209 protein-coding genes and 1 pseudogene (2 of these 210 cut by a window edge) are annotated in these 230,686 nt (G+C 53.7%); 111 read left to right on the forward strand and 99 right to left on the reverse strand.

All coding sequences use genetic code 11. From position 1 onward, the window contains the following. From glyS to U740_RS12225, 4 genes are all read left to right on the forward strand, one after another. On the forward strand, positions 1-1,262 hold the 3' portion of the coding sequence (gene glyS, locus U740_RS02830; RefSeq protein WP_036858813.1) for a glycine--tRNA ligase subunit beta. The gene continues 832 nt to the left of window position 1, outside the view; 1,262 of the gene's 2,094 nt are visible here — the last part of the coding sequence; its start codon lies off the left edge, out of view; its stop codon occupies positions 1,260-1,262. Continuing rightward, entirely contained in the window at positions 1,262-1,891 is a 630-nt protein-coding gene (gene gmhB / locus U740_RS02835) for a D-glycero-beta-D-manno-heptose 1,7-bisphosphate 7-phosphatase (protein ID WP_081890817.1), read from the forward strand. The genes glyS and gmhB overlap by 1 nt, the downstream gene beginning before the upstream one ends. After that, positions 1,884-2,612, forward strand: coding sequence for a lysophospholipid acyltransferase family protein (locus U740_RS02840; RefSeq protein ID WP_235189801.1), 729 nt, complete (start codon positions 1,884-1,886; stop codon positions 2,610-2,612). Before gmhB ends, U740_RS02840 begins: the two co-directional genes overlap by 8 nt. Positions 2,613-2,697: 85 nt before the next feature. Next, positions 2,698-2,871, forward strand: coding sequence for a hypothetical protein (locus U740_RS12225; protein WP_200877028.1), 174 nt, complete (start codon positions 2,698-2,700; stop codon positions 2,869-2,871). A gap of 78 nt (positions 2,872-2,949) precedes the next feature. Here U740_RS12225 and gyrB read toward each other — a convergent pair whose 3' ends face one another. The 9 genes from gyrB to rpmH form a co-directional block, all read right to left on the reverse strand. Beyond that, entirely contained in the window at positions 2,950-5,370 is a 2,421-nt protein-coding gene (gene gyrB / locus U740_RS02845) for a DNA topoisomerase (ATP-hydrolyzing) subunit B (protein ID WP_036858814.1), read from the reverse strand. A 41-nt stretch (positions 5,371-5,411) separates the two neighbouring features. Continuing rightward, on the reverse strand, positions 5,412-6,515 hold the full coding sequence (gene recF, locus U740_RS02850) for a DNA replication/repair protein RecF (RefSeq protein WP_036858815.1): 1,104 nt from the start codon (positions 6,513-6,515) through the stop codon (positions 5,412-5,414). A 37-nt stretch (positions 6,516-6,552) separates the two neighbouring features. After that, on the reverse strand, positions 6,553-7,656 hold the full coding sequence (dnaN, locus tag U740_RS02855; RefSeq protein ID WP_036858816.1) for a DNA polymerase III subunit beta: 1,104 nt from the start codon (positions 7,654-7,656) through the stop codon (positions 6,553-6,555). A gap of 94 nt (positions 7,657-7,750) precedes the next feature. Then, entirely contained in the window at positions 7,751-9,181 is a 1,431-nt protein-coding gene (gene dnaA / locus U740_RS02860; RefSeq protein ID WP_036858818.1) for a chromosomal replication initiator protein DnaA, read from the reverse strand. A 343-nt stretch (positions 9,182-9,524) separates the two neighbouring features. Beyond that, positions 9,525-10,898 (reverse strand): tRNA uridine-5-carboxymethylaminomethyl(34) synthesis GTPase MnmE, encoded by a 1,374-nt coding sequence (mnmE, locus tag U740_RS02865; RefSeq protein WP_036858819.1) that lies wholly within the window; start codon positions 10,896-10,898, stop codon positions 9,525-9,527. A 38-nt stretch (positions 10,899-10,936) separates the two neighbouring features. Continuing rightward, positions 10,937-12,637, reverse strand: coding sequence for a membrane protein insertase YidC (gene yidC / locus U740_RS02870; protein WP_036861102.1), 1,701 nt, complete (start codon positions 12,635-12,637; stop codon positions 10,937-10,939). A 6-nt stretch (positions 12,638-12,643) separates the two neighbouring features. Continuing rightward, entirely contained in the window at positions 12,644-12,874 is a 231-nt protein-coding gene (yidD, locus tag U740_RS02875) for a membrane protein insertion efficiency factor YidD (RefSeq protein WP_036858820.1), read from the reverse strand. A 2-nt stretch (positions 12,875-12,876) separates the two neighbouring features. Then, the gene (gene rnpA, locus U740_RS02880; protein ID WP_036858821.1) at positions 12,877-13,242 is read right to left on the reverse strand and encodes a ribonuclease P protein component; all 366 of its coding nucleotides are present in this window, start codon (positions 13,240-13,242) and stop codon (positions 12,877-12,879) included. A 26-nt stretch (positions 13,243-13,268) separates the two neighbouring features. Beyond that, the gene (gene rpmH / locus U740_RS12100; RefSeq protein WP_036858822.1) at positions 13,269-13,403 is read right to left on the reverse strand and encodes a 50S ribosomal protein L34; all 135 of its coding nucleotides are present in this window, start codon (positions 13,401-13,403) and stop codon (positions 13,269-13,271) included. A 586-nt stretch (positions 13,404-13,989) separates the two neighbouring features. On the opposite strand from rpmH, the gene mnmG reads away from it, so the two are divergent. From mnmG to glmS, 15 genes are all read left to right on the forward strand, one after another. Then, entirely contained in the window at positions 13,990-15,882 is a 1,893-nt protein-coding gene (gene mnmG / locus U740_RS02890) for a tRNA uridine-5-carboxymethylaminomethyl(34) synthesis enzyme MnmG (protein ID WP_036858824.1), read from the forward strand. Then, entirely contained in the window at positions 15,883-16,509 is a 627-nt protein-coding gene (rsmG, locus tag U740_RS02895) for a 16S rRNA (guanine(527)-N(7))-methyltransferase RsmG (protein WP_036858826.1), read from the forward strand. Between the two features lie 10 nt (positions 16,510-16,519). After that, complete coding sequence (locus U740_RS02900) at positions 16,520-17,314, forward strand: ParA family protein (RefSeq protein WP_036861104.1); 795 nt, start codon at positions 16,520-16,522, stop codon at positions 17,312-17,314. A gap of 4 nt (positions 17,315-17,318) precedes the next feature. Further along, on the forward strand, positions 17,319-18,185 hold the full coding sequence (locus U740_RS02905) for a ParB/RepB/Spo0J family partition protein (protein ID WP_036858827.1): 867 nt from the start codon (positions 17,319-17,321) through the stop codon (positions 18,183-18,185). A 168-nt stretch (positions 18,186-18,353) separates the two neighbouring features. After that, the gene (locus U740_RS02910) at positions 18,354-18,740 is read left to right on the forward strand and encodes an ATP synthase subunit I (protein ID WP_268745560.1); all 387 of its coding nucleotides are present in this window, start codon (positions 18,354-18,356) and stop codon (positions 18,738-18,740) included. A gap of 24 nt (positions 18,741-18,764) precedes the next feature. Then, a complete protein-coding gene (atpB, locus tag U740_RS02915; protein ID WP_036858828.1) occupies positions 18,765-19,628 on the forward strand; it encodes a F0F1 ATP synthase subunit A in 864 nt (287 codons plus the stop codon). A 41-nt stretch (positions 19,629-19,669) separates the two neighbouring features. Then, positions 19,670-19,900 carry a F0F1 ATP synthase subunit C gene (gene atpE / locus U740_RS02920; protein ID WP_036858829.1) on the forward strand — a complete coding sequence of 77 codons (231 nt, stop codon included), beginning with the start codon at positions 19,670-19,672 and terminating at the stop codon, positions 19,898-19,900. Positions 19,901-19,948: 48 nt separating this feature from the next. Then, positions 19,949-20,419: a F0F1 ATP synthase subunit B gene (locus U740_RS02925; protein ID WP_036858830.1), complete on the forward strand. Its 471-nt coding sequence runs from the start codon at positions 19,949-19,951 to the stop codon at positions 20,417-20,419. Between the two features lie 12 nt (positions 20,420-20,431). Then, on the forward strand, positions 20,432-20,968 hold the full coding sequence (locus tag U740_RS02930; RefSeq protein ID WP_036858831.1) for a F0F1 ATP synthase subunit delta: 537 nt from the start codon (positions 20,432-20,434) through the stop codon (positions 20,966-20,968). Between the two features lie 18 nt (positions 20,969-20,986). Next, positions 20,987-22,531, forward strand: a complete 1,545-nt coding sequence (atpA, locus tag U740_RS02935; RefSeq protein ID WP_036858832.1) for a F0F1 ATP synthase subunit alpha — start codon at positions 20,987-20,989, stop codon at positions 22,529-22,531. Between the two features lie 50 nt (positions 22,532-22,581). Further along, on the forward strand, positions 22,582-23,442 hold the full coding sequence (gene atpG, locus U740_RS02940) for a F0F1 ATP synthase subunit gamma (RefSeq protein ID WP_036858833.1): 861 nt from the start codon (positions 22,582-22,584) through the stop codon (positions 23,440-23,442). A 38-nt stretch (positions 23,443-23,480) separates the two neighbouring features. Beyond that, positions 23,481-24,881: a F0F1 ATP synthase subunit beta gene (gene atpD, locus U740_RS02945; RefSeq protein ID WP_036858835.1), complete on the forward strand. Its 1,401-nt coding sequence runs from the start codon at positions 23,481-23,483 to the stop codon at positions 24,879-24,881. A gap of 23 nt (positions 24,882-24,904) precedes the next feature. Then, complete coding sequence (locus U740_RS02950) at positions 24,905-25,336, forward strand: F0F1 ATP synthase subunit epsilon (protein WP_036858836.1); 432 nt, start codon at positions 24,905-24,907, stop codon at positions 25,334-25,336. A gap of 151 nt (positions 25,337-25,487) precedes the next feature. Further along, positions 25,488-26,867: a bifunctional UDP-N-acetylglucosamine diphosphorylase/glucosamine-1-phosphate N-acetyltransferase GlmU gene (glmU, locus tag U740_RS02955; protein WP_036858838.1), complete on the forward strand. Its 1,380-nt coding sequence runs from the start codon at positions 25,488-25,490 to the stop codon at positions 26,865-26,867. 11 nt (positions 26,868-26,878) lie between these two features. Continuing rightward, on the forward strand, positions 26,879-28,708 hold the full coding sequence (gene glmS, locus U740_RS02960; RefSeq protein ID WP_036858840.1) for a glutamine--fructose-6-phosphate transaminase (isomerizing): 1,830 nt from the start codon (positions 26,879-26,881) through the stop codon (positions 28,706-28,708). 472 nt (positions 28,709-29,180) lie between these two features. On the opposite strand, the gene U740_RS02965 is transcribed toward glmS, so the two are convergent. Next, entirely contained in the window at positions 29,181-30,041 is an 861-nt protein-coding gene (locus tag U740_RS02965; RefSeq protein ID WP_051921161.1) for an SIS domain-containing protein, read from the reverse strand. Positions 30,042-30,170: 129 nt separating this feature from the next. Here U740_RS02965 and uvrD point away from each other — a divergent pair, with 129 nt between their 5' ends. Both uvrD and U740_RS02975 read left to right on the forward strand, forming a co-directional pair. Beyond that, complete coding sequence (gene uvrD, locus U740_RS02970) at positions 30,171-32,339, forward strand: DNA helicase II (protein ID WP_036858841.1); 2,169 nt, start codon at positions 30,171-30,173, stop codon at positions 32,337-32,339. 16 nt (positions 32,340-32,355) lie between these two features. Beyond that, positions 32,356-33,453, forward strand: a complete 1,098-nt coding sequence (locus U740_RS02975; RefSeq protein WP_036858842.1) for a TRAP transporter substrate-binding protein — start codon at positions 32,356-32,358, stop codon at positions 33,451-33,453. A gap of 21 nt (positions 33,454-33,474) precedes the next feature. Here the strand turns inward: U740_RS02975 and U740_RS02980 are convergent, their stop codons facing one another. From U740_RS02980 to def, 9 genes are all read right to left on the reverse strand, one after another. After that, positions 33,475-34,521, reverse strand: coding sequence for a succinylglutamate desuccinylase/aspartoacylase family protein (locus tag U740_RS02980; RefSeq protein WP_036858844.1), 1,047 nt, complete (start codon positions 34,519-34,521; stop codon positions 33,475-33,477). Positions 34,522-34,533: 12 nt separating this feature from the next. Beyond that, positions 34,534-35,439 (reverse strand): 30S ribosomal protein S6--L-glutamate ligase, encoded by a 906-nt coding sequence (gene rimK, locus U740_RS02985; RefSeq protein WP_036858846.1) that lies wholly within the window; start codon positions 35,437-35,439, stop codon positions 34,534-34,536. Then, positions 35,436-35,861: an ATP-dependent zinc protease family protein gene (locus U740_RS02990; protein ID WP_036861108.1), complete on the reverse strand. Its 426-nt coding sequence runs from the start codon at positions 35,859-35,861 to the stop codon at positions 35,436-35,438. Before U740_RS02990 ends, rimK begins: the two co-directional genes overlap by 4 nt. A gap of 37 nt (positions 35,862-35,898) precedes the next feature. Continuing rightward, positions 35,899-36,213: a tetratricopeptide repeat protein gene (locus U740_RS02995; RefSeq protein ID WP_200877029.1), complete on the reverse strand. Its 315-nt coding sequence runs from the start codon at positions 36,211-36,213 to the stop codon at positions 35,899-35,901. Between the two features lie 61 nt (positions 36,214-36,274). Continuing rightward, a complete protein-coding gene (locus tag U740_RS03000) occupies positions 36,275-37,726 on the reverse strand; it encodes a TrkH family potassium uptake protein (protein ID WP_036858847.1) in 1,452 nt (483 codons plus the stop codon). 23 nt (positions 37,727-37,749) lie between these two features. Continuing rightward, a complete protein-coding gene (trkA, locus tag U740_RS03005; RefSeq protein WP_036858849.1) occupies positions 37,750-39,132 on the reverse strand; it encodes a Trk system potassium transporter TrkA in 1,383 nt (460 codons plus the stop codon). A gap of 59 nt (positions 39,133-39,191) precedes the next feature. Further along, positions 39,192-40,496, reverse strand: a complete 1,305-nt coding sequence (gene rsmB / locus U740_RS03010; RefSeq protein WP_036858852.1) for a 16S rRNA (cytosine(967)-C(5))-methyltransferase RsmB — start codon at positions 40,494-40,496, stop codon at positions 39,192-39,194. After that, positions 40,493-41,437 (reverse strand): methionyl-tRNA formyltransferase, encoded by a 945-nt coding sequence (gene fmt / locus U740_RS03015; RefSeq protein WP_235189802.1) that lies wholly within the window; start codon positions 41,435-41,437, stop codon positions 40,493-40,495. Before fmt ends, rsmB begins: the two co-directional genes overlap by 4 nt. A 30-nt stretch (positions 41,438-41,467) precedes the next feature. Next, the gene (def, locus tag U740_RS03020; RefSeq protein WP_036861115.1) at positions 41,468-41,974 is read right to left on the reverse strand and encodes a peptide deformylase; all 507 of its coding nucleotides are present in this window, start codon (positions 41,972-41,974) and stop codon (positions 41,468-41,470) included. 134 nt (positions 41,975-42,108) lie between these two features. Here def and U740_RS03025 point away from each other — a divergent pair, with 134 nt between their 5' ends. The 6 genes from U740_RS03025 to aroE all read left to right on the forward strand — a co-directional run bounded on the left by U740_RS03025 (position 42,109) and on the right by aroE (position 47,379). Then, positions 42,109-43,128, forward strand: coding sequence for a LysM peptidoglycan-binding domain-containing protein (locus tag U740_RS03025; protein WP_036858857.1), 1,020 nt, complete (start codon positions 42,109-42,111; stop codon positions 43,126-43,128). 83 nt (positions 43,129-43,211) lie between these two features. Next, complete coding sequence (gene dprA / locus U740_RS03030) at positions 43,212-44,309, forward strand: DNA-processing protein DprA (RefSeq protein WP_051921162.1); 1,098 nt, start codon at positions 43,212-43,214, stop codon at positions 44,307-44,309. Positions 44,310-44,433: 124 nt separating this feature from the next. Further along, a complete protein-coding gene (gene purE, locus U740_RS03035) occupies positions 44,434-44,940 on the forward strand; it encodes a 5-(carboxyamino)imidazole ribonucleotide mutase (protein ID WP_036858859.1) in 507 nt (168 codons plus the stop codon). Positions 44,941-44,978: 38 nt separating this feature from the next. Then, a complete protein-coding gene (locus U740_RS03040) occupies positions 44,979-45,509 on the forward strand; it encodes an L-threonylcarbamoyladenylate synthase (protein ID WP_268745572.1) in 531 nt (176 codons plus the stop codon). A 95-nt stretch (positions 45,510-45,604) separates the two neighbouring features. Beyond that, the gene (gene hemF, locus U740_RS03045; RefSeq protein WP_036858863.1) at positions 45,605-46,507 is read left to right on the forward strand and encodes an oxygen-dependent coproporphyrinogen oxidase; all 903 of its coding nucleotides are present in this window, start codon (positions 45,605-45,607) and stop codon (positions 46,505-46,507) included. Between the two features lie 23 nt (positions 46,508-46,530). Beyond that, a complete protein-coding gene (gene aroE / locus U740_RS03050) occupies positions 46,531-47,379 on the forward strand; it encodes a shikimate dehydrogenase (protein ID WP_036858866.1) in 849 nt (282 codons plus the stop codon). A gap of 40 nt (positions 47,380-47,419) precedes the next feature. On the opposite strand, the gene U740_RS03055 is transcribed toward aroE, so the two are convergent. Continuing rightward, on the reverse strand, positions 47,420-47,965 hold the full coding sequence (locus tag U740_RS03055) for a gamma carbonic anhydrase family protein (protein WP_036858868.1): 546 nt from the start codon (positions 47,963-47,965) through the stop codon (positions 47,420-47,422). A gap of 136 nt (positions 47,966-48,101) precedes the next feature. Between U740_RS03055 and U740_RS03060 the strand changes: the two genes are divergently transcribed. Then, positions 48,102-48,341, forward strand: coding sequence for a YheV family putative zinc ribbon protein (locus U740_RS03060; protein WP_036858871.1), 240 nt, complete (start codon positions 48,102-48,104; stop codon positions 48,339-48,341). 15 nt (positions 48,342-48,356) lie between these two features. Here U740_RS03060 and U740_RS03065 read toward each other — a convergent pair whose 3' ends face one another. Together U740_RS03065 and U740_RS03070 are read right to left on the reverse strand one after the other, a co-directional pair. Continuing rightward, positions 48,357-49,010, reverse strand: a complete 654-nt coding sequence (locus U740_RS03065; protein WP_036858872.1) for a hypothetical protein — start codon at positions 49,008-49,010, stop codon at positions 48,357-48,359. 71 nt (positions 49,011-49,081) lie between these two features. Continuing rightward, positions 49,082-50,410 (reverse strand): MATE family efflux transporter, encoded by a 1,329-nt coding sequence (locus tag U740_RS03070; protein WP_036858874.1) that lies wholly within the window; start codon positions 50,408-50,410, stop codon positions 49,082-49,084. 189 nt (positions 50,411-50,599) lie between these two features. On the opposite strand from U740_RS03070, the gene coxB reads away from it, so the two are divergent. From coxB to U740_RS03090, 4 genes are read left to right on the forward strand one after another with little or no spacing between them, the layout of a single operon-like run. Next, the gene (coxB, locus tag U740_RS03075; protein WP_036858876.1) at positions 50,600-51,748 is read left to right on the forward strand and encodes a cytochrome c oxidase subunit II; all 1,149 of its coding nucleotides are present in this window, start codon (positions 50,600-50,602) and stop codon (positions 51,746-51,748) included. Positions 51,749-51,762: 14 nt separating this feature from the next. Continuing rightward, positions 51,763-53,316, forward strand: a complete 1,554-nt coding sequence (gene ctaD, locus U740_RS03080; protein WP_036858877.1) for a cytochrome c oxidase subunit I — start codon at positions 51,763-51,765, stop codon at positions 53,314-53,316. Positions 53,317-53,333: 17 nt separating this feature from the next. Next, the gene (locus U740_RS03085; RefSeq protein WP_036858879.1) at positions 53,334-53,888 is read left to right on the forward strand and encodes a cytochrome c oxidase assembly protein; all 555 of its coding nucleotides are present in this window, start codon (positions 53,334-53,336) and stop codon (positions 53,886-53,888) included. A gap of 46 nt (positions 53,889-53,934) precedes the next feature. Further along, on the forward strand, positions 53,935-54,840 hold the full coding sequence (locus U740_RS03090; RefSeq protein WP_036858880.1) for a cytochrome c oxidase subunit 3: 906 nt from the start codon (positions 53,935-53,937) through the stop codon (positions 54,838-54,840). 78 nt (positions 54,841-54,918) lie between these two features. Here the strand turns inward: U740_RS03090 and U740_RS03095 are convergent, their stop codons facing one another. Continuing rightward, positions 54,919-55,173 (reverse strand): twin transmembrane helix small protein, encoded by a 255-nt coding sequence (locus tag U740_RS03095; RefSeq protein WP_036858882.1) that lies wholly within the window; start codon positions 55,171-55,173, stop codon positions 54,919-54,921. A 40-nt stretch (positions 55,174-55,213) separates the two neighbouring features. Here U740_RS03095 and U740_RS03100 point away from each other — a divergent pair, with 40 nt between their 5' ends. From U740_RS03100 to U740_RS03120, 5 genes are all read left to right on the forward strand, one after another. Further along, on the forward strand, positions 55,214-55,993 hold the full coding sequence (locus U740_RS03100; RefSeq protein ID WP_051921164.1) for an SURF1 family protein: 780 nt from the start codon (positions 55,214-55,216) through the stop codon (positions 55,991-55,993). Positions 55,994-55,998: 5 nt separating this feature from the next. Further along, entirely contained in the window at positions 55,999-56,622 is a 624-nt protein-coding gene (locus tag U740_RS03105; protein ID WP_036858884.1) for an SCO family protein, read from the forward strand. Between the two features lie 91 nt (positions 56,623-56,713). Beyond that, entirely contained in the window at positions 56,714-57,745 is a 1,032-nt protein-coding gene (locus tag U740_RS03110; protein ID WP_036858887.1) for a COX15/CtaA family protein, read from the forward strand. Between the two features lie 18 nt (positions 57,746-57,763). Next, the gene (cyoE, locus tag U740_RS03115; RefSeq protein WP_036858888.1) at positions 57,764-58,675 is read left to right on the forward strand and encodes a heme o synthase; all 912 of its coding nucleotides are present in this window, start codon (positions 57,764-57,766) and stop codon (positions 58,673-58,675) included. A gap of 76 nt (positions 58,676-58,751) precedes the next feature. After that, positions 58,752-59,378, forward strand: coding sequence for an SCO family protein (locus tag U740_RS03120; RefSeq protein WP_235189803.1), 627 nt, complete (start codon positions 58,752-58,754; stop codon positions 59,376-59,378). Positions 59,379-59,401: 23 nt separating this feature from the next. Here the strand turns inward: U740_RS03120 and znuB are convergent, their stop codons facing one another. Genes znuB through U740_RS03135 form a run of 3 tightly spaced genes read right to left on the reverse strand, consistent with a single transcriptional unit; the run spans position 59,402 to position 61,408 of the window. Continuing rightward, positions 59,402-60,205 carry a zinc ABC transporter permease subunit ZnuB gene (gene znuB / locus U740_RS03125; RefSeq protein ID WP_235189804.1) on the reverse strand — a complete coding sequence of 268 codons (804 nt, stop codon included), beginning with the start codon at positions 60,203-60,205 and terminating at the stop codon, positions 59,402-59,404. Further along, positions 60,174-60,923 (reverse strand): zinc ABC transporter ATP-binding protein ZnuC, encoded by a 750-nt coding sequence (gene znuC / locus U740_RS03130; RefSeq protein ID WP_036858893.1) that lies wholly within the window; start codon positions 60,921-60,923, stop codon positions 60,174-60,176. Before znuC ends, znuB begins: the two co-directional genes overlap by 32 nt. Then, complete coding sequence (locus U740_RS03135; RefSeq protein ID WP_036858894.1) at positions 60,920-61,408, reverse strand: Fur family transcriptional regulator; 489 nt, start codon at positions 61,406-61,408, stop codon at positions 60,920-60,922. Before U740_RS03135 ends, znuC begins: the two co-directional genes overlap by 4 nt. 211 nt (positions 61,409-61,619) lie before the next feature. Here U740_RS03135 and U740_RS03140 point away from each other — a divergent pair, with 211 nt between their 5' ends. Next, a complete protein-coding gene (locus U740_RS03140; protein ID WP_051921166.1) occupies positions 61,620-62,531 on the forward strand; it encodes a zinc ABC transporter substrate-binding protein in 912 nt (303 codons plus the stop codon). Positions 62,532-62,537: 6 nt separating this feature from the next. On the opposite strand, the gene U740_RS11775 is transcribed toward U740_RS03140, so the two are convergent. Further along, positions 62,538-63,500, reverse strand: a complete 963-nt coding sequence (locus tag U740_RS11775) for a phosphotransferase (RefSeq protein WP_051921167.1) — start codon at positions 63,498-63,500, stop codon at positions 62,538-62,540. 112 nt (positions 63,501-63,612) lie between these two features. Between U740_RS11775 and polA the strand changes: the two genes are divergently transcribed. Continuing rightward, entirely contained in the window at positions 63,613-66,333 is a 2,721-nt protein-coding gene (gene polA / locus U740_RS03150) for a DNA polymerase I (protein ID WP_036858896.1), read from the forward strand. Between the two features lie 441 nt (positions 66,334-66,774). Here polA and yihA read toward each other — a convergent pair whose 3' ends face one another. Further along, complete coding sequence (yihA, locus tag U740_RS03155) at positions 66,775-67,386, reverse strand: ribosome biogenesis GTP-binding protein YihA/YsxC (RefSeq protein WP_036858898.1); 612 nt, start codon at positions 67,384-67,386, stop codon at positions 66,775-66,777. 132 nt (positions 67,387-67,518) lie between these two features. Between yihA and U740_RS03160 the strand changes: the two genes are divergently transcribed. The 4 genes from U740_RS03160 to U740_RS03175 all read left to right on the forward strand — a co-directional run bounded on the left by U740_RS03160 (position 67,519) and on the right by U740_RS03175 (position 71,401). Beyond that, complete coding sequence (locus U740_RS03160; protein ID WP_036858899.1) at positions 67,519-68,157, forward strand: c-type cytochrome; 639 nt, start codon at positions 67,519-67,521, stop codon at positions 68,155-68,157. Between the two features lie 106 nt (positions 68,158-68,263). Continuing rightward, positions 68,264-68,908: a thiol:disulfide interchange protein DsbA/DsbL gene (locus U740_RS03165; RefSeq protein WP_036858901.1), complete on the forward strand. Its 645-nt coding sequence runs from the start codon at positions 68,264-68,266 to the stop codon at positions 68,906-68,908. Between the two features lie 172 nt (positions 68,909-69,080). After that, positions 69,081-70,196 carry a phosphoserine transaminase gene (locus U740_RS03170; protein ID WP_036858902.1) on the forward strand — a complete coding sequence of 372 codons (1,116 nt, stop codon included), beginning with the start codon at positions 69,081-69,083 and terminating at the stop codon, positions 70,194-70,196. A gap of 35 nt (positions 70,197-70,231) precedes the next feature. Then, positions 70,232-71,401 (forward strand): 3-phosphoglycerate dehydrogenase family protein, encoded by a 1,170-nt coding sequence (locus U740_RS03175; RefSeq protein ID WP_036858904.1) that lies wholly within the window; start codon positions 70,232-70,234, stop codon positions 71,399-71,401. Positions 71,402-71,445: 44 nt separating this feature from the next. On the opposite strand, the gene U740_RS03180 is transcribed toward U740_RS03175, so the two are convergent. From U740_RS03180 to U740_RS03190, 3 genes are all read right to left on the reverse strand, one after another. Further along, positions 71,446-74,097 (reverse strand): ATP-binding protein, encoded by a 2,652-nt coding sequence (locus U740_RS03180; RefSeq protein WP_036858907.1) that lies wholly within the window; start codon positions 74,095-74,097, stop codon positions 71,446-71,448. Further along, a complete protein-coding gene (locus tag U740_RS03185; RefSeq protein WP_081890820.1) occupies positions 74,094-75,065 on the reverse strand; it encodes an ABC transporter substrate-binding protein in 972 nt (323 codons plus the stop codon). Before U740_RS03185 ends, U740_RS03180 begins: the two co-directional genes overlap by 4 nt. 88 nt (positions 75,066-75,153) lie before the next feature. Beyond that, positions 75,154-77,250: a TonB-dependent receptor plug domain-containing protein gene (locus tag U740_RS03190; protein ID WP_036858910.1), complete on the reverse strand. Its 2,097-nt coding sequence runs from the start codon at positions 77,248-77,250 to the stop codon at positions 75,154-75,156. A 214-nt stretch (positions 77,251-77,464) separates the two neighbouring features. On the opposite strand from U740_RS03190, the gene pdxH reads away from it, so the two are divergent. After that, on the forward strand, positions 77,465-78,100 hold the full coding sequence (gene pdxH, locus U740_RS03195) for a pyridoxamine 5'-phosphate oxidase (RefSeq protein WP_036858912.1): 636 nt from the start codon (positions 77,465-77,467) through the stop codon (positions 78,098-78,100). Between the two features lie 71 nt (positions 78,101-78,171). Here the strand turns inward: pdxH and rho are convergent, their stop codons facing one another. Together rho and trxA are read right to left on the reverse strand one after the other, a co-directional pair. After that, the gene (rho, locus tag U740_RS03200) at positions 78,172-79,431 is read right to left on the reverse strand and encodes a transcription termination factor Rho (RefSeq protein WP_036861129.1); all 1,260 of its coding nucleotides are present in this window, start codon (positions 79,429-79,431) and stop codon (positions 78,172-78,174) included. Positions 79,432-79,653: 222 nt separating this feature from the next. Further along, complete coding sequence (gene trxA, locus U740_RS03205) at positions 79,654-79,980, reverse strand: thioredoxin TrxA (RefSeq protein ID WP_036858915.1); 327 nt, start codon at positions 79,978-79,980, stop codon at positions 79,654-79,656. A 157-nt stretch (positions 79,981-80,137) separates the two neighbouring features. On the opposite strand from trxA, the gene U740_RS03210 reads away from it, so the two are divergent. After that, a complete protein-coding gene (locus U740_RS03210; protein WP_200877030.1) occupies positions 80,138-81,649 on the forward strand; it encodes a Ppx/GppA phosphatase family protein in 1,512 nt (503 codons plus the stop codon). A gap of 1 nt (position 81,650) precedes the next feature. Here U740_RS03210 and ppk1 read toward each other — a convergent pair whose 3' ends face one another. Then, entirely contained in the window at positions 81,651-83,726 is a 2,076-nt protein-coding gene (gene ppk1 / locus U740_RS03215; protein ID WP_235189805.1) for a polyphosphate kinase 1, read from the reverse strand. A gap of 230 nt (positions 83,727-83,956) precedes the next feature. Here ppk1 and U740_RS03220 point away from each other — a divergent pair, with 230 nt between their 5' ends. Beyond that, positions 83,957-84,997, forward strand: coding sequence for a methyltransferase domain-containing protein (locus U740_RS03220; protein WP_036858918.1), 1,041 nt, complete (start codon positions 83,957-83,959; stop codon positions 84,995-84,997). A 23-nt stretch (positions 84,998-85,020) separates the two neighbouring features. On the opposite strand, the gene hemW is transcribed toward U740_RS03220, so the two are convergent. Next, a complete protein-coding gene (gene hemW, locus U740_RS03225) occupies positions 85,021-86,175 on the reverse strand; it encodes a radical SAM family heme chaperone HemW (protein ID WP_051921168.1) in 1,155 nt (384 codons plus the stop codon). A gap of 122 nt (positions 86,176-86,297) precedes the next feature. Beyond that, positions 86,298-87,332 (reverse strand): lipid A deacylase LpxR family protein, encoded by a 1,035-nt coding sequence (locus tag U740_RS03230; protein WP_036858921.1) that lies wholly within the window; start codon positions 87,330-87,332, stop codon positions 86,298-86,300. Between the two features lie 120 nt (positions 87,333-87,452). Here U740_RS03230 and U740_RS03235 point away from each other — a divergent pair, with 120 nt between their 5' ends. Both U740_RS03235 and U740_RS03240 read left to right on the forward strand, forming a co-directional pair. Continuing rightward, the gene (locus tag U740_RS03235; protein ID WP_235189806.1) at positions 87,453-89,330 is read left to right on the forward strand and encodes an MFS transporter; all 1,878 of its coding nucleotides are present in this window, start codon (positions 87,453-87,455) and stop codon (positions 89,328-89,330) included. Positions 89,331-89,388: 58 nt separating this feature from the next. Next, complete coding sequence (locus tag U740_RS03240; protein WP_036858924.1) at positions 89,389-90,657, forward strand: dicarboxylate/amino acid:cation symporter; 1,269 nt, start codon at positions 89,389-89,391, stop codon at positions 90,655-90,657. Between the two features lie 39 nt (positions 90,658-90,696). Here the strand turns inward: U740_RS03240 and U740_RS03245 are convergent, their stop codons facing one another. The 4 genes from U740_RS03245 to U740_RS03260 all read right to left on the reverse strand — a co-directional run bounded on the left by U740_RS03245 (position 90,697) and on the right by U740_RS03260 (position 95,781). Beyond that, entirely contained in the window at positions 90,697-91,971 is a 1,275-nt protein-coding gene (locus tag U740_RS03245) for an inorganic phosphate transporter (RefSeq protein WP_036858927.1), read from the reverse strand. 29 nt (positions 91,972-92,000) lie between these two features. After that, positions 92,001-92,681, reverse strand: a complete 681-nt coding sequence (locus U740_RS03250; protein WP_036858928.1) for a TIGR00153 family protein — start codon at positions 92,679-92,681, stop codon at positions 92,001-92,003. A gap of 98 nt (positions 92,682-92,779) precedes the next feature. Continuing rightward, positions 92,780-94,852, reverse strand: a complete 2,073-nt coding sequence (gene recG, locus U740_RS03255; protein ID WP_036858930.1) for an ATP-dependent DNA helicase RecG — start codon at positions 94,850-94,852, stop codon at positions 92,780-92,782. Next, positions 94,849-95,781 (reverse strand): hydrogen peroxide-inducible genes activator, encoded by a 933-nt coding sequence (locus tag U740_RS03260; RefSeq protein ID WP_036858931.1) that lies wholly within the window; start codon positions 95,779-95,781, stop codon positions 94,849-94,851. Before U740_RS03260 ends, recG begins: the two co-directional genes overlap by 4 nt. Before the next feature lie 64 nt (positions 95,782-95,845). Here U740_RS03260 and U740_RS03265 point away from each other — a divergent pair, with 64 nt between their 5' ends. After that, positions 95,846-96,709, forward strand: a complete 864-nt coding sequence (locus U740_RS03265) for an NAD-dependent epimerase/dehydratase family protein (protein WP_036858932.1) — start codon at positions 95,846-95,848, stop codon at positions 96,707-96,709. Positions 96,710-96,717: 8 nt separating this feature from the next. Here U740_RS03265 and U740_RS03270 read toward each other — a convergent pair whose 3' ends face one another. The 5 genes from U740_RS03270 to U740_RS03290 all read right to left on the reverse strand — a co-directional run bounded on the left by U740_RS03270 (position 96,718) and on the right by U740_RS03290 (position 101,296). Beyond that, positions 96,718-97,101, reverse strand: coding sequence for a RidA family protein (locus tag U740_RS03270; protein WP_036858934.1), 384 nt, complete (start codon positions 97,099-97,101; stop codon positions 96,718-96,720). A gap of 18 nt (positions 97,102-97,119) precedes the next feature. Continuing rightward, complete coding sequence (locus U740_RS03275; protein ID WP_036858936.1) at positions 97,120-99,222, reverse strand: RelA/SpoT family protein; 2,103 nt, start codon at positions 99,220-99,222, stop codon at positions 97,120-97,122. Between the two features lie 19 nt (positions 99,223-99,241). Next, entirely contained in the window at positions 99,242-99,529 is a 288-nt protein-coding gene (rpoZ, locus tag U740_RS03280) for a DNA-directed RNA polymerase subunit omega (protein WP_036858938.1), read from the reverse strand. 108 nt (positions 99,530-99,637) lie between these two features. Further along, positions 99,638-100,255 (reverse strand): guanylate kinase, encoded by a 618-nt coding sequence (gmk, locus tag U740_RS03285; RefSeq protein ID WP_036861144.1) that lies wholly within the window; start codon positions 100,253-100,255, stop codon positions 99,638-99,640. A gap of 177 nt (positions 100,256-100,432) precedes the next feature. Then, complete coding sequence (locus U740_RS03290; protein ID WP_036858939.1) at positions 100,433-101,296, reverse strand: YicC/YloC family endoribonuclease; 864 nt, start codon at positions 101,294-101,296, stop codon at positions 100,433-100,435. Between the two features lie 120 nt (positions 101,297-101,416). On the opposite strand from U740_RS03290, the gene rph reads away from it, so the two are divergent. Further along, positions 101,417-102,145 carry a ribonuclease PH gene (gene rph / locus U740_RS03295; RefSeq protein ID WP_036858941.1) on the forward strand — a complete coding sequence of 243 codons (729 nt, stop codon included), beginning with the start codon at positions 101,417-101,419 and terminating at the stop codon, positions 102,143-102,145. Here rph and U740_RS03300 read toward each other — a convergent pair. From U740_RS03300 to U740_RS03315, 4 genes are read right to left on the reverse strand one after another with little or no spacing between them, the layout of a single operon-like run. Continuing rightward, the gene (locus U740_RS03300) at positions 102,142-102,441 is read right to left on the reverse strand and encodes a DUF167 family protein (protein WP_036858942.1); all 300 of its coding nucleotides are present in this window, start codon (positions 102,439-102,441) and stop codon (positions 102,142-102,144) included. The two genes, rph and U740_RS03300, sit on opposite strands and share 4 nt — an antisense overlap. Beyond that, the gene (locus U740_RS03305) at positions 102,441-103,028 is read right to left on the reverse strand and encodes a YggT family protein (protein WP_036858943.1); all 588 of its coding nucleotides are present in this window, start codon (positions 103,026-103,028) and stop codon (positions 102,441-102,443) included. Before U740_RS03305 ends, U740_RS03300 begins: the two co-directional genes overlap by 1 nt. Before the next feature lie 22 nt (positions 103,029-103,050). Beyond that, positions 103,051-103,872 carry a pyrroline-5-carboxylate reductase gene (proC, locus tag U740_RS03310; protein WP_036858945.1) on the reverse strand — a complete coding sequence of 274 codons (822 nt, stop codon included), beginning with the start codon at positions 103,870-103,872 and terminating at the stop codon, positions 103,051-103,053. A gap of 32 nt (positions 103,873-103,904) precedes the next feature. Next, complete coding sequence (locus U740_RS03315) at positions 103,905-104,606, reverse strand: YggS family pyridoxal phosphate-dependent enzyme (RefSeq protein WP_036861146.1); 702 nt, start codon at positions 104,604-104,606, stop codon at positions 103,905-103,907. Positions 104,607-104,677: 71 nt separating this feature from the next. Between U740_RS03315 and U740_RS03320 the strand changes: the two genes are divergently transcribed. Both U740_RS03320 and U740_RS03325 read left to right on the forward strand, forming a co-directional pair. Next, on the forward strand, positions 104,678-105,712 hold the full coding sequence (locus U740_RS03320) for a type IV pilus twitching motility protein PilT (RefSeq protein ID WP_036858946.1): 1,035 nt from the start codon (positions 104,678-104,680) through the stop codon (positions 105,710-105,712). 66 nt (positions 105,713-105,778) lie between these two features. Then, positions 105,779-106,921 carry a PilT/PilU family type 4a pilus ATPase gene (locus tag U740_RS03325; RefSeq protein WP_036858948.1) on the forward strand — a complete coding sequence of 381 codons (1,143 nt, stop codon included), beginning with the start codon at positions 105,779-105,781 and terminating at the stop codon, positions 106,919-106,921. Between the two features lie 6 nt (positions 106,922-106,927). On the opposite strand, the gene ruvX is transcribed toward U740_RS03325, so the two are convergent. The 4 genes from ruvX to gshB form a co-directional block, all read right to left on the reverse strand. Beyond that, positions 106,928-107,374, reverse strand: a complete 447-nt coding sequence (ruvX, locus tag U740_RS03330; RefSeq protein WP_036858949.1) for a Holliday junction resolvase RuvX — start codon at positions 107,372-107,374, stop codon at positions 106,928-106,930. Positions 107,375-107,384: 10 nt separating this feature from the next. After that, positions 107,385-107,966, reverse strand: coding sequence for a YqgE/AlgH family protein (locus U740_RS03335; protein WP_051921169.1), 582 nt, complete (start codon positions 107,964-107,966; stop codon positions 107,385-107,387). A gap of 65 nt (positions 107,967-108,031) precedes the next feature. Next, positions 108,032-108,898 (reverse strand): energy transducer TonB, encoded by an 867-nt coding sequence (locus U740_RS03340; protein ID WP_036858951.1) that lies wholly within the window; start codon positions 108,896-108,898, stop codon positions 108,032-108,034. After that, positions 108,898-109,845, reverse strand: a complete 948-nt coding sequence (gshB, locus tag U740_RS03345) for a glutathione synthase (RefSeq protein WP_036858953.1) — start codon at positions 109,843-109,845, stop codon at positions 108,898-108,900. The genes U740_RS03340 and gshB overlap by 1 nt, the downstream gene beginning before the upstream one ends. Positions 109,846-110,081: 236 nt before the next feature. On the opposite strand from gshB, the pseudogene pilG reads away from it, so the two are divergent. The 10 genes and pseudogenes from pilG to U740_RS03395 all read left to right on the forward strand — a co-directional run. Further along, positions 110,082-110,471 (forward strand): annotated as a pseudogene (pilG, locus tag U740_RS03350) (twitching motility response regulator PilG); the annotation flags it as partial. A 49-nt stretch (positions 110,472-110,520) separates the two neighbouring features. Continuing rightward, positions 110,521-110,883 carry a response regulator gene (locus U740_RS03355; RefSeq protein ID WP_036858959.1) on the forward strand — a complete coding sequence of 121 codons (363 nt, stop codon included), beginning with the start codon at positions 110,521-110,523 and terminating at the stop codon, positions 110,881-110,883. Between the two features lie 20 nt (positions 110,884-110,903). Further along, positions 110,904-111,437, forward strand: coding sequence for a chemotaxis protein CheW (locus U740_RS03360; protein WP_036858964.1), 534 nt, complete (start codon positions 110,904-110,906; stop codon positions 111,435-111,437). Between the two features lie 70 nt (positions 111,438-111,507). After that, positions 111,508-114,018 carry a methyl-accepting chemotaxis protein gene (locus U740_RS03365; protein ID WP_051921170.1) on the forward strand — a complete coding sequence of 837 codons (2,511 nt, stop codon included), beginning with the start codon at positions 111,508-111,510 and terminating at the stop codon, positions 114,016-114,018. A gap of 31 nt (positions 114,019-114,049) precedes the next feature. Then, a complete protein-coding gene (locus U740_RS03370; RefSeq protein WP_160172036.1) occupies positions 114,050-114,871 on the forward strand; it encodes a CheR family methyltransferase in 822 nt (273 codons plus the stop codon). Then, positions 114,872-120,664 (forward strand): hybrid sensor histidine kinase/response regulator, encoded by a 5,793-nt coding sequence (locus tag U740_RS03375; RefSeq protein ID WP_036858967.1) that lies wholly within the window; start codon positions 114,872-114,874, stop codon positions 120,662-120,664. An 85-nt stretch (positions 120,665-120,749) separates the two neighbouring features. After that, positions 120,750-121,229: a chemotaxis protein CheW gene (locus U740_RS03380; RefSeq protein WP_051921172.1), complete on the forward strand. Its 480-nt coding sequence runs from the start codon at positions 120,750-120,752 to the stop codon at positions 121,227-121,229. A gap of 193 nt (positions 121,230-121,422) precedes the next feature. Next, complete coding sequence (locus U740_RS03385) at positions 121,423-123,123, forward strand: PHA/PHB synthase family protein (RefSeq protein ID WP_036858969.1); 1,701 nt, start codon at positions 121,423-121,425, stop codon at positions 123,121-123,123. Positions 123,124-123,142: 19 nt separating this feature from the next. Further along, positions 123,143-123,958, forward strand: a complete 816-nt coding sequence (phaZ, locus tag U740_RS03390) for a poly(3-hydroxyalkanoate) depolymerase (protein ID WP_200877031.1) — start codon at positions 123,143-123,145, stop codon at positions 123,956-123,958. A gap of 34 nt (positions 123,959-123,992) precedes the next feature. Next, positions 123,993-124,409 (forward strand): MaoC family dehydratase, encoded by a 417-nt coding sequence (locus U740_RS03395; RefSeq protein WP_051921173.1) that lies wholly within the window; start codon positions 123,993-123,995, stop codon positions 124,407-124,409. A 39-nt stretch (positions 124,410-124,448) separates the two neighbouring features. Here U740_RS03395 and U740_RS03400 read toward each other — a convergent pair whose 3' ends face one another. After that, complete coding sequence (locus U740_RS03400) at positions 124,449-125,498, reverse strand: GlxA family transcriptional regulator (RefSeq protein ID WP_235189807.1); 1,050 nt, start codon at positions 125,496-125,498, stop codon at positions 124,449-124,451. A 59-nt stretch (positions 125,499-125,557) separates the two neighbouring features. On the opposite strand from U740_RS03400, the gene U740_RS03405 reads away from it, so the two are divergent. From U740_RS03405 to U740_RS03415, 3 genes are all read left to right on the forward strand, one after another. Then, positions 125,558-127,459, forward strand: a complete 1,902-nt coding sequence (locus U740_RS03405) for a beta-ketoacyl synthase (RefSeq protein ID WP_036858970.1) — start codon at positions 125,558-125,560, stop codon at positions 127,457-127,459. A gap of 293 nt (positions 127,460-127,752) precedes the next feature. Beyond that, positions 127,753-129,672: a biosynthetic arginine decarboxylase gene (gene speA, locus U740_RS03410; protein ID WP_036861165.1), complete on the forward strand. Its 1,920-nt coding sequence runs from the start codon at positions 127,753-127,755 to the stop codon at positions 129,670-129,672. Positions 129,673-129,769: 97 nt separating this feature from the next. Then, positions 129,770-130,984: a saccharopine dehydrogenase family protein gene (locus U740_RS03415; RefSeq protein WP_268745573.1), complete on the forward strand. Its 1,215-nt coding sequence runs from the start codon at positions 129,770-129,772 to the stop codon at positions 130,982-130,984. A 33-nt stretch (positions 130,985-131,017) separates the two neighbouring features. Here U740_RS03415 and U740_RS11780 read toward each other — a convergent pair whose 3' ends face one another. Continuing rightward, positions 131,018-134,581 carry an EAL domain-containing protein gene (locus U740_RS11780; protein WP_051921174.1) on the reverse strand — a complete coding sequence of 1,188 codons (3,564 nt, stop codon included), beginning with the start codon at positions 134,579-134,581 and terminating at the stop codon, positions 131,018-131,020. Further along, positions 134,578-136,719, reverse strand: a complete 2,142-nt coding sequence (locus U740_RS03425; protein WP_160172037.1) for a CHASE domain-containing protein — start codon at positions 136,717-136,719, stop codon at positions 134,578-134,580. The genes U740_RS11780 and U740_RS03425 overlap by 4 nt, the downstream gene beginning before the upstream one ends. Before the next feature lie 328 nt (positions 136,720-137,047). Between U740_RS03425 and nspC the strand changes: the two genes are divergently transcribed. Together nspC and U740_RS03435 are read left to right on the forward strand one after the other, a co-directional pair. Next, on the forward strand, positions 137,048-138,241 hold the full coding sequence (gene nspC / locus U740_RS03430) for a carboxynorspermidine decarboxylase (protein WP_407674687.1): 1,194 nt from the start codon (positions 137,048-137,050) through the stop codon (positions 138,239-138,241). Positions 138,242-138,387: 146 nt separating this feature from the next. Then, complete coding sequence (locus U740_RS03435) at positions 138,388-138,675, forward strand: encapsulin-associated ferritin-like protein (RefSeq protein ID WP_036858975.1); 288 nt, start codon at positions 138,388-138,390, stop codon at positions 138,673-138,675. A gap of 68 nt (positions 138,676-138,743) precedes the next feature. Here the strand turns inward: U740_RS03435 and ubiD are convergent, their stop codons facing one another. Then, complete coding sequence (ubiD, locus tag U740_RS03440; RefSeq protein WP_036858977.1) at positions 138,744-140,216, reverse strand: 4-hydroxy-3-polyprenylbenzoate decarboxylase; 1,473 nt, start codon at positions 140,214-140,216, stop codon at positions 138,744-138,746. Positions 140,217-140,339: 123 nt separating this feature from the next. On the opposite strand from ubiD, the gene U740_RS03445 reads away from it, so the two are divergent. Together U740_RS03445 and U740_RS03450 are read left to right on the forward strand one after the other, a co-directional pair. Further along, the gene (locus U740_RS03445) at positions 140,340-140,699 is read left to right on the forward strand and encodes a DUF2784 domain-containing protein (RefSeq protein ID WP_051921175.1); all 360 of its coding nucleotides are present in this window, start codon (positions 140,340-140,342) and stop codon (positions 140,697-140,699) included. A 5-nt stretch (positions 140,700-140,704) separates the two neighbouring features. Further along, positions 140,705-141,148 (forward strand): potassium channel family protein, encoded by a 444-nt coding sequence (locus tag U740_RS03450; RefSeq protein ID WP_036858980.1) that lies wholly within the window; start codon positions 140,705-140,707, stop codon positions 141,146-141,148. An 11-nt stretch (positions 141,149-141,159) separates the two neighbouring features. Here U740_RS03450 and purU read toward each other — a convergent pair whose 3' ends face one another. The 3 genes from purU to U740_RS03465 form a co-directional block, all read right to left on the reverse strand. Next, positions 141,160-142,017: a formyltetrahydrofolate deformylase gene (gene purU / locus U740_RS03455; RefSeq protein WP_036858982.1), complete on the reverse strand. Its 858-nt coding sequence runs from the start codon at positions 142,015-142,017 to the stop codon at positions 141,160-141,162. A gap of 120 nt (positions 142,018-142,137) precedes the next feature. Beyond that, positions 142,138-142,674: an isochorismatase family protein gene (locus U740_RS03460; RefSeq protein WP_036858983.1), complete on the reverse strand. Its 537-nt coding sequence runs from the start codon at positions 142,672-142,674 to the stop codon at positions 142,138-142,140. Next, entirely contained in the window at positions 142,668-143,339 is a 672-nt protein-coding gene (locus U740_RS03465) for a TetR/AcrR family transcriptional regulator (RefSeq protein ID WP_051921176.1), read from the reverse strand. Before U740_RS03465 ends, U740_RS03460 begins: the two co-directional genes overlap by 7 nt. 83 nt (positions 143,340-143,422) lie before the next feature. On the opposite strand from U740_RS03465, the gene U740_RS03470 reads away from it, so the two are divergent. From U740_RS03470 to trpE, 3 genes are all read left to right on the forward strand, one after another. Then, positions 143,423-144,943 (forward strand): 4-hydroxyphenylacetate 3-hydroxylase family protein, encoded by a 1,521-nt coding sequence (locus U740_RS03470; RefSeq protein ID WP_036861178.1) that lies wholly within the window; start codon positions 143,423-143,425, stop codon positions 144,941-144,943. 125 nt (positions 144,944-145,068) lie between these two features. Then, on the forward strand, positions 145,069-145,731 hold the full coding sequence (gene rpe / locus U740_RS03475; RefSeq protein ID WP_036858988.1) for a ribulose-phosphate 3-epimerase: 663 nt from the start codon (positions 145,069-145,071) through the stop codon (positions 145,729-145,731). Positions 145,732-145,949: 218 nt separating this feature from the next. Continuing rightward, a complete protein-coding gene (gene trpE / locus U740_RS03480; protein WP_036858990.1) occupies positions 145,950-147,416 on the forward strand; it encodes an anthranilate synthase component I in 1,467 nt (488 codons plus the stop codon). 54 nt (positions 147,417-147,470) lie between these two features. Here trpE and U740_RS03485 read toward each other — a convergent pair whose 3' ends face one another. From U740_RS03485 to U740_RS03530, 10 genes are all read right to left on the reverse strand, one after another. Then, complete coding sequence (locus U740_RS03485) at positions 147,471-148,538, reverse strand: ArsO family NAD(P)H-dependent flavin-containing monooxygenase (RefSeq protein ID WP_036858996.1); 1,068 nt, start codon at positions 148,536-148,538, stop codon at positions 147,471-147,473. A gap of 349 nt (positions 148,539-148,887) precedes the next feature. Beyond that, positions 148,888-149,241 carry a chaperone modulator CbpM gene (locus tag U740_RS03490; protein WP_051921177.1) on the reverse strand — a complete coding sequence of 118 codons (354 nt, stop codon included), beginning with the start codon at positions 149,239-149,241 and terminating at the stop codon, positions 148,888-148,890. Beyond that, complete coding sequence (locus U740_RS03495) at positions 149,238-150,197, reverse strand: DnaJ C-terminal domain-containing protein (RefSeq protein ID WP_036858998.1); 960 nt, start codon at positions 150,195-150,197, stop codon at positions 149,238-149,240. Before U740_RS03495 ends, U740_RS03490 begins: the two co-directional genes overlap by 4 nt. Then, the gene (locus U740_RS12180; protein ID WP_036858999.1) at positions 150,170-150,481 is read right to left on the reverse strand and encodes a hypothetical protein; all 312 of its coding nucleotides are present in this window, start codon (positions 150,479-150,481) and stop codon (positions 150,170-150,172) included. The genes U740_RS03495 and U740_RS12180 overlap by 28 nt, the downstream gene beginning before the upstream one ends. Positions 150,482-150,507: 26 nt before the next feature. Continuing rightward, on the reverse strand, positions 150,508-151,605 hold the full coding sequence (gene arsB / locus U740_RS03505; protein WP_036859001.1) for an ACR3 family arsenite efflux transporter: 1,098 nt from the start codon (positions 151,603-151,605) through the stop codon (positions 150,508-150,510). Positions 151,606-151,671: 66 nt separating this feature from the next. Beyond that, positions 151,672-151,902, reverse strand: coding sequence for a thioredoxin family protein (locus U740_RS03510; protein ID WP_036859002.1), 231 nt, complete (start codon positions 151,900-151,902; stop codon positions 151,672-151,674). Between the two features lie 56 nt (positions 151,903-151,958). Further along, complete coding sequence (locus U740_RS03515; protein ID WP_051921178.1) at positions 151,959-153,275, reverse strand: permease; 1,317 nt, start codon at positions 153,273-153,275, stop codon at positions 151,959-151,961. Continuing rightward, positions 153,272-154,540 (reverse strand): organoarsenical effux MFS transporter ArsJ, encoded by a 1,269-nt coding sequence (gene arsJ, locus U740_RS03520; RefSeq protein WP_036859003.1) that lies wholly within the window; start codon positions 154,538-154,540, stop codon positions 153,272-153,274. Before arsJ ends, U740_RS03515 begins: the two co-directional genes overlap by 4 nt. Positions 154,541-154,604: 64 nt before the next feature. Then, a complete protein-coding gene (locus U740_RS03525) occupies positions 154,605-155,621 on the reverse strand; it encodes an ArsJ-associated glyceraldehyde-3-phosphate dehydrogenase (protein ID WP_036859005.1) in 1,017 nt (338 codons plus the stop codon). A 99-nt stretch (positions 155,622-155,720) separates the two neighbouring features. Further along, a complete protein-coding gene (locus U740_RS03530; protein WP_036859007.1) occupies positions 155,721-156,062 on the reverse strand; it encodes an ArsR/SmtB family transcription factor in 342 nt (113 codons plus the stop codon). Between the two features lie 547 nt (positions 156,063-156,609). Here U740_RS03530 and U740_RS03535 point away from each other — a divergent pair. The 3 genes from U740_RS03535 to trpC are packed head-to-tail and all read left to right on the forward strand — an operon-like array spanning position 156,610 to position 159,032. After that, entirely contained in the window at positions 156,610-157,188 is a 579-nt protein-coding gene (locus U740_RS03535; protein WP_036859009.1) for an anthranilate synthase component II, read from the forward strand. A gap of 6 nt (positions 157,189-157,194) precedes the next feature. Beyond that, complete coding sequence (trpD, locus tag U740_RS03540) at positions 157,195-158,226, forward strand: anthranilate phosphoribosyltransferase (protein ID WP_036859011.1); 1,032 nt, start codon at positions 157,195-157,197, stop codon at positions 158,224-158,226. Next, positions 158,223-159,032 carry an indole-3-glycerol phosphate synthase TrpC gene (gene trpC, locus U740_RS03545; RefSeq protein WP_200877032.1) on the forward strand — a complete coding sequence of 270 codons (810 nt, stop codon included), beginning with the start codon at positions 158,223-158,225 and terminating at the stop codon, positions 159,030-159,032. Before trpD ends, trpC begins: the two co-directional genes overlap by 4 nt. 12 nt (positions 159,033-159,044) lie before the next feature. Here trpC and U740_RS03550 read toward each other — a convergent pair whose 3' ends face one another. Together U740_RS03550 and crp are read right to left on the reverse strand one after the other, a co-directional pair. Next, a complete protein-coding gene (locus tag U740_RS03550) occupies positions 159,045-159,470 on the reverse strand; it encodes a GFA family protein (RefSeq protein WP_036859012.1) in 426 nt (141 codons plus the stop codon). 137 nt (positions 159,471-159,607) lie between these two features. Continuing rightward, positions 159,608-160,213 carry a cAMP-activated global transcriptional regulator CRP gene (gene crp, locus U740_RS03555; protein WP_036861188.1) on the reverse strand — a complete coding sequence of 202 codons (606 nt, stop codon included), beginning with the start codon at positions 160,211-160,213 and terminating at the stop codon, positions 159,608-159,610. 224 nt (positions 160,214-160,437) lie between these two features. Between crp and U740_RS03560 the strand changes: the two genes are divergently transcribed. Both U740_RS03560 and U740_RS03565 read left to right on the forward strand, forming a co-directional pair. Beyond that, positions 160,438-160,857 carry an OsmC family protein gene (locus U740_RS03560; protein WP_036859014.1) on the forward strand — a complete coding sequence of 140 codons (420 nt, stop codon included), beginning with the start codon at positions 160,438-160,440 and terminating at the stop codon, positions 160,855-160,857. A 525-nt stretch (positions 160,858-161,382) separates the two neighbouring features. Next, positions 161,383-162,354, forward strand: coding sequence for a LysR family transcriptional regulator (locus U740_RS03565; protein ID WP_036859015.1), 972 nt, complete (start codon positions 161,383-161,385; stop codon positions 162,352-162,354). 6 nt (positions 162,355-162,360) lie between these two features. Here U740_RS03565 and coq7 read toward each other — a convergent pair whose 3' ends face one another. Next, positions 162,361-163,005 (reverse strand): 2-polyprenyl-3-methyl-6-methoxy-1,4-benzoquinone monooxygenase, encoded by a 645-nt coding sequence (coq7, locus tag U740_RS03570; RefSeq protein WP_036859016.1) that lies wholly within the window; start codon positions 163,003-163,005, stop codon positions 162,361-162,363. Positions 163,006-163,075: 70 nt separating this feature from the next. Between coq7 and U740_RS03575 the strand changes: the two genes are divergently transcribed. Next, positions 163,076-164,026 (forward strand): MBL fold metallo-hydrolase, encoded by a 951-nt coding sequence (locus tag U740_RS03575; RefSeq protein WP_036859019.1) that lies wholly within the window; start codon positions 163,076-163,078, stop codon positions 164,024-164,026. Here U740_RS03575 and purD read toward each other — a convergent pair whose 3' ends face one another. The 10 genes from purD to U740_RS03625 form a co-directional block, all read right to left on the reverse strand. Then, on the reverse strand, positions 164,027-165,313 hold the full coding sequence (gene purD / locus U740_RS03580; protein WP_036859021.1) for a phosphoribosylamine--glycine ligase: 1,287 nt from the start codon (positions 165,311-165,313) through the stop codon (positions 164,027-164,029). Positions 165,314-165,409: 96 nt separating this feature from the next. Beyond that, positions 165,410-166,999, reverse strand: coding sequence for a bifunctional phosphoribosylaminoimidazolecarboxamide formyltransferase/IMP cyclohydrolase (gene purH / locus U740_RS03585; RefSeq protein WP_036859023.1), 1,590 nt, complete (start codon positions 166,997-166,999; stop codon positions 165,410-165,412). 21 nt (positions 167,000-167,020) lie between these two features. Then, positions 167,021-167,317: a DNA-binding transcriptional regulator Fis gene (fis, locus tag U740_RS03590; RefSeq protein WP_036859026.1), complete on the reverse strand. Its 297-nt coding sequence runs from the start codon at positions 167,315-167,317 to the stop codon at positions 167,021-167,023. Next, entirely contained in the window at positions 167,314-168,300 is a 987-nt protein-coding gene (gene dusB, locus U740_RS03595; RefSeq protein ID WP_036859028.1) for a tRNA dihydrouridine synthase DusB, read from the reverse strand. Before dusB ends, fis begins: the two co-directional genes overlap by 4 nt. Before the next feature lie 74 nt (positions 168,301-168,374). Continuing rightward, a complete protein-coding gene (locus tag U740_RS11785) occupies positions 168,375-169,649 on the reverse strand; it encodes a zinc-ribbon and DUF3426 domain-containing protein (protein ID WP_051921179.1) in 1,275 nt (424 codons plus the stop codon). Positions 169,650-169,715: 66 nt separating this feature from the next. Beyond that, on the reverse strand, positions 169,716-170,594 hold the full coding sequence (gene prmA, locus U740_RS03605) for a 50S ribosomal protein L11 methyltransferase (RefSeq protein ID WP_036859029.1): 879 nt from the start codon (positions 170,592-170,594) through the stop codon (positions 169,716-169,718). Positions 170,595-170,680: 86 nt separating this feature from the next. Next, a complete protein-coding gene (gene accC, locus U740_RS03610) occupies positions 170,681-172,021 on the reverse strand; it encodes an acetyl-CoA carboxylase biotin carboxylase subunit (protein WP_036859031.1) in 1,341 nt (446 codons plus the stop codon). 25 nt (positions 172,022-172,046) lie between these two features. Further along, complete coding sequence (gene accB / locus U740_RS03615) at positions 172,047-172,505, reverse strand: acetyl-CoA carboxylase biotin carboxyl carrier protein (RefSeq protein WP_036859033.1); 459 nt, start codon at positions 172,503-172,505, stop codon at positions 172,047-172,049. Positions 172,506-172,538: 33 nt separating this feature from the next. Beyond that, the gene (gene aroQ / locus U740_RS03620; RefSeq protein ID WP_036859036.1) at positions 172,539-172,979 is read right to left on the reverse strand and encodes a type II 3-dehydroquinate dehydratase; all 441 of its coding nucleotides are present in this window, start codon (positions 172,977-172,979) and stop codon (positions 172,539-172,541) included. A 272-nt stretch (positions 172,980-173,251) separates the two neighbouring features. Then, the gene (locus tag U740_RS03625; protein WP_036859037.1) at positions 173,252-174,976 is read right to left on the reverse strand and encodes a protein-disulfide reductase DsbD family protein; all 1,725 of its coding nucleotides are present in this window, start codon (positions 174,974-174,976) and stop codon (positions 173,252-173,254) included. A 236-nt stretch (positions 174,977-175,212) separates the two neighbouring features. On the opposite strand from U740_RS03625, the gene U740_RS03630 reads away from it, so the two are divergent. From U740_RS03630 to U740_RS03640, 3 genes are read left to right on the forward strand one after another with little or no spacing between them, the layout of a single operon-like run. Continuing rightward, positions 175,213-175,659 (forward strand): copper chaperone PCu(A)C, encoded by a 447-nt coding sequence (locus tag U740_RS03630; protein WP_051921180.1) that lies wholly within the window; start codon positions 175,213-175,215, stop codon positions 175,657-175,659. Beyond that, the gene (locus U740_RS03635; protein WP_200877033.1) at positions 175,656-176,708 is read left to right on the forward strand and encodes a DUF2333 family protein; all 1,053 of its coding nucleotides are present in this window, start codon (positions 175,656-175,658) and stop codon (positions 176,706-176,708) included. The genes U740_RS03630 and U740_RS03635 overlap by 4 nt, the downstream gene beginning before the upstream one ends. Positions 176,709-176,759: 51 nt before the next feature. Then, complete coding sequence (locus tag U740_RS03640; RefSeq protein WP_051921181.1) at positions 176,760-179,270, forward strand: sensor domain-containing protein; 2,511 nt, start codon at positions 176,760-176,762, stop codon at positions 179,268-179,270. Here the strand turns inward: U740_RS03640 and U740_RS03645 are convergent. Beyond that, positions 179,262-180,293 (reverse strand): adenosine kinase, encoded by a 1,032-nt coding sequence (locus tag U740_RS03645; RefSeq protein WP_036859038.1) that lies wholly within the window; start codon positions 180,291-180,293, stop codon positions 179,262-179,264. The genes U740_RS03640 and U740_RS03645 overlap by 9 nt on opposite strands. A gap of 115 nt (positions 180,294-180,408) precedes the next feature. Between U740_RS03645 and mrcB the strand changes: the two genes are divergently transcribed. The 4 genes from mrcB to U740_RS03665 all read left to right on the forward strand — a co-directional run bounded on the left by mrcB (position 180,409) and on the right by U740_RS03665 (position 185,947). Beyond that, on the forward strand, positions 180,409-182,727 hold the full coding sequence (gene mrcB, locus U740_RS03650) for a penicillin-binding protein 1B (protein ID WP_160172038.1): 2,319 nt from the start codon (positions 180,409-180,411) through the stop codon (positions 182,725-182,727). Next, positions 182,721-183,212 carry a tetratricopeptide repeat protein gene (locus U740_RS03655; protein WP_036859041.1) on the forward strand — a complete coding sequence of 164 codons (492 nt, stop codon included), beginning with the start codon at positions 182,721-182,723 and terminating at the stop codon, positions 183,210-183,212. The genes mrcB and U740_RS03655 overlap by 7 nt, the downstream gene beginning before the upstream one ends. A gap of 106 nt (positions 183,213-183,318) precedes the next feature. Then, positions 183,319-185,580, forward strand: coding sequence for a DUF1631 family protein (locus tag U740_RS03660; protein ID WP_081890830.1), 2,262 nt, complete (start codon positions 183,319-183,321; stop codon positions 185,578-185,580). After that, the gene (locus U740_RS03665; protein WP_036859045.1) at positions 185,570-185,947 is read left to right on the forward strand and encodes a PilZ domain-containing protein; all 378 of its coding nucleotides are present in this window, start codon (positions 185,570-185,572) and stop codon (positions 185,945-185,947) included. Before U740_RS03660 ends, U740_RS03665 begins: the two co-directional genes overlap by 11 nt. On the opposite strand, the gene U740_RS03670 is transcribed toward U740_RS03665, so the two are convergent. The 3 genes from U740_RS03670 to U740_RS03680 are packed head-to-tail and all read right to left on the reverse strand — an operon-like array spanning position 185,917 to position 188,422. After that, positions 185,917-186,999, reverse strand: a complete 1,083-nt coding sequence (locus tag U740_RS03670; protein ID WP_051921182.1) for a methyltransferase — start codon at positions 186,997-186,999, stop codon at positions 185,917-185,919. The two genes, U740_RS03665 and U740_RS03670, sit on opposite strands and share 31 nt — an antisense overlap. After that, the gene (locus tag U740_RS03675) at positions 186,992-187,708 is read right to left on the reverse strand and encodes a pseudouridine synthase (protein ID WP_081890831.1); all 717 of its coding nucleotides are present in this window, start codon (positions 187,706-187,708) and stop codon (positions 186,992-186,994) included. Before U740_RS03675 ends, U740_RS03670 begins: the two co-directional genes overlap by 8 nt. A gap of 57 nt (positions 187,709-187,765) precedes the next feature. Further along, entirely contained in the window at positions 187,766-188,422 is a 657-nt protein-coding gene (locus U740_RS03680; protein WP_036859047.1) for a histidinol-phosphatase, read from the reverse strand. A 131-nt stretch (positions 188,423-188,553) separates the two neighbouring features. Here U740_RS03680 and U740_RS03685 point away from each other — a divergent pair, with 131 nt between their 5' ends. Both U740_RS03685 and ptsP read left to right on the forward strand, forming a co-directional pair. Continuing rightward, complete coding sequence (locus tag U740_RS03685) at positions 188,554-189,042, forward strand: RNA pyrophosphohydrolase (protein ID WP_036859049.1); 489 nt, start codon at positions 188,554-188,556, stop codon at positions 189,040-189,042. Continuing rightward, positions 189,043-191,322, forward strand: a complete 2,280-nt coding sequence (ptsP, locus tag U740_RS03690; protein WP_036859051.1) for a phosphoenolpyruvate--protein phosphotransferase — start codon at positions 189,043-189,045, stop codon at positions 191,320-191,322. 16 nt (positions 191,323-191,338) lie between these two features. Here ptsP and U740_RS03695 read toward each other — a convergent pair whose 3' ends face one another. Continuing rightward, positions 191,339-192,112 (reverse strand): NRDE family protein, encoded by a 774-nt coding sequence (locus tag U740_RS03695; protein ID WP_036859053.1) that lies wholly within the window; start codon positions 192,110-192,112, stop codon positions 191,339-191,341. A gap of 72 nt (positions 192,113-192,184) precedes the next feature. Between U740_RS03695 and lgt the strand changes: the two genes are divergently transcribed. The 9 genes from lgt to U740_RS03740 all read left to right on the forward strand — a co-directional run bounded on the left by lgt (position 192,185) and on the right by U740_RS03740 (position 199,629). Beyond that, entirely contained in the window at positions 192,185-192,988 is an 804-nt protein-coding gene (gene lgt / locus U740_RS03700) for a prolipoprotein diacylglyceryl transferase (protein ID WP_036859054.1), read from the forward strand. A 19-nt stretch (positions 192,989-193,007) separates the two neighbouring features. Continuing rightward, on the forward strand, positions 193,008-193,913 hold the full coding sequence (gene thyA, locus U740_RS03705; RefSeq protein ID WP_036859055.1) for a thymidylate synthase: 906 nt from the start codon (positions 193,008-193,010) through the stop codon (positions 193,911-193,913). 4 nt (positions 193,914-193,917) lie between these two features. Beyond that, on the forward strand, positions 193,918-194,430 hold the full coding sequence (locus tag U740_RS03710) for a dihydrofolate reductase (protein ID WP_036859056.1): 513 nt from the start codon (positions 193,918-193,920) through the stop codon (positions 194,428-194,430). A gap of 87 nt (positions 194,431-194,517) precedes the next feature. Next, on the forward strand, positions 194,518-195,363 hold the full coding sequence (locus U740_RS03715; protein WP_235189808.1) for a DUF3450 domain-containing protein: 846 nt from the start codon (positions 194,518-194,520) through the stop codon (positions 195,361-195,363). After that, positions 195,360-196,730, forward strand: coding sequence for a MotA/TolQ/ExbB proton channel family protein (locus U740_RS03720; protein ID WP_036859059.1), 1,371 nt, complete (start codon positions 195,360-195,362; stop codon positions 196,728-196,730). Before U740_RS03715 ends, U740_RS03720 begins: the two co-directional genes overlap by 4 nt. Before the next feature lie 3 nt (positions 196,731-196,733). Continuing rightward, positions 196,734-197,249, forward strand: coding sequence for a MotA/TolQ/ExbB proton channel family protein (locus U740_RS03725; RefSeq protein ID WP_036859062.1), 516 nt, complete (start codon positions 196,734-196,736; stop codon positions 197,247-197,249). A gap of 14 nt (positions 197,250-197,263) precedes the next feature. Then, complete coding sequence (locus U740_RS03730) at positions 197,264-197,665, forward strand: ExbD/TolR family protein (protein ID WP_036859064.1); 402 nt, start codon at positions 197,264-197,266, stop codon at positions 197,663-197,665. A gap of 5 nt (positions 197,666-197,670) precedes the next feature. Continuing rightward, positions 197,671-198,276, forward strand: a complete 606-nt coding sequence (locus U740_RS03735) for an energy transducer TonB (protein ID WP_036859066.1) — start codon at positions 197,671-197,673, stop codon at positions 198,274-198,276. A gap of 3 nt (positions 198,277-198,279) precedes the next feature. Continuing rightward, the gene (locus tag U740_RS03740; RefSeq protein ID WP_051921183.1) at positions 198,280-199,629 is read left to right on the forward strand and encodes a tetratricopeptide repeat protein; all 1,350 of its coding nucleotides are present in this window, start codon (positions 198,280-198,282) and stop codon (positions 199,627-199,629) included. Positions 199,630-199,703: 74 nt separating this feature from the next. Here U740_RS03740 and ilvD read toward each other — a convergent pair whose 3' ends face one another. The 4 genes from ilvD to U740_RS03760 form a co-directional block, all read right to left on the reverse strand. Further along, on the reverse strand, positions 199,704-201,545 hold the full coding sequence (ilvD, locus tag U740_RS03745) for a dihydroxy-acid dehydratase (protein WP_036859068.1): 1,842 nt from the start codon (positions 201,543-201,545) through the stop codon (positions 199,704-199,706). 71 nt (positions 201,546-201,616) lie between these two features. After that, complete coding sequence (argA, locus tag U740_RS03750) at positions 201,617-202,954, reverse strand: amino-acid N-acetyltransferase (RefSeq protein WP_235189809.1); 1,338 nt, start codon at positions 202,952-202,954, stop codon at positions 201,617-201,619. Further along, complete coding sequence (argE, locus tag U740_RS03755; protein WP_036859070.1) at positions 202,954-204,081, reverse strand: acetylornithine deacetylase; 1,128 nt, start codon at positions 204,079-204,081, stop codon at positions 202,954-202,956. Before argE ends, argA begins: the two co-directional genes overlap by 1 nt. A 93-nt stretch (positions 204,082-204,174) precedes the next feature. Next, positions 204,175-204,414 carry a DUF6316 family protein gene (locus U740_RS03760; protein ID WP_036859071.1) on the reverse strand — a complete coding sequence of 80 codons (240 nt, stop codon included), beginning with the start codon at positions 204,412-204,414 and terminating at the stop codon, positions 204,175-204,177. Positions 204,415-204,624: 210 nt separating this feature from the next. On the opposite strand from U740_RS03760, the gene U740_RS03765 reads away from it, so the two are divergent. The 13 genes from U740_RS03765 (at position 204,625) to U740_RS03825 (ending at position 220,756) form a co-directional block, all read left to right on the forward strand. Beyond that, complete coding sequence (locus tag U740_RS03765; protein WP_036859072.1) at positions 204,625-206,403, forward strand: type IV pilus assembly ATPase TfpB; 1,779 nt, start codon at positions 204,625-204,627, stop codon at positions 206,401-206,403. Positions 206,404-206,477: 74 nt separating this feature from the next. Continuing rightward, positions 206,478-209,384, forward strand: a complete 2,907-nt coding sequence (gene glnE, locus U740_RS03770) for a bifunctional [glutamate--ammonia ligase]-adenylyl-L-tyrosine phosphorylase/[glutamate--ammonia-ligase] adenylyltransferase (RefSeq protein WP_081890832.1) — start codon at positions 206,478-206,480, stop codon at positions 209,382-209,384. Between the two features lie 50 nt (positions 209,385-209,434). Then, positions 209,435-210,364, forward strand: a complete 930-nt coding sequence (locus tag U740_RS03775) for a branched-chain amino acid transaminase (RefSeq protein WP_036859073.1) — start codon at positions 209,435-209,437, stop codon at positions 210,362-210,364. Between the two features lie 23 nt (positions 210,365-210,387). Further along, positions 210,388-211,425 carry a lipopolysaccharide heptosyltransferase II gene (waaF, locus tag U740_RS03780; protein ID WP_036859074.1) on the forward strand — a complete coding sequence of 346 codons (1,038 nt, stop codon included), beginning with the start codon at positions 210,388-210,390 and terminating at the stop codon, positions 211,423-211,425. After that, on the forward strand, positions 211,422-212,486 hold the full coding sequence (waaC, locus tag U740_RS03785; RefSeq protein WP_036859076.1) for a lipopolysaccharide heptosyltransferase I: 1,065 nt from the start codon (positions 211,422-211,424) through the stop codon (positions 212,484-212,486). The genes waaF and waaC overlap by 4 nt, the downstream gene beginning before the upstream one ends. Next, positions 212,486-213,619, forward strand: coding sequence for a glycosyltransferase family 4 protein (locus tag U740_RS03790; RefSeq protein ID WP_036859077.1), 1,134 nt, complete (start codon positions 212,486-212,488; stop codon positions 213,617-213,619). Before waaC ends, U740_RS03790 begins: the two co-directional genes overlap by 1 nt. Next, positions 213,616-214,431 (forward strand): lipopolysaccharide core heptose(I) kinase RfaP, encoded by an 816-nt coding sequence (gene rfaP / locus U740_RS03795; RefSeq protein WP_036859079.1) that lies wholly within the window; start codon positions 213,616-213,618, stop codon positions 214,429-214,431. The genes U740_RS03790 and rfaP overlap by 4 nt, the downstream gene beginning before the upstream one ends. After that, the gene (locus U740_RS03800; RefSeq protein WP_036859080.1) at positions 214,431-215,162 is read left to right on the forward strand and encodes a lipopolysaccharide kinase InaA family protein; all 732 of its coding nucleotides are present in this window, start codon (positions 214,431-214,433) and stop codon (positions 215,160-215,162) included. The genes rfaP and U740_RS03800 overlap by 1 nt, the downstream gene beginning before the upstream one ends. Continuing rightward, positions 215,163-215,933: a lipopolysaccharide kinase InaA family protein gene (locus U740_RS03805; RefSeq protein ID WP_051921185.1), complete on the forward strand. Its 771-nt coding sequence runs from the start codon at positions 215,163-215,165 to the stop codon at positions 215,931-215,933. It begins immediately after the preceding gene. Next, positions 215,926-217,344 (forward strand): lipopolysaccharide kinase InaA family protein, encoded by a 1,419-nt coding sequence (locus U740_RS03810; RefSeq protein ID WP_036859081.1) that lies wholly within the window; start codon positions 215,926-215,928, stop codon positions 217,342-217,344. Before U740_RS03805 ends, U740_RS03810 begins: the two co-directional genes overlap by 8 nt. 2 nt (positions 217,345-217,346) lie before the next feature. After that, positions 217,347-219,089 (forward strand): carbamoyltransferase family protein, encoded by a 1,743-nt coding sequence (locus tag U740_RS03815; RefSeq protein WP_036859082.1) that lies wholly within the window; start codon positions 217,347-217,349, stop codon positions 219,087-219,089. A gap of 62 nt (positions 219,090-219,151) precedes the next feature. Continuing rightward, positions 219,152-219,862, forward strand: coding sequence for a sulfotransferase family 2 domain-containing protein (locus tag U740_RS03820; RefSeq protein WP_036859083.1), 711 nt, complete (start codon positions 219,152-219,154; stop codon positions 219,860-219,862). Between the two features lie 48 nt (positions 219,863-219,910). Beyond that, positions 219,911-220,756, forward strand: a complete 846-nt coding sequence (locus U740_RS03825) for a sulfotransferase (protein ID WP_036859085.1) — start codon at positions 219,911-219,913, stop codon at positions 220,754-220,756. A 50-nt stretch (positions 220,757-220,806) separates the two neighbouring features. Here the strand turns inward: U740_RS03825 and U740_RS03830 are convergent, their stop codons facing one another. From U740_RS03830 to U740_RS03845, 4 genes are all read right to left on the reverse strand, one after another. After that, on the reverse strand, positions 220,807-221,715 hold the full coding sequence (locus U740_RS03830) for a DUF6625 family protein (RefSeq protein ID WP_036859087.1): 909 nt from the start codon (positions 221,713-221,715) through the stop codon (positions 220,807-220,809). Positions 221,716-221,739: 24 nt separating this feature from the next. Further along, the gene (locus tag U740_RS03835; protein WP_036859090.1) at positions 221,740-222,882 is read right to left on the reverse strand and encodes a glycosyltransferase; all 1,143 of its coding nucleotides are present in this window, start codon (positions 222,880-222,882) and stop codon (positions 221,740-221,742) included. 6 nt (positions 222,883-222,888) lie between these two features. Then, entirely contained in the window at positions 222,889-223,860 is a 972-nt protein-coding gene (locus U740_RS03840; RefSeq protein ID WP_160172040.1) for an O-antigen ligase family protein, read from the reverse strand. Positions 223,861-224,141: 281 nt separating this feature from the next. Continuing rightward, the gene (locus U740_RS03845; RefSeq protein ID WP_036859094.1) at positions 224,142-224,792 is read right to left on the reverse strand and encodes a BUD32 family EKC/KEOPS complex subunit; all 651 of its coding nucleotides are present in this window, start codon (positions 224,790-224,792) and stop codon (positions 224,142-224,144) included. A gap of 83 nt (positions 224,793-224,875) precedes the next feature. On the opposite strand from U740_RS03845, the gene hldE reads away from it, so the two are divergent. After that, positions 224,876-226,300, forward strand: a complete 1,425-nt coding sequence (gene hldE, locus U740_RS03850) for a bifunctional D-glycero-beta-D-manno-heptose-7-phosphate kinase/D-glycero-beta-D-manno-heptose 1-phosphate adenylyltransferase HldE (protein WP_036859096.1) — start codon at positions 224,876-224,878, stop codon at positions 226,298-226,300. Positions 226,301-226,304: 4 nt separating this feature from the next. Here hldE and U740_RS03855 read toward each other — a convergent pair whose 3' ends face one another. Together U740_RS03855 and U740_RS03860 are read right to left on the reverse strand one after the other, a co-directional pair. Then, positions 226,305-227,099, reverse strand: a complete 795-nt coding sequence (locus U740_RS03855) for an aldo/keto reductase (RefSeq protein WP_235189810.1) — start codon at positions 227,097-227,099, stop codon at positions 226,305-226,307. 2 nt (positions 227,100-227,101) lie between these two features. Further along, positions 227,102-228,328 (reverse strand): FAD-dependent oxidoreductase, encoded by a 1,227-nt coding sequence (locus U740_RS03860; protein WP_036859100.1) that lies wholly within the window; start codon positions 228,326-228,328, stop codon positions 227,102-227,104. Positions 228,329-228,485: 157 nt separating this feature from the next. Here U740_RS03860 and waaA point away from each other — a divergent pair, with 157 nt between their 5' ends. Then, a complete protein-coding gene (waaA, locus tag U740_RS03865; protein WP_036861215.1) occupies positions 228,486-229,766 on the forward strand; it encodes a lipid IV(A) 3-deoxy-D-manno-octulosonic acid transferase in 1,281 nt (426 codons plus the stop codon). Here waaA and U740_RS03870 read toward each other — a convergent pair. After that, on the reverse strand, positions 229,744-230,686 hold the 3' portion of the coding sequence (locus tag U740_RS03870; protein ID WP_036859101.1) for a TolC family outer membrane protein. The gene runs 473 nt beyond the window's last position; 943 of the gene's 1,416 nt are visible here — the last part of the coding sequence; the start codon falls outside the window, past its right edge — the gene reads right to left on this strand; it ends in the stop codon at positions 229,744-229,746. The two genes, waaA and U740_RS03870, sit on opposite strands and share 23 nt — an antisense overlap.

Genomic DNA, 230,686 nt, shown 5'->3' on the forward strand with positions numbered 1-230,686 from the left:
TCTCTTCCATGAAATCTCACCAGAAATATTTTCACGTGCTGGATGACAGCGGCAAGCTAATGCCCATCTTTATTACCGTTGCCAATATAGAGAGCACTGACCCCGAGCAGGTAATCCGCGGCAATGAAAGGGTGATACGACCACGCCTGTCAGACGCGGCCTTCTTTTACGAAACTGACCGGCAAACCACGCTGGCCAAACAGCGCGAGTCACTTCGCAGCATTGTGTTTCAGGCGAAGCTCGGATCACTATTTGACAAAACTGAACGGGTTGCCAGTCTGGCCCGGGCATTATCGGAGACAACCGGTGCCGACGGCGCGCTGGCATTTCGGGCCGGGGAACTGAGCAAGTCGGATCTGGTTAGCGAAATGGTCGGTGAGTTTGACGACTTACAAGGAACCATGGGCCGCTATTATGCAATCCACGATGGTGAAGACCCCGAAGTAGCCAATGCACTTTTTGAACAATACCTGCCCCGTTTTGCCGGTGACATCATTCCCACCACCAGGACCGGGATTACCCTGGCGATCGCCGACCGCCTCGATACCCTCGTTGGTATCTTTGGTATCGGGCAACCGCCCAGCGGCTCGAAAGACCCCTTTGCCCTGCGCCGGGCAAGCCTCGGCGTATTACGGATTATTGTCGAACACAAAATCGATATTGATCTCAGTGCAGCACTGAATCTGGCTCTTACCCAACACATCGACACATCGACGCTGGTGGAGAGTGCTGACCACATTAATAAGCAAGTGCTCACTTACATGCTGGATCGATTTAAAGGGCGATATGAAGATGAGTATATCCCTGCAGAGGTCTTCCAGTCTGTCGCTGCGCGACAGCTCAGCAACCCGCTGGATATTCATCTACGGGTAATGGCTGTTCACGCCTTTAACCAACTGCCGGAAGCCGAGGCACTTGCTGCCGCCAACAAGCGTGTGTCCAATATTCTCTCCAAACAAGTCGATCTGCCTGATGGCAGGGAGGTGAACCAGGCCTTGCTTGTCGAACCCGCCGAACAGACACTTGCCACAACACTCACAGCACTGACCGGTACAGTCGGACCACTCCTTGAAGCCCGGGATTACACCAGCGCGCTAAAGGAGCTGGCAAAATTGCGGGACCCAGTCGATCAGTTTTTTGATGAGGTCATGGTCATGGCAGAGCAGTCAGAAGTGCGTATGAACCGCCTTGCGCTGTTACAAAAGCTTCAGGCATTGTTTCTGAACATAGCGGATATTTCCCTGTTGGTACCGGCCAAGTAATGACCAAGCTGGTAATCCTCGACCGGGATGGTGTTATCAATCAGGACTCCGACAATTACATCAAGACTGTCGATGAATGGATACCTCTGCCCGGCAGTATAGATGCCATAGCCAGGCTTAACCGGGCCGGTTACAGCGTAGTCGTGGCGACCAACCAGTCCGGTATTGGGCGAGGGCTGTTTGATCTTGATGACCTGGAAGCCATGCACGAAAAGTTGTCCGGGCTGCTGGCACAACAGGGTGCCGAGTTGGCGGGAATATTCTATTGCCCCCATACACCAGATGATCACTGTCATTGCCGAAAACCGGCACCCGGGCTTATCGATGCCATTGCCAGTGAATTTGGTGTGTCACTGAACGGCGTTCCCCTGATCGGCGACAGCCTGCGGGATTTACAGGCTGGCTTGAGCCACCAGTGCACCCCCATTCTGGTACGTACCGGCAAAGGTACCGCCACAGAAAAAAAACTGTCTTCTCAACCGGAAATTGAGTTACAGCAAGCACCAGTTTTTGATGATCTGGACCAGGCTGTGGATTATTTACTGGCCCAGGACAAGGACAAGGACAAGGACAAGGACAAGGACAAGGACAAGGACAAGGACAAGGACACAGGAATTTTTTATGAATAAGCCAATTATGCTCCTGCGTTCAATGCTGTTTTATCTGCTTTATATGCTGATAGTCTTTGTTTTTGGCCTTATTTCTACCATTTCTGGGCCTTTTCTAGGCTACCTGAACCGTCACCGTCTACTCACCACTGCCGGCATGCTGATTAACCGTGCGCTGAGTCTCACCTGCGGTATTAACGTCCAGGTAGATGGCCTGGAAAATGTTCCCCATACCCCGTGCGTTATCCTCAGCAAACACCAGTCAACCTGGGAGGTTTTTTTCCTGCAGCGGCTCTTTATGCCCGTCAGCACCATCCTGAAACAGGAATTACTGAAAATACCATTTTTTGGCTGGGGTATCCGCCTGATGCACCCCATTGCCATTGATCGCAGCAACCCACGCCAGGCCATGAAGCAGGTTATGCAGCAGGGCACACAACGTATCAGCGAAGGGAACCGGGTGGTTATTTATCCAGAAGGGTCCCGCATCCCTTTTGGTAAAATTGGCAAGTATGGACGAAGTGGTGCCGCCCTGGCGATTGCAGCGGGTGTGCCCATCATTCCGGTAGCCCATAATGCGGGCTATTGCTGGCCGGCCCGGCAACTAATGAAACGACCGGGTACGATCCATGTCATTATTGGCAAGCCCATTCTTGTGACACCGGAGAGCAACAGCCAGGCTGTTACAGAGCAGGTCAAAGACTGGATTGAGACACAGCAGCTGAGATTGGCAGACCAGTAAGTTTTCCATCACAAGCTGTTAGATTTTCTACCCATACTCTCCTAGACTGAACTGTGTGATTCCACAACCAGCGTGGGTTTTATGAATGAAAAATCTAGATAAAGGCGCTTATATTGGAGAGGATCGGCGCAAAGAGCAGCGTCGGAAAAATCCCGATAGGCGAGATGACATACGCTTTGAACCGAACAAAGAGGATCGCAGGGATAATCGTGGTCGCCGGAAAACGGATGGCGATGTCTGGCGGGATCACGAAGAATAGCAGCACGCCCGGAAAACAGGCAAACAAACCATTAAAAACCCGACAAAAAGTCGGGTTTTTAATTTAAAAATCAGCTAGTTAGACATCGAGATTGGTTACCGATAGTGCATTCGTTTCAATAAATAGCCGACGTGGTTCCACCTGATCACCCATCAGCGTATTGAACATCTGATCTGCAGCAATTGCATCTTCAATCGTTACTCTGAGCATTCGGCGGGTTTCGGGATTCATGGTGGTCTCCCAAAGCTGTTCAGGATTCATTTCCCCCAGCCCTTTGTAACGCTGAACATTGTAACCGCGGCGCGATTCGCCCATGAGCCAGGTAAGGGTTTCACTAAAGCTGGTGACCGGTTTAGTACGTTCGCCCCGCTGGATATAAGCGCCCTCTTCAATCAGACCATGCAATTGCCTGCCCAGTGCGACAATCGCACCATACTCGCCCGAGGCAAAAAATTCATGGTTAAACCGGTAATTGGTCGGCACACCATGGGCCGTCAACTCAACGACAGGCAAAAAAGTATGCCGTTCGGGATCCTCAATGACACTTACCTTGTAGCGATGGCTTCCGGCAATATTGTCCTGCTCGAACGAACCGGCCAGTTCCTCGCTCCATTTCTCTACAACTGCTCGATCAGAAAGTTGGCTAGGTTCAAGGGCAGGGGTATCAATCAACTTTTGCAGAACACTTTCCGGATACACCCGCGACATCCGATCGATAATATTCATTACACGGCGATAATCGGCAACCAGACTTTCCAATGCAGGGCCGCTGATTGGCGGGGCTTCTGCTGTCACATGAAGACTGGCTGATTCGAGGGCAGATTGCGTCAGAAAGGCAGTCAGAGACTGGTCATCTTTAAGATATTGTTCCTGCTTTCCCTTGCTGATTTTGTACAGCGGCGGTTGAGCGATATAGATGTGCCCCCTTTCGACCAGCTCCCGCATTTGACGGAAGAAAAAAGTGAGTAACAGGGTGCGGATGTGAGAACCATCGACATCGGCATCCGTCATGATCAAAATCGTATGGTAACGGAGCTTATCTGGATTGAATTCTTCCGTACCAATGCCACAACCCAGAGCGGTAATCAGTGTCCCCACTTCGGCACTCGATAACATTTTATCGAAACGGGCTTTTTCTACATTGAGGATTTTTCCTTTTAGCGGAAGAATGGCTTGAGTTCGGCGGTCCCTTCCCTGCTTGGCCGAGCCACCCGCAGAATCACCCTCCACCAGGTACAGTTCAGAAAATGCCGGGTCCTTTTCCTGGCAATCTGCCAGTTTTCCAGGCAATCCGGCGATATCCAGAGCACCTTTGCGACGAGTCATATCACGGGCTTTACGTGCGGCCTCTCTCGCCCTGGCGGCATCCACCATTTTATTGACAATACTTCTGGCATCCTGGGGATTTTCCAATAGGTAGTCCATAAAATTGCTGCCCATCTCTTGCTCAACAGCCGTTTTTACTTCTGAACTGACCAGTTTATCTTTTGTTTGTGAAGAAAATTTTGGATCAGGCACCTTAACAGAAATAATGCCCGTCAACCCTTCTCGAGCATCATCTCCAGTGGTATTCACTTTGGCATTTTTTCCGAGTCCCTCTTTCTCGATATAGGTATTGAGGCTTCTAGTTAAAGCTGCCCGAAATCCAGCCAGATGGGTACCACCATCGCGCTGGGGGATGTTGTTGGTATAACAGAAGATATTTTCCTGAAAACTGTCATTCCACTGTAGGGCCACCTCGACACCAGTACCATCCTCTCGCTGAACATCGAAATGCATGACCTGATTAATCGTGGTTTTGTTGGTGTTCAAATATTCCACGAAGGCCTTGAGACCACCCTCATACTGATAAATGTCCTCTTTACCGCTCCGCTCATCAAGCAGCACGATACGCACGCCTGAATTAAGAAAAGACAGTTCCCGGAGACGTTTTGCCAAGATTTCGTAATGAAATTTGATATTGGTAAAGGTCTCTGCAGAAGGGATAAAGTGAATCGTCGTACCGGTTTCAGTTGTATCACCCACCACCGCCAAGGGCTCCTGTGGCACTCCGTGGCGGTAAACCTGTTCATAGATGTGCCCACCTCGCCTGATAGTCAGCTTTAGTTCAGCTGACAAGGCATTGACCACAGAGATGCCGACTCCGTGCAAGCCCCCGGACACCTTATAGGTATTGTCGTCAAATTTCCCACCGGCATGAAGCACCGTCATTATGACTTCAGCAGCAGATACGCCCTCTTCGTGTAATTCCGTGGGTATCCCCCGACCATTGTCTGACACCGAAATAGACTCATCGGGATGGATTATTACCCTGATTTCTGAGCAATGGCCTGCAAGTCCCTCATCAATAGAGTTATCAACAATTTCAAACACCATGTGGTGCAAACCGGTACCATCATCAGTATCGCCGATATACATCCCCGGGCGTTTTCTTACAGCATCGAGGCCCTTTAAAACCTTGATACTGGAAGAATCATAGCTATTTTTTTCATCAGTCATGGGTAAAGCCCCTAACAATCATATTAATTTCCGGATGTAAATTACTCAGTGCAATGCTCTTCCCGAACAGAACCCTGTTCCACGTGGAACAACCTAAGTTCGCTTGTTGTCTCAGACCAAAGATCCAACAGGTCCCTCCGCTCTACCCCCGTGACGAATATCTGAGCACCGAGGGCACTTAGCTTTTCACAAACCTGCTGTCTGTGTTTTATATCCAGTTCTGCCGGTAGATCATCTATCAAGTAAAGGCCGGACCGACCGGTTTTATTATAAAAAAGATAACCTTGTGCAACTTGCATAGCCGTTGCCAACACTTTTAGCTGCCCGCGGGATAGAATATCACTGACGTTCTGTTTCTTTATCCTGATCCGCAAATCCGCACGGTGGGGGCCATGATGGGTGGTTTTTAGCAGACGATCTCTCGGGCGATCTTTGTGTAGCACCTCGGGCAGACCCACCGCTTCATCCCAGCCAGGGTTAATAATGAAGTCCACATCACCTAAACCCTCAGATAGCTCACAAGCCACCTGTTTGACTATGGGTAACAAATCATTGAGATAGGCATTTCTCGAGGTATTTATCTGTTGCGCGAGATCGACAAATTCAGTATCCCATACAGCCAACAACTGTTCGTCTATTCTATCATGTCGCATTAGCGAATTGCGTTGTTTCAGTACACGCTGATAGCGTCGTACCAACTGTTTGTAGTTGTGTTCCACGTGGAACACACCCCAATCGATAAATCGACGTCGATACTGTGGCCCACCCCCAATCAGGTCAAAGCCCTCGGCATTTAAAAGCAACAATGGCAAAGTTTCAGCAAGAGCCGATGCGGCCGCAATTGGTTGTCCATTTATTTTGAATAAGAAATCGCCCTGGCGGCCGCGAGAAACACCTATCGGGGTTGAAACACCGGAAGATTCGCGCAAACCATACGCGGTACAGACCTGCTCTTGGGTATTTATGACGGTGTTGAGTACACGACTTCGGAAGGAACGACCACGACCCAACAAAAAAATCGCCTCCAGGATGCTGGTCTTGCCGCTACCGTTGGGGCCGTGGAAAAGGTTCACCTGCGGAGAAAGAGACAGCTGGATGTGCTTCAAATTTCTCAATCCGTGCACATGCAACTGTTTAAGATACATTGACTGCGTCTATTGTTATATCCAAAACAGAAACGCTCTATAGGCGCATCGGCATTACCACGTAGACAGCACCCTCAGTCGCGGGGTCTTCGATCAGCGCACTGCTGTTTGCATCGGACAGGGTGAATCGGACCTCCTCCCCACGTAAGACATTAAGCACATCAATGACATAGCTAACATTAAAACCTATTTCCAATTCACCAGCATCATAGTTAACGGCTACGTCTTCCTGGGCCTCCTCCTGCTCCGGGTTATTCGCTGTCAACGTCAACAAGCCATCACTGAGAAGCAAACGCACACCGCGGTACTTTTCATTGGAAAGGATCGCGGTGCGACTAAATGCCTGACGAAGCTCCTCCCTCCGACCGATGAGTTGTTTATTGCCGCCTTTGGGCAAGACACGCTGATAGTCAGGATAGGCGCCATCAACCAATTTTGAAGTAAAACGAAATTCTGGTGTTGAAACCCGTATGTGATTATTGCCAAGTACGACTTCAACCCCGGCATCTTCAACGAGCAGGCGGGACAGCTCCAAAACACCCTTGCGTGGGATAATGACCTGTATCGCGTCGCTGTCGAGATTCTCCAGGGGGGCGTCACGCATGGCCAACCGGTGACCATCGGTTGCAACCACCCGGACTCGGCCTTCACCGACCTCAAGCAGCATGCCATTCAGGTAGTAACGTACATCCTGCTGAGCCATGGCAAATGCTGTGCTATCCAGCAATTGTTTGAACGTGTACTGGCTCAGGGAAAACTCCCTATTACCAGGACCATCTTCTACACTCGGAAATTCATTTGCCGGCAGTGTTGACAGGGTAAAACGGCTCCTACCACTCGTAACGGTTGCACGACCCGCATCCACCGAGATAGTCAACTCTGCACCCTCGGGCAAGGAACGACAAATATCCATCAATTTTCGACCGGGCACCGTGATTTCACCATCTATAACCGGACTATCACCCAGATCCAGATAACCAAGAATCTCCACCTCAAGATCCGTTCCAGTTAACGATAAACGACCGTCACTCAATCCAATCAGCACATTCGATAGGATGGGTAAGGTCTGACGCCTTTCAACAACGCCAACCACCAACTGCAGGGGCTTAAGAAAATCTTCTCGCGATACGGTGAACTTCATTAGCTATCTTCCAACAAGTAAATAAGGCTGGCTATCTGAGGGTTACTATTATGATCTATCCTGGATTCCGGGAACAGTTTTTGTCATCAGACACTCAGGTGGTCAATGCCCGAAGTAGTTGCTTGAAGTCCTCACCTATATCACGACTCGTTTCCTGCAACTCCTTGACCTTGCGGCAAGCGTGGAGGACCGTTGTATGATCCCTGCCACCGAAGGCCTCCCCTATTTCCGGTAAGCTGTGATTTGTCAGTTCCTTGGCCAGGGCCATTGCCACCTGTCGTGGTCTGGCGATTGACCGGCTTCTACGTTTTGAAAGAAGCTCAGACAGTTTAACCTTGTAATATTCAGATACCACCCGCTGGATATTATCGATGGTCACCAGCTTATCCTGCAGGGCTAGGAGATCCCGAAGTGATTCACGAATAAGGTCTATATCTATTGCTCTACCGGTAAAGTGGGCACTTGCTATAACTCTTTTTAAAGCACCTTCAAGCTCTCGCACATTTGACCGGATACGCTGGGCAATAAAAAAAGCGGCGTCGGTCGGCAGCTCAACCTTTGCTTGGTGGGCCTTTTTAATAAGAATCGCTACGCGGGTTTCCAGCTCCGGTGGCTCTACCGCAACAGTCAGCCCCCACCCAAAACGGGATTTGAGGCGCTCTTCAAGACCATTGATTTCTTTTGGGTAACGGTCACAGGTCAGTATCATTTGCTGACCGCCCTCAAGGAGTGCATTGAAGGTATGAAAAAACTCCTCCTGGGATCGCTCCTTGCCTGCAAAAAATTGGATGTCATCAATCAACAAAGCATCTACGGAACGGTAGAAGCGCTTGAAATCGTTGATAGCATTTAACTGCAATGCCTTGACCATATCCGCAACAAAACGCTCAGAATGCAGATAAATAATCTTTGCATTGGGCTTCTGCAGGCGCAGTGCATTACCCACAGCATGCATCAGGTGAGTTTTACCCAACCCAACACCACCGTAGATAAAGAGGGGGTTATAAGAGCCCCCGGGGTTTTCGGCAATCTGCTTCGAAGCAGCCAGTGCCAGCTGATTTGATTTCCCTTCTACAAACGAAGAAAAAGTAAAAACTTCATTTATATTGCTCTGATGATTCAGGCCACCCTCAATACCACTGTTTCTTGTGGCTGAATGTGTTTGTGGTCGGGGTGGAACAGTAGCTGACACCGGAGCTGAAACAGCAGTATCAACCTCTATATCAGTAGATGCCTGCGAAACAGCTACACCTCGCTCCCTTTCCAGGACCCCTGATTCTACCGTAACGGCACATCGCTCCCCACAAACCTGCTGATAAATATCGACTATTCGATCAAGAAATTTGTCCGACACCCAGTCTTTCACAAAACGATTGGGTGCCAGCAGACAGACACTGTTTGTGGTGGTCGACCCTGTAGATTGTGAGGTATCGAGTTTTAGTGGCCTTATCCAGGTATTGAATTGTTGTGCTGGCAACTCTTCCTGAAGATAACCTAGACACTTTTCCCATAAAATTTGAGCCAAACCAAACCCCTTCTTAGCTTTGTAGGCGGCACGAAAATGCGGATACTTCGTGTTGTTTTTATGGACTCAGTCTAGCGATAAAAGACTCAGTTATCCACACCTATCTGGCATTATCTTAACAGGCAAAAAACTAATTATATTTATATTTATCAGTAAGTTATCTAATGCAATAGGTTTTATGTTATGCACAGAAAAAAAGTTTGTAATGGTTATTTTTTAATCAAAAACTGTGGATAACCTGTTATCAAAATGTGTGTTTACTGGGGATTTGCTGTCAATGAGATTTTGTAGGCGGCCGGTGTAACTGGCCTGCAGTGATTAATGACTGTCCGTCCCAAAAAAGTCATTTTCCGATGCAAAAACTGGAAAAAATTTCGCCCAGTAGATCATCCGGAGTAAATTCACCTGTAATTTCGGCCAGGCAATGCTGGGCCAAACGCAAATCTTCAGCAAGCAACTCGCCCGCACCAGCCTCATTGAGTTGTTTTTCGCCACTACACAGGTATTGTTGCGTACGCTGCAAGGCATCGAGGTGGCGCCGTCTGGCGGTAAAACTCCCCGTCTCGCTACCCGAATAACCCATGCACTGCTTGAGATGATCAACCAGGTAATTCAACCCATGGTTCTGTTTGGCTGAGAGTGACACTACCGGATGCCCCTGATTCTCTGTGATGCCCACCGGAATGTCTGACGCATCTGCTTTATTCAGGATGAAACTGATATTTTCGGCCTGCGGAAACATTCTGAAATACTCCGGCCAGTTCTCTTGTGGATCCAGTGAATAGGGTTGGCTGCTATCCACCACAAACAGAACCCGATCCGCCTCTTCTATTGCGTGCCAGGCGCGACGGATACCTTCCTGCTCAATCGGGTCACCAGACTCGCGCAAGCCTGCCGTGTCGATGATATGCAGCGGCATCCCATCCAGATTGATCTCTTCACGTAATAAATCCCTGGTGGTCCCCTCTATATCAGTGACTATTGCACTGTCCCTACCCGATAGTGCATTGAGTAAACTGGACTTGCCGGCATTGGGCTTACCTGCAATAACGACAGTCATACCCTCTTTCAACAGGGCACCCTGTTTTGCTTGATCAAAAACCCCATCAAGCCGGGTAACAATTTCATGTAGATCTGCGCTGACCCGGCCATCGGCCAAAAAGTCGATTTCTTCCTCGGGAAAATCAATAGCCGCTTCCACATAAACCCGCAGAGCGGTCAATGCCTCCAGTAATTGGTGAATCCTTGTGGAAAAAGCCCCCTGTAAAGAGCGGACTGCACAACGGGCAGCCTGCACTGAGGTGGCATCTATAAGATCGGCAATGGCTTCGGCCTGGGTCAGATCTAGTTTGTCGTTGAGAAAAGCACGTTGTGAGAACTCGCCGGGCAAGGCTAGCCTGGCACCCAGCTCAACGGCCCGCTGTAGCAGCATATCCATGATAACCGGACCACCATGCCCCTGCAGTTCGAGCACGTGCTCCCCGGTAAAGGAATGGGGTGCAGGAAAATAGATCGCCAGACCGCGATCAATAACCTGATGATTGCCGTCGTAAAAGTCTGTAAAAACAGCTTTGCGGGGTTCCAGACTCTTCCCAATTAACGCGTCGACAAAGGGACCCAGTGCGGCCCCCGAAATACGTATCACGCCGACCCCACCGCGGCCCGGTGGAGTCGCCACTGCGACAATAACATCCTGATCGTGACAGGGGCTGTTCATATATCACCAAAAAGGCTCCCGGAGGAGCCTTGAAGTATTTATTTCTTTTTCGCCGAAGTCGCTTCTATCTGACGGGTGATCATCCACTGTTGAAGGATCGAAAGAAGATTGTTTACTGTCCAGTAAAGCACCAACCCGGCCGGAAAAAACATAAAGAAAAAGGTAAAGGCAATTGGCATCATTTGCATGATTTTTGCCTGAGTAGGGTCTGGAGGCGTGGGATTCAATTTCTGTTGAATAAACATGCTGGCGCCCATGAGCAACGGCAGGATAAATAGCGGATCCTTGACCGATAAATCCTGAATCCAGAGTATCCAGGGTGCATGTCGCAACTCCACACTCTCAAACAACACCCAATAAAGCGCAATGAAAACCGGCATCTGCACCAAGATTGGCAGGCACCCACCCATGGGATTGACCTTTTCGCGTTTGTACAGGTTCATTGTCTCCTGGGAGAGTTTCTGCCGATCATCCCCGTAGAGATCCTTGAGGCGCATCATTTCTGGCTGTAAACGACGCATGTTCGCCATGGAACGATAGCTGGTAGCAGAGAGTTTATAGAATGCCGCCTTGATGAAAATGGTCAAAAGAATAATCGACCAACCCCAATTTCCTATCAATTCGTGCAACTGGTAAAGCACCCAGAACAGCGGTTTGGAAACCCACCAGAGCCAACCGTAGTCCACGGTCAAATCAAGGTAAGGGGAAATCTTTTCCAGCCTGTATTGATCCTTGGGACCAGCATAAAATTCGGCCCTGAACTCCCCGGTAGTGCCTGGTTCAACTGATTTCTGAGGCGAAGTAAAACCGATGGCATAAAGATCCTGATTGCCAAGCTGACGCAGTGAAAAGGTGTTGGTTGTTGATTGATCCGGGATCCAGGCACTGATGAAGTAGTGTTGAATCATTGCAACCCAGCCACCTGTCAGGCTGTCCTTGAAAGGTTTTTCAGCAAGATCACCGAAATCGAGCTTTTTGTAGTTTTCTTCCGTGGTCCGCAGCGCTGCACCTACATAGGGGTTCATCCCCATTCCAGTAGCCACTTGGGGCTCATGGCTGTCGCGTTTGATCTGACCAAACAAGCCCGCCTTCCAGTTATCAGTACCCCGATTGTCGACCAAATAGCTCACCTGAATCAGATGATCGCCCCGGCTAAAGGTGAACCGTTTGGTAATGATGACGTCATTTTGCTGAAAAACCATGTCAACCTGGAGCTGGTCAGAATCTCCAGCGAGTTGATAGTCATTTTTTGCAGCCTTGAAGAGCGGGCGCCCTTCCGTGTTATCTGTTCCGTCGACGCCGATCAAGCCGCTTTGTGCAATATAAGTCGTACTGGCTGTCTGATTGAGCAGTACAAAAGGCGAGGAATCCTCTTCCAGCTCCGTCAGATGTTCTGGCAACGCTACCCGTACAATATCACCACCCCGCGTGTCAATCAGCACATTGAGCACATCTGTGGATACAGATAACAAACGGTCTGTCGTCGTTTCAGATGTTGTTGATTCAACAGGTGTCGACGTTACCGGGGAGGTATCACTTTGTAGTGCGGGTATTTCGTTATCAACAGAAACCGGTGTTACGTCACTGGGTGTTTGTGCCGTTTCCGGGGCTAAAACAGTTTCTTCAGAAACAGTACTCTGATTCTCCTGCTGAGAACTCTGAAAGGTGTCCCACTCAAGAAACAACATATAAAGCACTACCAGCATGCCAGCTATCAGTAATGAACGTTGCCAATCCATAGTCATTTAACTCTTTTCTTTTTCAGATTGCGGTACGGGATCATAGCCACCCGCATGAAAGGGGTGACACTTTAACAGACGCTGAAACCCAAGGTAGACCCCCTTTGAAATACCATGCACTTTGATGGCCTCTTCTGCATAGCAGGAACAACTGGGATAAAATCGACAGTTTTTTCCCAACAGAGGGCTTATCAGGTACTGATAGCCCTTCAGCATAGCCAACAATAATGAACGCATGATTACTGTTCTGCCTGAAGCTTTCGTGATAACCGACGCCAGCTGTTTTCCAGCAGGTCGGTTTGTTCCCTGGGTGTCAAACGATCCATACCCTGACGTGCCAGAAATACGATATCAAGGGAGTCAAGGAGGCTTTGAGAGTGACGAAAGGTTTCACGAACAACTCGCTTTACACGATTGCGATCTACTGATCGACGAATGTTTTTTTTTGCTACCACGAGACCGAGACGTGGCTGGCAAAGCCCGTTGGGCTTGGCCAGCAATAAAAGGTTGGGATGTGCTACTTTGTAACAGGTATCAGAAAAAACAGCCTGGTAAGCCCGGGCTGTTAATAGACGCTTGTTTCTGCCAAAAGAACTCTCGGGCACAGGACTGCCCTGGTCGAGGGTAACAATCAGGCGGCCAGACGCTTCCGGCCCTTGGCCCGGCGACGGTTTATTAGCTGGCGACCATTTTTTGTTGCCATGCGTGCACGAAATCCGTGGGTACGCTTGCGCTTTAATACACTGGGCTGGAATGTTCTTTTCATGGCGTACTTCCTTAAGCTGGCCTGTTACCTTCAAAGGGCGGGGGATTTTAAAGAATATCCGGTGCCAGATCAATCAAAGATCTTTACCCGCAAGCAAATAACCCAGAAGTAAACTTACCCACAGGCTGACCAGTGGTTCAAACCCGGTTATCCACATCTGTGTTAAAACTGTGGGTAACTCACGGGAAAATTAGGTGGATTACCTATGAACGGAATTGTGGATAACTCATTATAAATAACGCCTGTGCACAACTGGCATCTTCACCCACAGGTTACACAAAGCAAAGGGGTCCTCTAAAAGCAACTTACTAAGTGTTTTTAATAGACTGTAAGTTATTGATAATAAAATAATATTCGAATATAACCACAGATTAACCATTGTATATATATAACTACTATTTATTAATATCTATATAAAGAATATATATTTGATCTATTTTTATAATTGCCTGATGTTCGACTGAACACAGACCCTGAAGCGGGGGAAACTGTGTGGAGTATGGAAACAACGAAACGGTTAATTTATAGGCAATTTACTTTATACTCCCCGCCCTTGCTTAAAAAACCAGAGAATAGTCTTTTGCCCATGTATTACCCGGAAAAGTTCGATGTCATTGTTATTGGTGGCGGCCATGCTGGTACCGAAGCCAGCCTGGCTGCGGCTCGAATGGGCTGTAAGACTCTTTTGCTCACACATAACATTGAAACATTAGGACAGATGTCCTGTAACCCGGCGATTGGGGGGATCGGCAAAAGTCACCTGGTAAAGGAGGTAGATGCCCTGGGTGGTGTCATGGCCCGTGCAACGGATCTCAGCGGTATTCAGTTCCGAACGCTCAATGCCCGAAAAGGTCCCGCTGTCAGGGCAACCAGAGCCCAGGCAGACCGTATTTTATACAAGGCAGCTGTCCGACAGGTTCTGGAGAACCAGCCCAATTTGTGGATTTTCCAGCAGGCAGCTGAAGATCTGACTATGTCCGGCACCCGGGTGAGTGGTGTGGTGACGCAGATGGGGTTGCGTTTTGAGGCGAAAACCCTTGTTTTGACAGCGGGCACTTTCCTTGCCGGGAAAATTCATATCGGGCTGGAAAACTATGCCGGAGGGCGGGCTGGGGATCCTCCTGCAATGGGGTTGGCGGCAAAGCTCCGGGAATTACCCCTGCGGGTCGACCGGTTAAAGACCGGCACGCCGCCAAGAATCGATGCGCGAAGCGTCAATCTTGAGGGGCTGCAGGTCCAGTGGGGCGATACGCCGGAGCCTGTCATGTCATTTCTCGGGGATACCTCCCAGCACCCGCAGCAAACCTGTTGTTACATTACCTACACCAACGAGCGCACCCATGAAATTATTCGTGGTGGAATGGATCGCTCACCGATGTATACCGGTTTAATTGAGGGTGTTGGCCCCCGGTACTGCCCTTCCATCGAAGACAAGGTAGTCCGTTTTGCCGACAAGCAAAGTCATCAGATATTCATCGAACCAGAGGGGCTGACAACCCATGAGCTCTACCCCAATGGTATTTCAACCAGTCTGCCTTTTGATGTCCAGATGGAGCTGGTTCGCTCAATAGCCGGCTTTGAAAACGCGCATATAACCCGACCTGGTTATGCCATTGAGTACGACTATTTCAATCCGCAGGATTTGCAGTACTCACTGGAGAGCAAACATATTGACGGGTTATTCTTTGCTGGACAGATTAACGGTACGACGGGTTATGAAGAAGCTGCCGCTCAGGGCTTACTGGCTGGTTTGAATGCCGGCCTACAGAGTCGCGAAATGGCGCCATGGTGTCCCCGACGCGATGAAGCCTACATTGGCGTGTTGGTCGATGACCTGATCACCATGGGGACGCACGAACCCTACCGGATGTTTACCAGTCGCGCTGAATACCGACTGTTGTTGCGGCAGGACAATGCGGACATGCGGCTCACCGAAAAAGGGCGGGAGTTGGGATTGGTTGATGATCAGCGCTGGCAGCGCTTCTGTGAAAAAAGTGAAGCGGTAGCACAGGAGCAGCAGCGATTGAAGAGTTGCTGGATCCAGCCAGGCAGCCCCCAGGCAGCAATGATTGCAAAAAAAACCGGCTCTGTGCCAATGCATGAATACAGTCTTTTCGAGCTATTGAAACGGCCGGAACTGCATTACGACGATATTCAATCACTGGAGAAAGCGCCATTGCACATTGCCGGGGAGGTGGCGGAACAGGTAGAAATAGATGCCAAGTATGCCGGTTATATCGCACGCCAGCAGGAAGAAATTGCTCGCATGCAGCGCCAGGAAAATACCCCGATACCTGCCGATTTTGACTTCAGTGCAGTCAAGGGGTTGTCCAATGAGGTGAAACAGAAACTGATGGTGGCGCGCCCGGATACCCTGTCGAGGGCTTCGCGCATACCGGGTGTTACACCAGCGGCAATATCCCTGCTACTGATCTATCTCAAGCGAAAATCCATGGTTGAAAAGAAGATCGCTTCCTAGATGCCGGGTCGGGAACAAATACTTCGGGATGGGCTGGAAACTCTGGGTTTACCCCTGGCGGATGAGCAGATCCATACACTTTTTGCATACCTGGCGTTATTACAACAATGGAATCACGCTTATAATTTGACCGCGATCCGCGACCCCGTAATGATGGTTACCCATCATTTACTGGATAGCCTCAGTATAGCGACGCGAGTAAAGGGAATGCGTATCATTGATGTGGGGACAGGTCCGGGTTTGCCCGGTATACCGCTCGCAATTTGCTTCCCGGAACGCCAGTTCACTCTGCTCGATAGCAATGGCAAGAAAACCCGCTTTCTCTTTCAGGTAAAAACCACGCTCGGTTTGGGCAATGTGCAGCAACTGCAGTCTCGAGCAGAAGCCTATCGCCCGGAACAACCCTTCGATGCCGTCATCAGTCGTGCATTTACCAGTCTGGCAGTTATGACCGAGACTTGTGAGCACCTGTTATCAAAGCATGGGCGTTTCTATGCCATGAAAGGGCAATTTCCAGAGCAGGAGTTGAGCGAGCTTCCAAAACACTATAATGTCGTCGACACACACCGGCTTGTTGTTCCCGGTATTGAAGGTCATCGGCACCTGATAGAAATTGCGCCCGCCTGAGGACATTGCTTTGAGTCAAACATTTGCCATTGCCAACCAGAAGGGTGGCGTGGGGAAAACCACCACCAGTGTAAATCTGGCGGCCTCATTGGCCAGCTACAACAAGCGTATCCTGCTGGTGGATATGGATCCCCAGGGTAATGCCACCATGGGCTGCGGTATCGAAAAAAGTCAGCTGAAAATAACCATCCTTGATGTGCTGACCGGCGACATCAAAACAGAAGATGCACTGCAGCGCTGTGAGACAGGCAACTTTGATCTGTTACCAGCCAATGGTGATCTCACAGCAGCCGAAGTGGAATTGCTTCGAGTGAACAATAAAGAGAGCCGGTTGCGGCATGCACTGGCCAGAGTGAAAAGCAGTTACGATTACATCGTCATCGATTGTCCCCCATCACTCAGTATGTTGACAGTTAACTCGCTGGTGGCCTGTGATGGTGTCATCATACCCATGCAGTGTGAATACTATGCCCTGGAGGGATTATCGGCGTTGATGACGACGATCGGGAGGATAGGGAAATTCCTCAATCCAAAACTGCAGGTTGAGGGTATCCTGCGGACCATGTACGACCCCAGAAATAGTTTGACCAACGAGGTTACCGCGCAGTTGCGAAGGCACTTTGGCGACAAAATCTACCGTATCGCCATCCCGCGCAATGTCCGACTGGCTGAAGCACCCAGCTACGGCCAGCCGGCTCTCAGTTATGACAAACATTCCAAAGGTGCACTTGCTTACCTAGGACTGGCAGGGGAAATCATTCGCAGAGGCAAATCGGCGAGAGTACAGATTGACAGAGCAGGTTAACGTTATGGTCAGAAGAAAAGGTTTGGGGCGGGGCCTGGATGCACTGTTAGGTGTTGAGGGTGACGAGGAGGCTTCAACTTCTCAGCACGTGCCGGAAGGCGATCACCTGAGAGAATTACCCCTGGAGTTTATGACTCGTGGCAAATATCAGCCACGTCGAGATATGCACCCTGAAGCACTGGAGGAGCTTGCCAATTCCATTCGTGCGCAGGGGGTTATGCAACCCATTGTAGTGCGAGCCATTGGTGCCGACAGCTATGAGATCATTGCCGGAGAGCGCCGCTGGAGAGCGGCCCAACAGGTTGGCCTGGATACCATACCCGCGCTGATCAGGAATGTATCAGACGAAGCTGCCATTGCGATGGCGTTGATTGAAAATATTCAACGTGAAGATCTCAATGCAATGGAGGAGGCCCAGGCACTCACTCGTTTGCAACAGGAGTTTGGTCTCACCCAGCAACAGGTGTCGGATGCGGTTGGCAAACCTCGCAGTACAGTAGCGAACATCATGCGCCTGATGAGTCTCGAGGAAGATGTACAAAAACTGCTTGAGCACGGTGACCTTGAGGCCGGCCATGCCAAGGCCCTGCTTGGATTGTCGGGTCTCATGCAGGCTGAGGTGGCCAGAACGGCCGTGGTAAAAGGCTTGACTGTCCGGCAAACGGAAGCATTGGTGAGAAAAATGCTCCAACCGCCAGCCGAGAAAGAGAAACAAAAAGAAAATAGTGATATCAGAGTGTTGCAGGACAAACTGTCAGAGCAAATCGGTGTCCCCGTACTGATTGAACATTCAGCCAAAGGTAAGGGAAAACTAACCCTTAAATACAACAGTCTGGATGAACTGGAAGGCATTCTTGAACACATAAAATAAAGTCATGCTATAAGCGGCATCAATGGTGGCTATTTATTCCACAGCCCGCCAAAACTTACTTCGATGGCAAAGTTTAGTTGAATCTGCAACTTGTACTACCTATAATTGCCGCCCGTTTGGGTTGGCAAAATTGTCAGCTCGAACGAAAAGCACGGATGGGGGGAGGTAGTGAAAAAGGCTACCATTAAATCTCCGCCGGTAGCTCGAATAGCGCTGGTTCAACTGATGGTTTTATTGGTTGTGGCGTTGGCCTTACTACCGGTTGATAGAGTACTGTGCTGGTCCTTGCTGATTGGTGGGGTAATTCAGATAGGCCCGCAAGCCTATTTTACCCGACAGACCTTTCGCTATATGGGAGCCAGGCAGACCCCGAGAATAATACGTGCCATATACAGGGGAGAGACGGGCAAGTTATTGCTCACGGTTGTGTTGTTTGGTCTGACATTTGGTTATGTCTCGCCAGTCAGTCTACCCGGCGTTTTTCTCGGTTATGGTGCCATGATAATTGTGCAGTGGTTTTGCGCGGCACGGATATTAAGTCAATCGAGCAATTAGACCTCGCTGGTTTGAGAGATAAAAATGGCAGGCGATACACAACAAACGGGAACAGAATACATCCAGCACCACCTGACCAATCTTACCTATGGTCAGCACCCGGAAAATGGCTGGAGTTTTGCTCACAACGCCCAGGAAGCCGCTGAAATGGGCTTCATGGCAGTTAATGTTGACAGCTTGGGCTGGTCATTTGGTCTGGGTGTTATCTTCCTACTTTTATTCCGCTGGGCAGCAAAACGTGCTACCACGGGTGTTCCATCCGGATGGCAAAATTTTGTCGAAATGATGGTGGAGTTTGTCGATGGGGTGGTGAAAGACAGCTTCCACGGCAGAAACCCCTGGATAGCTCCGATGGCCCTGACCATATTTGTCTGGGTTTTTCTGATGAACCTGATGGACCTGGTGCCGGTGGATGTGATTCCCTGGCTAATGCTTCAGGCGGGTGTGCATTTCCAGAAAATCGTCCCCTCCACCGACCCGAATATTACACTTGGCATGGCGCTCGCCGTTTTCGGCATGATCATCTATTACAGTATCAAGGTAAAAGGTGTTGGTGGATTTCTGGGTGAGCTCACCCTGCAACCCTTCTCTGCCAAGAACCCTGTGGTTCAGGCTGTTTTTATTCCTATCAATCTGGCCCTTGAACTGGTGGGCCTGTTGGCCAAACCCTTCTCACTGGGCTTGCGGTTGTTCGGCAACATGTATGCCGGTGAAATGATCTTTATCCTTATTGCGATGATGTACAGCGCAGGTTGGGTATTGGGTACCTTTGGTGGCGCCTTGCAGTTGGGATGGGCAATATTCCATATTCTGATCATTACCCTGCAAGCATTTATATTTATGGTTTTGACCGTTGTGTACCTGAGCATGGCACACGAAGATCACTGATTTACTTTTAACTTTACTACTACAGTCATTAGGAGATAAAAATGGAACTCATCTTGGTTGCAGCCGCAATTATGGTTGGTTTTGGTGCCCTGGGTGCCGCAGTTGGTATGGGCTTGCTGGGAGGTAAACTCCTGGAAGGTACTGCTCGTCAACCGGAGCTGGGTCCGATGCTGCAAGGTAAAATGTTCCTTCTGGCAGGCCTGATTGATGCGATCCCGATGATCGGTGTGGGTATCGGTATGTACCTGATCTTTGCGGTTTATGCCGGTTAAGCAACAACAACCCGATTCTTTTTTTAACCCTAGGAACGAGGTGTTGGCGTGAATATTAACCTGACCCTATTCGGGCAGCTGGTTTCTTTTCTGTTCTTTGTGTGGTTCTGCAAAAAATTTGTATGGACAGCCATTATCAATGCAATGGAAGAACGGCAGAAGAAAATAGCCGATGGCTTGGATGCAGCAGATCGCGCATCGCGCGATCTGGAGCTGGCCCAAGAAAGAGCCACCGAACGGCTCAAGGAAGCCAAGCAAGAAGCGGCATCCATACTTGAGCAAGCAAATAAGCGTGCTAACCAGATAGTCGGTGAAGCCAAGGAGCAGGCCCGGGCCGAAGGTGATCGTCTCAAAGCAGCAGCTCAGGCAGAAATCGAACAGGACGTTAACCGCGCGAAAGAAGAGCTTCGCAAAAGGGTTGCCGTACTTGCTTTGGCTGGTGCTGAAAAAATCTTGCAGGCAAATATCGATGAAAGTGCAAACCGTGCACTGGTCGATAAACTTGCAGCAGAGCTGTAACCGAGGTTAAACATGGCTGAATTAAGCACGTTGGCTCGGCCCTATGCAAAAGCGGCTTTTGAATATGCTGCGGAAGCGGGAGATCTGCAAAACTGGTCAGATGGTCTTGCTGTAGCCGCCGCTGTAGCACAGCAAAATGTAGTAGAAAAACTGTTGAGCTCGCCGACATACACGGCAGCACAGCAGGCAGAAAAAGTAATCACTGTTTGTGGTGATGCCCTTTCTGGCAAGATGCTGAATTTTATTCGGGTTTTGGCAGACAATCATCGGCTCAAGCTGTTACCACAGATATATCAGCAATTTGAGATACTCAAGGCCAACCGCGAAAAAACCGTTGAGGTAAATGTCGTGTCAGCCATGGAAATCACTGCTGAGCAACAAGAAAAGCTGGCCAGTGCGCTCAGTGCGAAACTGGAACGCACCGTTAACATGCAGGTGTCCATCGACAGCACGCTGATAGGTGGTGCTGTGGTACGAGCTGGTGACACCGTCATAGACGGATCCATACGCGGGCGATTGTCAAAACTCGCCGAAGCATTACATTCATAGGATTGAGGACCAGAGCACATGCAGCAACTGAATCCATCCGAAATCAGTGAGATCATCAAAGAGCGTATCGATAGCCTTGATGTTTCTTCTGAGGCGCAAAACGAAGGCACGATCGTTTCGGTATCTGACGGTATTATTCGCATACACGGCCTTGCCGATGTGATGTACGGTGAGATGATTGAATTCGAAGGTGGCATCTACGGTATGGCTCTCAACTTGGAGAGAGACTCTGTCGGTGCTGTTATTCTGGGTGACTATCAAAGTCTGGCTGAAGGTCAGAAGGCTCGCTGCACCGGTCGTATTCTCGAAGTTCCGGTTGGGCCGGAGCTTGAAGGTCGTGTGCTTGACGCGCTCGGTAGCCCCATTGATGGCAAGGGCCCTCTCAACGCCAAGATGACCGATGCACTTGAAAAAGTGGCACCGGGTGTTATTGCCCGGCAATCGGTTGACCAACCTGTACAAATCGGTCTCAAGGCAATTGATGCGATGGTACCGATTGGCCGTGGTCAGCGGGAGTTGATTATTGGCGACCGCCAAATCGGCAAAACAGCAATTGCGGTAGATGCCATCATCAATCAGAAAGGTTCTGGCATTAAGTGTATTTACGTGGCGATTGGTCAAAAGGCCTCATCCGTCGCAGCCGTTGTGCGAAAGCTGGAAGAGCACGGCGCCATGGAACACACCATTGTGGTTGCAGCAACCGCATCTGATCCCGCGGCTATGCAATATCTGGCGCCCTTTGCCGGGTGTACTATGGGCGAGTATTACCGCGATCGTGGCCAGGACGCCTTGATTATTTATGACGATCTGACCAAGCAGGCCTGGGCCTATCGTCAGATTTCTTTGTTGTTGCGTCGTCCTCCGGGCCGGGAAGCCTACCCGGGCGATGTTTTCTACTTGCACTCCCGTTTGTTGGAACGTGCTGCTCGCGTTAACGCGGCGTATGTTGAAAAATTCACCAACGGAGAGGTCAAGGGTAAAACCGGTTCGCTGACTGCCCTGCCCGTGATTGAAACCCAGGCAGGTGACGTATCAGCCTTCGTTCCGACAAATGTGATTTCGATCACTGATGGGCAGATATTCCTCGAGGCCGACATGTTCAATGCCGGTATCCGCCCTGCCATGAACGCAGGTATCTCAGTATCACGGGTAGGTGGCTCGGCACAGACCAAGATCATTAAGAAATTGTCAGGTGGTATCCGTACAGCACTTGCTCAATACCGTGAACTAGCGGCTTTCTCTCAGTTTGCCTCTGACCTGGATGAAGCTACCAAGTCTCAGCTTGATCACGGTGAGCGTGTTACCGAGCTGATGAAGCAGGGCCAATACTCGCCACAAAGTGTGGCAGAAATGGCCGTGATGATTTATGCCGCTGACCGGGGTTATCTTAAAGAAGTCGAAGTCAACAAGATTGGTGATTTTGAGCAGGCGTTGCTTTCCTATATGAAAGCGGAACACGGTGACCTGCTTGATCAGATTAATCAGACCGGTGACTGGAACGACGACCTTGATGCCAGTTACAAGGCAGCGCTGGATAAGTTCATCAGCACTCAAACCTGGTAATTTCTGATTTGGGCTGACATTGTCGGCCCAAAATGGTGAAAGGCTAAATTATGGCAGTCGGAAAAGAAGTCAAAACCAAAATCAATAGTATCCGTAGCACACAGAAAATTACCAGTGCTATGGAGATGGTTGCTGCGAGTAAAATGCGGCGGGCCCAGGAACGTCGCGAGATAAGCAAGCCCTACGCTGACAGAATTCGTTCCGTCGTTGGTCATCTCGCGAATGCGAATGTTGAGTACAAACATCGCTACATGGAAGAGCGAGAAGTAAAACGGGTCGGCTTTATTATTGTTTCGACCGATCGGGGTCTGTGTGGTGGCCTGAATACCAACCTGTTCAAAGAAGTTATCAAGTCAATGAAGTCCTGGTCAAATGAAGGTGTCGAGATTGATCTCTGCGCTTTGGGTAACAAAGCAGCGGCTTTCTTTGGCAGTTACGGTGGCAATGTTGTTGCTACCGTTAAAGATTTGGGCGACCAGCCCTCTGCCAGTGATCTTATTGGGGGCGTAAAGGTGATGCTGGATGGCTACGACAAGGGAGCCATTGATCGCCTTTATCTGGTATCGAATGATTTCGTTAATACTATGACCCAAAAACCCGTGGTAGAGCAGCTGTTACCCCTACTGCCAATTGAAGACGATAAGATGAAGCATCACTGGGATTATATCTATGAGCCCGATGCCAAGGATCTCCTCGACGGACTTCTGATTCGGTATATCGAATCCCAGGTTTATCAGGGTGTGGTAGAGAACAAGGCCTGCGAACAGGCGGCGAGAATGATCGCCATGAAGAGCGCCACCGATAACGCGGGTGATTTGATCAACGAATTGCAGTTGCTTTACAACAAAGCACGCCAGGCGGCAATTACCCAGGAGCTGTCCGAGATCGTTAGTGGTGCAGCAGCCGTTTAATACAAGATTTTACAGCCTTAGTTTAAGAGGAATCAGACATGAGTAGCGGACGTATCGTACAAATTATTGGTGCGGTGATTGACGTGGAGTTCCCGCGTGATCAGGTACCCAACGTATATGACGCACTGTTAGTTGATAAGCAAGGTCTGACCCTGGAAGTCCAGCAGCAGCTTGGTGATGGCGTAGTGCGTACTATTGCCATGGGTTCTTCAGAGGGTTTGAGCCGGGGCCTTAGTGTCGGCAACACCAACGCACCGATCAGTGTACCAGTAGGTATTGCAACACTCGGACGCATCATGAATGTATTAGGTGATCCGATTGATGATTGTGGCCCCATTGGTGAAACTGAACGTGCTTCCATTCACCGTAAACCGCCTGCCTATGATGAACTGGCTGCGTCTACGGATCTGTTGGAAACCGGCATTAAAGTAATTGACTTGGTGTGTCCATTTGCCAAGGGCGGTAAAGTAGGTCTGTTCGGTGGTGCCGGTGTCGGTAAAACTGTGAACATGATGGAACTGATTAATAACATTGCCACCGAGCACTCCGGTCTGTCCGTGTTTGCCGGTGTTGGTGAGCGTACTCGGGAAGGTAACGATTTCTACTTTGAGATGCAGGAATCGAAAGTTGTTAACATCGAAACCCCCAGTGACTCCAAAGTGGCAATGGTTTACGGTCAGATGAACGAACCACCCGGTAACCGTCTTCGTGTGGCGCTGACTGGTCTCACCATGGCTGAAAAATTCCGTGATGAAGGTCGTGACGTACTTCTGTTTGTTGACAACATCTATCGTTACACGCTGGCGGGCACTGAAGTATCTGCGCTGCTTGGTCGTATGCCTTCTGCGGTTGGCTACCAGCCGACACTGGCAGAGGAAATGGGTGTTCTTCAGGAACGTATTACTTCAACCAAGGTTGGCTCCATTACTTCAGTACAGGCTGTCTATGTTCCTGCAGATGACTTGACGGATCCTTCCCCAGCCACCACATTTGCCCACCTTGACTCCACAGTTGTATTGAGTCGTGATATTGCAGCCAAGGGTATTTATCCTGCAGTAGATCCCTTGGATTCTACCTCCCGCCAGCTCGATCCGCTGGTTATTGGTCACGATCACTATGATACAGCCCGGGGTGTTCAGACAGTTCTGCAACGTTATAAAGAATTGAAGGACATCATTGCCATTCTTGGTATGGATGAGCTTTCAGAGGAAGACAAGCTGGTGGTCTCCCGTGCCAGAAAAATCGAGCGCTTCCTCTCGCAGCCTTTCCATGTGGCTGAGATCTTCACCGGCTCCCCTGGAAAATATGTTTCCTTGAAAGATACGATTGCTGGCTTTCAGGGGATTCTTAACGGCGACTATGACAACCTGCCCGAGCAAGCATTTTATATGGTAGGTACGATTGATGAAGCTGTTGAGAAAGCAGGGAAAATGAAGTAAACGATCAATATAGGCACTAAGATATGGCTATGACTGTGCACTGTGACATCGTAAGTGCCGAGCAGTACCTGTTCTCCGGATTGATAGAGCTTCTGGTCGCCAGTGGTTCACAGGGAGAACTGGGTATCACCTTTGGTCACGCGCCGCTGTTAACAGACCTAAAACCTGGCCCTGTCCGGATTGTTAAACAGAACGGTGAAGAAGAGATTTATTACCTGTCTGGTGGCTATCTGGAAGTCCAGCCCAACAAGGTATCTATTCTGGCTGATACTGCATTGCGAGCTGATGATCTCGATGAAGCCGCGGCACTGGAAGCCAAGAAACATGCTGAACAGGCTATGACCAATCAGAGCGGAGAATTTGATTATTCCCGCGCTGCTTCCCAGCTGGCTGCCGCTGCTGCTCAACTCCGCACCATTGAACAATTGCGTAAAAAAATGGGTGGAAAAAAATAACTCTTTTCTGAAATTTATAATGAAGGGTGGCTTTTGCCGCCCTTTTTTATGCGCGATTATTTCTCCGTGACAAGGGTCGATACAGATCCTTTCAAGGTGGTAATCCATAACTGATACTGATTAAATACTTTGATTTACCGAGGAGATATCTATGGCAACGGACGTCGTCGTACTGGCCGCAGGCAAAGGTACCAGAATGAAATCCAGTCTGCCAAAAGTTCTGCATTGTTTGGCCGGACGCCCCTTGCTGCAACATGTTGTCGATGCCGCGAACAGCCTGCAAACACCTAGAGTTATCATCGTTACTGGTCACGAGTCTGATAAGGTCAGATCGGAAATAAAAGGCACTGATTTGTGCTACGTTGAACAGCAACTGCAACTGGGTACGGCTCATGCTGTACAGCAGGCTCTCCCGCTTGTTCGCTGTGATGCCACCGTATTGATACTTTATGGCGATGTTCCGTTAATTCAGCCGGACACGATACAGGCGATGGTAGATCTGGCAGCTGACGGATCATTAGTGCTGTTAACTGCGGTACTGGATGACCCGTCCGGTTACGGGAGAATTATCAGAAATAGTGCGAAGGCAGTGACTGCGATTGTTGAACAAAAAGATGCGACCCCGGAACAGCTCGGCATTTGTGAGGTGAATACAGGCGTACTGGCGTTACCTGCGGCAAAATTAAAAAACTGGTTACCGGCAATCGATAACAACAATGCCCAGCAGGAGTACTATCTAACAGACATCATAGCGCTTGCTCACGAAGATAATTGCAAGATTAAAACCTCGCAACCCCTGTTCCCGCAAGAGATAGAGGGCGTGAATAATCGTAGTCAGTTGAGCCGACTGGAGCGTTACTATCAGCGGCAGTATTCAGAACGACTGATGATGGCAGGTATCACCATCGCCGACCCGGACAGACTGGATGTGAGGGGAAAACTGACTGCCGGCACAGACAATTTCATCGATATTAATGTGCTTTTCGAGGGTAACGTTGATTTGGGTAACAACATCCATATTGGCCCGAACTGTGTAATTATCGACAGTTGTATTGGCGACGGGGTCGAAATCAAGGCAAACAGCATTGTGGAAGGCAGCATGATTGGCCCGGGATGTGTCGTGGGACCGTTCGCGAGATTGAGAACGGGTACCGAGATGGCTGAAAATGCCAAAATAGGCAATTTTGTTGAAACAAAAAAATCTATCCTTGGAAAAGGCACAAAAATCAATCACCTTAGCTATGTGGGTGATGCTTCGCTGGGTGCTAATGTCAATGTTGGAGCCGGCACGATCACCTGCAACTACGATGGTGTAAACAAATATCAGACCGTCATTGGTGACAATGCATTTATTGGCTCAAACACCTCACTGGTAGCACCGGTTAATATTGGCAAGGATGCGACAGTAGGCGCGGGCTCTACCATTACATGTAATGTGGCCGATGATGAGCTGGGTTTGACCAGAGCGGAGCAACGGAATATTCAGGGCTGGAAGCGGCCGACAAAAAAGATACATCCCTCCAGTAATTAACGGAAAAGTTTATGTGTGGAATAGTTGGGGCACAAGCACAGCGGAATGTGATCGGCATCCTGATCGAGGGGCTCAAAAGACTAGAGTATCGCGGTTATGATTCTGCCGGTCTGGCTGTGATTGATCAATACGGTGAGCTGCAGTTACGCAAAAACCAGGGCAAGGTGGCGCAGTTGGTCGATCGGTTGGTTGAGCAACCAACCCGTGGCAACCTCGGAATTGCTCACACCCGCTGGGCAACTCATGGTATTCCCAATGAAATCAATGCCCATCCACATACGTCCGGCGGTGTGGCCGTTGTGCACAATGGCATTATTGAAAACCATGCCGAGTTGAAGAAAGAGCTGCTGGATCTGGGTTATCAGTTTACGTCCGAAACAGATACCGAGGTGATTGCCCATCTGGTGAATCACTTGCTGAAAAGTGCCGGTTCACTCCGTCAGGCAGTGCAAGACTGTCTGACGCGATTGCGTGGTGCCTATGCGCTGGCAGTGATCAGTACCAGTGAACCCGGAATATTAATTGGTGCCAGAAGCGGTAGTCCACTGGTTATAGGTGTCGGTATCGAAGAAACATTCCTGGCCTCTGACCAAATGGCACTACGCCAGGTAACGGATCGATTTGTGTTCCTCAAAGAGGGTGATCTGGTTGAGTTAAAGGAAGGCGATTATAGCGTCTTTGACAAAACTGGCAGCTTGGTAGAGCGGGATATAGACACACTCCCAGGTGGTGACGATGTTGCTGACAAAGGTGGTTACCGCCATTACATGATGAAGGAGATATTTGAGCAGCCTGAAGTGCTTGAATCCACCCTGGAGGGACGTATCAGCCAAACCCATGTATTGCCGGAAGCATTTGGGAGTCGAGCCGTTGAAATATTTCCCAAGATAAAAGCCGTGCATATAGTGGCTTGTGGTACCAGCTATCACGCCGGGCTTGTGGCCCGCTTCTGGTTGGAAGAATGGGCCGGTATTCCCTGTCAGGTCGAGGTGGCCAGTGAGTACCGCTACCGCAAAGTGGTTGTTCCCGCCGATACCTTGTTTGTCACGATCTCTCAATCCGGAGAAACGGCCGATACCCTTGCTGCCTTGGCCTCAGCAAAAACATCCGGCTATCTCGCCACACTGGTTATCTGTAATGTTGCCAACAGCTCGCTGGTTAGGGAGTCGGATCTGGCCTTGATGACCTATGCCGGACCGGAAATCGGTGTTGCATCGACAAAAGCATTCACGACCCAGTTAGTGGCTCTGCAACTACTCTGTATCGGCATTGGCAAGAGCCATGGCCTGCCTGAAGAAACAGAGCGATTGCTGGTGGAAGCCCTTCGTCAGTTGCCACGGCTCTGTCGGGACACACTTTCACTGAATGGTCAGATTGAAGAAATCTTTGAGTGTTTTGCTGATAAGCAACACGCCCTTTATCTTGGCCGGGGTGTGCAGTATCCGGTTGCGCTGGAAGGTGCACTCAAGCTCAAAGAGATTTCTTATATTCATGCTGAAGCCTATCCCTCCGGTGAACTCAAACACGGACCGCTGGCATTGGTAGACAAGGATATGCCGGTGGTGGCGGTAGCGCCCAACAACGATCTCCTCGAAAAATTGAAATCAAATCTACATGAAGTAAAAGCCCGTGGGGGGCAACTGTTTGTCTTTGCCGACCTGAATGCCGGATTCGAAAATGAAACGGATGTGACGGTAATTAATCTTCCCCATGTTCCGAAGAGTCTGGAAGCCGTCATTTATACGATACCACTGCAATTACTCTCTTATCATGTGGCTGTGCTGAAGGGAACTGACGTCGATCAGCCGCGCAACCTGGCGAAGTCTGTCACTGTTGAGTAACCATTAAAACTGCCTGTCCCCCGGGCAGTTTTTGAAGAATCCCCCCTATTCCCGAGCCCTTCCGGGTAGCCCAGGGTTTATATCAAATCACCCCCTCCCACTAATTGCATATGGCCCCTGTGTGCAAGGTTTAGCCTGTCAGAACCAGTCAGGCCCCTCGTTCCATGAATCATGAACCCCGGAAAGAGGCGTAGCTGACAACCAGGCACGATAAAATTAGTAATTGATCATCATAATATGATGATAGTATGATAATGAAAAATGAGTTGTATCCAATTCAAAGTTAAATAAGACACAACTGCGTCGCCCGAACAAGCAAACTGCTGATGGCGAAAATATTTTTATGATGTAGGCAGAAAAATAGTCGAACAACCCAGACTGTCTAACGAAATCTGTTTTATCTCGTAGCTCGAACCTTTACCCCATTTTCAAATGGGGTTTTTTTTTGGCTGTTTTTTGGTGAAATGCAGAGTTAATGATTTTCCAGTGGTTCCCGCAGCACTTCCAGACCGAGCTGCATTTCCAGCAGATGTTCCTGCAGACGACCGCCTTTATGCTGTGCTACGCCAATTGCCAGTACATCAATCAGTACCAGATGGGCAATACGGGATGACAGCGGCGTATAGATTTGGAAGTCTTCCTTGACATCGATGGTTAACGGGATATTTGCGGCATTGGCGACCGGAGAATCTGAGGGTGCAATGGCGATAACAATGGCACCTCTGCCCTTTACGCGCTCCATGGCATTGATCAATGTCGTGGTCCTTCCCGACTGGGAAATGGCGATGACCACATCCCCGGGAGCCATGGAAGCGGCGGACATATTCTGTAAGTGCGGGTCGGCATAGGCAGCAGCAGAGACCTGCAGACGGAAAAACTTGTGCTGGGCGTCGGTTGCCACGGCAGCGGACGCGCCAAACCCGTAGAATTCCACCCGGTTGGCTACACAGAGCGCCTGAACAGCCTGGTCAAGCATGTTCAGGTCCAATGAATCACGAACCTTCAGCAGGGTGTCGACAGTGGAATCGAAAACCTTAAAGGTGTATTCGGCCACAGAGTCCTGGTCAGTGACGGCAATCTGTCCGTAGCTCGGGCTTGATGCCAGTTGTTGTGCCAGGGCCAGTTTGAAATCCTGAAAACCATCACAGCCCACGGCGCGACAGAAACGCACTACCGTGGGCTCGCTGACCTCGGCTTTCTCTGCCAGATCCACGATTCTCATGCGAATGACATCGGTCAGATTGGCCAGAATAAACTCTGCTACCTTGCGTTCCGATTTGCGTAAGCTGGGCAGGCTACTGCTGATAGCCCAGGTGAGTGCAGCAGGTTTCATGGTGATTTCTCCCTAACACGAGCTTTATTGTAAATAATTTACAGAAAAATGGAATTCTTGTAGTAAAAACCGGTTGCCGGGCGCACGGATCATCCACCCCGAGCGGGGGTTCTGATAGAATTCACCGCCATGGATGTCACGACAATACTCGATCCCCTAAACCCTGCTCAGCGTGAGGCTGTTTCCAGCAACGCCAGTCATCTTCTGGTTCTGGCAGGTGCAGGTAGCGGTAAAACCCGCGTTCTTGTCCATCGGATTGCCTGGTTGATACAGGTGGAACAGGTTTCGCCCTATTCGATCATAGCGGTCACCTTTACCAATAAAGCGGCGAGGGAGATGCGGGGGCGTATTGAAGAACTGTTAGGTTTCTCCGCCCGGGGAATGTGGGTGGGTACCTTTCACGGATTGGCCCATCGACTACTCAAAATGCATTGGCAAGATGCGGGTCTGCCGGAAAATTTTCAGATACTGGACAGTGACGATCAGCTTCGGTTGGTAAAACGTCTCTATCAGGGCCTGGGCATTGATGACAGTCGCTGGCCCCATCGACAGGCCCAGTCATTCATTAACAACCAGAAAGATGAGGGATTGCGCAGTCGCGATTTGCAACCGGCTCGCGATTCCTATCAGCGAACCATGCAGCAGATTTATGCTGCTTACGAGGAAGCCTGCGAGCGTGGCGGCATGGTAGATTTCGGTGAGCTACTTCTTCGTGCACACGAGCTCTGGCTGAAAAATCCCGAACTTCTGCAGCATTATCAGCATCGTTTCCGGCATCTGTTGGCAGATGAGTTCCAGGATACCAACGCTATTCAATATGCCTGGTTGCGGGTGCTGGCAGGTGATCAGGTGCCGGTAACAGCGGTGGGTGATGATGATCAGTCAATCTATGGCTGGCGCGGCGCCAAGGTGGAAAACATACGCTATTTTTCACGCGATTATCCGGCTACCCAGACTGTAAGACTGGAACAGAATTACCGTTCCAGTAAAAACATCCTCGAAGCAGCCAATGCGGTGATTTCGCGCAACGCCAATCGGTTGGGTAAAAACCTGTGGACAGAGGACAATGAAGGTGAGGCTATCTCACTCTATGCCGCCTTCAACGAGCAGGATGAAGCCCGTTTTATTGCCGAGCGGCTGAGGGAATGGGCCAATCAGGGCAATCTGCGCGAAGAGTCGGCCATTCTTTACCGTTCCAATGCACAGTCCCGGGTACTCGAAGAAGCTCTGTTGCGAGCGGCCATCCCCTACCGTATCTACGGTGGGCAAAAATTCTATGAACGTCAGGAAATACGCAACGCCCTCGCCTACTTGAGATTGTTGGTCAATTGTCACGACGACGCCGCATTTGAGCGAGTGGTTAACACGCCGACCCGTGGTATCGGTGACAAAACAATCCAGGAATTGCGTGAGTTGGCCCGCGAAGAAGGTATGTCGCTCTGGCGAACAGCCGAGCATGCCATCGCTGCCGGACGATTTTCGGGCCGGGCCAGCAATGCTCTGGAAGCCTTCCTGAAACTACTGGCAAAGCTGGGCGAAGAGTCTGCGGGGTTGCCGCTACATGAATTGGTAGACCACATTATTGAAGGGAGTGGCTTGATTGGTTTCCATCGCCGGGAAAAAGGAGATCGCGGTGAATCCAGAGTGGAAAATCTGCAGGAGCTGGTGATCGCCTGCCGATCCTTTGAGCCGGAGGAAAAGGAGTTGCCACCATTGCCGCAATTTCTCGATCAGGCGGCATTGGATGCGGGAGACCGGCAGGCAGATATCGGTGAGGATGCGGTGCAATTGATGACATTACACTCTGCCAAAGGGCTTGAATTTCCGTTGGTCTTTCTGGCGGGTATGGAAGAAAACCTGTTTCCCCATCGGATGTCTGCCGAGGATCCCGATCGACTGGAGGAGGAGCGGCGGCTGGCCTATGTGGGGATTACCCGGGCGATGCAAAAACTCTACCTCACCTTTGCCGAATCCCGCCAGCAATATGGCATCGAAAACTATAACCGGGTGTCCCGCTTTGTCCGGGATATTCCGGCCAATCTGGTGGAAGAGGTTCGGTTGCGCGCCCAGATTAAGCGCCCTACCAGCTATGCGCGACAACCGGCAATGAATCTCAGTGATAGTGGTGAAGATACGGGTCTCTCTCTGGGGCAGCGGGTTCTGCATCCTATTTTTGGTGAGGGTGTCGTCATCAATTTTGAGGGCAATGGTGCACATGCCCGGGTACAGGTTAATTTTGATAAAGAAGGGACCAAATGGCTGGTTTTGGCCTATGCCAAACTGAGTCCGGTTGCCTGATCATTAAGGAAAAACTATGAAAGCGCCTATCTTGTCGGCAATGCTGTTATTGGCCCTGGTGGGCTGTGGTGGTGACCGTGACGCTGCATCCCCGGATCGTGAGCAGCAGGCTACCCAGAAAACCTACCAGTGGAAAATGGTCACTACCTGGCCAAAAAACTTTCCCGGCCTGGGTATGGCCGCTGAAAACTTTGCTGAGCTGGTGGCGCGTATGAGCGGTGACAGACTCAAGGTAAAGGTCTACGGCGCGGGTCAGTTGGTACCGGCCATGGAGGTTTTCGATGCTGTTTCACAGGGTACCGTTGAAATGGGGCATGGGGCTTCCTATTACTGGAAGGGAAAATCTCCGACCACAGCGCTTTTTACGACCATCCCCTTTGGTCTCAATGCACAGGAAATGAATGGCTGGTTGCACTATGGCGGCGGTATGGCTTTATGGCGCGAGCTTTATGAACCCTTCAACCTGATACCGCTGGCAGCGGGCAATACCGGTGTACAGATGGCTGGCTGGTTTAATCGTGAAATCAATTCCCTGGAAGACCTCAAGGGGTTGAAAATGCGGATACCGGGTTTGGGTGGCGAGGTGATCAGCCGCATGGGCGTGGAGGCAGTCAATATCCCTGGCGGGGATCTCTATATCGCGATGCAAACGGGTGTGATTGATGCCACCGAGTGGGTGGGACCTTACAATGATCTGGCATTTGGTTTTCATCAGGTAGCCAAGTACTACTATTATCCGGGTTGGCACGAACCGGGCCCGACACTGGAGTTGATGGTTAACAAACAGGCTTTTTCCTCCCTGCCAGATGATCTGCAGGCGATTGTCGAAGTTGCAGCGCGAGCGATTAATCAGGATATGCTGGACGATTACACCGCTCGCAACAACGGTGCGTTAAAGGAATTGGTGGAAACTCATGGTGTCGAGGTGCGGCCGCTACCCGATGAAGTTCTGGCGGAACTGAATCGTGTCACCGATCAGGTTCTGGAGGAAATTGCCAACAAAGATCCCCTGTTCAAGCGGGTTTACGAATCCCAGAATGCTTTCAAAACCGGTGTGATGGACTATCACAAAATTTCGGAAGAAGCGTATTATCGTGCCCGGGAGCTGAAATAGCCGGTTGTCCGAGCGGGGAACTCAAAGGGGCTGCGTAAAAGCTTCTGGTTCCGGCTGATCGTCGAACTGTTCCTGAAATGCCTCAACGCTGTCTGAGGCCTTCCTCAGGGTGGTGAATTCCGCAATATGAAAGAGCGCCTCCCCCTCGTTCACCAGAGGGATCTGCGATGCAGCGATAACAATGCCATCACTGCGTGATTTCAGAGGTTTTTCCGGGCCACCGAATGGCGAAGCGAGATAGGCCAGTACCTGACCCTCTTTGACCCGTTGTCCCAGTTTAATTTTACTGATCACGATGCCGTCCCGCTCCGCCCGCAGCCAATAGCTTCGACTGGCCTTTACCGGTACCAGCTTGCGAGGGGGCTGATCTGTTCTGGCCGGCAGCATGCCGAGGTGGCGCATGACCGACATAATGCCCCGCACTCCTGCCTTTATGGCAGGTTCGTCAAAACGGAGCGCTTCTCCTGCTTCATAGAGTATCACCGGTATTCCCAGTTCGGTGGCGGCGGCACGCAGTGAACCATCCCTGACTTTGGCATCCATAAAAATGGGCGCACCAAATGCCTCTGCCATACCCAGTGCAGCGGGGTCATCGAGATCCCCACGAATTTGTGAAAGATTCTTGCGATGGATAGCGCCGGTATGAAGGTCGATAACGTGCGTGCAGTGACTGAGCAGTTCCGTATGAATCAGGTTGGCTAGGCGGCTACCCAGTGGCCCCCGTGGTGAGCCTGGAAAGCATCGATTTAAATCGCGTCGATCCGGTAAATAGCGGGATTGCTGGATAAAACCGAACATATTTACAATCGGAACAATCAGTAATGTACCTGATAAACGGCGAAGTAAGCGCTTGCCAACAATACGGCGGCAGATTTCGATACCGTTAATTTCATCCCCGTGAATCGCTGCGCAAACCAATAGCACTGGCCCGGGTTTGCGGCTGTGTATAACCTCGACCGGCAAGTCGATGGGCGTGTCTGTATACAGGCGGGCAGCGGGGATGGACAGCAATCGGGTCTCCCCGGGATTAATGACCTCGCCTGCCAGTTTCAGGGGTAATCTGCTCAAAACAGCGGTTCCTCAGCCCTGTCCGCGGGTTTTGGTGCGGGATTGCCGGGCATTTTTTTCAATGAACTGAATGATATTACCCGCTACGTCCTTGCCGGTGGCCGTTTCAATGCCCTCAAGGCCCGGCGATGAATTCACTTCCATCACCAGTGGCCCATGGTTGGAGCGAAGAATATCCACCCCCGCCACATTCAGTCCCATGGTTTTGGCAGCGCGAACAGCAGTGGATCGCTCCGCTGGAGAAAGCCTGGCCAAAGTCGCTGTACCGCCACGGTGCAGATTGGAGCGGAATTCTCCCGGCTGTGCCTGCCGCTGCATGGCTGCGACCACCTTGTCGCCAATGACCAGACAGCGAATATCCGCACCACCGGATTCCGAAATATACTCCTGAACCATAATATCGGCTTTCAGGCCCATAAACGCTTCAATTACGCTTTCTGCCGCTTTGCGGGTTTCCGCCATCACCACACCGATGCCCTGGGTGCCTTCGAGCAGTTTGACCACCAGCGGTGGTCCGCCCACCATATCGATCAGATCCGGAATATCACTGGGTTTGTTGGCATAACCCGTAACGGGCAGGCCAATCCCCTTGCGCGACAACAATTGCAGGGAGCGCAATTTGTCACGGGAGCGGGTGATGGCCACAGATTCGTTCAGTGGATAAACACCCATCATCTCGAACTGACGCAATACGGCCGTACCGTACGTTGTGACCGACGCACCGATGCGGGGAATCACAACGTCAAAGGGCGGTAGCTCCACGCCCTTCACATGAATGCTGGGGTTTTGGATGTTGATATTCATGTAGCACTTCAATACATCAATAATCCTGACTTCATGGCCACATTCTATGGCTGCCTCTTTCAGGCGACGAGTGGAATACAAGTCGGCATTGCGGGACAGAATGGCAATTCTCATTTATTTTTTCCCGCTAAAAAGGATGTCTGTGGATCCACAATGAATTGTCCTGCCAGGGCTGAACGACCCAGCAGCATGCGAAATCTCATGGTATCCCGATTGGTGAGGGTCATTTCTATGGGCCAGTTCTGGGTTCCGAGCACTACAGTGGTTTTTATTACAATACGCCGTTCACAATGACCACCAGAATCGGTGACAACACGCTCATCCACAATGGGAGCCGCGCAACAGATACTTTGCGTACTTCCCTGCAGGGGGTGGACCCAGATTCTTACCCAGGGAGAACCCCGTTCAGTGAAAAGTTCCAGTCGATGAGCATGCAAACAGGAGGTGCGTGCGCCAGTATCCACCTTGGCTTTGATTCGGGCAATCCCCAAATCGGGTAAGGCCAACCATTCCCGCCAACCAATCAGCTGTGTCATGCTGTTTTTCCGTGTAACAGCGTTGTCCATCGAAGGATCAATCACTGGCTAATTTCTTTAAAAAAACCTGCATTTCACGTTCGGTCTGGATGTCGCCGGTAGCATGGGCTTTTTCAAGCCCCTTCGTGAAAGACTGTTTTGCAGCATCCAGCTGCTCAAGTTTGAACTGTGCCCGCCCCAACAGGTTGTAGGCAGCGGTATAGTTTTCATCCAACGCCAGACAGCGCTCCAGGTGCTCAATTGCCTGCGCATGACGCTTTTCACGGAGACAGGCGCTACCGAGACCAAACCGAAGCATTGCCGAATCGTTGCCCCGGGCGAGCATTTCTTCAAGGTTGTCGATCAGTGTCATTGAAGCCTCTCTGATCAATGGTTTGTCTGTTTTTTCATTGCTGCCGTTTCTACTGGCGGTTTCAACGGCGCCAGAACATCGGGGTGAAGAGCACCAGAAGAGTAAATATTTCCAGTCGGCCCAACAGCATACCGATACAGAGTATCCACTTAGCGAAAATATTGATGTTGCCATAATGGGCCGCTACATCCCCGAGCCCGGGGCCGAGGTTATTGAGAGTCGCAGCGGTAGCGGACCAGGATGTCACATAGTCGAGGCCTGACGCCAGCAGCAGCAAGACCATCAAATAATAGACAGCAAGATAAACACCAAAAAATGCCCAGATAGCGTTGGTAATCTTTTCGGGTACGCTGCGATTACGTATTTTGATGGGAAACAGTGCATTGGGGTGAATCAGGCGGTAGATTTCCCGGAGGCTCTGCTTCGCCAGAATCAGCATGCGACCCACTTTAATGCCGCCACCAGTGGAATTGGCGCAGGCGCCAAAAAATGACAGGAAAAGCATAAGAAAAGGCAGGAAAGTGGGCCAAATACTGAAATCATCAGTGGTAAACCCAGTGGTTGTCATAATAGACACCAGCTGAAAAATACCGTGATAAATGCTTTCACCCGTGCCGTAGGTACCATTCCAGATAAGATAGCCTGTTACCAAAATACTGCCTGCCAACAGCATTTGAAGATAAAGTTTGGCCTCAGGATTGCGCAGGTAGTGAGTGAGAGATTTTCTGACAAAGGCATAATAGTGAAGGCCAAAGTTCAGACCAGAAACGATCATGAAGAAAACGCAGATACCAACAATAGTGGTGTTGCCATCAAAATAGCCCATGCTCGCGTCATGGGTGGAAAAACCGCCAATGGCTACGGTCGAAAAACTGTGTCCAATCGCGTCAAAAAAAGTCATGCCGGCCAGCCAGTAAGCAAGCATGCACGCAACAGTCAGGCCAAGGTAGATAAAAAATAGTGCTTTTGCCGTTTCAGTGATGCGAGGGGTCAGTTTGTTATCCTTGACGGGTCCCGGTGTTTCTGCACGGTAGAGCTGCATACCGCCAACGCCCAGCATGGGCATGATGGCCACGGCGATGACAACGATCCCGATACCACCTAGCCATTGCAACTGCTGGCGATAATAGAGAATGGATTTGGGCAGAAGATCCAGGCCGGTGATCACTGTGGCACCAGTGGTGGTGAGGCCTGACATGGATTCAAATACGGCGTCTGTGATACTTAACTGCAATGACTCGGAAAGTACAAAAGGCAGCGCCCCGACAAGAGCCAGCTCAACCCAGAACATCACAGTAATCAGGAATCCGTCACGGCTGCGAAGTTCTGCACGTTGACGGCTGAATGGCAGCCACATGAGCACGCCCAATGAAAAAGTGATGGCAAAGGACAGGAAAAAAGCCCCATGGGTTTGTTCATCGTAGATAATGGCAATTACGATTGGTGTCAGCAGCGTCAGGCTGAAAACCATGAGTAGTAACCCGAGGACTTTTGAAATCACATTAAAATGCATAGGTTAGAACTTCGCTACCAACGCTAAAAAAAGGTGAAGCCAACGGCAAACAATTTTTCCACTTCCCGGGTACGGCGTTTGTCCACCACAAAGACAATGGCGTGATCGTTGTTTTTCACCACAGTATCGTGATGTGCAATGATGACCTCGCCGTCGCGCACCAGCGCCGCCAGGGTGACACCGGGAGGTGATTTGATTTCTTCGATGGTTCTGCTGACCACTTTGGATGTTTTACTGTCGCCATGGACAACGATCTCCATTGCCTCAGCGGCACCCCGGCGGAGAGAGTGCGCTTTAACCGTATCTCCGCGCCGCACATGGCTGAGCAGAATACTGGTTGTGGCCTGTTGAGGAGAGATGGCGATGTCAATTTCGCCCCCCTGAACCAGGTCGGCATAAACCGGATTGTTGATCAGGGTCATCACTTTGCGGGCGCCCAGCCTTTTTGCCAGCAGTGAAGCCATGATATTGACTTCATCGTCATTGGTCAGCGCAAGAAAAACGTCGCTTCGCTCGATATTTTCCTCAAGTAACAGATCCTGATCCGTGGCAGATCCATTGAGTACGATGGTTTTATCCAGTCGTTCGGAAATGTACTGGCACCGCTCTTCCGAAAATTCGATGATTTTGATGTTGTACTGTTTTTCCAGTGCCTTGGCCAGACGGTAGCCGATATTGCCACCCCCGGCGATGACAATCCGCTGGTAGGAATTTTCAAGCCTGCGCAATTCGCCCATGACCTTGCGGATATCTTTTTTGGCCGCAATAAAAAATACCTCGTCGCCCTCCTCTATGACAGTATCGCCTTGGGGGAAGATAGGCCGGTCGCGGCGGAAAATCGCTGCGACCCGGGCATCCACTTTGGGCATGTGCTTGCGGAGGAGTCGCAATTCATGTCCCACCAGTGGGCCCCCCTTGAATGCGCGGACTGCTACCAGTTGGATCAGACCTTCGGCAAAATCGATAACCTGAAGACTGCCTGGTTGCTCGATCAGACGGAATATGTAGTCGGTGACCACCTGTTCCGGGGTGATCAGAAAATCTACCGGGCAGTTGGCATCATTGAATAAGCGTTCACGAACTTTATCGTCGGTGTAGCTGCGATCACGAATACGGGCAATTTTGGTGGGTGTGCGAAACAGGGAATAGGCAACCTGACAGGACGCCATGTTGATTTCGTCGCTACTGGTGACTGCCACCAGCATGTCGGCATCCTCAATCCCTGCGCGGATCAGGACGTCCGGATGAGAGGCCATGCCATAGACGGTCCGAATATCCAGCCGGTCCTGGAGCTCACGCAGGCGGTGGTCGTTTGTATCAATGACAGAAATATCGTTAGCCTCTCCGGCCAGATGCTCGGCGAGTGTTCCACCCACTTGGCCAGCACCGGTAATGACGATTTTCATAGCTGGAAATTCCCGTTAATTGCTTAATAACCCGGGCTTTGGAGAAAAAACCAATGCCGTTAAGCTATTGCCGTCTTGACCAGACGGGCAAAATAAAAGCCGTCATGGCCATCAATCTGTGGCATCAATTGGCGCCCGGCAGAAGTTGCCATGCCTGCCTCGGTGGCCACAGGTTCGACATGGACAGAATGGTTGTCTCTGGCGAATTCTGCGATGACCTGATCATTTTCCTGGGCCAGTGTGGAGCAGGTCGCGTAAAGTAAAACGCCGCCCTCTGCCAACAGTGGCCACAGTGCCCTCAACAGGGATAACTGCAAGGTGGCCAGCTTAGCAATATCCGTTGGCCTGCGCATTAGTTTCACATCCGGGTGTCGGCGGATAACACCCGTGGCGGAGCAGGGTGCATCCAGTAAAATTCGATCGAAGGGGTGCCCATCCCACCAGCTGGCTATATCGGCGGTATCTGCGGCGATCAGCTTGGCTTGCAAACCAAGTCTCAGCAGGTTATCGGTGACCCGCGTCAGTCGTTCTGCTGCGATGTCGATGGCAATGACGTCGCCCTGATTATTAAGCAGCTCGAGTATGTGGCCGGTTTTGCCACCCGGTGCACAACAGGCGTCCAAGACGCGCTGACCAGACCTGGGCGCCAGTAGCTGGGCCGCCAGCTGGGCCGCCTCATCTTGCACGCTCACTTGACCCTCGGCAAAACCGGGTAAGTTAATAACATCACAGGGTTGCTGCAGGGTGATACCGACATCACTGAATGGGGTGGGATATGCCTGGATATCTGCCTCTGCAAGTGTCGAGAGATATTGGTCCCGGCTGCAGCGGATCTGGTTTACCCGCAGGGTCATGGGGGGCTGATGGTTGTTGGCCGCCACCAGTTGATCTACCTGCTCCGGCCAGGCCGCTTGCCATAGGTCAATGAGCCAATCAGGGTGTGCGGTCTGGAATTCACGACGACCCCCCAGCTTGATATCGAGTGTGGCGCGCTCACGTAAAAATCGTCGCAGGACCGCGTTGGCAAGACCTTTGGCCCAGTTTTTTTTCAGGTTCTGACAGGTGGCTACGGCTTCATTAACTGCTGCGTGAGGGGGAATCCGGGTTTCGAGTAACTGATAAAGCGAACAGGCTAGGGTTGCCTCTATGTCAAAATCCTTTGCCTTGAAGGGTTTTGCCAGCAATTCTGCGAGGTAAACAGACAGTCGCGGGTAGAACCGCAATGTGCCATAACACAGCTGTTGCAACAGCCCGCGATCGCGGTCATCTACTTTGGCCAGGTACTCGGGTAGAAGTGTATTGAGTGAGCCCTCTCCCCGCAGCACAGACGCGATAATTTTAGCGGTAGCCACCCTGACATTCATGTGCCCATTACCGTACCCGGGGAAAACAGATCGGCATGTGCATTGAGCACTTCTCCCGCGTGGAGCGGCTTCTTGCCGGGCAGTTGCAGTGCCGTGATTAACAGGCACCCTTCACCGGTTTGTACCAGAATACCGGATTTATCGGTATGAATGATCGTACCCGGCACCACCTTGCGGTCTTGATTTGGCACCGCGACACCCTTCCAGATACGGATTCGTTCTCCCGAGAGCGTGCTGTAACAGATCGGGAAAGGATTAAAGGCGCGAATTTTCAAAACCAGGGTTTTGACAGGCTCATGCCAGTTTACCAAGGCTTCCTGCTTGGTAATTTTTGGTGCGTAATTGCTCTGCTCGTCATCCTGTTTCTCCGCCACAACCTTTCCCTGTGCAATCTCGTCCAGGACCGTGAGCAGGGCGTCGGGGCCGATCCCGGCCAGTTTGTCATGGAGGGATCCGGCATCATCATCCGCTTCTATGGGGCAGCGGGCCTTGAGCAGCATATCGCCGGTGTCCAGGCCTTCGGCCATCTGCATAATGGTTACCCCGGTTTCGGTATCTCCGGCTTCTATGGCGCGCTGGATGGGGGCGGCACCTCGCCAGCGGGGCAACAGCGAGGCGTGGACATTGATGCATCCGTATACGGGGATAGCCAACACAGCCTTTGGCAAAAGCAGGCCGTAGGCCACAACCACAATGATGTCGGCATTATAGTTGGCCAGGATTTGCTGCTCCGCCGCCGCTTTCAGGCTGAGTGGCTGATGAACAGGTATCTGCTGATCGGTAGCCAGCAACTTGACCGGGCTGGCAGTGAGTTTTTTGCCGCGCCCGGCGGGGCGATCAGGCTGTGTGAATACGGCGACCACCTGGTGGGATGGACAATCCAGTAATGCTCGGAGGTGTGATGCTGCAAATTGCGGGGTGCCGGCAAATACGATTCGCAAAGAAGGGTCCTCAGTGTCGACCAACCGGTGTCAGTCTTGTTGACGGTGGAGTTTTTCCAGTTTTTGCCTGATTCGCTGCCGTTTGATGGGCGACAGGTAATCCACGAAAAGCTTGCCGTCGAGGTGGTCAATTTCGTGCTGGATACAGACGGCCAGCAGACCTTCCGGCTCAAGCACGTAGGGCTGCCCCTCCCGGTCGAGTGCGCTCAGACGAATATGTTCAGGACGTTGGATGGTTTCATAAAAACCGGGCACTGACAGACAGCCTTCCTGATGCGGGGAGGTAATGTCATCCAGTATTTCTACCTTTGGATTGATCATCACAATCGGCTGGTCGCCCTCATCTGATAAATCCATGACTACAATCCGCTTGTTGACGTTGACCTGGGTAGCAGCAAGGCCAATGCCGTTAGCCTGATACATGGTTTCCAGCATATCGTCCACCAGCGATCTGGTGTTCTGATCGATTTCTGCTATGGGAGCAGCCCTGATACGCAGTCGTGGGTCAGGAAATTCAAGGATGTTGAGTATTGACATTTGTTTGTGACGAGTTTCTAGCAATCTGGCGTAAACCACTGCTAACATAAGGCCAATGGAGCGGAATATCACTTAATATAGTCGAGTGAGAAGTATACACACAATCCGGATATAGCACACAGGACGGCCATAAGATGAAAAAAACATTGTTGGGAATAGTAGCTGCTTGCGCTATTGCAATTGCCGCCATTGCTGCAGAGGCACCCTTTAATGAGGATGTCCCTGAAAAATATACCGTGAAGAAAGGCGACACTCTGTGGGATATCTCTGATCTGTATCTACGGGATCCCTGGTTATGGCCTGAAATCTGGTATGCCAACCCTCAGATTGCCAATCCCCATCTGATTTATCCCGGTGACATTATCTCCATGGTCTATATTGATGGCCGTCCCCATTTGATGCTGGAAAAGCGCGATCGGCGGGTAAAACTGTCTCCAGAAGTTAAGGTCGTGCCAGAGTCGGAGGCCATTCCGGCGCTACCACTGGATATCATCAACAGTTTTCTGACCCGCAACCGTATTGTCACCCAGGAAGAGGTCGATAGAGCTCCTTACGTGGTGGCGGGCTATGAGAAAAAACTGCTCTCCGGATCGGGAGATACGTTCTACGCCCGTGGTCAGTTTGATGAAACCCCGACCTACGGACTTTACCGGGTTGGTGAGCCCTATCTGGATCCGGTGACCCAGGAAATATTGGGTATACGCGCGCAGGATGTGGGGTCCGCCAAGGTGCAAAGAGTGGCCGATGATATAGCCACCATGCTGGCGACCCGATCCCTTGAGGAAGTGCGTATTGGGGAGCGTTTGCTGCCCCATGAAGAGCGACCACTCAATTCCATCTTTTACCCCAGTGCGCCCGAGTCCACGGTTGAGGGTGAGATTATGGCTGTTGAGGGTGGTATCACCCAGGTTGGGCATCTCGACGTGGTGTCTATTAACCGGGGTGAGCGCGAAGGCCTCGAAGCGGGAAATATTCTGGCCATCTTCAAACGTGGAGAGGAAGTAACTGACTATATCGCCAAGGAAAAAATAAATCTGCCTAACGAGCAGGCCGGGTTGTTAATGATATTCCGCGCGTTTGAAAAAATGAGTTATGGTCTGGTGATCAAGGCCGAGCGCCCTCTGGCGGTAAACGATATTGTTAAAAACCCCTAGGCAACGGGGTAATTAAAACGCCGACCTGTGTCGGCGTTTTTTATGGGCAACGGATATCAAGCAGGTAAGGGAGTACCAACCCAATGGACAGGGAGTCCAAAGCAGCACTAGTCATGGCGTTTCTCGATGGATGCTCACCTGCCGACAGCGTCAGATTGTGTCGATCGGCGGGTTCCTTTGTCGAGGCAGCTGCTCAGGCAGAAGACTATTTTTCTTCTGGTTACGCCAGTCAGCCAGGAAAGTATTTCCGAAAACACCATAATAATCGAGCAGAACGGGAAGATCGGGCAGAGCAGGTGCTGGATTGGTGCCGGCATAATCAGGTGAACTGCCTAAATTTGCTCGATCCGGATTACCCGCCTCTTTTATTGGAACTGAGCGTTCCTCCACCCCTGTTGTTTATTCGTGGCGATGCGCAGTTGCTGTCCATGCCACAAATCGCCATTGTTGGCAGTCGCAATGCCAGCCCCGGTGGACTGGGCAATGCCCGGGCCTTTGCCGCCGCTTTGGCGGCCAGTGGTTTTGTGATCACCAGTGGTCTGGCGCTGGGCATTGATGGGGCGGCTCATGATGGAGCCCTGCAAACGGGCAAAACCATCGCTGTGCTGGGGACTGGTCTGGATGTGACCTACCCGCGCCGACACGGTGATTTGTATCGGCGGATAATTGATCAGGGTGGAGCGGTCGTCAGTGAGTTTTTGCCAGAAACACCACCCCTTGCGGGCAATTTTCCTCGTCGCAACCGGATAATCAGTGGCCTGAGTCTGGGCATTCTGGTGGTTGAAGCGGCATTGAAGAGCGGGTCGCTGATCACTGCTCGGTACGGACTGGAACAGGGGCGAGAAGTATTTGCCATTCCCGGTTCGATCCATAGTGCTTTCAGTAAAGGCACCCACCAGCTGCTCAAACAGGGCGCAACTCTGGTGGAATCAGCAGCGGATATTGCAGAGCAACTGGGTGGTCTGCTGGCCTCTATAGTGCCGGACGTTAAAACAGGTCAGCCACCGTCGACAGAAGCAAGACAGGTCCTGCTGGAGGCGATGGGATTCGACCCGGTTGATATGGATATGCTTGTGCAACGTACGGCCATGCCAGTGAATACGTTGACACAGGAGCTGCTGTTGCTGGAACTGGAGGGCGCTATTGCCGCTGGGCAGGGAATCTATCAGCGGTTGCGTTAGCAGATGGCCCTTCTCATGGGATTCACACATTGATGAGCAACAAACCCTCCTGTTAACAGGCGCATTTTATTGCGAAATTCCCCAGGTTCCGGTAGCCTGCCGCGTTTTACAGGGGGATTAAAAAATGAACAAACCCTTTATTGCCATCCTGATGGGTTCGGACTCGGACCTGCCAGTCATGGAAGCCAGCTTTGAAGTGCTCAAAAAGTTCGAGGTGCCCTTCGAAGTTAAAGTATCGTCGGCGCATCGAACGCCGGAGGCAACGCACCGTTATGTGAAGGATGCGGACCAGCGGGGCTGTGCAGCCTTTATATGTGCTGCGGGAATGGCGGCGCATCTGGCGGGTGCCGTTGCAGCCAATACGCTCAAGCCTGTGATTGGGGTGCCTATCAATTCATCACTGGATGGCCTTGATGCGCTGCTCTCAACGGTGCAAATGCCCGGTGGCATTCCGGTTGCTACTGTGGCAATCGGCAAGGCAGGTGCAAAGAACGCAGCCTATCTGGCAGCCCAGATAATTGGTGTCAGTGATGCTGTGTTGCACCAGAAGCTGCTGGATGAGCGAGCAGATAATGCCCGCGCCATTCTGGAAAAAGACGCGGCATTACAAGAGAAGCTGAAAAGTCTCTGAGCCGCGTCTCCGTGGGCAATTTTCGTATAATCAGGGCGGTGGATTGTCTGCGTGGCGGAGGGGTGATGGCCTACCCCACAGAGGCAGTCTGGGGCCTCGGTTGCGACCCGTTTTCTGAGGGAGCCGTTATGCGGCTGTTGGCGCTCAAAAAACGCCGTCGGGACATGGGGCTTATCGTAATAGCCGCCTCAATGGCACAGCTGGAACCTTTTTTGGCAGGCATAGCAGTGTCTGATCGCCAGCTACTTGAGGCCAGCTGGCCGGGTCCACAGACTTGGCTGGTACCCAATAATGGTTATGCACCAACCTGGGTTACCGGTGGCAGAGAAACCCTGGCATTACGCGTGACGAGCCACCCTGTGGCTGCGGCACTTTGTCATGCTTATGGGGGGGGGCTGATTTCTACGTCGGCCAACCCGCATGGCTTTAGGCCGGCCGTTTCTTTGCTAAAGCTGAACCTTTATTTTTACGGTCAGCTTGATTATGTGCTGCCCGGTTCATTGGGTGGCCTGACATCTCCGACACCGATCAAAAACCTGAAAACCGGAGAGATGATTCGGGGCAGCTGATGCCTCGAATTTTACATTGTCGGTAAATTGTCAATGGCGGGTCGGCCTATCACACTGTGTATTATGTGACCTAACCCCATTGTTTTGAGGATCTCATGACAGATAAAGCGGCCGTTAAACAGTACCTTCTGAATTTGCAGGATCGTATCTGCCATGCCTTACAGCTGGAAGATGATCGCAGCAGGTTTGCAGAGGAGAACTGGGTTCGTGAAGAGGGTGGTGGCGGTCGCAGTCGAGTGATAGTGGATGGATCGGTATTTGAAAAAGGTGGGGTGAACTTTTCCCACGTCTATGGGACACAGCTACCCCCGTCTGCCACCGCAGCCCGGCCGGAACTGGCGGGGCGAAGCTTTGAAGCCATGGGGGTGTCACTGGTGATCCATCCGGAAAATCCCTATGTCCCCACATCCCATGCGAACGTCAGGTTTTTTATTGCGGAGAAGGAAGGCGAAGAACCCGTATGGTGGTTCGGAGGTGGCTATGATCTAACCCCCTACTACGGCAATGAGGAAGATTGTCGTCATTGGCACCAGACGGCCCGTGCCGCCTGCCAACCCTTTGGTCCGGAGGTTTATCCCCGTTTCAAACAGTGGTGTGACGAGTACTTTTTCCTCAAACACCGCAACGAACCCCGTGGGGTTGGTGGCCTGTTTTTCGATGATTATAACCAGGCGGGGTTTGAGCAGAGTTTTGCCCTGACAAGGGCGGTTGGAGATAGCTATATTGATGCGTATCTGCCTATTGTCCGGCGCCGAAAACATGTTCCCTGGGGGCAGCGCGAGCGCCAGTTTCAATTATACCGGCGTGGTCGTTACGTGGAATTTAATCTGGTTTATGACCGGGGAACACTGTTTGGTCTGCAGACGGGCGGCAGAACAGAATCCATTCTCATGTCGCTGCCGCCATTGGTTCGTTGGGAATACAATTGGCAACCCGAACCCGGTTCCGCCGAGGCGGAGCTATACCAGTTATATCTGCAACCACGCCAGTGGGTTTGAGTTATACAAAATGGAAGACCAGCATGACTGATCGTTACGCCGTTTTTGGCAATCCTGTGGAGCACAGTAAGTCGCCGCAAATTCATCGGGCCTTTGCTGCCCAGACGGGTGAAGCGATTGAATACGACAAACAATCTGTGGCACTAGATGGCTTTTATCGCGCTGCGGACACTTTTTTTGCAGAGGGTGGCAAGGGTCTTAACATCACGGTGCCATTCAAGCAGGAGGCCTATGGTTATGCTGCAAGGCTGACGAATCGTGCCCGCCACGCGGGTGCAGTTAACACCCTGGCCCTGCAGAATGATGGCACGGTATTGGGGGACAACACCGATGGCATCGGTATGGTCAGAGATATGCTTGAAAACCTGAACTGGCAGATAAAAGGCAGGAAAGTGCTGGTTCTCGGTGCCGGTGGTGCAGTGCGCGGGATCCTTGAGCCCTTGCTGGAACAATTGCCACAGCATGTGGTCATTGCCAACCGTACACTGGCCAAGGCGCTGCAACTGGCTAAAGGATTTGCGGAAATGGGCTACTTGCTCGGTTGTGACTATGAGATGCTCGAGGGTCAGCAGTTTGACCTTGTCATCAATGGCACTAGTGCCAGCCTTGTGGCACAGCTACCGCCCCTCCCCGATGGTCTACTGGCAGACCAGGCCTGTTGCTACGACATGATGTATGCCGTACAGCCAACGGTATTTATGAGTTGGGCCAGACAGCAGGGTGCCGCCGGTGTTGCCGATGGTCTGGGCATGCTGGTCGAGCAGGCGGCGGAATCCTTTCGACTCTGGCGTGGTATCAGCCCGAACACTGCGCCGGTTATTGCCGAAATCCGCCAGATGCTGATGGACCAGGCCTCTTCGGATACCCCATAAAACATTTTCACAGCCCTATTTTTGGCCATTGCACCTCTTATCAGCCTGCTTGCTCGGCGAGATACTGATCTTTGAGTTTGACGTAATTACCGGGGGAGTAGGAAAAGAACGCCCGCTCTTCGTCAGAAACCGGTCTCAGTAACCGACAGGGATTGCCGACATAGAGGTTGCCGCTTTCCAGATGCTTGCCGGGCGGCACTACTGTGCCGGCGCCGATAATCACCTCATTTTCTACCACAGCACCATCATTGATGATGGCGCCATTGCCCACCAGAATATAGTTGCCGAGTGTACAGCCGTGAAGAATGGCGCCGTGACCGACAATCACGTTGTCGCCGATAGTCAGTGGCCAGCCGCCGGGGTTGAAGTCACTTGCATGGGTGATGTGCAATATGGCGGTATCCTGAATATTTGAGCGATTGCCTACGGTAATGCGGTGCATGTCACCACGAATTACGGCCCCGGGCCACACTGAGACATCATCGCCGAGAGTGACATTGCCAATCACAGTCGCTGCAGGATCAATGTAAACTCGTTCGCCGAGGGTGGGTAAAACACCTTTATAGGGTCGGATATTCTCTGTCATCATGACTCCTGAACTGACTAATGGATCTAGAGCGATATAATACGTTGCCAAGTGGCTGGCTTATAGCCGTTGTAGCGATCTGGCATAACGATTGGTTGAATTTTTTCACTTGTCCCCGACCGGAAGGCCTTTCTCGATGTTTAAAGCTGACAAGCGTTTTATTGCAGGTGCGGTCTGCCCGCGCTGTAACCAGATGGATAAACTGGTGGTTTTCAATGAAGATGGCAAGGATTTCAGGGCCTGTGTCAGCTGTGATTTTCGAGAGCAGATGTTTATGCAGGGCGCCCCCCGCGAACTGGAGACCCGGGTTAATCTCTCTCCCGAGGAAAAGCGGGTTGACGTTCAGACGGTGAAGCTCGTCGATCCCAAAAAATGACGAACCCCGCCAATATCAATGGATCAATAACTGCCCCGATCCGTTGAACAACAGGTTGACTGATAAATTGTCGATCAGACAGGGCCACCGCTGTAGATCACTTGCCCACCGATTGCTGCGGTCCTCCCGGCATGCCTCGGGAACAAACACCAGGTCTTTTTGTTGCAGCTCATCCACGATCAGATGAACAGCGCTGTCGAGTTGATTAGCGAAAGGTTCACCAATCAGGTGATGGATGATCAGGTTTGAACGAGTCATATCCATTGGCACCAATGGCATGTTGTAGCCCGAGATAAACCGGTCATTGACCTCTTCGACCAGTCGATGGGCGAGATAGGATTCGCCCATAAGAGAATTGAGTCCTTCGTGACCGGCCACCAAGGCTGGCGGTTCCATGAAAAACTCTCTGGCAGTGGAAATCACCGGTTCTATGTAGTCGATAAGTCCGCATTCATCTGCGATGGCGTCTACCGCATCAATAAATTCCGGCACCTGATCTATGTAGTGAATAATAAAATTGAGGAGCGCTGGAATGATATTTTCGGATGGCAACTGAATGGATTTGTGAAGTGCGCTGACGCGGGTCTTGAGTAGTCTGGCAAGTTGTCCTGTTGCCCTTTCATGCTTCTTGGCAGCGGCAATAGCCTGGCGAATGATTACAGTATCCATAGTCAAAAGTTAGCTGAGCCCGATAAAAAGGCAAAGAACATCTTGCTATAAGCCGCGCTGCTTTTTGTTCATCAGCATGTTTGAGCGATCCACTGGCCACGTTTACTGAACAGAGAAAATAACCATACCATCTGAATGCTGCGAGCCACTAAAAAGCCCAGGTACGCTAACCATAGCCCATGATTGCCGAGCGGGGCTGAAAAGTACCACAGTGGCAAAAAAACGAGAAAAGACGCTATCAGCATGCTGTCCTGCATTGCGCGGGTTTTGCCACTGCCGATGAAAATACCGTCCGCCATAAAGCAGGCAAGGCCGACCAGTGGCATGGCTGTCAGCCAGGGCCAATAGGTTTTCACCGCAGGGAAAACCTCTGGCAGGTTCGTAATCGCGCCAATAATGATGTCCGGGAAAAACCCGTAAATGAGAGTGGCGATCAAGGCGATAACCAAACCCCAGGCAGTGGTAGTCAGACAAATACGGTAAAAGTCTTTGAGGTCTTTTTTGCCGATGGCATGCCCGGCAAGGGACTCGGCGGCATGCGCAAACCCATCCTGTGTAAACGCCACCAGCAGTATTAACTGCATCAGGATGGCATTGGCCGAGAGAATGATATCACCCTGCCGTGCTCCCTGGGCGGTGAAAAAAGTCATGATGAATACAAGGCAGGCTGTGCGGACGAACAGATGACGGTTAGCCCTGAACAGCTCTCGATATCTGGACCATTGTGTCAGTTGCATTGACCTGATCGGTGTTTGGAGCTGGCGTATGGTCACTGTCACCAGTAGCAGTGCGAGTGCCAAACCGAGATATTCCGCAGTTAAGGAGGCCCATGCCGCTCCGGCACTGTTCAGTTTCATTCCGACTATGAACAGAAAATCAAAACCAACATTGGTGAGGTTGACGAATAGCATAAGGAACAGCGTGGTACCGGCTCGCTGCAGCCCGAGCAGCCAGCCCATCGCGCAGAAGGTGGCGAGGGTGGCGGGAGCAGCCAGAATGCGAATCTGGCAGTATTCCATGGTCAGTGGTCTGGCTGCAGCGGAGGGTTTGATCAGATCGAGAATCAGGGTGAGGAGGGGTTGCCGCAACAGGATCAACAGGATCCCGAGAGTGAATGCTATCACCAGTGATTGAGCCAACACTTCAACGCAGCGGGATGTATCTCCGGCACCCCAGGCCCTGGCGGTTACGCCGATAGTGCCCATCCGCAGAAATCCAAACAACCAGAACAGCATGGTCAGTACACTACTGCCCGCAGCCACGGCAGCGAGAAAACGGGCATTTGCCAGATGACCGAGAATCGCGGTATCAACGAGGCCCAGGGTAGGGATACTGATGCTTGCCAGGGTCATAGGCAGGGCGATCACTAAAACTTTTTGTTGGATAAGCGGTGATTTCATTTTGTCCCTGGGCGGCTAAAGAGGCCATTCTGCCAGAAAAAGCATTCATTCTTTGGGCGGAATAGTCTGGAGCGGTGCGGAAAGAATCTGGTATACTCGCCCGGTTTTTCGTGTCCAGAGAAGCTGTTTGGCTCTCGCAGGATGAAATTCATAACTAGAAACAATAACTTATTGACTGGAGATAGGGCGATGTCAAGAAGAGCACGTATGCTTTTCGCGCTGCTGCTAGCCCCTGCGATGTTCTTGGCCACTTTTGGCAAAGCATTGGCAGATGATGCACAGCGTTGGGCTGTCAATATGCCCAAGGGGGTAACCCCTGTGAGCAACGCAATCTACGATATTCACATGATCATTTTCTGGATCTGCGTGGTGATCGCGGTTGGCGTATTTGGCGTGATGTTTTACAGCATGTATGCACACCGCAAGTCCAAGGGTGCCGTTGCTGCAAACTTCCATGAAAATACCACAGCTGAGATTGTCTGGACCGTAATTCCAGCCGTTTTGCTGATCGTTATGGCGATTCCGGCAACCAGCGCGCTACTACAGGTGTATGATGCCAGTGAAGCCGAGATGGACATCAAGGTCACCGGTTATCAGTGGAAATGGCAGTATGAGTATCTTGGTCAGGATGTCTCCTTCATGAGCGAACTGGCCACGCCCGAATCTGAAATCTATAACACAGCGCCTAAGAGCCAGTATTACGTTCAGGAGGTGAGTGAACCCTTGGTGATACCGGCCAATACCAAGGTGCGTTTCCTGATAACGGCGAAAGACGTGATCCATTCCTGGTGGTTGCCTGATCTCGGTGTCAAAAAAGATGCTATTCCCGGTTTGGTCAACGAAACCTGGGCCTATGTCAATGAGCCGGGTATCTACCGTGGAGCCTGTACCGAGCTTTGTGGCCAAGGTCATGCCTTTATGCCAGTTGTGGTCAATGTGCTTGAAAAAGAAGCCTATAATTCCTGGCTGGCAGAGAAAAAAGAAGCCACTGCCGCAGAACGTGAACTGTCCAAAAAAACCTTCACGATGGACGAGTTGATGGCTCAGGGGAAAGAGGCTTACGATCGCTCTTGTGCTGCCTGTCACCAGGTGAACGGTCAGGGTATCGCCGGTGTATTCCCCTCAATGATTGGTGGTGCTATAACCACTGGCGACATTACTTCACATATCGATATCGTGGTGAATGGTAAAGCGGGAACGGCGATGCAGGCTTTCGGTGGTCAGTTGTCAGAGGTGGATATTGCTGCGATTGTTACCTATGAGCGCAATGCCTGGGGTAATAATACCGGTGATGTCGTGCAGCCCATCGATATTCTCAAACATAAGCAAGGCCAATAAAGGAGGATTAAGTCATGGCACACGGTCCCGCAAAAGGTATTGGCCGCTGGCTATTTACCACGAACCACAAAGACATCGGTACGATGTACCTATGGTTTAGTTTTGCCATGTTTCTGTTGGGTGGCTTTTTTGCCATGGTGATTCGTGCCGAGCTGTTCCAGCCCGGTATGCAACTCGTCAAACCCGAATTTTTTAACCAGATGACGACAATGCATGGGTTGGTAATGGTATTTGGTGCCATCATGCCGGTATTTGTCGGCTTGGCAAACTGGATGATCCCGATGATGATTGGGGCACCGGATATGGCGTTGCCGAGGATGAACAACCTCAGTTTCTGGATTCTACCCTTTGCCTTTCTGATGCTGACCTCCACCCTGTTCATGGATGGCGGTGGTCCCAACTTTGGTTGGACATTCTATGCACCGCTGTCGACAACCTATGCTCCTGATTCGGTGAATTTCTTTATCTTTGCCATTCATATCATGGGCGCTTCTTCGATCATGGGCTCCATTAATATTATTGCTACCGTGCTGAACATGCGCGCACCTGGCATGACATTGATGAAAATGCCGATGTTCGTTTGGACCTGGTTGATTACCGCATTCCTTCTGATTGCTGTGATGCCGGTACTGGCGGGTGCTGTGACCATGATGCTGATGGACATCAATTTTGGCACTAGCTTCTTTAATGCAGCGGGTGGTGGTGACCCGGTATTGTTCCAGCACGTGTTCTGGTTTTTTGGTCATCCCGAGGTATACATCATTATCCTGCCGGCCTTTGGTGTGATTTCACACATCATTCCGACATTCAGCCGCAAGCCATTGTTTGGCTACAGCTCCATGGTGTATGCAACAGCATCCATCGCCTTCCTGTCGTTTATCGTATGGGCACACCATATGTTCCTGGTGGGAATGCCAGTGGGTGGGCAGCTGTACTTCATGTATGCCACCATGCTAATTGCCGTGCCTACGGCCGCCAAGGTGTTCAACTGGATCAGCACCATGTTCAGGGGCTCCCTGTCCTATGAAACACCGATGCTGTTTGCCATAGCATTTGTGATTCTGTTTACCATCGGTGGCTTTACCGGCTTGATGTTGGCTATTGCGCCTGCGGATGTCCAATATCACGATACCTACTTCGTGGTGGCCCACTTCCACTACGTGATGGTTGCCGGCTCGTTATTTTCTGCCACCGCCGCTGTCTATTACTGGCTGCCCAAGTGGTGTGGACGGATGTACAACGAAACGATGGGCAAGGTGCAGTTCTGGATTTCGTTCATTGGTTTCAACGTGACCTTCTTCCCCCAGCACTTCCTGGGTCTAGCTGGCATGCCTCGTCGTTACGCCGACTACGCACTGCAGTTCTCTGACTGGAATATGATTTCCAGTATTGGTGCCTTCATCTACGGTGCTGCCCAGCTGTTGTTCCTGTTCAATGTTGTTCGGACCATCAGATCTGGTAAACCCGTGAGTGAACCAAAAACCTGGGAAGGTGCAGAAGGTCTGGAGTGGACTGTTGCCACGCCAGCTCCGTACCACACCTTCAGTACAGCGCCGATCGTCAAATAACAGGAAAATAAACGGACATGTGGGCCAACTCAACCAGACCACTGATATCCAAACTGCTTGTCGGAGTGGTCTGCATGTTCCTGTTTGCCCTGTTTGTCATGCCGCCGCTGTACGACATGTTCTGTGAGGTCACCGGTATTGGTGGCAAAACATCGGGCCCTTATGTGGCTTCTGAAGCGGGTATTGATACCAGCAGGACGGTCAAGGTGCAGTTCGTTGCTACGAACAATGCCGCTATGTCCTGGCAATTTTCGCCCAAGGTATATGAGGTGGTGGTTCATCCAGGAGAAGCGACTGAGGTGGTGTTTTATGCGAAAAACAGCACGCATCGGGATATGGTTGCTCAGGCAATTCCCAATGTTACACCCTTTAATGCAGCCTCCTATTTCCATAAGACCGAGTGTTTCTGCTTTAACCAGCAACCACTGAAAGCGGGTGAAGAAGCCGATTTACCGTTGGTGTTTATAGTGGATCGTGATCTGCCCAGGGCGGTTAAGACAATCACGCTGTCCTATACCCTTTTTGATATAACGGATCGTGTGAATGACGGTTCAGTAGCAAAATTAAACTGATGATAAGAACCGACCCATCAGGGTTGGCGTTGATGGAGAAAAAGTAATGTCTACAGAGAGCAGCTATTACGTTCCTGAACAAAGTAAGTTGCCTGTACTGGCGGCACTGGGGATGGGTCTGATGGCCTATGGTGCTGGGAGTTGGGTGCAGGGTGGTTCGGCACTGGTGTTACTGGCTGGTGCGATTGTGATGGTGTTTACCCTCTACAACTGGTTCAGTACTGTTATTCACGAAAATATGGCTGGAATGAACAGTGCTCAGCTCAAGCGTTCCTATGTATGGGGGATGAGCTGGTTTATTTTTTCTGAAGTGATGTTCTTTGCCTGTTTCTTTGGGGCCCTGTTTTATGTGCGCGTACTGGCATTGCCCTGGTTGGGCGGTGAAGGTGGTCATGCAGGCAACGATTTGCTGTGGGAAGGTTTCGAGCCCGCCTGGCCTCTGATGACTACGCCGGATATGGCCGTCAATGGCGAGAATGCCCAATTCATGGGTCCTGAGCAGCATATGAGTTTTCCGGGTTGGGCCAACCTGCTGGGGTGGTTGCCACTGTGGAATACGATTGTTCTGCTTTCTTCGAGTGTAACTGTACACATTGCTCACACCGCACTGAAAAACAGTAATCGCGCAAAATTCAATTTATGGTTGGGAGTCACTGTTCTTCTCGGTGCCATCTTTATTGTGCTTCAGGTAGAAGAATACATTCACGCTTATCAACATATGGGCCTGACTCTGGAGTCAGGCATTTACGGAACAACGTTCTTTATGCTGACGGGATTCCACGGTGCTCACGTGACCATGGGAACTATCATGTTGTTGATAATGTTCCTACGTGGACTCAAGGGCCACTTTAGTCCCGACGATCAATTCGGGTTTGAGGCAGCCTCCTGGTACTGGCACTTTGTTGATGTGGTCTGGGTCGGTTTGTTTATTTTTGTCTACGTGCTTGCCTGATTCAGCATTTTTTGGGATGCAATAAAAAGCGGTCAGGGTTCCCCTGGCCGCTTTTTTCTCACTCTGTAGAAGAAAAACCTATTGATGCATTTGCGGAGCGACCCGCTCGGGGTGTAGTTGGCGATCCCAGGGGGCTTTGCTGGTAAGTTGTCCGGAGTAGATGCCCCAGGCAATTGTCCCCACTAGTGCAACAGCCAGTATGACCCGTACGCCGAGAGCATAAAGGGTTCTTTTACTCGGATTGCCTACGTCTTTCATCAGAAAAACCAGTGCACTACTCAAGCTGATAAGAACTGCAATGAATAAAAAGACAATGATGGTTTTAAGTAACATTAAAGTAGTCCCGATCTTCAGAGAATTTATTTAAACACAGATGCCAGTTGAACCGCAGCAGCAAGCTAAAATTTCCTTCCAGTGGCAGTGGAACTGGAAAATATTGCTATTCGCGGGCATTTTTTTCCCAATCACAATGAGTCTTGCCTTTTGGCAACTGGAGCGTGCCGATGAAAAGCACGTGCTACTGGAAACCTATCGACAGAAAAAGATTGCAGCACCGGTTTCCATAGCCGAGGCAATGAGGTTTTCTGATCAGCAGTATGTTCGTGTTCATCTTGAAGGTGAATATGATAACCGGTCTCCTCTGTTGATAGACAATCAGGTTCGCAACGGGCGTCCGGGCTATGAAGTTATCAGTCCGTTTGAATCTTCTCAGAATGGCTGGTTTTTGGTGAACCGGGGTTGGTTGCCGGGGGGGCTTGATCGCAGTGTTTTGCCCGATGTGGGTGCGGTGCCCGGCAAAGTGACCCTGGTAGGTTATCTGTACCGCTCTCCGGGCAAACAGCTGATGTTGGGCGAAGATAAGTGGAGAGAGGGCGACGGACCGAAAATCATTCAGAATGCGGCACCGAAAAAAGTCTCGGAAAAATTGGCCATCCCTTTTTATGATTTTACGCTGCGGCTCGATGCAGGCATGCCGGGAGCGCTTGAAACCGGGTGGCAGGTAGTGAATGTGGTGCCGGGGATGCACACGGGATATGCGGTTCAGTGGTCGGCATTATCCATAGCGCTGCTCCTTCTGACTTTATTCGCCAACTCAAATCTTGGTGCTGTCCTAAAGCATCGCAAGTCATATACACGTAAAAAAACGGAGTAATGGTAATGACCGAGAATCGGGCCCAGCCAGGCTACTGGCCAATATTGATCATGATCGGAGTTTTGTCCGGGGTTATTGTGGCCGGTTTTCTGCTGTTTCCGAAAACGTCTGATGAGCGAAATAGTTTATTGGCTCGCTTGGGGACAACCAATTTTGGTGAGTTTGTAGTTCCGGCCGTATCCATGACGGATCTGAACCTGAAGACGGGGGATGGCAGGCCCTGGGTATTTTCCGAGCAAAAAATAAAATGGCGCCTGATTATTCCTGGTGCTGGCAAATGTATTGATGAATGTCGTGAGCTACTTCATACCACCAGACAGGTTCATATCAGTCTGGGAAAATACAGTCGCCGTTTCGAGCGGGTCTACATCGCGTTGGATGATGAAATTGATTCGGAAACAGAGCGTTATATGGAGGAACACCCCTATCTGACCGTTGTTCATGGCAAGCAGGACGAGCTGGAGCAGTTATTGGAGGCTACCAATGCACCTCTGTTTATGGAGGACGCACCCCTGAGAGCCTATCTCGTAGACCAGGAGGGCCTGATCATGATGTCGTACACCTTGGCCAATGCTGGTAAGGAGTTGATCGAGGATATAGAGCACCTGATGAAATACTCGCCCGGCTGAAAGCATTTGCCAGATCAAAGAACGTTGCCAGCTTGCCACTTAAGTCATGGTGCTTTAGTGAAGTAAATAAACCACGTCAGTACGGTAATTGATGTCTACAAATTCCCCCAAACAACGCCAGGCCGGGTTCAGATTGGCTGTAACCGCCACTGTCCTGTCAGTGGTCGTTTTGCTACTCGGTGTTTTTACCCGCCTGACGGATGCCGGGTTGAGTTGCCCCGACTGGCCGGGCTGCTATGGCCATTTTTCATGGCCTAGCAATCCCGATGCTATCGCTCGAGCCGAACGACTGTATCCCGAAAACCTGGTCGAACACCAGAAAAGCATGGTTGATATGGTCCACCGGTATGCAGCGGCTGTGCTGGGTTTGTTGGCGATTGCACTGGCTGTCATCTCCTGGTTGCGCAGGGAAGATGAAGGCTACCCTTTTCGGCTGCCAACATTTATTTTGTTCTTGGTAGTCTGGCAGAGCCTGTTTGGCATGTGGTCTATCACATTAAAATTGTGGCCACAGATTGTGACGCTTCATCTACTCACTGGCATGGTGACTTGTTCGCTGTTATGGTTACTGACCCTCCGCCTGAGTGGTCGCGAGTGGCGACTTTCTCCGGAAGTAATGGATCGGTTGGGCAGCGTTAAATCCTGGTTGCTAGTGGTGGTAATCGTAACCCTGTTACAGATATTTCTGGGGGGATGGACGAGCGCCAACTATGCTGCTTTTGCCTGTGTCGAGTTTCCAACTTGTCAGGGTGAATGGTGGCCTGACATGGATTTCAAAAACGGTTTTAACCTAATGCAAACGATCGGACCCAATTACTTGGGCGGGAAGCTGGAAAGTGAAGCGCGAGTAGCCATTCATGTCATACATCGCCTAGGTGGTTTGATCCTTGGGTTGTTGATGGTTGGTTTTGCGGTGCGACTGTTCACAATTAAAAGTACTCAGTTTCGCTGTATGGGGTTGATAACACTGGCAGTTTTGACTGTGCAGATTGTCCTCGGGGTCAGTAATATTTTTCTGATGTCACCACTGCTTATGGCATTGATGCATCATCTGGCAAGTGTCCTGTTACTGCTGGTATTGGTCACAATCGCTGCCAGAACCTGGACAGCCAGGCTGGAATGATAGGTACAGGAGTTTTAAATGATAAATGAATCAGGGGTCGAGATGGAAAAAGCGGTCTGGCGCGACTATCTGGAGCTCACGAAACCCAACGTAGTAGCGTTGATGATTCTCACTACTGTGATTGGTATGTTCCTCTCGGTGCCGGGTATGGTGCCAGTCAATGTGCTGATTTTAGGTAATCTCGGAATTGCTCTCTGCGCCGGGGCTGCCGCCGTGGTTAACCATGTTGTGGATCGCCAAATTGATACTAAAATGGCCAGGACGGTCAATCGTCCAGTGGCAAAAGGTCGTGTCGAACCAGTCCAGGCTATGGTATTTGCCACTGTGCTCGGCCTGCTGGGCATGGCTATTCTGTTGGTCTACATTAACCCACTCACTGCCTGGCTGACTCTGGCATCGCTGGTGGGCTATGCCGGTGTCTACACTCTGTTCCTGAAACGCGCCACACCTCAGAATATTGTAATAGGTGGTTTGGCGGGTGCTGCTCCCCCGCTGCTGGGTTGGACGGCGGTAACAGGCGAAATCCACGGGCATGCACTGCTGCTGGTGCTGATTATTTTTGCCTGGACACCACCGCATTTCTGGGCGCTGGCAATACACCGCAAGGACGAATACGCCAAGGCGGATATTCCAATGCTGCCGGTTACCCACGGTGAAAAATACACCAAGCTACATATTCTCCTATACACCCTGATGTTGCTGGTAATTAGCGTACTTCCCTTTGTGACCGGTATGAGTGGTTGGCTATACCTGCTGGGGGCATTGGCGCTCGGGATCGGGTTCATTTATTGGGCCATTGTCATGATGGTCGGCAAAAAAGCCAATGCGGGAATGGATACTTTTAAGTACTCGATCATCTACCTGATGGCGCTGTTTGTGATTATGTTGCTCGATCACTACCTGATTACGGTCCCCGCATTCTTTCCCTAGTAAGGGGTTTTGAAAAGCCATATCCAAAATAAGTGAGATATCCAACGTGTTAGCCAGTCAAAAAGATAGGGGCAGCGTGAAGCTGACAGTCGCGGTATTGGTTGTTTTTATTGCGTTGGTGGTTGCTGGTTTTGCTTTCAAACTGAATCAGCCTCGCGTCCTTAGCCAACAGGAACTACAGGCCAATGGCACTGTTCTGCTGGATACACCCCGTCAGTTCAGTGAATTTCAGTTAACCGACCATCGCGGCGAAGTGTTCGACAAAAACAGTCTGAAAGGTAAGTGGTCACTGCTGTTTTTTGGATTCACCCACTGCCCCGATATCTGCCCCACGGCTATGGCTTCGGCTGCCAGGATGTACGCCGGTCTCGAACCCGAAGAGCAGGAAAAACTCCAGATCGTCCTGATTTCGCTGGATCCGGAAAGGGATACCAAAGATAAACTTGCTGAGTATGTGCCTTACTTCAACCCGGAATTTGTTGGTGCCACCGGCGACAGATATGTGTTGCTCAAGCTGGCCACTGAGATGAATGTCGCCTTTACGAAAGTCGAGCTGGAAGGTGGTGATTACACCATAGATCACAGTGGTAACATGGTGCTTGTTAACCCCTATGGAGACTACCACGGTTTCCTCAAGCCACCCTTTGAAGAAGAACAGATGCGCCTGACTTTGCGCTCGATTATTGCTTCATTTCGACATTAACTTTGATGGTGCCCTCGCTGGGTTCACTGCTTTTTAATCAATGAGAGTAAAAACAGCCCACCGGCACAAAGTACGATCGATGGCCCGGCAGGCGTGTCTAGAAACCAGGAGCTTGATAGCCCGCAGATGACGGCCATACAGCCCATGAGGCTGGCCAGTAAGGCCATCTGCTCCGGGGTTCGCGCAAAGCGTCTCGCCGTGGCGGCGGGTATAACCAGTAGCGATGTGATCAACAGAATTCCCACGACCTTCATCGCAATGGCAATTTCCAGGGCAATTATCAACATAAAAGCTGATCGAACAGCCGTTACCGGTATACCTTCCACCCTGGCCAGTTCTTCATGGATCGTGATAGACAGGAGCGGTCTCCAGAGGAATATCATCAATAAAATCGACGCGGAACCAATGCTGTAGATAATCACAATATCTTGCGCTGTCACGGTCAATAAATCGCCAAACAAAAGGCCCAGCAAATCGACTTTGACAGAGGGCATCAGTGAGATTGCCACCAGACCAATGGCCAGCGAGGTATGTGAAAGAATTCCCAGCAGAGTATCTGAGGCCAGATTTTGCTGTTGTTGCAATACCACCAGAATTAGCGCCAGTACCAGGCAGACAATGATTACCGACAGGGTTGGGTTAATGGACATCAGCAGAGCCAGCGCCACCCCCAGTAGGGAAGAGTGAGCGAGGGTATCGCCAAAATAGGCCATGCGTCGCCAGACAATAAAGGCGCCCAGTGGACCGGTGACCATGGCAACTCCCAGCCCTGCCAGCAGGGCGTAAAGCAAAACATCAATCATGGTGGCCGTCTCCAGAATGGACATTGCCGCTATTATCTTCCGAGTCATGACTGTGATCGTGGTGGTGCGTGTAGGGCGCGGTCCTGCTGCCGAAAAGCTCAATAAAAGCCGGGTTTGTACTGACCTGGTCGGGGTGCCCATGACAGCAGACATGCTGGTTGAGGCAGATAACTTCGTCCGTGGCAGACATCACAAGATGCAGATCGTGGGAGACCATCAGCACACCACAGTCCAGCCGATCCCGGAGTTGCCCGATCAGGCGATAAAGACCTTCCTGGCCGATCACGTCCACCCCTTGAACCGGTTCATCGAGTACCAGTAAATTGGGTTTTCGCAAGATAGCCCGGGCCAGCAGAGCCCGCTGCATTTCGCCGCCGGACAGAGATTGCAAAGGCATCTCAATCAATTTCTCAATGCCGACCTCGGCCAGTGCATTGAGGCAGAGCTGCAAGCTGGGTTCTGCCAGTGACAGAAAACGCCTTAGCGTAATGGGCAGTGTCGGATCGATATGTAGTTTTTGTGGCATGTACCCGACACGCAGGTCTGGGGCCCGGGTCACTGTACCGAGATCCGGTTTGAGTAAACTGAGGACAATTTTGACCAGGGTGGTTTTGCCGGCCCCATTCGGTCCAATCAGTGTAATAATCTGTCCTGTTTCGATGGTCAGGCTGACGTCTGATAAAACGCGGTTTCCCCGAAAGGCATGTCCGATGGCGCTGAGTTCGATCAGTGGCGACTTCACACTTGGCACTCCGGGCAGATACCGACAATTTCAATCACCTTTGACCCCACCTGAAAGTCTGCCCGTCCGGCGGCATGTTTGACGGCATGATCCACCTGGTCGTCGCTGCACTCTGCCGTTGAACCACATTGCTCACAGATGAGAAAAAAATCACTGTGGTAATTACCGGGAAAGGGACAGCCTATGTAGGCGTTCAGGGACGAGAGGCGATGAATCAGGCCCTGGTCCAGCAGGAATTGAATCGCTCGATAAACCGTGGGTGGCAAAATACGAGGAGCAGACGTTTCTGATTGCGACATCTGGTCGACTATGTCATAGGCGCCGAGTGGGCGGTGACTGGCCCATATGGTTTTCAGAACTGTTTCACGTATCGGCGTGAACCGGGCTTTTCTGGCATCACAAAGTTCCCTTGCACGGCACAGTGCTGCATTGATACAGCGTTTGTGGTCATGGCGGTGATAAGCGATTCGAGAGTTGGTCAGCATTTCTAGTCTCTTCAGAAAAGATGTTACTTTGTACTGTTTATTCTGTACTTGAGAATACAGTTGAACTCAAAAATAGGTAAAATTGATATATTATTGCATTTAGCTTTGGCTGCCACGATATGAACCATTTATGGCTCCAAAGCCTGGCAGTCAGTATACTTTCACGGCCTGTAGTTGAATCCCTATTGATGAAACAATATAGCAATAGATAATGAAAAAGAAGACATATACACATGGGATCGCCCTCTTGATTGCTGGCGCAATGCTGGCAAGCAGGGTCATTGCAGATGAAGTCCCAGAAGTGATCGCTTCCATCAAACCTCTTGCTGCCATAGCTGAGGCGATTGCTGGCGAAAGCGTTGCGGTCAACGTGTTATTGCCGGCAAATATTTCCCCCCATGACTACTCGCTAAAATTTTCCGATCTTCGTGCACTAAGGTCTGCCAAACTGATCATTTGGATTGGTCCACACTTTGAGTCTGTGTTGCAGAAACCCCTGGCACAACTGCCTGACTCGCAGTTACAGATCGCTGAATTAAGCGGGCTGATTTGGCCACCGGAACACACTGAAAAAACCCCGGAGCACTCACACGGACATACGCATGATGGTCTCACACGGGATTTACATGTCTGGCTCAATCCGGTTAACGGAATCGTGATTGCCCGGGCGATTGCGGCGGAGCTGACCAGGAAATACCCTGCCGAGCAGGCCATTTTTGATCAGAACCTCGAGGCGTTTACCAAGGTGGTTACTCAACTGGACTCAGTGAACAGGCAGCGGCTTGCGGGTTTGCGCGAACGCGGTTTTATCGTCATGCATGATGGCTATAGTCATTTTGTCGCTCATTACGGACTGACGCAGTTGGCTATGATGCAGTTGTCCAGCGGGGTAACACAGGGCATCCGCCACTACGGGGAAATGTTGGCGTTGGGGCAGGAAGTAGGCTGTGTCTTCAGTGAGCCGCAACTGGACAGTAAGGCCGCCTCCCGGTTGGCGCAGCAACTGGGGGCAAAAAGTGCCGAGCTCGACCCCCTGGGTATCCACCTGGATTCAGTAAAGGGGGGATATCCAGCGCTGATAGAGGGTGTTGTGGACGCATTTGTCGGTTGCCTGGGTGAATAGGTGCGGTTAATCAGGCAGGGGTATGTAACCGACAATCCGGCGGCGAAGTTTTTCCTTGTATTCAGCCGGATCACGTTTTATCGACAGCGTGTCGCCGTGCTCGGGAAGGAGTGAGCTTAATAGTCTGGAGATCCAGAATCGGGTGGCAGAGAAACATAAAATGTCTTGCCAATACTGATTTTCCACTGCGGTGAAAGGTCTCTCAGCAGCATAGGCGTCCAGCAATGCGCTAGTCAGTTGCCGGTCCAGCTCACCCTGTTGATTACAACACCATTCATTAACTGCTTGGGCCACATCCAGCAGAAGCCAGTCAGTGCAGGCAAAAAAGAACCCCGTCACGGCTTGAAGTTGCGCTTCTCTGAAAATCAACTGGTCGGCAAACAGACTGCCTATCAGGGGGCCGGAGGGCAGCACAGGGCCAGCCTCGGCTGTCCGTCTGAATCGGATCAACTGTTCTTTCAGTAACGCAGCATCACCTACCGATAACTGGTCTGTCACCTCCTGCGCGGCAAGATCCAGCCATATCAGGCTGCGGGGGTTGCTGTACTGTTCACTGAAGCCCCGGGTGCTGGAGTGCATTCTGCCAAGGAACATACCAATTTCCTGGCATATTGAAGGATTTGGCTGCTCTGGTGCATGCCCTTCCGGTAACTGAAACAGTAGTGCCGGCGATTCGCCATAGTTGGTCACATGATGACCCGAGTGGTCGGCAAGACAGGGCGTGACGGGGATTTGTTGCCCCCGGAGGTGATTCACCAATCGAGCTGAGAACGCGAGCCGATCTCTGGCAGCCTCTCCCGCCACCACGAGAAAAAAACGGTCGCCGGGTGGGTCGACAACACTGAATCTGCAGGTCAGGTGATTCCGGGCTGAATAAATGGCATCAATGGCAGCGACCAATCTTTCCGGTGAGTATTGGACAAGAAAATGATTGAGTGTCCGGATATCTGGCAGCAGGAACGAAGACATGGCGTTAATGATACCTCACGAATTTCTTGGTTAGATTAGCCGCTTGTTGGCTGGAAAGAAACAATTTGGGGTATGCTTCACCCATCCAAGTCTCTGCTCAAGTTGCCTGCCAATGAATGATAAAACACCGCTCGTACTGGTGGATGGGTCCTCCTACCTTTACCGGGCTTTTCACGCGTTACCCCCCCTGATTACTTCGGGTGGACAGCCAACTGGCGCTATCAAGGGGGTTATCTCAATGATACGCCGCCTGTTGAAGGACTACCCGGGAAGCCCGCTGGTGGTGGTTTTTGATGCGAAGGGGAAAACCTTTCGCGATGAACTCTTTGAAGCGTACAAGTCCCACCGTCCCCCCATGCCCGATGAGCTGAGACAGCAGATTGAACCGATCCATCAGATTATCCGTGCCATGGGGTTGCCCCTGCTGGTTGAAGAGGGGGTGGAAGCAGACGATGTCATTGGCACGCTTGCGCTGAAAGCCTCGCAAAACCAGACCCCTGTGGTGATCTCTACTGGTGACAAGGATATGGCTCAACTGGTTTCAGAGCAGATTACGCTGGTCAACACCATGACTGAAACAGTCATGGATCCGCAGGGGGTGATCGACAAATTCGGTATTCCGCCAGAATTGATGATTGATTATCTGGCGCTGGTTGGCGACAAATCAGACAACATCCCCGGTGTCCCTGGCGTCGGTGAAAAAACGGCCCTGGCCATACTGCAAAATCTGGGTGGTATGGATGCCATATACGGCAATCTGGAGGCGGTTGCCGAGCTCGATTTCCGCGGCGCCAAAAAAACACCGGCAAAGCTTGCCGAGAACCGGGACCAAGCATTTCTTTCCTACCAGCTGGCGACCATTAAAACCGACGTGCCTTTGATGGTGACCCTGTCGGAGCTGAGTAATGGCGTACCCGATAATGCCGCTCTGCTCGACTGGTTCCGCCAACTGGAGTTCAAGGGCTGGGTTGAGGAATTGCTCGCTGCCGGGGAAAGTGACAACAGTTTGTTGTCGCCAGCCGCTGACAAAGACTACCAGGTGATTCTCACTCAGCAGCAACTCGATCAGTGGCTGCAGAAATTGGAGCGGGCTGAACTGGTCGCCTTTGACACGGAAACCACCAGCCTCGACTACATGCAGGCCAGTATTGTCGGCGTCTCCTTTGCAATTGCTGCGAATCAGGCCGCCTACGTCCCCCTTGCCCACGACTATCTGGGGGCACCCCGGCAACTCGATCGGGATGCGGTGCTGGAACAATTGAAGCCGTTGCTCGAGTCACCAAAACTGGCCAAGGTAGGCCAAAATCTCAAATATGATATGAGTGTACTGGCCAATCATGGTATTGCCATGCAGGGCATCCGCTTCGACACCATGCTTGAATCCTATGTGCTGGATTCCACTGCAACACGGCACGATATGGATAGCCTGGCATTGAAGTACCTCGGGGAAAAAACCACCCACTTTCAGGATATAGCTGGCAAAGGTGCCAGTCAGCTCACCTTTAACCAGATTGCCATTGAGCAGGCCGCTCCCTACGCGGCAGAAGATGCGGATATCACCCTGAGACTTCATGAAACACTCTGGCCAAAATTGCAGGATATCACCGGGCTGGCGCATGTTTACCAAGCCATTGAAATGCCATTGGTGCCTGTTCTGTCAAGAATAGAAAGAAATGGAACAAAAGTAAGTGCTGACTTACTTCGGAAACAGAGCGACCAGTTGGGTGAACGCATAGCGGCGTTGGAGCAGCAGGCTTTTGAGTTGGCGGGGGAAGAATTCAATCTGGCCTCACCAAAACAGCTCGGCTACATTCTCTTTGAAAAACTCAAACTTCCAGTACAAAAGAAAACGGCCAAGGGCGCCGCATCTACCAAAGAAGAGGTGCTGCAGGAGTTGGCACTGGATTATCCGCTGCCGAAATTACTGCTTGAGCATCGCAGTCTCAGCAAGCTCAAGTCCACCTATACCGATAAGCTGCCTTTGCTCGTCAATCCTGCCACAGGACGAATTCATACTTCCTATCATCAGGCGGTAACGGCAACAGGCCGGTTGTCTTCCTCAGACCCGAATTTACAGAATATTCCCGTGCGCTCCGCAGAGGGACGCCGCATTCGCCAGGCATTTGTAGCCACAGAGGGTTGCAAGATAGTGGCGGCCGATTATTCGCAAATCGAGTTGCGAATCATGGCTCACCTCTCGGGAGATCGCGGATTAAAAGCGGCTTTTGAACAGAATCTCGATGTACACAGCGCTACCGCGGCAGAAGTCTTTGGTGTTGAGCTGGCCTCGGTGACCGGAGAGCAACGGCGCAGTGCCAAGGCGATCAATTTCGGGTTGATCTACGGCATGTCTGCCTTTGGTCTGGGCCGCCAGTTACACATTGGTCGGAATCAGGCTCAGGAATATATCGACCTGTATTTTGCCCGCTACCCTGGAGTGCAGGCTTATATGGACTCCATCCGAAAACGGGCAGCCGAACAAGGTTATGTTGAGACACTGTTTGGCAGGCGCTTGCATCTGCCTGAAATCAGGGCCAGTAACGGGATGCGTCGGCAGGCGGCAGAGCGTACCGCGATCAACGCCCCGATGCAGGGAACAGCGGCCGATATCATTAAACTGGCAATGATCAGCGTCGATCAGTGGTTGGCCGATAAAAAGCTCAACACCAGGATGATTATGCAAGTGCACGATGAACTGATTCTGGAGGTTCCCCAGGACGAATTGGAGGACGTGTTGTCTGGCCTCAAGACGCGCATGAGCAATGCCGCCCGGCTTGATGTACCGCTAATTGTCGATGTGGGTGTCGGGGATAACTGGGATGAGGCACATTGAGCGTTTTGGCACTTTATCAAACCAGAAAAGCCATACAATGCCGGGTCTAAAAGGCATCGTATAATCAGCCCCTTAAATTTTTTAAATTTGCCGGGAACTCAAGCCATAAATTACTGACTAACCTTACGAGCAAGCAAATATTGCTTTGTTCTCCCCAAACTAAATGCAAAGCTCGTTAATCCCCAAACAACAGCAAAGCACGCCCTGATCTCAATGGTCAGGGTTTTTTTTGCCCTGTTGGCGCCACAAAAAAAGGCCCTGAATAAAAAACTTCCTACCAAAATGGAACTTTTCATCGGCAGGAGAGACAAATGAATACAAGCAACATTGCTATTTTCTCCCCAAGTTAAATGCAAGGTTTGTAAACCCCAAGCAACAGCAAAGCATACCCTGATCTCAATGGTCAGGGTTTTTTTTACACGGCTTATTTTCGAATGAGGGTTATTGTTCGATCAACCAGGATTGAATCACCAGTTTTAATTGCTCAATGCCCGCTTTCTTGAGCGATGAAAAGGTTTGTACCGTCACCTCATCCCCGAAACCGGCTTTGGCCAGCTCGCGCTTGACCGTCAGAAGTACTGTTTTAGCGGGTCCATTGTTCAATTTGTCCGCCTTGGTGAGCAATAGATGAACCGGCATGGCAGACTGTGTGGCCCAGCCGATCATCTGCCAATCATATTCCTGCAGTGGATGGCGAATATCCATCAGCATCACAAGGCCTCTCAGGGATCGGCGTTGTTGCAGATATTCGGCGAGGTTGCGATCCCACGCCTGTTTCATGGCCTTTGGTACTTTGGCGAAGCCGTAACCGGGCAAATCCACCAGGCGACAGTTTTCGGTCAGGGAAAAAAAGTTGAGCAACTGTGTGCGTCCCGGTGTTTTGCTGGTCCGGGCCAATTTGCTATTGTTGGTTAGGGTATTGATGGCGCTGGACTTCCCGGCATTGGATCGTCCGGCAAACGCAACTTCTCTGCCGACATCTTCCGGGCATTGCCAAACAGTCGGGGCGCTGATGAGGAATTGAGCCTTGGTAAAAGAGATTTCTTCTGACATGTGGAAAAGCCTTGGTGGAGTAACCTGATATCAACTATTAAGGTCGGAGGGGGTTTGGTATATAATGCCCCCGCTTTTTAGAAGGCAATAAGAATGTCCCATTGTAGCGGAATGCAGAGAGCGGATTAACCAATGAAAAAAATGATTCTGACAGTGACTGCCCTACTAACAACGGCCCTTGCTGCCCCTTTTGCCCTTGCGGCAGGGGATGCTGCAGCCGGCCAGGCTAAAACAGCGATGTGTGCTGGCTGTCATGGTGCCGATGGCAACAGTGCCATGGCGACCTTCCCGAAGCTGGCTGGCCAAGGTGAGAAGTATCTGACCAAGCAACTGCAAGATATCAAAGCGGGTGATCGTGTGATTCCTGAAATGACCGGTATGCTGAGTAACGCATCTGAACAGGACCTGCAGGATATGGCGGCCTATTATGCGTCCAAGACCATTCAAATGGCCGGCGCCAAAGAAACCGACCTCGACCTTGGTGAGCGCATCTACCGTGGAGGCAACATCGAAACCGGTGTGCCAGCCTGTACCGGCTGCCACTCCCCTGCGGGTAATGGTAACAACCCTGCGGGTTATCCGGCATTGGGCGGTCAGTTTGCCGAATACACCGCCAAACAGCTACGTGCCTTCCGCACTGGTGCCCACGATCCCGCTAATTCGGCAGCCCGTACCAACGACGGTGACTCGCAAATCATGCGAGGTGTTGCTGCCCAGATGAATGATGTTGAAATCGAAGCGGTGTCGAATTTCATTGCCGGATTGAAGTAAACAGCAGTTTGCCTGGTGTCTGACCGTTTTTTTAATGCTGTGAGCGGAACCTGTTCGCTCTCTGTGGTCTATGCAGGGTAATTCAATCAGTCTAAAGGAAAAGCCAATGCGTAATCAGCTGTCGACTCTTATAGTATCCGTTGCGATGATGGTCTTTGCTGTGTCTTCCACCCATGCAGAAGGTCCCTTCCAGGCAGGTGTCCATTACGAGGTGCTGGCCGAACCGGTTGCCACCAGTAACCCCGACAAAGTCGAGGTGGCAGAGGTGTTTTGGTACGGGTGTAGCCATTGCTATACTTTCGAACCGGTGCTGAACACTTGGACTCAGGCGTTACCCGACGATGTGGAGTTTGTCCGCGTTCCTGCAATTTGGCACCCGACTATGCGTCTCCACGCCAAGGCTTATTTCACTGCTAAAGCCATGAAAGTACTTGATCAGATCCATGAGCCTATTTTTGAGGAAATGAATCCCAAAAAAGCCAAACTGAAGACAGAGAATGAAATCGCTGACCTGTTTGAGGCCAATGGTATAGATCGCGCAAGATTCACCAAGGTCTTCAACTCGGCAGGCATCGATATGGCTGTTGATCTGGCAGCTAAAAAACAGGAGCGTTACAGCACCCAGGGCACACCCGAAATGGTCGTGAATGGGAAGTACCGGATCTCCGGTCGCGATAATGGTGGCAATGAGGGTATGCTGAAGGTGGCTTCCTACCTTATCCAGCAGGAACGCTCGTTGATGGGACAATAACGAACGCTCAAGTCCATTGCGTTATTCACCACAGTAGGTACTTCTTTGTTGTTGTACAGCGAAAGTCCTGACCCAAATATTATTTAGTAGCTTCTATGTAGTAGTGGCTTTGTGCAGTGGTCAATCTCACTTAAAATGTCCCGTTTCTTTTCACCTTCCAGGCAGATCAATCATGAAACCGACTCAAAAGCCGGCCAACCCAAATTTTTCTTCCGGGCCTTGCAGCAAGCGCCCGGGCTACGATGTGTCCACACTCGATCTTGCTACCCTTGGACGATCCCACAGAGCAGCTATTGGCAAGGCTGCACTACAGCGGGTATGTGAGGAAACAGCCCAGGTTCTGGGCTTGCCAGAGGGTTATCGGGTGGGGGTGGTTCCTGCATCAGACACCGGGGCAGTTGAAATGGCGCTCTGGTCGATGCTTGGCCCCCGCCCGGTTGACGTATTTTCCTGGGAGTCTTTTGGACAGGGCTGGCTGACGGATATCGTCAAGCAGCTGAAACTCGAACGGGTTAATGATTACGGTGCCGATTATGGCAAGCTGCCAGATCTAAATCTTGCCGATCCCGGACACGATATCGTATTTACCTGGAATGGCACCACTTCCGGAGTCAAAGTCCCCCACGCAGACTGGATCAGTGATGGCCGTGAGGGATTGACTATTTGCGATGCCACCTCTGCGGTATTTGCCATGGAGATGCCCTGGCAAAAACTGGACGTGGTCACGTTCAGCTGGCAAAAAGTACTCGGTGGTGAAGGTGCCCACGGAATGCTGATTCTGAGTCCCAGGGCAGTTGAGCGATTGGAAACCTATACACCCCCCTGGCCACTGCCGAAGATTTTCCGCATGACCAAAGGTGGCAAGTTAATTGAAGATATTTTCAAGGGTGCCACCATCAACACGCCCTCGATGCTCTGTGTGGCAGATTATCTCGATTCGCTGGATTGGGTTAAGTCTATCGGTGGTGTGCAGGCAACGGTTCGACGGTCAAACGACAATCTGGCGGTCATTGAACAATTTGTCGCGACCCATGATTGGATAAGCTTCCTGGCGGAAGACCCGATCAACCGGTCAAGTACCAGTATCTGTCTGACTTTGTCGCTGGAGGCCGATCAGGTAAAAAAACTGGTTAAACTACTCGATGCGGAAGGTGTGGCCTATGATATTGGCGCCTACCGTGATGCTCCTGCCGGTTTGCGTATCTGGGGTGGTGCGACCGTCGAAAAAACGGATCTCGAAGCACTGATGCCCTGGCTCGAGTGGGGTTATCGGGAAGTTTCCCGTTAATGATCGGTATAAGCAGCGTTGCGTGAGAAAAAACCATGTATAAAGTGCGGACCTATAACCAGATTTCTACCAAAGGACTGGATCGTTTTCCCAGAGAACATTACGAGATAGCCAGTGAATTTTCGCAGCCAGATGCGATTTTGCTGCGTAGCCAGAAACTGCACGAAGAAAGTATTGCCGAGAGTGTCAAGGCGGTGGCTCGAGCCGGTGCCGGAGTCAATAATATTCCGGTGGCTGAGTATACCAAGCGCGGCATCGTGGTATTTAACACCCCGGGTGCCAATGCCAATGCGGTGAAGGAGCTGGTAGCTTCCGCATTATTTCTCGCATCCAGAGATATTTTTGGCGGTATGAATTACGTGCAAGGGCTCACTGCCATTACAGATGATGCAGAGATGTCGAAACTGCTGGAGAAACAGAAAAAGCAGTTTGCCGGCTGTGAAGTGGCTGGCAAGACCCTGGGTGTCGTCGGCCTCGGTGCCATAGGTGCGCTGGTGGCCAATATGGCTCTTGAGCTCGGGATGAACGTAGCCGGCTATGATCCGGCAATTTCTGTGGAAGCGGCCTGGCGTCTGTCCAGGCGGGTTCAGAAGGTCGAGAACCTGCAGAGTTTGCTGGCTTGCTCCGACTTCATTTCCCTGCATGTGCCTGCCATGGAGGCAACGCGTCATCTGATCAATGCTGAAGCTCTGCGCTGTATCAGACCCTCTACAGTTCTACTAAACTTTGCCCGGGAGGAAGTGGTCGATTTGGCAGCGATCACGGCGGCATTGGACGAAAAGCGTCTGGCGAAGTATGTCACCGATTTCCCAGTACCGGCGCTGCTCGGTCGCAAGGATGTACTCTGCATGCCGCATATTGGCGCCAGCACGGAAGAGGCTGAAGAGAACTGTGCCATGATGGCTGCCGATCAGCTCATGGACTATCTGGAAAACGGCAACATTCGAAATTCGGTGAATTTTCCGAATACCAAAATGGCCAGAAACGGTGGCTATCGAATCACGTTCAGTAACGAGAATGTGCCGAAGGTATTAGGTCATGTGCTGTCTCTGCTGGCGGATCAAGACATGAATGTTATCGACATGGTAAATCAGAGTCGTGATGGCATCGCCTACAACATTATTGATGTTGCCACCCAGCCAACTAACGACCTGCTCAAAGCCATTGCCGACGTTGAGGGTGTGGTGGCAGTTCGGTCTGTCTGAGCAGGTATACAGTAATACACCTGATAGAGCCTTTTTAACGATTGCTACAGGTCGATCCACTCAGCCTCTCGGTCAATCTTGTCGAGCAGTGCTGAAACGGATGTCAACGATCCGGCCTTGATCTGTTCGTGAAGGTGCCTCACCAGTTGTTCCAATGTCGTCAGTTTGAAAACACCGGCGATACCCAACAATTGGTGAACCTGTTCGCGCAGTTCGGCAAGGTCGTCATCGGCCACGGCCTGACGTGCTTTTTTCAACAGATCTCTGACTTCCTGACGGAATAGATTTACGGAAACGTCCCCTTCTTGCGAGGATGGGACTGGTACCTCTGTGGGAGGTCTGATGCTGAGTAGTTTGCAGATGTTGGCAAGTAATTCATTTTCGTTGAGTGGTTTGAGTTGTAAACCGTTTGCCCCGGCATCAAACAACGCTCTTTCCTCCTGCTGAAGTATATCCGCTGTCAGGGCCAGGGCCGGAATCCGTGCATTGGGATTATTGCTGCGTCGCAGAGCTATCAGGGTGTCAATGCCATTTTTCTGGGGCATGTGTATGTCCACCAGCAACAGGTCAAAGGTGTCATGTTGGCAAGCCGCGAGGGCTTCGTTGCCGTTGTTTGTCAGTGTGCAGTAGGCCCCCATCTTGCTTAGCAAAGTATCCAGTAGCAGACTGGTGAACTGGTTATCTTCGGCAATCAGGATATTCACGCCATCAAGGAGTTGGCTATTTACCGGCGTAATGGCGATCAGGTCCTGTGACGGGCCATTTTCATTCAATGAGCGGTGGAGCTCTGACAGCGGTGGTGGCATTGATAGAAATGCCACCGGATTGAGTCCTGCCCGTTCCTTGGCGTTGAATTGCTGATAAAAATTCAGCTGTGATGCTGTCAGAATCAGCTTGGCCCTGGTTGCGTTGCGCAACTGCACCATGAGTTTCGGGAGATCATCTCTGGCACCCTGAGGGGCAGGTATGCAGACAATAACCCGGTCGCTGGCTTCAAGCTGTAATGCGGTATTCAGCAAATGGTCGTAATCGGTGACGAGAATATCGTTTACCCCGAATCGTTCCAGAGCGTGTCTGAGTGCCAGTGTTGTAAATTCGTTACAGCTGGCAATTACCACCTTGCAGGGCCTGATTTTCCAGTTAGGCTGGGTCTCACTGAGTGGTAGTGGTAGCGTTATACGGAAGGTGGAGCCCCTGCCCTCCCGGCTCTCCAGGTCTATGTCTCCCTCCATCAAATCAACCAGACTTTTGACAATCGAAAGTCCCAGTCCGGTCCCGCCATAGTGGCGGGATATGGAGGTGTCTGCCTGGGTAAAGGCATTAAAGAGCAGGCCTTGGGCGTCGGCGGAAATACCGATACCGGTATCCAGCACTTCGATAATAACGGCTTGTGCCGAATTGGTTTTCAGGGAGATGAAAACCCCGCCCTGTTCGGAGAATTTGATAGCATTGGCAATCAGATTGCTCAAAATCTGCTGTAGCCGGATCATATCTCCCACCCGGTGCAACAACACATCGGGAGCATAATCCACTGCGATACAAAGGCCCTTGTGTTGTGCCTGGGGAGAAAATAGGGCGCTGACCTGCTCTATGCATTCCGCCAGATCTATTGGCTGCTGTTCGAGCTCAACGGTATTGGACTGGAGTTTTGAACAAGCCAGAATATCGTCAATCAGAGTCAGTAGCTGGAGTGCGGATTGATCAATAATCTGGCAGTAGTGACGGTCTGTTTCAGACATGACACTGACATCCAGTAAGTGTACAAATCCCTGGATGGAGGTTATGGGAGTACGCAGTTCATGGCTCATCCGTGCCAGAAAATCACTCTTTGACTGATTTGCTGTTTCCGCTTCCTGTCGTGACAATTCCAGTTCACGGTTTTTTGTTTGCAGGCTCTCGAGGGTATCCTGTAACTGGCTGGTAGCGAGATTAATCCGATATTCAAGATTTTGTCTGCCCTCGGTAATTGATTCTGCCAGTTGGTTGATGCCACTCGCGAGAATGGCAAGTTCGTCGCGGGTTCCGGTTTTGGCCCTGATGCTGAGGTTGCCGCGGGCCATTTTTTTTATGACGGCGGTGAGGTGCTGAATCGGAGCAATCAACCCCAGGCTCAGATAGTAGGTCAGTACAAAGGCAATAATAAGCCCCAGAAGGGATAGCCAGAGAGAGGTAAAAATAATCTGACGCTGCTTCTGGTGCAAACGGGCCTGATCAATCGCGACGATAACCCAGCCGATCAGTTCATTATCGACCACCTGCGCGGCTTCTTCCTCGTAATCACTGAACTCAACGCCCACCAGATAAACGGGTTTCTTGAAGTAGACGTGATTGTCCAGCTGCAAGGGTTGTTTGTCCGGTGAGGACCCCAGTGCTGCCGGAGGTATATCCCCGGAATTCAGGACTAGCTTCTCTGTGCGGTCTATAAAAGCGACGCCGGATACGTCGGGCAGGCGAATGGCCGCCGCCGATGTGTTTGCGAGTAACTTGATGTTTCGCGAGTAGAGTGACAGATCCGAAATTGTCGCCAGATAATCCGATGTCATTTCTCCGGATTGATAAAGGTTTTCTGACAGGTCACCCCGCCGGGCATCAATCGTGTAGAGCGTCAGCAACGTGATGGTTAACAACAACGGGAAAAGAGCCACCACAAGAAACCGCTGATGAATCGACTTGCTGAGCAATGGGCCTTCAGTCATTTTACTGCCTGCTCCTGCTTTTGGATGCTTGTATAAAGCGTACTGTCTGACGGCAGGGATATACCGAGCGATCGCGCTATGGCCGGGTTGGTGGATATACTGAAATAGCGGGGATATTGGGGCTCGCCGAGGGTGCTTTCCGGATTGCGCAACCATTGACTGATGTGTTCACCTGCCTGCCTGCCAATGTCATCAGGCGAAGAAAAAATAGAGGCCAATGCCCCTGCGACGGTATAGGCCTTTGAGAAGCCGATAACCGGGACCTTTTGTTGAAAGCTGAGGTGGAGAATCCACTTGGCGATTGCCCGGTTAAGGACAGCCTGATCCGGCAGGGCAATAAAGAGGTCGGTACCACTGACCACGGGACGCAGAACCGACACAGGGTTGTCCTCCCGGTCGAGGTAGCCGTGTTTGAGAACCAGGCCACGTTCAGCGGTAAGTGTCTCCAGCTCTGCCTCCAACCCCCTCGAGACGGGACCAAATATGGTGCTGAACCGAGTAGCTTCGGGTTTTAGCAATGATGCAAGTGTGATTACCCGGCTGAGGGGTTGATCCAGAAAAATTGCAGAAGCCTGGCGCGCTGGGGCTTTATCGTGGGTTGACCAGGCAGATTCATAGGCATTTTTTGGGGTGAAAATACTGAGCACAGGTATGTCCCCTCCCCAGTTAACCACCTCGCGAGTTGCATAGCTTCCGATGGCAACAATGAGTTGGTAGTGGGGATCCTGATGCTCTGGCAGCTTGGTTTTATGGAGGTTAATGATACTGAAACCGGGGTTTCCGGGCAGTGTTTTGTTGACCGTGTCCTGGAGTGAGTCGGCGGTTTCAAGGTAATAAGAGGCGTCGCTGGATAACAGTAATAAGATGTCTGCCTGTGTTACCGGGCACATCAAAAGGGAAAGGACAAGGAGTCCAGTAGTGGAGAGGGTTGCAAAGATACCTTGTTTCCTTACCGGTCGCTTCAACATGTCTTCCCTAAGTAACGCTGCTATTGAGCGTAAGACCTTTCATCCCCCAGCCGCTATGATTTTGTCTGGAGCAATAAGGTCAAACACATCAAAAATTCAGCACGAGACGTAAAAAAAGTCTGGTTTCAAAAACATTGTTTTGAGCATGCTCCATATAGTCACCCCCCAGGTTTTGGCCGATAAGTGACAGGTTTCCGGTGCTTGAACCCACAGCAAAATCATAACCCAGATGGGCGTCTACCCGGACAAACTGTTCTACAGGGTTGCCATCACGCCAGTCCGCTGCGGTCATATGGTAGATATTGATGCCTGAGGACCAGCCTGCAGCAAATCGCTGAAACAGCAGCATGCCTGCCGTATGTCGCGGTGCGCGTTCGTCATGATCCTTGATCTGAAAGTAGGGTTCATAACGGGAAATATAAAAGCTGTCCACATCCCGGTAGCTGTAGTGGGCATTGATCAGAGTGTGTTCTGTGGGCTGATAGCGGAGTTGTAGTTCCGCTCCCCGTGTTACCCAGCGACTGTTATTGTCGCGAACTGATATGGTTTCATCCAGACCGAGCGACGGAATACCCAGATCAGCAGGTGCCTGGTAGGTATCGATGCCATCTTTAACGGATTCTCGAAACAGTCTGACATCAAAGGTCAGTCCCTGTGTGGGCAACTGGGCCAGATAGCCCAGTTCAAGGCTTTTCAGTCGCTCTTCCTCGACACTTTCAGCAGATTTACGAATCGCCTGGACCAGTATCTGGTCGGCGAGAACATCCACATTCAGCTCCCGGGCCTCACCCAGAGAGGGGGAGCGCCGACCAATGGCATAACCTATGCGAAGGGTGTGGAGAGGATTGAAGTGGTAATTGGCGGCGATTCTGCCGGATGCAATCGTGTCCACCAGGACGTTGTTTTCGATCATCAGACCGGTATTCATGGTCCAGCGGGAACTGGCCTCCCACTCCATGTGCCCGAAAAGCCGCCGACTGGTCAGCGATTCATCGCCACCATGGCCAAATACTGTCTTGCCACTGATATTGTCGTAGCGCAGGCCTGCCCCCCAGGTGGCTCGCAAATTGGGGGTCAGATGCAGGCGATGTTCCAGTTCCACGTCGTAGCGCTCTGAATCAATGCCCTGAAAGCCGACGATATAGTGTTGATCTTCAATATCCAGGGTCGGGTCAATCATCTGAAAAAAGCCCGGCACCTGTTCCGGGGTAATGGTGAATCCGAGTTCCTCCGACAACAGGTTGGAAACCAGCCCCTGGTTGATATAGTTCTCACCCTCAATTCGGTTGTGGTACAAATGGATTTGCAGCCCGTCTCCGTTGATCAGATCCCGGTTCCACTTCAGGGACTGGTATTGGTTTTTGAACTGGACATCAGCGTACTCCGCCGGACTGTCCGCATCACCCCAACCAGAATTGTTGTGTGTGTACCCGGCTTGCAGGTCGAATGTATCTGTAATATTCGGGGTGTACATAGCACGCAGGTTCAGGGCCAGCATTTCCCTGCCGTCCTTCATTGGCCCTCGGTTGTCGCCGGAACTTACGGGTGGGAAGCCGTCGTTGTGCTGGTAATTGAAACTGACACGGTAATCCAGCTTGTCGGCATTGCCGCTGTAACGAACAGTGGTTTCCCGGGTTTGCTGGTCTCCCGCTGTCACGCCGACCTGCCAGCCACGCTCCTGCACAGGTTTGCGGGTGATGATGTTTACCGCGCCGAGAAATGCATTGGAGCCGAAGGCCGGGGCATTTGACCCTCGAACAATCTCAATATGGTCAATATCTTCCAGACTGATACCCAGAGAGCCCCATTCAGTATTGGCAAACACCGGGTCATAGATGGGCCGGCCATCGACCATGATTTCCAGATGGTTCGGAAACTCGCGGCCAAAGCCGTGATAACCGATACCGTAGCGATTGCCATTGATATAGTAGGATTCGAAGCCGGGCACCAGGCGAAAGACATCGACCCAGGTCATGGCGCCTGAAGCCTTGATCAATTGTTGATCGATAATGGTGACACTTGCAGGAACCTGGTTCAGGGGTTGAACCATCCGTGCCACGGAGGAAACCGAGGGTAGCTCACCGAGCATATCCTCTTCAGTAATGAACGCGGATTTGGGTTGACTGAGAACCAGCTGACTGAAGAGTAAACCCGTTACTGTCAGGCTCAGTGTGGCGCGAGACATAACGTGCTCCCGGGAGAATTGGCATAATCTTTTTGCAAGGGTTTATTCTAAGTCCCCGATGCGGGAATATCAGCTGTTTATTGCTTCCGGGATAAAGAAAACTCCTGTAAACCTTATTATCGGGTTGAGTGGCAGGGTCGCAGTATCAATCCAATAGCAGCAGTAGGTCCTGATCCGGGCTAGAATGCCGGCTTATGGTTGAGGAGAGTAATTGATGTCGCTGGAAGATAGTCGTCGTGAATACCAGTATGGACGCTTGCGCAGGGAGTCACTTAAGGAGTCTCCCTTCGAACAATTCAACCTTTGGATGGAGCAGGCCATTCACTCGGATTTATCCGATCCTACGGCGATGTGTCTTGCGACGGTCAACGCTGAAGGTAAACCCTGGCAACGCACCGTATTGTTAAAGGGTATGGATGAGAGAGGATTGATGTTCTATACCAACCTGGGTAGTCGCAAAGCCAGAGAGATGTCAGGCAACCCGAATGTCAGCCTCATTTTCCCCTGGATGCGGATGGATCGGCAGGTGATTGTCGGCGGGCAGGTGGAAAGACTCACGAAAACCGAAGTTCTAAGCTATTTTCTCAAGCGTCCACGGGGGAGTCAGCTGGCAGCCTGGGCCTCGCAGCAGAGCAGCCGGCTCAGCTCCCGGCAGGCACTGGAAGCCCAATTCATACAAATGAAAGAGAAGTTTGCTGCTGGCGAGATACCGGTGCCGGATTTTTGGGGCGGGTACCGGGTGGTGCCTGGCGAATTTGAATTCTGGCAGGGCGGAGAAAACCGTCTGCATGACCGTTTTCAATACCTCAGAGCCGAGAATGGTTGGGCAATTTTGAGGTTGGCACCATGACTGCCTCAATGTCGAGGCAGCTCTCACAGAAAAAACCTGGCATTAGCCAGGTTTTTTGATGCCGCTTGAGACTATTTGCGTTTCATCGACAGGAAAAACTCATCATTGGTTTTGGAGTCTTTCAGTTTATCGATGAGAAATTCAGTGGCATCAGAGTCTTCCATGCTGTGGAGGAGTTTGCGCAAAATCCACACCCGTTGCAGTTCTTCTTCACCCATTAACAGATCTTCGCGACGGGTGCCGGAGCGGCGGATATTGATAGCGGGATATATACGCTTCTCTGCCATTTTTCGATCCAGGTGCAGCTCCATGTTGCCGGTGCCCTTGAATTCCTCATAAATGACTTCGTCCATTTTGGAGCCGGTTTCTACCAGTGCTGTGGCGATAATGGTAAGACTGCCACCCTGCTCGATATTTCTGGCAGCACCAAAAAAGCGCTTGGGTCGTTCCAGGGCGTGGGCATCCACACCCCCGGTCAGCACTTTGCCCGATGAGGGTTGGACGGTGTTATAGGCCCGAGCCAATCGTGTCACCGAGTCGAGTAGAATGACCACATCTTTTTTGTGTTCCACCAGTCGCTTCGCTTTTTCGATAACCATCTCAGCAACCTGAACGTGGCGTGAGGGCGGTTCGTCAAAGGTGGAGGCAATTACCTCACCGCGCACAGAGCGCTGCATTTCAGTCACTTCTTCCGGACGCTCATCGATCAGCAACACCATGATGTAACACTCTGGGTTGTTGCGGATGATCGATTGGGCGGTGTGCTGCATAAGAATGGTTTTCCCGGCTTTGGGCGGAGCCACGATGAGACCGCGCTGGCCTTTGCCAATGGGTGAAACCAGATCGATAATTCGGGGAGTCAGGTCCTCGGTAGAGCCATTGCCGGCTTCCAGTACCAGCCGCTCATCGGGAAACAGCGGTGTGAGGTTTTCAAACAGAATTTTGTTACGGGCGTTTTCCGGCTTGTCAAAATTGATTTCGTCGAGCTTGAGCATGGCAAAGTAGCGCTCACCCTCTTTGGGTGGTCGGATTTTGCCGGAAATGCTGTCCCCGGTTCTCAGGTTGAACCGGCGGATCTGACTTGGGGATACATAGATATCATCCGGGCCCGCCAGGTAGGAACTGTCGGCGGATCTTAAAAAACCAAAGCCGTCTGGGAGTATTTCAAGAACGCCATCTCCGTAGATGTCCTCGCCACTTTTTGCATGCCGTTTGAGAATGCTGAAGATGACATCCTGCTTGCGTGAGCGGGCCAGATTATCCAGGCCGATTTCCTCGGCAAGTTTCAGTAGTTCATCGATAGGTTTAGTCTTGAGCTCGGTCAGATTCATAAATACAGACATAGTAATAATTGTTGTTAGGATTTGAGGCAGGCTGACAACCGGCCGAAAATTATCTTTGGTGTCCTGGAAGGGCTAAATGGGGTTTTTTGGTAAGGCCTCTCGCCTGGGAGTTCGGCGGGGACAGTCGCAGTATAGGGGGGCCTACTCTAAAGCGCAACAATCTGAGTGGCCGGGCCAAAGGCACGCCACTCAGTATGATGAGACGATTGATCAGAGACCGGCTTCAATGAATTCAACCAGTTGGGTTTTGGACAGAGCCCCGACCTTGGTGGCTTCAATATTGCTATCCTTGAACAGGATCAATGTCGGGATACCGCGAACATTGAATTTTGCCGGTGTCTCGGGGTTTGAGTCCACATCCACCTTGCAAATCTTGACCTTGCCAGCATATTCGTTTGCCAATTCATCCAGAATAGGTGCAATCATCTTGCAGGGGCCGCACCATGCAGCCCAGAAATCAACGAGTACCGGCAAGTCTGATCCAAGCACTTCGCTTGCGAAACTGGCATCGGTTACGTGAACGATGTTGTCGCTCATTGGGGATCTCCAGAATAATGTGAATTAAATCGTAAGGGGGTAGAATTGTTACAAATCATAACACCCGTCCCGGGCAGGTAACAAATCTTCCGGAAGGCGATCTGATGGTGCCGACTATAGTGCCGGTAGCCTTACTAAACCACAAGGAAAACCCGCATTGCAAAATTCCGTGGCAAATGGTCAGGGCAAGACACTGGCAGCGATTGACCTCGGCTCAAACAGCTTTCACATGATTGTTGCCCGGGTGACGCAAAACGAAATGCGACCCGTGGAGCGTTTTGGCGGCCGGGTCCAGTTGGGTGCCGGTATGAAGTCAAACCGATTGGCCCCGGAGGCCATGGAGAGAGGACTCGCCTGCCTGGCACGTTTTCGTCAGGCCCTGGATACGCTGCAGCCGGAACAGGTTCGGATCGTGGGAACCAACGCGCTGCGCGCCGCAAAAAATGCTCCACTCTTTATCAGGCAGGCGGAAGCGCTGATGGGTTATCCGGTGGAGGTGATTTCCGGTCGTGAAGAGGCCCGGCTTATCTATCTCGGAGTGGCTCACACCCTTGCCGATGACGATAACTCCCGCCTAGTGGTGGATATCGGTGGCGGCAGTACGGAATTTATTATCGGCCAGCGTTTTGAAGCCAAATTGCGTGAAAGTCTGCATATGGGTTGTGTGACCTACCGTGATCGATACTTCCGGCAGGGGAAAATCTCGCCGAAACGTTTTGAAAAAGCCTACCGCGCTGCCTATCAGGAAGTGCTGAAAATTCGTAAGGCCTATAAAAACCATGGTTGGGATAATGGGGTGGGTTCCTCGGGCACCATGACCAGCATTGAAAAGCTGATTATTGACAAGGGCTGGGCCGAAGAAGGTATCAGTGCGGCCAATCTGGGGCGTTTGAAGAAGTTGCTGTTGCAATATAAGGACATCAATTCACTGTCTGAATTATCGGGTTTGAGCGAGCGCCGGCGTGGGGTGATTGTTTCGGGTGTTGCCATCACCTGTGCCATTTTCGACGCATTGAATATTCAGCAGATAAATACCTCCAGTGGCGCTCTCAGGGAGGGGGTCATCTATGAAATCATGGGCCGGTTTGAACACGAGGATGTTCGGGAGCGCAGCGTGATGGCGCTGATGTTGCGATCGGAGGCAGATCAGCAAAATGCGGATCAGGTGGAGTCCATGGCCACCCTGCTATTCGATGCCGTGGCCGATGACTGGCAGTTGGACGAGTCTGACCGGGCGCTGCTGTGCTGGGCGGCCAGATTGCATGAAGTGGGTTTGAGTATTGCGCACAGTCAGTTCCACAAACATGGGCAATACCTTATAGAGCATTCTGATCTGGCAGGTTTCAGTAAACAGATGCAGCGGGAACTGGCACTTCTGGTTCGTAGTCACCGGCAAAAGTTTCCGGCGGGTGAATTTGTCAGTTACGAAGCAGGGCAGCGCATCCGCTTAAAGCGTCTCTGTATTCTGATGCGATTGGCCGCGCTGTTTAAGTATGTGACACCTGTGGAGGGCAAACCGATGTTTGTCATGAAGGTGAAGGGGTCAGAAGTCACGCTGTTCTTTGATGCCGATTGGCTACAGCGCCACCCGCTGACCAGCGCAGCACTGACATCGGAGCAACGGTATCTGAAGAAAATCGGTTTTCAGCTGAAGTTCAGCAGTCGTTGAGCTAATCTGCCAGCTTGTCCAGCAATTCCTGTTGGGCGGCATAGCGGGTGGCCCCTTGAGCGGGGTGGTTGAGCAGATATTGCCCGTCGGGCTGGAGCACCCAGCTCTGGCAATTGTCGGTGAGATAGCTTTGCAGTTCGTTGCGTATTCTGGCCTGTAACCGGCCGCTCAGGATGGGGAAACAGATTTCTACCCGATGCATCAGATTGCGCTCCATTGCATCGGCGCTGGCACAGTAGATATGCGGTGAGGAGTTGAGAAAATAATATACTCGTGAGTGTTCCAGAAATCGTCCGATGATGGAGCGCACCTGGATATTCTCGGATACGCCGGCAATCCCCGGTCGCAGACAACACATCCCACGGACAATCAAATCAATTTTGACCCCGGCATTGCTTGCTTCGTACAGCGAGGTGATGATTTTCGATTCGGTCAGTGCGTTTACCTTGATGATAATATGGGCTTCCTTACCCTGCCGGGCGGCTTCAGCCTCCGCATCTATCAGTCGCACCAGATTTTTTTTCAGTGTAAAAGGGGCGCTGAACAGGGTTTTGATGCGTTCTGCCTTGCCCATCCCCGTGAGCTGCTGGAAGATTTTATGCACATCGCTGCACAGATCCAGGTCTGCCGTCAGCAGACTGTAATCGGTATACAGGCGGGCATTGCCCGAGTGATAGTTGCCTGTACCCAGATGGACATAGCGACGTAACTGGTTGTTTTCCCGGCGGACAATCAGGAGTGCCTTGGCGTGGGTTTTATAGCCAACCACGCCATAGGTGACCACAGCACCTGCCTCCTGCAGGTGGGTTGCCAGTTGCAGGTTTTCCTCTTCATCGAACCGGGCTCTCAGTTCGATGACGACCGTCACTTCTTTACCAGCTCTGGCGGACTCCAGCAGTGCATCGACAATTTCTGAGGAGGCACCGGTGCGATAGAGCGTCATCTTGATCGATAGCACGGCACTGTCTCTGGCGGCCTGGCGCAGCAGATCAATGATCGGGGTAAATGACTGAAACGGATGGTGCAGCAGAATATCCTCTTTTCGCACCATATCCAGAATGCTGTTATCCGACAGTCGCAATGTTCTGGGAATAGAGGGAATCATGGGTGGGAACAGTAGATCAGGACGATTCAGCATCTGCCGCAGTTGCATCATCCGTCCGAGATTCACCGGGCCAGCCACCCGGTAGAGTTCGCCCTCGCTCAGGTTGTACTCCCGCAATAAAAAATTTACCAGTTCGGCCGGACAGTTCTGATCCACTTCCAGCCGCACAGCGCTACCAAAACGTCGCGAGTGCAATTCGCCGCGAAGCGCCCGGGCAATATCTTCCACTTCAGCGGCATTCAGGTCGAGGTCTGCATCGCGGGTGATCCGAAACTGGTAGCAGCCGGTAGCGCTCATGCCATTGAACAGGTCATCAATGTGGGCATGCATCAGTGATGAGAGCAGCACAAAATTGTCGCCATCGACACAGAGTTCATCGGGCAACCTCACCAGTCTCGGCAGCGAGCGTGGTGCCGGCACGATGGCCATACCACTATCCCGCCCAAAGGCATCCTTGCCTTCCAGCGAAACAATAAAATTGAGGCTTTTGTTGACCAGCCGGGGAAATGGATGGGCGGGGTCGAGACCGATGGGACTGATCACGGGCATCACCTGATGACGAAAATAGTCTTCGGCCCAAAGCGCCACCTCCGGACTCCACTGGTGGCGATTGAGCACCCGGATTTTTTCCTGCTCCAGTGCGGGTAACAGTAACTCGTTGAGGATTTGATACTGTCGACTGGTGGCCACTTTACACTGCTCGCTGAGGACCTGGAGGACATCCCTAGGCGGCATGCCATCGACGTTGACGACTTCCCGTGCAAAGCTGATTTGCCGTTTCAGCCCCGCCAGTCGGATTTCAAAAAATTCGTCCATATTGCTGTTGAAAATCATCAGAAACTGGAATCGTTCCAACAGTGGGTAATCTTCATTCAGTGCCTGCTCCAGAACACGCAGATTGAACTGCATCAGGCTTATGTGGCGGTTGATGAAGTGTTTTGCATGGCCAATGTCGATCTGTTCTTCAGACATGCGGGATTCCGGTTTTATAGTTTGATGGGTCAATTCAGTTATATTGTTCATAATAGATACAGTGCAACAAACAAGACAATCACCTATTGTCCCTGTCGTCTGTGACAAATTTTAGACAATCTGTAACAACGGCGTAATTTGTACATCCCAGAAGCGGTTGTCGGGGTCGGTAAAATGTATAGTCGCCGGTGTGTCACTGATGGCAATGTTGAGGCGAGCTAAGGAGTCCCATGTACGATATCGTTAAAGACTATTACGGCAGGGCATTGCAGGGTTCCGAGGATTTGCAGACGGATGCCTGCTGCACGGTTGACAGTGTTCCCGATGCCATCAAGCCGATCATGGCAAAAATACACCCGGAAGTGAGTGGCAAATACTACGGCTGCGGCTTGATTGCCCCGGCGCTGCTGAGTGGTCTCAGGATCCTGGATCTGGGCAGTGGCTCGGGGCAGGATTGCTATGTGCTTTCCGCTTTGGTCGGTGAGACCGGTGAAGTGGTGGGTGTGGATATGACGGACGAACAACTGGCTGTTGCCAACCGTCACATCGAGTTTCACCGGGATGCCTTTGGCTTCAAAAAAGCCAATGTGCGTTTTATCAAAGGCTATCTGGAAAACCTTGATGAGCTGGATCTGGCCGATGCAAGTTTTGACGTGATTGTCTCGAATTGCGTGATTAACCTGTCCCCCGACAAGCGAGCGGTTCTGGCCCAGGCCCATCGGTTATTGAAGCCCGGTGGTGAATTGTATTTTTCCGATGTCTATGCCGATCGGCGGGTTCCTGTCGAGCTGTCAAATGACCCTGTCCTCTACGGTGAGTGTCTGGCCGGGGCACTCTACTGGAACGACTTTCTGCAACTGGCCCGGCAGGTCGGTTTTGCCGATCCGAGACTGGTTGAGGATCGTCCGCTGAGCGTTGGCAATCCTGACATAGTGGAGAAAGTTGGCCCGCTGCGTTTTTACTCGGCAACCTACCGGCTTTTCAAGCTGGAAAATCTCGAACCGGCCTGTGAAGACTACGGCCAGTCAGTGATCTACAAGGGGACTATTCCGGGTTCAGAAAACCATTTTTTACTGGACTGTCATCACCGGATAGAAACGGGAAAAAACTTTCCGGTTTGCGGTAATAGTTACCGGATGTTGAGGGAGACCCGCTTTGCGGAGCATTTTGAATTTCAGGGTGATTTCCACTGTCATCGGGGTATTTTCAAAGGCTGTGGCATTGATTTGCCCTTTGGTAATGATGGCAGTAAAACATCGGGCTGTTGTTGAAAAATTTCTGAAAAAACAGCGAGTTATTCGCTGAAATAGCACAGTACTGTGTTTAAAAACCGGTGACCTTTTTTTGTCGTGACAATATGTGAAGGCGAATTTTCCAGCAAACCTGCAGCAATCAATTTTTCACAAACCCCATTGATTTTATTAAGAGAAATACCGGTTCTCTCTTCAAAATACGGTTTTTCCACACCGTGATTGAGACGCAGGGCATTCATCATGAATTCCAGCGCCAGTTCGTTTTCGGGAATGTTTTTACAGCTGGCAATAAATGAATTTTCCCTGGCCAGATAATCCCCCGGGTTGCGTGTTTTTGCCGTGCGGGTAATGCGCTGCTCATCGGGCAGTGTGATCTTGCCATGCGCCCCGGCACCAATACCCAGATAATCGCCAAATTCCCAATAATTCCTGTTGTGCAGCGCAAATTTTTTCTCGCGACAAAAAGCAGAGACTTCATATTGAAAATAGCCGTTATCCACCAATAATTGATGGCCGCTTTCCTGAATGGTATCGAGCACATCCTCAGCCGGCAGGGTGGGTGGACGGCGATAGAACTCGGTGTTGGGTTCGATGGTCAGTTGGTACCAGGAAATATGCACGGGTGCGAGATCAATGGCCTGTTGCAGGTCAGCTATTGCTTCCGCCCCGGTTTGTGTGGGCAGGCCGTGCATCAGGTCCAGGTTGATATTGTCAAAACCGGCGGATTGGGCCATTGCTACAGCGGCACGGGCATTTTCTGCCGAGTGGATCCGGCCCAGTCTTGTCAAGTGGCGATCATCAAAGCTTTGAATGCCAATTGACAGTCGGTTGACGCCCACGTCACGAAAACCATTGAATTTTGCCTGCTCAAAGGTGCCGGGATTCGCTTCCAGTGTGATTTCAATGGTGTCGTTAAAATCGAAGCGTCGCCGGGCTGCCTGAATAATCCTGCCGATACTCTCGGCGGAAAAAAGGCTTGGTGTTCCCCCGCCAAAAAAAATGGAGGACAGTTTTCTACCCTGTGCATAGGGCAACTCTATCTCCAGCTCGCGGATCAGAGCCTGGACATATTGGTCCTCAGGCAAGTGTCCGTCACTGGCGTGGGAGTTAAAGTCGCAGTATGGGCACTTGCGGATACACCAGGGGATGTGGACGTATAGTGACAGGGGAGGCAGGCTGAGAAGGGTGTCATGCATGGCGCAGATTTTAGCATCTCACCGCGCGGAGGCGGTTTATTTTTCTGTGTTGATGCCCGCAATCAAGCGGTTAGAGCGTCATTGTTCCCGGCAATCCGGTGTTGCCGTCCTGCCAGGCGGGATTACCAGGAATAGGAAAAGGATAGGGAGCCGTACTGATGGGTATTGCGCTGCTGTTCAAATTCACGGGTGCGGAACACCTTTGCGTAGGAGACTTTCCAGCCGGCCACCAGAAAACTGAAGCCCACGGCGGCATCCCCCACCACTGGCCGACGATGGACTCGATGGCTGTCTTCAAAGGTATTGCCGTCGAGAAAAATATCCCTTGCCACCACCCGGGTATCAAAGGACACAAAGGCATGCAAACCACAGATGGGCAGCCGGCAATGGCGTCTATCGCCCCGCCCCGGCGCACTGTTATCACCTCCGGGCCGCAGGGCTGCGGTGCCGAAATCCTCGGGTAACTGCCAGCCAATCCGGTACTCGGCACCAAAATTAAGGTAGGTGGCTACATTGCCGAGGCTGCCACCGGCGTGAACAATGGCGTCCTGCTGGGGCCACTGTTCGGTCAGTTTATAGCGCCGCTTGTGTTCATAGACCAACTGCAGGCCAAGCTCGTTTTCCAGCTGGTGATCCCAGCCCTGAAATTTATCGATATCGCGAACCTCATGAATCAGATCCTGCGTATCTTCTGCCAGGGATGCGGGCCCCACCATGCCCACGTTGAGTTCAAGGGTATCCAACTGTTCCCGGTCGCGGATATGGTAGGCAAACCCGAGGTAGAGGTATCCGGCATAGGGCCTGTCATCTTCGATCAGTGTGGAGATGTCCTTTTCACCCGGGGTAAAGATCAATTGGCCGGCACTGATTACCAGATTGCGCTGCAGGGTCTCCGCATCCTTCAGGCTGTGAAAAAATCGTAGTCGATGGTTTGCTTCCCTGACCCAACCGGGCAGATCAGGGTCTTTAAGGTAGGAGGTGAGATCCTGTGACACACAGGAGAAGCGGATACCGTTGGTGTAGTGTTGGTCTGTTTCACCAAACAGATCATTTTCGAGGTACAGGTTGATGGTGCTGCAAAAGCGTTCGTCATCCCCCTCGGCACTGAGGCCAACGGTGGGAAATAGCACAACAAACAGTATCAGCAGGTATTTCATGGTGAACCCGGCAAAGCTTGGGGTTGATTATGTGCCGTGGTGGGGTGCCCGGGCAATGTCATTGAATAACACCGGGTGCAACGGCAATATGTCAGCCTGAGGAATAAAGAGGATGCGTGGGTGAGTAACAGCAGCAATGAACTGATGAAAGCCCGGCGGTTTCTGCCACTTTTTCTGACCCAGTTTTTCGGTGCCCTTAACGATAATCTGTTTAAAAATGCGCTTCTGGTGATGATCGTCAGTGCTGGTATCGCCGAGGCTGCCAATGTTAACACGGTCGTCAATCTAGCGGCGGGCCTGTTTATCCTGCCTTTCTTCCTGTTTTCTGCCCTCGCCGGCCAATTGGCTGACAAACACGAGAAATCGCTTGTTATCCGGCGTATCAAGCTGGCTGAAATACTGATCATGATGCTTGGCGCGCTGGCTTTCTGGCTCGGGGCTCTCTGGTTGCTGTTGGCAGTCCTGTTTCTGATGGGCGCACAATCCGCTTTTTTTGGACCGGTAAAGTACGCCATTTTACCTCAGCACCTCGGTGAGGACGAATTGCTGGCAGGCAACGCCCGAGTGGGGATGGGAACCTTTGTGGCGATTCTGGTTGGTACGATTGCCGGCAGTTTGCTGGGCGGAACGGCCAGTGCGCATTGGTTGGTGGGTGCTGTTGTAATCTGTGTGGCTGTGACCGGGTGGTACAGCAGTCGGCAAATTCCGCTGGCTGAAGCCCGGGCTCCTTCGCTCAGGATTGACTGGAATACACCTAGGATCAGCTGGCAGCTGATCAGACTGGCCACTGAGAAGCAGACTGTGTTTCTGGCGATTCTGGGTATTTCCTGGTTCTGGATGTTGGGGGCCAGTTATTTGACCCAGATGCCCAACTTCACCATCACCGTGCTGAGGGGCACACCGGGGGTCATTGCCCTGATACTCTCGGCCTTTACCGTTGGTGTGGCTTTGGGGGCAATGCTCTGTGGCCGATTGAGTGGTGCCCAAGTGGAAATTGGCCTGGTACCACTGGGTGCTATCGGCCTCAGTCTGTTTGGCATTGATCTGTATTTTGCCGCCACCGGTTACACCGCCGAAAACCCTGTTGCCGTCGCCGGTTTCATACTCCGTCCCGACGGATTGCGCGTGTTGCTGGATATAGCACTACTCGGACTCTTTGGTGGTCTGTATATCGTGCCACTCTACGCCATGGTGCAGGCGCGCACCGAGCCACAGCTGCGTGCCCGGATTATCGGCAGCAACAATATTCTCAACGCATTTTTTATGGTGTTGGCCAGCCTATTGGGCATTCTGTTTCTCGGCGCGGCAGGTTTCCGCATTGAGGAATTGTTCCTGGTGCTGGCGCTGATGAATATTGCCGTGGCGGTGTTTATTTTTCTGCAGGTGCCCGAGTTCACCATGCGCTTTCTGGTATGGCTGATAGGCCACAGCCTTTACCGGGTAAAACATCGCGGTCTGGATCTGATACCACTGAAAGGCCCCGCCATTCTGGTCTGCAATCATGTCAGTTATGTGGATGCGCTGTTGCTGGCCGGTGCGGTGCGGCGACCGATTTGCTTTGTCATGTATAAACCGATTTACGAGTTACCGGTACTGAATTTTATTTTTCGCACCGGCGGTGCCATTCCGATTTGTTCAAAGGGTGAGGATCCGGCAGCCTATCAACGGGCCATGGAAATGATTGACGGGGCATTGAACAGAGGTCAGTTGCTCTGCCTCTTTCCGGAGGGCAAGCTCACCGAGGATGGCGAGATCGATACCTTTAAAAAAGGCATTGAGCAAATACTGGTCCGTAATCCGGTAAGGGTAGTGCCAATGGCACTACAGGGCCTTTGGAAGAGTTTTTTCAGTCGCAGTCACGGTGGTGCATTCAGAAAGCCGTTTCGACCGGGCTGGCGTCAGGTGGCGGTGATTGCGGGTGCCCCGATACCTGGCGAACAGGCTTCAGCCGAGCGTTTGCAGGCTGAAGTTACTGAATTGCGGGGTGACATAAAATAACTATGGTGGTTAGCTTCGATCCGCTGGCCATCAAGCCTATCAAAGCTAGGAAACAGAAATGGGAAAGTTAAAATTACACTGGCAAATGTTGATTGCGATCCTTGCCGCCGTCGTCATCGGCCTCCTGTTCGATGTGAAAACCACCGTGCTGGGTGTGAGCCTCTACAGTATCTTTGACTTTATCGGGGTGCTGTTTCTTAACGCGCTGAAGATGCTCATTGTGCCCTTGGTGATGTCCTCAATCATCGTGGGTATCGCCGGTCTGGGCGGCAGCGACAATCTCGGGCGGCTAGGTGCCAAGACCATTGGTTTCTACCTTTGCAGCAGCCTGCTGGCAATCTTGGTTGGTTTGTTGCTGGTCAATCTCCTGTCCCCCGGCGTTGTTGACGGTGAGGCAGCGGGTAGCCGGCTCAATCTCAGCGAACCGGAGGCGGTAACTTCCCAGCTGGCAGCTGTCGAGGGCCGGGGTGTCGGAGATATTACCGGAGTATTTCTGCGCATGGTGCCGCCCAATATCGTCAAGGCAGCGTCGGATGGCCAGATGTTGGGGCTGATTTTTTTCAGCCTGCTGTTTGGGGTGTTCATGACTCGCATCAGCAAAGAACCTGCGCAGACCCTGTTGGGTTTCTGGAATGGTGTTTACGAGACCATGATGGAAATTACTCTGTTCATCATGAAATTTGCACCGCTGGGCGTGTTGGGGTTGGTCGCCAAAACCATCCTGGCTACCGGGTTTGATGCTTTCCAGCCTTTGATGATGTTTTTTATTACGGTGGTGCTGGCATTGGCGATTCATACTTTTGTTATCCTTGCACTGGTGCTGCGATTCGCCGGTCTGAACCCGTTGAAGCATTACCGGGCCATGCTGCCGGCCATGCTCACCGCATTTTCAACAGCCTCTTCATCCGGTACGTTGCCGGTGACGATCGAATGTGTAGAAAAAAATGCCGGGGTATCCAATCGCACCAGTGCCTTTGTGCTGCCCCTGGGTGCGACGATCAACATGGATGGCACGGCCCTCTATGAATGCGTTGCCGCTATCTTTATCGCCCAGGCCTATGGTCTGGAGCTCAGTTTTGTCACCCAGTTTACGATTGTGCTGGTGGCGCTGCTGACATCGATTGGGGTGGCGGGGATTCCGTCGGCCAGTCTGGTGGCTATTACGGTGATTCTCGGGGTCATTGGCCTGCCGCTGGAAGCGATCGGCATGTTGCTGGTGACTGACCGTATTCTGGATATGTTGCGAACCTCAGTGAACGTTTTCAGTGATTCCTGTGGCGCAGTGGTCATTGCCAGAAGTGAGGGTGAGCAGGGTTTGCTCGTTTGATTAAAGCCCGGTACATCGCCGGGCTTTTGGCTTCTCCCGTTAGCCGAAGATGCTCTTGATTACATAGAAGAACAGAATCGCCAGCCCGGCGCCGGCGGGCAGGGTCACGAGCCAGGACATGAAAATTGTGCCGACGACGCGCAGATTGAGGGCTGCGATGCCGCGGGCCAACCCGACACCCAGTACGGCACCGACCAACGTGTGCGTCGTGGAGATTGGCAGGCCAGTGCCCGATGCCAGTACCACGGTTGCCGCAGCGCCCAACTCGGCGGCGAAGCCCCGGCTCGGTGTCAGTTCGGTAATTTTTTTCCCCACGGTGCCCATGACTTTGAAACCATAGGTGGCCAGCCCCAGTATGATGCCAATCCCGCCAAGCAACAGAATCCAGCGCGGCATTGCAGCTTGTGCCTCAACAGCCCCCGAGTTGATCACGCTGACGACGGCTGCCAGTGGACCGACCGCATTTGCCACATCATTGGAACCATGGGCAAATGCCATGGCGCAGGCGGTGAAGATCATCAGCACGGCAAAAACCCGTTCCACACTGGCAAACCGGTTGTTTTTTTCCGCTACTTCATCCCGTTTAACCCGTTGCAGTAACAGCGTTCCCAGAGCCATGACCAGTAGGCCAATCACAATGGCAATCAGCGTGCATTGGCCGAAAGAGAGGCTGATACCCATGTCCCGGAAAACATATTTGACGCCTTTGAGCATGGTCACCATGGCAATCAGAAAGCCGACGGCAAACATATAAAAAGGGATAATTTTCTTGGCCCGCATAAACGGGTCGTCCTGGGTCAGGATAAGCTTTTGTACACTGCGAAACAGCATGTAAGAGAGAGCCCCCGCCAGCAATGGTGAGACGACCCAGCTGGCGACGATATTGCCCACCTTGCCCCAATTGACTGAATCCACAGAAATTCCCACTGCTGCAAAGCCAACAATGGCACCCACGATGGAATGCGTGGTCGAGACCGGCCAGCCCATGATGCTGGCCAACATCAGCCAGGTTCCCGCAGCCAGTAAAGCCGACATCATGCCGAATACCAGGAGTTCCGGTGAGTTGGCCAGTACCGACGGATCAATGATGCCTTTGCGTATGGTGTCAGTGACGGCACCGCCCGCGAGATAGGCACCGGCAAACTCAAAGACCATGGCGATGAGTATGGCCTGTTTGACAGTCAGTGCCCTGGAGCCCACCGAGGTGCCCATGGCGTTGGCTACGTCGTTGGCCCCGACTCCCCAGGCCATGAATACGCCAAATACACAGGCGAGGATAATCAATAACTGACCGTGTTCAGCAAGTAGGGTCATTGGTTTGAATTCCCGTTTTCTGGTTTTGGTTACCGGGCGAGAAGCAACTGTAGTTTGCCGCCCACACTCTGAGACAGATCGGCGACTTCGCCAATGATATCGATGACTTGATAAAGAAATATCACGTTGATCGGGGGTAAATCGAGTTCAAGTTTGAACAGATGATGCCGGATAGTCTGCTCGAGGTGATCACTTCTGTCTTCCAGCTTATCCAGGTCGTGGATCAGGTTTTCCACAAAGTCCACTTCCTTGCCGCTGAAACCGACTTCGAGCAGTTCATCGAGCTCATTGATGGCCTTGTGGGCCTGGCGGCAGGCTTCAATGGCCGACCCGACAAATTCGCTCATTTTTTCCTGCAGAGGTTCCGGGATTACCATTTTTCGGCCAAGCATCAGGCCGGCGATATCCTTGGAGCGGTTGGCAATGCGATCCTGCTGGCTGAGCATGTTAAGCAGATCGGTACGATCCATTGGCATAAACAGGCTCTTGGGCAATTGCAGACGAAGTTCCCGCTTCATAACATCGGCCTGATGCTCCAGGTCTGACATTTCGTCAAACACCTTGTCGGCCTGTTGCCAGTTTTCCGCAATCGCTGCAGCCAGAAAATCGGCGAGTTTCTCGGTACAGGAAACCACCACCGTCATATGGGCTTGCAGGGGACTGATGGGGGATTTGCCAAAGAGGTTGGAGAGAGGATTGCTGAAAACCATGAGATGTCCTCTGTTCGTTGTAGGGCGCGAGTATAAGAATCTGTCACATAAATGTCACATTTTTGCTCAAGTAAAATGACGAATGATTCAGTATGAACCTAAACTTGGCTGAAATGATCGGTTTCCCCCAGCCAGCGACGAATAATGGCGGACACCCGGTCGGGACTTTTGGTCAGTAACTTTTCAGCCGTGCGACGGATTTCCGGCAATAAATGGCCATCGCGTTGCAGGTCAGCAATATGCAGCATTACATCGCCGGTTTGCCGGGTGCCCAGCACTTCGCCGGGACCACGCAGCTGTAGATCTTTTTCGGCAATCTGAAACCCATCATGGGTTTGTCGCATGATAGCTAAGCGCTGACTGCCAGCGGCGGAGAGTGGTGGGCTGTAGAGCAGGACACAATAACTTTCCGCCTGGCCACGGCCCACCCGTCCCCTCAGTTGATGCAATTGTGCCAGTCCTAATCGCTCCGGATTTTCGATGACCATCAAGCTGGCATTGGGCACGTCAACACCCACTTCGATCACTGTGGTGGCAACCAGTAGTTGGATTTCTCCCGCTTTAAAGGCCGACATGGTGGCAGCCTTTTCGGCCGGTTTGAGTCTGCCGTGAATGAGCCCAATAGGCAGCTCGGGCAACAACAGGTGCAAGGCATCTGCAGTTGCTTCCGCAGCCTCCGCTTCGAGTAATTCCGATTCTTCAATCAGGGTGCAGACCCAATAGGTCTGGCATCCCTGCGCGCAGGCATTGCGCACCCGCTCTACCACCTCAAGACGACGCTGGTTGGAAATGACGACGGTGCTGACCGGTGAGCGCCCCGGTGGCAGCTCATCGATGATGGAGCAGTCAAGATCCGCGTAAGCGCTCATCGCGAGGGTCCGGGGTATCGGTGTTGCAGTCATCACCAGCTGGTGGGGGATCTGGCCATGCTGTCCCTTGTTGCGCAGGGCAAGACGTTGGTGCACACCAAACCGATGCTGTTCATCGATGATGATCAGACCGAGGCCGTGGAACTGGACCTGATCCTGAAAAAGTGCATGGGTACCGATGGCAATCTGAGCATCGCCAGTGCCGATCATGGCCAGCTGTCTTTCGCGGGCCTTGCCCTTGACTTTGCCCGTGAGCCAGGCGATTTGAATACCCAGTGGTTCCAGCCATCGGGTGAAATTATTGCGGTGCTGCTCGGCCAGTATCTCAGTGGGTGCCATCAGGGCCACCTGCCGCCCACTGGCGACACATTGTAATGCTGCTATTGCGCTGACGACGGTTTTTCCGGAGCCCACGTCGCCCTGTAACAGCCGTAACATCGGACTGGGCTTCTCCAGGTCCTGCTTGATTTCCTGACTGACCCGCTGCTGGGCGTTGGTCAGCGGAAATGGCAGGGATGCCAGAAATTCCAACAGCACCGTATCATCCCCTTTCAGCTCAGGGGCCCGGTGTTGTCTGATGGCTTGCCGAAGCCGCAGTAAGCTGAGCTGGTGTGCCAGCATTTCTTCAAAAGCCAGCCGTTGTTGGGCCGGGTGTTCGCCACTGGCCAGCAGATCGAGTGGGGCATCGGCCGGGGGTTGGTGAAGGAATTTTATGGCGTCTCCCAGGGACGGAGCTGCGTTGTCCTGTTCAAGAAATTCTGTCAGTGATCGGTCGCTCAGTAGGGCAAGTGCCTGGTCAATAATGGTTCGCAACCGCTGTTGGTTCACACCCTCTGCAACGGGGTAAACCGCTGTCAGATGCTGTTGCAGCGGCTGTTTCGCCGGATTTTCGTCGAGGAATTGGTACTCGGGATGGTACATCTCAAGTCCGGTGCTGCCCGCACGGACTTCGCCAAAGCAGCGCAGCTTGCCTCCACGGGCAAGGTTTTGTCGCTGGGCCGTGGAGAAATGAAAAAATCGCAGAGTGATAATCCCTGTGTGATCCTGTACCCGGCAGATCAGACTGCGGCGTCGGCCAAAAGCGAGATCGCAACCGCGAATATCTCCTTCGATGACGACATCACTGTTGGGTTGAAGTGCACCGATCGGCGTAATTCGAGTGCGATCCAGATAGCGGATGGGTAAGTGGAACAGCAGGTCCTGGACACTGTGAATACGCAGTCTGGCCAGTTTCATGGCAAGTTGGGTTCCAACGCCCTTCAGGCGCGTAACCGGTAGCTGGTCAAGAACAACTTCGCTCATGCAGCACAGGGTGGGCAGCTGGGTAGCGAGTTCATTTTGATGGCTTCCCGCAGTGCATCGACTGCCTTGTGTCTTGGAAAGCTGGCCCGCCAGGCCAGTGCCACCGTTCGGCAGGGAACCGGATCTGCAAAAGGTCTGGTAATCAGTAACCCGTCTTTGTAGCCAGCGCCGATAGCTGCGGACTGCGGCAGAATGGTAATGCCCAGTCGGGAGGCGACCATATGACGCAAGGTCTCCAGCGAGCTGCCTTCGCTGTGGGTGCGAATCTGGCTCTGGGTTTCATCGAGGTGTTTGTTCAGGTTGGGTAAAGCCTCCCTGACCTGGTCGCCAAAGCAGTGGCCCTCGCCAAGCAACAGGACATTCTCGTCGTCCAGGTCGACGGGACGGATAGTCTTCTTTTTGCCCAGTGGGTGATCTTCGGGCATCAATACGACAAAAGGTTCAGAGAATAGCGGTTGAGTAACCACGTCGGGTTCCGTAAATGGCAGCGCCACGATAATCACGTCCAGTTCGCCCTTGCGCAGTCGCTGTCGCAGTGTGGCGGTAAAGCCCTCTTCTACCACTAGCGGCATTTGTGGCACAGCCTTTTGCAATGCCGGAATGAAGTGTGGAAACAGATATGGGCCAATGGTAAAAATAGCACCCACATAGAGTGGCGCCTTGAGCTGATCTCTGCCGGCTGAGGCAATATCCTTGATGGACGCGCTTTCCTCCAGCACCCTTTGTGCCTGGGCGACCACCTGTTCGCCGATGGGAGTCGGTCGCACGCTGTTCTTGGAGCGTTCAAAAAGATCAACTCCCAGTTCCTGCTCGAGTTTTTTGACGGCGATACTCAGTGTGGGTTGGCTGACATGGCATAACTCTGCTGCCTGGCCAAAGTGTTGCTGTTGTGCCAACGTGACGATATAGCGTAATTCCGTTAAGGTCATACGATGTTTCTCCAGCCGCTAATACGCCAATAATAGCCAAAGCAAATTGAAAAAGGAAAGACGATTGAAAGTATTATTTATTGGTTGTGGTGACATCGGGGTTCGTTGCATTCACAAGCTGCAGATGCTGGAGGGGTGGACAGGCCTGGCGATGCGTCGCCATCCCGGTCGGCTGCCTGCGACAATTCCATCGGTGACGGGAGATATTTGCGACACCCCTCATCTCACTGAATTGCTGCTTAACGCCAGTATTGATGCCATTGTTGTTACGCTGACTCCGGGGGAGATGAGTGACGAAGGGTATCGGGCCAGTTATGTGGCGGGTGCAGAGTCGCTGGCCATGGCGATTCGAGACAGTGGCTGGTGTTCTGGACCGGTGCTCTGGGTGTCCAGTACGAGTGTGTATGGTCAGGGAGGGGGTGAGTGGGTTGATGAGTTATCGGACACCATTCCCGCATCCTATCGTGGTAAACGCTTACTTCAGGCAGAAGGCCTGATTGGCGGACTTCCGGTGCCCGCTGTAGTGATTCGTTACGCCGGTGTTTATGGGCCCGGTCGGGGGCGTATGCTTGCGCAACTACACAGAGGGGAGCTGGCACCGCCACACCCTGTTCAGTGGAGTAATCGCATTCATGCAGAAGATTGCGCCGGGGTGCTGGTGCATTTGCTACATCGCTACCGGGACGATAGGCCGCTGCACAGCCTCTATCTTGCAACGGATAACGAACCTGCGCCTCTCTATGACGTGCATCGGTGGCTGGCAGAGCAATTGGACATAAACATGACTGATACTGTTACAACAGCCAGTGCCGGCCGGGCCGGTAATCGGCGTTGTAGCAATCAACGTCTGCTAGAAAGCGGCTACCGGTTTCTTTACCCCACTTTCAGGGAAGGCTACGCTGCGCTGATATCCGAATCGCCGGAGTAGGCGGCTTTTCAGATGACCATAATACCGTCCATTTCCACGCCAACCCCTTTGGGCAATTCCTTGACACCAATGGCCGCCCGCGCTGGGTAGGGTGCAGTAAAATAGTGGGCCATGGCTTCATTGACAGAGGCAAAGTTGCCCATGTCAGTCAGGAAAATATTCAGTTTGACAATATCTTTTAGAGAGCCGCCAGCTTCCTCGCAGACGGCGGCCAGATTTTTGAATACCTGGTCGATTTCTGCGGAAATTCCCCCTTCCACTACCTGCATGCTGTCGGGGTCGAGTGGTATCTGACCTGACAGGTAAACGGTGTTACTGACTTTTATCGCCTGGGAGTAAGTGCCTATGGCGGAGGGGGCATTGTCCGTACTGATGACGGCTTTATTTAGCATGGTTTTGTCCTCTAAGGATTAATTCTTGGTGCGATAAACGCGCTGCACCTGTTTCAAGTTGCGAATTTTACGCATCACATTGGCCAGGTGAATACGCCCTTTGACGTCAATCACCAGATCCACGACGCTGGAGTGGGCATCTCTCTCCTTGATGCTGATTTGCTGAATAGTAGCTTCGCTTTCGGAAATGCGTGCAGCGAGTGCGGCGATGATGCCCCGCTCGGAGGTCAATTCCACTTTGAACTCCACCGAAAAATCTCCCTTGACCCTGGGGGACCAGTTCAGCGCCATGCACTTTTCAACATTGGTGCGAATTTCATTAAGGTTTTTACAGGACTCACGGTGTACCACAAGGCCCCGGCCAGGGCTGAGATGGCCGAGAATCGGGTCGCCGGGAATCGGGTGGCAGCAACGGGCATAACTGATGATAAGACCGTCGCTGGTATCAATCATGATGGGTGATTCAAATTCCTCGGGGACGTAAGTTTTACGCATTGAGGGTGGCGCCATCAGGTTGGCAACACCGTATGCAAGGCGGTTGCCGAGACCAATCTGCTCCAGAACTTCTTCAAAATTGGCGGCACCGGTTTCAACCAGCAGACGCTTGATCCAGGATTTTCGAATATTTTTATAGTTGCTGCCAAAAGTCTCCAGTGCCCGGTCAAGCAGTCGTTTGCCCAGATCCACGGATTCTTCGTGCTGCTGATGTTTCAGGAAGTGGCGGATGGCACTGCGGGCTTTGGCCGTCACGACAAAATTCAGCCAGGAGGGATTGGGCTGCGCATCCTTGGCGTTGATTATGGTCACTTTACAGCCGCTTTGCAGGGGTTCGGAGAGTGAAGTTAGTTGTCCGTTAATTTTGCTGGCTACACAGGTATTGCCCACATTGGTATGAACTGCGTAGGCGAAGTCTACCGGTGTCGCCCCCGAGGGTAATGAAATAATCTGGCCGCCTGGCGTGAAGACATAGACCTCATCGGGAAACAGGTCAGCTTTGACGTGTTCGATAAATTCCAGGGAATTCCCCGCCTTTTGCTGGATTTCCAGTAGTCCCTGTACCCAGCGACTGGTTCTGGGGTTTCCTTCTTCGCGTGACTTGTAAAGCCAGTGGGCAGCGATGCCGAAGTTGGCCATGGCGTCCATGTCCCGGGTTCTGATCTGTACTTCGATAGGCACCCCGTGCATGCCGATCAATACCGTGTGCAAAGACTGGTAGCCATTTACCTTGGGGATGGCAACATAATCTTTAAACTCACCGGGTACCGGTTTGAACAGGTTGTGGATGACGCCCAGCGTCCGATAACAGTCATCCACTGTCTCCACCACGATGCGAAAGGCAAAGACGTCCATGATATCGCGAAAGGATTTTCGTTTGGTTTTCATCTTCTGGTAGATACTCCAGAGATGCTTCTCGCGACCTGTGACCTCGGCAGAGATCAGCTCCTTGTCAAGACGAATTTCTATGCTGTCCTTGATTTCTTCAACAATGTGCTTGCGATTGCCTCGAGCGGATTTGAGAGCCGCCCGCAGACGCTGATGGCGCATCGGGTACATCGCCGCAAAGCCGAGATCCTCAAACTCCACACGAATATCGTTGATCCCCAGTCGCTGGGCTATGGGGGCGTAAATATCCAGAGTCTCTCTGGCAATCCGCCGCCGTTTGGCTGCACTGAGTACCTTAAGGGTGCGCATGTTGTGGAGCCGGTCAGCCAGTTTTACCAGCATAACCCGGATATCCCGGGCCATGGCCAGGGTCATTTTCTGAAAGTTTTCTGCCTGCTGCTCGGCTCGGGAAGCAAACTCAATTTCAGTAAGCTTGCTCACGCCGTCCACCAGCTCAGCGACGGTGGAACCAAAGCGTCCGGCGAGGTCTTCCTTGCTGACGCCGGTATCTTCAATGACATCGTGGAGCATGGCCGCCATCAGGCTTTCTGCATCGAGATGCATGTCTGCGAGAATATTGGCGACAGCGAGGGGGTGGCTGATGTAAGGTTCGCCGCTCTGACGCAGCTGACCTTCGTGGCAGCCAGTCGCGAACTGATAGGCGTCGAGAATAGCCTGGACTTCTTGCTGTTCGAGGTAGGAGGAGAGCTTGTTGCTCAGTGCATCAACGGCTTGCAAGGCTTCCCCCGGTCACGGTTTACTCGGTTTCAGGGGCTACCGGTAGCTCGGGAGCTGAGGTATCTTCAAAATCACCATATTCCAACAGCATTTCTTCGGGTTCTTCTTTCTGCTTCAGAATACTTGCATCGATGAAACCCTCTTCAATTTCGCGCAATGCCATGACGGTGGGTTTGTCATTTTCCCAGGGCAGATGTGGTTGCTTGCCACCGACAGCGAGCTGGCGTGCCCGCTTGGAGCTGACCATGACCAGTTCAAAGCGGTTCTCCACATGATCAAGGCAATCTTCGACAGTGATACGGGCCATATTTGATTCCGTTTCTTTATTTAAGTGGGGTGTTATTGATTGACAATCTGTGTAGACAAAAAGCCGCGGCTATGCCACGGCGACTTTCAGTTTACAAAATTGCGGGTATCAGGACAACAAATCCTTGAGTAATTTGCTGTTTCGCTGGCACTGAGCGTCCAGTTTCAGTCGGTGACTGATGATAATTGACCGGAGATCTGTCAAGGCCGTGTCGAAATGGTCATTAATCACCAGAAAGTCCGCTTCCGTATAGTGGGACATTTCCAGTTGCGCCTCTGCCAGCCGTTGGCGAATGATGGCGGGCTCGTCCTGTCCGCGACCGTTAAGGCGTTGTTCGAGAATGGCCAGTGACGGCGGCAGGATGAAGATGCCGATACAGCCAGGGACCAGACGACGGATTTGTGCAGCTCCCTGCCAGTCAATTTCCAGGATAACATCGAGTCCTTGGACGAGTGTCTGTTCTACCCAGCTGCGCGATGTGCCGTAATAGTTATTGAATACCCTGGCATGCTCAAGGAACGCTTTTTCCCTGAGCATGGTGCTGAACGTTGCCTGATCGACAAAGTGATAGTTGATGCCATCCTGCTCGCCGGGCCGCATTGGTCGGGTGGTGTGGGAGATGGAAACACAGATGTTCTGACACTGCTGTAAAAGCGCATTTACCAGACTGGTTTTTCCGGCACCGGAAGGTGCTGATACCGTGTACAGAGTACCTGTTGTCGACATTGATATCCGATGCTCCGCCAGTTTCTTGGTCGCTGCAGGTTGGTGACGCATCACCAGATTTGAAGGTTGCTACAATAACGTAATCGCGCATCGACTGCATCAGAGAGACGGCGCTTTCATTGAATTATCGGCGGGTGTGTGACCAGTATCGCGGCATCAGGCCAAGAGAGCAGGTGCTTATTCAATATTCTGAATCTGCTCGCGCATCTGTTCGATCAGAACCTTCAGCTCGACTGCTGCGTTGGTGGTATCAGTGGCAATGGATTTTGAGGACAGGGTATTAGCTTCGCGGTTGAGTTCCTGCATGAGGAAGTCCAACCGCCGACCAATCGGTTCCTGGCGTTGCAACACACGGCGGATTTCACCCAGGTGGGTATCCAGACGGTCCAGTTCTTCGTCCACATCGGCCCGTTGGGCAATCAACACCAGCTCCTGTTCCAATCGGTTCTGATCCAGACCGGTGCTCACCTCCTGCAGTCGGTCAACCAGTTTCTGGCGCTGGGCGGCCAGCAGTTCCGGCAATCGCGATCGCACGGTAGCCAGTTGCACGGCAATGCCGTCCAGTCGCTTTTCGACCAGTTCGCCGAGTTTTTCACCTTCCCGGCGACGGCCCTCCACCAGTTGATCCAGTGTCTCTTCAAACAATCGCAGCAGTGTGTTCTTGAGTTCTTCCCGGTCGATCTCTGGTTCACTGAGCACTCCCGGCCAGCGCAAGATGTCCAGCGGTGAGATTTTTGCGGGATCAGCCATCAGGCGGGCCAGTTGTTCGCTGGCGGCAATATATTGTTCTGCCAATGGTTGATTGATGGCTACTTCACCGGATTGTTTGGCGATATTGAGTTGCAGGGTGCAGTCCACCTTGCCCCGTTGAAGGTGTTTTCGGGTCAGTTCGCGCAGGGTCACTTCAAGATCCCTGACAGTTTCCGGCATTCTGAAACCGGTTTCCAGATAGCGGTGATTGACAGAGCGGATTTCCCAGGTGGCGGTGCCCCAGTGGCACTCGATACTGTGGCGGGCAAAGGCAGTCATACTGCTGGGCATGGGAATCTCCGGGAGAAGGGTGGAATTGACGACCTATGGTAACACGGGGCCACATACGGTCGATAATTCGGTTAGAATGCCAGCCTCTTCTCTACTTCAAAATACTACAGGAATTTTTCCATGTCCCGACCCAGTGGCCGTCGTCCCGAGCAGCTCCGCGCTGTAAAACTCACCCGCAGTTACACTCGGCATGCAGAGGGATCTGTGTTGGTGGAGTTTGGTGAAACCAAAGTCATTTGTACCGCCAGTGTCGAGTCCTCTGTGCCACGTTTCCTGCGCGGCAAGGGACAGGGTTGGGTGACCGCTGAATACGGCATGCTGCCCCGTTCCACCGGTGAGCGTATGGCTCGTGAGGCATCGAGGGGGCGTCAGGGTGGCAGAACCCTTGAAATCCAGCGTCTGATCGGTCGCTCACTGCGGGCGGCCATGGATTTGAAGGCGCTGGGTGAGCATACCATTACGGTGGACTGTGATGTGATCCAGGCCGACGGTGGCACCCGTACCGCCTCCATCACAGGTGCCTGTGTCGCGCTTGCCGATGCGGTTAGTCACTTGCAGGAGCGCGGTAAAATCAAGACCAATCCCCTCACCAACATGGTGGCGTCGGTTTCGGTAGGCATTTATCAGGGGGTGCCGGTACTGGATCTTGATTACGCAGAAGATTCGACGGCTGAGACAGACATGAATGTGGTCATGAACAGCAGTGGTGGTTTTATCGAAATTCAGGGCACGGCTGAGGCGGCACCGTTTACCGAAGGAGAACTGCAGGCAATGATGGTGCTGGCCAAGCACGGTATTGCCGATTTGGTCAGGGTGCAGAAAATGGCGCTGGCAAACCCAGGCGGTTAAATCTCTGGCCGCTCAATAGCTGCCCCGTCGGGCAGCCGGGTCGGGCTTTCAATCCGCAATGTTTTTTGTCTGCCGATCTCTCCCTGCAGCAGGCTGACGGCAGATTTGGGCGTGCCGAACCAGCGACTGACCAATGCAATCAAATGCTGGTTGGCCTTGCCCTCAACCGGCGGTGCGGTGATCCGGATTTTCAGACGCTCTCCCTGCAACCCGACAATTTCATCTTTGGACGCACGTGGTTGCAGCTGGCAGCGCAATAGCAAGGAGCCCTCCTGCCACCGGTAGTGTTTTCCCATCAGATACCGGGCACAAGGCCGGATGGCACCTGCAGTGACCTGGCGGCACCGTGCACAAAAATCTGCAGCATATTGATCACCAGAAACATGAAAATGGGCGACAGATCCAGTCCGCCCAGCGGAGGGATAATCCGCTGAAAGGGTGCCATAACGGGACGAATCAACTGGTTTAGCAGTGTCAGCGCGGGGTGATTGCTCTGTGGTGCCACCCAGCTGACGATAATGACGATCAGCAGACCGTAGAGATACAGGTTCAGCACCAGATAAATGGCGCCCACCGCGCCCCAGGCCAGGGCCGACAGAATGTTCATCATGCCCAGGCCGTTGATCGAAGCGGTAAGCTGAATTACCAGCCATTGGCATAGTAGCGCCAGCACGATGCTGGCCAGATCGAAATGCCGGTAGGTGGGAAACAACTTGCGCAGGGGTTTGCTGGGCAAATGGGTGGCCTTCACCAGAAACTGGGAAATCGGATTGTAGAAGTCGGCATGGGAGAGCTGGAGGAGAAAGCGCAGCATCACCACCGCCAAGTAAAAGCTGCCGAGGGATTGAACCAGAAAAGTGCCGGCTTGGGTAAATGTACTCATACGTTGCCTTGTTTTTTGACGGTTAGTTTGCCAGTTCGTCGGCCATCTCTGCTGCGCGTTTCACGGCGCTATTCATTGCCTCACGAAACAGTGTTTTCAGATTGCCGGCTTCGAAAGCCTCTATAGCGCGCTCCGTCGTGCCGCCGGGGGAGCTGACCCGCCGCCTCAATTCGGCGGCATCAACATCGCTGCTGACGGCCATTTTTGCCGCCCCAAGGGCAGTTTGCAAGGTGAGCTGCCGCGAAAGTTCCGGCGACAGTCCGAGCTCTTCGCCGATTTCCTGCATGATTTCCATGATCAGGAAGTAATAGGCGGGACCACTGCCTGAAACCGCGGTCACGGCGTCAATCTCTGCCTCTGTCTGCAACCAGCACGACGTCCCCACGGCATTGAGAATATCACTGGTGAGCTGTTTTTGATCGTCGGACACCTGCCCGTTGGCAAACAGGCCGGCGGCACCGGTCTGAACCAGTGATGGCGTGTTGGGCATGCAGCGAACAATCGGCAGGTCGGCACTCAGCCATTGCTCCAGTGACGCCATGGATATCCCCGCTGCAATCGAAATAATCAGAGGTCGGTGACCCAGAGCGCCGGTGATTGTTTCGGTCACGGTTTTCATGACCTGTGGTTTTACGGCCAGCAGAATGACCTCGGCTTTGGCTGCAGCGGCCATGTTATCGGTTGAGGTTTGAACGCCGAAGGTGCTGGCCAATTGCTGGCGGTTGGCCTCCAGTGGGTCAGTGGCGGTAATGGCGTCTGCCGGATAGCCTTTGGCGATGAGGCCACCAATCAGGCTGTTGGCCATATTGCCGCCACCGATGAAAGTCAGTGTGGGTTTGTTCACAGATGTTTCCTCAATCGAAAGGTTGTGGATGGTTACCCAGGGGTTTGCCGGGGACCAAAAATGGCTGTGCCAATACGCACGATGGTGGATCCCTCAAGAATGGCCGCCTCAAGGTCATCCGACATGCCCATTGAGAGTGTATCCAATCTGGCGAGCCGGGAGGAGTCCCGAAGCGTGTTCAGCTGTGCTGCCAGTTGGGCAAAGGCAATTCGTTGTCGTTGCAAGTCGGGTTGACTGCGCGGGATGCACATCAATCCGCGGAGATTAAGGTGAGGCAATTCAATGATTTTTTCTGCCAGGGTTGGCAGCGCTGCCACCGCGATGCCGGACTTGCTTACCTCGCTGTCGATATTCACCTGCAGGCAGACATTCAGGGGCCCCCGGGTTGCGGGGCGCTGGGTATTGAGACGTTCTGCCACACGGTACCGATCAACGCTGTGCACCCAATCAAATTGTTCTGCCACTTTTCGGGTTTTGTTTGACTGCAGTGGCCCGATGAAATGCCAGCAGATATCGGTCAGGTCCGCCAGTGCCCGCTGCTTCTCCAGCGCCTCCTGGAGATAGTTTTCGCCGAAGTGGCGCTGACCCAGCTCATAGGCTGTACGGATTGCGGTAGCGGGCTGGCCCTTGCTGACCGCAAGCAGTTGGATTTTATCCGCATCGCGGCCTGTCCGGTCAGCGATTTGTTGAATCTGTCGGTGAAGTCGGTTGAGATTGTCGGCTATATTATGCATATACTTGTCATTGGCCGGCAGCACGGCTTTCAGTAGAGCAGTAGATTAACCCAGAATAACAGGATTAACGCATGGATATTACGGAACTGCTGGCTTTTAGCGTAAAACAGGGTTCGTCAGATTTGCACCTTTCAGGTGGTCTGCCCCCGATGATCAGGATCGATGGTGATATGCGGCGGGTGAATCTCCCGCCCATGCAGCACAAGGAGGTCCACCAGTTAATCTACGACATCATGAACGACAAACAGCGCCGCGATTATGAAGAGTTTCTGGAGACAGATTTCTCGTTTGAGGTGCCTGGTGTCGCTCGCTTCCGGGTCAATGCGTTTAATCAAAACAGGGGGGCTGCGGGGGTATTTCGTACCATTCCCTCCCGGGTGCTGACGCTGGAGGATCTGGGGCTGGGACAGGTGTTCCGCAATCTCGCAATGCTGCCACGGGGACTGGTACTGGTCACTGGGCCGACGGGCTCGGGCAAGTCCACGACGCTGGCTGCAATGATGGATTACGTCAATGAGAACCGCTATCAGCACATCCTCACCATTGAAGACCCCATCGAATTTGTTCACGAAAGTAAAAAGTGTCTGGTTAACCAACGGGAAGTCCACCGAGACACCCACGGCTTCAGCGAGGCACTACGGTCTGCTCTGCGAGAAGATCCCGATATTATTCTGGTGGGCGAAATGCGTGATCTGGAGACGATTCGGCTCGCGTTGACGGCAGCGGAAACCGGCCACCTTGTGTTTGGCACACTCCATACTACCTCGGCAGCAAAAACCATCGACCGTATTGTGGATGTGTTTCCGGCGGCTGAAAAATCCATGGTGCGGGCCATGCTGTCCGAATCACTGCAGGCGGTCATTTCGCAAACGCTGATGAAAAAGATTGGCGGCGGTCGTATCGCTTCTCACGAAATCATGATTGGCACACCCGCAATCCGCAATCTGATTCGCGAGGAAAAAATTGCCCAGATGTACTCCGCCATACAGACAGGAGCATCACACGGCATGCAAACCATGGATCAGAATCTACACAGGCTGGTAGCCCAGAAAGTAATCACCCGCGAGACAGCCCGCGAAAAAGCCAAAATACCGGATGAGTTCTAGTTTGATTTGCCGGTGTTAACTGCCTGAGCTGTTGGAAAAGACAGCATTTGAGTTGCGGAGAATATAATGGATTTTGATGTACTACTTAAGTTGATGGTGGAAAAAGGGGCTTCAGACCTGTTTATTACTGCCGCTGTAGCTCCCAGTATCAAGATCAACGGCACGATTGTACCGGTGGGCAAAACGCCGCTGTCGCCAGAACAGTCTCATCAAGTGGTTGAAAGTATCATGGATGAGAAGCAGCGGCTTGAGTTTCGTGAAAAGAAAGAACTCAATTTTGCCATTGGCCGCCAAGGGGTGGGTCGTTTCAGGGTTAGTGCCTTCTTCCAGCGCAACGAAGCGGGCATGGTGCTCCGTCGGATTGAAACTATTATCCCCACAGTGGAAGAGCTGTTATTGCCACCAATTTTGAATGATCTGGTGATGACCAAGCGCGGTATCATTATCTTTGTGGGTGCTACCGGTACCGGTAAGTCCACTTCCCTGGCGGCAATGGTTGGCCATCGCAATCGCAATAGTCGTGGTCATATTATTACCGTTGAGGATCCTATCGAGTTCGTACACCGCCATGAAAGCTGCATTGTTACCCAGCGGGAAGTTGGCATCGATACGGAGTCTTTTGAGGTTGCTTTGCGCAATACCCTTCGCCAGGCACCGGATGTAATTCTGATCGGCGAGATACGGACCCGTGAGACGATGGAGCATGCGATTACCTTTGCCGAAACCGGTCACCTGGTACTGGCCACCCTGCACGCCAACAATGCCAACCAGGCACTGGACAGAATCCTGCACTTTTTTCCTGCTGAGCGTCACGGCCAGTTATGGATGGATTTGTCGCTCAATATGCGGGCTCTGATTGCCCAGCAACTGATCCCTCTGGCCGATGGTAGTGGCCGCCGCGCCGCCATTGAAATCCTGATTAACACACCGTTGGTGGGTGATCTGATCCGCAAGGGTGAGGTTCACAAGCTGAAAGAGTTGATGACGCGCTCCACCGAACAGGGAATGCAGACCTTTGATCAGGCGCTTTATGCCCTTTATGACGAAGGTTTGATCACCTATGAGGATGCCATGACCTACGCTGATTCGAAGAATGATTTGCGCCTGCTCATTAAACTCCAGTCAGAAACCGATGCCAGTTACCTGTCCAATGCTGCTGACGAGTTGCAGGTAGAGGAAGATAGCAATGACCATATCAATCGTTTCTGACTTGTATCAGGGTGCCTGTGCCAGTGACGGGTCTGACAACCAGGTATTGAGTATGATCACGGCGGCCAGATCATCCACGAGTGATTGCTGATAACTGCCCGTGCGTCGTATGGCGTGATTTTTTGACTGTCCCCTAGCTTCAAACGTTGAAAGACGCTCATCTACCATGGCGACTTTCAGGCCAAAGCGACCATTGAGCCGCCGGGCAAATTTTCTTGCTCGCTGGCAAAATGCACTCTCTGAACCGTCCATGTTCAGGGGCAGACCTACCAGCAACTGATCCGGCTGCCACTCAGCCAGCAGTCCGGCAATCTGCTCCCAGTTGGGAATACCGTCGCGAGCTTTGAGCACCGTCAGTGGGTTGGCGCTACCGGTTAGACTCTGACCCACCGCAACACCAATCTGGCCGGTACCAAAATCAAACGCTAACAGCGTGACGGGCTTTTCTGACATAGCGTTTGAGTCAGGCGTGTCCGGCATCAGTGCTCAGCATGTTCAGGTCAATCCCGATCTTTGCCGCTGCTGCCGAGGCTCGCCGTTCAAAGGGCGTATTAAAGAGTATGTCGGCATCGCCCGGGACAGTGAGCCAAGCGTTGTGGGCCAGCTCTTCCTCGAGTTGGCCCGGCCCCCAGCCCGCATACCCCAGGGTGATAATCAGTTCGCTTGGACCTCGTTCGATGGCGATATCCGAGATGATATCCCGTGAAGCGGTAAGGCTGACTTCACCGGAAATAGTTCGGGTAGACTCCCACTGCCTTTCGCCTGCGCGGTGTAGTACAAAACCTCGTTCAATTTGCACGGGCCCCCCGGACAACAGGGGCTGGGTGCCGATGTGTGGTGAATACCCCAGCTCAAACTGTTCAAAAATCTGGCTGATCGGTACATCCAGTGGGTTATTGATGACCAGTCCCATGGCGCCGTCGGGACCGTGCTCACAAACGTAAATGACGGCATGAGAGAAATTGGGGTCGTGAAGGCCCGGCATGGCCACCAGGAAATGGTTGCTCAGGCTTTCGAAATGGTGATTGGAAGATATTGAACCCATATTAGGATTATGGGTGCACTGCGACAGAAAACAAGTAAAGGTAGTGCTTTATTGTAATGATAGCGTCACTGGGTGTTGAGCCGGTGCCCGGGCTCAAATTGCCAGGTGCGAATAATTTCCAGTTTGTCCCACTGTTTCATCTCTGGCGGAAAAGGCGCAAACGGGGATGCCATGCGTACGGTTCTTACTGCTGCGAGATCCAGCACTCTCTGTCCTGAACTGAGCAGAATTTCAATTTTTTCCACTGTGCCGTCTGGCAATAGTGTTACCGCCAGCCGGAGGTCGCCAAAAATTGCCTTGCGACGGGCTTCTTCCGGGTAATGGTTATTGCCGATGACTTCGATACGATCAATCCAGTACTGGAGGTAGGCGGCATACTCAGCGGCTTTGGTGCTGGCGGAGGTGACCCGCAAGACATTGGGCAGCGTGCTGTATTCACGCTTTTTTTCATCCAGCTTTGCCTGCAGGCTGGCAAATTCCGGTGTCATGGCAGGCGGTGATTGCACGGCAGTATCGCCCTCTTTGGCTTCACGAGCCGTTTCTGTCGGTGCGCTTTCACCACGGGTGGTCGATATCAGGGTGACCGCGTCCCGAGGTGTCTGTTGCCGCTGTTGTTCGGGTGGAGATGCCGGGGACTGCTGTTGTTGGGCGCTGAGCTCCGGGCGCTGATCCGTAGTAAGTATGTCCATCTCCTGCTCTTTGCCGCTGCCCTGTTGCTGTTGTTGGGCGAGGAAGTCCGGCGTTTCGTCGATAATTTCATGGTGATGTTGGGCCAGAGTTACTTCCAGAGTGGGGGCCGGTGATTGTTGTTGCTGGAGTTTAAAGCCGATACCAAAAATAATCATGGCGTGGATGGCCACAGCCAGGAAGATAGAAAACCCCAACCGATCGGATTGGTGCTCTGGTTGAATTTCCGGTATGGCGACAGGCATCAGACCAGTCTTGCCTCAATCGCATCCATCAGTTTGCCGCCAATATCTGTAGATTCAGCCCGGTCAATTTCTCGTGCACAGGTGGGGCTGGTGACATTGATTTCCGTCAGATAATCGCCGATCACATCCAGACCGGCAAACAAAATGGCTCTCTCCCGCAGCACGGGACCAACCTGTGCTGCAATCCACTGATCTCTTTCGGTGAGCGGTTGCACAACGCCCCTGCCGCCCACTGCCAGGTTGCCTCTGATGTCTCCTTCAGGTGGGATTCTGGCAAGGGAAAAGGGTATCGGCACACCATCCACCATCAGGATGCGCTTGTCACCCTGGCGGATCTCGGGAATGAATTTCTGTGCCATGATGGTGCGATTGCCATTCATGGTCAGTGTCTCGATGATGACGTTGATATTCGGGTCATCGGCACGAACCTGAAATACGGCGGTGCCGCCCATGCCGTCCAGGGGTTTATACACCACATTGTTGTGAGTCTTGTGAAATTGCTTGAGCATCACTGCATCGCGGCTGACCAGCAGAGGGGGCGCACATTGAGGAAACAGCGTGGCAAATACTTTTTCGTTGCAGTCTCTCAACCCCTGGGGTTTATTGACGACCAGTACGCCGCGCTTTTCCGCCGCTTCCAGCAGGTAAGTGGAGTAGATGTACTCGCTGTCGAATGGCGGGTCCTTGCGCATCAATATCACATTCAGTTCTGACAGGGGCCGCCGTTGGGGCTCACCCAGCGAGAACCAGTCCAACAGATCATCTCTGACCCTGAGGGGGGTCATTCTTGCACTGGGCTCACCGTTTTCCAGCGCAAGGTCAGACTGCTCCATCAGCATGAGCTGCCAGCCACGCTTCTGGGCCGCGAGCAATAGCACCAGTGTGGTATCTTTTTTCGGGTTGATGCTATCGATGGCATCCATGACCACGCCGAGTGTCCTCGTCATAATTGTTACCTGTGTCACGCTATCAGGGTGGGCATGTTCTTTATGATAGCCATGCGGGTTTGCGATTCATGGCAGTAACTTAAGGCCAGTGCCATGTCAGCGCAATACCTGATGTTAAAAATGGTGCCCGGTGGCCAATCCCAACAGGCGGTTATAGATAAAACCTCATGATTGTGTTACATAAGTCCATCCAGGTGGCACGGACTTGTGGGAATCAAAAATTGGGACAAAGAACAATGGAAGAGCAATTAAACGGCCTTAAAGTGATGGTCATTGATGATAGCAATACCATCCGCCGTACAGCGGAAACGCTGCTCAGCAAAGCTGGGTGCGAGGTGATTACAGCTATTGACGGTTTTGACTCGCTTTCCAAAATTGCCGATACCAAGCCTGATATCATTTTTGTCGATATCATGATGCCGCGACTGGATGGCTATCAGACCTGTGCCCTGATCAAAAATAACAGCCACTTTAAATTTACACCCGTCATTATGCTGTCGAGCAAGGATGGCTTGTTTGACAAGGCAAAAGGGCGGATTGTGGGGGCTGATGATTACCTCACCAAGCCATTCAGCAAAGCTGAGCTATTTGAGGCGCTGGAGAGATTTGCTCCCCGAGCAACTGCCCCGGATTCAACAGCGGAACAAACTACCGATATCCCGGATGGGGGCGCGTATGGCGAGAGTACTGATCATTGATGATTCGCCCACTGAGACACATCGACTCACTGGCATGCTGGAAAAAAATGGCTATGAGGTGCTGGCGGCCGATAGTGGCGAAGCCGGTTATAGCATGGCCCTGAGAGAGCAACCGGATGCTGTTTTGATGGATATTGTGTTGCCCGGAGTCAATGGTTTTCAGGCGACCCGCCAGTTGAGCAAGGCCAGCGAGACGGAGCATATTCCCGTGATCATTGTTACCACCAAGGACCAGGAAACCGATAAGGTCTGGGGTATGCGCCAGGGTGCCAAGGCGTATCTCACCAAACCAGTCAATGAAAAAGATCTCATCAGCATTCTGAAGGAAGTAATCAGTTGAATACTGGTCGCTAGAGAGCCATGGTCAGTTCACCGTTCAATACGCTCCTATCCCTGTCGCAGCGGTTTAATAGTGCGAAACGCGGATTGCCAGCGCAGCAGGATATCGTTCCCGCCTGCAAGGTGGTGTGCTTTTCCATTCTCGGCATTAACCTGGTGGTTGCATTGGAAGAACTCACCGAAATTGTTGAATTGCCGCAATACACCCGACTGCCCAGGGTGAAACGCTGGGTATTGGGGATAGCAAACCTGCGGGGAAGATTGTTGCCTATCGTCAAGCTGTCGGCGTTCCTGGGTGACAAATTATCTGGTTCGGCAAAGCAGCAGCGGGTAATGGTGATTGATATGATGGGCATGTTTGTTGGTCTGACAGTTGACCGTGTTTATGGCATGCGTCATTTCAAGATAGATACATATACCAGAAACCTGAATGATATCCCCGACAGGCTCGCGCCCTACGCAGACGGGGGTTTTGTCCAGCCGGATGGCACCTGGATTTTGCTGCGTCCCAGCCAGTTGCTGGCAGACCGGCGTTTTACCGAAGTGGCGGCCTAGCTGGTCGCCCAGAAAAATTTGTGCGGGTCTGCCAAGGGTAGCCGCAACACAGGCTTGGAGTGATATTCAAATGAAAACGGCGGTCAACAAATCCAAAAATAAGTCTCTGATCACCTTTTTGTCGGTGTTGTTGGTGGTGGTCGTTTTTCTCGGCTTCAACCTGTTGATGGTCTTCAATCAAAATGCCAGGGATCAGGAAAGTTTGCAGCTAACGTCAGAGTTGCGGGCGCTGTCCTACCGGCTCGTCAGTTTGTCCCGGGAGTCAACTGCGGGCAACGAGGGAGCATTTGATGAGCTGCAGGGTTTGGTTGATCGCATGCAGGAGAGCTGGGGTAAACTGCATGGCAACCTGGTGGATGAGGTGGCTGCTCCTCCACTGGATGCGCTTTCGGAAGTGTGGATAACTGCCCAGCAAAATGCCCGTACGATTATCGACAATCAGGATACCGTCATCTTCCTCAACAAGGTCGCTGCGACCCTGAATCAAAGCCTGCCGCAGCTCCAACAGGAGCATATGGACGTGGTGGATATTCTGCTGGCCGGCAGAGCGCCCTCCGAACAGGTGGCACTTGCACAGGCGCAAATCTGGCGCGCAGAGAGAATTGGCCGTAATGTGGACAAAATGCTGGCCGGTAGTGCCGATGCAAAAACTGCCGCTGACCAGTTCTCCCGCGATGTGAAAATGTTTGGGCAAGTGCTGGCGGGTATGAAGAATGGTGATGCCGAACTGGGTATCAGCCCTGTTACTGTCCCTCGTGCAAGGGAGAACCTGGACAGCAGTACAGAACATTTTGCGTTTGTCAGCAGTTCCATCCAGGAAATTTTTGATGCTACCCCGGCGTTCTTCAGCGCCAGCCAGGCAAGCAAGAGCATCCTTGACGAGTCACCTCTCCTGCAGGAGCGAATCAACAATATCTCCGATGCGATCGCCGCACTGCCGCAGAGCCGTAGTTTTACGTATCAAACAGCACTGTACGCCGGTGTCATCGGTGTGATTATCATGGCGTTAATGGGTGTACTGATCTCGGCGGAAACCCGCCGCCGGCTTCAGGAAACGGCGATGGACAACAAGCAGAATCAGCAGGCAATTCTGCGTCTGCTGGATGAGATCGCCGGCCTTGGTGAGGGCGACCTTACCAGTCATGCCACAGTCACCGAGGATTTTACCGGTGCGATTGCAGACTCGATCAACTATGCCATCGACCAGCTGAGGATCCTGGTGGCTCAGATACAGGATACCTCTGAAAACGTCTCGGCCGCGGCCAATGAAACCCGGGCTACGGCGCTGCAGCTGGCTGACGCTTCCGAACATCAGGCGCAGGAAATTGCCGGAGCCTCGGCAGCCATCAACGAAATGGCCGTCACTATTGATCAGGTTTCGGCAAACTCTGCCGAATCTGCCTTGGTGGCGGAAAAATCGGTTTCGATTGCCAAGAAAGGTGCCGAAGTCGTACAGAATACCATCGGTGGCATGGATACGATTCGTGAGCAAATCCAGGATACGTCCAAGCGCATCAAGCGACTGGGGGAGAGCTCACAGGAAATTGGTGACATCGTGTCACTAATTAATGACATTGCCGACCAGACCAATATTCTCGCACTAAACGCTGCTATACAGGCCTCGATGGCTGGTGATGCGGGACGCGGCTTCGCAGTGGTTGCCGACGAAGTCCAGCGTCTTGCCGAACGTTCTGCAGGGGCAACCAAGCAGATCGCCTCGCTGGTGAAAACCATTCAGACCGACACCAATGAAGCTGTCAGTTCCATGGAGCAAACGACCTCCGAGGTGGTAAGGGGGGCGGAGCGGGCCCATGCTGCGGAGGGTGCCCTGGAGGAAATCGAAACCGTCTCGGCCGATCTTGCGGAGCTCATTCAGGATATCTCCACGGCGGCCAAGCATCAGGCCACGACTGCCGGGCACATTTCCAGAACGATGAATGTGATCCAGGATATTACCTCTCAGACCCTTTCCGGTACCAATAATACGGCCCAGTCCATTGGTGAATTGGCGGAACTGGCCGTTGACCTGAGAAATTCGGTCTCCGGATTCAAATTGCCTGCCTCCATGGAACGCCATCATCCCCACCAGGAACCAAAGCAGGTCGGGGATTTTAATGAATATGCTTTCGGCGATGATGTCCTTTTCGAGGATGTTGCTGAAGATGAGTTTCTCGATCATATCGGCGAAGATGAGCCCGCTGATGGGGTTGGCGACCCCGAGGACAGTGCTGCAGACAAAGCGTCTGCCCCGGTCCGCCAGCCCATGCGTGCTTCGAGCTTAAGTGAGGATGAAGCCGATGAAATAGAAAAGGCGATGTATAAAGATCAAACGTCCTCGCCTGCAACGACCCGACCAGTAGATGACAGTGAGCGCTTATCAAGCGCCGACGATAATGGCAGCTATGATGAAGAGGAAATTCTAAAGTCACTGCAGTCAGATGATGGTGATATGGACTTCGACCACCTGGCCAGGGAACTGGATGAAGATGAAGATTTCTCTGCAGAATGGGAAGAGCATACCGGTGATCAGGCGGGCAGCAAGGAGAAGGAAAAGCCATATTCTCCGGATAGTCAGGTCTGAGTGATGGCGGAATTTTCCGATGGACCCCGCCATGGAATTGACTGAGCGAAAATTCAGACATTGGTGCCGTTTGGTTGAATCACACAGCGGTATAGCAGTCAGTGATTGCTGGGCGGACTTTGCCCGTCGCCGAATGGTTGAACACCAGTCTTTTTCCCGGCAGCCCGAGGATAGCGGGGAGAGCCTGCAAGCTCTGGTGGATCGCCTGTTGATCAAGGAAACACGGTTTTTTCGTCATCCTCCTTCATTTAATTATGTGGCAAGTGTGCTATCGGGTGGTTCAGATGTTCCCGAGTCTGGTCCTCAATCGGAACCGCCGTCCGGGTTTAGTCTGTGGAGCGTCGGTTGTGCCAGTGGTGAGGAGGCTTATTCGCTGGCAATGCTTTCAGAGCAACTCTGTCAGGCAGGTAAATTATCTTCCCCGTTTCGCTTGTTGGCCACGGACCTGTCTCGGTCGGTTCTGGATATCGCCAGGCGCGGCGAATACCCGCGGAGCCGCCTGAGGCATCTCAATGCCATGCAGCACGCCTGGTTCGAATCAGCGGGTGATAAATTCCTGCGCGTCAGGGCGACCCTCAAAAAGCACATTGTTTTCGCCCGGCATAATCTGCTCGATTCTCTACCAGGCAAAACCTTCGATGTCATTTTCTGTCAGAACCTGCTGGTATATGTCGCACCAACACGCAGAAAAATGTTACTGGAGAAATTGGCGGGCGCCCTCAAACCGGCTGGTCGTCTGATTCTTGCTCCCGGTGAGTTTTTTGGCACGCCACCGAAAATGCTGCTACGGGACCGTTTTGATCCCGCTGTGCTCGCCTATCGGCGCTCTCCCAACCCGGCGCGGGGGCATTAAATGGCGCTGACCGGAAGATTGCAGGGGCTGACATGGCTTGCCGATGAGGTCGATGCCACCTTGAAGCTCGCCTGTGAGGCGTTAGAGTCTTTTTTGGCGGACTCAACTGATACCGCAAGTATTCGCCATTGTGTTGACTACATTCACCAGATAAAGGGATCCCTGAAAGTCGCTGACTGTTATGGCCCTTTGCTGTTGGCCGAGGAGATGGAGGTACTTGCTGACCGTATACTCGAGCGGCGAATAACGGCTGTGGCCGATGGTTGTGATGTCCTGGTTCAGGCCATGCTGAAGCTGCCGAATTATCTGCGACAGGTGATGGCTACCCGTCGGGACAACCCGGAGTCATTACTGCTTCTGCTAAATGAGTTTCGGGCGGTCAGAGGTGAACCGTTGATCTCGGAAACTTCTTTCTTCTCGCCCCATATTGAAGCATCCCGGCGGCTCAGCAAACCGTATGACCGTCAACCTGACCCGGTGGTCATGGCCAACCTGCTGCGCAAATTACGGCAAATGTATCAGTACGCGCTACTGGGGTTGCTCAAAGGGGAAAAAATTGAGGAAAACTTCAGCTACCTGGACAAGGTCTTCTCACGGCTCAAGGAGCTGAGCAAGGGGATGCCACGGGAACCACTGTGGAATGTCGTACTGGCACTGCTTGAAGGCATCGCCGGCCGGGATATTCCGCTTGGCTATGCCCTGAAGATGTTATTGAGAGAGCTGGAGGGTGAAATCCGTCGACTGGCGCAGGCGGGCTATGACGGGTTAACTCAGCCACTGCCAGAGGTACTGTTTAAAAACCTGTTGTTTTATATCGCCTTTGCCCGCAGCAAGGGCCCCAGAGCTATTGCAGTCCGGGAGGATTACCGTCTTGATCAGTCACTGCCCAGCGATGTCACCATAGAGGATACCGAAGACGGTCTATCACCTGTTTACGCACCCGATGCCGCCCGGCTGATTGTGTCGGCGCTGGATCAGGACATTGAGCAGTTTAAGGAATGTCTGTCCCGGTTGGTCGAGGAAAGTGATACTCGACCGGCACTGCTTGATGAATCCGGAAATCAGCTGAAAAAACTGGTTGATGCCGTGACCATGTTGGGTCGGCCAAGGCAGCGCGAGTTGCTGGAGGAGGCTCTAGCTCAGCTGCAACTGTTTATTGCTGACCCGTCGGTGGACTCTCCACATCCAGCGGCCGTGGCCAATTGTCTGGTGGAGGCGCAAACCGGTTTGCATGGCTGGTTGGAGCTCAACAAGCAGCTGATTGAGGGTGGTGCTGCCGGTCAGGAGATGCAGGTTGAAGTGAACCGTGCCCAGGCGGCATTGCTGGCAGAGGCCAGGCATACGCTCGATCAGGTCAAAGAGATCATTGTCGATTTTATTGCCTCGCAATGGCGGCGGGACAAGCTTGATGGGCTATCCCAGCTGGTTGCGGATGTGCGGGGGGCGCTCTTGATGCTCGAGCTACCCCGAGCAGTGACGGTTCTCGATGCCTGCAACCGATTTCTCGATGAACAGGTGTTGTCTGCCCGGAGTGTGCCCAACTGGAATATGCTTGATGCCCTGGCTGAGGCAATCACCGGCATCGAATACTATCTGGAAGTGCTCGATCAGCAGGACCGAGAAGCAGAGCAATCCATTCTCGATTTGGCCGAACAGAGTATTGCCCGCCTTGGTTACTCGCTTGATGCGGGGAGGGGCACTCACCATGATGCCGATGTTGAGCCCTTGACTGAACACCTGCCTTCAGGGGCGTCACAGGATGATGGGCAGCCAGAAGCTGATGCGGTCGACCGGGAAATCATTGATGTTTTTCTGGAAGAAGTGACTGAGGTGCTGGCGACGCTCGACGATACCTATCAACAATGGGTTGATTCACCCAACGCAGAGCAGCCGGTGATTGAGATGCGCCGGGCCTTCCATACCCTCAAGGGGGGTGGGCGCATGGTGGGTGCAGATCAGGTCGCCGGCATAGCCTGGGCGGTCGAGCATCTGCTTAACCGATTGATTGAAAAAAGAGTAGCCATTACCCCGACCCTGATGGCGGTTGTCGGACTGACCAAGGATGTGCTGCCTGATCTGGCCGAAGCCTTTTCTGAACAAACTGATTACAGCCGCCCCGAGTATGTTGCCCAGCTGGTAATTGCAGCAGAGGCGCTGGCCAGGGGTGAAGAAACGGCCCTGCCCGATAGCGTTGATGATTGTCACGACAGTGACGCAAAGGAACCTTCCCCGGCAATGGTGGGTGACAATGCGGTTGCGGTTGCGGTTGCGGTTGCGGTTGCGGTTGCGGGTGCAGGTGCAGGTGCAGGTGCAGTGCCGGACGTTGATGGCGATCATCCGTTGGTGCCGAACGCAAAAGATCTTGAGTTACTGGAAATCTTTGCCGAAGAGGCAGTGGAATATCTCGATGTAATCAAACATTTTGTGCTGGAGCAGCGTCAGCAGGCCCCGGTTTATTCTCCGCCCACCAGTGCACTGCAGAGCGCCCTGCACACACTGAAGGGCAGTGCCCGAATGGCCGGGATTGAACCCATTGGCGACCTTGTCGCGCCACTGGAACATTTTATCAAGGAACTGTACAACTATCATCTCGAAGTGACAGACGATATTGTCAACCTGCTTGATGATGGCGCGAGTTATTGCGCACTGTCACTCTCGTCTGTCCATGAGTTGCAGCGGGTGGAAAGTATTCCTGAGCTCCCCGTGTTTCTCGAGCAGCTGGCGGCACTGCGCGAGCAAACCATGTCCGCTATTCTCAGTGATGAGACAAGACCATCCCTAAAGGTTGATCCCGATTTCCTCAATCTGCTGATGACCGATGGCATGCAGCGCCTGCTTGACGCAGACCAGTACCTCAGGCAATGGCAGGATCAACCCGAGGAATTCAGTTTGCTGACAGGTTTGCAGGATGAGCTGGAAGGGTTGGCCCCTGCGGCTGGTCGTGCGGGAATGCCGGGTATGCAGGAGCTGGCAGCAGCATTGAGTCAGTTCTATCGACGGCTCGTGGAGATGCGTCGATCCCCTTCTGATGAACTTCTGGATACTGCAGCCGAGGGGCATGAGCTGTTGTTGTCGATGGTGGATGCCGTGGCCGCCAATCAGGACTTGCCGAACCCCCAAAATGCCTTGCTACAGCGGTTGGAGTCCCTGTCTCGTCCAACAGAGGCAGAGGTGCATGTACCGGGTCAGTCATCCCCGGCAGAGGCCGGTGATTTATCCTCTGCGGTGGCCTCCGATGAGGAAATGCCTGGGGTAACCTCACCAGAACCAGAACCAGAACCAGAACCAGAACCAGAACCAGAACCAGAACCAGAACCAGAACCAGAACCAGAACCAGAACCAGAACCAGAACCAGAACCAGAACCAGGGGTGGATTCTGTCTCACCTGTAGTGGTCCCTGTTGAGTCAGATGTCGCTGAAAGCAGGGACCTCCCGGCGCTGGAAATTGTGCCGCTTGATCGTGAAAAGATCGATCTGGAAATTCTTGAGATCTTTATCGAAGAGGCCAATGAGCTGCTGGAAGACATTGATCGCTGTCTGCAGGACTGGCAACAGGATTGGCAGAGTCGTGAGGCAGTGGAGTCACTCAAGCGATCGCTACACACGCTCAAGGGCGGTGCCAGAATGGCCGGGCTGCAGCAGCTAGGTGAGTTGAGCCATGATTTTGAAACCGACATCCTCGACGTCGAACATCAGCGCGATCAGCTGGACGAGGGGATGTTCAGCCGGTGGCTGCATAAGCAGGATCAGCTCCAGTCGGCACTGGTGGCAGCCAAAGTATTGCTCGGCAATGACAGTGAGGGTGCGCCACCGGCTGAACCGGTAGTCGAGCTGGTAGAGAAGACGGTTGTCGTGGGGGAATCACCCGGGATCAGTCAAATTCCTGCCCAGCTACGGGCCAGTCTCACTGAAATACCCGGCATTACTCCTCCTCAGCGCCCAGCGGCTGCATCCACGGAAATGGTCAAAGTGTCAGCCCCGCTACTGGAGAGTCTGGTGAATCTGGCCGGTGAAACCAGTATCTCACGGGGCCGGGTAGAGCGTGAGATCAGTGATTTTTCGGTTACGCTCGATGAAATGGGTTCCACCATCACCCGCCTCCGTGATCAGGTTCGGCGTATTGGCGTCGAAACAGAAGCGCACATGATGTTCCGGCAGGAACAAATGGAGGCGATGCAACCTCCGGAGGGTTTTGACTCACTTGAAATGGACCGTTATTCCCAATTACAGCAACTGTCACAGGCGTTGCTGGAGTCCGCGTACGATATTCAGGATCTGAAGGAAACGTTGGCGGACAAGGCCAGGTCTGCCGAGGGGCAGCTGTTGATTCAGTCGCGTATCAACACGGATCTTCAGGAGCGGTTGATGCGTACCCGGATGGTGCCGTTCAGCCGGATTGTGCCCAGGTTGCGCCGGATGGTCAGGCAGGTCAGTGATGAGGTGGGGAAGAAAGTTGAACTGCAGTTGATCAACATAGACGGTGAGATGGACCGCTCTGTCATGGAGCAGATGCTGGCCCCACTGGAACATATGATTCGCAATTCCATTGACCACGGGATTGAGTCTGCAGCAGACCGCCTTGCTGCCGGAAAACCGGAAACCGGGGTGATTTCTGTGGGATTGGCCAGAGAGGCCGGCGATATTCTCCTGCTGTTGTCCGATGACGGCCGGGGGCTTAATGTCGAAGCCATTCGCCATCGGGCGATTGAGCAGGGTTTGATTCCCGAGGACAGTCCACTGGATGATCAGGACGTCATCGAGTTTATTTTTCAGCCGGGATTTTCCACATCGAACAAAGTAACCCAGGTTTCCGGTCGCGGTGTGGGCATGGACGTGGTCAACAGCCAGGTACGCGAACTGGGAGGATCTGTGCAGGTCGTCACCGACCCCGGCAAGGGTACCCGATTTATTGTACGTTTGCCGTTTACAGTGTCGGTCAACAGAGCGCTGATGATTGAGATGGGTAACGATTTGTATGCGCTTTCCCTGAGTAGCGTGGATGGTGTCGTCCGAGTCAGCCCGGTGGAGCTTGAATACTACTATCTCTATCCTGAGGCACGTCTCGAATATGCTGGCGAGTACTATGAAGTACTCTATCTGGATAGCCTTTTACACCATCGCTCAACCCCGAAACTGGATATGGAAAGCCAGTCGGTATTCCTGATTCTGGTGCATACTGAAACCCGCCATTTCGCCATACAGGTAGATGGACTGGCGGGTAGCATGGAAATTGTGGTGAAAAGTCTTGGTATACAGCTGAGCAAAGTGCCGGGGTTGACGGGTGCCACGGTGATGGGGGATGGGCGGGTTGTGGTCATTCTGGATCTGTTGGCGCTGTTGCGCAGCCGCTTGATGACCACATCTGTCGCAGACAGTGAAGAAATCGGTGAGCCCGAGACATCGTCTCCTGTTGCCACTGTAATGGTCGTGGATGATTCTGTGACGGTGCGCAAAGTGACCAGCCGGTTTTTGCTTCGGGAAGGCTTTTCCGTGATTACTGCGAGAGATGGCCTTGAGGCGATGACCTTGCTTCAGGAGCACAGGCCGGATCTTATGCTGCTGGATATCGAAATGCCGCGTATGGATGGCTTTGAAGTGGCGCGTCGAGTCAAGGGCAGCAGCGAGCTGAAACAAATACCGATTATCATGATTACCTCAAGGTCGGGTAAAAAGCATCGGGAAAGGGCTTTCTCCCTGGGTGTCGAGCACTACATGGGCAAGCCCTATCAGGAGCAGGAGCTATTGAAAGCCATGGCCGCTCTCATGCCCGTAGCAACCGAATCAGGAGAATAATTGTGCTGTTTTCTATCCGGATAATAGGCGTGCCTACGGGAGTATTTGCCCCAGAAAAAGCTATAACTGTTGAGGAGGGCAAGCGGTGAGCAAACCGGTTGTCGATAACCCGTTGTTGGCCGATGAGGTGGATAGCCTGCTTGTGTCGCTCAGCGGTCACCGCCTGCTGCTTCCCATGGCGGCGGTTGCCGAGATCGTGCAGCAGGTTGACTGTCAACGGGACGACCAACAACCCCCCTGGTTGCAGGGCTGGATAAGCTGGCGAACAGAACGTATTCCACTGATTTCCTTTGAATCACTGGTTGGGGGCGAGCGGGCGATGTTGGGTGACCGGGCGATGGCGCTGGTGTTATACCGCATACTGCCGGACGGTCTGAGCCAATTTTATGCCCTGCAAATCCAGAATTTTCCGCACTTGATCAGGTTAGCAGACGATGGCCTGCTGCAGCAGGCTTCCCTGCCGGAGCTGCCACCCTGTGTTCTGATGATGGTTAATGTCAGAGAGCAGCAGGCATTGATCCCCGATCTGGATAAAATTGAACTGCTGCTCACAAAAGTGCTTTAGCAGCAGGCGGGGTATTGTGTCCCGTTTTCAGGTGTTTTAGTTCTGACCGTCACGCAGCATCGGGCCCTGTCCGCGCCCTTTGCCCCGGGCAGATGAGCAAATCCTTACTATGCGTACCTCTGGTGCTGGTGGTAGAGTAGATAAATTCGGTGTTCCCTCCCTGCCTCCAAGTGACTTTTTCGAGGGTCCAATAGTGTCCAAAGAGCGTAAAAGAACGGTTGCCGAAAAGCACGAGGAGCTTCTGGCCAAAGCAATTGAGATGACAGTATCACTCAATCCGCTGGTTGGCGTCAGTACGGAGGACCTCAAGACGGCCGTCAAGAAAACAGTTAAGCAAACGGCGGCACAGCCTTCCAAGGTGTTGCGCTACAGCAAGCGGTTCGCCGGCAAGGTGACAGATATTCTCAAAGGCACGGACAAGTACGAAGGTCACAAGAATGACCGGCGTTTTGCTGATCCTTCCTGGGATGAAAACAAGCTTTATCACAAGCTCAAGCAGGCCTATTTTGCCTGGGAGGAGTCATTGGATGAACTGGTGGATGACCTTGGCCTGGAGGGAATGGAAGAGCGACGGGCCCGTTTCGTCAAAGAGATGCTGATCACGTCCATGGCTCCCACCAACTTCCTGTTGGGTAATCCAAAAGCACTCAGAAAAGCGATTGAAACCCGCGGCAGCAGTTTGCTGAAAGGGCTGAAGAACTATGCTCACGACCTGAAAGACAACAACGGTATGCCTGCCCAGGTGGATAAAAGCCAATTTCGGGTGGGTGGTAATCTGGCGACGACAGAGGGTGTTGTCGTTTTTCGCAATGAGATACTGGAGCTGATCCAATACAAGCCGCGTACTGCCCGGGTGTTTCGCAGGCCGCTACTGATCATCCCTCCCCAGATCAACAAGTTTTACATCTACGATCTGAATGAGGAAAAAAGCTTTTTTCGCTTTTGCCTCGACCAGGGATTTCAGGTATTTGCGATCAGCTGGAGAAACCCTTCGGAGGAACAGGCACACTGGGGGATGCCTGAATACATAGAGGCAGCCATCGAAGCTGTCGATGCCATCCTCGCAATCACCCGGAGTCAATCTCTCAACGTGGTCGGGGCTTGTGCTGGCGGTATCACGGCTTCAATTCTGTCCTCCTACCTCAAGCAGTCTGGCCGCGATCTGGTGCATTCCCTGAGTCTGTCTGTCTGTATGCTCAGCATGAACTCCCGGGAAATGGAGCTGGGGGTCTTCACTACGCCGGCATCCCTACAGGCTGCGCGGCTCAAATCGCGGGAAAGGGGGATTCTGGAGGGTGCTGAACTCGGCCGGGTGTTCAGCTGGATGCGCCCCAATGATCTGGTCTGGAATTATCACATCAACAACTATTTGATGGGTGAGGCGCCGCCGGCCTTTGATATCCTTTTCTGGAACAGCGATTCAACCAATTTGCCTGCAGAGCTCCACTGTGACTTCCTGGATATTTATGAGCACAATACCTTGGAAGCCGGAGAGATGAAAATCAATGGCGTGACCATTGATTTGGCCGCGCTGGATTGCGACAAGTATGTAACTGCCGGGTTATCCGACCATATTACGCCCTGGAAAGTCTGCTACAAGACCACCCGGATTGTTGGGGGAAATATCAAGTTTGTGCTCAGTTCCAGTGGTCATATTCAGAGTCTGGTCAATCCCCCCACCAATATCAGAGCGCGTTACTTCAGTAATGAAAGCCTGCCAGATAATGCCGATGAGTGGCTCGAGGGGGCTGAACAGTTTGCGGGTTCCTGGTGGACCGACTGGTCCGACTGGCTTCGGGCCCGCTCCGGGGTGCGAAAAGCTGCACCGAAGGTGTTGGGCAGCAGGCACTTCAAACCCATGGAGGATGCCCCCGGCACTTATGTCTTCGGCTGAAAACATTGAGGAACATCTGGTGAGCGTGAAAACCAGCGGGTTACAGATCTACTGGTTGACGGTCATGGGGTTGAATGTCCGTGTTGCTATCAGGCGGGGCAGTGATGTTCGGAGTAAACCCCTGTTGTTACTGAACGGCATCGGTGCCAGTCTGGAGGTTCTGGAAGGTTTCATTGCGGCCATGCCGGGCTGTGAGGTGATTATTTTTGATGTTCCGGGGGCGGGGAAATCGGAGGCCCCCGTGTTGCCCTGGCGGTTGCATACCTATGCAAAGCTGACCGTAAAAATTCTCGATCAGTTGGGATATCGGCTGGTGGACGTGCTGGGGCTCTCCTGGGGTGGCACACTGGCCCAGCAATTTGCCCGCCAGTATCCCGAACGCTGCAGAAAGCTGGTGCTCTGTGCGACGAGTTGCGGTTCAGCAATGTTTCCGGGGCATCCATCCATCCTGGCAAAAATGATCAGTCCACGCCGCTATCTGGACAAAAAATACATGTCCCGTATCGCCGGTGATCTCTATGGCGGTAAAATGCGCACTGATCCGGCCCAGGTGGAAAAGCATGCTTCCCGGGTGCAGACTACCAGTTCGCGCGGTTACTATTATCAGTTGCTGGCGCTGGCGATATGGTCGAGCCTGCACTGGCTACACAAAATCACCATGCCAACCCTGATTGTTCATGGTGCCGATGACCCGATCATTCCACCGGTTAACGCGAAGGTTCTCGCCAGCCGCATCCCCAACGCCGAGCTGTGGCTGATGAACTGTGGCCATTTGTTCATGCTCACCATGCCGGATACGGTTGCCCCGGCGATCCGGGAATTTCTCGACCGATAGCACCGTCATTCCCCACTCTCACTGGAATGTTTTCATGATACAACCCATCAGTGGCCAGTCTGACTGGTTTGAAATTACCCAGGCCCAGATCAACCAGTTTGCCGATGCGACCCACGACCATCAGTACCTGCACGTGGATCAGCAGCGAGCCGCAGAAGGACCGTTTGGTAAAACCATTGCCCATGGCTTTCTCTACCTCTCCATGGTGCCCCATATGATGCTGGACGACCTGCTGGCCATTATTGGCGACGCGACAGTGATCAACTATGGGGTCAATGACCTGCGTTTTATTTCGCCGGTTCCGGTCGGCAGTCGCATTCGTCTCAACTGGCAGGTTTTATCCGACGAGCCAAAGGGCAAAAATCGGCTGTTGACCGTGGAGATTGGCATTGAAATCCAGGGAGTTGAAAAGCCTGCCATGGCTGCTGAGTGGTTGCTCTATATTCTATGATGTCAATCTGAGCCCGGCCGGGGCAGTGGTACTCCTCAGTCAATGCGCGGTAAACAGTTTGCCCCGAACGGTCTCGCGGTATTTCATCGGTGATGTGCCAAATTGACGATGAAATATTTTACTGAATGCCGCAGCATCCTGGTAACCGGAGTGGGCGGCCACTTCGGCTACAGACAGATTGGATTTCTGCAGTAACTCCCTGGCATTGTTGAGTCTGGTACGCTGCAGGTACTTCAGGGGCGTCTGGCCCAGTGCATTTTTGAAGCGGCGGTCAAACGTGCGCATACTGAAACCGAACTGTTTTGCTACGTCGCCAATCCTGATGGGCTTGCTGAAATTATCCTCAAACCAGATTTGTGCCTGTACCACCTGTTCATCGGGGTGGTGTTCCACATTGTCAGAGAAATAGCTGGTGGGCTCAAAGGAGCTGCGAATTTCGTGAAAGAAGTTGCGCTCCACCTGTGTGGCCGCCTGGCGACCGTACAATCTGGCCACCAGATGTACCATCAGCTCTGCCATGGCGTTGACGCTGGCTGCGCAGTAAAGATTGCCGGCCTGGGTTATGAAGTACTGTCTCTTCAGTGCTACCAGTGGGTAGTCGCGCTGAAACTGATCAAAATAATGCCAGTGGGTGGTGGCCGGTTGCTGATCCAGCAGGCCCGCCTCTGCCAGAAAGCACACGCCTGTGCCCACTGCGATGACGGTGGCGCCCTCCTTTACCTGATGTTGTAACCAGGGGATATAGTTGCTGTATTTTTTCAGGGCAGGCCGTGGGTTCCGCCACAGTGCGGGCAGGCTGATTATGTCGCAGTGGTCTATCTCGTCAATCGTCGCCGAGGGGCTAATGGCGAAGCCCGAGGGCGAGGTGATCGGCTGATCATCAATGGACAGGGTGGTCGCTACAATGCTGCGGGTGTTGTTGGGGTTAGCTGCCCGGTCTGCTGCCTCGGCAGTGCGCAGCATTTCCACCGGCAAGGTGGCGCTGGTAGTCAGCAAATTGTTGTAAAGCAGGGTGCAAACCCGCAGTGGTGGTGGTGGATTAATCGTTTCTTTGGCCATAATGGAAAAATATATGGCTATAACAGACAAAAATCAACCCGAAATGCCTGATAGACTGCATCTATAAATTCAACTGGATGTAGCTCAACATGCAAGCTTTACCTGTTATTGTCGGTTTTGGTGGCTACAACGCCGCTGGGCGAAGCTCTTCACACCAGGGTTTCCGCCGAACGGTAGTTGAGTCCCTGTCCCCCGTTGAGCGCAATAAGACACTGGTGGGTCTGGCCTGTCTTATGGGGTTGGTGAGATGGGATGGTAGTTCGTACCGTGACCAGTCCGGACAATCCTATGATGCGGCTGCCGTGGCCTCGACCTTTGCTGATCAGGTCATGGCTGGAACTCTGATCCGCCGCCTGGAAAACGCAATCTACAATCCAGAAGAAATCACTGGCCATAAACGTGTAAAAATGCAGCAACACGATGAAGGCGGTGTAAGGTTTACCCTGAGCCGCCGGGATATGCCGGCACAGATTCCCGGGCACTGGAACGTACGTCCTCTCGAAGACGGCAGTTTTGAAATACACTCTCGTGATACCGGAGAATTTCTGGTGCCGGTGCAGACCGAGCAACTGGCCAAGGCGGCCGGCCAGTTACCCTCCGGTTTTGATCCCGCAGCCCAGTACAGTTCGAGATTTCATCCGCGAGGGTTGCAACTGGCATTGCTGGGCGCCAGCGATGCGATTCACTCCGTCGGTGTCCCCTGGGAGCAGATAGTCGCCGCTGTTCACCCGGACGAAATTGGTGTCTATGGCTCCAGTGTGTTTGGACAGCTGGCCCCGGAGGGTTTTGGCGGATTATTGCAAAGTCGTTTGCGCAGTGAGCGCACCTCCTCCAAGCAGCTGGCTCTGGGACTCAATACCATGCCGGCAGATTTTATAAATGCCTATGTGCTGGGCAGTGTGGGGCATACCGAGGCGATTACGGGAGCCTGTGCCTCCTTTCTCTATGTGCTACAGGCGGCTGTGCGGGATATACGCAGTGGTCGGCGTCGTGTTGCGGTGGTGGGCAATGCCGAAGCCAGTCTGACACCTGAGATATTTGAAGGTTTTACCAATATGGGTGCGCTGGGCACCGACGAAGGGCTTTGCAAGCTCGACGGTTCCAGCCTGCCCGATTGGCGGCGAGCCAGTCGACCTTTCGGCGAAAACTGTGGTTTCACTCTGGCGGAGGGAGCGCAGTTTGTGGTGTTGATGGACGACGCGCTGGCTGTGGAGCTGGGTGCTGACATTCACGGAGCCGTGCCCGAGGTCTTTATCAATGCCGATGGCCTGAAAAAATCCATTTCCGCACCCGGTGCCGGCAATTATGTATCGTTTGCCAAGGCCGTTGCATCGGCAGTGGCAATCCTCGGTGAAGACACGGTTAAGCACAACAGCTTCATTCATGCCCACGGTTCCAGCACCCCTGCCAATCGCATTACTGAATCAGAAATTTTCAATCGGGTCGCTGCCGCTTTCGGGATCAGTGACTGGCCGGTGGCAGCGGTCAAGGCCTATGTTGGTCATACGATCGCTTCAGCCAGTGGCGATCAGTTGATGTCGGCGTTGGGCACGTTCAAATATCAGTTGATTCCGGGCATCAAAACAATTGACCGCGTTGCCGCCGACGTTTGCCAAACCCATACTTCGTTCCCTTTGCAGGACAGGGATGTCAAGGAGCGGGGCATGGATCTGGCGCTGATTAACTCCAAGGGTTTTGGTGGCAATAATGCAACGGCTGTGGTCATATCCCCCCGCAAGGTCGAGGATATGTTGAGCCGTCGTTATGGTGCGGCAATGACTGATTACCGTTCGCGCCTTGAGCAGACCCGCCAGCGGGCAACGGACTATGAGTTGCGGGCAGATCGGGCAGAGCTTGATGTGATTTACCGGTTTGGTGAACAAGTCATTGATGACAGCGCCATTCAGTTCAGCCGTGATGGGCTGACCATGCCGGGTTTTGCCAACGCAGTGATATTCGACAAGTCAAACCCCTGGGCAGACATGAGCTAGGGCCTGCATCACTATTTGCGATGCCCGATGGATAACGTGCTCATGACCGCGCTTAAAAGTTCATTCGGAATTTAAAGTCGTCTCCTTTAGAATGGCCTTCTCTCACGGTGCTTTTTGGTGAAAGTGGCGCTAGCCAGCCCGGCTGATCGTGATGGCGCGTTTACCTGGCGGACCCGCCAGCGCCATTGATACCGTGCTTCAATGTTCTGTCAGAGGGTAGCTGGAATGATATTGACATATTCTGGTTATGTTCGGCGGTTATACAGAATTATAACTATGTCGGAGTGGTTATCTTGAATGATCATCAAGGCCATAGCTGGTCCATTGTGGATTCGGCGAGTCTCTATGGCGTCAACGACTGGGGTGCCGGGTACTTTGGTCTCTCAGAAAAGGGTGAAATAACGGTTATTGCTCCTCACAACGGGCGCTCTCACCAAATTTCCCTGCTAGATATTGTCGCGGGTCTGGAACAGCGCGGCCATGCCATGCCGGTGTTGTTGCGGATTGAAAATCTGCTCGACCAGCGGATCACATATCTCAACGAAAGTTTTGCCGAAGCCATCCGCCAAATGAATTACCAGGGCGAGTACCGCGGTGTCTTTCCCATCAAGGTCAATCAGCAGTGCCATGTGGTGGAAGAGATTGCCAAGTTTGGCAGTCAGTATCATCACGGCCTTGAGGCCGGTAGCAAGGCGGAACTGATTATCGCCATGTCACATCTGCAGGATCGTGAGGCCTGTATCATTTGTAATGGGTACAAGGATGCAGAATTTATCCAGCTTGGCCTGCACGCCAGAAAGCTGGGCCTGAAATGTTTCTTTGTGATCGAGACTCCCTCTGAGCTGGGAATTATTCTCGAACAGAGCAAACGCCTCGGTATCGAGCCTTTGATTGGTGTACGTCTGAAGCTGGCTGCCAAGGTTGAGGGTCACTGGTTTGAAGACAGCGGTGACCGCTCACTGTTTGGCCTCACTGTGACGCAGCTGGTTGATGTGCTGGATCGGTTGCGCGAAGCAGAGATGCTGCACTGCCTGCAACTGATGCATTATCACATTGGCTCCCAGATCCCGAATATTCGCAATATTCGCGACGGTGTCCAGGAAGCCTGTCGCTACTATGTGGATCTGGTGAAGGAAGGTGCCCCACTGGGCCATCTCGACCTCGGTGGCGGTCTGGCGGTAGATTACACCGGTGCTCGCACCAACGAAACCCACAGCAAAAACTACTCTCTGGAGGAGTACTGTGTCGATATCGTGGAAACCATCACCGAGGCACTCAACAACAGCGATATTCCGCACCCCACTCTGATTACCGAATCGGGACGGGCCACGGTGGCCTACTCCTCAGTACTGCTGTTCAATATTCTCGATGTGAGTTACTTCAAGTCCAACGGTATTCCCGACCAGCTGCCAGAGGACTGTACTGAATCGCTCGATAATCTCTGGGCAACCCTGCAGTCGCTGAACGACACTAATCTTCAGGAGTGTTGTAATGACGCGGCCCACTACCGGGAGGATATGCGTCGCATGTTTCGTCAGGGTCAGGTGCAACTGCGCGAACTCGCCCTGGCGGAAAACCTGTATTTGGAAGTGTTACAGCGCACTCGCCTGTTGTTGCCATCGCTGCGCCGCATTCCGCCAGAGCTGGCTAATCTGGATGAGGCGCTCGCTGACATTTATTACGGGAATTTCAGTCTGTTTCAGTCGCTGCCGGATTCCTGGGCAATCGACCAGATTTTCCCGGTGATGCCGATACATCGGTTGACCGAAGCGCCTACCAACAAGGCGATTATTGCTGACCTGACCTGTGATTCCGACGGCAAACTCGATTTGTTTGCCAATGCTGACGGTGAAACGCGTACCCTGCCACTGCACGACCTCAAAGAGGGCGAAGAATATTACCTCGGTGTGTTTCTGGTGGGTGCCTACCAGGAAACCCTGGGAGATCTGCACAATCTGTTCGGTGATACCCATGTGGTGAGTGTTCGCATTGATGGCGAGGGACAGTTTGAATTTGTTGAGGAAATTCAGGGCGATACCATCGGCGATGTGCTCAGTTACGTGGAATATAACCCCAAGGAGTTGTATGAGAAATTTCGTATCTGTGCGGAGACCGCTGTGCGTTCTGGCAGTATCAGTGTGGCCGAGCGCCAGCGGATGTTAAAGACTTTCAGTAACAGCTTGAATGGCTATACCTATTTTGAGCGGGACTGATAAGGTCGGAATTGTTTTAAGCCCGACTGATCGTGGCGTGACGCCACTCCGTTTTCACAAATAGCGTTGGTTCTGAGAAAGATAATCTGTTTGCCTACTGGCAAAAAAGGTTGAGGAGTTAAGCATGGCAAAAGTACTCATTATCGGTGCCGGTGGGGTCGGTGGCGTTGTGACCCACAAGTGCGCCCAGTTGCCGGATGTCTTTGAGGAGATAGTCCTCGCCAGTCGCACCGAAGCGAAATGTCGGCACATTGCCTCGCAGCTTGATCGCTCCATTGAGACCGCACAGGTAGATGCGGACAATGTGCCGGAGCTGGTGGCGCTGATCAATCGCGTCAAACCGGATCTGGTGATCAACGTGGCGCTACCCTACCAGGACCTGACTATCATGGACGCCTGTCTGGAAGCGGGGGTCAATTACCTGGATACAGCCAACTACGAGCCGCTGGATACCGCCAGGTTCGAGTACAGCTGGCAGTGGGCCTATCAGGACAAATTTAAACAGGCGGGGCTGATGGCGCTGCTTGGTTCCGGGTTCGATCCCGGCGCCACCAACGTGTTTACCGCCTACATCGCCAAGCACTACTTCGATGAAATTCACACCCTGGACATTATCGACGTCAACGGTGGCGATCACGGCTATCCGTTTGCCACCAACTTCAACCCGGAGATCAACATCCGCGAAGTGACCGCCGAGTGTCGCCACTGGGAAAACGGCGAGTTCGTCACCACTCCGGCGATGTCCACTAGGCAGTCCTTCACCTGTCCGGACGGCGTGGGTACTTACAATATCTATCGCATGTACCACGAAGAGCTGGAATCGCTGGTGAAAAATTTCCCCAGCCTGAAGCGTGCGCAGTTCTGGATGAGCTTTGGCGAGAGCTACCTGAAGCATCTGGAGGTGCTCGGTAACGTGGGTATGACCGGCATCGAGCCGGTGGACTTCAACGGCCAGCAGATCGTGCCGATCCAGTTTCTCAAGCGCCTGCTGCCCGATCCGGCCAGCCTCGGCCCGCGCACCAAAGGCAAGACATGCATCGGGTGCGTGGTCACAGGTGTCAAGGACGGCGAGTCGAAAACCGTTTATCTCTATAACATCTGCGATCATCAGGAATGTTATGCCGAGGTTCAATCCCAGGCGATCTCCTACACCACCGGGGTACCGGCGATGATCGGTGCCAAGATGATGCTGGAGGGTAAATGGTTGCAGCCGGGGGTATGGAATCTGGAGCAGCTGGATCCCGACCCCTTTATGGCGGACATGAATAGATACGGGTTGCCGTGGACCGTGATTGAGGACTACCAGTCCTGATTGCAGTGTTGGAGCTACTTTCCTTCCGGGGTTTCAGGGCAACTGCTTTGTTGCGGGTGATGTTTGCGCCGCCAGCAAATGGGCCTTAAAGGAATCCCCGGCCATGGGTTTGGCAAACAGGTAGCCCTGGGCATAGTCACAACCGGCGGCTGTCAGCAGGTCCCGCTGTTCGCCGGTTTCCACCCCCTCGGCAATGACTTCTATGCCCAGCTTGTGGGCCATCACAATAATGGCCTCGCACAGGGCCAGGTCTTCACTGCCGAGCTGCAGATTGCTGACAAAGCTCTTGTCAATTTTCAGGTAATCAATATCAAATTTTTTCAAATAGGACAGTGACGAGTAGCCGGTGCCAAAATCATCCAGGGCTACCTGAATACCGGCATCCCGGAAGGCCAGCAGCTGCTCGGTAACAATGGTGCGCTGCTCAAGCAGTAAACCCTCGGTAATTTCCAGCACCACTGCCTGTCCCGGCAGACCCAGATCAAACATCGATTCACGCCAAAGTTGAAACACGTTTTTACTGCGGTTATTCAGTTGTACGGGTGAGACATTCATACTGATCTGGAATTCCGGATGGAAATTCTCGCGCAGGGATTGAGACATCACCGCGACATCTTCGAACAGGCGATGGCCAATCAGATGAATCAGGCCGGTTTCCTCGGCTATCGGGATAAAGGTATCAGGGCCGATTAATCCCTCAATGGGATGTTGCCAGCGCATCAGAGCTTCGGCCTTGTGAATGTCGCCGGTTCGCAAATTGATGATCGGCTGATAGGCGACCCATAATTCGAGCTTTTCCAGCCCCATCCTGAGGTCGTTGACGATACGCATCCGCTTGAGGGCGGATTCCTGCATGGACTGGGTAAAGTATTGGTAGCCGTTGCGCCCTTCTTTTTTGGCTGCGTACATGGCCTGGTCAGCGTTTTTCAGTAGCCCCTCAATATCGGTAGCATCCTCGGGATAAAGAGTAACACCGATACTGGCGCTGACAAACGCGACATCACTGTCAAGTTGATAGGGCTCGGAAAGGCGTGTGAGCAAGCCGGTCAATACCCGTTCAATGGTTGAGCGCTCTTTCAGTTCGCTGAGAATGATAATGAACTCATCACCACCGAGCCTGGCCACGGTATCGGTCTCGCGTATACAGTGACCAATTCTGCTGGCGGCTTCAACCAGTAGCTGATCGCCTTTTTCGTGGCCCAGGGTATCGTTGACCTCCTTGAAATGATCAAGATCGATAAACAGCACGGCCATCGACAATGCCGAGCGGTGAGCTTTTTTGATTTCCTGTCCCAGGCGATCGTAAAACATCCGGCGGTTGGGCAACTCGGTTAATGGGTCAAAGTTGGCCTGTTCCCAAATGAGTTGTTCATTGGCTTTCTTTTCCGTGATGTCGGAGAACTGTGCGACCCAGCGATGAACCGATCCGTCGGGGTTATAGACAGCGTTGATGGAAAGCCATTCGGCAAAAATTTCGCCACTTTTTCGTTTGTTCCACAACTCCCCTTCCCAGTGCCCAGTGGTTTCCAGGGACTTCCACATACGCGCATAAAAACTCGTTGGATGCTTGCCGGAGCGCAAAATACTGGGGTTTTGGCCAACAACATTCTGGAGGGAATAGCCGGTCATGGTGGTGAAGGTCTGGTTAACATCAATAATGGTGCCGACCGGGTCGGTGACCATCATGGCTTCATTACTGTTCTGGTAGACCAGACCTGCCAGCTTCAGGGCTTCCTCGTTTTCCTTGCGGCTATGGATATCAGTGATGATCCCGTGCCAGAGTGTACTGCCGTCGCTGAGCCTCTCCGGAATGGCATCGCATAGCCGCCACTCGGTTATCTGTTCCGGCAACAGGACCCGGAATTCCGTATGCAGTGGGCAGAGCTCTTCGGCTGAAATACGTATCTGGGTTCGCAGACGGGTGACATCATCGGGATCAATGCGATCGAACGCTGCCGAAGCATCATCTGCCACGTCGGCGGCTTCAAGCCCTAGAATGTTACTGATAGCCGGGCTGCACCACGGAATCGCACTGGTGCCGTCGGGAAACAGTTGAAACTGGAAGATCATGCCGGGTACCTGGGCGGCCAGCTTCATCAGCAGGTTATAGCTCTGCTGTTGCTTTTCGATGGCCAGCTTCCGCTGGGTAATATCCTGTACAGTACCCCTCAGCCGGGTGACACGATGCAGCTTGTTCCGGGCGGCCTTGGCGACAAATCGCAGCCAGATAACCTGCCTGTCCCTGAGGATGGAAAGCTCGAGATCGATGGGTTTTCCCTCGTTGAGGCACCCTTCCAGCGACTCCTTCAGGGTGTTACGATCGGCGGTCTCAAGCAGCGAAAAGATCAACGAAAAGCTGGGAGCGATATTGTTTGCAACGCCGAAATTTTCACAGGTTTGCTCCGTCCATTGCATAATTTCTGAATCGCAATCGTATTCCCAGCCACCTACCAGGGCGATACGGCTGACTTCATTGAGCGCCCTTTCGCTCTCCCTCAGTGCCCGTTCGGCAGCCTTATGATCCTCCAGTACTCCCAGCAATGCCAGTCGTGCCTGGGTTGACTCATGGAGCAGGCGGGTCGTCTCCCGATGGGCAGTCTCAAGGCCCTGTTCAAACTCCTTCCTCGGATTGATATTGGTGAGGGTGGCCAGCATGCGGGATGGGACTCCTCTATCATCCCATGCCACCAGCTTGCTGAGTGACGCGACCCAGATCCAGTTTTCGGCATTATCCCGGATGCGAAATTCCTGATAGAGCTCGCCGGGTTGTTTGCGCGCACTGTTATTCAGGTAGTGCCGAAAGGTATCCAGAGTGTGTTGTCTGTCATCGGGGTGGATACAGGCAAGGGCACCGCTGAGTGTTTCATGGGATTGGTCTAGACTGCGTCCCAGAATCCGGTTGTAACCCTCGTTGACAACCAGTCCGCCGCTTTGTAAATCAATGTCTACCAGCCCCAGCCCCGCCGCAGACAATGCCAGTCGGAGCCGTTCTTCATTCTCTTCCAGGCGGCTGGCGCTCTGCTCCTGTCGCAGCCGCTTTGCCATCAGCAGGCCCAGCAGTACGGTCGCAATCGGATAAATCAGTATTACGGGAAGGGTGATAATCGCCAGTACTGCACTTGCCTGATCACCGGGCAGGGTCAGCATCAACGCCAACATGAGGACATGCGCCACAATGCCAAGACTGTACAGCTCTGCCCAGCCCAGCGTGGTCTGTGAGCTGGCCCTTAAGTGTCGCCACAGCAGGCCCAGTGTGCCGGAGGCGAGAATCACCGCGACGCCAGTCCAGGCACCGGCCCCGCCCTGATAAAGCCGGAAGAGCGAGGCGATTGTCACAGTAACGATGGTCGGCAGGGCACCAAAAAAAAGGCCTGTCAGCAAGATCAGCACTGAACGTGTGTCAAACTGGATACCCGGTGCAAAGGTGAAGGGCGACAGCATCAGGGCAGCAGCGATGGTGCCCATGATCAGGCCAACCACAATATGGTTGAGGGATGGCCTGATGGGTGGATGCAGTGATCGGCTCATGTCATAAAGCAGCACCACCGCGAGTAACAGGGTTGTATTTTGCAGGAGTGGCAGAAAGGCCTCACTCATGGTGTTTCGTCCCGGTCATCGTAGCGGGGTGCTTTGCCCATACGTAAAAGCAGTTGATTAACCTCGCGCTTTAGTTCGAGTGTGCGGGACTCTCTGCCAAGTGTGGCTTTTTGCCAGCGGCGCAACTCATCGAGTCGTCGCTTGAGGCCGGCCTCAAGTTCCCGCTGTGATGTAACGTCCCGGGCAATTCGGGTGGCACCGATGATGATGCCATCGGTGCTGAATATGGGGTTATAGCTTACTTCAAACACTCTCACCTGACCGGCCAGAGTGACTTTTTTGCTGGTCTTGACGGACGTCCCCGCCAGGGCTTTCTTGATATTACTGCGAATATCACTGGCATACTCCATGTCGACACCGACTTTGGGTTGAACACTATCGATAAGCTGGCCTACCTCTGGTGTTATCTCAAACACTTGCTGAACGAATTCGGCATACGCTGGGTTGAATGCGGTGAGTTTGAATTCGGTATCCACCGCGACGACCTGATCACCGGCACTTTCAATAATTGCATTCAGCAGTTCTCTGTTGTTATGCATGGCCTGGTGATGTTGATAATTCACCAGCTGATAGGCTCTGCTACTGAGTACAGCGAAAGAAACCAGCAATCCTGCCACCAGGGAGAAACCGATAAAACTCCAGCGCACTGCATGGCTGATGGCATCTTTCCCCACCGCCATTTCCAGTTGCCATATCTGGTCAGCCACGCGGATACTGTGGCTCCATCCTGGGGGGGTGTCGGTGGGCAAAGCCCCGGCTATTAGAGTTTTGCTGCCGCTGTTCGAAAAGCCGGTAACCTGATAATGCAATTGATTTGCCCGGACAGCGAGATCCAGTGGCAGAAACAGCTGTCTGAAATCAATGATGCCGATCACAAAGCCCATTACCGAACCTTTCCGGTTGGACAGTGCCTCGGCCGCTGGCTCAAACACAGGGATAAACAAAACCAGAACGCCGGTGAGAGAGGGGTGCAGATCGACGATCCGGGCGGTTGCCTCCCCTGAGCGAATGGCGGTGTTGATCGCCCGACGGCGATCATCAAACTGACCATGGTCGAGCCCTAATGGGTTGAAAGCAGCACCTTCTGGCAGGGCGCTAAATTTGACTGGGTAATAGTCATCCCCTGCCGGCGCGCTGATTTTTTGCCAATCCTTATCTACGGTGCTGATGGCAAATTCAGTGTGCTGCTTGCGCATTCCGGTTTCAAATACCTGTCGTTGATTGGCAGCAACCCTTGGCGCCCAGTCTACCCGAACAAAATGTGGCTGATTTGAGATATGGCTGCTGAATCGAAGAAACTCTTCTTCGGTTACCTGTTCACTCGCCGAGAAAAAAGATTCTATGGCATGCAGCGGTAAAATTTTTTCGTTCAGAGTGCGGAAGCTCAGATCTGTGAGTGTTTTGACCTGCCGGGAAAGGTTCGCCTCGGCCTCTGCCAGTTCTAGGCGCGACAGCGTGAGGCTGCCGCTCACTAATAGTATCGTGGTCATTAGCAGTGGCAACAGAAACCGGTAACGTGGTCTGGCTCCGGGTTGACTGTTTGGCCAGAGCAGCAGCACCAAGGGGGCAAACAGCACTACCCCGATGGAGTCCCCTGCCCACCACACCAGCCATTGCTGGGCCACATTTTCGGCGGGCAGCATGCCCAGCAGGTAGCGGGATGAGGCGCCAATAGTCGGTGATATAAGGCAGGCCAAGGGGCCTGCCGAGAACAGAAAATGCCACTCGCGACCGGGTATAACCGATAGCGCCTGGCGATCAAGGTAAGCTCTTGCCAGGGTTGCGCCTAGCAGTGCCTGTACCGTTACGCCTGCAGCATAGCCGCTGGCGGCAATGGCTCCTGCGGCAGTTGGTGTCAGCATCGGGTCTGACAGAAAAGCGCCCAGAAATACACCGGGCCACAGGCGCCGCCCGCCGATTAATAATGCGGCAACAGTGAGGCCGGCGGGAAGCCAGATGGGAGAGGCGGGCCCTGCGGACAGATAAATGAGCAGTGATGCTTTGGCCGTGATGAAGTAGAGCAACGCCACTGCGGCGTTGAAGCCGACCCATTGAAGTGACTGGATTGGTGTCGGCAGAGGGTGGTTTAGGGAGGACTCCCTGCCTTGGTTACCCATTTGAGGCTTAGTTGCATCCATAGCGAAATATCTTGTCAATGGGCGATAATCCGTAAACATGCGAAGTATAAGCCAGCGTCAGCAGGCTGTATCTTCACTAGGACACAGTTTAGCAGTACCAGTGTGGTTATATAGAATCCATTTATGGCTCTGCGGACATGGTTGTAGCACCGGCGGTAAGCTGGCCGTAGTTCAAAGATTGGGTGGACGATGGCTGTTGTGTTTGTCGTAGGCGGTTTCCCGGTTTTGAAAGACGTATAATGACCCCCCCCATGGGGTGGTCCCAGTGTGATGCTGCCTGGTGGTGAAAGCCGGACGACAGTTTGCGTCGAACACAGGAGTTTGATTTTTGACAGGTAATAACGCAATAACGGTAGTTGCACAAAACGCGCTGGAAACATTTGACCCCGATAGGGTGCCTTCGCCCTGTTTCGTGGTGGATGAATTGGCGGTGGAGCGAAATCTTAAAATTCTGCATCGGGTACAGGAAGAAAGTGGCGCCAAAGTGCTGGCGGCGTTGAAAGCCTTTTCACTTTGGCGATTGGCGCCGCTGGTAGCCAAATACCTGTCTGGCACCTGTGCCAGTGGCTTGCATGAGGCAAGACTCGGCCGCGAGGAGTACGGCGGCGAGGTACATGTGTTTTCTGCGGCCTATACGGAACGGGATCTGCGGGAAATTCTCAAGCTGGCCGACCATGTGGTGTTCAATTCGTTCGGCCAATGGCAGCGTTTTCAACCGCTGATACAGGAAGCCAGAATAGCCCGTCCCCATTTGCGCTTTGGTCTGCGTATCAACCCACAGCACTCCGAGGGCGATGTGCCCATCTATGATCCCTGTGCCCCCTGTTCCCGACTGGGTATTCCCCTGTCACAGTTTGAAGGGCAATCTCTGGAGGGTATTACCGGGCTGCATTTTCATACCCTCTGTGAACAGGATGTGGAACCCCTGAAGCGGACTCTGGTGGCGGTAGAGGAGAAATTCGGACACCTGCTACCGCAGATGGAGTGGGTGAACTTTGGTGGCGGCCACCACATTACCGAGCCGGGTTATCAGGTGGATGAGTTGATCGAGCTGATCAGGGATTTCAGCGCCCGCTACCAGGTGCAGGTATTTCTCGAGCCCGGCGAAGCGGTCGCGATCCACACCGGGGTGCTGGTCACCGAGGTGCTGGATCTGGCCTGGAACGACATGGCCCAGGCAATCCTCGATACCTCTGCCACCTGCCACATGCCGGATATTCTGGAGATGCCCTACCGTCCAACCGTCATCGGTGCCGGGTTGCCCGGTGAATTGGCCCACAATTATCGGCTTGGTGGCATGACCTGTCTGGCGGGGGATGTGATTGGCGATTACAGCTTTGCGTCACCTCTCGAAGTGGGGCGGCGACTGGTCTTTGATGATATGAGCCATTACACCATGGTCAAAACGACGACCTTCAATGGCATCAATTTGCCCTCGATTGCCCTGTGGAACCCGGAAACCGACCAGTTGCGGGTGATTCGTCAATTTGGTTATGAGGATTTCAGACAACGCCTGAGCTGATCGGGGGTATTATGGGGGGCAGGGCTGTGCTTGCCGAAAATCGGCCCCTCCATTTGATTTAGCCGCTGGCAGTCGCTAGATTGATTGTCGGCCACACAGATTAATCACAGACATCATTGAATCAGACCCACACAGGAGATGCCAATATGGCCAATGAAGGTTACCACGAACCCATTAACGAATTGACCGATAAAACAAGGGATATGCACCGTGCCATCACCTCATTGATGGAGGAACTGGAGGCTGTTGACTGGTACAACCAGCGAGTGGATGCCTGTAAGGACCCCGAGCTGCAAGCCATTCTGGCTCACAATCGCGATGAGGAGAAAGAGCACGCCGCGATGGTGCTGGAATGGATTCGCCGTCAGGATCCGACCTTTGATCACGAACTGAAAGATTACCTGTTTACTGAAAAACCCATTGCCCACAAGTAAATGAGAAAAGGTGAGTGAGTGTCGGAAGAGGTGCGCTGCGGCCATCTGTTCCGACACCCGTGACAGGATTAATTTCCCTCAATTCCCAAAGAGTCCCAGATCTCGTCGATTCTGTTCTTGACGGCGGGCTCCATGGTGATGGGCCGACCCCATTCGCGATGGGTTTCGCCAGGAAATTTGTTGGTGGCATCGAAACCGATTTTTGAGCCAAGTCCTGAGACCGGCGATGCAAAATCCAGGTAATCGATAGGGGTGTTGTCGATAATCACCGTATCCCGTCGCGGATCCATCCGGGTCGTCATGGCCCAGATCACATCCTGCCAGTCCCTCGCATTGATATCATCATCGGTGACCACCACGAATTTGGTGTACATGAACTGCCGCAAAAATGACCATACTCCCATCATCACGCGCTTGGCATGCCCCGGATACTGTTTTTTCATGGTGACCACGGCCATCCGGTAGGAGCAACCCTCCGGTGGCAGATAAAAGTCGACAATTTCCGGAAACTGTTTTTTCAGAATGGGCACGAACACCTCGTTCAGTGCCACGCCGAGAATGGCCGGCTCATCCGGTGGTCTGCCGGTGTAAGTGCTGTGATAGATGGGGTCGCGGCGATGGGTGATGCGCTCCACGGTGAACACCGGAAACCGGTCCACTTCATTGTAGTAACCGGTGTGGTCACCAAAGGGCCCCTCGTCGGCCATTTCATCGGGATAGAGATAACCCTCGAGAATGAATTCCGCGCTGGCGGGGACCTGAAGGTTGCTGCCCAGGCACTTGACCACGCGGGTTTTCTCACCGCGCAGCAGTCCGGCAAACGCGTATTCGGACAGGGTATCCGGCACCGGGGTGACAGCGCCCAGAATGGTCGCCGGGTCCGCGCCCAGGGCGACGGCTACCGGGAAGGGTTCCCCCGGATGCGCCAGTTGCCAGTCGCGGAAGTCCAGCGCGCCGCCGCGGTGGGACAGCCAGCGCATGATCAACTTGTTTTTGCCGATTACCTGCTGCCGGTAGATGCCGAGATTCTGGCGCTCTTTTTCCGGTCCTCTGGTAATGACCAGGGGCCAGGTGATCAGTGGGCCTGCATCCCCGGGCCAGCAGGTCTGGATGGGCAGTTTGCCAAGATCCACCTCGGCGTCCTCAATAATGACTTCCTGGCAGGGTGCATTTTTCACCACCTTGGCGGGCATATTGAGGATGGGTTTGAATTTATGGCGTTTCTCCCAGAGATCCCTAACGCCTTTTGGCGGTTCCGGTTCCCGCAGAAAGGCCAGCAGTTCGCCGACCTCGCGCAGGGCGGCGACATTCTCCTGGCCCATACCCATGGCGACCCGTTCCGGTGTGCCAAACAGGTTGCCCAGCACCGGGATGTCAAAGCCCCTGGGATTTTCGAATAACAGGGCGGGGCCGCCAGCCCGCAGGGTTCGGTCACAGATTTCGGTCATTTCCAGATAGGGATCGATTTCTGCGGAGATGCGCTTAAGCTCACCGCGTTGTTCCAGAAACTGAATGAATTCTCGCAGGTCGGTATATTTCATAAGTGTGCCTGAACAATAACTCCGGCAAGTGTTACGACAACGGTTGGCGAATGCAATCACTGTAATGCCATGCGGCCCCTCGGGGTAGATGCAATACCCGGTTGTTGGCGTTACATTAACGCTATGGCCTACTTTTTTCTGATTTTAATTGTGGCACTGGTGCATTTCGGTTTCGTACTGTTTGTGATCGCCGGTGGTTTGCTGGCTTTCCAGTGGCCCACCATACTCTGGTGGCACCTGGCCGGGGCGCTGTATGGCATTGCGATTATGCTGGTAGGTTGGCGTTGTCCTCTCACCAGACTGGAGGCTTGGCTGCGTGAGCGTCGCGGTGAGCGACTGGTAACCCAGTGGGAGTTTCTGCGCCACTATGTCTGGTCCCATATCGGCCTGCGTGGCAACGAGTGGTTTATTACAGTGGTATTGATGATGGCAATGGTGCTGTTCAACTACCGGGCATATCGGTTTGTCATCGTGGGGAGTTAGGGTTGATGGAACTTGTCGGGGTTTTTGGATTCAACTCGATCGTGGTCGCCCTGGCCGTCCTTATCCACTATGAGGTTTTATCGCGTCTGGCGACCGTTTTGCCAATGTTGGATATTCGGCCACGGTTGCGGGTCCTGGTGGCAATCTTTGCGGCCTTTATTGCCCATGTGGCGGAAATATGGACCTTTGCTCTGGCGTTTTATCTGCTGCTGCAAGTGGGGGGCAGTGCTTTGGTCGGCAACTTTGACGGTTCCCTGCTGGACTGTATTTATTTCTCTTTCAGTAACTATACATCGCTCGGCTATGGCGACATCGAGCCATTTGGCCATATCCGCTTCCTGGCGGTGCTGGAAGCCCTGATCGGTCTGATCATGATCGGCTGGACGGCCTCTTTCATGTATATCGAAATGCAGAAATTCTGGATGTCGGGCAAAAATGGTCGCCGATGATGCAGACGGCGCTATTCAAAAACGATGGTTTTGTTGCCGTGCAATAGCACGCGATCCTCAAGGTGATAGCGCAGGCCTTTGGCCAGCACATTTTTTTCCACATCCTTGCCCTTGCGCACCAGGTCTGGAACGCTGTCGTGATGGCTGATGCGGACCACATCCTGCTCGATAATCGGGCCGGCATCCAGGTCGCTAGTCACATAGTGACAGGTGGCACCGATCAGCTTCACACCTCTTTCCGCCGCCTGGTGATAGGGTTTTGCCCCGACAAAAGCTGGCAGAAAACTGTGGTGGATATTGATGATCTGTCCCGGGTAGGTGGCGCACAGTTCCGGCGGCAGGATTTGCATGTAGCGGGCCAGCACGATCACATCCGCCCTGCTCTGGGCAATTTGCGTTGCCACGTCTGCAAAGTGCGCTGTCTTGTCACTCTGACTCACCGGTATATGGTGATAGGGAATATTATGCCAGTTCACATAACTGCGCAGTTCATCATGGTTCGAAATCACACAGGGGATATCAAACTGCATTTCACCGCTGCGCCAGCGGTATAAAAGATCAGACAGACAGTGGGCCTGGGTGCTGGCCATTAACACTACCCGTTTTGGCTTGCTGGTATCTGTCAGCCGCCATTGCATGTCGTATTGCTCTGCCAGTGGCGCGAAGCGGGCAGTGAGCTCCTCCGGGCCGTAGGGCAGCGAATCGGCTGCAATTACCTGGCGCATAAAAAACCAGTTGGTGTCGGGGTCTCGGTAGTAGTTTGCCTCGGTCAACAGGCCACCCTCGTTGGCGAGGAATGAGCTCACGGCGGCCACCAGACCAACGCGGTCCGGACAGGATACGATCAGACGAAAACTGTGCGTGTTCATGGGGTGTTCAGACTGGCCTTAAGGAAACGGAACTGTCTCATATTTACGGGTGAATTTCACCCGCCATGCCAAAAAGGCTCTGTGTCCAGAAGTTGCTGTTCCTCGGCCGGTTTCCTCCGATTATTTCAGCGGTTGCAACAGGTCGCGAAACCGGGGGTGTTCTGCGCTACCCAGCCATTCAAAGATCACCATTTCGGTGGTGACGATTTCTGTGTGGTGGTGAGTCAGTCTGGCAATGGCCGCCTCGCGATCATGCGGTTTTCGGGAGCCGGTAGCATCGCTCACCAGATAGACTTTCTTGCCCGCCGCCTTGAGCCCGAGTACGGTTTGCAGGACACAGACATGGCTTTCACAGCCACCGATCACCCATTGCCGGCGGTCCCCGGCCAGTGCCAGCAGTTGCCCGGTTTTAACCGCATTAAAGGTCATTTTTTCCAGTACCACTTCCCCATCGCAGGCCGCCAATGCCGGTGTTGTGGCACCAAGGCCCCGGGGATACTGTTCGGTGTAAACGATGGGTATACCGAGAGTTCTGGCCGATTGGATGAGTCGTTCGAGGTTGCGGACGATCTGTTCGCCTTGATGGATGGCGGGTAACAGCCGGTTCTGCATGTCAATGACCAGCAGCAGGGATTGCGTCGGGTCAATTGTCAGCATGGTATTTCTCCCTCGATCCGGGTGGTCAGTGTGTCGGAAAAACTGGCCATCATCTGCTCGGCGTTGGCATTGAAAATCCTGATGCGACCGGTATGCGCCAGCAGCAAAAGACCCGTGGCGTAGGCAAAGACGCTGGCCGTTATCTCGCTGGCGCGGACTGCACTGACGCCCATGGCCAGGGCGGCATCCGTGATAGGTTGCAGGCTGGATTGTAACTGTCGATTGAGTTCGGAATCCCTCACCCGGCCGAGTCCCTTGGGCTTCATGCCGCCACGGAACAGATAAAAGCCCAGATCGAGATCACCGGGGTTGTTTCGATAGTAATTAAAAAACGCCATGGCGGAGGCCTTGAGTCGCTGAACGGGCGTGTCGATCTGGTGGATGGCGGTTGCAATGTCGGCATTCAGCGTCGCTAGGGATTGGCCCAGCAGTTCCGCATAGACCGCCTCTTTCGAGTCGAAGTAAAAATAAAGCGCAGCGGGGGTGTATCCGGACTCTTTGGCGATAGCGCGCAAACTTGCTCCTTCTAGGCCCTCTGTCTCGAAAACCCGTCGAGCCGCCCGCAGAATGATGTCCCGTTTCAGCGCGCTGCTGGCCGAGGGGCGTTTGCCTTTGGCAATTTTGTGAGGCTCAGTGGCGGGTTGTTTGGTCGACGAGGTCGGCATGAAAGATGGGTCCGGCTTGGTTTGACAGAAAAATTTTAACAGTGTTAGATTGTGTCCGCAAAGAAACACTTGAGGGTTTTCCCATGCTGATGACGGCAGCTGAGTATCGTGAGTCCCTGCGGCGCTATCAACCCAGGGTGTTTATCAATGGCAGACAGGTGGACAGTGTGGTGGATGAACCGCTCCTGGCCCCCGGCATCGCGGCTGTAGGGGTAACCTATGACTTTGCCTGCAATCCCCGCCACGCGGCATTGCTGACGGCAACCCAGGGCACTACCGGAAAGCAGGTCAACCGGATGTTGCATATCAACGAAAGTGCCACTGACCTGCTGCATAAGCTGGAAGCCGTCAGGTTGGTGTGCGCCGAATCCGGTTGCGCCCAGCGCTACCTGTCCCAGGATGGTCTGAATGCGCTGTTTCAATCGACCCAATTGACGGATGCCAATCACGGGACCGACTACCATCCGCGTTTTCTCGACTATCTGCACGACGTTCAGGCGCGCGACCTCACCCTGGGCGTTGCCATGACCGATGCCAAGGGCGACCGGTCCAAGCGGCCCGGCCAGCAGGAAAACCCGGATACCTATGTGCATATTGTGGAGCGCCGGTCAGACGGGATTGTGATCAGTGGCACCAAGGCAATTGTCACCGGTGCCCCTTACATGCATGAGTTTCTGGTCATGCCCTGCCGTACCCATACACCGGAAGATGCCGACTTTGCTGTGGCCTGTGCCGTGCCCGTGGATGCGCCGGGGATCACCATTGTGGCCCGGCCTGCCGGCCGGCCCGGTGAGAGCGCTGCAAAATTTTCGGCCAAATATGGCCAGTCGACCGGTGTGGTTGTTTTTGACAAGGTTTTTGTGCCCCACGAGCGGGTATTTCTCGCGGGTGAATACGAGGAGGGCGGTTTCCTGACCACCAGCTATGCCACCCACCACCGCCACTCCTGTATCGGTGCCCGGGCGGGGTTTGGCAATTTGTTGATCGGTGCCGGTGCGCTGATTACCGAGGCCAATGGTCTGGATCCGGATCGCCACAGTCATATTCGCGACGCCATGGTGGAGCTAATCACCATCACGGAAAGTTTTTTTGCCTGTGGCGTGGCTGCTTCGGTTTACTGCGTGCAGGATCCCGCAGGGGTGGCGATGCCGGACCCGGTCTTTTCCAATATCGGCAAGCTGCTGCTCGCCACCAAGATTTATGACATGCACAAGCTGGCGCACTATGTGTCCGGTGGCTTGATTGTCTCCCTGCCTGGCCCCGATGAGGATCACAATCCAGAAACCGCCGCATCACTGGCCGCCGTCCTCGGTGGACGACCGGATATTCCCGCCGCACAGCGTCTCGAAGTGGCCCGGTTTATCGAGGACCTGACGGCCTCCCATCAGGGCGGTTGGTACTCGGTCATCTCGCTGCACGGCGGCGGTTCGCCGGAGGCGATGAAGCGCGAAATCTGGCGCAACTATCCCGTCTATGAAAAGCAGGACCTGGTGGAGCGGCTGCTGGATCGCGGCGTACTCGATGAGGGGAAACGCGTCTCGAGACAGCCCGGTCGCTGCTGCGTCAGGGGCTGCGAAGTGCCCGAGCCGCCGAAGGAGAAATAGCCCACTCTTGCCGCGACAGAATCTTCCCGGGTCGCTGTGTATCGGATTGCGACGCCTGCTGTTCTGCGGCATAGTAACTCGCCATTGAATAGTAACCCGCCATTGATCAGTACACAGGCCTTACCATGACAGACTATCTGATAGCGCCCTCCATTCTCTCGGCAGATTTTGCCCGACTGGGGGAGGAGGTGGACGCGGTTCTCGAAGCGGGTGCCGATGTTGTCCATTTTGACGTGATGGACAACCATTATGTGCCGAATCTGACCATTGGCCCCATGGTTTGCAGGGCATTGCGCCGCTACGGTATCCGTGCCCCGATTGATGTGCACCTGATGGTGGAACCGGTGGATCAGCTGATCGGTGACTTCGCCGAGGCCGGCGCCAGTTGGATCACCTTTCATCCAGAGGCGTCAAAACATGTGGATCGCTCGCTGCAGTTGATTCGCGATGCCGGTTGCAAGGCCGGGTTGGTGCTGAACCCGGCTACCAGTCTGGAGCCGGTGAAGTATGTGCTCGACAAGGTGGATATGCTGTTGCTGATGTCGGTCAATCCGGGCTTTGGTGGCCAGAAATTTATTCCCGCGACACTGGGTAAATTGCGTGAGGCGCGCGCGCTGATTGAAGCCAGTGGTCGTGATATCCGGCTGGAAGTTGACGGTGGGGTGACGGTCGACAATATCCGGGCGGTTGCCGATGCCGGTGCCGATACCTTTGTCGCCGGTTCGGCTATCTACGGTGCAGGGGATTATGCTGCGGCCATCGCCGCCATGCGGTCTGCATTGCGCTGAAACGCCGACGGCTTTGATGACTTTGCAGGTTCTGGTGAATCCATTAGAATGCGTCGTCTGACTGTTGGAGGGATCCGTGGCATCCGGTAAAGGCCAATCCTGTAGTTCTGCTTACCTCAGCTGGCGATGGCGCAGTTGCTGAACCCCGCTGCCTGAAAAGCAGCATCCTATGCCCTATTGTCTGACATATCTGCGTCCAATGACGCAAGGGAATGACCATGACCCCGACAGAATTTGCCGCGCTGGCTGAGCAGAATTACAACCGTATTCCAGTAACCCGCGAGGTTCTGGCCGACCTCGAAACCCCCCTGTCCTGTTACCTTAAGCTGGCCAGAGGCGCCTATTCCTACCTGTTTGAATCCGTTCAGGGCGGCGAGAAATGGGGGCGCTATTCGCTGATCGGCATGCCAGCCACCACCATTCTTAAAGTTTACGGCGATCAACTGACCATCGAGCGTGATGGTGAGCAGCTGGTCTCGCGAAACACGGATGACCCCCTTCGGGAAATCGAGGAATTCCAGAGTAGTTACCGGATGCCCGAACTGCCGCAACTGCCCCGTTTTACCGGCGGGCTGGTGGGCTATTTCGGCTATGACACCGTTCGTTATATAGAGCCAAGGCTGAAGAAATCCGTACCACCGGATGCGCTGGGCACGCCGGATATCTTGCTGATGGTGTCCGACGAAGTGGTGATCTTCGACAACCTGCTGGGGAAGTTGATCCTGGTGGTGCATGAAGACGCCTCGGAGCCGAACGCCTGGAATCTCGCCCAGACCCGTCTGGATGAGCTCGAGGCCAAACTGGCAAACCCCCTGCCGGATTTACCCCCTCTTAAAATGCAGGGCAGCGGTCTGCAGGAATCGGCATTTGTATCGAGTTTTGGCGAGCAGAACTTCAAACAGGCGGTCAACAAAATCAAGGACTATGTGCTGGCCGGTGATGTGATGCAGGTGGTTCCTTCCCAGCGTCTCTCCATGGATTTTGAGGCGGAACCACTCAATCTGTACCGCGCATTGCGCTGCCTGAATCCCTCGCCCTATCTCTATTATCTGGATATGGATGACTTCCAGATTGCCGGTTCATCGCCGGAAATTCTGGCGCGACTCGAGGATGGCGAGGTGACCGTGAGACCGATTGCCGGCACCCGCCGTCGCGGTCACACCCCGGAGGAGGACCGCGCGCTGGAAGCGGACATGCTCGCTGACCCCAAGGAAATTGCCGAGCACCTGATGCTGATCGACCTGGGCCGTAATGACGTCGGTCGTGTGGCGCAGACGGGCACGGTCAAACTGACCGAAAAAATGTCGGTGGAACGTTACTCCCATGTCATGCACATCATCTCCAATGTCACCGCACAGGTCATTCCGGGTACCACGGCTATTGATGTGCTTCGGGCTACGCTACCTGCGGGAACCCTGAGCGGTGCACCGAAAATTCGAGCCATGGAAATCATCGACGAACTGGAACCGGTCAAGCGCGGTGTTTACGGTGGCGCGGTGGGTTATATCGGTTGGAACGGCAATATGGATACCGCCATTGCCATTCGCACGGCGGTGATCAAGGACGGCAAGCTGTACGTGCAGGCCGGTGCCGGCATCGTGGCGGACTCGGTGCCGGAACTGGAGTGGAAGGAAACCATGAACAAGGCCCGGGCCATTTTCCGCGCTGCGGATCTGGTGATATGAGGAGCTCGCTCATCCTACCGGTGGGCGACAACCATACAGGATTGTCTGGGGCAATCACCCGGCCAAATCCTCCAGATACCGAACCAGCTTTGGTGTAATTTCCTTGGCGCTGCGGGCCGCACCAATCAGCGTAGCGGAGCCGGGGCTTGCCCAGTCACCATAGCCAAACAGCCACAACCGGGGCTCTTTGTCCGCCTGGCTTGCTGTCACCTGAACCTGCCCGTTTTCTTCAATGACACCCAGCGGTTCAAGGTGATCGAGCGCTGGCCGAAAACCGGTGCACCAGATGATGGCATCAATTGACTCTGCCGAGCCATCAGGCCATTTAACGCCCGATTCGGTGAAAGTGGCAAACGGCCTTTGGCTGTGCAGAATGCCCCTGTCCCGGGCCGCCTTCACGGGAGGCACCATGACAATGTCACCGATGCCACCCACGGCCGCACCCTCAGCATCTCCCTTGAGCCTGGCTGTGGCACGTTCAAACAGAACGCGCCCATCCACTTCATCGGGCAGAAATACCGGTTCTGACTGGGTTACCCAGGTGGCGTCCGCCACCTCTGCCACTTCGGCAAAAATCTGTGCGCCGGAATTGCCGCTGCCGACTACCAGTACACGCTGATCCCGGAAGTCATCGGGCGTTCGATAGTCTGCGGAGTGAAGCTGTTTGCCCCGGTATTTTTCTTGCTCGGGATAGTCGGGAACATAAGGGTGACTCCAGGTGCCGGTGGCGCTGGCCACGGTGCGTGCACGCCACTGGTACTTGCCACCGGACACCCGCAAGCAGTTATTGTCCTCCTCTCGGGTTACGCTGCTGACCTGGTGGGGACGATACACCGGTAGTGCGTAGTGCTGTTCATACCTGGCCAGATAAGCCAGCACGTTGTCACGATGGGGATAACCTTTCGTGTCGTCGTCCTGCTGCATCATGATACCCGGTAGTGAACTGTAGGCTGCCGGTGAGAAAAGGCGCAATGAATCCCAGGTATGTTGCCAGGCACCTCCGGGCCTGCCTTGATTGTCGAGAATAATGAAATCCAGTTTGGCTCTTTTCAGAAAGTAGCCAACGGCGAGCGCCGCCTGACCGCCGCCAATGATCACAACGTCGAATACTTTTGTGCTCATTTATACTCCTTTTGGTTGGTGGCGCTCATCCCGCTCCCTATTTCCCGGACAGTGTTCGGCAAGGCGGACGACTCATACTGCAAGGTAATATGCTGGATACCGAAATGTCGACTGATCACATCAGCGGCCATTGGCCATCAGGTAGGGTGCGAGGCGCATGTTTTTCCGGCCGCCGGCTATAATGCAGTGAGTGAAACCGACAGCGACCTCCTGAAACGCGCTGACAATAGCCGCTAGGTTTCAATCCGGATCTCTTCATATCAGCACTTCTCACAATAAAACCCCAGGCAGCGCAACAGGTCTCCCGTCAGCAAGATAAACAATGCCAGGCATACTCGGCTCCGGGAACCTATGAATCTCTGGGAGCCTGACGGACGCCCAGTTGCCGCTGCAGGGAGTCCACCTGTTGGCGCAGTTCCCGCAGCTGGGCCATTAAGTCCATGGCAACCGCAACGCCTTGCCAGTCGAGCTCAAGCTCACGTCTCAGGCGCAGGGCCTGATGCAGCGCCGGCACCGCCGTTGTTTGAAACCGCCACTGGTCCGATGCCACGACCGAGGGTGTTATCAGCCCGATATCCACCAGTTCAATCAACAGTGGCGGCTCCAAACCGCAGCGCTCACAGAGCTCGTTCAGACTCAGCCAGGCCTCCGTCTCAGACAGTTGATGTTCCTCGATAACGATGGTGGTAATGTCAGCACTCATAACCATTTCTCCAGCGATTTCCTCGGATTGAATGAAGCTTCCTCTTCGGCCAATTCCCGGTACAGCGTTTCAGCTTTGGACGAATGCCGGGATGGCAATGTTATCTGTACATTGACGATCAGGTCTCCGGCCGGGTTTCGGCCCAACCCTCGCCCCTTGAGCCGGAGCTTTTTACCGCTGACCGAGTCTTTAGGAATGGTCAGCCTGACCGCACCTGTCGTGGTCGGCACTTCCACCTTGGCACCCAGTGCGGCCTCCCAGGGGGCAACCGGCAAGGTCAGTAAAATATCCCGGCCGTCAACGGCAAATAGTGGGTGCGGCACCAACTCGATTTCCAGGAACAGATCACCGGCCGCCCCCTCCCCGTAACCGGGGGCACCCTGGCCGGCCAGGCGAATATGCTGCCCGGAAACCACACCGGCAGGAATCTTTACATTGAGGGTTTTGGTTTTAGCGTGCAGATGACCCTGGGCGTCGACGGTCGGCACCTCCAGCGTGAGGGTTCGCTGCACACCCTGAACCGCCTCTTCCAGAAACAAGGCTAACCGGTAATGCAGGTCCTGGCCCCGGTGGCTGAAAGAGGAGGCCCGGTCGTGAGCTCCGCTCGGCCGGTATCCGTCAGCCCCGGCCCCGCCAGTGCCAAAAACAGATTCAAAAAAGTCACTGAATCGGCGGCTGGCTTCCTCTTGGCTCATATCTGCGCCAGCCTCTGCCCCTCCCCGCTGCCTGCCCCCGGCGGCGCGCAGGGCTCTGATCTGATCGTACTCGGCGCGTTTTTCGGCATCGCTGAGCACCGCATAGGCCTCTCCGATGTCTTTAAACTGCGCCTCAGCATCCGGTTCTTTGCTGACATCGGGATGAAACTTTCGAGCCAGTTTGCGATAGGTCTGTTTTATCTCGGTCGGTGAGGCCTGTTCGTCCACGCCCATCACCTTGTAATAGTCTTTGAAATCCATAAAGACAGCTGTCTCCCTTGAATAATCGAACCTGCCGTGCCTCCTACCGAGCCAAGGAACAAGCGGATCAGTTTCTGCCCGGTTCCACCGTGGCTACCCGTGCGACAAACCGTGCCGTATTGCTTCACGTTTCCGTCCAGTAGTTCAAGACGGAGCTCAGCCTCGTCGCTGTCCACCAGCGTTTCATGGTCAAGGGGCTCCATCTTTGGCGGTTCAGCCTCATGAACCAGACCCGGTACTTCATTAGAATAGCACTCAAAAAAGTGCAGTGCGGGCGATTCCATCGAATCAGTGATGTCCCGGGTTGACGCTATGGCCCTGGATAGGTGTTCGCTTTGGTCGTGGGAAACCAGCTACTGGTCCGGTTGGCGAAGGCTACCAGCGAGAGCATTACCGGCACTTCCACCAGCACACCGACCACGGTCACCAGCGCTGCGCCGGAGTTGAGTCCGAACAGGCCGATGGCAACTGCTACTGCCAGCTCAAAGAAGTTGGAGGTACCGATCAGGGCGCAGGGCGCGGCAACATTGAACGGTACTCGCCAGAAATAGGCCGCTGCGTAAGCGATGGCAAAAATACCGTAGGACTGGATCAGCAGAGGTACGGCAATCAGCGCAATCAGCAGGGGTTGATCAAGAATAATCTGCCCCTGAAAACCGAACAGCAGTACTACGGTTGCCAGCAGCCCCAACACCGATAGTGGCTTAATGCGTGAGGTAAAGCGTGAGACCTGGGCTTCACCTTCAACCCCGGGACTGGAGTTGCGGATCAGGTGCATCCTGGTGAGGGTGCCTGCCACCAGGGGAATGACCACATACAGCACTACCGACAATAGCAGCGTCTCCCAGGGTACGCTGATGTCGGTAACGCCCAATAGCAGGGCGACGATCGGTGCGAAGGCAAAAATCATGATGACGTCGTTGAGAGACACCTGCACCAGAGTATAGGTGGCATCCCCCCGGGTCAGTTGTGACCAGATAAATACCATCGCCGTGCAGGGGGCGGCGCCCAGCAAAATCATGCCGGCGATGTACTGGCTGGCGTTGGCGGGGTCGATCAGGTCGGCGAAGACAAACTCAAAGAACAAGACGCCCAATGCGGCCATGGTGAAGGGTTTGAGCAGCCAGTTGACCACCAGGGTGATCACCATGCCCTTGGGCCGTTCGTGGATGCGCTTGAGACTGGTGAAATCCACCGATACCATCATCGGGTAAACCATGAACCAGATCAGCACCGCCACGATAAAATTGACCGAGCCGTACTCCAGCCCGGCGAGTTGCTGGAAGGTGTCCGGCAGCAGGGTTCCCAACGTCAGCCCGGCAATAATGCAGAGCAGTACCCACAGTGACAGGTAGCGCTCAAACAGGCTGAGTGGAGACGCGGGTTTGCTGGACGAAGCTTCTGTCATCGAGGGTACTCTTTAGCTGGAAAATTAGTTGGAAAATGTTGTGGCGCTCAACCGGTCAATGGCACTTCAGCCCAGTAGCGCCCTGACCTCATCGGCAGACGACACCTTACCTTCAACAACAATATTGCCGTCGATGGCCAGTGCCGGGGTGCGCATGATACCGGCATCGATAATGGCGTTGGTGTCAGTGATTTTCTCCACCTCATAGGTCAGATTCAGAGAAGTCGCGGCAGCTTCGGCATTGGCTGCGAGCTGTTTGCACTTGGCGCAGCCTGAGCCATAAATGGTAAATTTCATGGGTTGTTGCTCCTGTCTTGTGGTTGAGAAATGTCGTCGAAAATGGTTTCGGCGCCTTACCAGAAGTGGCCGTAGATGACGCCCGTGGTTGTTGCCATGACCACCACCAGGCCACAGTACACCAGCGTTTTCTGTGTGCCGAGCACTGTGCGGATCACCAGCATGTTGGGTAGCGACAGGGCCGGTCCGGCCAGCAGCAGCGCCAGGGCGGGTCCCTTGCCCATACCGGCACCCATCAGAGCATCGACAATTGGCACTTCGGTGAGTGTTGAAAAGTACATCAGTGCGCCTAGGACGGAGGCAATTATCGTTGATGTCAGGGAGTTGTCACCGACGGCTGCGGCTACCCATGCAGAGGGAATAATGCCCTCGTGGCCAGGCCGCCCGAGGGCAAAGCCGGCCACAAACACCCCGGCCAGCAGCAGCGGCAGTATCTGCTTGGCAAAATCCCAGCTTTGCGCAGCCCATTCGCGGTCGCTGTCACGCAGTGCCGAGATCAGCATCAGTCCGGCAATGCCGAGCGCGAATGGCAATTCCGGTGCACCGGGTACTGCCAGGGCGGAAACCACAACGACCGCCGCCAGCATTAGTAATTGTGATACGGGCCATTGCCAGCGCCAGACCAGCAGGGCGCCAAGCGCCAGGGACAAAAGCGCGGTTATCTGCCATTTCCACTGATAGATCTGCATCCAGACAGCGCTGTCGGTAGCGGCCCAGTTGGCAAATACCAGAATACCGACCATCAACATGAAGAAGGTGACGATGACACCGGTGGGTTTATCCGCGTTGTCGCCACCAAAGCCGCGGCCGTTAGTGCTGGCTCGCTGGGCTTCCTCCCTGCGGTAGATCAGGTGCATGATGGTGCCAATCACGATGGAAAAAACAATGGCCCCAACGGCCCGGGCAATGCCGATCTCGGCGCCGAGTACCTTGGCCGTGACGACAATGGCCATGACATTGATGGCCGGGCCCGAGTAGAGAAATGCAATCGCTGCACCCAGGCCGGCGCCGCGTTTGTAAATGCCACCGAACAGGGGCAGCACGGTGCAGGAGCATACCGCCAAGAGGGTGCCCGACACCGATGCCACACCAAAAGCCACCGGTTTGGAGGCCTGCGGCCCCAGGTGGCGCATCACCGCGCCCTGACTGATATAAGCGGCCATCGCACCGGCAATCAGGAAAGCTGGTAGCAAACACAGGATAACGTGCTCACGGGCATACCAGTTGGTCAGGTAAATGGCTTCCAGCACGGCATTGTCAAAGCGTTCGGTGCCTGCCGGGATGAAATAGATTGCCAAAAACACTGCCAGCATGAACGCCAGCAGATATGTCTGGCGGGGGTTGTTGCGGTAGAGCTCAAGCAAGCGGGTCATTGCGGTGTTTTTTCCTGATGCTCGGGTTCCTGTGGTCCGTGGTGTGCTCTTTTGGGCAGGCCCAGTGAAATGATCACGGTGGCAACCAGCATGCCGCCGGAAATCCACAGGCAGGCAGCCAGCCCGGTTGCACCCTGGCCAGCCAGCTGAAATACCCAGCCCGAGAGCACTGTGCCGATCAGCCGTCCCATGGCGTTGGCCATGTAGTAGAAGCCCACATCCAGCGACACGCCGTCACTGCCAGCATAGCTGACGATCAGGTAACTGTGGAGCGAAGAGTTGACCGCGAACAGGACGCCGAACAGCAGCAGGCCACCAATCAGGATCAGGGCAGGATGCATCTCCGTTACCCCCAGTCCCAGAGCAATCAATACCGGCAAAACAGCCAGACCCGCTGCCCAGAGGGTGGCCGACCGGCCATCTGGCACTGACTCCCGGTCCCTTCCGGTAATACGCGGTGCGATTGCCTGCACTGCGCCGTAGCCAATGACCCAGAGGGCCAGAAATCCACCGGTTTGCATGTGGCTCCAGCCCAGAGTTTGCGACAGAAATACCGGCAGGGCCACCACGAACCAGACATCCCTGGCGCCGAACAGCAGCATGCGTGCAGTGGAGAGAATGTTGATGGCGCGGCTTTTGGAAAAAATATCGCGAAACCTGGGTTTGCTGCTTGCCTTGCCGAGATCTTTTTTCAGGAAGACCATGCTTGCCAGCCAGACCAGCGCCAGGACCGCAGCCATGGTCCCGACGGCACCGGTAAAGCCCAGCCACATCAGCAGCACCCCGCCGAGGAAGAACCCCGCGCCCTTGAGGGCATTTTTTGAACCGGTGAGGATCGCCACCCACTTATAGAGCAGGCCCTGCGCATCGGCGGGCACCAGTAGCTTGATCGAGCTTTTGGCGCTCATCTTGTTCAGGTCCTTGGCGATGCCGGACATGGCCTGGGCCGCCATCACCCAGGGTACGGTCAGCATTGCCGCCGGTACCAGCAGCATGGCCAGGGCGACAACCTGCAGCGCCAGCCCGAAATTCATGGTGCGATTGAGCCCGAGGTGGGCGCCGAGCCAGCCTCCCACCAAGTTGGTGATGACGCCAAAAATTTCGTAAAACAGGAACAACAGCGCGATTTCCAGCGGTGAGTACCCCAGCCCATGGAAGTGCAGCACCACCAGCATGCGCAGGGCGCCGTCAGTCAGTGTGAAGGCCCAGTAGTTGCCGGTTACCACCAGGTACTGACGGATCGCTGGGGAGAGTTGGCTCAGCATGGCTATGCGCCTTTTTCCTGGTGGGTTGGTTGATAAGTGGCCCGGTTTATAAGTGCTTTGGTTTCTAGGCGCTTTGGTCCGAGCGCCCTACTTTCAGTGCCAGCTCGGCGGTCCGGTTGGCGTAGCCCCATTCATTGTCATACCAGGTGTAGATTTTCACCTGAGTGTCGTTGATCACCATGGTGGACAGCGCATCGATGATGCTGGAGCGCGGATCGGTCTTGTAGTCGATGGACACCAGCGGCCGTTCCTCGTAGCCCATAATGTCTTTCAGAGGACCTGACTCGGCGGCCGCCTTGAGCAACTGATTGACGGCCTCGGCCGTGGTCGGTGTCTCCACTTCGAACACACAGTCGGTCAACGAGGCATTGGCCAGGGGAACCCGAACCGCGTGACCGTTAAGCCGCCCCTTCAGCTCGGGGAAAATCTCGGTGATGGCTGTCGCCGAGCCGGTGGTGGTGGGGATCAGGCTCATACCGCAGGCCCGAGCCCGGCGCAGATCCTTGTGGGGGGCGTCGAGAATGGTCTGGGTGTTGGTCAGGTCATGGATAGTGGTCATGCTGCCGTGGCGAATACCCAGATGTTCGTGGATGACCTTGACCACCGGGGCAAGACAGTTGGTGGTGCAGGAGGCCGCCGTGACGATCCGGTGCCGGTCCGGGTCGTAGAGGTGATCGTTCACGCCCATCACCACATTCAGCGCCTCCGGAGCTTTTACCGGTGCGGTAACCACCACCCGTTTGACACCCTGAGTCAGGTAAGTATTGAGGGCTTCGATTTTTTTCATTTTGCCACTGGCTTCGATGATCAGGTCACAGCCCGACCAGTCGGTGTCTTCGATACGGGTGTTGCGGCTGGTGGCCACGCGCTGTCCGTCCACCACAATGGCGTTGTCCTCAGCGCTGGCCTCGTGATACCAGCGGCCGTGAACAGAATCGAACGTCAGCAGATGCGCCAGAGTTGCCGCATCGCCGGCGGGGTCGTTGATCTGGACAAATTCGAGCTCGGGCCAGTCCCAAGCTGCGCGTAATAACAGACGGCCCATGCGGCCAAAACCATTGATACCAATTTTGATACTCATAGTCGACTCCGGAAATTTTTGATAACAGTGAACGGTAGCTATAGGCCTCAGTCGCTGGCACCTGGCTGCGGCCGATCAGTAACTGTTAGCGGTTAACTCTCAGCAACAGCCTCTGTTCTGTCGCTCAATGGCCTGAAGGCGGGACAGGTCCTCTCCATAGGGGGCTTCTGTCCCGAGTCCTTCTTGTGTAGTGGCCAGCACCTCCCGCTGCCACGATTCCAGTCCAGCATGCAGTCTGTAGTAGACCCACTGCCCTTTCCGGTGGTCGCTCACCAGGTTACAGGTGCGCAACTGGGCCAGATGGCGCGAGGTCATGGGTTGTGAGGCGTCTAGGGCATCCGCAATGTCACAGACACAGAGCTCATCCCTGGCTAGCAGTAACATTAAGCAGCGCAACCGGGTCTCGTTTGCCAGGCATTTGTAAAATTGGTCAGCTTTCATGAGGCATATCCCTTCAGGCTCTGCTAATTTTTTATTTCTTGTCATGGTTTGACCTGATAAGCACCCTTATATATTTGTATATACGAATAATCATATATTATGGTTGCCTCTGTCAGCGGTCAATCCGTTTTCATTATTTACTTTTATGTTATGTGCTTTGAGGTTATGTGGGTGGCTCTTACCCAGCCACCACAATATCTACGACCAAACGCGTATTCTCATTGGGGTGACGTTGTGCTGCAGGGGGGAACGTCCGTAGACGGTCAAGAGCCTCGCCGTGCTATAATCGCGGTCGTTTTGCGAGGCCGATTACAAGGGTGTCTTCTCCCAGTTGTCTGATTAATCCGATTCAGGTCTGTACTCCACCCGTGTCGATCAGCTATGCATTGTGGTGGCGCTCTCGGTAGGGCGTAGTAAAAGAGGTGGCCGTGGACTCTGATCGCACCCTGCCACTGATCCAAACAGCCGCGCAGTGATCGGCTGAAAACGATAAATAAAATGTGTTAAATGGACTTAACATTTTGAAAATAAAGAGATATTTGTCTCCATGATACTCATGATCGATAATTACGACTCCTTTACCTACAACGTGGTTCAGTACCTCGGTGAGCTGAAGGCGGAGGTGCAGGTATTTCGCAACGATGAAATCACCATTGCCGAGGTGGAAGCCCTGGCACCGGAAAAAATCGTGATCTCTCCCGGCCCCTGTACCCCCAGTGAAGCGGGTATTTCTGTGGCGCTGGTGAAAACCTTTGCCGGTAAAATTCCAATTTTGGGCATCTGTCTGGGCCATCAGAGTATCGGCCAGGCTTTTGGTGCCAGAGTAGTGCGTGCGCGACAGGTGATGCACGGTAAAACCTCGTCTATCTATCATGCAGATACCGGGGTATTCCGAGGCCTGTCCAATCCTCTCGAGGCGACACGCTACCACTCGTTGGTGGTGGAGCGAGAGACACTGCCGGATTGCTTCGAGATTACTGCGTGGACACGGACCGAAGATGGGCAGGAGGATGAAATCATGGGCCTGCGACACCGCGACTATGCACTGGAAGGGGTGCAGTTCCATCCGGAATCCATTCTCACCGAGCATGGTCACGACCTGCTGCAAAACTTTCTCCGGGGCTGATAGAAGATGGATATACAGCAAGCGATAGCCAGTATCCTTGAGCGTCGGGATCTCGATAGCGGCGAGATGCGAGCGGTGATGCAACAGATTATGACCGGTGGAGCCACGGCCGCTCAAATCGGCGGTTTTCTGGTGGGATTGCGCATGAAAGGGGAATCGGTTGCAGAAATAGCTGGCGCTGCGCAGGTGATGCGTGAGCTGGCAACGCCAGTCGCCATAACCGGTGATCATCTTGTCGATATTGTCGGCACCGGCGGCGACAGTGCCGGAATCTTCAATGTTTCCACTGCCAGCAGTTTTGTGGCGGCGGCGGCCGGTGCACGGGTGGCCAAGCATGGCAATCGCTCGGTGAGCAGCAAAAGCGGCAGCGCCGATCTGCTGGAGTGTGCGGGGGTGCAGCTTGACCTTTCGCCTGAGCAGGTGGCGCTCTGTGTGGACGAGGTCGGCATTGGTTTTATGTTTGCGGTGAACCACCACAGTGCCATGAAGCATGCCATTGGTCCCAGGCGTGAGCTGGGTGTGAGGACGGTATTCAATCTGCTCGGACCCCTGACCAATCCGGCCAGAGTGCCGAATATGTTGCTGGGTGTCTATGACAGCCATTGGCTGAAACCGGTGGCCGAGGTGATGCATGAGCTGGGTGCCAGGCATGTACTGGTGGTCCATGCTGAAGACGGTCTCGATGAAATCAGTATTGCCGCCGATACCCTGGTGGCGGAGTTGAAGGATGGAGAGATTGTCGAATACACAATTGGCCCGGAGACATTCGGTTTGCGACGGGGATCGCTGGCCAGTTTGCAAGTCAACGATGCCAGAGAGAGCCTGGAAATGGTCAAATCTGCGCTATCCAAAAAAGGTGGGGTCGCCTCCGATATGGTGGTCCTGAACGCGGGCGCTGCACTATATGTGGCGGGAGTTGCCGCAGATCTGGCAGAAGGTGTCAGCCTGGCGCAGGATGCCCTGGGAAGCGGCCTGGCAAGAGCAAAGATGGATGATCTGGCAGCGTTCACCCGCTGTCTCAAGGAGCTGGATAGATGATGAGCCCTGCTGCCAATACACCGACGGTGTTGAAAAAAATCCTCGATCACAAGATCGAGTCAGTTGCGCTTCGCAAGGCGAAGATTTCAATCGCTGAGCTCAGAGAGCAGTGCCGGGAGCCGCGTGAAATTCGCGGTTTTTCCGCTGCGCTGCGACACAAGCTTGACCAGGAACTTGCAGCGGTGATTGCCGAGGTAAAGAAAGCCTCTCCCAGTAAGGGGCTTATCAGGGAGGATTTTGATCCGGTGAGCATTGCGCGAAGTTATGAAAAAGGTGGGGCTGCCTGCCTCTCGGTGCTAACGGAGGAGGCCTTCTTTCTCGGCGCCGACGAGTATCTCAAAATGGCCCGGGAGGCTACCCGCTTGCCCGTGCTGCGCAAGGACTTCATTGTTGACCCCTATCAAGTCTACGAATCCTATGTGCTGGGTGCAGATTGTATTCTGCTGATCGTCGCCGCGCTTGAACAGCCCTTGATGGAAGAGCTGCACGACATCGCTGTGGAATTGGGTATGGATGTGTTGGTTGAGGTGCACAATGAAGCGGAGCTCGATCGAGGGCTATTGATTGAGAACCCCATGATTGGTATCAATAACCGCGATCTGAAAACGTTTGAGACAAGCCTCGAGACCACTTTTCAGTTACTGGAAAAAATTCCCGACGACCGTATTGTGATTACGGAAAGCGGAATTGTTTCCATTGATGATGTAGCTGCCATGCGGGGGCATAACGTCAATGCCTTTCTGATAGGCGAGACGTTTATGCGCGCTGGTGAGCCGGGCCTGAAATTGCTGGAAATGTTTAATTAAAGTCCAGTGCTGTCACCAGGGTTGTTTCTGGTGTTGTTCGACACCTTCCGGAATCTGGTACCAGTCCTGTTTTTCACTTGTCCAGACATGCATAACGGGATGGATTATGCGGGTGTCGGACAGGGTTGACGGTTTCAGCTTGATGATATCCGGTTGCGCCGGATTGAAATGATAGATGCGGTTGCCACAATTCGGGCAAAAAATCGCGCAATTTCGATTGCCGTTTTCCGCCAACCGCTCCCAGGCTTGCATCTCCCCATTAATCCTCAAATCGTCCCGGTTCACCATCGCCGTGATACTGAACGCACTGGTGGAAAGCTTCTGGCATTCCCGGCAATGACAAATGATCACCGTGATGGGCGCCGCCAGTAGTTCATAGGTCACTTTTCCGCACTGGCATGAGCCGGGAACTGGATAGTGGATTTCAGTACTTTCCATGGGCTTTCCTTGTATCTGCCGGTGAGAGTCTAAGGGAGGCTGAGGCGTCAGGGCAAAGAGATAACAAGCAGGGGGTAATACCGGGGTAACGCAGGTGGGCCTCCGGTAAATTTTTTCATACAACCAGTTAGCCGGTATTAGCGGGTACCAAACACGACCATGGTTTTACCTTTCACTGACACCAACCCCTGATCTTCAAGGGTTTTCAGCACCCTGCCAACCATTTCCCGGGAGCAGCCGACAATTCTTCCGATTTCCTGGCGAGTGATCTTGATCTGCATGCCATTGGGATGGGTCATGGCATCGGGCTCCTTGCACAGGTCCAGCAGTGTCCGTGCCACGCGACCGGTAACGTCCAGAAAGGCGAGATCGCCCACTTTACGAGTGGTATCGCGCAGGCGCTTGGCCAGTTGTACGCCGATGGCAAACAGAAATTCCGGGTGCTGTCTGGACAGCTCCTGAAACTTGCCGTAACTGATTTCACCGACTTCACACTCTGTCTTCGCGCGAATCCAGGCGCTTCGATCCGGCTGTTTGAACAGTCCCATTTCACCAAAAAAGTCGCCTTCATTGAGGTAGGCCACAATCATCTCGCGACCATCGTCGTCTTCAATCAGGACAGTGACAGAACCCTTGACGATGTAGGAGAGGGTGTCGCCCTCATCGCCAGCGTAAATGATGGTACTTTTGGCTGGATATTTTCTGCGGTGGCAGTGAGCAAGGAACGCTTCCGCGTTTGGCATGTGGGGTGTGATGGGTGCAGGAGCCAACTTGGTTTCCTCCTCATGGCGAGGTTTTTCGAACAGAGCACCCATTATGGGCACAAACGCCTCGCTGTCCAAGTTAGATTTTACCATCACCTGTTGCTCCCTATTGCAATACGCATGTGCGTCAAGTCAGTTGATTCTAGGAGTAAAGGCACATCAATTATGTTAGCCTTTCGGCACTTTTTGGATTGAGTGCCGTCATGAAAGCAAAAGTCATCTGGGGTGGTGATGTAAAATTCACCGCAGAAACAGAATCTGGTCATCAAATCGTGATGGATGGTCCTCCGGATCATGGCGGCACGAATCAGGGTGCCCGCCCGATGGAGATGGTTCTCTGTGGTATGGGGGGGTGTTCATCGTTTGATGTGGTGCATATTCTCAAGAAGAGCCGTCAGGATGTGACGGGTTGTGTGGCAGAAATTGATGCGCAGCGCGCGGATGACGTCCCCGCCGTTTTCACCAGCATACACATCCACTTCGTGGTCACCGGCCGGGACCTGAAAGAGAACCTGGTGAGTAATGCGGTAAAACTGTCCGCAGAGAAATACTGTTCCGCGTCTATCATGTTGACCAGAGGCGGTGTCGAAATTACTCACAGCTACGAAATCCATTCTGCCTGACAGTCGCCAAACACTTCCCACCAGTTGAATGAGCTCCCCAGGTCCACCGGGCGCTGTCCTGTGCACAAAAAAAAGGGCAGCGAAGCTGCCCAAGGGATTTTAAATAGGAGGGAGATAAAAGTATCAATGGATTGTTTGAGAAGCCAGTGTGTCTGAACAAACAATGGGCTAACTATAGATCGAGCCTTATCATGATTGAAATGTATTAAATTTATCTAACTCATTCCCTGTATTTATTTCTGATGTGCATGCAAAAAAACAGGCAACTTGCGTTGCCTGAAAAAGATATAGAGGGAGTAAGAGAACTACACTCGAATGACCTGATAATTCAATACTGGGAGTATTTCACTCATCCGGCACATTCACGGGACTTTGGGTTCAGCGACACCAAGTAACCGGTGAGAGGGTGTCGCTTGGTGGAAACCATGCCTTGGCCCCGCTTGGTACAGTGTCAATATAGTCATTGACTAACCATGACTCAAATGTATTAAGATAATATCATTCATAATCTATAGGAATGATATTGTGGATACTAAAATTCTGTCCCGTGTTGACTTGAACTTGTTGGTGGCTCTTCAGGTGTTGCTGGAAGAGCGCAGTGTGACGAGGGCTGCGGAACGACTGTTCATTACTCAGCCAGCCATGAGTAAAACCCTTCAGCGTCTCAGGGATCTATTCGATGATCCCCTGTTTATCCGCAGTGGGCGAGGGCTGATTCCAACACCCAGAACCAATGAGTTGGCTGTCCACCTGCCGACACTGTTGGCTGGTGTATCGGATTTGGTGGCCAGTGGCAAATTTGATCCACTTACCTATGAGGGAGAAATTTGCATCATGACGGCAGAGTTCATCGCGGTGCAGGTGGTGCCCACCCTCACCCAGAGAATAATCAGGGAGGCGCCGAGAATGTCACTGACGCTGACCAGCGAGGCGGAGGAGGAAGGTCGTGCGCTGGAGGATGGTGATCTGGATTTTGCCATCGAAATTTCTCGCCCCTACGGAAGTGAATATCATGTGACTCCACTGGGCAGTTTCACGCCAGCTGTGTGGATGCGTGCCGAGCATCCGCTTGCCAAGAAAGACAAGTTGACCCTGGTGGAAATGCTTGAATACCCTTTTATTCAGTATTACCTGCTGTTGACGGGCCCGATCTCGGCCAATGCAGAGAGCCGGTTTGACCGGGAGTTGGCAAAACATGGTCTCAAGCGGCAGAAAACCCTGGTCACCACACAGTTGATGACAGCCATGGATGCCCTGTGGCATACCGATTGCCTGATGATGGCCACCATGCACGACCTTAAAATCGAGAGTGAGTCATACGGTATTGTGCGTAAACCCTACCCGGAAGAACTGGAGTTTGATAATACCGTTCCGGTGGTATTGGTGCAGCATGTCAGGACCATCAAGTCGCCGGCTCACCAATGGGTCAAAGATCAGATTATTGGCATTGTTCAGGACATCAAGGAGCAGGCTCGACAGGCAGTCCGCGCCCGTTGACAGGCCCTAAATATGGTAGCTGGTTTTGGTCATGGCGCCGGAGATCAGCGTCATCAAACCCTTCACTGGTGAGGGAAATTCCAGGCCACCAGCTTCCTTTGCCACTGTCGCATGTTTGCCCTCATCTTCCAGCATTTTCTGCACAATGGCGCGGCTTTTGGTGTCGTTTTCCGGCAGTATTTCGAGATGATTTTCGAGGTGCTGACAGACCTGCTGTTCGGTGGCGGACACAAAGCCGAGGCTGAGTTTGTCACTGATCAGCCCGGTAGTGGCCCCGATGCCAAAAGACAGGCCGTACCAAAGTGGATTCAACAGGCTGGTGTGTCCACCCAACTGCTTGAGCCGGTCCTGGCACCAGGCCAGGTGATCAATTTCCTCATCGGCTGCCTGCTCCATCTCATTGCGAACCGAAGTGAGTTTTGCTGTCAGTGCTTGTCCCTGGTAAAGCGCCTGGGCACAGACCTCTCCTGTGTGGTTGACTCGCATCAGACCTATCGCGTGCCGTTTTTCACGCTCATCCAGCGTGTGCTCCTCAGCGGTTTTTCCCGGTGACAGGCGGGCCGGTGCCGGAGGCTCGGCTGCCAGGGTCCGCAGGGCACGGTCTACCTGAAGTAGAAGTCCATCGAGCTTGGTAAGCTGCCTTGTGTGCACGGTTTTGCCCTAAACTGTTGGTGGTGACAAGATTGTAGCAAAATCATCCGTCAACACACGAGGGTAATAGATGATAGGCCATCCACAGCAATTTCTTGGTTACGGCATTTACTGTATCGACGCACAATATGTGAGGCAGGGCCAGGCCTGTTGTTATCTGCTAGTGGACGACGGTGAGGTGGCGATTATTGAAACCGGTACCAGTCACACCGTGAATGCTATCAGTGAGGCACTGGATTCATTGGGTCTGACGGCAGACGCCGTTCGCTACGTGATTCCCACCCATGTGCACCTCGACCACGCCGGTGGCGCCGGATTGCTAATGCAGCGTTACCCGGATGCCCAGCTGGTTGTTCATCCCCGCGGCGCCCGCCATCTGGCGGATCCCACAAAACTGATAGCGGGTGTTATCGCCGTCTACGGGGAGTCGACCTATCGGTCACTGTATGGTGAGCTTGTGGCTGTGCCTGAAGATCGCATCATCAGTGCCGAGGACGGGTTGCTACTGAATCTGGGTGGGCGGACACTGGAGTTTCGCCATACGCCGGGACACGCCGAGCACCATTGTTGTATTTGGGATAAGGTTAGTGGCGGTTGGTTTACCGGAGATACTTTTGGTCTCGCTTATCTGACGCCGGCGCTGGGGGGTGGCCGGTTTATTATGCCCACCACGACACCAGTGCAATTTGCCCCTGAGCGCCTGCTCAGTTCGTTGGATTTGCTGATGAGTTATCGGCCCCGGCGGGTTTATCTCACCCATTACAGCCTGCTGGATGAACCTGAAAATTACGTGATGTCGTTGCGCGAGCAAATAAATGTCTGGTGTGACATGGCGCTGTCTCTGGAGGCTGGACCAGAGCGGGAGAGCACGATTTACAAACGGATAACAACTCTCACGCTGGCACGAATAAAGGCTCATTGGCCGGATGCCGATATGGTGCTGATTGAGCAGGATCTTGAAATGGATCTTGAACTGAATGCTCAGGGCCTTGAGGTCTGGTTGCAGCGTCAGCAGCAGTAGCTAGGCCTGTTCCCGTGCGATCGCCCGATAGCCAATATCATGGCGAAAATAGACATCATTCCAACAAATCTGTGCTGCCAGCTGGTAGGCTCGCTGCTGGGCCTGAAAGACCGTGTTGCCCAGCCCGACCGCGCAGAGCACTCGCCCGCCGTTGGTAACAACCTGTCCATCAACCTCTCTGGTCCCCGCGTGAAACACCTTGCTGTCTTCTGTGCTGGAAGCGGGAAGACCTGAGATGATATCACCCTTGCGGTAGTCATTTGGGTAGCCTCCCGCCGCCAAAACGACACCCAGTGCGGCTCGCCGGTCCCAATCAACCGTGCAGTGGTGAAGTGTCTTGTCCAGTGCCGCAGTACAGAGTGCGACCAAGTCAGATTTTAACCGCATCATGATCGGCTGGGTTTCCGGATCACCGAAGCGGCAGTTGTACTCGATCACCTTGGGGGTGCCGTCGGGCATGATCATCAGCCCGGCATACAGGAAACCGGTGTAACGGTTGCCCTCTGCGGCCATCCCCTGCACGGTGGGCTGAATTACCTCAGCCATGACACGCTCGTGAATTTCCGGGGTTACCACCGGCGCGGGGGAGTAAGCCCCCATGCCACCGGTGTTCGGCCCCCTGTCGCCGTCATCCCGAGCCTTGTGATCCTGCGATGTCGCCATTGGCAGGATGTGCTCTCCGTCCACCATGACAATAAAGCTGGCTTCCTCGCCAGCCAGAAACTCTTCGATAACCACCCGATGGCCGGCGTGGCCGAAGGCGTTGCCCGCCAGCATATCGTGCACAGCGTTTTCGGCTTCCTTCAGGGTTTTGGCGACAATGACCCCTTTACCTGCGGCCAGACCATCGGCCTTGATGACAATGGGGGCCCCCTTCTCGCGTAGGTAGGCAAGTGCCGGTTCGATCTCAGTGAAATTCTGGTATTGCGCAGTGGGAATGTTGTGTCGTGCCAGGAAGTCCTTGGTAAACGCCTTGGAACCTTCCAGTTGTGCTGCCCCTTTAGACGGACCGAAGGCCCGCAGGCTGCGGTCGGCGAAAAAATCCACAATGCCATCCACCAGTGGCTGTTCCGGGCCGACGATGGTCAGGGCGACGTTGTTCTGCTGGGCAAAATCTGCCAGTGTTGCAAAGTCGTTGACATCAATGGCGACATTCCGGACACCCGGTTCCAGCGCTGTGCCCGCATTGCCCGGTGCCACAAAAACCATTTCCACGCCCTGGCCCTGTGCTGCTTTCCACGCCAGTGCGTGTTCCCGTCCGCCGGAGCCGATCACCAGAATATTCATGCGTAACTCTCTTGCCTTAAATGACAGCGGCGGTTGTGTTGGCAGGGCGCAACCGCCACAAAATCAGCGTGATAGGGTTAACGTTGTCCTGCATTATCAGTGACGAAAGTGCCGCATACCCGTAAACACCATGGCCATGCCGTGTTCGTTGGCGGCGGCGATTACTTCCTCGTCGCGGATCGAGCCACCTGGCTGGATTACGCAGCTGATGCCCACTGTGGCGGCGTTATCGATGCCATCCCGGAACGGGAAGAAGGCGTCGGAGGCCATGACGGCGCCCTTAACTTCCAGTCCCGCGTGCTCCGCCTTGATGGCGGCGATACGGGCGGAGTTGATGCGGCTCATCTGGCCCGCCCCCACACCGATAGTCCGGTTGTTTTTTGCGTAGACGATGGCGTTGGATTTCACCATTTTGGCTACCTTCCAGGCGAACAGTAGGTCTGCCAGCTCATCATCCGTGGGTTTCCGGTCGGTGAACACTTTCAGATCGGCGGCGGAGACCATGCCGTTATCTCGATCCTGTACCAGAAGGCCACCGTTAACCCGTTTGAAGTCAAAATTCTGTGGGCGGGTTTTGCCCCATTGGCCACACGCGAGCAGGCGCACGTTTTTCTTGCTGCTGACTGCGGTCACTGCCGCGTCAGAGACACTGGGAGCGATGATTACTTCCACAAACTGTTTTTCGCAGATGGCTTGGGCGGTGGCCGCATCCAGCTCGCGGTTGAAGGCGATAATGCCACCGAAGGCGGATTCCGGGTCAGTGGCAAAGGCCAGGTCATAGGCGGTCCCGATATCCGCTGCCACGGCCACGCCGCAGGGATTGGCGTGTTTGACGATCACGCAGGCGGGCTGGTCGAATTGCTTGACGCATTCCAGGGCTGCGTCAGTGTCGGCGATATTGTTGTAGGACAACTCCTTGCCTTGCAATTGACGGGCGGTGGCGACGCTGGCCTCCGCCGGACTGGCCTCCACGTAGAAGGCTGCCTTCTGGTGTGGATTCTCGCCGTAGCGCATTTCCTGAATTTTCAGAAACTGGGTGTTAAAGGTGTCGGGGAAGTCGCGTTTCTCGTTGGTGCCCGGCTCAAAATTGAAAGGGCGGGCACCGAAGTGGTTGGCGATCATGCCATCGTAGGCGGCAGTGTGCTCAAAGGCTTTGACCATCAGGCTGTAGCGCGTGTCATAACTGAGTTGGCCGCCGTTGGCCTGCATTTCATCCAGCACTGCACTGTAGTCGCCGGCATTGACCACAATGGCGACATCCTTGTGGTTTTTAGCCGCGGAGCGAACCATGGTAGGGCCGCCGATATCAATATTTTCAATGGCGGTTGGCAAATCGCAGGCGGGATCGGCCACGGTGGTGGCGAAGGGGTAGAGGTTTACCACCACCATGTCGATGGGCAATATGCCATGTTCATTCATGATGCTGTCATCGGTGCCACGGCGACCGAGGATGCCTCCATGCACTTTGGGATGAAGGGTTTTGACCCTGCCGTCCATCATTTCCGGGAATCCAGTGTAATCCGAGACTTCCCTGACACTGATGCCATTCTCGTTGAGTAGGCGGTAGGTGCCGCCTGTAGAGAGGACCTCGACTCCCTGACTGCACAATGCCCTAGCGAATTCAACAATGCCTGTCTTGTCCGAGACGCTGATCAGGGCGCGGGAAACTTTACGCAAGTCGCTCATATGGTCCTCAGTGTTGGTATTTTATAGTAGATTGTATTGTTTGAGTTTTTTTCGCAGTGTGCCACGGTTCAGGCCAAGCATTTCTGCCGCCTTGCTCTGGTTGTTGCGGGTATAGCTGAGCACCGCCTCAAGCAGGGGTTCCTCCACCTCTGTAAGTACCAGCTGGTACAAATCATTGGTCGGCTGTCCGTCCAGATGCAGGAAGTATTGTTGCAGTGCGGTTTCCACACAGAGGCGCAGGGATTTGTGATGGTGCGTGGTATCCGATGGCTCGGCACTTACCTCGGCCTGGATAGTGAATGTATCAATGGCGCTCATGCGGCTTGGTCCCAATTGTTCTGTCCTGCCAAGTAGGTGTGCAGGTGGTCTATTTGTTCGTTATGGTTGTCCAGCTGGTTGAAAGACCGGCGAAAGGTTTCACCGCCGGGCAGGCGTTCAACGTACCAGCCCACATGCTTGCGGGCAATCCGGATACCTGAATATTCCCCGTAGTGCCTGTGTATGGCGCGAATATGGTCAACCACCTGGGCAGCGAATTCCTGCCCGGAGAGGGATTCCGGTAGCGAGCCGTGTTCCAGGTAGTGATTGATCTCACGAAAGAGCCATGGATTGCCCTGGGCAGCGCGGCCAATCATCACGGCGGTGGCACCGGTGTGGTCAAGCACTGCTTTGGCATCCTTCGCAGAACGGATATCACCGTTGGCGAATACCGGGATATCGACTGATTGAACCACGCTCGCAATTGTGTCGTATTCAGCTTGGCCGTTGAAGCGACAGGCGCGGGTGCGTCCGTGGACAGCAAGCGCCTGGATGCCGCAGTCTTCGGCAATCCGGGCAATGTTGAGCGCGTTTCGATTTTGAGTGTCCCACCCGGTGCGAATTTTCAGCGTGACGGGGATGTCGACGGCCCTGACCACGGCGGAAAGAATAGCTGCTACCAACTTCTCATCCTGGAGCAATGACGACCCGGCTGCCCGTTTGCAAACTTTTTTGGCGGGGCAACCCATATTGATATCAATGATCTCGGCACCGAGCTCCCTGTTTTGTCGGGCGGCATCTGCCATGAGAGAGGGGATGCTGCCGGCAATCTGTACAGATCTAGGCGAGAGCTCATCCTTGTGGATCAGCCGCTGTTGGCTCTTCCGGGTGTGCCACAGGCGGGTATCGGAGGTGATCATCTCCGATACGGCCATGCCAGCACCCTGTGCTCGACAGAGTTGGCGAAATGGCAAATCTGTCACGCCGGCCATGGGTGCCAGTATGGTTCGTGATGCCAGCGCATGTTGACCAATCTTCACCAAGTTGGGTTGCCTCAATCTAAGCTCGGAAAAAACGGGGTGTTGATGATACCCGCTCTTGGCCGACGGAATAAAGATTATTTGGGAATGAATAGCAGATAACTGACGGCGTCCTGTCCGGGATCAATCAGCTCCAGCTTAAGTTTCACCGGTTGTCTGGCGGGCATCATGGTCATGTCGGCCAGGTCTCCGTGCAGGTATTCTTTGGGCTGAAAACGGCGTTGCGCAAGGATTTCCCCCTGCAGGTTTTCAAATCTTAGCACCAGCGACGGGAAAGGTTGTGCAAAGCTGGCCTCATTGATCAGGACAGCATCTACGCTCAGGGCATCGGGTATATCCGGGTGGCTGTAGACCATTAATTGATCGCTGCTGATTTTGTTCAGGTCCTGCAGGGGTGACAGTTCACAGCCCGCCACCTCGCAATAGCGGCCTATCCATTGCCGATTGCCCGGATCCTCGCCAATCACATCGGCGAAAAAATACAGGTACTGTGCAGCCAGCAGGGCGGAAGCCAATAGGGAAAGTGTCAGCCATAACCAGGTTTTTCGCCGGGGTCTGGCGGGGGGATAAAAGAGAGTTGTGTCGCTCTGCAGGTGCAGTGGATTATCTTCTACCACATCCTGTGGCGGATTTTCAGTGGCTTTGCCTGCCCGCTCTGTCGGTGAGTTATCTTCGGACTGCTGAGTGGATTCAGCTGTTGCTGAGTCGGGCCAGTGGATATCGATTTGTTCCGGAAGTCTTGCCTGGATGACCGTTTCGGCTTCAGGCTCATCCTGCTCCTGCTCCTGCTCCTGCTCCTGCTCCTGCTCCTGCTCCTGCTCCTGCTCCTGCTCCTGCTCCTGCTCCTGCTCCTGCTCCTGCTCCTGCTCCTGCTCCTGCTCCTGCTCCTGCTCCTGCTCCTGCTCCTGCTCCTGCTCCTGCTCCTGCTCCTGCTCCTGCTCCTGCTCCTGCTCCTGCTCCTGCTCCTGCTCCTGCTCCTGCTCCTGCTCCTGCTCCTGCTCCTGCTCCTGCTCCTGCTCCTGCTCCTGCTCCTGCTCCTGCTCCTGCTCCTGCTCCTGCTCCTGCTCCTGCTCCTGCTCCTGCTCCTGCTCCTGCTCCTGCTCCTGCTCCTGCTCCTGCTCCTGCTCCTGCTCCTGCTCCTGCTCCTGCTCCTGCTCCAAGTCATTGTGCTGATCGGAGCTTGCGATATGGGCAGGCATATCAGCCTGAGGCGCGTCGACGAGGTTTTCGCGCGCGTCAAACACCTTGAGGCAGGCGCCGCACCGAACCAGCCCGTTGGCCGCCTGAAGATGGGCTGGCATAGCCCGGAAAGAAAGCGAGCAACTGGGGCAGCGGGTGATGATTTCGTTCATGGTTGGTTGCCGGGAAATCGCCTGAGTCGGATTAGCGTGAACAGGCCGCTAGTTTAGCGGTATGACTCAGCGCTTGATAGCGGTGAGTCTGACCCATTGCTCACGGCTGGCAGGGGGGGCGAAATCAAACCAGGGCGCATAGGCAGACATGACTTCGTCGGCCTGGGTGTCAATGATACCGGAAAGGCAGAGGGCGCCACCGGGCAGGGTGAGCGCGTTCAGTTTCGGCGCCAGCGATACGAGCGGCCCCGCCAGGATGTTGGCGATGACCAGATCAGTGGCGACCTGTGGTGCCTGCTCCGGCAGGTAGGTCAGTACCTTTTCTGGCGCCAGCTTATTGCGCTGGGCGTTGTCTGTGGTCGCCAGCAGTGCCTGATGGTCGATATCAATGCAGTTGGCCGAGTCTGCACCGAGCAGCAGGGCGGCAATGGCGAGAATGCCGGAACCGCAGCCGTAATCAGTGACGGTTTTCCCGGCCAGCTCAATGCCGTCGAGCCACTGCAGGCAAAGAAAGGTGGTCGGGTGTGTGCCGGTGCCAAACGCGAGTCCCGGATCCAGTAGCATGTTGATTGATGAGGGTTCCGGTGGTGCGAGCCAGCTCGGGCAAATCCATAGGCGTTTACCGCAGCGGATAGGTTGGTAGTGTTGCATCCACTCCCGCTCCCAATCGCGATCTTCCAACGGTGACCAGCGGTAATCAGGCAGCTGGCTACCCAGCTGCGCTGCCAACAGATGAGTCACCTCGTCAATAGATATACCCGCATCGAACAGGCCGGTAATCCGGGTTTGCTGCCACAGGGGGGTTTCTCCCAGAGCGGGCTCCAGGATGGGTTGGTCAGCATTGTCTTCGAAGGTAACGGAGACGGCGCCGCTGTCCAGCAGGGCTTCTTCAATGGTTTCGGCAGATTGGCGCGAGCTGTTAATGATCAATTGTAGCCAGGGCATATGACCTCTGTGGAACAAAAAGCCCCGGTATACGGGGCCTGGTTAAGCTGACTGGCTGAAAGCTCAGTGATATTCCTGGGGTTATTCTAGAGATTGAGCTTTTTTTCCAGATAGTGAATGTTCACCCCGCCCTTGCGAAAGTTGGCATCACAGACCAAGTCCCGCTGCAGGGTAATATTAGTTTTGATCCCCTCGATGTGCAGCTCGTCGAGGGCGTTGGCCATGCGTGACAGAGCCGCTTCCCGGGTCTGGCCGTAAGTGATGATCTTGCCGACCAGCGAGTCGTAATAGGGTGGAACGGTATAGCCCGCATAGATGTGGGAGTCGACGCGTACCCCGTTGCCGCCGGGTGGGTGGTAGGCAGTAATTTTGCCGGGGCTGGGCATAAAGGTAACAGGATCTTCTGCGTTGATGCGGCATTCGAAGGAATGCCCCCGAAAGATGATGTCGCTCTGGCGAAGGCTGAGCTTTTCGCCACTGGCGATCAGCAGTTGCTGTTTGACTATATCGACCCCGGTAATCATTTCGGTGACCGGGTGCTCCACCTGAACCCGGGTGTTCATTTCGATAAAGAAGAACTGCCCGTTTTCGTAGAGAAACTCGAACGTGCCCGCCCCCCGGTAGCCAATTTTTACACAGGCGTTGACGCAGGCTTCCAGTACTTGCTGGCGCGCATCATCGGGAATGCCAGGTGCCGGGGCTTCTTCGAGTACTTTCTGGTGGCGCCGTTGCAGGGAGCAGTCGCGATCACCGAGGTGAATGGCATTCCCCTGGCCATCAGAAAGCACTTGGACCTCCACGTGACGGGGGTTTTCCAGGAATTTTTCCATGTAGACCGTTTCATCGCCAAAGGCAGATTTTGCCTCTGATCGGGTCACCTGAATGGCTTTCAGCAGTTCACTTTCTTCGCGCACCACTCGCATGCCTCGACCACCGCCCCCTGCGGCTGCTTTGATAATCACTGGGTAGCCCACTTCCAGACCAACAGCGCGGCTGCGATCTTCATCATCGGTGAGGGGGCCATTTGAACCCGGCACAGTGGGCACACCCGCCTTGCGCATGGCGTCAATGGCCGCGACCTTGTCGCCCATCATGCGGATTACACCAGCCGTGGGACCGATAAAGATAAAGCCGCTTTTTTCTACCTGCTCGGCAAAGTCAGCATTTTCAGCCAGAAAGCCGTAGCCGGGATGAACCGCATCGGCATTGGTGATTTCCATGGCGCTGATGATAGCGGGAACATTCAGGTAACTCTGGCTGGAGGGGTTGGGTCCGATGCAGACTGTTTCGTCGGCCAGCAGCACATGTTTCAGGTTGACGTCGGTCTTGGAGTGGGCGGCCACGGTTTTAATGCCGAGTTCCTTGCAAGCGCGCAGAATGCGCAGTGCAATTTCGCCCCGATTGGCAATAAGCACTTTTTTCAGCATTGCTGATGCTCCTGTGGGCTACGGCTCAAATAATCATGACCAGGGGTTGATCGAATTCAACGGGCTCGCCGTCTTCCACCAAAATGGCGCTAACGGTGCCGGCTTTGTCCGCTTCAATCTGGTTCATCATTTTCATGGCTTCGACAATGCAGAGTACTTCGCCAGCCTTGACCTGCTGGCCGACTTCTATGAAGGCGCTCGAGCCGGGTGACGGAGAGCGGTAAAAAGTGCCAACCATGGGTGATTTGACGGCATGGCCAGCGGGTTCGGCGGGCATTTCCGGCTCGGCAGTTGCCGTTGCCGCGCTCGTCGGGACAGCTTGCTGAGGTGCCTGCATCTGTGCGGGCATCATCATGGGCATCGACATGACGCCGGGGCCATTCCTGCTGATCCGGACAGACTCTTCGCCTTCCTTGATTTCGATTTCGCCAATATCGGACTCTTCGAGCAGTTCAATCAGCTTTTTGATTTTTCTAATATCCATCTGCGGTTGCTCCAAATGGTGTGAAAGTGTGAATCAGGAATCCAGTTGTTTCAGTGCGGCTTGCAGTGCCAGGCCATAGCCCAGGCCGCCCAGCCCGCAAATAACGCCTCTGGCGATGTCCGAGAAAAAAGATTGGTGCCGAAAGGCTTCGCGAGCATGTACATTGGACAGGTGAACTTCTATAAAGGGGATATCAACGGCCAGTAGTGCGTCGCGCAGGGCAATGCTGGAGTGTGTTAGCGCCGCAGGGTTGAGAATAATAAAGTTCACACCTTCCCTGCTGGCTTCATGTACCCGTTCCACCAGCTCGTATTCAGCATTGCTCTGTAGTGTCAGCAGATGGTGCCCCTGTTCCGCCGCCTGATCGATCAGCTGTTGGTTGATATCCTGCAGAGTTTCGCTGCCGTACAGGGTTGGCTCGCGAGTACCGAGGAGATTCAGGTTGGGGCCGTGTAATACCAGTATGGTGGCCATAGTGTCCCCGCCGGTGGGATGTCATGAGAGAATTAACGAAGACCAGCTTCTGGGGCTGGTCAATGGGTGGAAGTCTGCAACAAAAATGAAAAGCTGTCCAATTTTTTATATTTTGCGGATTTTAGCTTCTTTTTGACACATGTTTAACGAAAATAACTGTTTTATCGCTATTGGTCTCAACTTGATCGGGCAGTTTTATGCCTGTTTTCCGGTAGTTGGCTGAGGATGGCAGCAAATTCTTGATATATTCAGCAACTTCTTTGAAATGTGGCTTATTCTGTCGCCAACTGTGGCGATATGGCGGCCATTACGGTGCTTTCTGTCAGTAGTTGAGGCAAAATCACGGGCTGGCGGTGTCCTTTTCGGTAAAACAGGTAAAGGGGCACACCAGATCGCTGATGGAGATTGAGTAGCTGGGTGATCTCTGGATTATAGTTGGTCCAGTCACCCTTGAGGTACGTGATCTGTTGCTCGGCAAAAGCCGAAGTGATACGTGTGGAGCTCAACGCCATTTTTTCATTGGCGAGACAGGTGATACACCAGTCGGCCGTGAGATTGACGAAAACGGCGTCGCCCTGATCAAGCAGCTGCTGCAGTCTCGTTTCGGTATAGGGTTCCCAGTGGGTGGCCTGTGTCCCGCTGCCCCGGTAAGTTTGCCAGGGGAGAATCAGGGCAATGATGACGGCAGTCATCGCAACCAGTCGGGTGAATGGTGTTTTGCGCAGTTTGAGCAGCCAGAGGGCAAAGAGTATCAGGATAATACCCGTGACCATCGCGATGACCGTGTCGCTTCCCGCTTGCCTGCCCAGTACCCAGAGGAGCCATGCACCACTCAGGTAAAGGGGGAAGGCGAGGAACTCCTTGAACGTTACCATCCAGGGGCCGGGGCGGGGTAGCCTGGTGCCCAGCCATGGCCACCAGGACAGTAAGAGCAGCGGTAGCGCCATACCCAGACCCAGAAACATAAACACTGACAATGCTATCCAGACCGGCTGTACCAGCGCAAAGCCCAGTGCTGCTCCCATGAAAGGTGCTGTGCAGGGGCTGGCAACGACAGTGGCCAGCAAACCCGTCATGAAGGAGGATTGCAGGCTGTAGCCTGTGGTGGTGGTGTGGCCCAGGTTCATCAGTCCCGTACCCAGCGTGAGTAGTCCGGAAAAGCTCAAACCCATCAGGATGAAAAGATAAGCCAGCAGGCCGACAAACACCGGTGATTGCAGCTGGAAGCCCCAGCCCACTGCCTCACCTGTTTGCCGCAGTGCAATGAGAAGTCCTGCGATGGCGACGAAGCTGAGCACGACGCCCAGTGTGTACGCCAGGCCGTGCAGATGTCGGCCATGGGGGCTGAGATGATGGCTGGTGAGACTCAGTGCCTTGATCGAGAGTACTGGAAAAACACAGGGCATCAGGTTGAGAATGATGCCGCCCAGTAGCGCAAACAACAGGATGAGGTAAAGGCTTGTGGCGGACGAGGGCACTGGGGGCGGTTCCGCTGCCATAGCCACCGAGTCGACATCGGCGATGGATGCGATGCCGGTGTCCGGATCAATAGTGATTTTCTGGGTTCGGGGCGGGTAGCAGAGCCCCGCATCGGCGCATCCCTGAGACTCGACGAACAGGGTGCGAGCAGAAGGAGGCAGTGGCAGGTCAAAGGTAACCTGTTCATAATAAACGGTTAGCTCTCTTTCATAGTACTCGTCATAAATCTGCTTTCCCGCCGGAAAGTCTGGTTTGGCCTCAATCGGTTGCCAATCGTGGTCAAGCAGCTCAAAGCGGTGTTGGTAGAGGTAATAACCCGGCGCGATTTGCCAGTCCAGTGACAGTTGCCCGGCCTCTGTGGATGCTTCCAGCTGATAGGCCTCGTCAATGGGTAGGAAGGTGGCATCGGCTCCCAGTAGGTTGGCTGATGAGGACGAAGGGAATATCTGCTCTGCATTGGTGAGGCAGGCGACGGACAACAGAAAAATTGTCAGGATACTGGGGAGCCGTTGATGCATTCGGACTTCTCTGTAATGTTGTGGTCGTTTATTGCGGCCTGTAAATGCGGATTGAATCACCGCCCTTGAGCGAGCATTAAAAAATCTACGGCAGCGGGCAGCCATCAATATGCAGACCTTGTGACAGGCATTTGCGGAATCAGTTCGTATTGTACGGAGCCAGCGAGATAGAGGCGAGTCATTTGCCGGTACCAATGGCAGTGTTATAGTCGTCACCCAGAGCAGGAGAGAACGACTTGTCATTTTTGAAACGTTATTTTGTTATTTTTCCAATACTGCTAATGGCCCAGGTCAACGCCGGGGAACTGTTGGTGAGTGAGGCCTATATCCGGGGGTTGCCTCCGGGTCAGACGGTTACTGCGGCCTTTATGACGATCCGGAACGGCTACAATCATGATTGCCGCTTGCTGGGCGCCGACACACCGGTCGCCGATCGTGCTGAACTTCACCAGCACAGTCACCAGGGCGGTGTCATGTCCATGCGCCGGGTTCCGGGGCTGAGTATTCCCGCCGGTAGCCAGGTGAACCTGAAGCCAGGCGGTTACCATCTCATGCTGTTTGGTCTGAAGACGCCTCTGGTGGATGGAGAGGCGCATCCCCTCAGCCTGTTGTTTGAAACCTGCCCTGACGTTCAACTCAACGTTCCTGTGCGCGATGTATTACGAGAAGGTGGTGGCCGATGAAGATGACCGACAAGATCAAGTCATGGCGCAATGGCATTGCCGATGATGCCCGGGAGTTTCGTGCCGAGGGGGCTGTAACCGGTTTTCCCTGGTGGCGTACGGCCCTGTGGTTAGTAGGCGTATATCTGCTGGTGGTCTTCCTGATCGGATGGTATTGGACAGAAGAGCCACCATTATTTGATGTCAGTGAAAATGCTGCCCAGCGGGCTGAACGTCAGGTGTCGGGCAGCACCGCTACGGCCACCCTGATTACGGTAATTGAAACCCTGCTGGAAAAACGCGGCGGGTATTTGAGCAATGATATTGCGCCGCCCGGGATCTGGCTGGATAACCTGCCGAACTGGGAGTACGGGGTCATTATTCAGGTGCGTGATTTCAGTAAGGCCATGCGTGAGGCATTCAGCCGATCACGCTCCCAGTCTACTGAGGACGGTGATCTGGCATTGGCAGAACCACGTTTGAACTTCGACCATCACAGCTGGGTATTGCCTGCGACGGAGTCGGAGTACCGGGCCGGAATCCGCTATCTTGAAAGCTATCTAGCACGACTGGCTGACGACAATACCGGTGCGAGGTTCTACCCGCGCGCTGACAGCCTGCGCTACTGGCTGGGCACCGTCGAAACCCGTCTGGGGAGTCTCTCGCAGAGACTTAGTGCGAGTGTCGGTCAACGGCGAATTAATATGGACCAGATAGATATGGACAGGCAGGATACCTCAGGTCAGGCTTTTGAGGTCAATGTTAAAACGCCCTGGTTGGAGCTGGATGACGTCTTTTATGAGGCAAGAGGCACCACCTGGGCGCTGGTTCATCTACTCAAGGCCGTTGAGGTGGAGTTTGATGAAGTGTTGCGCAAGAAAAATGCCAGGGTCGGGTTGCAGCAGATTATTCGTGAGCTGGAATCGAGCCAGGAGCCTGTCTATAGCCCGATGGTGCTGAATGGTGGTGGGTTTGGCCTGCTGGCCAATCATTCACTGGTGATGGCGTCCTACGTCAGCCGGGCCAATGCTTCGATTATAGACTTGCGAGACCTGCTTGATCAGGGTTGATCGCGCTGTTTTGAGCAACAGCGTCAAAAGTGACTATGGTGCCTGCGACCTATGAGTGTTGATATCCAGTCTGAGTTCAGGCGTGATGCGCTGTTTGATCGCAGTCTGGAGAATGTGTTGCTCAACACCCAAACGGTGGGCGTGTTGTTGCTGGACAGTCGTCTGGTGATCAGATACTGGAATCAATGGTTGGGAGACTGGACCGGTATGTCGCCGGCAGATGTAGCCCAGCGCGCTTTTGACTCACTGTTCCCCGCTCTGGTTGGCGGTCCATTTGCCCAGGCGATAGATGAGGCCTTGTTTCAGGGTGTCGATACCCATTGGAATCAACGGGAGAATCCGGATTTTCTCGATTCGACCGATTCGATCATGGCAGGCAATCGTCGCGAGTTGCCCCTGCATCGCGTGAGCTTTACACCACTGGAATTACCCGATGTCGGCCACTGTTGTCTGATTCAGATAGACGAAGCGCCGTTTGACGCAACGCTGGATAAGGCGGTGCTCAAAGAGGAGTCCCGGCGAACGCCGACTTCAGCCGGTCAACGGTTTTCCGCCTACCTGGACACCGATCAGGTGCCCCTGCTGTTGCTGGACAGTCACCACCTTGTTCTGGATGGGAACGCACCACTGGAAGCCCTGTTTGGTTACAGTATTAGGCAACTAAAAAACAGACCGTTGCGGGTTTTGCTGCCGAGCATTAGTGCCGAGCTTGCCGATGATATCAAGGTGGTGCTGGAGGGCGGCGAAGAAAGGGAGCAGGGGGTTGCCCTGGAAGGGGCTACTGCGGATGGTGAAAACCTGTTGCTCAGGGTGAGCTGTTTCCCGTCCGTTACTCATCGTGATTGTCATGTGTTGCTGTTTCAGGATATTACACTTCAGTCGGCCAATCTTGAGGCCTTGTTCCATCAGCGAAAATTAATCAATACGGTGTTCAGTCAAGTGGTGGACGGTATTTTGTTGACCGACCGACACGGTCTTGTCGAGCATCTCAACCCCATTGGCATGGAACTGCTGGGCATCAACGATCCCCAGCCCAACCGTTATATTGATGATCTGATGACCTTGCTCAGTGAGTCCGGTGAGCCTGTGGAATCCCCCTGCCGGTCGGCTCTGACCCGCGGCAAGCCCGTCTCTGTTGTCGATAACGCCATGCTTTCTGTGCCGGGCCAACAACCTTTTCCAGTGGTAGCCACGGCGACACCACTGCGCAACCGGCTCAATCAGGTAACTGGTACCGTATTGGTGTTTCGCTCTGTCAGTGAAGCGCGACGGATCTCGACCCGCCTTACTTGGCAGGCGACTCACGACCCTCTCACTCAGTTGGCCAACCGTCGCCATCTGGAGAATGAGATCCTGCGGTCCATTGATGTGGCGCACTCAGACGACAGTACCCATACCCTGTTGTACATCGACCTCTATAATTTCTCCGTCATCAATGACACCTGCGGTCACAATGCCGGGGATGAGTTGCTCTGCCAGTTTGCCCGATTGCTCGAAAAGCAGGCCGAAAGCAGGGATGTGGTGGCGAGAATTGGCAACGATGAGTTTGCACTGTTACTGAATGATCGCACGGTGGAAGAGAGCCGTGAGGTCGCAGAGCAGCTCCTCTGGCAGATCAAGGCGTTCAGTTTTCCTTGGGAGGAGCGGCGCCTGAAGATAGGTGCCAGCATTGGTGCCAAGGTGATTGACCGCAATACAGTTTCTGAAATTGATGTGCTGGTGGCGGCAGGCACGTCCTGTGCTGCTGCCAAGGAATCGGGTCGCAATCGGATCAACTTTCAGTATCGCAGTGTCGAGGTGGCAGAGCGCCACAGTCTCGCTGAATGGATCCCCGTGATTACCGACGCGCTGGAGGAGGATCGCTTTGTCTTGTACTGCCAGCCGATTGTGCCGGTGGCAAGTCAGGACAAGGCCGCAGTTCGGCACTATGAAGTGCTGGTTCGCATGGTTGATCGCGATGGTTCCATCATCCTGCCGGGAAAATTCATTCCCGCCGCCGAGCATTATGGTTTGGTGGAAGAAATCGATCGCTGGGTGCTGAACAATATCTTCGCCTACCTGGAAAACAGTGCAAAGGCTGACCAGCGCTTCGCCGTAAATCTCTCAGGTAACACGATCAGTGATGAGGATCTTAAGGATTACATCATTGGCAAGTTTGAGACCACCGGTGTCAGTCCTTCGCAGTTGCAATTTGAAGTGACAGAGACCGCTGCTATCAGGCATTTCGACCGTGCCATGGACCTGATTCATGCCCTCAAGGACCTGGGTTGTTATTTTTCACTGGATGATTTTGGTAGCGGTCTCTCGTCACTGGGCTATCTCAAGGAGCTGCCGGTGGATTACCTGAAAATTGATGGCAGTTTCATCCGGACCATGGAATTAAACGAAGTGGGCTACTCCATGGTCAGCACCATTAATCACCTGGGGCATATCATGGGTATTGCTACTATTGCCGAATGTGTGGAAAACAGTACCCAGTTATCGATGCTTCAGGAAATTGGTGTGGATTACGCTCAGGGTTTTCTGATTGCCCGCCCGAAGCCGTTGGTTCAATTATCCTGATTCAGCTGCTGCGCCGACATGACCATTGTCGAGCAGGTTGAGCAGATGCGGGTATTGTTGATGGTCGAGTCGGGGACCATATTGGCTGACCACGCTGGCTGATGCCATGCTGGCGAGATGGCCGGCCACCTCGTGGCTGTGACCCTGTGTGATGGCGTAGAGAAACGCACCGGCAAACATATCGCCGGCACCGTTACTGTCCACGGCGGTCACGGGGTAAGGCGGGATAGGGATCAGGGCATTGCCGTCGTAAACCAGAGCACCCTCCGCGCCGAGCGTGATAACAAAGGTTTTGGCGATCGTCTGAAGTCTTTCGGCGGCGGTGTCCAATATGTCTGTTCCGGTCCAGCCCAGTGCTTCGTCGCTGTTGCAAAACAGTAAATCGACCTGCTCACCGATCATGTCCTGCAGGCCGCCTTTGAAAAAAGCCACCATGCCGGGATCCGAGAGGCTCAGGGCCGTTTTGACGCCCTGCTGTTCGGCGATCTCCCTGGCGCGGATAGCTGCAGCACGGCCGGTTTCTGACGTGACCAGATAACCCTCGAGGTAAAGGTATTCCGACTGTGCGATCGCCTCGTGATTCAGCTCGGTTTCGGACAGGGTTTCGCTGATGCCGAGATAGGTGTTCATGGAGCGTTCGGCATCCGGTGTAATCAGTACTAGGCATTTACCGGTAATACCACTCGGCAGTTCACCATCGGTGTGGTAATCCACGCCGGCATTACTCAGGTCATCGAGGTAAAAGCGGCCGTTGTCGTCGTTGGCCACCTTGCAGGAGTAGAATGTCTTGCCACCAAAACAGCTAACCGCAATGATGGTGTTGGCGGCGGAGCCTCCGCTCGCTCTGCGACAGGCCGTCAGGTGATCCGAGAGTTGCTCCACCAGTTCAGACTGGCGCTCCTCATCGACCAGAGTCATGAGACCCTTGTCAACGCTGAGTTGTTGCAGGTCGTTATCGGTGACCTCTATCTCAGTATCCACCAGCGCGGCGCCGATACCATAGACGTGATATTTCTTTTTCATAAACTTGTGGCATTGAGGAAATCGACGGGGCGGCTATTATGCCCCGCTGACATCAGGAGTAAAGGTCGCCGGGCAGATACATTGTTGGCGATGTGGTAATTTGCAGGAGAATATGGTGGCCAGAAGGCGAAAGAAAAGCAGCAAGCGGGTGACCCGGGTACGCAGTGGACGACGCTGGCTAACAGGTCTGCTGATATTGCTAACTCTGATTGCAGCGGTGTCACTGCTGGTACTCGACGCCATGGTGTATCAGAAGTTTTCCGGGAAGAAATGGTCCCTTGCCTCCCATGTCTACAGCCGGGCACTGGAATTGTACCCCGGCCAGGCGCTCGCCCGTAAAGACTTGCAGTGGGAGCTGGAGAAGCTGGGCTACCAGCGGGTCACTGCCGCAAAAAAACCGGGGCAGTACAGCGTGGCGGCCGAACGAATCGAGCTGTTTTCCCGGGGGTTTGAGTTTTGGGATGGCAAGGAATCCGCCCAATTGATGCGGTTGAGTTTTGCCGGCCAGAAAATCCGTGCGCTGACCGATGCCACTGGCAAACCTGTTGATCTGGCTCGACTTGAGCCGATGGTGATGGGTGGCATCTACCCTGCCCACAAAGAGGATCGGGAGCTGGTCAAGCTCAGCCAGTTGCCGCCATCGCTGGCTGATGCACTGCTGGCCGTGGAGGACCAGAATTTCTACGACCATTACGGTGTTTCCTTTCGGGGCATTGCCCGCGCCATGCTGGCGAACCTGAAACAGGGCCGTGTGGCCCAGGGCGGTAGCACGTTGACCCAGCAGCTGGTCAAAAATTTCTACCTGAGTCACGAGCGCACCCTGTCGCGGAAACTGATGGAAGTGGTCATGGCTGTGATGCTGGAAATGCATTTCAGCAAGGACGAAATTCTCGAAACCTACATCAATGAAGTCTATCTGGGGCAGTCAGGTGCTCGGGCGGTGCACGGCTTTGGTTTGGCCAGCCGCCATTATTTCCAGCAGTCGATAACCGATCTGGATGTGCACCAGGTAGCGCTGCTGGTGGGTATGGTCAAAGGTGCCTCCTACTACAATCCGTGGCGTCAGCCGGAGCGGGCCATGGCCCGCCGTAATCTGGTGTTGGGAATGATGGCTGAGCAGGGCTTGCTGGATGCCGAGAGAGCCCGCTTGGCTCAGCAGCAGCCGCTGGATGTGATGGCGCAGTCCGATGGGGGCGGGCGTTGGCAGTACCCGGCGTATCTGGAGCTGGTGAAGCGCCAGCTGCGTCAGGATTACAAGGAGTCAGACCTGCAGACCGAGGGGCTGCGGATCTTCACTCACTTTGACCCTCAGGTACAACGCAAACTGGAACAGCGGATGACCAGCCGTATCGGCAACCTTGAATCCGGTTACCGTATCGAGCAGGGCAAGTTGCAGGGCGCTGCCGTGATTGTCCGGGTCGGAGCCGGGGAAGTGGTCGCCGTGGCCGGTGATCGACAGGCGGGTTATGCCGGTTTCAACCGCGCCCTGGATGCGCGACGCCAGATCGGTTCCACAATCAAACCGGCGGTTTATCTCAGCGCCCTGTCCCAGCCATCTCGTTATACCATCGCATCCATGATTGATGACAGCGAGCTATCCGTGAATTTGCCCAATGGCGATGTTTGGCAACCAAAGAATTACGCGCGGGAAAGTCACGGTCCGGTACCGCTCTATGAAGCGCTGGCCAATTCCTATAATCAGGCCACCGCCCGATTGGGAATGGATGTTGGCGTCGATCGCGTAGCCGAGACGGTCAGGCAGTTGGGTTATCAGGGCTCACTGCCGGCACTGCCGTCCCTGACCCTGGGGGCTGTGGCCATGTCTCCTCTGGAGGTCTCTCAAATTTATCATACGATTGCAGCCAATGGTTTCTACTCGCCACTGCGCGCCATTAACTCGGTTTTTACCTCCGTCAATGTGCCACTGAAACGCTACCCCTTCGAGGGGGAGCAGCGTCTTGATCCAAAATCCATGCACCTCCTGCACTATGCATTGCAGGTTGTCTTACGCGAAGGTACCGGAAAAACGGCCTATCAACGGCTGCCGGGGGAGCTGATGTTGGGCGGAAAAACCGGTACCACTAACGATCAGCGAGACAGCTGGTTTGCCGGCTTCAGCGGCAATTATCTGAGCGTGGTCTGGTTGGGGCGGGACGACAATGGCATGATGCCCTTGACCGGCGGCACTGGTGCTCTGCAGCTCTGGACCGACATTATGACGACGCTGGACAATCGCTCCATGGTTTTCAATCAGCCTGAGGGCGTTAGCTATTATTGGGTCGAACCCGAGGCTGGCCTCCTTAGTAGAGAGGGTTGTGCTGGTGCCAGGTACCTGCCGTTTATCGATGGCAGCCAGCCTACCCGGCAAAGTACCTGTCGCCCGAGTGCGATTGACGGCGTCATGGATTGGTTAAAGGATAAATTTCGATGGTAAACCCTATTCCTAAAGGCCTCCTGTTCGTGGTGTGGATGGTCGTTGCACTGGTCAGTGGTTGTGCGCCTGTTTATGCGCCCATCACTGAGTCGGGTTCCACTCCGCCACCGGAGGCTACCCCACCGTCGCCAGAAACCGAGCGGTCTCCGCCGGTTGCTGTGCCCGATGACGACGATAGGCGAATCACCCCTTCAGAGCCGGTTCAAGTGGCGCCAGGGGGCGCGGTAAGACGCCTGCTTGAAGAAGCCTGGCGGTACAATAAAGCCGGGGATTATGATCGCTCGAATGCCGTGGCTGAACGAGCGCTGCGTATTAATCATACTGAGCCGGAGGTCTATCTCGTGATGGCGTCTAACTATTTTGCCATGACCCGGTTGAGCCTGGCGGAACAACTGGCGCGACAGGGCCTACCTCTGGCCGGGCGGAATCCTGCCGTCAAGGCTGACCTCCAGTCACTGCTCGCGCGCATCAATGCACTTAAGTAGCACGACAGTAGCGCGATTTTCTTTAGATGTTGAGATCGACTTGTTTTTCCAGTTATTTCAGAACACTATCAGCATTTAAACAAAATCAAGCGTGGCCAGCCACACGATGAATAACAGCGGATCGACCGACAACTTGCGAGCAAACTCTGACAGGGGACTGACCGCTGTGCGTGAAATGACGCTGGCTTTCTCGCGGGATGCCATTAAAACGTTTCTGCACACCGTCCACGATCGTCTCATCGACTATGCCCAGAAACCCTCTGAAGAAACACGGGGTTTTGAGTTCCTCCATGCAAGGTCGCAAATCAGCAACCGGCACAATGAAATACTGCGTATTTTCGTGCGCGAGATGGATCGTTATTTTGATCAGTTCGCCTCCGGCGAGTTGCATGATCCCGCAGTTGAGGGCAGTGGTGATGAAACGCTGGCACTGATGAATCAGGATGTGCTTGAGGAGGATCTGGCGCTGTCGGCAATTCGCACCAGGGCCAGTGTGGATTATACGGAACCGTTGTGGGTGCTGACGCGCCGCATGACCAGATTGGTCGGGGGAAAAAGCACGGAGCACCGGGTGCCTGTCTCACCGGGATGTTTTTGTCAGGCGTTGCAGCGATCCCTTGCGGATATCGATATCGAATTGCCCGTAAAGCTGGTGATCTACAAATTGTTTGACCGGCAGTTTGTCAGGCAGCTGGCGGAGCTCTACGGGCAGTGCTCTGTACGACTTGAAGAACTCGGCGTGCTTCCGGATCTTCGCTATCAGATCCACAAGGCAGAATCGGCTGACTCTGCCCGGTTCACCGGCGCGCAGCCGCAGCGGCGACGTGTCCCTCAGTCGCCATCGCTGCAGATTCCGACACTGGAGGATGTCGTATCGCCTGCCCCGCTGGCATTGCCTTCGGAGCAGCTCTCCCCCGCCGAATACCAGAACCAGCTGCTCGACAGTATCCAGCTATTGCAGGATCGCCTGGTGGCTCGAACACCGGATCAGCGACGCGAGCTCACGGGACAGCCACTGCAATATTCGGCGCGTCAGCTGGTCGAGGCGGCGGTTCAGTTACAGCAATTCAATCAATTGATGGCTGCGGATGTTCTGGAGGCTGCCCGGGAGATCAAACCCTTTGACATAGCGCGTGCCAGAGAGCAACTGGTCAACCAGCTACAGCAGATCACGGACTCGAAAGAGACCCCGGCGCTTGGCACAGACGATGCCCGTATTATCGACCTGGTGGGTATGCTGTTCGAGTACATTCTCAATGATGAGCAGATTCCCGACTGCGTCAAGGCCCTGCTCAGTTACCTGCATACACCTTTTTTAAAGCTGGCGTTTGCCGAGTCTGACTTTTTCCGCCGACAAGATCATCCGGCCCGATTGTTGCTGAATACGTTGGCTGATGCTGGCGCCAAATGGGTCAGTAACGATGGCTCTTGTGAATTCGACATGCTCGAACAAATCAGAAAAACGGTTCGTACCGTGCTCGATCATCAGGACGTCGATACCCGGTTAATGGCGTCGCTGTTGATGAGCATCAATAGCTTCGTACAGAAAGTAGAGCTGCGGGTGAAGCTGCTGGAGAAGCGGGCCATGGAGCAAGCCCGTGGTGAAGACCAGTTGTATGAAGTCAAACAGCGGGTCAACCGGGAGATCCACCGGCGTGTTGCTGAAAAAGATATTCCCTCCGCTCCCTTATTGTTCCTGTTGCAGCCCTGGACCGACTACATGGTGCTGGTACTGCTCCGTTTTGGCGATGCCGGTGAAGCCTGGAGACAGAGCCTTGAACTGATTGACGATATGCTCTGGGGGCTCGAGTTGACGGGCGCCGAGAGTGAATGGCGGCGCTGGCGTCAGCATTACCCCTGGATGGAGTCACAAATCCAGAAGGGTTTCGACATGATCGGCTACGACGCCAATAAAGCGTTCAAGCTGAAGCGCTCCATTGATCGTATTTATCAATTGCGAGAGAAAAATCTGCAGCCAGAGGCCGCACCCGCAGAGCTGCGCAACAAGCTAGTGCAACTGGCTGAGCGGCGTGCAAATGAGCGCACCCGGTCCACCGATCAGGAGAAGGTCGTGCTGGAAAAATTGCGACTGCTGGAGTTTGGCAGTTGGTTTCAATTCCGCGACGGGCGCCGTGAAAAAGTGGCCTGGTTTAATCCGGACTCCATGCAGTTTCTATTTGTTGATCAAACAGGCAAGCGCACCGGCATGAAAAGTGGTCAGCAATTGGCGCAGGCAATACTCGCCGGTGATCTGCAAATCGTGACGGGCAAAACCAAGCCGTTGGTGGAGCGCACCATGGAGACCATTTTTAAGGATTTGAACCTGCAGGTTCAGTCGGTTTCCCAAAAGGACCGTCATGTGGGTTGAGCATGAGCGCAGGTGCTCAACACGCCACCAGCTGAATGTTGAGGTTGACGTGGTCGATCAGTTCAGCAGAGATTTACTCGGCATGTTGGTGGATGTTCATCTGGAGGGATTTCTGATGATGGGCGAGCTGTCTTTCCGTCCGAACAGGCTCTATCAGGTGGCTCTGGTCGCCCATGTTCCCGATCGTCAGCTCGAGGTGATCCCGATGGGTATTGATTGCCTGTGGACCCGGGCCATGGGTCAACAGGACAGGGTCTGGGCGGGCTGCCAGATTGTGGATCTTGCCCCGCAGGCCTGTGAACAGCTTGCCCGATTGATTGAAGACTTTTCTTCCGATCACTCGGTTCCAGCAGGCCGGGTGCTGTAGTGACGACGGCCGGCTGGCCGGGTCAACAGGATCAGCTTGAAACTGCGGTTTTCATCGAGTTTTTTTACGTCGAAGTCTGCCTCCGCAAAACGTTCCAGTGGCACGAAACGATTCACCACAAACAGTGCTCGTCCGCCGTTGCGAAGCAGCCTATGGCAGCTGGCGACAAACCGTCTGGTCAGCCCGTGTTCGGTGTTGAAGCCCTGGTGAAAGGGCGGGTTGCAAATGACGGCATCGAAGTGCTGCGCAAGGTTGTCCCCGCAGTTTGAGGCGACGACCGTGCCTGTAATCTGCTGTTCAATAAAGTTCCTCTGACACGAGGCAACGGCGGCGGCGTTGTTGTCGGTGGCAGTGATTTCGGCATCGGTCAATTGTGCAGCCATGACAGAGAGATAGCCGTAGCCACAGCCGAGATCAAGCATGCTGGTTGGTGGTCGGTCGAGGCTCTGGAAAAAATCCTTCAGGTGCGTCGCCAGAAAAGCACTGCCCTGGTCAATTTTATTCCAGCCGAACTGCCCGGGTTTGCTGAACAGCAGTCCTCCCTCCCAGGTCACACAGGGTCTGATCAGCGCATACTGTTGATCCTCCAGTGCTGGTTCAGTGGAAGTCAGATGACGGACTCGGGCTCGATAGAGGCTGCCCTGCTTTTCCGGACGCTGCTGATCACCAAAATAGTGTCCGGCTTTCTCTGCATAGGTCTTGATGCCATCATTTTTCGCGCCGGTCATGGTCAATGTGCCCCCGACTGGGAGCAGGCGACGTGCCTGGTTGATGATGTGGTGAACAACCGGTTTTTCCTTGGACACCCGATAGAGAATCTGGCTGAAACTGCCATCCGCGAAATGGTCGAAGTCAAAATCGCTGTATTCACTGTCAATGCCCTGTGCACGACTGATTTCGTAGAGGTCGTGACGATTGGTGACCAGCAGGATGTCCCGGTTTTGCAGTTCGTACAGTGGCGTATCGTGCAGGTTCTCGTCGGTCACCAAGAGTTGCCGACCCGACTCCTGTCGGAGCGGATCGAGCAATAATTGAAAGGCGGGATCAGTCAAGGGTGTTTACGCTCGCAATTTCGGTTTTCGTCAGTGCCCGGTATTCGCCGGGCTCAAGGGTGCTATCCAGCTCAATCCCCCCTACGCGGAGTCGGTGCAGGCGGAGAACGCTGTTGCCGAGGGAGGCGAACATACGTTTGACCTGATGATACTTGCCTTCACTGATCGTGAGCAGTGCCTCTGTATTGTCGATTAATTCCAGCGTGGCTGGTAGACAGCGGCGCTTTTCCCCCGCCAGCCATAGCCCACTGGCAAATTTTCCAATGATGCCTCCATCTAGGGGTTCAGCGACCATGACCCGGTACGTTTTCAGACATTGGCTGCGGGGCGAAGTGACCCGGTGGTTCCATTGACCGTCATCCGTGATCAGTAGCAGACCGGTGGCATCGATATCGAGGCGACCGGCAATTTGCAATTGCTCCGGCCGTGGTTCATCCAGCAAATCCAGTGCGGTCGGGTGCTTGCCGTCTCTGGTGACGGATACCACCCCGGCCGGCTTGTGGAGCATGAAATAGCGCATCACCGGTTTGCTGATAGGGTGCTCATCCACGCAGACCCAGGCGTCATCTCCGATAACCAAGCCCGGGTCGTGGGCAATTATTCCCTCGACTTTTACCCTGTTTGCCCTGATCAGGTGCTTGACCTGGGAGCGGCTGAAGTCGGTGGCATTGCTGATGAATTTGTCTAATCGCAAGCGTGTGGCAGCCATTGGTGAATACTCTGCAAGTGGGCTGAATGGGCGATGCCGGGGCGTGCCTGCCGGGGGTCAGCCCCGGAGGCTGATGATTTCCCAGCCGCGCTGTTCCGCCACCTCGCGCAACGCATCACAGGGATCGACAGCGACGGGTCTATCGACAATCTGCAACAATGGCAGATCGTTGATGGAGTCGCTGTAGAAGCTGCTACCGACCAGGTTGTGTCCGGTCTCAGCCAGCCAGGCCTCAAGGCGTACAACCTTGCCCTCCCTGTAGCTGGGAATACCGGATACCCGTCCGGTATAGCGGCCATCCCGTTGCTCCAGCTCAGTAGCGATCAGCTCGGTAACGCCCAGTTTCCGGCAGATGGGTTCCACGATGAAACGGTTTGTCGATGTGATGATCATGAGGAGATCGCCCTGCTCCCGGTGTTTCTGCAATAATTGTTCGGCACTCGGCAGCCACATCGGTGCAATGACCTCTTCCATGAATTGGTGGTGCAGTCGGGTCAGGTCGGCAGGTGTCAGTGTTGCCAGGGGTTGCAGGGCAAAGGCAAGGTAGTTGTTCATATCCAGAACACCGTTCAGATAGTCCTGATAGAACTGGTCATTCATGCGCCTGTAATGCGCCTTATCGACGATCTGGTGATTGACGAGGAATTCTCCCCAGCCGTGATCACTGTCGCCTGCGATAAGTGTGTTGTCGAGGTCAAAGAGTGCAAGCGCCATGGGTTTCCCGAGAATGGTTAGTCAAAAAGGCGGCTTAGCTTACCCATAGATAAGGCTGTCCTCAACTAACTATTTGATGTAACTTCGTGGATAGGCGTTATTATTAAAATAACAGGGTAAGGGTTGGTTCGGTGGTCGATCGAGAAGGTTTTCGCCCGAATGTGGGCATCATGATTTCAGATGGTGCGGGCAGGTTGTTGTGGGCCAGGCGTATTGGTCAGGATGCCTGGCAATTTCCCCAGGGTGGCATTAATCCAGGAGAAAAGCCAGAGCATGCCATGTATCGAGAGTTGTATGAAGAAATAGGCCTGGAGCCCGATGATGTCGAGCTGCTCGCCTGTACCCGTGGCTGGTTGCGTTATCGGCTACCCAGGGCGATGCAGCGCAGACACAGTAAGCCACTGTGTATCGGCCAAAAGCAGAAATGGTTCATGTTGAAGCTGCTGGCCGAGGAGGATCGCATTAGACTGGATCTCAGCGGCAAGCCGGAATTTGATCATTGGCAGTGGGTGAGTTATTGGTATCCGGTCAATCAGGTTATCGAGTTCAAGCAAGAGGTGTATCGCCGGGCACTGAAGGAGTTGGCACCCATGCAATGCGAACTGGAGCGTCAAAGCTAAATGCTGGAATCACTCAGGAACATTGTTCAGCAGGTTAACGCTGCCAAGGACTTTGGCGAGGTGTTACGGCTGATTGTTCAGCTGGTGAAAGAGGTTATGGATACCGGCATGTGTTCGGTCTACCTCTACAGTCCAAGTACCAATAGCTATGTGCTGATGGCTACCGATGGCCTCAATCCAAATTCGGTGGGCAAGGTTCATCTGTCCAGTAGAGAGGGGCTGGTGGGTCTGGTGGCATCGCGGGCCGAACCGATCAATCTCGAAGATGCTGAAGCTCACCCCAATTTTGCCTTTTTCCCCGAAACGGGGGAGGAGCGTTTCCGCTCTTTCCTCGGTGCTCCCATTATTCACCACCGGAAAGTACTCGGTGTGTTGGTGGTGCAGCAGCAGGATCGCCGTCGCTTCGACGAGAGTGAAGAATCCTTTCTGGTAACCGTGTCGGCGCAACTGGCCGGTGTGATTGCGCATGCAGACGCTACCGGTGAGCTGGATCAATTGCTCAATCCCCAGCAGGCAGTTATTCACGAACGGATTTATCCCGGTGTGGCCAGTGCGCCCGGGGTGGCCATCGGTACCGTGGTGGTGATCTCTTCACCTGCCGACCTGAAAGCCGTGCCGATGAGAAAGGTGTCCGATACCGATGCCGAGTTGGCGTTGTTCCGTCATGCCATGGAGCAGACGAAAACCGATATCCGCGCTCTTGATCAGACGATGGTGAATAAGCTGAGTGAAGAGGAACGCGCCCTTTTCGATGTTTATGTCCGGATGCTGGATGATCATTCCATGGGCGGTGAAGTGCTCAGTCTGATCAGGGAGGGTTTCTGTGCCCAGAGTGCCTGGTCACAGGTTGTACTGGGGCATATCCGTCTGTTCAAAAGCATGCAGGATGCCTATCTTCGCGAGCGCGCCTCTGATGTGGAGGATTTGGGGCGCCGGGTGCTCGCCTATCTTCAGCAATCGGAAGTCAAGCGTACTGTCTTTCCCGAGAGAATGGTCATGATTGGTGAGGAGCTGTCAGCGGCCTCCTTTGCCGACGTGCCACTGGAAAATGTGGCGGCCATTGTATCCGTGAAAGGATCCCGCAACTCGCATATGGCTATTCTCGGCCGCGCTATCGGTATTCCCACTGTCATGGGGGTGATGGATTTGCCATGGGGGCGACTGGATGGTGAAGAGGTCATTGTGGACGGCCACACCGGTCAGGTGATTGTCTCGCCCCGTGACGAACTGCTTCAGGCCTACACTCAGCAGATCTATGAAGAGAAGCTGCTTGCAGCCGACCTGGAAAAGCTGACGGATAAACCCTGTGTGACGGCAGACGGGCACCATGTCTCTTTATGGGTCAATACCGGCTTGCGGCTCGATTCCATGCTGTCACTGGATCGCGGCGCTGAAGGAGTTGGCCTGTACCGCACTGAAATTCCATTCCTGATGCTGGATCGCTTCCCCTCGGAGGAGGAACAGCGCAAGGCGTACCGTGAGCATCTGGAAATGTTCGCTCCTCGCACTGTCACCATGCGGACACTGGATATTGGGGGCGACAAGGATCTGCCCTACTTCCCCATTGAGGAAGAGAATCCGTTTCTGGGATGGCGCGGTATCCGTATTTGTCTTGATCATCCCGAGATTTTTCTGGTGCAGTTGCGCGCGATGATGCGGGCCAGCGAGGGGCTGAATAATCTCAGCATTCTGTTGCCGATGATTTCCAACGTTCCGGAGTTGGAAAGTGCGCTGCAGCTGATTTACCAGGTATACGATGAGCTGACAGAGGAAGAGGGTTACCAGATCGAAATGCCCAATGTCGGAGCCATGATCGAAGTGCCCGCTGCGGTCTACCAAATCAGAGAGCTGGCGCGGCGCGTGGATTTTCTGTCGGTGGGTACCAATGATCTTACACAGTACCTGCTGGCGGTGGATCGCAATAATCCACGGGTGGCGGACTTGTATCACGCCTGCCATCCCAGTGTATTGCGAGCCTTGCTCGCTATCTCTGAGGGCGCCAGGGGCGAGTGCACCCCGGTCAGTGTCTGTGGCGAGATGGCTGGCGATCCGATCGGTGCAGTATTGCTGATGGCGTTGGGTTTTCGGGTGTTATCGATGAGTGCCACGAATTTGCTTAAAGTGAAAGCGATACTCCGCCAGGTGAGTCTGGTGGAGGCGACGAAATTGCTGGAGGAGGTCATGCTGATGCCGGATGCCGATTCAGTCTGGCGTCACATGGAAAAAGCCCTGAAAAAGCCCGATCTTGCCGCCCTGTTTCGCGGCACGGCAATGCATTGAATCCCCGCCCCCTACTTTAACGCTTGCGGTCGAGGCTAAAGGTAAAGGACAGGCGCTGTCCCGGTCGGCCGCCCGGTTGATAATTCTGTTCGGTCATTTGCATAGTCCCTGCACGACTCATCAAAAGCACGCTGGTGCAGCGAGTGCCGTACCCATGACCACAGATAAAGGGTGGGGACAACATTCTTTCCAGTGCGATACCCACGCCTGTATCCGGCAGGACTTCATCGGCAAAAGGTGCCTGCCGTTGCAGGCAGGCTGCCAGGGAGGAAAAATCGGGCGTCTGCTGCCTTTGCAGCAATGCTGTCAACGCAGCTTTCGCATGTTCCGCTTTGGGCCAGGGGCTATCCAGCAGATGGTTGGACAATGAGTAGATGCCTGGCGGCAGAACCTTTGCAGCGCTGTGACGGTTTGAGCAATAGGCCAGTGTTTCGCTATCCCCGACCAGCAGGTTGAAGCCATTGTAGTCCGCCCCATGGCGGATAACCTGCCCGGCGTAGTCGACAGCCGGCATGCTGCCCAGTAAAAATTCCCGGGTGAGGTCGCCGCGGGATCGCGGGGCCGGGTTTTCCCGACCCTCCCGGTAATTGGTGACCCCGGCCCAGCGGCCGCTGCGGTTGACCCCGAGCCATGTACCACCGCCCTTCAGGTCCCGACCCGCCAGAATATCCGGCGCGTCTGTCCAGAAATGCAGCGGTGTCGAAGGCCGCTGGTGGTATTCATCGCGGTTGGCGACAACGATCAGCGGGTACTCGGAGTGGGTTTGCCAGGCCAGTATCATCAAACACATACCGTCATTGTACCCCACCCGGTGACAAGCTATGATCGCCGCAGAATATCCCGCTGTAGATGAACTGATTGCATGCTGAGCTATCCCCAGATTGATCCTGTCGCCTTTGCCCTCGGCCCACTGACGGTCCATTGGTACGGTCTGATGTATCTGGTTGGGTTTATCGCGGCCTGGTTGCTGGCGTTACGTCGCAGCGAACGGCCCTGGTCCCCGGTGCGCCGCACGCAAGTGGAGGATCTGGTGGTGTATGGTGCCTTTGGTGTGATCCTCGGTGGCCGTTTCGGGTATGTCATGTTTTACAATCTCGATAAATGGTTGTCGGACCCTCTTTGGTTATTCCGGATTTGGGAAGGCGGGATGTCCTTCCATGGCGGTCTTTTGGGCGTGCTGATGGCCCTCTGGCTGTTCAGTCGTCGCATCAATCAATCTTTTCTGGCACTGGGGGATTTTGTCACCATCATGGTGCCTATTGGTCTGGGATTGGGCAGGATAGGTAATTTTATCGGGCAGGAGCTATGGGGGCGGTATACCAGTTCGTGGCTGGGTATGGTGTTTCCCAATGATCCGTTGCAGTTGCCAAGACACCCTTCGCAGCTTTATCAGGCATTTCTGGAGGGACTGGTGCTGTTCCTGGTGCTGCTGTTTTTTACCCGGAAGCCCCGACCCGTCGGCATGGTAAGTGGGCTGTTCCTGGTGCTCTATGGCAGCTTTAGATTTGCCGTTGAGTTTTTTCGGGAGCCCGATGGCCATATCGGGTTTGATCTTTTTGACTGGGTGACGCGGGGGCAGCTACTCAGTCTGCCGATGATTGCCGTGGGCGTTGGCCTGATACTCTGGAGTTGGCTGCGGCAGGGTAATATCGATACCGTCCGTTAGTGGCGGAAGAGGGGCAAATATGAAGCAATACCTCGATCTGATGCGCCACATTCGGGATAGTGGTATCCGCAAGGAAGATCGCACTGGTACGGGCACCCTCAGCGTGTTTGGTTATCAGATGCGCTTCGACCTGACCGAGGGCTTTCCGCTGGTCACGACCAAGAAGGTTCACCTGAAATCGATCATTCATGAGCTGCTGTGGTTTATCCGCGGTGATACCAATATCCGATATCTGGTGCAGAACGGCGTCAACATCTGGAACCATTGGCCGTTCCAGAGCTGGCTCAACCAGACCGGGCAGGCCGACGACTATCCCATGTACAGCGCCGAGTGGCGCGAGCAGATGAAGCTGTTCGTGGCGAAGATTCGCGAAGATGAAGTCTTTGCCGCTCAATACGGCGATCTGGGGCCGGTCTATGGCCACCAGTGGCGCAACTTCGAGGGTGTGGATCAACTGGCTCAGGTGATTGGGGATATTCGCAGCAATCCGGATTCCCGCCGTCTGATCGTCTCAGCCTGGAACCCCAAGGACATTCCGGTGATGGTCAAGTCCGGCCTGCCACCCTGCCACAGCCTGTTTCAGTTTTACGTCACTGATGGGCGGCTGTCCTGTCAGTTGTACCAGCGCAGTGCCGACGTGTTCCTCGGAGTGCCGTTCAATATTGCCTCCTATGCGCTGCTGACTCTGATGGTGGCCCAGGTCACCGGTCTGAAACCGGGGGATTTCGTGCATACCTTTGGCGATGCGCATCTCTACGCCAACCACGTGCAGCAGGTGGAAGAGCAGCTGGGGCGGTCGCCTTTGCCGCTCCCTCGCATGGTCATCAACCCAGCTGTGACCGATCTGTTCGACTTCCGCTTCGAAGATTTCGAACTGCTTGATTATCAGTCCCACGCCCCGATTTCAGCGCCGGTAGCGGTGTAACCCGATGGTTTGTCTGACACTTTCCCTGATTGTTGCGATGGATCGAAATCGTGTTATTGGTAGAAATAATACGTTGCCCTGGCGATTGCCGGACGATTTAAGGTATTTCAAGTCGGTTACCATGGGCAAACCAATTCTGATGGGCCGCAAAACGTTCGAGTCCATTGGTCGACCCTTGCCGGGTAGATTGAACATCGTGATCAGCCGGGACCCATGCTGGCGACACAGCGGGGTCTCCACGACTTCTTCTCTAGCCGATGCGATGGCACTGGCTGCTGCTGACCCCGGTGCTGTGGCCGCAGGAGAGGTGATGGTGATCGGTGGCGAGCAGATCTATCGCAGCGCCATTGAGCTGGCTGATCGGCTCTATATTACCCGGGTTGATACAGCGGTAGAGGGCGATGCCTTCTTCCCTGATTTCGATGAGACCTGTTGGCGGGAAGTGGCGCGAAAACAGCCGGAAAATCAGGCTGATATACCCTACTACTTTCAGGTGCTCGAACGCCGCAGATGCTGATACCGGTTACAGTCGGACTATTTGCTTGTTCAGTAAATTGTAATGATAATGGTTAGCTTCTTCTGTTTTGGTTGTGTTGGAGTTTCTGTGATTTTCAATCGATTGCTCTCACGTTTCATGCCTGTTAGTGGCGTCATCGACCGGGTTGAGGAAAACCGGATTTGTGGCCCGCTCAGGGGTGTATTGCTGCTGGTTAGTGCTTCTTTGATGATGGTGTCCGCAGCTCAGGCGGCGGATGTCGATGATGTTGTGGCAGCGGAAAAAGCCAAGATTGGCGCCGCGAAATCGTCCCAGCAACGGGTGGACACAATCGCCGACGAAGCAGATGAATTGTTTCAGAATTTCAAGCAGGTCAACAAACAGATTGAGGGACTGAAGGTCTATAACGCCCAACTGGATGCGCAGTTGGCGGATCAGCGCCAGACCATCACCGATCTGGAGTCCTCTATCGAGAATGCCACATTGATGGAACGGCAGATCACGCCACTCACCCTCAAAATGATCAACGCTCTGGAGCAGTTTGTCTCTCTGGATATGCCGTTTCTGCTGGATGAGCGTCGCGACCGCATTGCCCGTTTGCACGCCAACCTGTCGCGTGCTGATTTGAGCAGTGCAGAAAAATTTCGTCAGGTGTTGGAAGCCTACAAAATCGAGAGTGAATACGGTGCCCGCATCGACAGCTACACGGACACCGTCATGATGGATGGCAAGCCTCGCGAGGTGATCCTGTTGCGTGTGGGCCGCATTGCGCTGATTTACCAAACGCCCGATCAGCAGATCACTGCGGCCTGGGATCAACGGAGTGGCAGCTGGCAGGTTCTCGACAGCGGTGATTATCGCAGTGCGGTCGCAGAGGGTATTCGCATTGCCCGAAAACGGGCGGCTGTGGATATGCTTCAGTTGCCGATTCCGGCACCGGAGGTGGTGCAATGAACCGCTCTTTCCTTCAATCACTGCTACTGGGGTTCGCCTTGCTATTGCCGGCATCCGGTGCCGTTCAGGCAGAGGATGCCGCTTCCCTGGATGAGCTGCTGACGCTGATCAAAAATGCCCGGCTGAGTGAGTCCAGAGAACAATCGGAACGGGAGGCAGCATTCCGGCGAGCCAGGTCCGAGCGGGCCGAATTGTTAAAGCAGGCAAAGGCTGAGCTCGCTGCAGAGGAGCGCCGCTCCGAAACACTGGAAAAGACCTTTGCTGAAAACGAAATTAAAGTGGCTGCCCTGCGCGAGCAGTTGCAGACCCGGCTCGGCTCCCTCAGGGAAATGTTTGGTCATTTGACGGCAGCTGCCGGGGATACTCGCACAACTCTGAACAACTCTCTGGTGAGTGCCCAGTATCCGGATCGTACGGATTTTCTTGATGATATGATCGAACGGATGAGTGGTAACACCCGTTTGCCTTCTCTGGACGATATTGAGCAGCTCTGGTACGAAATCAATCGTGAGATGATCGAGGGTGGGCGTGTGGTGAGCTTCCCTGCCACTGTGGTCACCGCAGAGGGTGAGCGAGTCCAGCAGCAGGTTGTGAGAGTCGGCCTGTTCAACTTGCTCTCGAATGGTGCCTATCTGCACTATCCGCCAGGAACCGGGATGATCACAGAGCTGCCGCGACAGCCGGGGCGCGATTACAGAAAAGCCGCGCAGACGTTACAGGCGGCCAAAGAAGGTTTTACACGTACCGGCATTGATCCCACCGGACCGAGTGGCGGCACTCTGCTGTCTGCCCTTATGGATAGTCCGGGTTGGCTGGAGCGCTGGCATCAGGGCGGCTGGATCGGTTATCTCATTACAGCACTCGGCGTGATAGCACTACTGCTGGCAGGTTGGCGTTTTGCCGTACTTTCCATCATATCCCGCCGGGTCACAGCGCAGCTGAACAATCCAAGCGCCGATCTCAACAATCCACTGGGCCGGGTGCTCAAGGTGGGCGAGGATCATCGTGGCGCTGATGCAGAATCGCTGGAGTTAAAACTGCACGAGCAAGTGCTCAAGGAGCGGCCCACTATTGAGTCAGGTCTGGGGCTGTTAAAAATCATTGCCATGGTGGCCCCGTTGATGGGATTGCTGGGTACTGTCACCGGCATGATTGTCACGTTCCAGGCGATTACCCTGTTTGGCACGGGCGACCCGAAAACCATGGCCGGCGGGATTTCAGCGGCACTGGTGACGACGGTGCTTGGCCTGTGTGTGGCGATTCCCACGGTGTTGCTGCATGCCCTGATTAACAGCCCGGCTCAGCGAGTGCTGCATATTCTGGAAGAGCAGAGTGCCGGCATTGTGGCAGAGCAAACCGAGGCTTGAGCCGTGTTGTTGTTGGAAGATATTGGCAAGTTTCTCGATGCCGGCGGACCTGTTCTGCTGGTTATAGCGCTGTTGCTGCTGGTGATGTGGACCCTGATCTTCGAGCGGGTATGGTATTTTCGCACGGTGCTCAGGAATGACATCCGTGTGGTGCTCGATTATTGGGAAACCCGCGCAGAGCGACGTTCGGTGAGGGCACACCAGATCCGTGAGGCATTGATCTCCCGGGTGGCGCTGAAGCTCAATCGTAACCTGTCACTGATTCGGGCGCTGATGACTGTCGCTCCCCTGCTGGGTCTGCTGGGGACAGTGACCGGTATGATCGGTGTCTTCCAGGTATTATCCCTCAGTGGCGGTGGTGATGCCCGCGCCATGGCCGCTGGCGTCTCCCAGGCCACTATCCCCACTATGGCCGGGATGGTGGCAGCGTTGTCCGGGGTTTTTGCCAATACCTATTTGCGTCGCGTAGCCGAGCGGGAGCGGTTGCTGCTGGCCGACCATCTGACCATGGACCACTGAGGTAATGGACGACGATGCGTGACAGAATTTACCGACAGCCGGATCCTCCCCAATCGATTGACTTGACACCCATGCTTGACGTGGTTTTTATCATGCTGATTTTTTTTATTGTCACAGCCACGTTTATTCGCGAACCCGGTATTGATGTGGACCGTGCGGTCGCGGTTACCGGTGCCGGGCAAACACCTGCCATTCTGGTGGCGGTTGGTCAGGATGACAGCATCTGGATCGACCAGCAAAAGGTGGATCCAGGCAACTTGCGACTGCATATTCTGCGTCTGCGCACTGAAAATCCCCACGGAGGCCTGGTGATCCAGGCAGATGGCCGGGCGGCCATGGCAACCCTGTCCCAGGTGGCTGATGCAGCGCGCTCGGCCGGGATAAATAATGTCTCCGTTTCCACCCGGAGTCCCTGAAACCCATGGTGTTGATGCGGTATGCACTGGCGGCGGTTCTCGGTTTGATCATGACGTTGGCACTGTTGCTGGGCATGCATGGGCTCATCACAGCTTCGGGTGGGGCGGAGCCGGACAGGTCATTGCGGAAGATAGCGGATATCTGGCAACCGCAACGAACCATTGAGGAACATCGCAAGGTAACCCGGCCGGAAAAACCCCGGGAGGCTGAGCGTCCGCCACCTCCTGTGCCCGATCTCCAGGTCAATATTGAGACGCCAAAAGGTCCTGTCGATATGATGACGCCTTCAATGGAGGGCCTGCAGGTGGGGCTAGGTGGCTCATTTACCCGCGATTCGGATTATATTCCCGTCTATGTGCCCCAGCCCGATTATCCTCCCATGGCCCTGCGGCAGGGTGTGGAGGGTTATGCGGTGGTGGAAGTGGTCATCACAGTTACCGGCAGTGTGCGGGATGTCAAACTGCTCGAAGAATCGCCGGCCAATAAGGGTTTTGGCAAATATGCCCTGAGAGCGGCAGAAAAACTCAAATACAAGCCTCGGGTTATCGATGGCAAGGCAGAAGAGGTCCCGGGTGTGTTATATAAATTTTCTTTCCAGATTGCCAGGTAGGTAATGAAGCTATTGCAACAGCGGATGGGGTTGGGTCGTTGGTGGCTGTTGGCGGTGCTGGTGTTGGGGCCGGTTCAGCCCTGGGCTGTATCCGAGGAGGCCGCCGAACAGCGACAGTATCAGGACACCAAGACCCGTCAGAGACAGGCGGTTGGACAGGCCTGCGCCAATCAACTGGAGCCCCTTCAGGCGGCGTTGCAAGGCGACAGTGCCCCGTCCCGGGCCCAACTCAGTGAATTGATTGAACAGTTGGGCAGTCTGGTGGACCGGCCCTGCAGTTCCAGTTATGAAAAATCACAAATCTACAACTTGCTGGGCTATAGCCACTATTCTCTGGAGCAGTATCCCCGCGCTATCGACAACTACCTGAAAATGCTCGCCGAGCCAGAGGTGGACGATCGGCAGAAAGTGGCTACCCGCTATACCGTAGCCCAGCTGTATTTCATACAGGAGGATTATGGCCGGGCTGCCCGGCAGCTGGAAACCTGGCTGAAGGAAACGCCGGAGCCGGGCAGTGATGGACGCATGTTGCTGGCTCAAGCGTATTATTATCTCAAGCGTCAGGACGAATCCCTGCGTCTGGTTAACCAGATCGTGGCGGAAGCGTTGTCCAGTGGAAAAATACCCAAAGAGAGCTGGTGGTCCCTGCAGCGTGTACTTTTCTACGAGCGGGGCGAGTATCAGAAAGTGATAGCGGTGCTCAAGCAGCTGGTGACACACTATCCCGGCACGCGCTACTGGCAGCAACTGGGTGGGATTTTTGGTCAGCTTGAGCGGAGCGGCGACCAGCTTGCCGTGATGGACCTGCTTCATTTGCAGCGACAATTAAAGGATCAGCGGCAGCTGCTGTCCCTGGCGTATCTCTATCTGGGTGCCGAGGTACCTTTTCGGGCCGCCAGGATCCTTGATGAAGGCTTGAGCAGTGGTGTCATTGAGCCGACGGCAAAGAACCTGGAGACACTGGGTGGTGCCTGGCAGCTGGCACGCGAGACCGACAAGGCGTTGCCGGCGTTGCAGCGAGCGGCCAATCTGTCGGATAGCGGGGCAATTGCTTCCCGGTTGGCGTCAGCCTATCTGGATGCCAACGATAATTCAGCCGCTGTTCGGGAGGCGCGCAATGCCCTGCGCAAAGGTGACTTGTCCCGCCCTGCCCTGACGCGCCTCACCCTCGGCGCGGCACTGGTCAACCTGAACTGTCATCGGGAGGCAGAGCCGGTATTTGAGGCTGCAGCAGCGGACCAAAATGTCCGTAAAACTGCCCGGCAGTGGTTGCAATATGTTCGCAGCGAGGCTGCCCGCAGAGAAAAACTCATGGAGATGGACGCGGATATCGCGGGTTGCCAATTAATTTAGAGTCTGCGCACACTAATTCATCAGATAAAAAAACCGGCCAACAAGGCCGGTTTTTTTATAATGGAAGCCCGTGGCTATTTGATGGTGATCAGGTTCAGGTCACGCACGGCGCCGCGATCGGCGCTGGTCGCCAGTGCGGCATAAGCCTGCAGTGCAGCAGATACCCGGCGAGGCCGTTTTTCCACTGGATGCCAGCCCAGGTCATCCTGTTCGACGCGGCGCTCTGCCAGTTGCTGGTCGCTGAGTGCCACGTTGATGGTGCGCCCGGGGATATCAATTTCAATGATATCGCCATCCCTGACCAGGCCGATGGCCCCGCCAGCGGCGGCTTCAGGAGAGACGTGGCCGATGGACAGGCCGGAGGTGCCGCCGGAAAAACGTCCGTCGGTGATCAGCGCACAGTCCTTGCCCAGCCCCTTCGACTTGAGATAGCTGGTGGGGTAGAGCATCTCCTGCATACCCGGGCCGCCACGGGGTCCTTCATAGCGAATAATAACAACGTCGCCGGCTTTGACCCGGTCGTTGAGAATATCCTCGACGGCCTGATCCTGGCTTTCACAAATATGGGCCGGACCGGAGAAAACCAGAATTGAGTCATCCACACCGGAGGTTTTCACCACACAGCCGTTGAGGGCGATATTGCCATACAGTACGGCCAGCCCGCCCTCCAGACTGAAGGCGTGCTCAAGACTGCGGATACAACCGTTTTGGCGGTCGGCATCGAGAGAACCCCAACGGGTATCCTGGCTGAAGGCCTGTTGGGTGGGGATGCCGGCGGGGCCGGCCTTGAAGAATTTTGTCAGTGCCTCGTCATTGTTGCGCATGATATCCCAGCTGGATAAGGCCGCCGCCATGGTCGGTGTGTGAACTGTAGAGACATCCGTGTGCAGCAGTCCCGCGCGATCCAGTTCGCCGAGAATGCCGAACACGCCACCGGCGCGATGTACGTCCTCGACGTGATATTGCGGGGTACTGGGCGCCACCTTGCAGAGTTGTGGCACTTTCCGCGACAGTCGGTCGATGTCGGCCATGGTGAAGTCCACGTTGGCTTCCTGGGCGGCGGCCAGAAGATGAAGAATGGTATTGGTGGAGCCGCCCATGGCGATGTCCATGGTCATGGCATTTTCAAACGCCTCAAAGCTGGCAATGGAGCGGGGCAGCACGGCTAGGTGATCCTCTTCGTAGTACTCCCGGGCCATTGAGACGATGCGTCGACCCGCTTCTTCAAAGAGTCTGCGGCGGTCCGCATGGGTCGCCAGGGTGGTGCCATTGCCCGGTAGGGACAACCCCAGTGCTTCGGTGAGACAGTTCATCGAATTCGCCGTAAACATCCCCGAACAGGAACCGCAGGTAGGGCAGGCGGAGCGTTCATATTCATTGGCTTTTTCGTCGGATGCATCTGGATCAGCGGCTATCACCATGGCATCCACCAGATCCAGCTTATGCTCGGAAAGCTTGGTTTTGCCAGCTTCCATGGGTCCGCCTGAGACAAAAATGGTCGGTATATTGAGCCGCATCGCTGCCATCAGCATACCGGGGGTGATCTTGTCACAGTTGGATATACACACCAGAGCATCGGCACAGTGGGCATTCACCATGTATTCCACCGAGTCGGCGATAATATCCCGCGAAGGCAGTGAGTAGAGCATGCCGTCGTGGCCCATGGCGATACCGTCATCCACGGCAATCGTATTGAATTCCTTGCCCACCCCGCCGGCTTTTTCGATTTCGCCGATGACCAGTTGGCCCATGTCTTTCAGGTGGACATGCCCCGGCACGAATTGGGTAAAGGAATTGGCAACGGCGATGATCGGTTTGTCAAAGTCGCCATCTTTCATGCCGGTGGCCCGCCACAGGGCGCGGGCACCAGACATGTTGCGGCCTTGGGTGGTGGTGTGTGAGCGATATACCGGCATGATTGGCCTCTTCTCTTTCGCAATAAAACAGGGCATCAAGGATAGCAGAGACCGGTCCGGGTAATCAGCAGTTATAAGAGATTCTTGCAGAAAATCCGGGAGTTGCGCTGGAAGTTGTACAAGGATTTGCGCTCGGCCGGCAATTCATCCAGCGAACTGTCTACAAAGCCCTTTTCCTTGAACCAGTCGCTGGCCCGGGTAGTCAGTACGAATAGCTGCTTGATACCCTGCAGGGCCGCCTGGGTTTCCAGCTGTGCCAGCAGGCGACTGGCAAACCCGCGATTGAGAAATTCGGGATGGGTTACCACACAGGCCAGCTCCGCTGATAAGCCATCCCTGAACGGGTAGATTGCCGCACAACCCACCAGCATTCCCTCGGCATGGAGCATGACAGTAAAACGGGATATCTCTGTTTCGAGTAATTCCCTGGAGCGTTTGACCAGAATGCCTTTTTGCTCAAGCGGTTCGATGAGTTCCAGCAGCCCGCCCACATCATCAATTGTCGCCTGACGAATCACCTCCCGGCCGTTTTTCAGCACCAGCGTACCGCTACCTTCGAGAGTAAACAGCTCGGTGAGCAAGGCGCCGTTGTCCTCATAGCTGATGATGTGCCCTCTTAGCACCCCGTTTTCACAGGCCTGGTAACAGGCCATCAAGGCATGCTGCAGCGACACGTTATCCTTCAGCACGTTGAGGCATTGGGGCACCTCGTTCAGTGACAGCATTTTCAACAGGTCGCCCTGTGGGGTTTTTACGCCGCCACTCGTGCTGAAAATGATCAGTTTTTCCGCTCCCATGCTGACGGCGGTCTGGGTGGCGATATCCTCATAATTGAGATTGTAGGCTTCACCGGTAGGTGAATAACCGATCGGTGACAGCAGTACGATTGCCCCGTCTTCCAGTTGCCTCTGAATGGCCTTGTGGTCGATTCGCCTGACCTCACCGGTGTGGTGAAAATCGATGCCCTCGCGAACCCCCAGTGGTTTCGCCGTGATCAGATTGCCACCCAGTACCCGGATTCGGGCACCGTGCATGGGCGAGTTGGTGGCACCGGTAGAGAGTTTGGCTTCGATGGAAATGCGGGCGCTGCCTACGGCATCCTTGACGCAGACCATGGTGGCTGAATCGGTAATCCGTGTGTACTGGTCAAACTGTGGGCTAATGGCGCTGCCCTTCAGCCGTTCCTCAATCTGCGGCCTGGCACCGTGCACCAGTACCAGCTTTATACCAAGACTGTGCAGCAGTGCGATGTCGTGGACGATGTTAGTGAAATTGGCATGGGCTATGGCCTCGCCGCCCAGGGCAAGTACAAAGGTTTTCCCCCGGTGCGTGTTGATGTACGGGGAGGTATCGCGTAGAAATTTTACGTAGTCGGACACAGCGTTGGCCTGAAGGTTACCCGGTGCCATTATAAGCAACAGCGACCGATCAGTTGTACCAGAAAATCAACCGTGGGTTGTATGCGGTCAATGGCCAGGTATTCATCGGGTTGATGTGCCTGCTCGACGCTGCCGGGTCCAAGTACCACCACATCCATCCCCAGATCTTTCAGATAGGGCGCTTCGGTAGCAAATGACACTGACTCGCTGGTGTAATTGGTCAGGGATTCACACATTTTTACCAGCGTGGAATCAGCGCCTGAATCAAAAGCGGGGACACAGTAGTGCTCCAGTGAAATAGTGACCCCGTCACGCTCCTGAAATGGCAGGATGCGGTCATTTATCTGTTGCTGTAATGCCGCCGTATCCATACCCGGCAAGACTCGAATTTCAAAGCCCAGTTCGCAGTGACCACAGATACGATTGGGGTTGTTGCCACCGTGAATACAGCCCAGGTTCATAGTCGGATGGCCGACATTGAACATCGGGTTATGATGCTTGTCGCGCAGTTCGTTCCGCAGTGAGAGTAGCTCACCCATCGCGCTGTGCATGGTTTCCATGGCATTGCGCCCCAGGGTGGGATCACTGGAGTGGCCGGACCGACCCTCTATGATCAGTTTTTCCACCATGATGCCTTTGTGCATATTGATGGGTTTCATCCCGGTGGGCTCGCCAATCAGGGCATAGCGGGCTCTGGGTTTGCCCGCCGCGGCCAGGGCCAGTGCACCGGACATGGAGGACTCTTCATCTGCCGTTGCCAGCACAATCAGTGGCTGCTGGAGTGTTTGACGGGAAAACTGTCTGGCGGCTTCAATGATCAGCGGAAAAAATCCCTTCATATCACAGGTCCCTAGGCCATAGATGCGCTGGTCTTTCTCAAGCAACTTGAAGGGGTTGTGTGTCCAGCGGGCTTCATCGCAGGGCACCGTGTCGGTGTGACCCGCTAACACTAATCCGCCGGGACCACTGCCCAGCGTGGCGATCAAATTGGCTTTGCGGGGATCCTTCAGGGGCATGATGTCCACGGTAAAATCGAGATCTTCCAGCCAGCCTGCCAGCAACTCAATCACCGCCCGGTTCCCCTGGTCGAGGGCGGGGTTGACGCTGCTGATTGAAGGGGTGGCAATCAGCTGTTGCAGCATGGGCATAATTGGCATGGCTGCAGTGTACGGGCGGCGGGTGAAAAAGCAATTGCCGCCGTGCGGGGAGGAGCTAAAGGCTTGTGGTGCACGGCAGGTAGAATGATCGGCTTACTTGCAGGACAGGGTTTTCATCAGTACACGGAGGTTGGATAGGGCTTCAACGTCGGAACGCCCGCTCTCTATATCCTTGCTATAAGCACTGGCCCCCTTTTGTGCGGCCTCCCTGCTGGCAAAAGGGCCGAGCATGCCATGGGTCTCGCGCACAGCAATATACCAGGAACCATTCATGCACTCGATGCGTTCCGAACGGAAGTGGGTGGCGCTTTCCTCGCCGTGTCTGATGGTCATGACAGACTCCTTCACCTGCTGAAAACAAGGACAATTCCCTATTAGAAGTATGAGTCAATTTTCCCCGGAAAGCCCGGACGAGAAAACAAATATGTATTGTTTGACCGGATTTGGCGATGGGTATTGATACTATGCGCGCGGTGATCATTGTCGCTACAACCCTCAGCCGTCATACTCTGATCTGTGAATCGGATAAATCGGGTAAATGTTATGGTACCAGCCGCTGAGATGCCGGAGCGCCAACTGGACCTGGGCAATGTGCTCAACGATCTGGTGGCCGATGGCCTGTTGTCGCGCAGTGATGCCAATATGCTCGCCGGGGCTCAGCGCAGCCGCGAGCAGGCACTGCTGCACCCGCTGGCCTATATCGCAGGTCAGCGCCCAGACAATCCCCTGGAACCCGGCAAGCAGCTCAATATCGATATTCTGACCCGCTGGCTGGCAGAGAAGGCCGGCCTGGAGGTGGCACATATCGACCCGTTGCAGGTTGATGTTGCCAGAGTCACCGAGGTCATGTCTTTTCAGTTTGCCCGCCGTCACAGTATTCTGTGTATTGGCGTCAATGACACGGAATTGCTGGTCGCGACAATGCAGCCCTTCATCACTGAGTGGGTGGCAAACCTTGAGCAGACCAGTCGCAAAACCATCAGACGGGTAGTGGTCAATCCAGTCGACCTGGCCAAGTACACCGTGGAGTTCTACTCGCTGGCCAAATCGGTATTTGGTGCAAAAGGTATTGCCGGCTCTAAGCGGTCGGGCGTCACGAATTTTGAGCAGTTGTTACAGATTGGCTCCCTCAAGGATCCCGATGCTCAGGATCAGCACATTATCAATATTGTGGACTGGTTGCTGCAGTATGCTTTCGACCAGCGGGCCAGTGATATTCATCTGGAGCCGCGGCGGGACAAGGGCCGGATTCGCTTTCGCATCGATGGTGTGTTGCATCAGGTCTATGACCTGCCCGATCAGGTGATGACCGCTGTCACCAGTCGCCTGAAAATACTCGGCCGCATGAACGTAGCGGAAAAACGCCGTCCCCAGGATGGCCGGGTCAAGACTGTCACGCCGGCGGGTGGTGAAGTCGAGCTGCGTCTGTCCACCCTGCCCACCGCTTTTGGCGAAAAACTGGTGATGCGAATTTTTGATCCCGATGTGCTGCTGCGCAGCTTTACTGATTTGGGGCTCAGTGGTGATGACCTGAAACGCTGGGAGACCATGACCGGTAGACCCCATGGCATTGTGCTGGTCACCGGCCCCACGGGCTCGGGCAAGACCACCACCCTTTATTCGACCCTTAAAGGACTCGCCACCGAAGATGTGAACGTCAGCACTATTGAGGACCCCATCGAGATGGTCGAGGACAGCTTCAATCAGAGTCAGGTACAGCATAAAATCGAGTTCGATTTCGCCGCGGGCATTCGAACCCTGATGCGGCAGGACCCGGATATCATCATGGTGGGTGAGATCCGGGATCTGGAGACAGCACAGATGGCGATCCAGGCCGCTCTCACCGGGCACCTGGTATTGTCAACGCTGCACACCAATGACGCGCCCTCAGCGATCACCCGACTGCTGGACCTGGGAATTCCTGCCCACCTGATCAAGGTGACGGTCAACGGTATTATGGCCCAGCGTCTGGTGCGGACGCTCTGCCCGCACTGCAAGGAGGCGATAACCGTTGATCCGTCAGACTGGGAGTCGCTGGTGCGTCCCTGGAAAGTCAAGTCACCGGCGACCATCTACCGTCCGGCGGGTTGTCTGGAGTGCCGAAATACCGGTTATCTTGGACGGCAGGGTGTCTACGAGATTCTGCCATTGACGGAAACCATCAAACCGCTGATTACCTCGGACACCAATATTTCCGCACTGCGTCTGCAGGCCATGAAAGAGGGGATGAGGACGTTGCGTCTCAGTGGTGCCCAGAAAGTGGGAGCCGGGTCTACTTCAGTGGAGGAGGTGATGCGTGTGGCCCCAGAATCGGGCGGATAGAACGCCCATGATTGTTGCCATGTCTGCTTCATTATGCCAACCCTATTACCCTGTCGAATCGAGAAAGCTGTGTTATGTTGACAAGCCCCGAAGAACTACCGTCAGTCCTGCAGGAGCAATGGATGCTGCGCAGGAATTATTTCGCCGGACGGGCCACCACTGGGCAGCAAGAGTGGCTGGCCTCGTTACTTGACGGCGGGACACTGGCGCGACAGCTGCCATTGGTCTGGGCTTGCAGTGAATACGTTGCCGCTGCCTGTGCCGGCCAGCCGACTCTGTTCCAGCAGTTGGTGGAATCCGGCGATCTCGAGGCCAGCTATTCCGATACCGCGCTAAAGGAGCACCTTGCCCTGTGGCTAAGTGATGTCACTAGTGAAGATATGCTTCTCAAGGTGTTGCGGCAATTCCGAATGCGGGAAATGGTGCGCGTTATCTGGCGAGACCTTACCCGATCAGCTGAGCTGGAGGAGACCACCGCGGACATGTCCCGGCTGGCCGAGGCCTGCCTGCAGGGTGCGCTGGATTTTCTGTATCCCCGGGCGTGCGCCGAATGGGGCACCCCGGTTGATACAAGCGGTGAGCCCCAACAGCTGGTGATTCTTGGTATGGGCAAGCTGGGTGCCTGCGAGCTGAATGTGTCTTCCGACATTGATCTGATTTTTGCATACCCCGAAGCCGGCGAGACCCGCGGCGGTCGACGCAGTCTGAGCAATCAGGAGTTTTTTATTCGTCTCGGCCAGTGGTTGATCAAGGCGCTGGATACCCCCACCGTTGACGGCTTTGTCTTTCGTGTGGATATGCGTTTACGGCCCTACGGTCAGAGCGGTGCATTGGTACTCAACTTCGATGCCATGGAAGAGTATTACCAGACCCAGGGGCGGGATTGGGAGCGCTACGCAATGATCAAGGCGCGGGTGGTCGCTGGTGATCGGGCGGCGGGCAGTCGGCTGATGGCGATGTTGCGACCTTTTACCTATCGCAAGTACCTCGACTTCAGTGCCTTTGAATCCCTGCGGGGGATGAAGGCGATGATCAACAGAGAGGTGCAACGAAAGGGTCTGGTGAGTGATGTCAAGCGAGGTGCTGGCGGTATACGTGAGGTTGAATTTGTCGCCCAGGCCTTCCAGATTATTCGTGGGGGCCGCGACCGGCGGTTCCAGACACCACCGCTGAAAGAGGTGCTGGAGCTGTTGGGGCAGGAGGGATTGCTGCCGCTCGAAGACACCGAAAGACTCTACCGGGGTTACCGGTTTCTGCGCAATGTGGAGCATGTGCTGCAGGGGTGGCAGGACAAGCAGACCCAGTTATTGCCGGCTGATGAGCTAGGTCAGTGCCGGGTCGCATACCTGATGGGTTGCTCAAGCTGGGATCAGTTTCTGGTACAGCTAAACGAATTTCGCCAGTTTATTCACCAGTTATTCGAAGATGTGGTTGCCGAACAACATCGGGGTGATGATGGTGATGACGCACCTGAGGAGCACCCGTTGGCGGAGCAGGTTTGGCGGGCTGTCGATGGCGATGAGTTAATGCCCGATGAGCTCGGGATCATAGGCTACGATCTGCCGGAAAAGGCGGCGGAGATGATCAACACGCTGCGCGGTAGCCGGTCGGTGCAGTCCATGGCCAATGACACCCGCGGCCGACTGGATAAGTTGATGCCCCAGCTGATCAGCATTTGCGGGCAGCGGGACAATGCCACTGAAACCCTTGGACGGGTACTCAAGCTGGTGGAGGCCGTCGCCCGTCGCAGCGCCTATCTGTTGCTGTTGAAGGAAAATCCGGCGGCGCTGCAGAGCACCGTCAAACTCTTTTCCGGCAGTTCCTGGGTGGCAGATCAGCTGGTTCGCTATCCGGCACTTCTCGATGAGTTGCTGGACAGCCGAACGCTGTTTTCGCTGCCGGAAAAATCAACCCTTGAGGACGAGTTGCACCAGCAATTGCTCCGGGTGCCCACCGATGATCTGGAATCCCAGATGGAAGTGCTGCGCTATTTTCAGCAGTCACACAGCCTGCGGGTGGCGGCCTGTGAGCTGGAAGAAATATTGCCCTTGATGAAGGTGAGTGATTATCTGACCTGGCTGGCGGAGGCAATCCTGAGCCATGTGCTGCAATTAGCCTGGAACCAGCTGGTGGAACGGCATGGCTACCCGAAAACAGCAGAGGGTGAAACGGCAGGATTTTTGATTGTCGGTTACGGTAAGCTCGGCGGCATTGAACTGGGGCACGGCTCTGATCTCGATCTGGTCTTCCTTCACGACGCCGACGCGGCCGCTTCTACCGACGGCGTACACCCGTTGGACAGTGCGACATTTTTTGCCAGGTTGGGGCAGCGCATTGTGCATATTCTCACCGCCAAAACGTCCTCCGGCGACCTCTATGAAGTGGATATGCGATTGAGGCCCTCCGGTAGCTCCGGAATGCTGGTTTCCTCCCTGACAGCCTTTGAAAAGTACCAGTTGGGAGAAGCCTGGACCTGGGAGCACCAAGCGCTGGTGCGCGCTAGGCCGGTAGCCGGACCCGAAAAGCTGGTCCGGGCTTTTGCCGAGATTCGTCAGCGAGTGCTGGTGCTGCCGCGGCAAAGAGACAAGCTGATAGCCGATGTGCTCGAGATGCGTGGCAGGATGAAAAAACACCTCGCCAGTGGCAAAGCGGATCAGGAACGGGTATTCCACCTGAAGCACGACCCGGGAGGTATCGTCGACATCGAATTTATGGTTCAATTTGCGGTCTTGGCCTGGTCCCATGATATTCCCGATTTGACTCGCTGGAGCGATAATATCCGTATCCTCGAATGCCTTGAGGAAAGCGGTGTCCTGTCAGTTGAAGATGCGGACATTTTGATCAGCGCCTACAAAAATTACCGATCTGCGGGACATCGGCTTCAGCTGCAACAGGCGGAGCTTGTCGTCAGTGCGGCAGAGTTTGCAGCGCAACGGCAACAGGTGGTGGCACTTTGGCACCGGTTGCTCGGAGAAGAATAAATATCTGGCCAGTGGTTCTTTCGGTCAGTCTGAATTTTTAGGAGATACCCATGTCATTTGCAGATCGCGATGGCTATATCTGGTTTGACGGTGAAATGGTTCCCTGGCGTGAAGCCAAGGTTCATGTACTGACCCACACGTTGCATTACGGCATGGGCGTCTTTGAGGGTGTACGCGCCTACCAGACGCCGGATCGCGGCGCGGCTATTTTCAGGCTCAAAGATCATACGGACCGACTGTTCAATTCCGCCAAGATCATGGGCATGAAAATGCCCTTCAGCAAGGATCAACTGAATGCAGCGCAGAAACAGGTGGTGCTGGAGAACGATCTGCACGAAGCCTACCTGAGACCGATGGCCTTTCTCGGCTCCGAAGGCATGGGGTTGCGGGCTGATTCCCTACAAACTCACGTGATCGTTGCCGCCTGGACCTGGCCTTCCTACATGAGTCCGGAATCCCTGGAAAAGGGTATCCGCATTCGCACGTCGTCCTTCACCCGTCACCATGTCAACATTGCCATGACCAAGGCCAAGGCCAACGGCAACTACATCAATTCCATGCTGGCCCTGCGGGAAGCGTTGGATTGCGGTTGTGAAGAGGCTTTGTTGCTGGATCCGGAAGGGTATGTCGCCGAGGGCAGTGGTGAGAATGTCTTCATTGTTCGTGACAATGTGCTCTATACACCGGAACTGACCTCCTGCCTCGATGGTATTACCCGAAAAACAGTCATGCAGTTGGCCGGGGAAGCTGGTTATCGGGTAGTGGAAAAACGGATCACACGCGATGAGGTCTATATTGCTGATGAAGCATTTTTCACAGGCACTGCGGCCGAGGTGTTGCCCATCCGAGAGCTGGATGGCCGCACCATTGGCGAAGGCGCACGGGGCCCCATCACCGGGCAACTGCAGTCACAGTACTTTGATCTGGTGCGAGGCCTTCGGGGTGAGCATCAGGAGTGGCTTGCGCCGGTGGGGCAGTAAGCCCGGTTCCGCCGGGACATTGCATGGTATCGGGTAAAAAAATTCTCATCATCGGCCCCTCGTGGATAGGGGACATGGTGATGGCGCAGTCCCTGTTTATTCTTCTCAAGCAGCAGTTTCCGGACGATCAGATTCACGTGCTGGCACCGGCCTGGAGTCGGCCACTGCTGGCGCGTATGCCTGAGGTCGAGCGGGCGATTGATATGCCAGTTGGGCACGGCAGCCTGATGTGGTCGGTGCGCCGTCGGATTGCCCGGGAATTGCGTGCCGAAGGCTACAGTCAGGCCATTGTGTTACCAAATTCCCTCAAGTCAGCGCTGATTCCCTGGCTGGCCCGGATTCCTCTCCGGACTGGCTGGAAAGGGGAAATGCGCTATCTGCTGTTGAACGATCTCCGTCACCTGGACAAGCAGCAGTATCCCCTGATGGTGCAGCGTTTTGATGCCCTGGCGTTGTCGGAGGGCGCCGTGCTGCCGACCTCGTTGCCGGCTCCCGACCTGCATGCGAAAACAGACCGGGTTCCGGCACTGCGCCAGCAGTTTGACCTTCAGGCCAATCAAAACATACTGGCGCTCTGTCCCGGCGCCGAGTTCGGCCCGGCCAAGCGTTGGCCGGAGCAGCACTATACGACCGTGGCTGCTCACCAGATTGCCAGGGGCTGGCAGGTCTGGTTGTTGGGATCGGAAAAAGACCGCCCGGTGGCGCAGGCCATTATCGACGGTTTGCCTGAGCAGCAGCAGGGCCAATGCCATAACCTGGCGGGCAAAACCAGCCTGGATGAGGCGATCGACCTGCTGTCGGTCGTCGATGCCGTGGTGAGCAATGATTCCGGGTTGATGCATATAGCCGCCGCCCTGAACCGTCCGCTGGTGGTGGTTTATGGTTCCACCTCCCCCGCCTTTACACCGCCGCTCAATGATGAGGTGGCGATTTTGTCAATTCCCGTGGATTGCGGGCCGTGCTTCAAGCGCGAATGCCCGCTAGGACACCTCAAGTGCCTCGTGGAGTTATACCCGGAACGGGTGACGGCGGCTCTCGATCGACTGGTGCCTGCACCATGACATCGATACTGTTGATTAAAACCTCGTCTCTGGGTGATGTGATCCACAGTTTGCCGGCGCTCACCGATGCGGCCGCCGCCATCCCCGACGTTCGTTTTGACTGGGTGGTGGAAGAGTCCTTTAGGGAAGTTCCGGCCTGGCACCCGGCGGTTGATCGGGTCATTCCGGTTGCCCTGCGGCGCTGGCGAAAACACCCGTTGCAGGCACGACGCAGCGGTGAGTGGTCCGAGTTCAAAAGCCGTATTGCCGAGCGCTCCTACGATGCCGTGATCGATGCACAGGGCCTGTTGAAGAGCGCCTGGCTGACCCGTTATGCGAAAGGCCCAAGATTTGGTCTGGATCGGCAGTCGGCAAGAGAATCGCTGGCGGCACTGTTTTACCACCAGCCCATTGCCGTACCGAGAGGCCAGCATGCGGTCGAGCGGGTGCGGCAACTTTTTTCGGCGGCGCTGGGTTATGCCATGCCGACGAACCTCGGTGACTACGGTCTGGATCGTCAGGCCCTGGCCGGGCCCTCCTCGGGTCAGCCCCAGGTGCTGTTTTTTCATGGCACTACCTGGTCCAGCAAGCACTGGCCCGAGTTGTATTGGCGGAAGCTGGCTGAAAAGCTGGTCGAGCGCGAAATCGGGGTTCAGCTACCCTGGGGCAATGCCGAGGAGAAGGCCCGGGCAGAACGGCTTGCCGAAGGCCTCCCGCGAGTGCAGGTGCTACCGTCATTATCATTGGCCGGTATGGCTCGCGTGGTGGCGGGTGCCAAGGCCTGCGTCGCCGTCGATACAGGACTGGGGCACCTCGCTGCGGCACTCAATGTGCCCTGTCTGTCTCTGTTTGGCCCCACCGATGCGGGGCTTACCGGCGCTTATGGTCCCTCGCAAGTCCATCTTGTCAGCGACTTCCCCTGCGCGCCCTGTTTGCAGAAAACCTGCCAATACCTTCCCACCGACGAAGAGGCTCGACAATTCGACCTGCAGCGTGAACAACCGCTATGCTTTACCCGCGTTGCCCCCGACAATGTATTTGAGCGCCTGCAGAAGCTGCTGGCGGACCATGGAGCGATTTGATGCAACTGGCGTTTTTACTCTACAAATATTTTCCGTTTGGCGGTTTGCAGCGGGATCTGGTCAGGATTGCTCAAACCTGTCAGCAGCGAGGACACCGCATCAGGGTTTATACGCTGAGTTGGCAGGGGGACGTGCCGGAGGGGTTTGAGGTAGTAACAGTGCCGGTGCGATCCTGGTTTAATCACCGCCGCTATAAAAAGTTTACCCGTTGGGTTGAGGCTGACATGCACAGGCGCCCGGTCGATCGAGTGGTCGGCTTCAACAAAATGCCCGGCCTCGATGTCTATTACGCAGCAGACCCCTGCTTCGAGGATAAATCCCGCCGATTGCGAAAGCCTTGGTATCGTTACAGTCCGCGCTACCGGCATTTTTCTGCCTATGAAAGAGCGGTTTTCTCGCCTGCGGCAAATACTGAATTGTTGATGATCTCGGCCACCCAGCAGGCCCTGTTCAAACAGTATTACGCCACGCCCGAGCACCGTTTCCATCTGTTGCCGCCGGGTATTTCTCCCGACCGACGCGCTCCGGACAATGCCGCCGAGTTGCGGGTTGCCGCCCGCCAGAAGCTGGGCGCAGAATTCGCCCTGCCAGTCGATGGGCTATTGCTGGTACAGATAGGGTCAGACTTTGAGCGCAAAGGGCTCGATCGCAGTATTCAGGCCCTGGCGGCGCTGCCCGAAGTGCTGCGCGCCCGAACCCGGTTGGTGGCGTTGGGTTCTGATGACCCTGCGAAAATGCAGGGGCTGGCGGATCAGTTGGGCATCGGGAAGCAGGTCTTTATGCCCGGTGGTCGGGCCGACGTACCGGATTTTTTGTTGGCGGCAGACCTGCTGCTGCATCCGGCCCGCCACGAAAACACCGGTACCGTACTGCTGGAAGCCTTAGTGGCCGGCCTGCCTCTGCTGGTGACCGAAGTTTGTGGCTACGCCCATTATGTACTGGATGCGGACTGCGGTCGTGTAGCTACTCAGCCTTTCGACCAGTCGGCTTTCAACCGTCTGCTTGCGGAGATGCTGGCCAGTGACCGGGATCGCGCACGCTGGCACGACAATGCCCTGCGGTTTGCTGATGAGACCGATTTATACAGCATGCCTGAGCGAGCGGCGGACGTTATTCTGGGGAGCACAGCTTGAAGTTGTTTCTGGCAGAGCCTTTCGCGTCGCGATGGCTCGACAGCGATCCGTTTGAGGCGGCGTTTTCTCTGACCGGCGAACTGTTCCGGGATATGGGTGACCGCCGCACAACCCGTTTTGAATGTGAAGGTGGCGCGTACTTCGTGAAAACCCATGCCGGTATCGGTATCGGGGAGTTGCTCAAAAATCTGCTCTATCTGCGCGCCCCGGTGTTGGGTGCCGAAAATGAATATCGTGCCATCTCCCGTCTGGCTGAGTTGGGGGTGGAGACCATGACGGCAGTGGCATTCGGTCGACGCGGCTGGAATCCGGCCTATGAGAAATCCTTCCTGATTACCCGCGCACTGGAGCCCACACTGCCCCTGGATGAATATTGCAATCCCCAGGTGCTTTCTGCCATGGGGGTGAGTGAACGCCGGGCCCTGGTGAGGCGTCTGGCACGTATTTCCAGAACCCTGCATGACAACGGTATCAATCACCGGGATTACTACCTGTGCCACTTTCTGCTCGATACCTCTCCGGCAATGGATACAGTTGCCGTATCAAAGCGGCCACTTTATCTGATTGACCTGCACCGGGTGCAGATCCGTCACCGCACTCCCCGTCGCTGGCGACACAAGGATCTGGCGGCGCTCTTTTATTCCGCACGCCGCGTGGGGTTCGACGAGCGGGATGTGGCTTGTTTCCTGGTGGAATACAAACAGCAGCCCCTGCGCACGGCCCGCGACGAAAACCGTCGACTTTGGCAGGCCGTGCGCGAGGACGCCGATCAGCTGCACCGCAAGGGCATCAGAAAGGGGTATCACACCTAATGTCCTGCTGGTTTGTCGACAGGGCGATTCTCAGTGAGGCCGCCGCAGAACGATTCTCCTCTCTGGACAGTGTCTTTGCCATTACCGGCCGCAGAGTTACCCGTTGCCCTATCAGTGAGTTGATCCTGACGGAAATCGACGGAAAATCCTATTATGTGAAACGCTATTCGCGGCGGGGAAAAGTCATGCGGCGCTGGCTGGGGCGAAGCCGTGTCAGGGCCGAATGGGAAAATCTGCTGTTTTTTCGTGAGCTGGGCCTCAGAGTGCCGCCCATCGCGGCCTATGGTGAATCCGGTGCCAGGGGCGTATTGATAACCGAGGAAGTGCCCGGTGCTGTCGACCTGCATTCACTGGTCAGACAGCGGCCCGAGTTACTGCGGGACCGCAATTGGCTGGATCAGGTGATAGTTCAGGTGGCTGAGGTGGCCAAACAGCTTCATGCCGCCAGCTTTGCCCACAACGATTTGAAGTGGCGCAATATTCTGGTTGCCGGGGAGGTGTCGCCAGAAGTGTATCTGATCGATTGTCCGATGGGGCAGACATGGCGGGGGCCACTGCTGGCCTATAAAAAAATCAAGGATATTGCCTGTCTTGATAAAGTGGCGAAATATTGCCTCAGCCGAACCGTGCGATTGCGTTTTTACCTTCACTATGTCGGCAGGGATCGCCTCACTGCGGCGGACAAAACATTCATCCGCAAGGTGCTGGCGTTTTTTGCGGGGCGAGAATAGATGAAAGCGCAGTTTTTTCAGCTTGAACCAGCGTTTGCCGCATTTTTTCAATCACTGCACCTGGACCATTTCGCCGCCTGGTGGGATGCTGCCATTGAACGGGTGGACGAACCTAACCTGACCCGAGGTGGTCGAAGCGAAGTGGGTCAGTTGTCGGTTCCCGTGAGTGGTCAACGGCAAACCTTCTATCTCAAGCGCCAGGCCAACTATAATTGCCGTACTCCCAGTAGTCCTCTGCGTGGTATTCCCGTTGCGTTGCGCGAGTGGCAGAAAATAAGCTGGCTAAAAAATCAGGGGATTCAGACACTTGAGGTTGTCTGCGTCGGGCGGGAACGTCTCAGAGAGGACCGGGCGATTTTGGCCACTGCCGCACTAGAACAGTTCTCGCCTTTCGATGTATGGCTCGCCCGGCCAATGCCTGATCATGAGCGCGCCAAGGGTCTGCGTGCATTGGGGCAACTGATCGGCCGACTGCATGCCGCCGGGGTGAAGCATGGCTGTCTTTACGCCAAGCATATTTATTTCTCGGATAATGATTCCGCCGAGTTGCGCCTGATTGATCTGGAAAAATGCAAGCGGATCTTCAGCCGTTGGGCCGGCCTGCGAGATCTGGATACGCTGCTGCGCCACAGCCCGCCCCTGACCCAGGATGAATGCAGGTTGCTTTATGCGGCGTACAACGAGGCGAGTCCTTATCCCTGGTCCCTGGCTTCACTGGAGCAGGCCGTGATGCGAAGAATGCACGCCAAGGGGGCGGTTCGCGATGACTGACCCACTTACTCTGGAGGTGCTGAAGTGCAGTGACCTTTCATTGACGGCACCGTTTTCCCTGCAGGCCCCCGGGCTGGACAGCATGGTCTGTGAAGCGATTTATCGCCATCTCCCCGGTCGCCGAGTGGTGTTCAGTACGCATTGGGGCGGTGCCCATGTACTGGTGAAACTTTTTTTTCGCCGCAAGGATTTTGATCGCGAACGAAGCGGTCTTCAGGCAATGCAGAATGCCGGCGTCCCCTGTCCGGGAGAAGTCTGGATACTGAGGGATGGCAGTGGCAAAAGCGGTGATTTTCTTGCCACCGCATTTCTTGAAGGTGCGGTAAGTCTGCGCCAGCTATATGTGTCCCAGCCACGGGAGGCGATGCCGACATTGCTGAGCGATGCCGTTGCCATGATCGGGCGTCTGCACCGTGCCGGTGTCATGCAGGCGGATATACATCTCGATAATTTCCTTTCCAGAGAGGGTTCGCTCTTTATGATCGACGGCGGTGGTATTCAGCCGCTAAAAAAACCACTGCACAATCTCGCCATGTTCTTTGCGCAGATGGTGCCGGAATATGATCAGCTGATGCCGGAGGTGATTCAAGCCTACGGAGTCGGAGCGCCGGAACCCGAACAGTTGCAGCCGCTGATTGCCAGAATGCGGGAAAAACGGATTCGACACTATTTGGCGAAGACCATTCGTGATTGCACCCAGTTTCAGCGGCTGAAGGTCAGGGGTGCTTTTGTTGTGATGGCCAGGCAGCGGGTCACTGATAAACTGCTGCAAGTCATCACCCAGCCGGAGGTGGCTGTGGGGCAGGCGACCTTTCTCAAGCGCGGCAATACTGCGACCGTAATGAAGCTGTCTGGAGATAGCAGTAGCTGGGTGCTCAAACGTTACAATATTAAAGACCTCTGGCATGGATTGGGGCGCGCCCTGCGGCGCAGTCGTGCCTGGATTTCCTGGCAGAATGCCCATCGGCTGGAGCTGCTGGGCATTGCCACACCTAGGCCCCTGGCCATGCGGGAAAACAGAGCCGGCCCCTTTCGCCAGGGAGCATACCTGGTTACCGAGTGGACCAGTGGCGAGAGTCTGCAGGCCTGGTTGTTGCGGTATGGGCCCGCCGGGATTCCGGATTGGCTGGACCGGGAGGTCAGTCGTCTGTTTGCTATCATGTGGCTGGGTCGGGTCAGTCACGGTGATATGAAGGCCACTAACCTGATTGTATGCGGGGAGCAGCTCCAGTTGATCGATCTGGATGCGCTGCGCCGCCACCGCTGCAAACGGTTCTTCAAGGCTGCGTACGGTAAGGATTTACAGCGCTTTATGGATAACTGGCAAGGCAAAACCTGGCAGCATTTTGAACAGCTGCTGCGGCCCTATGCCAGTCAATGCGGTATTAAACTCATCAATAAAAAGGTTTAACAGTGTCGACAATTGTTCTCGGTATCTCCGGTGCGCTGAATCACGATTCATCCGCAGCCCTGTATGTGGACGAAAAGCTGGTGGCGGCGGCGGAAGAAGAGCGCTTTATCCGCGACAAGCATGCCAAGGGAAAAATGCCCTATCAGGCGGCGAAATTCTGTCTGGAGTTCGCCGGTATCAAGCCGGAAGCGGTGGATGTGGTTGCCGTTCCCTTCGCACCCATTTCACTTTTTACCCGCGCGCGCTGGCATTTTGCCAAGCGTTATTGGTACGCCCCTGACCGGGCACTGGATGCCCTGCTCAACGGCAATCGCCGTTTTCGGCGTTATCGCAAGCGGGTTTTCAGCTTGCTGCGTGAACTGGGAATCAACCCGGCCGATGTGGAATTTGAGCCGGTGGAGCACCACCTTGCACACGCCTCCAGCGCTTACCATCTGAGTGGCTTCAAGGAAAAAACGGCCATCATGGGGGTCGACGGCAAAGGCGAATATGCTACTACCTTTTTTGGCTATGGTGAGAATGGAAAAATCCATAAAATCAAGGAGTTCTATGATCCTGATTCCCTCGGTGGCCTGTATGGCGCGATGACCGAGTACCTCGGTTTCGAAATGCTCGATGGGGAATACAAGGTGATGGGCATGGCACCCTATGGCGATGCGAACAAGTATGATTTTTCGCGCCTTATTGATTTTGATGGCAAGGAGTTTCGGGTCAACACCAAACTGGTCAATACCGTGGGCCTGCGCCGCTACAAGCAGGACGGCGTCGGTTTCTATTTTAGCCCGCAGCTGATTGACTGGCTCGGGCCGAAACGCGAGGGTGATATCGCCGATGAACCCTACATCGACTACGCCGCCACTATTCAGGCCCTGTTTGAAAGCGTGGTGCTCAAACTGATGGACTATTACCTTGGCGATATTCTCAGGGAGACGGGCAAACTGGCATTCTCTGGAGGTGGCGCACTCAACGTAAAGCTGAATCAGAAAATTATCGCCCGCGAAGAAGTCAAGGAGCTCTATGTGCAGCCGGCTTCCGGGGATGCGGGCACGGCGGTGGGTGCTGCCTCCTATGCGCTGGTGAAGCGCGGCATTCAGCCGGAGCCCATGCAGCATGTGTACTTGGGGCCGAATTACAGCAATGAAGACTGTATGCGCGCCTGCGAGCTGCATCCCAACAAGCCCGACTACCAGTTGATTGACCAGGTGCCCCAAAAAATTGCAGCCCTGCTGGCAGAGGGGCATCCGGTGGCCTGGTTTCAGGGCCGGATGGAATTCGGCCCTCGTGCCCTGGGTGGCCGCTCTATTTTGGGTTGCCCAAGCGCTCCTGGAGTAGCTAACCGGATCAATGAACAAATCAAGTTTCGTGAACGTTGGCGACCCTTCTGCCCCAGCATGCTTGATCGAGTGGCCCCGGAAATGTTCAAGATCGACCACCCGGCACCATTTATGACGTTTACCTTCGAGGTGAGCGATGAGTGGAAAAACCGCGTACCGGAAGTCGTTCATGAGGATGGCACTGCTCGTGCCCAGGCTCTCAAGCGAGAGTACAACCCCCGTTACTATGAGTTAATGGAAGAAATGGAAAAGCTGACAGGCAATGGGGTGGTGTTGAATACATCGCTGAACCGGCGGGGAGAGCCCATGGTTTGCTCGCCGACCGATGCCCTGAATATGTTTTTTGGTTCCGATCTACAGTATCTGATTATGGAAGATGTGCTGGTAGTGAAAGGCTCTCCACAGAATTGAAACCATTAGAGTTAAGGTTTTATAAAAATAAATTTCAAATAATATAACGAGCATTTTTGCAAATGAGCCTCCGCCTTTTCTGGAAAGTAACCCCAAAACATAAGCGTGAGCTTCTGCTGAGTGTGATGGGTCCTATCGAACAAAAACAGTTCAGAAAGATAGTGGAGGGTAAAACAGATTTTCCGAAATGCTTTTCTTCCAGAAAGGCAATTTTTATTCATGTTCCGAAAACCGCTGGTTCAAGTATATGCGATGCTATATTTGGCGTAAGTCGGGTTGGGCATATGCCCTATTCCTGGTATGAAAAAATTTCACCCGAATCATGCGAAAATTATTTCACATTTACATTCGTCAGAAACCCATGGGACAGAGCTGTTTCGGCATACCACTATTTGCTTTCTGGTGGCGCCCACAAGCGAGATGAAAAATGGTCAAAACTGGTAAGGAAATATAATAGTTTCGATGATTTTGTTTTACAGTGGATTTGTCATGAAAATGTTCAGAAAATTATTCACTTCCTTCCACAAATCAAATTCATAGAAAGTAGAGATGGGTCTGTTGATCTTGATTATATTGGCAGGTTTGAAGATATAAATTCTGATCTTTCAGAGATCAACTGTTTGTTAGGTGGCCATAACAACATAATATTTAAGCTGGGTCATAAAAAAGCGAGCAATAGAGGCGATTATAGAAGTTACTATTCGAAAGAAAGTTCCGAAATTATTGCCAATGTTTATGCAAGGGATATTAGCCTTTTTGGGTATGACTTTTAGCCAATAATCTTATTTGAAAATACACGATAAATAATTAATAGAGAATTTATGAAAAAATTAATTTTTATTCTTTCCTCAAATTACAGTGGATCACATTTTCTCTCACTTCTTCTTGGAAGCCATAGTCATGGTGAACACCTTGGTGAATTAAAAAATATTTACAAAAGTTTTGATGCAGTTTCCTGTTATATCTGCGAAGAACTGGATGACTGCCGTCTATATCACGATATAAAAGAATGTCAAAAGCAGGATTTATATAAAGAATTATTTTCTAGAGTCGATGGCAATATTGAATTTCTGGTGGATATCTCAAAAAAATCAGAATGGTTTGAAAATTTTATTCCCAATAGTGAATACGATATTCGCCTGATTCATCTTGTCAGGGATCCGCGCGCCCTGGCGAGGCGGTGGCTGATGCGGTTTGATGAGAAGCAGATCGGGTTGCGTGAGCGGATCAAACAAATCAGAAAAAACCCACTCAAAATCGGCAAGCTGCTTTTTGGCGATCTCTTGACTGTGTGTATCTATAAGTGGATATCCCAGAACAGAAAAATGGACGCTTTTGTGAAATCAACCGGTTTGCCCGCCAGAATGATTACCTACAAGGAGCTGGCTTTACAGCCGGATGAGACACTGTCGTCGATTTGTGAATGGATCGGTGTTAATTATGAGCCAGGCCAAAAGGACTACTGGAATTTCGAGCACCATGGTACTCAGAAAAAAGAGTATGAGTGGGTGAAGGAGAAAGGTGGTGCCCAATTCTTTGATCAACGCTGGCGAGAATTTCTGACCGCGGCCCAGATAGAGAAAATAGAACAAAATCAGGATCTTCAGTCACTGCTGAAGCAATTTTCTCTGAGATTTTCCCCTGAAGGGCTTGACCATACGGGGTAGATGTAGCCCCTTGGTAAAAGGCACAGGGCGCTCTGTGATGGATCACTTCATTAATTGATCGCCGTAAAACCTTCTGGTGAAATCTTGAAGCCCTCTTTGGCCGCGACATCAATGGCAACGTGAACGAGCTTATCCAGTTTCATCCAGGCGGAGGGCTCGTTGCGAAGGGGTTTCGGCAGCCAGGTATTGGATTTCCAGTTCATGAAGTGCAGGTACATAAACTCACGCTCGCCATCACGGCTATTGGTTAGCCTTCCATTTTTCCAAAACCATTGCTGAGGGTGATCCGTGCGTCCATCCCACCATGGCATGGGAGAGAGGATTGTAGAGTATTGCTCCTTGTAGAGCGTATTTCGCTGGTAAGAAGATGATAACGACCAAAAACTCCGCAGCCATTTGGGATGCTTTCGGTGTGGCAGGAATACTTTTGAAAATGCTGATTCATCAATTCCCAGGTGTTGATCGTTTTCAAGCAGTTGCTGCCAGTGCGGGATTTTTCGAAAGGCGTTGCGGTATTTTTCATCGTTCCTGAACAGGCTAAAGTGCCCGGAAAGGCGCCGCTCATGGCTGCTGATCACGTTATATTTCTGCAGCATGCACTCTGTCAGAAAAGTCCTCAACCTGCCATAAATGATATCAATGTCGCCAAAGGCGAAGAAATCGTACCCGGTGAGTTGATCCTGGTGGATAAAGCCCATGGCCGGCTTTAAATCACATAGCTTGTAGGGATGAGTTGGATTGAAATCGATCCTTAGGCGCGTACTGACCAGTTGTTTATAGTCTTCAAAGGATATTTCGATAAATTGCACATTGGCCGGGGCGGTTGCCGGTCTACCGCAGTCCGTATAAAAAAGCCAGTTGATATCCGGGTTATGCCGACAGCTCTCGAGATAAAAGTCGATCCACTCCGGCCATTTGCCAAAGTAGGGAATAATTTTAAGAATAGATGTAGTTTTCAAGAGGGGTTTGTCACTCTTTTTGAATTATTGTTCTGAACCAGCGGCAAGGCCTTTGCCCAGAGCACTTGTGACCTGAGACAGTTGCCAGAATTGCTTCCTGACCGCACCATCGGAGAAATGGTTTTGTAATCGTTGGAAAATCCGGTTGTGATCGGATTCTGTCAGTTGCTTCTGTGAAACCCGGATCAACTTTTCAGCCAGCGCGTCAGCGTCCCCGAAAGAAAACAGTTCGCCAGTGTCTCCTACCACCTCCGGGCCGCCGCCACAGTCTGAACAAATAATCGGCAGCTCCGCAGCCATGGCCTCGAGGAGAACCATGCCGAATGGCTCGTGATCGGAGGTCAGGGCAAAGGCATCAAAGGCTCTGAAGTAGCGCCTTGCCTGAATCACGTTGCCCGGAAGCAGAACACTGTCGCTGATGTCGAGTTCAGCGGCGAGCGCCTTCAATGTTTGCCGCAGTTTTCCGTCCCCAAGCATGACCAGCAGTGCACCGGCGGGGAGATGGGGCAGCGCCCGGGCAAACCCTTTGATCAGCGTCTGCGGATCCTTGTCGGGATGGAGTCGGCCAACGCTGCCCAGGATCCAGCTGTTCTGGGGTAACTGAAGTTTATGTCGTGCCTCCCGGCGGTCAAGCAGGTCCTGTCGCGCGGCATCAACGTCAATACGGTTGTAGAGTGTGATGATTTTGTCCTCGGGCCAGGTGGGCAGGTGGGATCGTATTTCATCCCGTACGGCATTCGAGACGGCAAGTAACGTCAATCTGGATTTGAACAGATTGCCCATGAGACGACGGCCAACGCGGTCAAAATCCCCAAAGGAGTGGCGTACACTGAAAATGGGCAGGTTCGTTGCAAGTAGTCCCACATAGGCGGATTTGGCGCGGTGAGCAATACAGGCAGAGAAAGGATATTCCCGGGCAATTTTGTTGACTTCACTAATAACGGTCAGTTTGGCCCCTGCCAGCGCCTTGCTGTTGTGGCCGAGAAAAATAACTTCATCAGAGCAGGCTTTTTTCGCGACGCCCGGGTCGGGTTCCCCGGTCATAAAAACGGTAATCACCTTATAGGGCGTATCCTTGAACAAAACAGCATATTGTCGGGCGCAATCCAGAAAGGGATCGTAGTAACAGTGGCACAGTTGCAATATATATTGTTGGTCATTGTTCATTTTCGGTTACACAAATGCCTTTCTGGGCAATGATTTCAGTTCATGGAGTGATAATACAATAACCGGCAACCAGAAAATCAGCCAATAGCCGCGGGGTCTGGAAATTACGGAATCGAGATTGACAAGGCCCATTGTACAGGCGAATGCAAATAGAATAGTGGCCACGACTACATAGGGGTTAGCCCGCAATTTCCAGCCAGTGAACAATACCGTCAGTATCATCAGTAGCAGCAGGGTGAGGCCGACAATGCCGCCTGATAGCAGGGCTCCGAGATAGACACTGTGGTAGGCACTCCAACCGGCCAGCCCGCCTTCAGCGATATAAATGGTCGTTCCATGGCCATGGCCGAACCAGTAATGATGGAACTCCTTCAGATAGCCCGACCAAAGATGAAACCTGTAGCTTTGCCCCTTTTCAATATAGGTATCGATGAGCGGTGTTAGCCAGAGGTAGACCGCTATCAGTAACATCAGGCCAAGCCCGATCAATAAAAGCTTGGTTCTGTTTTTGATGGGAGAAAGGGCAATCATGACAAAACCGAAAAACAGAGTTCCGGCAATGGCCAAGCGCGTATGGGTCAATACCAGGGTGACCAGAAAAATCGTTAACGCAACCAGCAACAGCAGGATAGTGGACTTTCGCCCCCGGTTGCCCGGTTCATAGAGAAGGCTGGCGAGACAGAGCAGGGCTCCTGCACCCAGACAGAACCCGGTGCGTACTTTATCGACCAGGGGGCCGGGAATACTAAACCGCCTGGTGAGCGGGTAATCCAGATACAGGTAGTGGTATGCAGCATAACACGCAGCGGTAATGCTGCCGGCAATAATCAACCATTTATAGAGACACTGAAGTCGGCGGTCTGATCCGTTAAAAGTAGATAAAAAAATAACCCAGAAACTGACCAGATAAAAAATATCTTTTATCGGATTGAGAATGTCGCGGCTGCTTTCAGGTTCAGACCAGGACAGGCTCAGCAAGGAATAACCCAAAAACACGGACGAGGCGATTGCTATTCGTGATTCAAGTAGGGCAGACCATTTGCACAGGCCTTTAAAGGCGATTAATGGAAAAGCAATACACACAAATAGTATGAATAATTTCAGGTGAAGATTTTTTTCAGGAATAAAAAAAATACTGACCAGCAAAAAAACAACACTGTAAAAAAACAGTGTTTTTGTTTTTTCTTCAAAGGGTAAAGGCGCAATCATCGTGATTTTAAATCCAAAACGGTTTTTTAGGGGAGGATGCGATAAGCCCGTTACTTCCTGGTGTAGATGGTCGTCAATAAATCCTGCAACTCTGGAGTTGTAAAGGGGGAATTCCCGCTGGATTGGTATCCCTGAATGAAACTGGGGAGGAATCGCATGAGGGTTGCCATATCTTCGGGATAGCGAGCGGTGTGCTGGAAATTTCTTATTCGAAACTCCCTGGCCAGTGGCTTGCGGTATATCTTCATGTCGGCTACATCAATAAGTCCCAGCCGGTTTTCCGGAGTGACAACAATATTGCCCATATGCAACGACCGGAAATGAATACCCTTTTCATGCAACTCCCGGATAAAACTGCCCAGCTTGTTGATGAGGATCAAGTCAATGTTGTCGCCAAGCTTCTTGAGTGTTTTGCCGGTTAATGGGGAGTAATGTACAGCGGTTCGGTGAATGCATGGAATGCGAAACAGCTCAATCACTGTCACCGTGGGGATCCCTTTTTCGTCCAGCTTCAGTGCATTGCGAACAAACCGCTTTGAGTAAGGGTATATCCGGGCCAATGACAAGAGGTGTCTAGCCCGAAACAGCTTCAAATAGGTGCCATCGGATAAAAGTAACACTTTTTCGCCGAAAGGGTCCGCTTCAATCACGGTGGCACCTTCCCGGAGGACCTGATACTCCTGCTTGGTCAGTTTTTTCATAACACTCCGGTCCCTGCTGCGGACCCATTATAAAGGTCGTGCCCTATGGTAAGATACCCTCAATTTACCCTTGGATAATTCCGATGAAATTGACTGTTCCTCGCTTTGACAAGGCTCAGGTTCTGGTGGTCGGTGATCTGATGCTGGATCGCTATTGGCATGGCAATACTTCCCGGATATCGCCTGAAGCCCCGGTCCCGGTTGTCAATGTAGCCCAGTGTGAGGACCGTATGGGCGGTGCAGGCAATGTGGCCCTGAATATTGCCACGCTGGGCGCCGGCGCGTCCCTGGTGGCCGTTGTCGGCCGGGATGAAGCCGCTACAGCGTTGCGGGCCCGTCTCGATTCTGCAGGTGTCCACGCGGATCTGCAAGTTTCTGACACAAAACCGACAATCACGAAATTGCGGGTGATCAGTCGACACCAGCAATTATTGCGTCTCGATTTTGAGGAAAACTTTTCAGCGGCGGACTGCGATCAGTTGCCTGCCAAAGTCGCTTCCCTGCTGGCCAATGTCGGTGTGCTGGTGCTGTCCGATTATGCCAAAGGTGCACTGCAACAACCCCAGGAGTTTATTCGTGCCGCCCGGGAGGCAGGTATTCCCGTGCTGGTGGATCCAAAGGGAACGGATTATGAGCGTTATCGTGGTGCCACACTGCTGACGCCCAATCTTGCCGAGTTTGAGTCTGTGGTGGGGCCCTGTGAAAACGAACAGGCACTGGAAGATAAGGGTGCCGCATTACTTGAGCAGCTGGATATTGATGCCCTTTTGATCACCCGTAGTGAGCAGGGGATGACCCTGTTGCGCAAGGGGGTGCGGGAGCTGCACCTGCCCGCCAGGGCACGCGAGGTGTTCGATGTCACCGGTGCCGGCGACACCGTTATCTCGGTGCTGGCCGCAGCGCTAGCCGCTGGTGAGGGTTTGCCCGAGGCCGTGGCCATGGCCAATATTGCCGCCGGTATCGTGGTGGGTAAACTGGGCACGGCAACGGTCAGCATGCCAGAGCTACGCCGTGCCATGCAACAGGGGCAGGGCTTCGAAAGGGGCGTGGTTAATGAAGAGCAGTTAGCTGCCGATGTGGCCGATGCCCGTGCCCATGGTGAGCGGATTGTATTTACCAACGGTTGCTTTGACATTCTTCATGCCGGCCATGTGGGTTATCTGGAGCAGGCGCGGAAATTGGGTGACCGGCTGATTGTCGCCATCAATTCTGACGCCTCCGTGACCCGGCTCAAGGGTGAAGGCCGGCCGATCAATCCGGCAGACCGCCGTATGACGGTTTTGGCGGGCCTGGAGGCGGTTGATTGGGTGGTGTCTTTTGATGACGACACCCCGGAGCGGCTGCTTGAGCTTATCCGCCCCGACATCCTGGTGAAAGGGGGTGACTACAGCCGCGAGCAGGTAGTGGGCTGGCAAATTGTCGAAGGCTATGGCGGCCAGATAGCAGCCCTGGATTTTCTGGACGACTGCTCTACAACGGCTATTGTCAGGAAAATCCAGAAAAAGTAAGTAGTTACTTGCTTGCTGTTGCCCGGACAGCTTTGTCAATATTGTCCCGCAGGTGAGTGGGGTTGATGGTGCCGATAATCGCACTGCTCACGCCGGGGTGCTGAAAAATCATCTGAAAGGTTTTATGTACGGGATCTTCCCCTGTTGTCAGGGTGGCGTGGCCGCTGGCCAGTGCTTTCTTGATAAGGACGCCTTTGTGCTGTGCCAAGCAATAATCGACTACCGGCAATTCGCGGTCGTGCTGTAGATTCCAGGTCACCATGACCGCATCGGATTTTTCGGCGGCTAACAGTCCCCCCTCGACGGTTTTTGTGGACATGCCAAAGGCGCGAATTTTTCCCTCTGCCTTGAGTTGGGCCAGCATATCCAGTGTGCCGTAGTCCCGTATGATGGCCTCATCGTTGCCATCGGAATGAACCAGCACAATATCGATCATTTCCGTGCGCAGGCGTTTCAGGCTGCGTTCGACGCTGAAGCGGGTATGCTCGGGGGTGAAATCATAGAATGATTTCCCCTGCTCGAACTCCTCACCGACCTTGCTGCAGATGACCCACCCTTCCCGCTGTCCTTTCAGCAGCTGACCCAGCCGGGTCTCGCTCGTGCCGTAGGCGGGTGCGGTATCTATCAGATTGATACCCTGTTCCCGGGCGATGGCGATGAGTTGAGCGGCCTGTTGATCATCCGGTATGGCAAAGTCATTGGGGTATTTTACACCCTGATCACGGCCGAGTTTTACGGTGCCGAGACCGAGAATACTCACGTCGATACCGGTGTTGCCGAAGGGTCTTCTGGGCAGCACCACTATTCTCCGAAAACCTTATGCCACGGCGTGGGAGCTAGTGGGGGGTGTCCAAGAAAGCCAAGCTCTGGAATGGGTTCTGCTGAAGGTTGCAACAGGGATTGCTCCTGTATCAGGGTAATGGCTTCGTCGGCAAGGTTAGGTGTCAGGGTCAGCTTGGTGGGCCAGGCGACCATGACATTCGGGCAGTTTTCTGCCCGGGAGACAAATGCTTTATCGGGGCGGGCAAAATTGCGTTGTCGGGGTTCAGCGCGGTCCACCCGCAAGGTGGCCCACTGTGCATTGCTGAAATCGACCCAGGGCATCAACGTATTGAGCTCCTGTCTGGCGGTTCCGATCAGTTGCTCAGCCGTTTGGTCAACGCCCTTCTCTGCCAGGCTCCCTCCCAAGTACCAGACCTGTGCTCCGTCGGCGCAGGGGTGGCTGGAGATTGTCAGTCTGGGAGTGGTTTCTGCCCCCAGACAGTGGCCATAAAACCGGTGTGGGTAATGGTGCTTGATCATGACCTGATGCAGTGGGCGGCGCTGCATTTGTGGAGCGGTGATGCCGAGTTCGTTGAGCATGGCTTCATTGCCCTGTCCCCCGGTCAGCACAAACTGGCGAGCGTCAAGCCGACGGCTCTGCTGGCCGTGCTCAAAGTTGATGGCCGCAGCTCGCTCGCTGTTGAGCAGCCAGCGAGCCTGTTGCCAGTTAATATGAAAAATGCGTCCGGCGCAGTTATCGGCCAGCGCCTTGACCACCGTAGGTACATCGAGAACCATATCCACCAGCTGGTAGAGGCTGCCCTTGAATGCGCTGTGCTGAAAAATGGCGGGCCGGTCCTCTTTGGCCACCTTGTTGACTCGCCCACGGGTCGCCTTGCTGGCGAGAAAAGTGGTCATCCGCGACAGTGCACTACTGCTGGACCACAGATAAAAATGATCGCTGAGAATGGCCGCCCCGCGGAGGTCAACGTCCCCTTCGCCCGCCAGGCAGGCACGCCAGTGGCCCGGCATATCAGCAATGGCTTCCGAGGCGCCGGTGATACTGCCGCTGAGGGTATATTTGATACCGCCGTGAATCATGCCTTGGCTGGCGGCTGTCTGGTCGCCGCCCAGCGCGGTTTGTTCAAGCAGTACCGCATTATAGCCAGCCTTGACCAGCCTGTTGAGCAGCCAGAGACCGGCGATACCACCACCAATAATGGCGATATCGCAACTGAGGTCGGTGTGTTTTTGGCTTTTTTCCATAGAAAACTGAAGGTCTTGTTGCCGCTCGTTGAGCGATGAGTAGTCGGCCTGAAAGTTATTTGCTTTTGACAGGCTGGAAAGGCGCTAGTATACCCTGCCCAATATCTTTATGCTTTCCGCAAATCCGCCCATTACGGGGCAGGCAGGAGACAGTTTTTTGGCGCGTTTTTTTTATTCAACATTATTTTACCTGCTGACACCCCTGATCCTGATACGCCTGCTGTGGCGCAGCACCAAGGCTCCTGAGTATCGTCGGCGCTGGCCGGAGCGCTTTGGTTTTGTGCCAACAATTGATCAAGAGCAGACAACAAAAACGATCTGGGTTCATTCGGTTTCGCTGGGGGAGACCCTCGCTTCAGTGCCGATGGTTCGGCGGCTCCAGCAACGCTATCCCGAGGCGCAACTGGTGGTGACCACCATGACGCCGACCGGATCAGCCTGTGTCAAAAATTCTTTCGGTGACACGGTCCATCATGTCTATGCCCCCTATGACTTACCCTGTGCGGTGAATCGTTTCCTGCGACGGGTTCGGCCGAATTTGTTGATCATCATGGAGACCGAACTCTGGCCCAATCTGATTCACGGCTGTGCCGATCAGAATATTCCTGTCATCCTGGCCAATGCGCGTCTGTCCGAAAACTCGGCCCGTGGATACCGGCGATTTGATTCCCTGACGAGGCCCATGTTGCGATGTATCAATCACGTTGCTGTGCAGCACGAAGCGGATGGTAATCGCTTTCTGGCGTTGGGTTTGCCCGCATCACAACTGCTTGTGACTGGGAATATCAAGTTTGACCTGACACTGGATGAGCCATTGCGGACCCGGGCTTCACAACTCAGGGTCCAGTGGCAGGCCGGGTGTCGGCGCCCGGTTCTGTTGGTTGCCAGCACACATCGCGGGGAAGACGATATTTTGCTGGATGCTTTAGACCGGATTCGCCAACATGTCCCGGCACTGTTGTTGGTGCTGGTGCCGCGGCACCCGGAGCGCTTCGACGACGTGACACAGCGCTGTCTGGCGAGGGGGTTAAACACCGTGCGCCGCAGTAGTGGCAAATCCCCTGCTGAGACGGATCAGGTACTGATCGGCGATACCATGGGCGAATTGCTGGTGTTTTTCGGTGCCTGCGATATCGCGTTTGTCGGCGGCAGTCTGGTGCCCACCGGCGGTCACAACCTGATTGAACCGGCAGCCTGGCAGGTGCCGGTATTGAGCGGGCCACACCTGTTTAATTTTGGCGATGTCTCGAAATTGTTGTTGGAGGCCGGTGGCATGGCCATTTGCAGAGATGCCCGGTCAATTGCCAATACTGTGGTAGGGCTGCTGAACGATCCCGATGCTGCCGCCCAAATGGGGGTGGCAGCAAAAATCGTGGCCGAGAAGAATCGCGGTGCGCTTGATCGGTTATTGACGGTTATCGAACGCCAGCCTTGGTAACATTGATGGCTGGATCCAGCCAGGCATTGAGCTGATAAATGTCTTCCGGACTCAACTGACCGGCCACTTCCTTCAGGCGCAACAGACTGCCGATATAATCGAAACGGGCGTTGGCGTAGTCACGGCGCGCCTGGTAAAGGTTTTGCTGGGCTAGCAACACATCTACAATGTTGCGGGTTCCCGCATCGTAGCCAGCCTGAGTCGCTTCCAGTGCGCTGGCTGCCGAAGTGATGGCCTGGTTTCTGGCATTCACCCGGGCCTTGTCGGTGAGGACAGACAGGTGCTGAGAGCGGGCCTGCTGGACGGTATTACGTTGTGCGCCGGTAAAAATTTCCTTTGCTTCAACGGATCGATGGAATGCCTGCCGGCGTTCGGCGCTGATCAGACCCCCGGTAAAAATGGGAATAGTCAGCTGTAGCCCCACCACATGGCCGTCCTGCTTGGTTTCCGACGGGCTGACGTAATACGGGTTGGGTGGATCACTGATATCCCGCCCCCTAAATTCACTTTTTGACTGATCGTCAAAATAGGATATCGAACCGGACAAAGTGGGGGCATGTTCGTACTTTTTCGAGTTGGCGTTTTCTTCAGCTGCATCCCGCTGGTATCTGGTTGCCTGTAGTGTGAAGTTATTTTGCAGGGCAAATTGAACCCAGTCTTCGCGGCTGAGAGGTTGGGGGTCGACAATGGGAAAGTCCGGCATCAGACCCGCCAGCTGCTCATATCGCTGGCCGGTAAGTACCGTTAAACCCTCAAAGGCGATATCCAGTGCGCCGCGGATTTCCAGGGTGTTCACCTTGGCATTATCAAAGGCTGCCTGAGCCTCGTGGACATCGGTGATGGGCAATAGGCCCACCTCGAAACGCTCTGTGGTCTGTTCGAGCTGACGCTGGATGGCTTTTTCTTCAGCCAGGGCAGTT

The sequence above is a fragment of the Porticoccus hydrocarbonoclasticus MCTG13d genome (assembly GCF_000744735.1).
GTDB lineage: Bacteria > Pseudomonadota > Gammaproteobacteria > Pseudomonadales > Porticoccaceae > Porticoccus > Porticoccus hydrocarbonoclasticus.

Excerpts from the sequence above, each read along its gene's own strand:
- U740_RS03090 (WP_036858880.1), top strand. The coding sequence starts at position 53,935 with ATGTCTACAGAGAGCAGCTATTACGTTCCTGAACAAAGTAAGTTGCCT.
- atpD (WP_036858835.1), top strand. The coding sequence starts at position 23,481 with ATGAGTAGCGGACGTATCGTACAAATTATTGGTGCGGTGATTGACGTG.
- U740_RS03760 (WP_036859071.1), bottom strand. The coding sequence starts at position 204,414 with ATGACCATCAGACACGGCGAGGAAAGCGCCACCCACTTCCGTTCGGAA.
- atpE (WP_036858829.1), top strand. The coding sequence starts at position 19,670 with ATGGAACTCATCTTGGTTGCAGCCGCAATTATGGTTGGTTTTGGTGCC.
- U740_RS03710 (WP_036859056.1), top strand. The coding sequence starts at position 193,918 with ATGGTTTGTCTGACACTTTCCCTGATTGTTGCGATGGATCGAAATCGT.
- argE (WP_036859070.1), bottom strand. The coding sequence starts at position 204,081 with ATGCCAATTATGCCCATGCTGCAACAGCTGATTGCCACCCCTTCAATC.
- trpD (WP_036859011.1), top strand. The coding sequence starts at position 157,195 with ATGGATATACAGCAAGCGATAGCCAGTATCCTTGAGCGTCGGGATCTC.
- U740_RS03730 (WP_036859064.1), top strand. The coding sequence starts at position 197,264 with ATGCGTGACAGAATTTACCGACAGCCGGATCCTCCCCAATCGATTGAC.
- U740_RS03000 (WP_036858847.1), bottom strand. The coding sequence starts at position 37,726 with ATGCATTTTAATGTGATTTCAAAAGTCCTCGGGTTACTACTCATGGTT.
- U740_RS03460 (WP_036858983.1), bottom strand. The coding sequence starts at position 142,674 with ATGCTGACAATTGACCCGACGCAATCCCTGCTGCTGGTCATTGACATG.
- rho (WP_036861129.1), bottom strand. The coding sequence starts at position 79,431 with ATGAATCTGACCGAGCTCAAGACTAAACCTATCGATGAACTACTGAAA.
- ctaD (WP_036858877.1), top strand. The coding sequence starts at position 51,763 with ATGGCACACGGTCCCGCAAAAGGTATTGGCCGCTGGCTATTTACCACG.
- trpC (WP_200877032.1), top strand. The coding sequence starts at position 158,223 with ATGATGAGCCCTGCTGCCAATACACCGACGGTGTTGAAAAAAATCCTC.
- recG (WP_036858930.1), bottom strand. The coding sequence starts at position 94,852 with ATGAGCGAAGTTGTTCTTGACCAGCTACCGGTTACGCGCCTGAAGGGC.
- trxA (WP_036858915.1), bottom strand. The coding sequence starts at position 79,980 with ATGAGCGACAACATCGTTCACGTAACCGATGCCAGTTTCGCAAGCGAA.
- U740_RS03680 (WP_036859047.1), bottom strand. The coding sequence starts at position 188,422 with ATGGCGCTTGCACTCTTTGACCTCGACAACACACTTATCGCAGGCGAC.
- hemF (WP_036858863.1), top strand. The coding sequence starts at position 45,605 with ATGACAGATAAAGCGGCCGTTAAACAGTACCTTCTGAATTTGCAGGAT.
- U740_RS03270 (WP_036858934.1), bottom strand. The coding sequence starts at position 97,101 with ATGCTAAATAAAGCCGTCATCAGTACGGACAATGCCCCCTCCGCCATA.
- rpoZ (WP_036858938.1), bottom strand. The coding sequence starts at position 99,529 with ATGGCCCGTATCACTGTCGAAGATTGCCTTGATCATGTGGAGAACCGC.
- aroE (WP_036858866.1), top strand. The coding sequence starts at position 46,531 with ATGACTGATCGTTACGCCGTTTTTGGCAATCCTGTGGAGCACAGTAAG.
- U740_RS02990 (WP_036861108.1), bottom strand. The coding sequence starts at position 35,861 with ATGACACAGCTGATTGGTTGGCGGGAATGGTTGGCCTTACCCGATTTG.
- fis (WP_036859026.1), bottom strand. The coding sequence starts at position 167,317 with ATGAGCGCCATTGATACATTCACTATCCAGGCCGAGGTAAGTGCCGAG.
- U740_RS03820 (WP_036859083.1), top strand. The coding sequence starts at position 219,152 with ATGAGCCTCCGCCTTTTCTGGAAAGTAACCCCAAAACATAAGCGTGAG.
- rsmG (WP_036858826.1), top strand. The coding sequence starts at position 15,883 with ATGCCGGGTCGGGAACAAATACTTCGGGATGGGCTGGAAACTCTGGGT.
- mnmE (WP_036858819.1), bottom strand. The coding sequence starts at position 10,898 with ATGAACAGCCCCTGTCACGATCAGGATGTTATTGTCGCAGTGGCGACT.
- gmk (WP_036861144.1), bottom strand. The coding sequence starts at position 100,255 with ATGTCGACAACAGGTACTCTGTACACGGTATCAGCACCTTCCGGTGCC.
- rpe (WP_036858988.1), top strand. The coding sequence starts at position 145,069 with ATGACAGACTATCTGATAGCGCCCTCCATTCTCTCGGCAGATTTTGCC.
- accB (WP_036859033.1), bottom strand. The coding sequence starts at position 172,505 with ATGGATATTAGAAAAATCAAAAAGCTGATTGAACTGCTCGAAGAGTCC.
- U740_RS03635 (WP_200877033.1), top strand. The coding sequence starts at position 175,656 with ATGAAGATGACCGACAAGATCAAGTCATGGCGCAATGGCATTGCCGAT.
- coxB (WP_036858876.1), top strand. The coding sequence starts at position 50,600 with ATGTCAAGAAGAGCACGTATGCTTTTCGCGCTGCTGCTAGCCCCTGCG.
- argA (WP_235189809.1), bottom strand. The coding sequence starts at position 202,954 with ATGGCACCGGGTAACCTTCAGGCCAACGCTGTGTCCGACTACGTAAAA.
- ruvX (WP_036858949.1), bottom strand. The coding sequence starts at position 107,374 with ATGTCAGAAAAGCCCGTCACGCTGTTAGCGTTTGATTTTGGTACCGGC.
- U740_RS03335 (WP_051921169.1), bottom strand. The coding sequence starts at position 107,966 with ATGGGTTCAATATCTTCCAATCACCATTTCGAAAGCCTGAGCAACCAT.
- hldE (WP_036859096.1), top strand. The coding sequence starts at position 224,876 with ATGAAATTGACTGTTCCTCGCTTTGACAAGGCTCAGGTTCTGGTGGTC.
- U740_RS03740 (WP_051921183.1), top strand. The coding sequence starts at position 198,280 with ATGAAGCTATTGCAACAGCGGATGGGGTTGGGTCGTTGGTGGCTGTTG.
- U740_RS03395 (WP_051921173.1), top strand. The coding sequence starts at position 123,993 with ATGATACAACCCATCAGTGGCCAGTCTGACTGGTTTGAAATTACCCAG.
- U740_RS03735 (WP_036859066.1), top strand. The coding sequence starts at position 197,671 with ATGGTGTTGATGCGGTATGCACTGGCGGCGGTTCTCGGTTTGATCATG.
- U740_RS12180 (WP_036858999.1), bottom strand. The coding sequence starts at position 150,481 with ATGGAATCGCCCGCACTGCACTTTTTTGAGTGCTATTCTAATGAAGTA.
- U740_RS03535 (WP_036859009.1), top strand. The coding sequence starts at position 156,610 with ATGATACTCATGATCGATAATTACGACTCCTTTACCTACAACGTGGTT.
- U740_RS03175 (WP_036858904.1), top strand. The coding sequence starts at position 70,232 with ATGTATAAAGTGCGGACCTATAACCAGATTTCTACCAAAGGACTGGAT.
- cyoE (WP_036858888.1), top strand. The coding sequence starts at position 57,764 with ATGATAAATGAATCAGGGGTCGAGATGGAAAAAGCGGTCTGGCGCGAC.
- arsB (WP_036859001.1), bottom strand. The coding sequence starts at position 151,605 with ATGACAGAAGCTTCGTCCAGCAAACCCGCGTCTCCACTCAGCCTGTTT.
- U740_RS03775 (WP_036859073.1), top strand. The coding sequence starts at position 209,435 with ATGTCATTTGCAGATCGCGATGGCTATATCTGGTTTGACGGTGAAATG.
- U740_RS03140 (WP_051921166.1), top strand. The coding sequence starts at position 61,620 with ATGAAAAAGAAGACATATACACATGGGATCGCCCTCTTGATTGCTGGC.
- U740_RS03190 (WP_036858910.1), bottom strand. The coding sequence starts at position 77,250 with ATGTCTCGCGCCACACTGAGCCTGACAGTAACGGGTTTACTCTTCAGT.
- U740_RS12225 (WP_200877028.1), top strand. The coding sequence starts at position 2,698 with ATGAAAAATCTAGATAAAGGCGCTTATATTGGAGAGGATCGGCGCAAA.
- U740_RS03550 (WP_036859012.1), bottom strand. The coding sequence starts at position 159,470 with ATGGAAAGTACTGAAATCCACTATCCAGTTCCCGGCTCATGCCAGTGC.
- yidC (WP_036861102.1), bottom strand. The coding sequence starts at position 12,637 with ATGGATTGGCAACGTTCATTACTGATAGCTGGCATGCTGGTAGTGCTT.
- U740_RS03340 (WP_036858951.1), bottom strand. The coding sequence starts at position 108,898 with ATGCCTGTCGCCATACCGGAAATTCAACCAGAGCACCAATCCGATCGG.
- U740_RS03790 (WP_036859077.1), top strand. The coding sequence starts at position 212,486 with ATGCAACTGGCGTTTTTACTCTACAAATATTTTCCGTTTGGCGGTTTG.
- U740_RS03465 (WP_051921176.1), bottom strand. The coding sequence starts at position 143,339 with ATGCCGACCTCGTCGACCAAACAACCCGCCACTGAGCCTCACAAAATT.
- U740_RS03355 (WP_036858959.1), top strand. The coding sequence starts at position 110,521 with ATGGCGAGAGTACTGATCATTGATGATTCGCCCACTGAGACACATCGA.
- U740_RS11780 (WP_051921174.1), bottom strand. The coding sequence starts at position 134,581 with ATGAGTGAGGCCTTTCTGCCACTCCTGCAAAATACAACCCTGTTACTC.
- U740_RS03375 (WP_036858967.1), top strand. The coding sequence starts at position 114,872 with ATGGCGCTGACCGGAAGATTGCAGGGGCTGACATGGCTTGCCGATGAG.
- purH (WP_036859023.1), bottom strand. The coding sequence starts at position 166,999 with ATGAGCGACTTGCGTAAAGTTTCCCGCGCCCTGATCAGCGTCTCGGAC.
- U740_RS03405 (WP_036858970.1), top strand. The coding sequence starts at position 125,558 with ATGCAAGCTTTACCTGTTATTGTCGGTTTTGGTGGCTACAACGCCGCT.
- dprA (WP_051921162.1), top strand. The coding sequence starts at position 43,212 with ATGGACAGGGAGTCCAAAGCAGCACTAGTCATGGCGTTTCTCGATGGA.
- rimK (WP_036858846.1), bottom strand. The coding sequence starts at position 35,439 with ATGAGAATTGCCATTCTGTCCCGCAATGCCGACTTGTATTCCACTCGT.
- U740_RS03530 (WP_036859007.1), bottom strand. The coding sequence starts at position 156,062 with ATGAAAGCTGACCAATTTTACAAATGCCTGGCAAACGAGACCCGGTTG.
- U740_RS03160 (WP_036858899.1), top strand. The coding sequence starts at position 67,519 with ATGAAAAAAATGATTCTGACAGTGACTGCCCTACTAACAACGGCCCTT.
- znuB (WP_235189804.1), bottom strand. The coding sequence starts at position 60,205 with ATGTCCATTCTGGAGACGGCCACCATGATTGATGTTTTGCTTTACGCC.
- U740_RS03365 (WP_051921170.1), top strand. The coding sequence starts at position 111,508 with ATGAAAACGGCGGTCAACAAATCCAAAAATAAGTCTCTGATCACCTTT.
- U740_RS03245 (WP_036858927.1), bottom strand. The coding sequence starts at position 91,971 with ATGACCCTACTTGCTGAACACGGTCAGTTATTGATTATCCTCGCCTGT.
- U740_RS03805 (WP_051921185.1), top strand. The coding sequence starts at position 215,163 with ATGAAAGCGCAGTTTTTTCAGCTTGAACCAGCGTTTGCCGCATTTTTT.
- accC (WP_036859031.1), bottom strand. The coding sequence starts at position 172,021 with ATGCTGAAAAAAGTGCTTATTGCCAATCGGGGCGAAATTGCACTGCGC.
- U740_RS03560 (WP_036859014.1), top strand. The coding sequence starts at position 160,438 with ATGAAAGCAAAAGTCATCTGGGGTGGTGATGTAAAATTCACCGCAGAA.
- yidD (WP_036858820.1), bottom strand. The coding sequence starts at position 12,874 with ATGCGTTCATTATTGTTGGCTATGCTGAAGGGCTATCAGTACCTGATA.
- trkA (WP_036858849.1), bottom strand. The coding sequence starts at position 39,132 with ATGAAAATCGTCATTACCGGTGCTGGCCAAGTGGGTGGAACACTCGCC.
- purU (WP_036858982.1), bottom strand. The coding sequence starts at position 142,017 with ATGAACACGCACAGTTTTCGTCTGATCGTATCCTGTCCGGACCGCGTT.
- U740_RS03485 (WP_036858996.1), bottom strand. The coding sequence starts at position 148,538 with ATGAGCACAAAAGTATTCGACGTTGTGATCATTGGCGGCGGTCAGGCG.
- U740_RS03835 (WP_036859090.1), bottom strand. The coding sequence starts at position 222,882 with ATGAACAATGACCAACAATATATATTGCAACTGTGCCACTGTTACTAC.
- rsmB (WP_036858852.1), bottom strand. The coding sequence starts at position 40,496 with ATGAATGTCAGGGTGGCTACCGCTAAAATTATCGCGTCTGTGCTGCGG.
- U740_RS03515 (WP_051921178.1), bottom strand. The coding sequence starts at position 153,275 with ATGACCCGCTTGCTTGAGCTCTACCGCAACAACCCCCGCCAGACATAT.
- U740_RS03450 (WP_036858980.1), top strand. The coding sequence starts at position 140,705 with ATGGAACTTGTCGGGGTTTTTGGATTCAACTCGATCGTGGTCGCCCTG.
- U740_RS03435 (WP_036858975.1), top strand. The coding sequence starts at position 138,388 with ATGGCCAATGAAGGTTACCACGAACCCATTAACGAATTGACCGATAAA.
- U740_RS03305 (WP_036858943.1), bottom strand. The coding sequence starts at position 103,028 with ATGAGTACATTTACCCAAGCCGGCACTTTTCTGGTTCAATCCCTCGGC.
- dnaN (WP_036858816.1), bottom strand. The coding sequence starts at position 7,656 with ATGAAGTTCACCGTATCGCGAGAAGATTTTCTTAAGCCCCTGCAGTTG.
- atpG (WP_036858833.1), top strand. The coding sequence starts at position 22,582 with ATGGCAGTCGGAAAAGAAGTCAAAACCAAAATCAATAGTATCCGTAGC.
- U740_RS03470 (WP_036861178.1), top strand. The coding sequence starts at position 143,423 with ATGCTGATGACGGCAGCTGAGTATCGTGAGTCCCTGCGGCGCTATCAA.
- U740_RS03095 (WP_036858882.1), bottom strand. The coding sequence starts at position 55,173 with ATGTTACTTAAAACCATCATTGTCTTTTTATTCATTGCAGTTCTTATC.
- glmS (WP_036858840.1), top strand. The coding sequence starts at position 26,879 with ATGTGTGGAATAGTTGGGGCACAAGCACAGCGGAATGTGATCGGCATC.
- recF (WP_036858815.1), bottom strand. The coding sequence starts at position 6,515 with ATGTATCTTAAACAGTTGCATGTGCACGGATTGAGAAATTTGAAGCAC.
- arsJ (WP_036859003.1), bottom strand. The coding sequence starts at position 154,540 with ATGCTGAGCCAACTCTCCCCAGCGATCCGTCAGTACCTGGTGGTAACC.
- U740_RS03060 (WP_036858871.1), top strand. The coding sequence starts at position 48,102 with ATGTTTAAAGCTGACAAGCGTTTTATTGCAGGTGCGGTCTGCCCGCGC.
- ilvD (WP_036859068.1), bottom strand. The coding sequence starts at position 201,545 with ATGCCGGTATATCGCTCACACACCACCACCCAAGGCCGCAACATGTCT.
- U740_RS02975 (WP_036858842.1), top strand. The coding sequence starts at position 32,356 with ATGAAAGCGCCTATCTTGTCGGCAATGCTGTTATTGGCCCTGGTGGGC.
- U740_RS02950 (WP_036858836.1), top strand. The coding sequence starts at position 24,905 with ATGGCTATGACTGTGCACTGTGACATCGTAAGTGCCGAGCAGTACCTG.
- U740_RS03800 (WP_036859080.1), top strand. The coding sequence starts at position 214,431 with ATGTCCTGCTGGTTTGTCGACAGGGCGATTCTCAGTGAGGCCGCCGCA.
- aroQ (WP_036859036.1), bottom strand. The coding sequence starts at position 172,979 with ATGGCCACCATACTGGTATTACACGGCCCCAACCTGAATCTCCTCGGT.
- U740_RS02965 (WP_051921161.1), bottom strand. The coding sequence starts at position 30,041 with ATGAAACCTGCTGCACTCACCTGGGCTATCAGCAGTAGCCTGCCCAGC.
- U740_RS03230 (WP_036858921.1), bottom strand. The coding sequence starts at position 87,332 with ATGAAATACCTGCTGATACTGTTTGTTGTGCTATTTCCCACCGTTGGC.
- U740_RS03765 (WP_036859072.1), top strand. The coding sequence starts at position 204,625 with ATGGTACCAGCCGCTGAGATGCCGGAGCGCCAACTGGACCTGGGCAAT.
- rpmH (WP_036858822.1), bottom strand. The coding sequence starts at position 13,403 with ATGAAAAGAACATTCCAGCCCAGTGTATTAAAGCGCAAGCGTACCCAC.
- U740_RS03490 (WP_051921177.1), bottom strand. The coding sequence starts at position 149,241 with ATGAGTGCTGACATTACCACCATCGTTATCGAGGAACATCAACTGTCT.
- U740_RS03845 (WP_036859094.1), bottom strand. The coding sequence starts at position 224,792 with ATGAAAAAACTGACCAAGCAGGAGTATCAGGTCCTCCGGGAAGGTGCC.
- U740_RS03110 (WP_036858887.1), top strand. The coding sequence starts at position 56,714 with ATGTCTACAAATTCCCCCAAACAACGCCAGGCCGGGTTCAGATTGGCT.
- U740_RS03025 (WP_036858857.1), top strand. The coding sequence starts at position 42,109 with ATGAAAAAAACATTGTTGGGAATAGTAGCTGCTTGCGCTATTGCAATT.
- yihA (WP_036858898.1), bottom strand. The coding sequence starts at position 67,386 with ATGTCAGAAGAAATCTCTTTTACCAAGGCTCAATTCCTCATCAGCGCC.
- U740_RS03055 (WP_036858868.1), bottom strand. The coding sequence starts at position 47,965 with ATGACAGAGAATATCCGACCCTATAAAGGTGTTTTACCCACCCTCGGC.
- prmA (WP_036859029.1), bottom strand. The coding sequence starts at position 170,594 with ATGCCCTGGCTACAATTGATCATTAACAGCTCGCGCCAATCTGCCGAA.
- U740_RS03260 (WP_036858931.1), bottom strand. The coding sequence starts at position 95,781 with ATGACCTTAACGGAATTACGCTATATCGTCACGTTGGCACAACAGCAA.
- U740_RS02840 (WP_235189801.1), top strand. The coding sequence starts at position 1,884 with ATGAATAAGCCAATTATGCTCCTGCGTTCAATGCTGTTTTATCTGCTT.
- U740_RS02930 (WP_036858831.1), top strand. The coding sequence starts at position 20,432 with ATGGCTGAATTAAGCACGTTGGCTCGGCCCTATGCAAAAGCGGCTTTT.
- U740_RS03300 (WP_036858942.1), bottom strand. The coding sequence starts at position 102,441 with ATGGGAAAACACTACCGGTGGCAGGAGGGCTCCTTGCTATTGCGCTGC.
- U740_RS03185 (WP_081890820.1), bottom strand. The coding sequence starts at position 75,065 with ATGTTGAAGCGACCGGTAAGGAAACAAGGTATCTTTGCAACCCTCTCC.
- U740_RS03325 (WP_036858948.1), top strand. The coding sequence starts at position 105,779 with ATGGATTTTGATGTACTACTTAAGTTGATGGTGGAAAAAGGGGCTTCA.
- U740_RS02995 (WP_200877029.1), bottom strand. The coding sequence starts at position 36,213 with ATGACACTGATCGACAACCTTGAAGAAATGCTCGCCCGGGGCAACGAT.
- U740_RS03860 (WP_036859100.1), bottom strand. The coding sequence starts at position 228,328 with ATGGAAAAAAGCCAAAAACACACCGACCTCAGTTGCGATATCGCCATT.
- purE (WP_036858859.1), top strand. The coding sequence starts at position 44,434 with ATGAACAAACCCTTTATTGCCATCCTGATGGGTTCGGACTCGGACCTG.
- U740_RS03165 (WP_036858901.1), top strand. The coding sequence starts at position 68,264 with ATGCGTAATCAGCTGTCGACTCTTATAGTATCCGTTGCGATGATGGTC.
- ppk1 (WP_235189805.1), bottom strand. The coding sequence starts at position 83,726 with ATGTCTGAAGAACAGATCGACATTGGCCATGCAAAACACTTCATCAAC.
- U740_RS11785 (WP_051921179.1), bottom strand. The coding sequence starts at position 169,649 with ATGAACGAAATCATCACCCGCTGCCCCAGTTGCTCGCTTTCTTTCCGG.
- thyA (WP_036859055.1), top strand. The coding sequence starts at position 193,008 with ATGAAGCAATACCTCGATCTGATGCGCCACATTCGGGATAGTGGTATC.
- U740_RS03525 (WP_036859005.1), bottom strand. The coding sequence starts at position 155,621 with ATGAGTATCAAAATTGGTATCAATGGTTTTGGCCGCATGGGCCGTCTG.
- U740_RS03655 (WP_036859041.1), top strand. The coding sequence starts at position 182,721 with ATGGTAAACCCTATTCCTAAAGGCCTCCTGTTCGTGGTGTGGATGGTC.
- atpA (WP_036858832.1), top strand. The coding sequence starts at position 20,987 with ATGCAGCAACTGAATCCATCCGAAATCAGTGAGATCATCAAAGAGCGT.
- U740_RS03220 (WP_036858918.1), top strand. The coding sequence starts at position 83,957 with ATGTACGATATCGTTAAAGACTATTACGGCAGGGCATTGCAGGGTTCC.
- mnmG (WP_036858824.1), top strand. The coding sequence starts at position 13,990 with ATGTATTACCCGGAAAAGTTCGATGTCATTGTTATTGGTGGCGGCCAT.
- U740_RS03135 (WP_036858894.1), bottom strand. The coding sequence starts at position 61,408 with ATGCTGACCAACTCTCGAATCGCTTATCACCGCCATGACCACAAACGC.
- U740_RS03695 (WP_036859053.1), bottom strand. The coding sequence starts at position 192,112 with ATGTGTTTGATGATACTGGCCTGGCAAACCCACTCCGAGTACCCGCTG.
- U740_RS03315 (WP_036861146.1), bottom strand. The coding sequence starts at position 104,606 with ATGCATAATATAGCCGACAATCTCAACCGACTTCACCGACAGATTCAA.
- U740_RS03675 (WP_081890831.1), bottom strand. The coding sequence starts at position 187,708 with ATGGCTGCCACACGCTTGCGATTAGACAAATTCATCAGCAATGCCACC.
- glnE (WP_081890832.1), top strand. The coding sequence starts at position 206,478 with ATGTTGACAAGCCCCGAAGAACTACCGTCAGTCCTGCAGGAGCAATGG.
- trpE (WP_036858990.1), top strand. The coding sequence starts at position 145,950 with ATGACCCCGACAGAATTTGCCGCGCTGGCTGAGCAGAATTACAACCGT.
- polA (WP_036858896.1), top strand. The coding sequence starts at position 63,613 with ATGAATGATAAAACACCGCTCGTACTGGTGGATGGGTCCTCCTACCTT.
- U740_RS03370 (WP_160172036.1), top strand. The coding sequence starts at position 114,050 with ATGGAATTGACTGAGCGAAAATTCAGACATTGGTGCCGTTTGGTTGAA.
- crp (WP_036861188.1), bottom strand. The coding sequence starts at position 160,213 with ATGCCAAACGCGGAAGCGTTCCTTGCTCACTGCCACCGCAGAAAATAT.
- U740_RS03085 (WP_036858879.1), top strand. The coding sequence starts at position 53,334 with ATGTGGGCCAACTCAACCAGACCACTGATATCCAAACTGCTTGTCGGA.
- hemW (WP_051921168.1), bottom strand. The coding sequence starts at position 86,175 with ATGCATGACACCCTTCTCAGCCTGCCTCCCCTGTCACTATACGTCCAC.
- waaC (WP_036859076.1), top strand. The coding sequence starts at position 211,422 with ATGACATCGATACTGTTGATTAAAACCTCGTCTCTGGGTGATGTGATC.
- waaF (WP_036859074.1), top strand. The coding sequence starts at position 210,388 with ATGGTATCGGGTAAAAAAATTCTCATCATCGGCCCCTCGTGGATAGGG.
- lgt (WP_036859054.1), top strand. The coding sequence starts at position 192,185 with ATGCTGAGCTATCCCCAGATTGATCCTGTCGCCTTTGCCCTCGGCCCA.
- U740_RS03250 (WP_036858928.1), bottom strand. The coding sequence starts at position 92,681 with ATGGTTTTCAGCAATCCTCTCTCCAACCTCTTTGGCAAATCCCCCATC.
- gyrB (WP_036858814.1), bottom strand. The coding sequence starts at position 5,370 with ATGACTGATGAAAAAAATAGCTATGATTCTTCCAGTATCAAGGTTTTA.
- U740_RS03320 (WP_036858946.1), top strand. The coding sequence starts at position 104,678 with ATGGATATTACGGAACTGCTGGCTTTTAGCGTAAAACAGGGTTCGTCA.
- U740_RS03575 (WP_036859019.1), top strand. The coding sequence starts at position 163,076 with ATGATAGGCCATCCACAGCAATTTCTTGGTTACGGCATTTACTGTATC.
- ptsP (WP_036859051.1), top strand. The coding sequence starts at position 189,043 with ATGCTGGAATCACTCAGGAACATTGTTCAGCAGGTTAACGCTGCCAAG.
- pdxH (WP_036858912.1), top strand. The coding sequence starts at position 77,465 with ATGTCGCTGGAAGATAGTCGTCGTGAATACCAGTATGGACGCTTGCGC.
- rph (WP_036858941.1), top strand. The coding sequence starts at position 101,417 with ATGTCCCGACCCAGTGGCCGTCGTCCCGAGCAGCTCCGCGCTGTAAAA.
- U740_RS03100 (WP_051921164.1), top strand. The coding sequence starts at position 55,214 with ATGCCAGTTGAACCGCAGCAGCAAGCTAAAATTTCCTTCCAGTGGCAG.
- U740_RS03665 (WP_036859045.1), top strand. The coding sequence starts at position 185,570 with ATGTGGGTTGAGCATGAGCGCAGGTGCTCAACACGCCACCAGCTGAAT.
- def (WP_036861115.1), bottom strand. The coding sequence starts at position 41,974 with ATGTCAATACTCAACATCCTTGAATTTCCTGACCCACGACTGCGTATC.
- U740_RS03170 (WP_036858902.1), top strand. The coding sequence starts at position 69,081 with ATGAAACCGACTCAAAAGCCGGCCAACCCAAATTTTTCTTCCGGGCCT.
- U740_RS03240 (WP_036858924.1), top strand. The coding sequence starts at position 89,389 with ATGGGAAAGTTAAAATTACACTGGCAAATGTTGATTGCGATCCTTGCC.
- gmhB (WP_081890817.1), top strand. The coding sequence starts at position 1,262 with ATGACCAAGCTGGTAATCCTCGACCGGGATGGTGTTATCAATCAGGAC.
- U740_RS03495 (WP_036858998.1), bottom strand. The coding sequence starts at position 150,197 with ATGGATTTCAAAGACTATTACAAGGTGATGGGCGTGGACGAACAGGCC.
- U740_RS03105 (WP_036858884.1), top strand. The coding sequence starts at position 55,999 with ATGACCGAGAATCGGGCCCAGCCAGGCTACTGGCCAATATTGATCATG.
- ubiD (WP_036858977.1), bottom strand. The coding sequence starts at position 140,216 with ATGAAATATACCGACCTGCGAGAATTCATTCAGTTTCTGGAACAACGC.
- purD (WP_036859021.1), bottom strand. The coding sequence starts at position 165,313 with ATGAATATTCTGGTGATCGGCTCCGGCGGACGGGAACACGCACTGGCG.
- U740_RS03290 (WP_036858939.1), bottom strand. The coding sequence starts at position 101,296 with ATGCCCAGCAGTATGACTGCCTTTGCCCGCCACAGTATCGAGTGCCAC.
- U740_RS03640 (WP_051921181.1), top strand. The coding sequence starts at position 176,760 with ATGAGTGTTGATATCCAGTCTGAGTTCAGGCGTGATGCGCTGTTTGAT.
- U740_RS03825 (WP_036859085.1), top strand. The coding sequence starts at position 219,911 with ATGAAAAAATTAATTTTTATTCTTTCCTCAAATTACAGTGGATCACAT.
- U740_RS03625 (WP_036859037.1), bottom strand. The coding sequence starts at position 174,976 with ATGCATCAACGGCTCCCCAGTATCCTGACAATTTTTCTGTTGTCCGTC.
- U740_RS03660 (WP_081890830.1), top strand. The coding sequence starts at position 183,319 with ATGAATAACAGCGGATCGACCGACAACTTGCGAGCAAACTCTGACAGG.
- U740_RS03445 (WP_051921175.1), top strand. The coding sequence starts at position 140,340 with ATGGCCTACTTTTTTCTGATTTTAATTGTGGCACTGGTGCATTTCGGT.
- U740_RS03070 (WP_036858874.1), bottom strand. The coding sequence starts at position 50,410 with ATGAAATCACCGCTTATCCAACAAAAAGTTTTAGTGATCGCCCTGCCT.
- U740_RS03180 (WP_036858907.1), bottom strand. The coding sequence starts at position 74,097 with ATGACTGAAGGCCCATTGCTCAGCAAGTCGATTCATCAGCGGTTTCTT.
- gshB (WP_036858953.1), bottom strand. The coding sequence starts at position 109,845 with ATGACGAGGACACTCGGCGTGGTCATGGATGCCATCGATAGCATCAAC.
- atpB (WP_036858828.1), top strand. The coding sequence starts at position 18,765 with ATGGCAGGCGATACACAACAAACGGGAACAGAATACATCCAGCACCAC.
- U740_RS03360 (WP_036858964.1), top strand. The coding sequence starts at position 110,904 with ATGGTCAGTTCACCGTTCAATACGCTCCTATCCCTGTCGCAGCGGTTT.
- U740_RS03720 (WP_036859059.1), top strand. The coding sequence starts at position 195,360 with ATGAACCGCTCTTTCCTTCAATCACTGCTACTGGGGTTCGCCTTGCTA.
- U740_RS11775 (WP_051921167.1), bottom strand. The coding sequence starts at position 63,500 with ATGTCTTCGTTCCTGCTGCCAGATATCCGGACACTCAATCATTTTCTT.
- U740_RS03645 (WP_036859038.1), bottom strand. The coding sequence starts at position 180,293 with ATGAAAAAGAAATATCACGTCTATGGTATCGGCGCCGCGCTGGTGGAT.
- U740_RS03065 (WP_036858872.1), bottom strand. The coding sequence starts at position 49,010 with ATGGATACTGTAATCATTCGCCAGGCTATTGCCGCTGCCAAGAAGCAT.
- glmU (WP_036858838.1), top strand. The coding sequence starts at position 25,488 with ATGGCAACGGACGTCGTCGTACTGGCCGCAGGCAAAGGTACCAGAATG.
- uvrD (WP_036858841.1), top strand. The coding sequence starts at position 30,171 with ATGGATGTCACGACAATACTCGATCCCCTAAACCCTGCTCAGCGTGAG.
- U740_RS03510 (WP_036859002.1), bottom strand. The coding sequence starts at position 151,902 with ATGAAATTTACCATTTATGGCTCAGGCTGCGCCAAGTGCAAACAGCTC.
- U740_RS03810 (WP_036859081.1), top strand. The coding sequence starts at position 215,926 with ATGACTGACCCACTTACTCTGGAGGTGCTGAAGTGCAGTGACCTTTCA.
- U740_RS02905 (WP_036858827.1), top strand. The coding sequence starts at position 17,319 with ATGGTCAGAAGAAAAGGTTTGGGGCGGGGCCTGGATGCACTGTTAGGT.
- U740_RS03425 (WP_160172037.1), bottom strand. The coding sequence starts at position 136,719 with ATGGATGCAACTAAGCCTCAAATGGGTAACCAAGGCAGGGAGTCCTCC.